We start from the raw sequence: 230,686 nt of genomic DNA on the forward strand, positions 1-230,686 counted from the left end.
GCGACGATCAGCTCGGCGACGCCGGGATACAGCCGAGCGCCGGTGGTGTACCCGTCGGCCTTGCCGAGGACGCGGTAGAACGACACCGCCTCGGTGGCCTTCTCGGGCGTCATCCCCAGGTTGTTCTGGAACGACTCGTGCATGGGCGGCCCGATCCAGTCGATGAGCTGCTCGTGCCGGGGCGCCGGGTAGCCGAAGTGTTCGAGGGTCACGGTGAGGCGGCGGAGGATGCCCTCGGAAGCATCGACGACGGTGCCGTCGATGTCCCACAGGACGCAGGAGAACGGCGATCGGGTCATGCCTCCAGCCTATGGGCCGCGTCGTCCCCGCCCGATCGCGCGCCGTCGGGGAATGTCTGACGGCCCGCGAGCGCTCACCTCTGGCATGACGACTTCGAGCACGTCCCCCGCCCAGTCCTCCGGAACCTTCCGCATCGGCGGCGACCTCGAGGTGAACCGCCTCGGCTACGGCACGATGCAGCTCACCGGCCCCGGTGTCTGGGGTCCGCCGAAGGACCACGACGAAGCGATCCGCGTCCTCAAGCGCGCGGTCGAGCTCGGCGTGAACTTCTTCGACACCGCCGACTCCTACGGCCCGTACGTGGCCGAAGAGCTCCTCAAAGAGGCGCTTCACCCGTATGGCGACGACGTCGTCATCGCCACGAAGGCCGGCCTGACCCGCACCGGTCCCAACGAATGGCCGCCGGTCGGTCGCCCAGAGTACCTGCGGCAGCAGGCCGAGATGAGCCTGCGCCGACTCGGGCTCGAGCGCATCGATCTGTTCCAGCTGCACCGCATCGACGCGAAGGTGCCGCTCGAAGACCAGGTCGGCGAGCTGAAGAAGCTGCAGGATGAGGGCAAGATCCGCCACATCGGGCTGTCCGAGGTCACGGTGGACGAGGTGAAGGCCGCGCAGCAGATCGCGACGATCGTGACGGTGCAGAACCTCTACAACCTGCAGAAGCGGGATGCCGAGGAGCTGCTGGACTGGTCCGAGGAGCAGGGCATCGGCTTCATCCCCTGGTTCCCGCTCGCCACGGGCGGCCTCACCGGTGAGGACTCGCCGCTGAGCGAGGTCGCCGAGCGCAAGCAGGCGACCCCGGCGCAGATCGCGCTCGCGTGGCTGCTCAAGCGCTCGCCGGTCATGCTGCCGATCCCCGGCACGTCGAGCGTCGCGCATCTGGAGGACAATCTGCAGGGCGCGACGATCGAGCTGACCGACGACGAGTTCGCCGAGCTGTCGAAGCTCGGTAGCTGAGGTGCGGCCGCGCCGCGTCAGAACAGGCGCGGCGCGCCCGACTCGATGCCCTTCATGGCGTCGTAGTCGAGCGTGACGCAGCGGATGCCGCGGTCGGCCGCGAGCACTTTCGCCTGCGGCTTGATCTCCTGCGCCGCGAAGACGCCGGTGACCGGAGCGAGGTGGGGGTCGCGGCCGAGCAGCTCGAGGTAGCGGGTCAGCTGCTCGACACCGTCGATGTCGCCGCGCCGCTTCACCTCGACGGCGATCGTGCCGCCGGCCGGGTCGCGCAGCAGCAGGTCGACGGGACCGATCGCCGTCGGGAACTCGCGGCGCACGAGGGTCAGATCGTCGCCGATGACCTCGACCTGCTCGGCGAGCAGACGCTGCAGGTCGGCCTCGACGCCGTCCTTGACGAGCCCGGGATCGACGCCCAGCTCGTGCGACGAGTCGTGCAGCACTTCGTAGAGACGGACGACGAGCGTGTCGCCGCTCTTGGCGTGGACGACGCGCCACTGCTCGACGACCTGCTCCTCGACATCCGGATCGTCTTCCGGCGTCTCGACGGTCAGCGTGCAGGGCGGGCTCATCCAGTTCAGCGGCTTGTACGACCCGCCGTCCGAGTGCACGAGCAGGCTGCCGTCGCCTTTGTGCACCAGCAGCCGGGTCGCCAGCGGAAGGTGAGCATTGAGGCGCCCCGTGTACTGGACGGAGCAGCGGGCGATGACCAGACGCACCCGACGAGCCTACGCGGTCACCGGCGAGCCCAAGTCGGCGAGTCGGATCAAGACGGCCAGCCGGGGATGTCACGGACGGCCGAGCCATCGCCCAGGCTCGCCTCGGGGATGACGCTCATCTTGCCGTCGCTCTCGAGAATGACTGCTGCGACGTCCTTCATCGCCCCCTGCCCGCTCTGCCGCACCGCCTGTTCGACGTCCTTGCGGGTGACGCGATTACGCCGCAGCTCGCGTTCGTCGAGCGAACCGTGAACCACGAGGAGCGCGGGCGCCGCGGTCACGACGCGGCGGAAACGAGGCGACCACTTCACGAGCACCGCGACGATCACTTGCAGTGCCAGCAGGAGCACGATCGCCGTGACCCCCTCGGCGTAGGCCACATCGGATGAGAGAAGGATCGTCGCGAGCGTCGAGCCGAGCGCGACGGTCACGACGAGATCGAACGCGTTCATCTGCGCAAGCGAGCGTTTGCCGGATGCCCGAATGAGGAGGACGAGCGACAGGTACGCCGCCAGACCCACCAGCACGACTCGGAGTACGTCTGACCAGCTGTCGAACCACATGCACGCACACTAAGAATGCGAGGCGCTGGCGGGCACGGGGTTGTGCGCCGCTCGTGCTCCGTCTACGCGCGCGCTACTCGCTGCATGCGTTGTCAGTGGCGGCCGGCGCCGACCTTCGAGCCGGGCAGCGGCTTGGCCGCGGACGACGCGAGACCGGATGCCGCAACGAGGGCGACCAGGATGAACAGCGTGTTCAGCAGCCCGATGTGGTCGCTGATGAAGCCCAGCACGGGCGGGCCGCAGAGGAAGGCGACGTAGCCGATCGTCGCGGCTGCGCTCACGCGGGCCGCCGCGCGGGCGGGGTCGTCGGCCGCGGCCGACATCCCGAGCGGGAAGCCCAGCGAGGCGCCGATACCCCACAGTGCTGCTCCCACGAACACGAGCGGCAGGTTGGGGGCGAGGATGAACAGCAGGATGCCGGCGGTCGCGGCCACCGCCAGGACGCGCAGCGTGGCGACGCGGCCGAAGCGGTCGACGAGCGGTCCACCGAAGACGCGCACGACGGTCATCGAGACGCTGAACACGGTCAAGGCCGCCGCGCCGAGTGCAGCCGTGCCGCCCTCGTGCTCGACGACGCCGAGCGCGAGCCAGTCGTTCGCGCCGCCCTCGGCGAAGGCCATGCCGAGCATGATGATGCCGAGCGTGTAGGTGCGCGGCTCGCGCCAGGCCGACAGCGACACCGCCAGGCGCTCCCGCCAGCCGGGCTGCGCGGCGTCCGCCGAGCTCGCGTCCGCCGACCCGTGGGCCGTGACGGCGTCGACGATCTCGCGGCGGGGCACGTTCGCGATCGCGACGATGGCCAGCACGACGATGAGGGCCGCGATCGTGACGGCGTGAATCGCGACGCCGATGCGCAGGCCTGCGGCGATGGCGCCGAGGCCGGCGCCGATCACGGTGCCGAAGCTGAAGAAGGCGTGGAACAGCGGCAGGATCGTCTTGCCCGACAGGGTCTCGATGTGCGCTCCGTCGACGTTCATCATGACGTCGAGGCAACCGTTGCCGAAACCGAACAGCGCGAGCCCGACGATGAGGACGGCGTAGGAGTGGAAGAACCCGCTGCCGAGTCCGAGAATCGCCAGGCCGATCGAGAGCGTGACGAGCATGGCGAACATGCCGGTGCGGGTGCCGAAGCGCGCGATCACCACCGAGCTCGTCGACAGGCCGATGATCGACGCGACGCCCATGACCAGCAGTGCCAGTCCGATCTCGCGGTTCTCGATGCCGAGGTCGGCTTTGATCGACGGAACGCGCGCGGCCCACGTCGCGATGCTGAGGCCGCTCGCGGCGAAGATCGCGAACACGGCGTTACGCCAGCGGACGGTGGCGGGACGGGAGATCACATCGGTCACCGGCATAGGCTACCGAATCGATTCGACCTCGCAGAAGAGAGAGGTACGATCGGCGCGTGAACGCACGTCGGCCCACCATCAGCGACGTCGCCCGTGCGGCCGGCGTCTCGCCGTCGACGGCGTCGGTCGTGTTCAGCGGCAAGACTCCGGTGAGCGATGCAACGCGGGCTAAGGTGCTCGCGGCAGCGGGGGAGCTCGGCTATCTCGGCCCCGACCCGCGCGCGGCCTCGTTGCGGCGCGGCCGCAGCGGCATCGTGGGCGTCGTGAGCGGCGGGCGGCTGGGCAGCGTGTTCGGCGACCCGGTCATGCGCATCACGATGGACGCGCTCGCTGACGCCGTGGCGCCGATCGGCGCGGGCCTGCTGTTGCTGCGCGAGGGCAGCGTGGTGGCCGGCGGCCCGACGCTGATGACGGCCCCGATCGACGCGGCGGTGCTGATCGGATGCAGCGGCCTGCTGCGCGAGCATCTGGCGAGTGTGCGCGGCCGCGGCATCCCGGTCGTCGTCATCGAGGGCGACGGCGGTGAGGACGTGCCGCGCATCGCCCTCGACAACCGCGAGGCGCAGCGCTTGGCCGCCGAGCACGTGCGCGACCTCGGCCACACCCGCGTCGTCGCGGTCACGATGCCGTTCCGGTGGGGGTCCGACCCCGGCTGGCTGTCGGCGGACGACGAGCGGGCGACGTCGGTCGACGTCGTCGCGGATCGCCTGGCCGGATTCCGCGACGTGTTCCCCGACGCCGCCGCGTACGCCGCGGTCGACAGCTCGATCGATGCCGGTGCGGCGGTCGGTCGGGCCCTGTTCGGCGGCGATGGCCCGCGCCCGACGGCGGTCGTCGCGCAGAGCGACCTGCTCGCCGTCGGCGTTCTCCGCGCGGCCGAGGAGGCCGGACTCCGGGTTCCCGAGGACGTCAGCATCACGGGATTCGACGGGATCGTCGTCGACGGCCTCGCGCCGTACGAGCTGACGACCCTCGTACAGCCCGCGTGGGAGAAGGGGCGAGCGGCGGGTGAGACCGTCGTGTCGCTCCTGGAGGGCGACACGCCCGACTCGCAGTGGTTCACGAGTACGTTCCGTCGGGGGAACACAACGGCACCCGTCGCCTCCGACTCCTGACTCCCGGGCCGGGGAGCCGGTCGTGTCGGTAAGATGGATGACACGACCCCCCACGCACAGAGGAGGCCTTTTTGCTGATCTTCCTCGGTGCGTTCGCGGTTCTTCCGCTGGTTCTGCCGTGGTTGGTCAAGCGGATCGGTGCTCGCGCCTTCTCCATCGCGGCCCTGCTGCCGATCGCGGCCTTCATCGACGCGGCGCTTCGCGGACCGGTCGTTCTCAGCGGCGGTATTCCGTTCGAGTCATACGCCTGGATCCCGCGGCTCGACATCGCGCTGTCGATGCGGATGGACACCCTCGCGTGGATCATGACGCTCATCGTCACCGGCGTCGGGGCGCTCGTCATGATCTACTGCCGCTGGTACTTCGACGGCAAGAAGGTCGGCGTCGGCCAGTTCGCCGCCGTGCTGCTGGCCTTCGCCGGCGCCATGTACGGCCTCGTGCTGACCGACGACATCGTCGTGCTCGTGATGTTCTGGGAGGTCACGAGCGTCCTGTCGTACCTGCTGATCGGCTTCTACAACGGCCGCGGCGCGAGCCGGCGCGCAGCTCTGCAGGCCCTGCTCGTGACGACCCTCGGCGGCCTGGTCATGCTGATCGGCGTGGTGATGCTCGTGGTGCTCTACGGCACGACGAGCCTCAGCACCATCGTCAGCGCGCCCGCCCCGCAGGGCGTGCTGCTCAATGTCGCGATCGTGCTCATGCTGGTCGGCGCCCTGAGCAAGTCCGCCATCTTCCCGTTCCACTTCTGGCTGCCCGGTGCCATGGCGGCGCCGACACCGGTCAGCGCCTACCTGCACGCCGCCGCGATGGTCAAGGCGGGCATCTACCTCATCGCCCGACTCGCTCCCGCGTTCGCCCACGAAGAGCCGTGGCGCCCCATCGTGATCGGACTCGGCGTCTTCACGATGCTGCTCGGCGGCCTGCAGGCGCTGCGCGAGAGCGACCTCAAGCGCATCCTCGCCTTCGGTACCGTCAGCCAGCTCGGCATGCTGACGGTCGTCCTCGGCTACGGAGAGCGCAACTCGGCGCTTGCCGGATCGGCCCTGCTCGTCGGTCACGCCCTGTTCAAGTCGTCGCTCTTCCTCGTCGTCGGCGTCATCGACCGGCAGCTGTCGACCCGCGACATCCGTGAGCTGTCGGGCGTCGGCCGCCAGGCCCCCACCCTCGCGGTGTTCTCGATCATCGCGATCGGCTCGATGGTCGGTCTCGCGCCCACGATCGGCTTCGTCGCGAAAGAGGCGGCGCTGTCGTCGCTGCTCGAGGCCGGCACCGACCCGGTCGCGCTGGCTCCGCTGATCGGAATCGTGCTCGGCTCGCTGCTCACGACGGCGTACGGCGCGCGGTTCATCTGGGGTGCGTTCTGGACGAAGAAGGATGCCGGCGGCGCCGCGGTCGAGCGCACGCCGTGGCCCGACCCGCCGATCGGCTTCCTCGCCGCGCCCGTGCTGCTGAGCGGTCTGTCGGTCGTCGGCGGCGTCGGGGCGCCCCTGCTCGACGCCGCGCTGAGCGGCTACGCCGACACCATGCCGGAGGTCGCCGGCTCGAGCGGGTACGAGTACCACCTCGCGTTGTGGCACGGCCTCGAGCCGGCGCTGTTCCTGTCGATCGGCAGCATCCTCGCCGGTCTCGGGCTCTTCTGGGTGGTCGGCCGCCGTGACGGAACCCAGCGCCGCTGGCTGCCGTTCACCGCCGTCGATGCCTACAACGGCACCATCCGCGCGATCGTGCGCACCGCCGTGTGGGTCACGTCGCTCACGCAGCGCGGTTCGCTGCCGGTGTACGTCGGCACGATCTTCGTCGTCTTCGTCGCCGCGGAGGGCACCGCCCTCATCGCGCACACCGGATGGCAGGCCGATCTGGCCGGATGGCACACCCCGATGCAGATCTTCGTCGCGCCGGTCATGATCATCGCGGGCATCATCGCCGTGCGTGCCCGCAAGCGCTACACCGGCGTCGTGCTCGTCTCGGTGACGGGGCTCGGCATGGTCGCGCTGTTCGCCTCGGCCGGCGCGCCCGACCTCGCGCTCACGCAGATCCTCGTCGAGACGGTCACCCTCATCGCCTTCGCCCTGGTGCTGCGCCGCATCCCCGCGCGCATGGGCGACCACAACGCCTCCGTCTGGCCCATCGGTCGCGCGCTGCTCGGCATCGGCGTCGGCGTCACCATGGCGCTGATCGCTGTCGTCGCGACTGGCGCGCGGGTCGCCGAGCCGATCTCGACCGCCTTCCCCGACCTCGCGTACGAGATCGGGCACGGCAAGAACGTCGTGAACGTCACGCTCGTCGATCTGCGCGGGTGGGACACGATGGGCGAGCTGTCGGTGCTGATCCTCGCCGCGACCGGCGTCGCATCGCTCGTGTTCGTCACCCACCGCTCCGACACCCTCTCGCGGGCGATCTCGTCGCTGCCGACGGGAGCCCTGCGCACGCGGCGTCCGCTCGTCGAGACCGCGGACGGCCCCCGGCCGCGTGCCGGTTCGGGATCGTCGCGTCAGGCGTGGCTCGTCGGTGGGCAGAAGCTGCGGCCCGAGACCCGCTCGATCATGCTTGAGGTCATCGTCCGCATCCTCTTCCACACGATCATCGTCGTGTCGATCTACCTGCTGTTCGCCGGCCACAACCTGCCGGGCGGCGGCTTCGCCGGTGGCCTGGTCGCCGGTATGGCGCTCGTCATGCGCTACGTCGCCGGTGGCCCGTACGAGCTCGGAGCTGCCGCTCCGACGGATGCGGGACGCCTGCTCGGCGTCGGGATGACGCTGGCCGTCGGCACCGCCATCGTGCCGCTGTTCTTCGGCGCACCGGCGCTGACGAGCACCTTCTGGGAGGCGGAGCTGCCCATCCTCGGCCATGTCGAGTTCGTGACCTCGACGATCTTCGACGTGGGCGTGTACCTCGTGGTCATCGGGCTCGTGCTCGATGTGCTGCGCTCGCTCGGTGCCGAGGTCGACCGGCAGCGCAAGGAGCGAGAGGAGCTCGCCCGATGAACGTCTCGCTCACCCTGATCATCATCATGGCCGTGCTCTTCGCCGCCGGCGTCTATGCGATGCTCGAGCGCAGCCTGACCCGCGTGCTCATCGGCTTCCTGCTGCTCGGCAACGCCGCGAACCTCTTCCTGCTCGTCGTGATGGGCGCGCCGGGCATCGCGCCGTTCTACGGTTCGGCCGAGGATGCCTCCGACTACAGCGATCCGCTGCCCCAGGCCCTCACGCTCACCGCCATCGTCATCACCTTCGCGGTGTCGGCGTTCCTGCTGGCGCTGATCTATCGCTCCTGGCAGCTCGGCCAGGCCGACACGGTCGAGGACGACGAGGCCGATCTGGCCGTCCGCGGCCGCGGTGCCGAGGACGAGGACGCGATGGAGCAGGAGATCACGGACGAGGACGACGACGCCACGACCGACTTCGTCGGCGACCTCACCTCGCCGATCACCGTGCTGCAGTCGCGCGACTTCGACGCGCTGCGTGACGACGCGCCCACCGATCGCCCCGGAGGAGACCGATGAGCGCTCTGGTTCCTCTCCTCGTCACGCTGCCCCTGCTCGGCGCGGCCGTCGCGCTCATCTTCGGTCGGCGTCGCCGCATCCAGGTCGGCGTCTCGATCGTCACCCTCACCGCGACCCTCGTCATCGCGGCGGTGCTGCTGAACGCGATCAACGCGACGGGCGTGCCCATCGCCGTCTCGGTGGGCGGGTGGCCGATCCCGTTCGGCATCGTGCTCTACGTCGACCGGCTCGCGGCCCTGCTGGTCGTCGTGTCGAGCATCGTGCTGCTCGCGGTCCTGTTGTTCTCGGTCGGCCAGGGCGCCGCCGACGGCGACGACGAGACGCCGGTGTCGATCTTCCACCCGTCGTACCTGATCCTCTCGGCGGGAATCTTCAACGCCTTCATCGCCGGAGACCTGTTCAACCTGTACGTCGGGTTCGAGATCCTCCTGGTCGCGTCCTACGTGCTGATCACCCTCGGGTCGACCGAGTCGCGCATCCGCACCGGCGTTGTCTACATCGTCGTGTCGCTGGTGTCGTCGATCCTGTTCCTCTCGGCGATCGCCGCGATCTACGGCGCTCTCGGCACCGTGAACATGGTGCAGCTGTCGCAGCGCATGACCGAGCTGCCGCAAGAGACGCAGCTCGTGCTGCACCTCATGCTGCTGCTGGCCTTCAGCATCAAGGCGGCCGTGTTCCCGCTGTCGTTCTGGCTGCCCGACTCGTACCCGACCGCGCCGGCCCCGGTCACGGCGGTCTTCGCGGGTCTGCTGACGAAGGTCGGCGTCTACGCGATCATCCGCACCGAGACCGAGATCTTCCAGGACAACGACGTCAACACGCTGCTGCTCATTGTGGCGCTCGCGACGATGATCGTCGGCGTGCTCGGCGCCGTCGCGCAGGCCGAGCTGAAGCGCATCCTGTCGTTCACGCTCGTGAGCCACATCGGCTACATGATCTTCGGGTTGGCGGTCGCGACACCGGCATCCGTCGGGGCGACGATCTACTACATCGTCCACCACATCGTCGTGCAGACGACGCTGTTCCTCGCGGTCGGTCTCGTCGAACGCCGGGCGGGCTCGACCTCGATCCTTAAGGTCCGCGGACTCATGCGGGCCGCGCCGCTGCTGGCCGTGCTGTACTTCATTCCCGCGATCAACCTCGGCGGCCTGCCGCCCTTCTCGGGCTTCATCGGAAAGTACGCGCTGTTCGACGCCGCTGCCGCCGAGGGCACACCGCTGATGTACGCGCTGATCGTGGCCGGCATCGTGACCTCGCTGCTCACCCTCTATGCGCTCATGCGGGCATGGAACCTCGCGTTCTGGCGTGAGAAGGAGGAAGCGGGCGAGGGCGAGAGCGAGACGGATGCCCGCATCGCCTACCTCGGCGACGCGGAGGGCGCCGACGTGCAGACCCAGAAGCGCGTCATCCCGCGCATCATGACCACCGCGACGGCGGGGATGGTTGCCGTCACGGTCGCCCTCACGGTTTTCGCGGGCCCGCTGTACGAGCTGTGCGCCGACATCGGTGAATCGCTGCTGCAGCCGGTGACCATTTCGCAGCTCGAGCAGGAGGTGCAGTGATGATGGTCCAGGGCAAGCGCGCCGCCAAGCGCAACGCCGCCACCGCGCTGTGGCGTCAGCTGCCGTTCTTCGTCTGGCTCGTGGCACTGTGGATGCTGCTGTGGGGCCAGTTCACCGTGCTGTCCGCCCTCACCGGCGTCGTCGTCGCCCTGTTCGTGACCCGCATCTTCCGGCTGCCGCCCGTCGAGCTCTCGGGGCGCGTCAACGTCTGGTGGGGCGTGGTGTTCTTCCTCGAGTTCCTGTTCTCGCTCGTGAAGGGCTCGCTGCTCGTCGCCTGGCAGGTCATCGACCCGCGCCGCCAGCCGGGCGCCGCGATCATCGCGGTGCCGCTGCGCACCGACGACGACCTGATCATGACGCACGTCGCGGTGACGGCATCCCTCATTCCGGGATCGCTCATCATCGACATCGACCGCGACCGCCGCATCCTGTACGTCCACGCGATCGGCGTGCGCAATCAGGAGCAGCTGGAGCATCAGCGGCGCGCCATCCAGCACTGGGAGGAGCGGATCGTGCGCGCCGTCGGCTCGAAGGAGCAGGCGCACCAGCTGTCGGATCTGCGGAGGGGGCGCTCGTGACCTGGCTCATCGTCGTCATCTCGGTCGTCTTCGCCGTATCAGCGCTGCTGACGCTGTGGCGCATCATCACCGGGCCGTCGATCCTCGACCGCGCCGTGGCCTCGGACGTTCTGCTCACGCTGGTGATCTGCGCGCTCGGTGCCGAAATGGCGATCAACCACCACACGCGGACGCTGCCGGTGCTGCTGATCGTGGCGGCGGTCGGCGTATTCGGCTCGATCTCGATCGCCCGCTTCGTTGCGCGGAAGGACAACATCGACCGATGAGCCTCACCGACGTCATCGCCCTCGTGCTCGTGCTGATCGGCGCCCTGCTGTGTCTGACCGCCGCGATCGGGCTGCTGCGCTTCCGCGACGTACCCACCCGCCTGCACGCCGCGACCAAGCCGCAGGTGCTCGGCTTCATCCTCATCTGCATCGCCGTGGGCGTCTCGCTGCAGTCGTGGCCGGTCGTGGCATTCCTCGTGCCGGTGGCGCTCATCCAGCTCGCGACCGCGCCGCTGTCGGCCCACATGGTCGGGCGTCAGGCCTACCGCAACAAGACGCTCGACCGCGACTCGCTCTTCGTCGACGAGTTCGCCGACGCGCCGGCGCCCAGCGACACTCGCGACTGACGCCGCCCGCGGCGAGCAGAGGGAGACCCGATGATGTGTCGCTCTTCGCGCCGGAGGGCGCTGAGGTAGCGCGTCCGCACGATCACCTGCACGATACGGACGGCCGGGTAGGCGAACCGCCAAAACGGTGTCGGCGCCGGCCGGGACAGTGAGCGCAGCGTGAAGCGAACGTCGTCGCCGCGTCGCGTGAGAAGGAACGCTTCCTCGCCCTCGAGCGGGTGGCCGGGGAGTGCCAGGTAGACGTAGCCCACCCGGTCGCGCTCATCCACGAACGCGACGACCTCGACCGGCTCGCGGAGCGTGAGCGGGCCCCACCCGACCTCGAGCCAGTGCCGTCCCCCCGCGGCCGCCGGCAGGTCCGGCACCACGCGGAACCCGCTGCGCGTCTTGACCCGCCAGGCCAGCAGATCGGCGCGCGCCCGCTGCCACACGGCGTCACCCGAACCCACGGGCACGGTCTTCTCGAACCGGCGGAAGCCGCCCGGCCGGGCGTTCCATGTGTCGCGATGCGGAAGGCTCATGCGGCCAGCATCCCACCCCGTATGTGTGTGCGCCTCGACGTCGACACTGCGGCGGCGCCGCGCCGTGTGAAGGCCCCCGGCTCAGTACACGCGGTTGCGCACGAGTTCGAGCGCGGCGGCTTCGTACCAGCTGCCTGCGGCGGGACCGCCGTTGCAGAGGCCGTCGCTCTCGCCGGGCCGCTTGATCCACAGCAGCGCGTCGAGGGCGGTGCCGTCGGTGATCGCGCGCGGCGTGGTGCCCAGGCCCACGTTGCTCGGGTTGCACCAGTCGCCCTGCCAGCCGCGGCCGTTGCGCGAGGTGTCGATGACGTAGCGCGGACCGCCGCCCAGCAGCATCCGCACGCGTTCGGCGTAGTCGCGCTCGACGGCGGTGGGCGAGAAGTTTGACACGTTCGTCGCGAAGCCGCGGGCTTCGAGCACACCGGCTTCGCGCAGTCGCTGCGCCATCGTCTCGGGCGGAATCCAGTTGCCGTTGCCGGCGTCGATGTAGGCGGGGATGCCGGCGGCGGTGAGTGCCCGCACGGCGTCGCGGATGTAGGTGGTGCGGGCTCCCTGGCCGTCGCACTCGCCGAGCATCGAGAGCGCATCGGGCTCGACGATGACGGCGGATGCCGTTCCGCGCAGCGTCTCGGCGATGAGCCGGGCCCACGGTCCGTAGCGCTCCGGCGTCAGGCCGCCCTGCGAATGCGCGGTGCAGTCGCGCGCCGGGATCGCGTAGAGGACGAAGGTCGCGACCCGGTTCTGCTGCGCCGCCGCCGCGGTCTCGGCTCGGAGCACGCGCACGAGCTCCGCATCGCTGTACCACTCGCCGAGCCAGGTCGCCGTGGGCGTCTGCGCGATGACGTCGAACGAGGCGGCGACGTCGAAGCGCCCCTGCGCGCGAGCGTCGGCCGCGGCCTGGGCGGCCGCCGAGTAGGTCGGCAGCGCGGCGCCGCGCGCGAGCGGGTTCGGGGCCGCAGCGGTGGCAGCCGCAGGTGCCGCGGCGGGCGACGCGCCCAGAGCGTCGGGGGCCGAGTCGTCGGCCCCCGCGGCCGCGCCGGTGGCGTGGACGAGCCCGAGGGCGACGGCCAGGGTGACGATGGCCGCGACGGCAGGCGGCATCCGGAGACTGCGTGGCATGGGGGGATCCTCGCTCGAGACGTGACCCGAGGATACAAGGCGCTTCCGCGAAACGGGCGGGAACTACCCGATCAGGCTCGGTTGCAGGTCGCGCAGCGTCCGGGTGTGCGTCATCCGGATCACGCCGATCGCCGCCAGCATCAGCGCGCCGAGCATCCAGGCGAACAGCACCGCGAGGTCGAGGCTCACCCGCCCGAGGTCGCCGCCGTACATCCACTGGCGCATGCCGTCGACGACGTACCCCATCGGCAGCACATGGTGCAGGGCCGCGAGGGGCGCGGGCAGCGTCTGCCAGGGGAACGTGCCGCCGGCCGTGACGAGTTGCACGACCATCAGCACGAGCCCGAGGAACTGTCCCACCGATCCGAGCCAGACATTGAGGGCGAGGATGATCGCGGCGTACGTGAACGACGCGGTCAGCAGCATCCCGAGCGTGCCGACCGGGCTGGAGAATCGGAACCCCAGCGCGAGCGAGAGCACGCCGAACAGCACCACCATGCCCACGCTGCCGAGCATCGCGGGCGTCAGCCACCCGGCGACGGTCACCCGGACGGGGGAGCGGAGCGCGGTGACCGCCCGCCGTGAGATCGGCTTGACGATGAGGAAAAGCGCGTAGATGCCGATCCACCCCGCGAGGGCGGCGAAGAAGGGGGCGAGCCCCGCGCCGTAGTCGCCGGCGCTGGCGAGGTTGCCCGAGTCGACCGAGACGGGGTCCGAAATGGTAGCGGCCTGCTGGTCGCGCAGGTCGGCCGACGCGTCGGGCAGCTGGGCGACGCCCGCCTCGAGCCCATCGCGCAGCGTGGCCAAACCCGCGTCGAGCGTGCCCAATCCCGAGGCGAGCTCGTGCGCGCCCTCGTCGAGCTGCGCCGCACCGGTGGCGGCATCCCCCGTGGCCGCAGCGAGTCGCCCGGCGCCCTGCGAGACGGATGCCGCGCCGTCAGCGGCCTGCGATGCTCCGGTCGACAGCTGGCTCGCGCCCGCGCTGACCTGTGCCGCGCCGGCTGCGAGCCGGTCGACCTGGGCGACGGCCTCGTCGACGCGAGCTGCTCCGTTCTGCAGGCGCTCGCCGATCGGGTCGAGCCGGCTGAGCACGTCGGCGATCTGCGTCTGGTCGAGGCCGCGTTCGCCGAGAACCCGCGCGATGTCGTCGCGCACCTGCGGGAGCTCACCGATCGCCTCGTCGACGGCACTGCCGGCGCGGTCGGCGTAGCCGGCGATCTGCGCCGTGCCGTCGGCGACCTGGGCGGCTCCGTTCGCCAGGTCGGCTGAGCCGTCGGCCACGGCGCGCGTGCCGGTCGCCAATTGCGCCGAGCCGTCGGCCAGGGTGGCGGCGCCGTCGCTTAGCTGTGTTGCGCCGGCCGCGAGCTGCGCGGTGCCATCGGCGAGCGTGTTGGCACCGGACGAAGCCTGGTCGGCGCCATCGACGAGCTGCGTCGCGCCGTCGGCGGCGGTGACGAGCTGCCCGCGGATGTCGGAGATCCCGGTGAGCAGACGCGACGCGGCCTCGCGGCCCACCAGCTGCGCGACCGAGGTGCGGATGCGCTCGACCGCTTGCGAGCCGATCGACGACGCGAGGTAGTTGTTGGCGTCGTTCGTCGCGAGCACGAGCGTGGCCTGATGCGGGCTCGAGCCGGCGGCGCTGGTGAGCGCGGCCGAGAAGTCAGCGGGCAGGGTGACCGAGAAGTCGACGGCGCCGGTGCGCAGCGCTTCGCGCGCCTCGGCGGCATCCATGCGCTGCCACGCGAACGAGCCGTCTTCGATGAGTTGATCGGCGACCTGCGAGCCGTAGTCGACGGCGTCGCCGCCATCCGGCTGCGCTCCCGCGTCGAGGTCGACGAGCGCGACCGGGATCTCGGCGAACTTGCCGTACGGGTCCTGATTGGCCCACAGGTACAGGCCGCCGTACAGCACGGGCACGAGCATCAGGGCGACGAGCGCGACCACCGACATGCGGGTCGCCGTCAGGCGGCGCAGTTCGGCGGAGATGAGAGCGGGGATCTTCAACGGACGGCTTTCGGACGGGCGCCGCGCAGCCGGATGCCGCTGGGGTGCGGCCGTCGACGCGGCGATGACGATTCTGCGGTGTCGGTGATGAGATTCGCGGCGGCCTGACCGGCGATGACGAGCACCGCGTGGCCGCGGTCGGCGAACTCGTTCGCCAGCTGCCACCACGCGTGCGGGTCGCCGCCGTGGCGGTCGGGCGAGACGAGCACGAGGCCCTCGATGCCGGGCCGGAGCGCCGCGAGCTCGAGCATGAGCCGCACGCGGTCGGTCGCGGTGACGTCGCCGATCGGGACGCGCGCGAGCGCGCGCAGGTCGTGCTCGTCGAGCCAGCGGCGGGCCGAGAGCGGGTCGGCGAGGCGGCCGGCGAACATCAGCTCTTCTCCGACCATGCCCGCCGTCGAGACGTTCGGCGGCGGGTCGCTGACGTCGGGGGCGTCGATCAGCGCGGTGCGGTGCCGCAGGGCGCGCGACGCCCGCGCCCCGTCGACGCGGACGGTTCCGGCGTCGGGCCGCATGCGGCCGCTCGCGATGAGCCCGAGCACGGTGGGCCGCTGCTCGGTCTCGGCGATCGCGAGGGTCGCGTGGCCGGTGCGGTAGACGAGGCTCGTCGGGGGCAGGGCGAGGTCGCGGCGGCCCTTCGCGACGTCGGTCAGCTCGACGCGCATCAGGCCTCGGCCACGACGTCGGGGTGCGCGGCGATGACACTCTCGGCCTCACGCCACGACAGGCCCGCGATGGACAGGACCGAGCGCACGACGAGCGAGCGGGCATCGGGCGACGAGGCGTCGAGGCGGACGAGGACGGTGCGTGCGGTCTCTTCGATCAGGCGCGCGAGCGTGGGCGGGGCGACATCCGTGCGCAGCGTCCCGTCGTCCTGACCGCGGCGGACGAGGCTCATGAGCGCGCGGCGCAGGGGCGCGAGCGCCGCCGCCGATTCTTCGACGTGGCGCTCGTCGAGCGCGATGGCCGCGGCGACCTGCACGTGGGATGCCTCACCCCAGAGGCGTCCGGTCAGGCGGGCGAGCACGACGGGGGCGGGGGCCGACGCGAGGTCGAGGTCGGCCGCGATCGCGTTGAACCGCTGCGCGCCCGAGGCGATGAGCTCGCGCAGCAGGGCGTCGCGGTCGTCGAAGTGTCCGTAGAGGGCGCGGCGGCTCAGGCCCGCGGCGCGGGCGATCGCGTCGATCGAGGCGCCGGGGTCGACGGCGAGCGTGCGAGCGGCGGCCACGAGCAGGCCGGCGCGGTTGGCAGCGGCATCCTTCCGGGGACGGCGCACGGGAACGGTGTCAGTCACCCGATGATGATACAAAGCTGCACACTGGTGTGCAAGTTATGGAGTCGGCGTCTGGACGACATCCGGATGAGTGATTGGAAAACCGGCAGGCAGCCCCTAGGCTGTCACTTTGTAAGTACAAAGTACGGAGTCCGACGAAGGTCGTCGTGCCGCTCCGTCCTGTCCGATCGAAGAGGATCGCCCCCGACATGAGCTCTCCTGCCGCCACCGCACCCGTCGACGTCCTCGCCATCGGCCGGGCGGGCGTGGATCTCTATCCGCTGCAGGACGGAATCGGGCTGGAGGACGTGTCGACCTTCGGCAAGTACCTCGGTGGTTCCGCAGCCAACGTCGCGGTGGCCGCGGCGCGCTACGGGCGGAGCGCCGCGCTCATCAGCCGCACGGGCGCGGATCCGTTCGGCCGCTACGTCCGCCGCGAGCTGCAGCGCCTCGGAGTGTCCGATCGCTTCATCGAGGTCGTCCCGCATCTGAACACGCCCGTGACGTTCTGCGAGATCTTCCCGCCCGACCACTTCCCGCTCTACTTCTACCGCGACCCGATCGCGCCCGACCTCGTTATCGCCCCCGAAGAGGTCGACGTCGACGCCGTGCGCGACGCGCGTCTCTACTGGTCGACCGTCACCGGTCTCAGCCGCGAGCCCAGCCGCTCCGCGCACTTCGCCGCGTGGCGGGCTCGCGGGCGCCGGCCGCTGACGGTGCTCGACCTCGACTACCGGCCCATGTTCTGGGGCGGAGCCGACGAGGCTCGCGCGCAGGTCGCACTCGCGCTCGACCATGTGACCGTCGCGGTCGGCAATCGCGAGGAGTGCGAGATCGCCGTCGGCGAGACCGACCCCGATCGCGCGGCCGACACTCTTCTGGAGCGCGGCATCGAACTGGCGATCGTGAAGCAGGGGCCCAAGGGCGTCCTCGCCAAGACCCGCGACACGCGAGTGGAGGTCGCTCCCTTCGCCGTCGACGTCGTCAACGGCCTGGGTGCGGGCGATGCATTCGGTGGTGCGCTCTGCCATGGTCTGCTCGCCGAGTGGGATCTCGAGCAGACGATGCGCTGGGCCAACGCGGCGGGCGCGATCGTCGCCGGCCGGCGGGAGTGCTCCACGGCGATGCCCGACGCGGCAGAGGTCGAGCGGCTCGTGGCGGAGGCGGCCGCACATGTTTGATCTCGATGAGCTGCGCCGCATTCGGGCCGAAGAACCGGGTCGCGTCGCGCAGGCTATGCGTAGCCGGTCGCGGCGGTCGCTGCTCGACGGCGACGGACGGCTCTTCATCGTCGCAGCGGATCACCCGGCGCGCGGCGCGCTCGGTGTCGGAGATCGGAAGACGGCCATGGCGAGCCGCGTCGAGCTGCTCGAACGCCTCGTCACGGCGCTGCAGCGTCCCGGCGTCGACGGCGTGCTCGGCACGCCCGATGTCGTCGAAGACCTCGCGCTCCTGGGTGCGCTCGACGGCAAGATCGTCGTGGGGTCGATGAACCGCGGGGGACTGCAGGGCGCGGCCTTCGAGATGGACGATCGCTTCACCGCCTACGACGTGCCCGGTCTGGCGCGCGACGGGCTCGATCTCGGAAAGCTCCTCGTACGCATCAACCTCGAGGATCCCGCGACGGCACCCACGCTCGAGGCGAGTGCGGCTGCGGTGACCGCAGCCGCCGAGGCGCGCATCCCGATCATGCTCGAGCCGTTCATGAGCTACCGCGAGGACGGCCGCGTCTGCAGCGACCTCACCGCGGACGCGGTGATCAAGTCGGTCGCCATCGCCACCGGACTCGGCAACACGTCGGCGTACAGCTGGCTGAAGCTGCCCGTCGTGCCCGAGATGGAACGCGTCGCCGAGGCATCCACGTTGCCGACCCTGCTGCTGGGGGGAGACCCCGTCACCGGCCAGGACGAGACGTTCGCCTCGTGGCAGGACGCTCTCGCGCTCCCGGGCATGCGCGGGCTCGTGGTCGGACGCACCCTGCTCTACCCGGACGACGACGACGTCGTCGCCGCCGTCGACATCGCCGCCGGGCTCGTCCACGCGGGCGCCGTCGTCGAGCACCCGTGAACGATCCGAAGGAGACACCATGACGACCACGACCGAGACGGCGGACACCAGCGCCACCGGTGCCCGCCCCGACAGCCTCGACGTCGTCCCCCACTGGATCGCCGGTGCCGCGTTCCCGGGGTCGTCGACCCGAACCGGCGACGTCTTCGACCCGGCGCTCGGCACCGTCACGAAGCGGGTCGCGCTGGCCGACGACGCCGACGTCGCCGCGGCGGTGGGTGCGGCGACCGCCGCCTTCCCCGCGTGGCGCGATCTGTCGCTCGCCCGCCGGCAGGCGGTCATGTTCCGCTTCCGCGAGCTGCTCGATGCGCGCAAGGGCGAACTGGCCGAGATCATCACCTCGGAGCACGGGAAGGTGCTCTCGGATGCTCTCGGCGAGATCAGCCGGGGCCAGGAGGTCGTCGAGTTCGCCACGGGGCTCGCGCACCACCTCAAGGGGGAGTTCTCCGAGAACGTCTCGACCGGGGTCGACGTCTATTCGCTGCGCCAGCCCCTCGGCGTCGTCGGCGTCATCTCGCCGTTCAACTTCCCCGCGATGGTTCCGATGTGGTTCTTCCCGATCGCCATCGCGGCCGGGAACACCGTCGTGCTGAAGCCGAGCGAGAAGGACCCGTCCGCTGCGGTCTGGATCGGCGAACTGTTCCGCGAGGCGGGACTGCCCGACGGCGTGTTCAACGTCCTGCAGGGCGACAAGGTCGCCGTCGACGGGCTGCTGGAGCACCCCGAGGTCCGGTCGATCTCGTTCGTCGGGTCGACCCCGATCGCCCAGTACATCTACGAGACCGCGGCCAAGCACGGCAAGCGGGTGCAGGCGCTCGGCGGGGCGAAGAACCACATGCTCGTGCTGCCCGACGCCGATCTCGACCTCGTCGCCGACTCGGCCGTGAACGCCGGCTTCGGGTCCGCCGGTGAGCGGTGCATGGCGATCTCTGTCGTCGTCGCGGTGGAGCCCGTGGCCGACGCCCTCATCGATCGGGTGAAGCAGCGCATCGCGGGACTCACCATCGGCGACGGTCGTCGCTCGTGCGACATGGGGCCGCTGGTGACGAGGCAGCACCGCGACAAGGTCGCCTCGTACATCGACATCGCCCTCGCCGACGGCGCGGATGTCGTGGTCGACGGCCGCGACGTGCACCCCGACGGCGACCCGGACGGATTCTGGCTCGGACCGACCCTCATCGACCGCGTGCCCACCTCGTCTCGCGTCTACACCGAGGAGATCTTCGGCCCGGTGCTCTCCGTCGTCCGCGTCGCGTCGTACGAGGAGGGCGTCGCGCTGATCAACGCGGGCGAGTTCGGCAACGGCACGGCGATCTTCACCAACGACGGCGGCGCCGCACGGCGGTTCCAGAACGAGGTGCAGGTCGGCATGATCGGTGTCAACGTGCCGATCCCGGTGCCGGTCGCGACCTTCTCCTTCGGCGGGTGGGGGCAGTCGCTGTTCGGCGACACTAAGGCGCACGGAGCCGAGGGCGTGAAGTTCTTCACGCAGCAGAAGGCGGTCACCGCGCGCTGGCTCGACCCCAGCCACGGCGGCGTCGACCTGGGCTTCCCGCAGAATTGACCGACGAGGACCGCTTCGAGATGACGACGAATGCGTGGCTGTTCCCCCGCGGCACCCTCGCCGAGGGTCCGTGGCAGAGCGTGGTCGGCGACGCCGTGCCCGGCTGGGCGCACACGGGCCTGCGGGTGGCCGAACTCGAAGGCGAGCTCCAGCTGCCGGCGGGGCCGGTCGAGCGCATGGTCGTGCCGCTCGCGGGATCGTTCTCGGTCAGCGCGGGTGCGGACCGATGGGAGCTGACCGGGCGCGCCTCGGTCTTCGCGGGGCCCACCGACGCGTGCTACATCGGTGTCGGCACGTCGGTCCGCATCGAGGGGTCGGGCCGTGTCGCGGTCGCCGAGGCGCCGGCGACCGCGTCCCTGCCGGGCTCGTACCTGAGCCAGGACGAGGTGCCCGTCGAGATCCGCGGCGCCGGCCGCTCGACGCGTCAGGTGCACAATCTCGGGGTGCCCGGGGCCCTCGCGGCTCAGAAGCTCATCGTGTGCGAGGTCATCACGCCGGCCGAGAACTGGTCGTCGTACCCGCCGCACAAGCACGACGAGCAGACCGCCCACGAGAGCGAACTCGAGGAGATCTACTACTTCGAGGCCGCCCCGGCGCGTGGCGCGCTCGCGCCCGCCGGTTCCCGCCCGTTCGGCATGTTCACGGCCTACGCGTCCGACGCGCGGCCGATCGACACGGCCGCCCGCGTCGAGACCGGCGACATCGCACTCGTGCCCTACGGCTACCACGGCCCCGCTGCGGCGGCCCCCGGCTACGACCTCTACTACCTCAACGTCATGGCGGGGCCGGGCTCCGAACGCGCCTGGCGCATCACCGACGACCCGGCCCACGGCTGGGTCCGCTCGTCGTGGGACGCACAGAGCCCCGACATCCGTCTGCCGTATCTGTCCGAGGAGACCGACGCATGATCCCCGACCCCGCCACCTCGCCCTCTGGCGCCGGCCGCACGCGAACGATGACGGTCGCCCAAGCGCTCATGACCTTCCTCGCCAATCAGTGGACCGTCGACGGCGACATCCGTGAGCGCACCATCGCGGGCACGTTCGGGATCTTCGGGCACGGCAACGTCGCCGGCATCGGCCAGGCGCTGCTGCAGCTGCACACCGAGCAGCCCGGTCTCATGCCCTATCACCAGGCGCGCAACGAGCAGGCGATGGTGCACCAGGCCGTCGGCTACGCCCGGATGCACCGTCGCCGCGCCACGTACGCCGCGGCCGCCTCGGTCGGTCCCGGCGCCGCCAACATGGTGACCGGCGCGGCGCTCGCGACCGCGAACCGGCTGCCCGTGCTGCTGCTGCCCTCCGACACCTTCGCGACGCGTGTCGCCGATCCGGTCCTGCAGCAGCTCGAGCATCCGCATGACACCGGCCTGCAGGTGACCGATGCGTTCCGGCCGGTCTCGCGCTTCTTCGACCGCGTGCAGCGCCCCGAGCAGCTCTTCTCGATCGCGCTCGCCGCGATGCGGGTGCTGACCGACCCGGCTGAGACCGGTGCGGTCACCATCGCGCTGCCCGAGGACGTGCAGGCCGAGGCGATCGAGGTGCCCCTCGAGTTCCTGCAGCCGCGCGAGTGGCACGTGCGTCGGCCTCTGCCCGAACCCGAGGAGCTGGCACGCGCTGTCGCCGCGATCCGAGGCGCGCAAGCGCCGTTCATCGTGGCCGGGGGAGGAGTGCTCTACGCCGGTGCGGAGGAATCGCTCCGCCGGCTCGTCGAGCAGACCGGCATCCCCGTCGGGGCGACCCAGGCCGGGGTCGGCTCGCTCGTCTGGGACCACCGGCAGTACCTCGGCGGTGTGGGCGCCACCGGCTCGACGGCGTCGAACCGCATCGCGGCCGAGGCCGACGTCGTCATCGGCATCGGCACGCGGTACAGCGACTTCACCACGGCCAGCCGCAGCGCGTTCCAGCGCGACGGCGTGCGTTTCGTCAACATCAACGTCGCCGCCTTCGACGCGTACAAGCACGGCAGTCAGCTGCCGGTCGTCGCCGACGCGCGCCGCACCCTCGACGCGCTCGCCGACGAGCTCGCGGGGTACTCCGTCGAGGCGGCGTACGCGGAGCGCATCGCGACCGAGAAGGCCGAGTGGGATGCCGTCGTCGACCACGCGCTCGCGCCGACCGGTGCACCGCTGCTCGGGCAGGCGGAGATCATCGGCGCCGTCAACGCCGCGAGCGAGCCCACCGACGTCCTCGTGCAGGCCGCGGGGTCGCTGCCGGGTGATCTGCACAAGCTCTGGCGGGTCCGTGATGCGCTGGGCTATCACGTCGAGTACGCCTTCTCGACGATGGGCTACGAGATCGCCGGCGGCATCGGCGTCCGGCGCGGCGCCCCGGACCGCGACGTGCTGGTCATGGTCGGGGACGGTTCATATCTGATGCTGCACACCGAGCTCGTGACCGCGGTGGCGGAGGGGCTCAAGATCATCGTCATCCTGGTGCAGAACCACGGGTACGCCTCGATCGGACACCTGTCCGAGACGGTGGGCTCGGATCGGTTCGGAACCGCCTACCGCATGGCCGATGCGTCGGTACCCGACCTCGCCGCGGCACCGTACGTGCCTGTCGATCTCGCCGCGAACGCGCGGTCGTACGGCGTCGACGTCATCGAGGTGGCACCCGGCCCCGATGCGGCCGCCGAGCTGGATGCCGCCGTGCGTGCGGCGAAGGCGTCGTCGACCACGACGCTCATCCACGTCGACGCCGATCCGCTGCGGTATGCGCCCGACGGCGAAGGGTGGTGGGACGTGCCGGTCGCCGCGCAGGCGAGCCTCGAGGCGACCGTCCGCGCCCGCGGCGAGTACGAGGTCGCACGTCGTCGGCAGCGGCCGCTTCTGGGCTGAGCATCGCAGCGCCGGCGGACGCGGGCCGGGGTCGTCGCGATCCCGGCCCGCGTCGGCTCAGGGCGGTCGAGCGCGACTCGCCCGTGATGATGGAGCGCAGCACCTCGAGGGGGAGCTTGGGCACCCGGTTCTCGAAGGCGAGACCGTTCGCCTCCTGCATCGTGTCGGTGATCTGGGTGTAGCAGAACCCCGAGAGCACGGTGCTCTCGAGCAGGGCGCCGAACAGTCCCCGCAGGTGCGCCTCGAGCTCCTCCGTGGTCGCGCTCGTCGAATAGCCCCACGCTGGCGCCGACGCCTGCGCCTCGTACTTGATGCCGCCGAACTCGCTCACCATGACGGGGAGGTTGACCGTGTCGGCTTCGCCTTCGGCCATCATCATCCGGTGCGAGGGCCCGTAACCCGCGAAGAGCGCTGCGAGAGCCGCCTGGTCGGCGTAGCGCCGGGCGAAGCTCTCGGGGTCGCCGTCGTAGTCGTGGACGGTGAGGATGTCGGACTGCGTGTGCTCCCATCCGTCGTTCGAGATCACGGGGCGGGTGGGGTCGAGTGCGCGGGTGAGGTCGGCGATCCCCCGCGAGAAAGCCCGCTGCGGGGCGTCCGTGAGGATGTCGCGCACACCCCAGCTCTCGTTCAGGGGAACCCACGTCACGATCGACGGGTGCGAGCGGTCGCGGCGCACGAGCTCCACCCATTCGCGGGTGAGATCGGTCATCGCGCTGGGGGTGAACTCGTAGGCGGCCGGCGCCTCACCCCACAGCAGCAGGCCCAGCCGGTCTGCCCAGTAGAGGAAGCGCGGGTCCTCGGCCTTCTGATGGATGCGGGCGGCGTTGAAGCCCATGTCCTTGATCAGCTGGACCTCGGCGCGCAGGGCGTCGGCACTGGGCGCCGCGAGGTGCGACTCGGGCCAGAAGCCCTGCTCGAGCACCGATCGGACGAAGTACGGCCGGTCGTTGAGCAGGAACCGGCCCGCGGCGGTGCCGACGGTGCGCAGCCCGAGATACGACGCGACGGCGTCGACGGAGTTCCCGTCGGTGACCGTGACGACGGCGTCGATCAGGCGGGGGTTCTCGGGGGTCCAGACGAGGTTCTCGTAGTGCTGGCCGTTGCGCTGGTCGCGCAGGGGGATGTCGATGATCGGCGCCCCGGATACGGGCCAGGCCGCGGACACGTGCCCGAGCGGTGTGCCCTCGTAGCTCAACTGGACGTCGATCCGGGCGTCATCGCCGAGCGGCCGGTTGCACAGCAGCTCGAGGACGACGCTGTCGGTGCCGCGCGTCGTGCGCCACGCGAGCTCGGTGACGTGGGTCGCGGGCACCTGCTCGAGCCAGACCGGCTGCCAGATGCCGGTCGTGCGGTGGTACCAGATCGAGTGCGGCTCGGGGAGCCATTCCTGCTTGCCGCGCGGCTGCCCGATGTCGAGGGGGCGATCGATCGCGCGAACCACGACGAGGTCGTCGCCGCCGTCCGAGAGGTAGTCGGTGATGTCTGCGCTGAAAGGCGAATGGCCGCCGGCGTGCGTGGCGACCGCGCTGCCGTTGACCCACACGGTCGCGGCGTAGTCGACGGCGCCGAAGTGGAGCAGGATGCGTGCGTCGGCGTCGTCGCGCGTGGTCTCGGCGGCGGAGAGCGTGCGGGCGTACCAGACGACGGGGTGGTACGACGGGTCGCCGATGCCCGACAGCGGCGACTCCGGCGGGTAGGGCACGACGATCCGCTGGGCGAAGTCTCCGGTGCGGAACCATCCCTCGCGGGCGCCGACTTCGGCGTCGTCGTAGGCGAAGCGCCATTCGCCGTCGAGACTGCGCCAGTCCGCACGGCGCAGCTGCGGACGCGGATACGTGCCCGCGAGGTCGGATGCGGGCGCTGTCAGTGGTTCCATGCGGAACACTGTGGCCTAGTTTTTCCAGCGCTGCAAATCAGCTCGCCGTACTGCCGCGAACGACGAGGTCGAATCCGACGAGCTCGTGTCGACCGGGTCCGTCGGCGCCGTCCATGCGTTCGCGCAGCATCCGGAACGCCGTGCGGGTCAGCGCCGACTTGTCGGGACGCACCGTCGTCAGACCCGGACTCGTGAACTGCGACATGAGGATGTCGTCCCAGCCGACCACTCCGACGTCGTCGGGGACCACGCGACCCGATCGAGCCAGGGCCTTCATCGCGCCGATCGCCGCGAGGTCGTCGAAGCACACGAGACCGTCGAAGCGCACGCCCGCCTCGAGTGCATCGACGACGGCCGCCTCGGCGGCGAAGGCGCCGAACCCGGTCATCGGGATGAGCAGGTCGTCGTCGCGGTGCGCCCCCGAGTCCGCCAACGCCGAGAGGTAGCCCCGCGCCCGCAGCCCCGCGGTGGCGTGGCCCCCGGTCGGGACGTGGCCGAGGAAGGCGATCCTGGTGCGCCCCGAATGCAGCAGGTGGAACGTCGCGGCACGAGCGGCGGCGATGTTGTCGACCATCACGTGGTCGACCGTGGGCGGTGCGGCGATCTCGCCGAGCAGGACGAGGGGGGTCGATCCGCGCAACTGCTCGATGGCCTCGGCGTCGAGCACCGTCGGCTGGAAGATGAGCCCGTCGATCAGCCCCTGCTCGCGTCCGCGCAGCACCGCACGTTCGTCGGCGAGGCCGCCCGCGGTCTGCTCGATGAGCAGGCGGTAGTCGAACCCGCCGATCTCCGTCGAGACGACGGCGGCGAGTTCCGCGAAGTAGGGGGTCTCGATCGCGGGCAGCGCGAAGGCGATCATGCCCGTCCTGCCGGTGGCCAGGCGGCGCGCGAGGCTGTGCGGCACGTAGCCGAGTTCGTCGATGGCGGCCTGCACTCGGGCCCGGGTCGACGGCCGCACGTGCTGGTACTCGCGCACGACGTTCGACACCGTCTTGATCGAGACGCCGGCGAGTGCCGCCACGTCCTGGAGAGTCGCCGACATGGGAGTCCTCACCGGTCGACGAGGGTCATCTCGAAGCCGTACAGATCGGGCCGATAGCAGTGGTGGCCGTACTCGACGGCGGCGCCGTCGGCGTCGTAGGCGGTGCGGTCCATGGTGAGCACGGGGGCGCCCCGCCCGATGTCGAGCAGCAGGCCCTCGTCGACGCTCGCCCGGCGCGCGCCGATCCGCTGGCGTGCGACCCGCAGCGTCACACCGCGGTCCCGCAGCTCGTGGTACAGGCCGACCTCTGCGAGTCGCTCGGCCGTGATGTCGGCGAACGTCTCGGGCAGGTAGTTCTCGAGCACCGCGATCGGCACGGCGTCGGCGTACCGCACGCGGCGGATCTTGAGGACGCGCGAGGTGGGGTCGACGCCCAGCTGGTCGGCGATCTCGGAGCCGACGCGGGCGAAGGTGACATCGAGCACGCGCGTCGACGGCACGCGGCCGGAGCGCTGCAGATCGTCATGGAGGCTCGTCAGGTCGATCTGCCGTGCGACGGAGCCGTGGACGACCTGCGTGCCGACGCCGCGACGCCGCACGAGCAGACCCTTGTCGACGAGTTCCTGGATCGCGCGACGCACGGTGGGACGCGAGAGCGACAGGCGCTCGCTCATCGACACCTCGTTCTCGAGCCGGGCTCCCGGGGGCAGCGCTCCCGACGCGATCGCGCCTTCGAGTCCCCGCGAAAGCCGGACCCACAACGGTGAGGTCTGGGTCGTAGGCTGAAGCAGCTCTTCGGCCGGCAGGACGACCGGCTGTTCGCCGTCAAGCACGCGTCACGCTCCTCCCGACCTGACAAATCTTCGCTATGTCATGTTAATACAAAATGGCGCGGAATGATTGACGAGCCCGTTTTGAATGTCCTAACATGCAGAACGGATGACCCGACAGATCGGCAAAGCGGCCGACGGGGTGAGTCCAGGAGAGGCATCGCAATGAAGCGCAAGTATGTCGTCGCTGCGTTCACGGCCACCGTGGTCACCGCGGCGGGACTCACCGGCTGCTCCGCCGGAGAAGGCAACGGCGGTGACGGTACCGACGGCCCCGTGACGATCACCATTCTGGAGAGCAAGCAGACCAACATCGATGCGATCTCGAAGGAGATCCCCGGCTTCGAAGCGGCGATGAAGGAGCAGGGCAAGGACATCACGGTCGAGCTCATCCCCGACCTCCTCACCGACGAGCAGCTGAAGACCAAGCTCACGCAGCAGCTGATCGCGGGACAGGCGCCCGACGTCCTCGACATCAACGAGAACATGGCCATCGCGTGGTCGTCCGCCGGCTACCTCGCGCCGCTCGACGACTACCTCGAGGACTGGGACGGCTGGAGCCACTACTACCCGGCCGTGAAAGAGGCCATGACCCGGCAGGACGGTCAGATCTACAGCCTGCCGTCGGGCGCCGGCGTGCTGAACCTCTTCTACCGCAAGGACATCCTCGAGCAGATCGGTGTCGACACCTCGCAGCCCGAGACCTGGGACGAGCTGATCGACCGACTCGTCGAGGTGAAGGAGGCCACGGGCGACACGCCGATCGTCGTCCCGGCCGGAACCGCCTGGGGCGGCGGGACGTGGGGCGAGGGCTTCCAGCCCCTCCTCGGCGGCACCGACACCGACTACTACGACAGCGAGACCGGGACCTGGGACCTCGAGAGCCCCGGCTGGCTCGCCGTCTTCGAGCTCTACGCCGACCTCGTCAGCAACGGTCTGATGCCGGTCGAGGATCTGCAGAACCCGAACCCGTGGGAGCCGACGAAGTACGTGAAGTTCCCCGAGGGCGACATCCAGGTCGCCGCGCAGGGCACGTGGGGCTGGAAGTTCGACTGGGGCCCCGACGGTGCGACCCCGATCGAGGGCCTGACCGAGAAGGTCTCGACCTGGCAGTGGCCGGGTCTGCGCGACGGTGACGAGCCGTACGGCTGGAGCAGCACCGGCGGTGGCTACGCGATCTCGCAGGACTCCGAGCACAAGGAGGCCGCGTTCGAGTTCATCAAGTACCTCTCGAGCGGCAAGCCCCTCGCCGAGCAGCTCGTGGCCTCGGGCGCCGCATCCGCTCGTGACGACCTCGACGACGTGGCGCCGTACTCCGAGGAGCCGCAGCTGCTCCAAGCCGGCGAGGATCTGGCCAACAGCGTGTTCGTCGTGACCGGCGACGGTGCGGACCAGATCGGTCAGGCGGTCGCCACCGCGACCGAGCTGATCCTCAGCGGTTCGGCGAACGGCCAGCAGGCCTACGAGGCGTTCGTGAAGGATGCCACCGAATTGCTCGGACCCTCCCTGGTGAAGGAATGACGTCGGTCGCCGACGTTCCCGCCGCGGTGCAGACGGCCGTCCGGCCGCCTGCGCCGCGGCGCCGGCGCGCCCGGACCGGGCCGCTCGTCCTGTTGCTGCTCGGTCCGTCGGCCGTGCTCATCGTGCTGTTCATCGTGCTGCCGGCCGTCTACGGGATCTGGCTGAGTCTCACGAACACGCAGCTGACGGGCTTCGCCGCGCGGGACCCGAAGTTCGTCGGTCTCGACAACTACACCTACCTTCTCGCGAGCACCGACTTCCTCAACTCGCTCGGGCAGACGGGCACGTTCCTGTTCTGGTCGGCGATCGTCGGCCAGACCGTGCTCGGCATGGTCGCGGCGGTGCTGCTCAGCCGTCCGTGGATCCGCGGGAAGGGCTTCTTCGGTGCCGCCCTGCTGATGCCGATGGTCGTGCCCGAGGTCGTCGCCTCGCTGACCTGGGCGAGCGTGCTGGCCACGAGCACCGAGGGCACCCTGAACCGCCTGACCGGACTGTTCGGCGCGGAGCCGACGGCCTGGCTGCAGAGCGCACCGATGCTCGCCATCATCCTCGTGAACATCTGGCGCGGTCTCGCGTTCGCCATGATCATGTTCCAGGCCGCGCTCGAGGACGTCCCGGCCGAACTGATCGAGGCGGCGCGCGTGGACGGTGCGAGCGCGATGCAGGTGTTCCGCCACGTCACGCTGCCGCTCATCCGCGGCCCCGTGTTCCTCTACCTGCTCCTGACGACCATCAGCACCGTCGGTGTGTTCGGGCTGGTCTACTTCCTGACCCGCGGTGGCCCCGGCGGGCAGACGCGCCTCGCCGCGATCTACATCTACGAGCGGGCTCTGCAGTTCTCGCAGATCGGCATCGGCAGCGCCGCGTCGATCATCCTGCTCATCATCGTGGTCGTGCTGGGCCTCACCTACGTCCGCCTGGCGAAGATCGAGGTATGACATGACCGTCATCCAGAGCCGCCCCGCGGCATCCGTCCCGCCCGTCCTGGTCGCGCGCCGGCGCCGGCTGCACCCCGTCGACCTCGCGCAGCGCGTCATCGGCTACGTGCTGATCGTCCTGCTCGCCCTCTTCTGCCTCGTCCCGTTCGCCTGGGTCGTGTTCAGCTCGGTCGACGCGAACGCCGGGGCGACCGTGCAGCTGCCGACCTTCTCGTTCGAGAACTTCGTGCGCTTCTTCACCGCACCCGGCACGCCGCTGCTGCTGATGAACAGCCTCATCATCGCCATCGCGTCCACCGCGCTCAACCTGGTGCTCGGAATCGCGGGCGGCTATGCGCTGTCGCGATTCTCGTTCCGAGGGCGACGCTTCTTCATGTTCAGCATCCTGCTGATCCGCGTCATCCCGGCACCGGCGACGATCGTCGCGCTGTACCTCATCATGGTCAACCTCGGGCTCGCGAACACCCTGCACGGCCTGATCATCGTCCAGGCGGTGAGCGGCCTCCCGGTCACGCTCTGGCTGATGAAGGGCACGATCGACGCCGTCCCCATCGAGCTCGAAGAGGCCGCGTGGACCGACGGCAACACGCGTCTGCAGGCGGCGCGCCGCATCGTGCTGCCTCTCATCGGCCCCGGCCTCGGCGCCGCGGCGATGCTGATGTTCATGGGGTCGTGGGGCGACTTCCTCACCCCGCTCGTGCTGCTGCAGAACCAGGACCTCTATCCGCTCGCCATCGGCCTGTTCCGGGCGTTCAGCGAACGCAACGTCGTCGACTGGGGCCTCCTCGCCGCCAGCGCGGTCGTCTACGTCCTGCCTCCGGCCGTGCTGTACATGCTCGTGCGCAAGAACCTGCTGAAGTCGAGCCTCGGTGGAGCGTTGAAGGGATGACCGGGATGTCAGATCGGGAACGGCTGCCGGTGGTGGTCGTCGGAGCCGGTGCGATGGGCGGCGAGTGGTTGCGGATGCTGGCGCGCTCGCCGCACGCCGAGACCGTCGGCGTCGTCGACCTCGACGTCGACCTGGCGCGGGCGACCGTCGCGAAGATCGGCCTCGATGTCGTCGTGGGATCGTCGCTCAGCGACGTCGCGAAAGCGTCGGGTGCGCGAGCGGTGGTCAACGTGACCGTGCCGCAGGCGCACCGCGTGGTCAACGAAGAGGCGCTGCGCGCCGGGTACCCGGTGCTCTGCGAGAAGCCTCTGGCGCCGACGGTCGCCGAGGCGCTGCGACAGGTGGCGCTGGCCGACCTGACCGGGCAGCTCCTCATGGTGAGCCAGTCGCGGCGCTACTTCGACCACCTGGCCGCGTTCCGCGGCGTGGCCGGCGGCCTCGGTCCGCTCGGCGTCGTGCACGCGCAGTTCTTCCACGAGGACCACGAGCCGGGCTTCCGCGAGCAGATGGCTCATCCGCTGCTGGTGGACATGTCGGTGCACCATTTCGACATGCTCCGCTATCTCACCGACGACGAACCGGTCAGCGTCCGCTGCGACTCGTGGAACCCGTCATGGAGCTGGTTCGCCGGTCATGCCGCCGCCACCGCGACGTTCGAACTGAGCTCCGGTGCCCGATTCGTCTACCAGGGCAGCCGGGCGACTCCGGGCCTGCAGACTTCGTGGAACGGCGACTGGCACATCTATGCCGAGCGCGGTGCGGCTCATTGGGACGGCGACGACGTCGTCGAGTCCGACGCCGCGGGCGCCTCCGTCGAGGTGACGTCGGCGAGCGAAGGCATCGAGGGCTCGCTCGAAGAATTCGTCGCGTCGCTCCGTGCCGGGGCCACGCCGCAGAACGAGGTGCGGACGAACGTGCTCACCCTCGCCATGGTCGAAGGAGCGATCCGCAGCAGCGACCGCGGCGGCGAGAAGGTCGTTCTCGCCGAGCTGCTGGAGGAGTCGCTGGTCCAGGCGATCGCCGACGAGCAGCGAGACGACGTCCGCGAGCTGCTGCGCTCGTGGTCCAGCGCCGCCGACGGCATCCGTACACCCGCCTGGGGATCGTCCCGGGCAGCGATCGCGTCAGGAGGCGCTCGATGACCATGTCCGTCACACCGAAGAAGGCCATCCGCGTCGTCGTGTGGGGTGAGAACCGTCACGAGCAGATCAATGAGGTCGTGCGCGGGATCTACCCCGACGGAATGCACGCCACCATCGCGGGCGGCATCACCGAGCTGCTCGGAGACGACGTGACGGTGACCACCCGCGTGCTCGACGATCCCGAGCACGGCATGACCGAGGAACTGCTCGCCGAGACCGACGTGTTGCTGTGGTGGGGTCACACCGCTCACGAGGAGGTGACCGACGAGGTCGTCGACCGCATCCAGAAGCACGTGCTCGAGGGCATGGGCATCATCGTGCTGCACTCGGGTCACCACTCGAAGATCTTCCGTCGCCTCATGGGCACGACGTGCAGCCTGCGCTGGCGCAACGACGGCAGCGACCGCGAGCTCGTCTGGACGGTCTCGCCGCGGCATCCGATCGCCGAGGGCGTGCCGCAGCCGCTCATCATCCCCGGGCAGGAGATGTACGGCGAGCTCTTCGACATCCCGGATCCCGACGAGCTCATCTTCATCAGCAGCTTCACGGGCGGCGAGGTGTTCCGCAGCGGCATCACCTACCGCCGCGGCTACGGCAAGGTCTTCTACTTCAGCCCCGGTGACGAGGTCTATCCCGTCTACCACCACCCCGGTGTCCAGCGCGTGATCGCCAACGGTGTGAAGTGGGCCTACTCCGAGCGTGAGCGCGAGTCGTACCTCGTCACGCCGATGTACCTTCCCGGCGGGTTCGATCGGCCTGTGCTGGGCTCGCCCGACGGCCTCGTCGACTACTACACGCGCGAGCTCATCGAGCCGCGCGAGAACGCGGGATGACGCGGGAGCGAGACCGCAGCGGTCGGGGCTGGCGCGACGACGGCAGTGCGCCGGCGGTCCCGGTGCCGACCGACGCCTATCTGCATCTCGCTTCGGGCGGCGTCAGCGTCGTCATCGATGCGACGCAGGGGCGGCTTCCCGCGATCGTCCACTGGGGGGTGGGCCTGGGGACCCTGAGCGAGGCGGAGGTCGAGGCGTTGGCCCTCGCGGCGGTCGAGCCGGCGTCCGGCAACGTCGTCGACGAGCCCGTGCGCGTCGCGATCCTCCCCGAGCATCACGCCGGCTGGGAGGGCAAGCCCGGCGTCGTCGGACATCGAGACGGCGCCGACTGGTCACCGAAGTTCGTCACGGATGCCGTCACCGTCGGCGGCGTCTCGGCGGACGCTGTTCGCACCGACGGGCGACTCGTCGAGACGGGCGCCGCCCTCGTCAGCATCGACGCGACCGACGAGATCGCCGGACTGCGTGTCCTCCTCGAGATCGAGCTTCTCGCCAGCGGACTCCTGCGCGCTCGTGCGACGCTCCGCAACCCCGGGGACGGCGTCTACAGCGTCGGGGACGTCACGCTCGCCCTGCCGATCCCGGTGCGGGCACGCGAGATCCTCGACTTCAGCGGGCGGTGGAGCCGCGAGCGCGTCCCGCAGCGCCGCGATCTCGTGGTGGGCATCCACGAGCGCGAGGGGCGCAAGGGCCGAACGGGTCCCGACGCGGCCACCGTGCTGAGCGTCGGCACGCCGGGGTTCGGCTTCCGGTCGGGCGAGGTATGGGGTGTCCACGTCGGCTTCAGCGGCAACCACCGCCACTACGCCGAGCAGTTGTCGGCCGGTGCCCAGGTCATCGGCGGCGGCGAGCTGCTGCTGCCCGGCGAGGTGCGGCTCGGCGAGAACGAGACCTACCGTTCGCCGTGGCTCTACGGGGCGTACGGCGACGGTCTCGACGGTCAGGCGCACCGCTTCCACCGGTTCCTGCGCAGCCGTGAGACGCATCCCGCCTCGCCCCGGCCTGTCACGCTCAACGTGTGGGAGGCGGTGTACTTCGACCACGACGCCGACCGCCTCATCGACCTCGCCGAGCGCGCTGCGGCGCTGGGCGTCGAACGCTACGTGCTCGACGACGGCTGGTTCTCGGGTCGCCGCGACGATCACCGGGGCCTCGGGGACTGGACCGTCGACCTGGGCATCTGGCCGGGCGGGTTGCACCGACTCGTCGACCGAGTGACGTCGCTCGGGATGCAGTTCGGTCTGTGGTTCGAACCCGAGATGGTCAATGAAGACAGCGAGCTCGCGCGCCGGCATCCGGAATGGATCATGCAGACGGGGGATCGGATGCCGGTCCGCGGGCGCGACCAGCAGGTGCTCAACCTCGGCATCCCCGAGGCCTATAAGTACGTGCTCGATGCGATGACCGCGATCCTCACCGAGTACGACATCGCCTACATCAAGTGGGATCACAATCGCGACCTCATCGACGCGGGCACCGCGCCGCGCGGTGAGGCGGGCGTTCACGCGCAGACCCTCGCCGCGTACCGGCTCATGGACGAGCTCAAGCGTCGCTTCCCCGGCCTTGAGATCGAGTCGTGCTCGTCGGGTGGCGCCCGGGTCGACCTCGGTGTCATCGAGCGCACGGACCGCGTGTGGGTCAGCGACTGCATCGACCCGCTGGAGCGTCAGCAGATGATGCGGTGGACGATGCAGCTCATGCCGGCCGAGCTGCTGGGCTCGCACATCGGGTCGGGCGTGAACCACACCACCGGACGTGCGCACGCCCTGTCGTTCCGCGCGGCAACCGCCCTGTTCGGGCACTTCGGCATCGAGTGGGACCTCGCGAGAGCCACCGCGGCGGAGAACGCCGACCTCGTCGAGTGGATCCGGTTCTACAAGGAGCACCGTGATCTGCTGCACCGGGGCGACCTGTTCCGCGCCGACGAAATTGATCCCGCCTTCCAGGTCTACGGCGCGATCGCCACGGATCGGTCGGCCGCGCTGATCTTCGTCGCCTTCCTCACCCGTTCGGCGGTGTCGCCGCGGGGCCGGTTCACGGTGCCGGGCCTCGACCCGGACAAGCGGTACCGGATCGCTCCCGTGACGGTCGGCACTCCCGACGCCGGGCGCGCCGACCCGCCCTGGTACGCCGACGGCGCGGGTGTGGTCATGAGCGGCCGAGCCCTCGCGACGTCGGGCCTGCACCTGCCCGGTTCGTTCCCCGAGCGGGTCGTGCTGCTGCGGGTCACCGAGCAGATGCTGCCCTGATCGGCGGGGGTGGAAGCCGCGGGGGCGGCAGCAGCCCTCGGGTCAGTCGGCGCCGAAGTCGAACGAGGCCGACTCGCCGGCGGCATCCACCGCTTCGGCCAGTGCCGGGTCGAGCTGCGCGTTCTCGGTGATCTCGGCCGCGCCGCCGCGCTCGAGGTCGCCGACGAGCTCGGCGGTGGGGCCGCCGATGAGGCCGAGGCCGGCGTAGTGCTCGAGGCGGGCGCGCGAGTCGGCGATGTCGAGGTTGCGCATCGTCAGCTGACCGATGCGGTCGGTCGGGCCGAACGCGGAGTCGCCGACGCGCTCCATCGAGAGCTTCTCGGGCGAGTACGACAGGTTGCGGCTCTCGGTGTTCAGGATCGTGTAGTCCTCGCCGCGGCGCAGGCGCAGCGTGACGGTGCCGCTGATCGCCGAGCCCACCCAGCGCTGGATCGACTCGCGCAGCATGAACGACTGCGGCTCGAGCCAGCGGCCCTCGTACATCAGGCGACCCAGGCGGCGGCCCTGCTCGTGGTACGTCGCGAGGGTGTCTTCGTTCAGGATGCCGTTGACGAGGCGCTCGTACGCGATGAACAGCAGCGCCATGCCCGGGGCTTCGTAGATGCCGCGGCTCTTCGCCTCGATGATCCGGTTCTCGATCTGGTCGCTCATGCCCAGGCCGTGGCGACCGCCGATGGCGTTCGCCTGCTGCACGAGCTCGACGGCGTCGGTGTACTCGACACCGTTGATGGCCACCGGGCGGCCGGCCTCGAACGTCACCGAGACGTCCTCGGGCTCGATCTCGACCGCGGGGTCCCAGAAGCGCACACCCATGATCGGCTCGACGATCTCGAGCGAGACGTCGAGGTGCTCGAGGGTCTTGGCCTCGTGCGTCGCGCCCCAGATGTTCGCGTCGGTGGAGTACGCCTTCTCGACGGAGTCGCGGTAGGGGAAGCCGTGCGCGACGAGCCACTCGCTCATCTCGGTGCGGCCGCCCAGCTCGGTGACGAAGTCGGCGTCGAGCCACGGCTTGTAGATGCGCAGCGAGGGGTTGGCGAGCAGGCCGTAGCGGTAGAACCGCTCGATGTCGTTGCCCTTGTAGGTGGAGCCGTCGCCCCAGATGTCGACGCCGTCCTCCTTCATCGCGCGGACGAGCATCGTGCCGGTGACGGCGCGACCGATCGGCGTGGTGTTGAAGTAGGTGCGGCCGCCGGAGCGGATGTGGAATGCACCGCAGGCGAGGGCGACGAGGCCCTCTTCGACCATCATCGGCTTGCAGTCGATCAGGCGCGAGCCCTCGGCGCCGTACTGCAGCGCGCGGCCGGGGATCGACTCGATGTCGTCCTCGTCGTACTGGCCGAGGTCGCCGGTGTAGGTGAAGGGCACGGCGCCCTTGTCGCGCATCCACGCGACCGCGACGGAGGTGTCGAGACCCCCCGAGAAGGCGATGCCGACGCGCTCGCCGACGGGCAGGGACTGGAGGACCTTCGACATGCGCTCAATCCTACTGAGCGGCCGGGGTCGTCGAAGCCGCGATCCCCGCGGGCGCGGGTCAGCCCAGCGAGACGCCGGTGATGGTGACGGGCGTCGCGGGAGCGCCGTCGCCCGCACCGCTGTCGGTGCCCGCCGCAGCGACCTCGCGCACGACGGCGAGGCCGGCCTCGTCGAGCTGACCGAACACGGTGTACGACGGGGGCAGCGGGGTGTCCTCGTAGACGAGGAAGAACTGCGACCCGTTGGTGTCGGGGCCGGCGTTGGCCATCGCGACGGTGCCCGCGGGGTAGGTCTCGCTGCCGTCGAGCTCGTCCGCGTAGCGGTAGCCGGGGCCGCCGCGGCCGGTTCCCGAGGGGTCTCCGCACTGCAGCACGAAGATGCCCTCGGTCGTGAGGCGGTGGCACGGGGCGTCGTCGTAGTAGCCCTGCTCGGCGAGCGAGACGAAGCTGCCCACGGTGCAGGGGGTGCGGTCGGCCGTCAGGGTCATCGGGATGTCGCCCGCCGACGTCTGCAGCACCGCGGCGACGTCGCCCGACACCTCGGCCTCAGCGGGAGGCGCCGTGACCTCGCGCACACCACCGGCGGCCTCGACGTACGCGCAGGAGCCGTCGGGAACGGCATCCGCCGTCGGCATCGTGTCGGGAGCCTCGGATGCCGGTGACGATGAGCAGCCGGCCAGGGCGAGAGCCGACAGGACGAGCAGGGTGGCTCCGAGACGCGCGCGCATGCCATGAGCCTAAACGGCTGCAGCGACGCTCCCTGTGAGCGACGCCGCCGAGGTGGCACGATCGGATCGTGACGCCTGGTCGCGGGCGCGGGAAGGGGGCGGGAATGGCCGAGAAGACGAGTCGCGGTGCGGGGTTCTCCGACGAGGAGAAGGCCGCGATGAAGCAGCGCGCCGACGAGCTGCGCGCGACGAAGGGGCTGAAGGGTGCGGCGAAGCTCGCGAAGGAGCTCGAAGCCTGCATCACGACGATCGACGAGCTCGACGGCATCGACGGCGAGGTCGCCCGGATGACGCACCGCATCGTCTCGGAAGAGGCGCCCGATCTCGCGCCGAAGACCTTCTACGGGTTTCCGGCCTATGCGCGAGACGGCAAGGTCGTCATCTTCGTGCAGCCGAAGTCGAAGTTCGACACCCGCTACCCGACGCTCAATTTCGACGAGACGGCGACCCTCGACGAGGGCGCGATGTGGCCGACGTCGTTCGCGATCGTCGAGGTCACCCCTGAGGTCGAGGCCCGGGTGCGCGAGCTCGTGCGCGGCGCCGTGGACTGAGTCGCCAGGTCAGGCGAGCAGGCTCTCGGCCCGCACCGTGAGGGCGATCGCGACGAGCGTCGAGAGCAGGCCGGCCGCGAGCAGCAGCCCGGGGTGGGCGAGGCCGATCACGATCTGCCGGGTGCGCGGCGCCTCCGCGAGGAAGGTCTCCGGGATGCGGTGACGCGTCGGCACCGCCGCCCAGCCGCGCAGCCGGGCGAGATAACCGGCGTACCGGACGATCAGCACGCAGTAGAGCAGCACCGTCACCGGCGGCACGATCATCGCGAAGATCCGGCCGGCGAGCACCCACGCGGTCTCGATGTCGGTCCCGCTCTCGTCGGTGAGCTGTACCGCGATGGCGCCGCCGATGACGACCGATCCGAGCCAGAAGATGAACGCGCTGAACAGGGCGAGGAAGCGCGCGAAGAAGTGCGTCAGGATCGACGGCTCGTACTCGAGGTGCGATCGCGGCGTCTGCGACAGCACCGCGAACGTCGCCACGAGCGGAGGCAGGGCCGCCGTGAGCGCGAGCAGCGACCGCAGCCAGCCGGGGCCGCCCGCGAGGTCGCAGACGACGAGTAGCGCGACGATCGTCCCCATCCACACCAACCCGAGCGCGGTCGGATGCGTCGTGAGGAGATGGGGATGGTGCGGCTCGAGTCGCGCGCCCGCGCCCTCGACGAAACGTCGGCCCCGATCGTTGGTCATCGAGGCCAGCGTAGGCATGTTCGGCCGAGCGCGATACTGAAGCATCCGGGGAATGGAACGGGGGAGCGGATGTCGAAAGCCCAGGCGGGGCTCGCCATATCGGTCGCGACCATGGCGGCGATCGTCGCGCTGATTCTGGTCGCCGCGATGCGCTATTCGGTGGCGCCCGTCGACCCGGCGCTCCCGACTCCGGACTACGCGCTGCAAGCAGCAATCGCATACGTGGGCGCCGGCGCTGTCGGCGTGGCGGGAGTCTTCGCGGGTCGTGCGGCATGGCGCGAGCCTCAGCGACGAGCCCGCGTGACGTTCGTCGGCATCGTGGGGGTCGTCGCGCTGTGTGCCGCGGCGGTGGTCGCGGCGCTTGTCGTTCCCGCCCCGTAGGTCGGCGCCGTCGACAGAGCGGGCGCGACGTCGGGGGAGTACCCTGGGCGGGTGAGTACCGTCCGTCTGCCGATGCCCTCCGGGCGTGAGGGGGTCTCCGGCGCGCACAGCGCCGGTGGCACAGGCGCGGCATCCTTCGTCCTTCTCGCCGGTTGATCCGGCGCGCGCCACGTCGACCCGTGTCCGTGGCGCGCCTCTCCCGGTCCCGGGCGGTGTCGACCGTCCCGGGATGATCCGCTCGCGCTGCTCGCCGTGCGGCTTCGACGCCGCGCGCCGATGCGGTGCGCGCACGCGTACTCAGACAGGACTCCCCATGTTCGCTCTCACCGAGAAGACCATCCGCTCGTCGTTCATCAACGTCTCGCTCCGCGAGCGCAATTCGCTCGTCGTTCCCGGCGACCTCGCCGAGGTCGACTGGCGTGCGCGCGACTACTACGGCTGGCGCGATCCCAAGACGCCCCTGCTCGGGTTCGTCGTCGCCGAACTCGACGGCGAGGCCGTCGGACTGCAGCTGCGCCAGGCGGAGCAGCCGACTCGCTCGCGACCGCAGTGCTCCTGGTGCTGTGACGTGACTCTGCCCAACGATGTCGTGCTCTTCTCCGCGCGGCGGGCGGGCAAAGCGGGCCGGGCGGGCAACACCGTGGGCACCCTGCTGTGCGCGGGCTTCGAGTGCTCGCGCAACGTGCGCCGGCTCGACCCGCCGCCCTACCTCGGCTTCGATGCGGCCGCGGCGCGCGACCGGCGCATCGACGCCCTGCGCACCCACGTCGACGGGTTCTTCCGCGACTTGCGCGACGGCGTCTGACAGCTGAACGGGCGGCACCGCTCCTCACGTTCGAGGGGGTGCCGCCCGATCGGTCGTCACGGCCGCGGTGTCGGCGATCAGTCGCGCGCGTGCTGGTCGCGGTGCTTCGACGCCTGGCGTGCACGCGACGGAAGGCGGATCGGACCCGTGACCGTCAGCTCGTCCTCCCAGCACTCGACCCCCGAGACGCCCGGCAGGCGATCCCGGGTGAAGACCGGGTCGAGTCCGTCGCGACGCTGCGCGGTGTAGTCCTTGAGCAGCCGGAACGCGACGCCCGACAGCAGCCCGATCGCGATGAGGTTGGTCAGAGCCATGAAGCCCATGACGCCGTCGGCGAAGTTCCAGACGAGGTCCGCGCCCACGACAGACCCGACGAGAACGGCGGCGACCACGAGCACGCGGTAGCCGACCAGGAGAGCGCGGCTGGACGAGATGAATTCGATGTTCGATTCGCCGTAGTAGTAGTTGCCGAGGATCGACGAGAACGCCAGCATGAAGATGATGACGCTGAGCGCAATGCTCGACCAGTCGCCGAGGGTGCCGGTGAGCGCGCCCTGAGTGAGATCGATCCCTCGGCTGGCCCCGGCGAGATCCGGTACCGACACCAGGATGATGAACGCGGTGATCGAGCACACGAGGAACGTGTCGAAGTACACACCGAGTGTCTGCACGAGGCCCTGCTTCACGGGGTGGGTGACCGCGGCGCTGGCGCCGGCGTTGGGCGCCGAGCCGAGGCCCGCCTCGTTCGAGAACATGCCGCGCTTCACGCCGGTGAGGATGATGTAGCCGAAGGCGGCGCCGACGACCTCGTTGAAGCCCCACGCCGAGGTGAAGATCTCGGCGAAGACGGGGCCGACCCGGTCGAGGTGCAGCGCGACGACGATGACGCCGAGCGCCAGGTAGGCCAGCGCCATGATCGGGACCAGCACCTGAGTGACGGATGCGATACGGCGCACACCGCCGAACACGACGAGGCCCGTCAGCACGGAGACCCCGGCGCCCACCACCCACGGCAGCCACGGCAGGTCGCCTCCAACGGTGGACGAGACGGTCGCGGCGATCGTGTTCGCCTGCAGCGAGCTGAAGGCGAACGGGAAGCACAGGATGAGGATGATCGCGAACCACACGCCCAGCCAGCGGGCTTTGAGTCCCCGCTGCATGTAATAGGCGGGGCCGCCGCGGAACCCGTTCGCGTCACGGGTCTTGTACAGCTGCGCGAGCGACGACTCGATGAAGCTCGAGGCCCCACCGACGAACGCCATGACCCACATCCAGAACACGGCACCCGGGCCGCCCACGGCGATGGCGGTGCCGACTCCCGCGATGTTGCCCACGCCCACACGGGAGGCGGCGGAGATCGTGAAGGCCTGGAAGGCCGACACCGACTGCGGCTTGCCGTCGGCCGTCTGCGGGGTCTTGTCGGTCAGGGTTCGGAACATCTCGGGGATCAGCCGGAACTGCACCGCTCGGGAACGAATGGTGAAGTACAGGCCCAACCCGACGACGACGGGCAGCACGACCCAGGTCCACAGGTGATCGCCCCAGGTCAAAAGCCACGCGTTGACGGCATCCATGCTCGTCAGTATGACTACTGCTGCACTGATGTCGCGACAACCGCATCCGCTTCGCGCGCGTCGCGGGCCCTGCGGCGAGTCGTCCAGACGCAGAATGCGCCGACGCCGATGAAGGCGACCGCGATGCCGACGATGTAGGCGATGACCATCGCCCAGCCACCCGGAAGGTTCGCGTTGAGGAACGGGTACGGGTACCAGAACGGCTCGCCGGTCACCGCGTTCGTCACCAGTGGCCCGCGGATCAGCGTGTACACGATCCACAGCAGCGGGAACGACAGGATGACGCCGACCGTGCGCCACGGCAGCGCTCGCCGTCTCGTCCCGAGCAGCAGGTCGAGCAGCAGGACGATCGGTGCGACCGTGTGCATCACCTCGTTCGACCACGGCACCGGCTCCGACCCCTGCGGCAGTGTGATGCTGCGCAGCAGGGTGTTGTAGACGATGCCGGTGATGGCCATGTACGTGGTCGCGCACGCGAGGGCGGCCGACAGGCGCAGCGAGCCCCGCGTGCCCTCTGGGTCGGTGAGGGTCGCCACGCCCGCCCACGCGAGCACGGCGGCGGCGATCAGGTTGGAGAGGATCGTGAAGAAGCTGAAGTAGTTCGCCACCACCGTGGCGACGTCACCGCCCGACTCGGCCGTGCGCGTCACCGAGACGGCCAGCTGCACGCCGACGGCCGCGACGATGGCGACGGCCGTGGCGAGGCGGAGGAGCGACCAGGTGATCACGGCGGGGCGAGGGTGCACGAGGGCACGATACGGCGGGTGCCCTCGGATGAACGAATGTGGCGCCGTCGTTTCGGGCATGGATTCCGCGTCGGCGATGTTGTGGGTGCGGGTATGTCTGCGCGAGGCGTCGGGGACTGCCGGAAAGGAACACCCATGACCATGACGATCGAGGACGTGCGCGACAACGCCGCCTGGCACTCGCTGACCGGCGCCCACGCGCACCTCGCCATCGGCGACGACCTCGTTCGGCGCTACCCCGACGACGTCGCCGGCTTCGTCGGAGTCCGCACCTGGGACGACCCGGCCGTCTGGGATTCTCTCGTGCAGGTGGTGGGGTCCGGCGGCGAGTTCAGCATCAGCATCAGCTCCGATGCACCCGATCCCGAGCTGCCGCCCGGATGGTCCGAGACCTTCCGTGGCGCGGGCGTGCAACTCGTCGAGACCGATCGCCTGCGACCGCGGCCGGACGACGAGGCCGTCGTCCTGGGCGCCGCGGACGTGCCCGACATGCTCGCGCTGGTCGAGCGCAACCGTCCCGGACCCTTCCGTCCGCGCACGCACCTGCTCGGCCGGTACATCGGCGTCCGCCGGGATGGCCGCCTCATCGCCATGGCGGGCGAGCGGCTGCAGCCCGGCGGATGGACCGAGATCAGCGCGGTCGCGACCGATCCCGAGTATCGCCGGCAGGGCATCGCCTCGCGCCTCGTGCTCGACGTGGCCTTCCACATCCAGCAGCGGGGCGGCCTCGCGCTCATGCATGCGGCAGCCTCGAACGCGAACGCCATCGCGGGATACGAGAAGCTCGGTTTCGAGTTGCGCCGCACGACGAACTTCATCGGCGTGCGGATCCCATAGGCGGAACAGGGATGCCGGTGGCGCCCGGGCAGCGCCACGGGTCCTGCACTTGAGCGGGTAGCGACGAGTTGTCCTCAGGCGTACATATCTTCGAATGTGATGTCGGTGGTCGGTGGCATCATCGACATATGGCAACGACTGGCGGCAGTGACGGGGTGGGACTGAGTGCTCACGCCGGTGCGCTCGGGGCGTTCGCCGAGGCGTTGGATGCTGCTCACGCCGGGGATGTCGCCCTGATTCGCGCCCTCGCTGAGGTCGGACGGTCGGCGTTGCGGGTCGCGCACGTCGGCGGTGTGCGGGGGATGGCGTCTGACATGGAGCTACGGTCGGTCGCGGCGGAAGCGGCAGGTTTGGCGGGGCGGTCGGATCGGCGGTTGCAGCACGACATCGACCATGCGATGACCATCGTCGACGACTACCCGGTCGTGTTCGCGGCGTGGGAGACCCGGCGGATCACGCGGGATCACGTGGAGGTGATCGTCAAAGCCGGGACGGTGGTGCCGGCTGAGGTTCGGGGCGCGTTCGAGGAAGCTGCGATCGAGATCTGTGAGCGTGACATCGCGGTGCGGGTGAAGGAGCCGCTGAGGGCTTTGGCGGAGCGGATGCATCCGCGGGAGTTCACTGAGCGCCATCGGGACGCCGCAGCGGGGCGGTGTGTGCGGGTGCTTCCCGGGGCGGACGGGATGTCGGATTTGATCGCGACCTTGCCCACGGTGATCGCCGCGGGGATGTTGGACCGGCTGACGCAGATGGGCCAGTCCGTGAAGGACAGCCGGGGTGCCGGTACGGCGTTCGCCGCCGACGGCCAGTGTGAGGAGCCGGATACGCGCACGATGGATCAGCTCCGCGCCGACGCGCTTGCTGACCTGGTGCTCAGCGGGGCGCCGGTGGTCGATCCGACCTACGGCAGCGACGCACCCGGACCGCTCGGCGCGATCCGGGCGCGCGTGCAGGTCGTCGTCACCGCAAACACCCTCACCGGCACCGACCACGGACCGGCCGAAGCCGTCGGCACCGGGCTCGTCGATGCCGACACGGCCCGCGAACTCGCCGGGCAGACCGCATCCTGGGACCGGCTCTTCATCGACCCGATCACCCGCACTCCGGTCGAGATCGACACCTACCGGCCCACCGCCTCGATGCGACGCCTCCTGCAAGCCCGCGATCAGCATTGCCGGTTCCCGGGATGCCGGCGGGCTGCGATCCGCTGCGAGATCGATCACACCATCGACCACGCCCTCGGCGGGCATACGCACATCTACAACCTCGCCCACCTCTGCCAACGACACCACTCGATGAAGCAATTCACCGACTGGAAAGTCCGGCAACTCGGCGGCGGGGTCCTCGAATGGACATCCCCCGGCGGGCGGATCTACCGCGAAGACGTGCCGATACCTGCCGTCTGCTTCACTCCCGAACCCGACCCACCGCCGGGGGCGCGAACCGGCGACCCCGTCGACGAGCCGCCACCCTTCTGATTTCCACCCGCGTGTTCTGCGGGAGCGCCGCGATGTTACGCCGTATCTCCGCTCATGTCGGCATGTGAGCGGACGCCGCGACGGCGGCATCCGGTGCCCCTTACTGTCGGGCGATCGCAGGGATCCACCACCCGCCGATCCCACCGCACCGACCGAGGAGATTCGCATGACCGACACCGTCCCGCGCGTCGACCGAGACCCGCGCGTCGACCGAGACCTCCGCGACGGCGCCGCGCCCGCCCCCGCCCCGGCCGCCACCGGACGCGTCGACCTCAGCGACATCCCGGTCGTCCGCACCAAGCACTGGTTCCGGTGGACGGTCGCCGCCATCGTCGTCTTCGTCCTCGCGCAGTTCCTGTGGTCGCTCGTCACGAACGAGAATTACGAGTGGGGCTACTTCGCCCACTACTTCCTCTCCGAGCCGGTGCTGCAGGGCCTGGGGCTCACGCTGGTCTACACGGCGGTCTCGGCGACCCTCGGGTTCCTGTTCGGCACGCTCCTCGCGCTCGCCCGGCTGGCGAAGTCGCCGCTGCTGAACGCCGCCGCCTGGAGCTTCATCTGGTTCTTCCGCTCGGTTCCCCTCGTCGTGCAGCTGGTCGTCTGGTACAACCTCGGCTACCTCTACCCGACGCTCGGACTCGGCACCCCGTTCACGACGGACTTCTGGCTCGTCGAGTTCCCGACGGTTCAGCTCATCAGCGCGTTCGCCGCGGGCGTGCTCGGCCTCAGCCTGCACCAGGCGGCGTATTCGGCCGAGATCATCCGGGGCGGCCTGCTGTCGGTCGACCAGGGGCAGCTCGAAGCCGCCGCGGCGCTCGGCATCCCACCTCGCCGCCGCCTCAGCCGCATCGTGCTGCCGCAGGCGATGCGGTCGATCATCCCCAACGCGACCAACGAGGTCATCGGACTCGTGAAGGGCACGTCGGTGCTGTTCGTGATCGCCGTCCCCGAACTCTTCTACGCGGTGCAGGTCATCTACAACCGCAACAGCCGCGTGATCCCGCTGCTCCTCGTCGCGGTGGTCTGGTACACGATCATCACCACGATCCTGAGCGTCCTGCAGTACTACATCGAGCGTCACTACGCCCGGGGATCGGTGCGCGTGCTGCCGCCCACGCCGCTGCAGCGGGCACGCCACTGGATCGCCCTGCAGTGGGCACGTCTCGGCGACGATCCCACCCCACCTCCCGCCCTCGTGGGTGCCGACGCGCCGCCGGTCGATCGCGCGACGCGCCACGCGGCGCCCGGGGACAGCCGATTCACCTCCGGAGGCGAGTCATGACCACGACCCCGACCACGGATGCCGCCACCCGCGGCCTCGTCGAGATCCACAACGTCCACAAGAGCTACGCCGGCATCGAGGTCCTCGGCGGCATCGACCTGACCGTGCAGCCGGGCGAGGTCGTCGCGATCCTCGGCGCCAGCGGGTCGGGCAAGTCCACGCTGCTGCGCACGATCAATCACCTCGAGACGGTCGACCGCGGATCGGTCACCGTCGACGGCGAGCTGATCGGATACGAGCAGCGCGGCGGCAAGCTCTACGAACTGCGCGAGAAAGACGTCCTCGAGCGACGCACGCAGATCGGGATCGTCTTCCAGAACTTCAACCTCTTCCCGCACCTGACCGCGCTCGAGAACGTCACCGAGGCGCCCATCGCCCTCGGACGCCTCTCGAAGGACGACGCCCGCGACCTCGGCCGCAGCCTCCTGCAGCGGGTCGGGTTGGCCGACAAGGCCGCCCACTACCCGCGGCAGCTGTCCGGCGGACAGCAGCAGCGCGTCGCGATCGCCCGCGCGCTGGCCCTGAAGCCGAAGGTCATCCTCTTCGACGAGCCCACGAGCGCCCTCGACCCCGAGCTGGTGGGCGAGGTACTCGACGTCATCCGCGACCTCGCGCAGCTGGGCACGACGCTCATCATCGTCACCCACGAGATCGGCTTCGCCCGCGAGGTCGCCGATCGCGTCGTCTTCCTCGACGGCGGCCGCATCATCGAGCAGGGTCCGCCCCGCGAGGTGCTCGTCGCACCCCGGCATCCGCGCGTCCAGGAATTCCTGGCCAAGGTGCTCGCCTGACCTTTCCTCCCACCCTTCACCCCGATCCTCACCCGAGACAAGGACCACAGCATGGCAATCAGCAAGAAGCAGGGCGTCGCCGCCGGTATCGGCGTCGTTGCCGTCGCGGCGATCGTCGGCGGCATCGTCGCGGCGGTCAGCTTGAACCGACCCGCCGAGGCCGAGGCCGCCGCGCCCGCCACGACCGAGGCGAACGTCGCCACCGACGACATCCGGTGGGTGCACCTCGACGAACCGGTCGCCGAGGCCGTCGCCGCCCTCGAGGCGAGCGGCTTCACGCCGGTCGAAGAGGGCAAGCTCACCGTCGCTCACTCGGCCTACCTGCCGCCGCTCGGCTACATCCCCGAGGGCGAGACCGAGGCCGCCGGCACCGAGCCGAACATCGGCTCGCTGATCGCCGAGGCGCTCGGCCTCGAGTACAACCCGGTGGTCGTCGCATGGGCCGACTGGCCGCTCGGCATCCAGTCGGGCAAGTACGACCTCATCACGTCGAACGTCACGGTCACCGAAGAGCGCAAGGAGCTCTACGACTTCGCGAGCTACCGCGAAGACCTGCTCGGCTTCTACGTGCAGGCCGACAGCGACATCGAGAAGATCGAGGAGGCCGCCGACATCTCGGGCCTGAAGATCGTCGTCGGGTCGGGCACCAACCAGGAGCAGGTGCTGCTCGCCTGGAACCAGGAGCTCGAAGCCGCGGGTGAGGCTCCCGCCGAGCTGCAGTACTACGACGACAACGCCGCCGCCGTGCTCGCGCTGCAGTCGGGTCGCGTCGACGCCACCTTCGGCCCCAACGCCACGTCGGCCTGGTCTGCCCGCGAGACCGGCGACACCAAGCTCGTCGGTCTGGTGCCCGGCGGTTGGCCGCAGACGGCGAACATCGCCGCCGCGACGGCGAAGGGCAACGGTCTCATCGAGCCGGTCCACATCGCGCTGAACGCACTGATCGAGGGCGGCCAGTACGACGAGGTGCTCGAGACCTGGGGTCTCGAGACCGAGCGCATCGACGCCAGCGAGATCAACCCGCCGGGACTGCCGAAGTCCTGACGGCGCGAACCGAGAGCACGGCTGAGGGGTAGCGTCGGACGGTGACCACGATCGCGACGACCGTCACCATCCGCCTCGTTCGCACCGAAGAGTACGAGCGAACCGGTGAGCTGACGGTGCGGGCATACGCCCACGACTACGGCGACCTGTCCGACGGCTACCTCTCCTCCCTCCGCGACGTCGCCGCTCGCGTGCGTCAGGGCGACGTGTGGGTGGCGGTCGACCCGGACGGAACCCTCCTCGGCACCGTGTGGGTGTCACGCCCGAACCGGGCGCTCGCCGACGTCGCCCGTCCCGGCGAGACGGACTTCCGTCAGCTCGCCGTCGCCCCCGAGGCTCGCGGACGCGGCATCGGCGAGGCGCTCACCCGGCACGTGCTCGACCTCGCCCGCGAGCGCGGCTCGCACCGGGTCGTCATGAACAGCGGCCCCGAGATGACCGGCGCCCACGCCCTGTACCGCAAGCTCGGCTTCCGTCGCCTGACCGAGCGCGAGGGGCGCATCGAGGTCGAGCCCGGGCGGGTCATCGACCTGCTCGCGTTCGGCTACGACGTCGCCCCCGCGGCCGCATTGGGCGCCGGCCAGCCGATCTGGACGTTCGAGCACGTGGCCTACGACGACCCCCGGGCCGACACGCTGCGCGCCGAGATGGACCGTGAGGTCGGTCCCCGCTACGCCGACCGCTTTGAGGATGTCGACCCCGCCGAGGCGGAGCGCTCGGCTCGGACGTTCGCGGTCGACCCTGCATCCATCGTCGCGACGGTGCTCGTGACGGATGCCGCCGGCGACCCGGTCGGCCACGCTGCGCTGCGGGACCTCGCGCACGACGGCATCCGCGACCTCGAGATCAAGCGCGTGTACGTGCACCCGCGCGCTCGCGGCGTCGGCGCCAGCCGGGCCCTGCTCGGCGAGCTCGAGCGCCTCGCCCGCGTGCGCGGCGCCGCGCGGCTGATCCTCCAGACCGGCGACCGGCAGCAGGATGCCGTCGCCCTCTACGAGAAGCTCGGCTACACCCGCATCCCCATCTACGAGCCCTACACCGCGTACGCCTTCTCGCACTGCTTCGAGAAGCACCTCTGACCGCGGATTTCCATCCGTTGCCGCCTCGGCGCCGAACACACTAAGCACGGTGGGAGTGATCTGCCGATCGAGAGGCGACAGCGATGGCCAAGACAACCGCACCCGAGAAGCGCGACCGCACGCGCAGGCGGGGCATCTGGTGGCTGTGGAGCGCCCTCGCCGGCGTCGTCAGCGCCGCCGCGTTCCTCGCCGTCGCCGAACTCATCGCGCTGCTCGTCGCGCGTGAGAGCAGCCCGATCCTCGCGGTCGGCGCATTCGTCATCGACATCGTCCCGCAGCCGCTGAAGGAGTTCGCGATCGCGACCTTCGGCGCCGCCGACAAGATCGTCCTACTCGGCAGCCTCGGCCTCGCCGTGCTCGTGGCCGCCGCGATCGCGGGCATCCTGCAGTTCTTCGCGCGACCGTTCGGCCTCGTCGTGATCGCGCTCGCGGGCGTGCTGTCGACCGCCGCGATCGTCACCCGCACCGGAGCCAGCCCGCTCGCGTTCCTGCCCCCCGTCGTCGGCACCCTCGTCGGCGCCGCCGTGCTGGTCCTGCTGATCACGCGCCTGCGCCGCTGGGCCGAGGGCACCGAGCCGGCCTCGGAGCGGGGACGACCGGATGCCGCGAGCGCCGACGCTCCGAACCCGCGCGGCCTCGGACGCCGATCCTTCCTGCTGACCACGGCCGGCGTCGGAGCCGCCGCCGTCATCGTCGGCATCGGCTCGCGCCTGCTCAACGCCACGACCGCGTCGATCGACGCCGCCCGCCGCGAGTTGCGCCTGCCCGAGCCGCGGTCGACCGTCACGATCCCCGAGGGCGCCGAGCTCGACGTCGAGGGGATCTCGCCGCTCATCACGCCGAACGCCGACTTCTATCGCGTCGACACCGCCCTCACTGTGCCGTCGGTCGATCCGAACACCTGGCGGCTCGTGATCGACGGCATGGTCGACCAGCGGGTCGAGCTGAGCTTCGACGACCTCGTCGGCATGGGCCTCGACGAGTACGCCGTCACCCTCACCTGCGTCTCGAACGAGGTCGGCGGCGGGCTCGTGGGCAACGCGATCTGGCAGGGCGTTCCGATCCGCGACATCCTCCGTATGGCGGGGCCGAAGGCCGGCGCCGACATGGTGCTCTCGCGCAGCGTCGACGGCTACACCGCCTCGACACCGCTCGACGCGCTGACCGACGAGTCGCGCGACGCGATCTTCGCGGTCGCCATGAACGGCGAGCCGCTGCCGCTCGAGCACGGTTTCCCGGTGCGGATGGTCGTGCCCGGGCTCTACGGCTACGTCTCGGCGACGAAGTGGGTCACCGAGCTGAAGGTCACGACCTTCGAAGCCGACGAGGCCTACTGGACCCCGCGCGGATACGCCGCCGAGGCGCCGATCAAGTTCTCGTCGCGCATCGACACGCCCCGCACCGGCACCCCCGTCCCGGCCGGCACCGTCGCGGTGGCCGGCATGGCATGGGCGCAGACGGTCGGCATCGAGCGGGTCGAGGTGCGCATCGACGACGGCGACTGGCAGGCGGCGACCCTGTCGACCCCCATCAACTCCGATACCTGGGTGCAGTGGGTGCTCGAGTGGCAGGCCGAGGCCGGGACGCACTACGTCGAGGTCCGCGCGGTCAACAAGAACGGCGACACGCAGATCGAGGAACGCGCGCCGATCGCGCCCGACGGCTCGAGCGGCTGGCAGCGCGTCCTGGTGACGGTCAGCGCCTGACGGTCAGCGCCCGACCCCGCCGGGCGAGGCGGGCTCGCGGGAGCGTCCGGGGATGGCGTCGACGAGGCGGCGCGTGTACTCCGCGCGCGGGTAGGTCAGCACCGTGGCGGTCGGCCCCTGCTCGACGACGCGTCCCTTCTGCATCACCGCCACGCGGTCGGAGATCTCGCGGACGACGGCGAGGTCGTGACTGATGAAGAGGTACGACACCCCCAGCTGCCGCTGCAGCTCGACGAGCAGGTCGAGGAGCTGCGCCTGCACCGAGACGTCGAGCGCCGACACCGCCTCGTCGAGCACGACGAGGTCCGGGCCGGTCGCCAGGGCGCGGGCGATCGCGACGCGCTGGCGCTGTCCGCCCGACAGCTCGGCGGGGCGGCGCCGAGCGGCGTCGGCCGGCAGCGCCACGCGATCGAGCAACTCGCGCACGCGCTTCGCTCGCGCCGCACGATCGCCCACCCCGAATGCGCGCAGCGGTTCGTCGACGACATCCGCGATCGTGAACCGCGGGTCGAGCGACGCGTACGGGCTCTGGTGGACGAGCTGGAACCGGCGGCGAAGAGATCGCAGCCGCTCCCGCCCGGCGGTCACGAGATCGACGCCGTCGAAGCGGATGCCGCCGGCCGTGGGCTGCTCGAGCCGCAGCGCCAGCCTTGCGGTCGTGCTCTTGCCCGACCCCGACTCCCCGACGACGGCGAGGGTCTCGCCGCGCCCGACCGTGAACGACACGTCGTCGACCGCGACGAGCCGCCCGCGCCCCGGGAGCGCGAACTCCTTGCGCAGGCCCGACACCTCGAGGAGCGGCGCACTCCGCGGCTCCGGGCGCTCGTCGTTTCGGGCCACCCGTTCCGCTGCCCGCGCGTTCGGCGCCCGCAGCCCCGACGCCGCGGCGATGAGTGCGCGCGTATAGGGATGCTGCGGAGCCGCGAGCACGGCGCTCGCCGCGCCCTGCTCCACGATCCGACCGCGCTGCATCACGATGATGCGGTCGGCGCGGTCGGCCGCGACGCCGAGATCGTGGGTGATGAGCAGCACCGCGGTGCCGAGGGTGTCGGCGAGCGTGTTGATGTGGTCGAGGATCTGCCTCTGCACCGTCACATCCAGTGCGCTCGTCGGCTCGTCGGCGATCACGAGCTGCGGCTCGGCCGCGAGCGCCGCGGCGATGAGCCCGCGCTGTCGCATCCCGCCCGAGAACTGGTGCGGGAACTGCTGCGCCCGCGCCTCGGGCTCGGGGATGCCGGCGAGCCCGAGCAGCTCGACGGCCTGGCGATCGGCCGCGCGGCGCGAGGCGAGCCCGTGGATCACGAGCGGCTCGCCGACCTGCCGGCCCACGCGCTTGACCGGGTTCAGGCTCGTCCCCGGGTCCTGCGGGATCAGACCGATCCTGCGGCCGCGCACCTGGCGCCAGGCCCGGGGCGAGAGCCCAGTGAGGTCTTCGCCCTCGAACCGGATGGCACCGCCGTCCACGCGTGCGTTGCGCGCCAGCAGGTGGATGACGGCGTGCGCCGTCGTGCTCTTGCCCGACCCCGACTCGCCGACGATGGCCACGACCTCGCCGCGGTCCACCGTGAACGAGACGTCCGTCACGGCGGGGCGCGTCTCGCCCTCGACCGTGTACGAGACGGTGAGCCCGTCGACGTCCAGCAGGGGGGTGTGCGCCGCGGTCATCGCGCACCTCCGTCGCGTTCGAGGGCGCGCGAGATCCGGGTGGCCGACAGCACGACGGCCACGATCACGAGCCCGGGCAGTGTCGTCAGCCACCACGCGACCGCGAGGTAGTCGCGCCCGTTCGAGACGAGCGCGCCCCATTCGGGAGTGGGCGGCGGCGCACCGAACCCGAGGAACGACAGCGACGAGATCGCCAGCACCATGACGCCGAACTCCAGCGCGCCCAGCGCGACGACGGGGCCGGCCGCGTTCGGCAGCACGTGCCGCCGCAGGATCGTGTACCACCGCACGCCCGAGACACGCGCGGCTTCGACGTACACCGCTGTGGCAACCTGCAGCACCTCGGCACGCATGACCCGTGCGAATGACGCGACGCTGGCGAGCCCCACCGCGACGGCGACGTTGAGAGTGCCGAAGCCGAGCGCGGTGATGAGTGCGAGCGACAGCAGCAGGCTCGGAACCGCCAGCAGGACGTCCATGAACCGCATGATCGCGTCGTCGACGATCCCGCGGAGGAACCCCGCGAGCAGGCCGAAGGCCGACCCGACGGCGAGGCCGACGATCACCGCGACCGTCGTCGCCGCCAGCGACGTCGCGGCACCGTGCACGACCCGGGCGAAGACGTCGCGTCCGAGGTTGTCGGTGCCGAAGAGGTGCTCGGCAGACGGCGGTTGCAGCCGATCCTGCGCCACGCCCTCGATGGGATTCCACGCCGTGAACCAGGTCGGCGCGATGGCCCACAGGACGACGAGCACCAGGACGCCGATCGAGAGCACGAGCGTCGGCTGGCGCAGCACGCGGCGGACGCCCGCGATGGCGCGGCGCGAACCGCCGCGGCGCGGCGCGGCATCCGACGCCGTCGTATCGGACGCGTCGAACGCGGCGGACGGGACGGGCACGAGGGAAGGGGTGTCGAGCGTGGTGGTCATGAGTCCTCCGGCGTCAGGCCGCGGCGAACGCGGTGCGGGCGAGGGTGATGCGGCGGTCGATGAGGGGCGAGACGAGATCGACGAGCAGGTTGGCGACGACGAAGACGACGGCGGCGAAGACCACGACGATCTGCACGACGGGGACGTCGCGGTTGTTGACGGCTGTCACGACCAGGCGCCCGATGCCCAGACGCGAGAACACCGTCTCGGTGACCACGGCGCCCGAGAGCAGGCCGCCCACCAGCACTCCCACCATGGCCAGGGTCGGGATGGTCGCGTTCCGCAGGGCGTGCGCGAGCTGCACCCGCGCCTCCGAGGCGCCCTTCGCGCGAACGACCTCGATGTACGGCTGCGCGAGCGTCGAGCGCAGGCTGCGCGAGAGCAGCTGCGCGACGAACGCGCCCGAGGGGATCGCGATGGTGACGGCGGGAAGCACGAGGCTGTCGAACCCGCCGTCGCCCATCGCGGGGAACAGGCGCAGCTGGAACGAGAACGCCTGCAACAGCAGCAGCCCGATCCAGAAGACGGGTACCGAGACGCCGATCGGCGGCAACGAGAGCAGCGAGTTCCGCAGCCAGCTGCGACGCGTCAGCGATGCGGCGATCGCGAGGCCCACCCCGCCGATGACCGACAGCACGAACGCGAAACCGGTGAGCACGAGCGTCGACGGCAGCGCCTCGGCCAGAAGCGCCACGGCAGGTCGCCCCGTCTGCGTCGAGGTGCCGAAGTCGCCGGTGAGCGCGCGCCCCAGCGCGGTGACGTACTGCTCCCACAGCGGCCGGTCGAGCCCGAGCTCGGCGCGCAGCCGGGCGACGAGCTCCGGGTCGACCGCTTCCTGATCGGCGCCCCCGGCGAACAGCGCCGCGGCGTCGCCGGGCAGCAGGTAGAGCACGAGGAACGAGATCGTGTACGCCGCCCACAGGACGATGAGCCCCTGGCCGATCCGGCGCCCGGCGTAGCGCAGCCCGGCGCTCATTCCGCGATCCAGGCGTCAGCGAAGTCGAGACGGCTCGACGCCTCGAAGGCCAGGCCGCGGACCCTCGCCGACGCGGTGATGGTGGTCGACAGCTCGTAGATCGGGATCGTGATGCCCTCGGTGACCAGCGCTCGCGCCGCCTCGTCGACGATGCGCTGGCGCGTGGCGGCATCCGTCGTCGCCGACTGCTCGTCGAGCAGGTCGTCGACCGCGGTGCGCGTCGTGCGGCGCGTGTTGCCGGTGGGGTTGTCGGCGGTGAAGACCGTCCGCAGCACGTCGGGATCGGAACGGGTGAGGTTGCCGTAGACGAAATCGTAGGTGCCGTCGGCGGATGCCGCCTGCGAGTCGGCGATGCTCGCGTGCGTCAGCTGCAGGTCGACCCCGATCTCGCGCAGCTGCTGCTGCACGAGCTCGAGCACCTCCTTGGGCGACTGCCAGTAGGTCACCGAGAAGCTGAGCCGTTCGCCGTCCTTCTCGCGGATGCCGTCGGATCCGACGGCCCACCCCGCTTCGTCGAGCAGCGCCGCAGCGGCATCCGGGTCGTACTCGAGCACGTCGCCGAGGTCGGTGAAGTACGGCGTCGAGGACGCCAGCGGAGACACGGCCGGCTTGTCGGCGGGGCCGAGCAGGGTCGCGGTGATCTCTTCGCGATCGATGCCCTTCTGGATGGCCAGCCGCACATCGGGATCGGCGAGCTTCGGCGTCGACTGGTTCGCGTACAGGTTGTAGACCACGCCGGGGTTGGCGCGGCTCTCGCTCCAGAACCCGTCGCCCTCGAACAGCACCGCGTCGGTCGCCGAGATGCCGGTCGTCGCGTCGATCTGACCCGACTGCAGGCTGCCGGTGCGGTTGCCGGCCTCGGGCACCACGACGAACTCGATCGAGTCGAGGTAGGCCTCGCCGGTGTGGGCATTGGTCGACGGACCCCAGTCGTACCCGTCGCGGCGCACGAGGGTGGCGCCCTCGTTGGGGGTGTAGCTCTCGACCGAGAACGGACCCGACCCGGCGAACTCGCCGCCGCAGCGCTGGGCCTGACCCACGGAGGCGGTCGCGGGCGAGAGCAGGCCGAGGCTGAAGGTCGATGTCGCCTGCAGGAACTGCGCGCTCGGGCGCGAGAAGGCGATCGTCACGGTGCGCTCGTCGACGACGTCGATGCTCGCGAGGTCGGCGAGGTACGACGACCCCAAGGGGGCCTTGGCGCCGAGGGCCGTGATCGCCTCGAAGTTCGTCCGGACGGATGCCGCGTCGATCGGCGCCCCGTCGGCATAGGTCGCCCCGTCGCGCAGCGTGAAGGTGAAGCGGGTCGCATCGTCGTTGACATCGAAGCTCTCGGCGAGCCACGGCAGGATCTCGCCGGTGTCGGGGTCTTGCGTGGTGAGTGATGCGACGGTCTGACGCGCGATCGCGATCGCATCGTTGTTGCTGACCTGCTGCGGATCGATGCACTGACTGTCGACGGAGATCGCGAAGGTCAACGAGCCGCCGGTGACGGGTTCGTCCGACGCCGACGGCCGCGATCCGGCGGTCGTCGAGCTGCACGAGACGAGGAGGAGGGCGGCGCCGGCGGAAGCGACCGTCGCGAGGACACGGGAACGGGAGGGGGGAAGGAGCATGCGTCCCAGGCTCGCGGGGCGACCTGCCGCCGCGGGAGCGGCCGCGTCACACGGGGGAAGAACCCGTCGTCCCCCTTCACGCGGCGTCACGCAGCGTCATCCCGTCAGCGGCACAGGGGAACCGGGGCTCAGGCGAGGGAGGGGAGAGGGGGCGTTCGGACCGCGGCGAGGATCGCGCCGGCCGTGCGATCGGTCTGCCGCAGCGACAGCGCGTTCGCGTGCGGCCGGGTGAACGCGCCGCCCTCCGTCAGCGAGGTGAACGGCCCGAGCGCGAACAGGGATGCCGCTGCCGCACCGTCGCGCGACAGGACGCGCCCGTCGTCGTCGGTGTGCACGCGCCCGAGCGATCCCGTGAAGTCGGCGTCTGCGACGCGCAGCTCGGCGCCGTGTCGCGTCGCGAGCTCGCGCAGCGCCGGGTTGTCGCTGACGGCCGCCCCCGAGCCGGGCAGCCACGCGTCGACGAGGGCGCGCGCCACCGTCTCTTCGGGCACGCGCGGGCTCGAGGCGACGAAGCCGCGCCCGGATTCGACCGCCACCGTCGTGTCGGGCCCGAGGAAGCGGACGACGCCGGCATCGGCCAGGGCCAGCAGCTCCTCGAGCCGGTGCGCCGGCGGGCCGCTCGCGACGTAGCTGAAGAAGGTGTGCCACCGCACCGGCAGCGACACCGCGCGGGAGCGCGCGTTCCACCGCTGCGTCGGAATCTCCGCAAGCGCGAGGAACGACAGCAGCGCCGCGAGGAACACGCCCTGCGCGGCACTGCGCTCGGGAGCGGTCCGCAGGTGCAGATCGGTCGCGATGTGGTCGCACACCGCGCGATGAGCGTCGTCGCCGCTCGTGAAGGTCCGGCTCGCGAGCGGGCGATCCAGCGACGCGATGTCGAACCGGTCGAGCGGATCGGGGACGGCCGCCGCGACCGCGTCGAGCAGCGCCGGGTCGTCCCAGGCATGCGCCTGCAGCACCGCCCGGAACGCCGGCCAATCGCCGACGACGCGGTCCGGGTGCCCGGTGAAGAGCTCGCGGTAGTGCCCGTGCAGCAGTTCGCCGGCAATCAGCGGCCAGACGTCGGTGTCGAAGTCGACCTGCTGCGGTCGCGCGAGCAGCGCCGCGGTGCGATCGGCCGTCAGCACCTCGCGCTGCGGCGGCGCGCCCTGAATCGCCGACGACACCTTCGAGCGGTAGGGGACGCCGCGGCGCGATCCCAGGTGGAGGCGGGGTTCGCGCCCGGACGCGACGTAGCGCAGGCGCTCGCCGTCGTGGGTGAAGCGTCCGCCCCGCCCCTGCGTGAGGAGCACGACGAGGTCGATCGCCGCGAGGCCGAGACCGCGGACGATGACGTCCTGGCCCGCGGTGAGCGCCGACAGATCGGCGTCCGCGGTGAACGCCGGTGGCACGTACACCAGCCGCTCCCGGCGCGCCGCCTCGATCAGACCGGCCGTCGCGGCATCCGGCTCTCGTCCGTTGTGGCCGACCGCGTAGACGATGACGTCGCCGCGCAGCTCGAGCCCGCTGGCGAGCGCGACGGTGCCGGGCCCGCGCATGCCCACCACGGTGTCGGCTCGCCAGCGCACCGTGACGCCCGGGGGCGCCTGAGCCACCGTTCGCGCGAAGAACCAGGCGAGGTAGTAGCTGTGCAGGCGACGGGTCGGAAAGCTGTCGCCCCGCAGCCCGCGGGCCTCGGCCGCCACGACCTCGTCGTCGATGTCGACGTCCGGTCCGACGGTGTCGAGCCGACCGTCTCGCCACAGCTCGGCCCAGTCGATGAGCGAGGGCCCCGGACGGATCGGCCCGTCGATCGTGCAGCTCGCGTCGGTGAAGACCGTTACGTCGCGCGCCATCGAGTTGAGCTTGAGCAGCGGTGACTGCGCTCGCCGCCAGATGCGGCCGCCGCCCGGCGGGTGCGGGTCGACCAGCTCGACGTGCAGGCGCGGCGCACCGACATCCCGGGCGTCCGTGTCTTCCGCCCCCGCATCGAACCGCGCGATGATGCGCTCGAGCAGCATGATCGCCCGCGGGCCGGCGCCGACGAGCACGACCCTGCGGGCGTTCACGCGCGGGCTCCCGTCATCGAGCCGCGGCGGCGTCGGGCGTCAGCGTGCGTGCCGGTGCCGGCAGTCCGAGCAGATCCCGCAGCGTCGCACCCTCGTCGTACGAGTCGCGGTACGAGCCACGCTCCTGCAGCAGCGGCACGACGCGGGTCGCGAACTCGTCGAGACCGTGCGGGGTCAGGTGCCCGACGACCGTGAAGCCGTCCGTCGCGCGCTCCTGCACGTACCGGTCGATCTCGCTCGCGATGTGCTCCGGCGTGCCGACGAAGGTGTGCTTCGCCGTCAGCCGGATCACGAGTTCCCGCACGCTCAGCCCCTCGGCCTCCGACAGCTCGCGCAGCGACGCGATGCGCGCCTGCACGGCCTTGTGGCGGTTCGCCCAGCCGCGGGCGGTCTCCGAGCCGGTGTCGGGCTCGACGTCGGGCAGCGGCCCGTCGGGGTCGTAGCCGCTGAGGTCGCGGCCCCACACCTGCTCGAGATAGGTGAGGGCCTGCTCGGGCCGCACCTGCTGCCGTGCGATCTCACGCGATCGCTCGCGCGCCTCGGCATCCGTGTCGCCGATGACGAAGGTCGCGGCGGGCAGGATCTTGAGGGAGTCCTCGTCGCGGCCCCACGCCGCCAGACGCCCCTTGACGTCGTCGTACAACACCCGCGCCGCGTCGAAGTCCTGGTGCAGCGAGAAGATGACCTCGGCGTGCTCCGCCCCGAAATCGCGCCCGTCGGCGGAATCACCGGCCTGCACGATCACGGGACGTCCCTGCGGCGAACGCGGCACGTCGAAGAGCGCATCGACGTCGAACTGGGCGCCGGAGTGACGGATGCGGCGCGGCAGCGCCTCGCCCTCGTCCCACGAGTCCCACAGCTTCTTCGACAGCGCCGCGAACTCCTTCGCGCGCTCGTAGCGGTCGGCGTGGGCGAGGAACCCGCCGCGGCGGAAGTTCGCACCGTGGAACGCGTCGGAGCTCGTGACGGCGTTCCATCCGGCGCGCCCTGCCGACAGGTGGTCGAGGGTCGCGAGCTGGCGGGCGAGCTCGTAGGGCTCGTTGAACGTCGTGCTGAGGGTGCCGACCAGGCCGACGTGGTCGGTCACCGCGCTGAGGGCGGCCAGCACGGCGAGGGTGTTCGGGCGCCCCAGCACGTCGAGCTCGTGCACCCGGCCCTTGTGCTCGCGCAGCCGCAGCCCCTCGGCGAGGAACACGTAGTCGAAGAACCCGCGCTCGGCGGTGCGGGCGAAGTACTCGAACGCGGCGAAGTCGATCTGACTGCCCGAGGCGGGGTCGGTCCACACCGTCGTGCTGTTGACGCCGGGGAAGTGGGCGGCCAGGTGGATCTGGCGAGGCGAACGGCTCACGGGGCGACCTTCTCTCGTGCCGGGGTGGTGCGGGGATCTTCTGCGGGGGTGACGGCGTAGCGGCTCTGCGGGCGGGGCAGCCCGAGCCGTCCGCGCAGCGTCGCGGCGTCGTCGTCGCGCAGCACCCGCGTCGCGCGCAGCAGGGGGGCGAGCCGGTCGGCGATCGCGAAGACGTCGTCGGGCTGGCGCGCCGGTCGCAGCCGCACGCCGTCGACGCCCGTCGCGGCCAGGGCTCGGATGTGATCGGCGACCTCGGTCGGCGTGCCCGCGACGACGGCGGCATCCGATCGGAACGCGCCCCCGTCCAGGTCGTCCAGTCGGGCGAGCGCGTCGTGAGCACGCCCGGGAGCGTCGTCGATGAGCACGACGACATCGGCGAACACGCGGAGACGCTCCGCCGACCGGCGCAGCTCCGCCGCCGCGCCGTCGAGCTCCGCGAGGATGCCGGTGGCCGCCGCCGGGCCGTGCGGCGTGACGAAGACGACGTCGGCGTGCTCGGCGGCGAGGCGGTACGGCGCGCTCTCGTGCGCGAGCACCGAGATGACCGGGCGGCCCTGCGGGGAGCGCGGGACGATCGAGGCCCCCGTGATCGAGAAGAACTCGCCGGCGAAGTCGGCGTTGTGGATGCGGTCGGCGTCGACGAAGCGCCCCGTCGCGGCATCCCGGATGATCGCGTCGTCCTGCCACGAGTCCCACAGCCGCCCGAGGACGTCGGCGACCTCGCCCGCCTCGCGGAACCCGGCCTCGGCGTCGAGCTCGTCGCGTCGCCCGAAGTTCGCGCGCTCGGCCGGCGACCCGCCGACGACGAGACGCACCCCCGCGCGGCCGCGGCTGGCGACGTCGAGCGTCTGGATGCCGGTGGCCACATGGAACGGTTCCGTGTGGGTCGTCGTCACGGTGGGGACGAGGCCGATGCGGTGCGTCAGCGGCGCGAGCGCCGAGGCGAGCAGCACCGCGTCGAGTCGGCCTCGGACCCGTCCGGGGCGCGGGTCGTCGGCATCCTCGAATCGGTCGGTGAGCGCGAGGGCGTCTTCGATCGTCGCGAAGACGACACCGGCGCGGTCGAGCGCCCGGGCCTGGTCGACCCAGGGCTTCGGGGTGACGAGATCGTGGGGGAGGACGCCCGCTGCGCGCCCGGCGGCGGGATGCCAGCCGGCGCGCTCGAGGGCGACGGCGAGGTGGATGCGGTGCGACATGCCCCCACTGTCGACCGCTGCCGACGAGCGGACCAAGGCCGCCCGTCACGCGGCGACACCTGTCGTAACCGGGGTTCGTTCAGGAAGAAGCGTCCCCCGACGGCGTGATGACCCGATACCGGGTGGCGACGGCGCCCGACCGGAACGGCGTGCGGTTCACCTCTTCGAGAGCGATCGGCCGCGTCAGCCCCGCGAGGAGCATCGGCCCATGCCCGGCGACGATCGGCTGCACGAGGAACTCGAACTCGTCGACCAGACCCATCTCGGCGAGGGTCGTGGGAAGCGACACCCCACCTACCCACAGGCGCTTGCCCGGCTCGCGTTTGAGTCGTTCGACGGTACCGCGCAGGTCGTCGCGCACGAGCTCGGCGTTCCAGTCGACCGTCTTGAGCGTGCGCGAGACGACGTACTTCTTCGCCCGGTCGATGCTCTCGGCGAAGGCGATCTCCCCCGCATCCATCCATTCCGGCCAGGCGCCTGTCGCGGGCCGGCGCCACGCGGACTCCATCATCGCGTAGGTCACCCGGCCGAGCAGCAGCGCGTCCGCGTCCGCCATCTGCGCGGCCCAGAACCGCATCGACTCCTCGTCGGGCGGCAGCCCCTCGGCGTGGTCGCAGCACCCGTCGAGCGTCACGTTGATCGCGTATCGCAGCGGTCTCATGGCGTCACCGCGACCCGTCCGCCGCCGGGGTGACCGGCACCACCTCGGGCAGCTCGCGCACCGGCACGATGACGATGTCCTGCACCTTCCAGTCCAGGTCGACGCAGCCGGCGCGCGCCGCCTCGAGGCGGTCGAGGGTCAGCTCGTCGTCGCTCGTCGGGACGACATAGGCCTCGATGTGGAAGACATGCCCCTCGTCGCGCGCCCGGCTGCCTGCGGCCGAGACCCACGGCAGTGAGGCCAGATACGCGTCGACCTCGGCCGCGAGCGGATGCGGCTCGGCGTCGTCGAACGTCGTGGCACGGGCGTCCATGAGGTCGACGATCGCGGCGCGCAGGTTCTTCAGCCCGTCGCGCAGGATGCTCGACGCGATGAACAGCGCGGCGGCGGCATCCAGCCACCAGATGCCCAGGCCGATGCCGGTCACGCCGACCATCGAGCCGACGGCGGTCATCCAGTCGGCCTTGTTCATGTCGGCGTCGGCGTACAGCACCTTGTTGTGCAGCTCGCGTGCGAGGCGGATCTTCGCCCGCCCCAGCAGCACGGGCGGAACGGCGGTCAGCGCCATGACGCCGATCATGAGCCAGCCGAGCCAGATCGACGCCCCGAACAGCTCGATGGTGCCGATCGTGGGGTGCTCGCCGCTGAACAGGCCGATCGCCGAGTCGACGATGAGGTACGTGCCCATCGTCGTCAGCGCGACGGCGGCGACGAGATGACCTACTCCGACCGAGCGGTGATAGCCGTACGGATGCTGCAGCGTCGGCGATTTCCGGTTGACGCGGATCGCGATGAGGAACGCGAGCGGCGGGATGAACGACAGCAGGTCCTCGATCCACGCGGCCTTCATCGCCTGCGAGTTGCCGAGGACGAGGAAGACGAGGAACACGGTGACCGCGAGGAAGCCGATCGTCAGCCACTCGAGCCGCACGGCTCGCCGCAGCACCTCGACCTGACGGTCGGGCAGGGTGGTGCGGCCGAAGGTCACCTGTTCGGGGCTCACAGCGCACCCGCCTTCGCCCGCTCCGACAGGAAGGTCTCGAGCCGCGAGAGGAAGGCGTTCTCGCCGAGCGGCACGAGCATGACGAGCTTGAGGGTCCGACCGTCCTGCGCCGTGATCTCCGCGTAGGGCCGGGTGACACCGGCCTTGTCGGTCCACGGTGTCTGGTCGGTGAGGCCGCCCGCGATCAGGTCGAGTCCGCCGTTCTCGAGTTCGCGCACGAGCGCCTCTTCCGACCCGACGGTCCACTCCACATCGGCGTCGAGCGAGTCGGCGAACGCACGGATCGCATCCGCCTCGCTGCCGCTCGGCTCGTCGTCGCTCACATCCATCACCCGGCCGTTCGGCGTGACGCCGGCACGCAGGGTGCCGCCCTCGACGGCGGCCAGGGTCCCCGACGGGTCGGCGGGGATCTGCGCGCCGCATCCCGCCAACGACAGCGACGACAGCGCGAGCAGCGTCACGACGGCGACGCGCATCCGTGCCGACAGGCGCATGCGACTCCTCCTCGGTCGAGTGGTCCGGACGGGCCAGAATGTACTCCGCCGCTCCATCCCGCAGCAGGGGGGTTGCGCCGGAGGCCTATCGATAGGATGGGGTGCAATCCCTCCTCGACAGAAAGGGAGATCCGCATGCCGGGAATCGTCATCGTCGGCGTCCAGTGGGGCGACGAGGGCAAGGGCAAGGCCACCGATCTGCTGGGCGACCGCACCGACTGGGTCGTCAAGTTCAACGGCGGCAACAACGCCGGACACACCGTCGTCATCGGCAACGAGAAGTACGCCCTGCACCTGCTGCCCAGCGGCATCCTCTCGCCGGGCGTCAACGCCGTCATCGGCAACGGTGTCGTGGTCGACCTCGAGGTCCTCTTCGCCGAGCTCGAAGCGCTCTCGGCGCGCGGCCTCGACATCTCGCGCCTGAAGGTGAGCGCGAACGCGCACCTCATCACGCAGTACCACCGCACCCTCGACAAGGTGAGCGAGCGGTTCCTCGGCAAGCGGCAGATCGGCACGACCGGTCGCGGCATCGGTCCGGCCTACGCCGACAAGATCAACCGCGTCGGCATCCGCGTGCAGGACCTGTTCGACGAGAACATCCTGCGCCAGAAGGTCGAGGGCGCCCTCGACCAGAAGAACCACCTGCTCGTGAAGGTCTTCAACCGGCGCGCGATCACCGCCGACGAGATCGTCGACGACCTGCTGTCGTACGCCGAGCGTCTGCGGCCGATGGTGTGCGACACCGGGCTGCTGCTGAACGACGCCCTCGACGCGGGCGACGTCGTCGTCTTCGAAGGCGGCCAGGCGACGATGCTCGACGTCGATCACGGCACCTACCCGTTCGTGACCTCGTCGTCGGCGACGGCGGGCGGCGCGGCCACCGGGTCGGGCGTCGGCCCGAACCGCCTCGACCGCATCGTCGGCATCGTCAAGGCCTACACGACGCGTGTGGGCTCGGGTCCGTTCCCCACCGAGCTGTTCGACGAGAACGGCGACTTCCTGCGCTCGCGCGGCTTCGAGTTCGGCACCACGACCGGCCGCCCGCGCCGCGTCGGCTGGTACGACGCTCCGATCACGCGCTACGCGACGCGTATCAACGGCATCACCGACCTCGTGCTCACCAAGCTCGACATCCTCACCGGACTCGACCAGATCCCCGTCTGCGTCGCTTACGACGTCGACGGCGAGCGGTTCGACGAGGTGCCGGTGAACCAGTCGGACTTCCACCACGCCAAGCCGATCCTGGAGTACTTCCCCGGCTGGAAGCAGGACATCTCGACGGCACGGACCTTCGACGACCTTCCGATCGAGGCGCAGGACTACGTCCTCGCCCTCGAGGAGATGAGCGGCACCCGCATCTCGGTGATCGGTGTCGGTCCCGCGCGCGACGCGGTGATCGTCCGCCACGACCTCGTCGACTGACGTGAGGCTGCTGCTGGGCGGCTACACCGCCGACATGGGCGGTGAGGCGCGCGGCATCGGCCTGATCCACGCGGGCGACCCGGATGCCGCCACGGCGGGCGGCCAGCTCGCGCTGCGGCCCGAGGTGACCGCCGCGTCGTCTCCCTCGTGGGTGACGCGGCATCCGACGCTCGACGTGATCTATGCGGCGCTCGAGTACCGCGGCGAGGTGCAGGCGTACCGCCGCACCGGTCCCGACACGTGGACGCCGCTCGGCGCCCCCGTACCGGCCGGTGAGTCGGTGTGCCACGTCGCGGTGGCCCCCGACGGCGGCTCGCTCGTGGCGAGCTGCTGGAGTGACGGCCGCGTCGTCCGGATGCGGCTGGATGCCGCGGGTGCGATCTCGTCGCCCGTCGTCGCTCCCGCCGCAGTGGACCCGTACGGACCGGATGCCGCCGACCCGGCCGCCGCCGCCGCGTCAGCATCCGCGGGTGACATCGATCTCGCGGCGGCGGCGCGCGCCTTGCGCGAGGCCGCCGGCCCCGAGTTCGCCCACCTCGTGCCCGGCCACGACGAACCGCTGCGGGCCGCGCCTTCCTCGGTGACAGACACCGACCCCGCGACGCGTCCGTCACGCGCGCACCAGGCGCGCTACCTGCCTCGCGGCCTCATCGTCACGACCGACATGGGCCTGGACCTCGTCCGGTTCTGGCGCGACTCCGCCGCGGGCCTGCGCCGCGTTCAGGAGGTCGCCCTGCCCCTCGGCAGCGGGCCGCGCCACACGCTGTGGCATCCGAGCGGTCACCTCTACGTGCTCACCGAGCTCTCGCGTGAGGTGTTCGTGCTCGGTGCCGACCGCGAGGGCACGTGGCGGATGCTGTCGGCGACCCCGCTCGCGGGCGTCCTCGCCGACGACACCGCCGCCGAGATCGCGATGACTCCCGACGGCGAGACCGTCTACGCCGGAGTCCGCGGCAGCGACACCCTCGGCGTGCTGCGGGTGCGCGACGCCGGCGACCGGCTGCAGCAGCTCGCGCTCGTCGACGCGGGCGTGCGGTGGCCGCGTCACCACGTCGTCGTCCGCGACACGCTGCTCGTGGCGGGTCAGCTGTCGGACGAGGTCGTCTCGATGACGCGCGACCCGCGCACCGGGGTGCCCGGCCGGCCGCGCCACCGGGTCACGGCGCCGAGCCCGACCTGCCTGCTTCCGCTGCCCTGACGCTGCCCTGACGCCGGATCCTCAGACGCCGCGCTTCTTGGCGTCCTGTCGCGGGATGATGATCTGGTTGACGATCAGCAGGATCGACGCGGTGACCGGGATCGCGACGAGCGCGCCGAGCAGGCCCAGCAGCGTTCCGCCGACGAGCGCGCCGATGACGACGAGCGAGCCCGGCACCGACACCGTGCGGTTCATCACGCGCGGGGTCAGCAGGTAGGCCTCGATCTGCATGTAGACGAGATAGGTCACCGCGAAGATGATCGCGGTGAGCGGAGCCGTTGGGTTGGTCAGGAACGTGACGACCGTGGCGCCGACCCAGAACAGCACCGATCCGACGAGCGGGATGAGCGTGATGGCGAACGCCAGCACCGCCAGCAGGGCGGCGAACGGCACCCCGAGGATCGTGAGCAGGATGAAGGCGAAGACCGCGTTCATCGCCGCCAGCACCACCATGCCGGCCAGGTAGCCACCGACGGACTCGGTGATCTGCCGCGTCATCTCGGCGACGGTCTCGCGCGAACGGGCCGGCGAGAGACGCACGAGCGCGTTCTTCATCTTCGGCAGCGAGGCCAGGAAGTACAGGCTGAGCACGAGCACGATGATCGCGCCCGAGATCGCGGTCACGACGTTGACCCCCACCTGCAGCAGTCCACCGCCGATGGCGGCGATGTTCGAGGGATTCGTGACGAAGCTCTGGATCTCGTCGAAGACGTCGCTCAGGCTGTCGCCGAAGGTGTTCTCGAGCCACAGCACCGCCTCGCTGTGCAGGATGTCGTCGACGATCGAGGGCACGTCGCGCACGAACTGCTCGACCTGCCGGACCACCGGCGGCAGCACGATCCACAGCATGCCGGCGATCACCGCCGCGAGGGCCGCGAACGTGATGACGATGCCCCACGCGCGCTTGATGCCGCGCCGCACGAGGAACCGGACGAGCGGGTCGAGCGCGAGCGCCACGAACAGCGCGATCGCGATGTAGATGAGAACCGTCGACAGGCTCGAGATCGCCAGGCCCAGGACGATCGCGGTGAGCGCCCCGAGGGTCAGGAAGAACCCGGCGGCGAAGGGGCGGGCCAGGCCGCCCCACACGGGGCGGTCGCGCGTCGCGAACTCGGTCTCGGTCGATGCCGACGACCCCGCCGCGCCGGTACTGCTGATGCGAGGCTTCGTCATGGTCACACTCTAGGACGGGTGACCGGATGCCGCCGGGGCCCGGCGCCCGAATGGGTCCCGCCCCGACGCGGGCGGTAGGGTCGGCGGGGGAGGAGCCGCCATGACCGACGCCACGACCGAACTCCAGCGCCTGCGCGCGAGCATCGACAACATCGACGCCGCGCTCGTCTTCATGCTGGCCGAGCGCTTCCGCTGCACGAAGCAGGTCGGTGAGTTGAAGGCGGAGCACGGGATGCCGGCATCCGATCCCGGCCGCGAGGAGCGCCAGATCGCCCGCCTGCGGCGCCTCGCCGAAGAGGCGGACCTCGACCCCGAGTTCGCGCAGAAGTGGTTCGGCTTCGTGGTCGCGGAGGTCATCCGGCACCACCGCATCGCCGCCGAGGACACCGCCGACTGAGGTTGCGCCACGCGGGCACGCAGCGCGCGCGTGATACCGGAATGGCCGGTCCCGAGGCAAATCGTCTATCGATTTGCGACCCTCCGCCAGACGTGAAACGTTGGATGAGGCCCATGACGGGCCGTACCCGACCAGTCCGCGGTCGCTGGTGGTGACCCCGAGGTCGCCAGACCGGTGAGCGTATGGTCGGCGGCCCGTGCCCGTGGATCCGACATCCACCCGCCGTGGCGCTGTCGCGAGACGTGCGCCGGGAGGTCGCCACCCGGGCGTGACCGATGCAGCCCTGCACCGGGCTGCCGAGGTGTCCAGTGACCATTCCGCCTGCTCTGGGGGAGAACACAGCAGCCCCCGCGCTCGAGGCCAAGAACCTGTACAAGGTCTTCGGCCGCAACCCCAAGTCCGTCGTCGAGAAGCTCCGCCGCGGCGCTCAGCGCAGTGAGATCTCCGACGCCGGCACCGCCGCCGTCATCGACGCGTCCTTCAGCGTCCAGCCCGGCGAGATCTTCGTGATCATGGGCCTTTCCGGCTCGGGCAAGTCGACGCTCATCCGCATGCTCAACGGGCTGCACGACGCGACCGCCGGCTCCATCACGGTGAAGGGCGACTCGATCACCGACGTCGCCCCCGCGCGACTGCGTACTATCCGCCGCGAGCGCATCGCGATGGTCTTCCAGCACTTCGCGCTGCTGCCGCACCGCACCGTGGCCGCGAATGTCGCCTACCCGCTCGAACTGCGCGACGTCGGCAAGGCCGAGCGCCTGGCCAAGGCGGAGGAGATCCTCGGGCTCGTCGGGCTCGACGGGTGGGGCGACAAGCTCCCCGCGGCGCTGTCGGGCGGGATGCAGCAGCGCGTCGGCATCGCCCGCGCGCTCGCCGCAGACAGCGACATCCTGCTCATGGACGAGGCGTTCAGCGCGCTCGACCCGCTCATCCGCCGCGAGATGCAGGAGCAGCTGCTCGAACTGCAGCAGAAGCTGCAGAAGACGATCATCTTCATCACCCACGACCTCAACGAGGCGATGTTCCTCGGCGATCGCATCGCCGTGATGCGCGACGGCCGCATCGTGCAGATCGGCACCCCCGAAGACATCCTCACCGACCCGGCGAACGACTACGTCGAGCAGTTCGTGCAGGACGTCGACCGTGCCCGCGTGCTCACCGCCGCCAACGTCATGGAGCGCCCGCGGCCTGTCGTGGCCGAGTCGGCCGGCCCCCGCGTCGCCCTCAAGCAGATGCGTGACGCGTTCATGTCGGCCGCCTACGTCGTGGGGCGCGACCGCAAGCTGCTCGGCGTCGTCACCGACCGCGACGCCGTCAAGCTCGTCCGCCGTGGCGAGTCGTCGCTGAGCGCCGTCATCAAGCCGGCGCCGCAGACGGTGCGCCAGGACGAGGTGCTGATGAACCTGTTCGTCCCCGCCGTCGAGTCGCCGCTGCCGCTGGCCGTGACCGACGACGAGGGTCGCCTCGTCGGCGTCATCCCGCGCATCACGCTGCTCGCGGCCCTCGGGCCCGGACCCGGCGCGACCGAGGAGATCACGATCCCGCTGCAGCCGATGCCGCAGGCCGCGATCGACGAGGTGCTCGCCGAGGCCTCCGCCGTCGATGCGGTCGCCGCCGAGAACGAGGGGGTGCGCTGATGGACGGGTTCCGCATCCCGCTCGGCGAATGGGCCGAGGTCGCTGTCGCCGCCATTCGCGACAACCTCTCGTGGCTGCTGCGCGGCATCTCCGACGCGGTGGGCTGGCTTGTCGGCTCGCTCGCCGACCTGCTGCTGAGCGCCCCGATCGTCGTGGTCATCGTCGTGGCGGCGCTGCTGGGCTGGGCCCTGCGGTCGTGGAAGTTCGCGATCGGCACCGCGATCTCGTTCGCGATCATCCTCGGCGTCGGCCAGTGGGTCACCGCGATGCAGACGCTCGCGCTCGTGCTCATCGCGACGGTCATCGCCGTCGTCATCGCCGTTCCGCTCGGCATCCTCGCCGCCCGCAGCGACCGGTTCAGCGCGGTCATCAAGCCGGTGCTCGACCTCATGCAGGCGATGCCGGGCTTCGTCTACCTGATCCCCGCGATCGTGTTCTTCAGCATCGGGTTCGTGCCCGGACTCGTCGCGACCGTCATCTTCGCGCTGCCCCCGGGCGTTCGGCTCACCGAGCTCGGCATTCGCGGCGTCGACGCAGAGACGGTCGAGGCCGGGCACGCGTTCGGCGCGACGCCCGGGCAGATCCTGCGCGGCGTGCAGCTGCCGCTGGCCATGCCGACGATCATGACCGGCGTCAACCAGGTCATCATGCTCGCGCTGTCGATGGCCGTCATCGCCGGTATCGCCGGTGCCCCCGGGCTCGGCAAGGAGATCGTGCAGGCCATGTCGACCGTCAACATCGGCACCGGTGTCGAGGCGGGCCTGAGCGTCGTCATCCTCGCGATCTACCTCGACCGTCTCACCTCGGCGCTCGGCGACCTGCGCGGGCAGCGGGGTTCCCTTGTCGGCGAGATCGGCCGCCGCCGCGCGGCGGCCGCCGCCGGCCAGCGCGGTCTGGCCCAGGTCACCTGAAACAACCCCCGCGGTCCGGCCTGCGCGCGGGCCGTGGGGACCACCAACGTATCCTCCCTGCACCTCATACGGAACGTACGACTCCATACGGAAGGCACACTATGAACAAGCGACACCTCACCGGCATCGTGGCCCTCGGCGCCGCGGCATCCCTCGCCCTCGCCGGCTGCGCGAGCGGCAACCAGGCCGACGGCGGCTCCGGCGACAACGGCGACAGCAAGGGCACCATCACGCTGGGCTACCTGCCCTCGTGGACCGACGGCCTCAGCACCGCGTACCTGCTCGAGAACCAGCTCGAGCAGATCGGCTACACCGTCGAGATGCAGGAGCTGACCGAGGCCGGACCGCTCTACGCCGGTCTCGCGCAGGGCGACGTCGACATCTACCCGTCGGCGTGGCCCGAACTGACGCACGCGACCTACATGGACACCTACGGCGACCAGATCGACGACCTCGGCGCGTACTACGACAACGCCAAGCTCACGATCGCCGTACCCGAGTACGTCGACATCACCTCGATCGAGGACCTCGCGGCCGACGCCGACCGGTTCGGCGGCAAGATCTACGGCATCGAGCCGGGCGCCGGTCTGACCTCGCAGACCCAGAACTCGATGATGCCCGAGTACGGCCTGGACGGGACGTACGAGCTCGTCACCTCCTCGACCGCGGCCATGCTGACCGAGCTCGACACGGCGATCGCCGCCGAGCGCGACATCGTCGTGACGTCGTGGCGTCCGTTCTGGGCCAACGAGCGCTACGGCCTCAAGGACCTCGAAGACCCGCGCGGCGCGATGGGCGACCCCGAGGCGCTGCACTTCCTGGCCACCGCCGGGTTCGCGGACGAGCACCCCGAAGCCGCCGAGCTGATCGGCCAGATCGTCCTCGATGACGAGCAGTACGCCGCTCTCGAGGACATGGTCGTCAACCAGTACGGCGAGGGCAAGGAGCCCGAGGCGATCGAGGCGTGGCTGGCCGAGTACGGCACCCAGGTCGACGGCCTCCAGGTCGGCTGAACGCGATCAGGATGCCGCGGGCGGCGCCGTCGGCGGAAGCTGCAGCGCCGCCCGCTCGGCGAGGCGGTCCATCGCGGCATCCGACACCGCGATGAGCCCGTCGAGCTCGGCGCGCACCCGCTCGTAGGCGGTGCGCCGCTCGGCGGGCGTCGCGGCGTCGTCGACCGCGACGTTGAGCAGCTGCTTCGCTGTGTCGAGGCGGCGGCGCTCGGCCTCGCTGAACGAGCGGTCGCGCTGGCGCCGGGCGTCGCGCTCGGCCAGGTCGAACGCTACCTCGGCATCGGTCAGGGCGTCGCGGTATGCGGCGAGATCAGTCGCGCTGACCCGGGTGTCGGCGGACGGCGGCCGCAGACCGTCGGCGACCTTCTTCGCGCGCAGGAACGCCGCGGTCAGCGGCTGGCGGCCATCGCTCATGGCCGGGAAGGCGATCAGCTTCGCGACGTCGAGCTCGTACTCCAGCCAGCGGTGCGTGAGGTCGTCGTGGGCCGAGAACAGACGCTCCAACCGCGTGCGCGTGCTCGCGCCCGCGTCATCGCCGTCGGCCGCCGAGGGGAATGACGCGCCGCCGTCGCGTGCCGCAAGGTCGCCCGACGCCGGGCGGACGACGATGCCCTTCGCCTCGGCCTTCGCGCGGATAATCTCGAGCCGGCGTTCATGACGGCGCTTGGCGGAACGCTCGATCGCCTTCGCGACACCACCGGCGGCCGGCCCGATGAAGAAGATCAGCCACCAGTAGCTCCCCGCGAAACCCCATAGCCCGCTCCAGAACTCACCCACGCGCTCATCGTATCGACGCGCGACGCGTCGGATCAGCCCCGGTCGCCGCGGCGCTCGTCCCGGCGCTCCTCGCGCCGGTCGCGGTCACGGCGAACCCGGTTCCACATCTCGCTCGACCGGGCGATCGCGCGCTGGGCGTTGTCGAGCAGATCCTGCGCGACCTCGGCCCAGTCGTTCGAGCGCTCGTCGGGCTCGGGGATCTCCCGCCCCGTCCCCCGACGCGCGGCGCGTTCGGCGGCGTCGAACGCATGGGTCGCGCGGCGGACGGCCTCGCGGTAGGCGCTGTAGTCGGCGGGGGCCATCCGCACGTCGCGGGCGGTCGGTCGCAGCCACGAGGCCTGTTGATACTCGCGCAGGAACAGCTCGAGCGGGGGCCAGCGCGCGTCGGACATCATCGGGAACCCGATCGCCTTCGCGGCATCCGTCTCGTACTCGATCCACCGCGCGGTCAGCTCGTCGTGCTCGGCCATCAGCCGCGCGAGAGGCATCTGCTCGACGGCGCCGCGCGAAGCGGGCATCGTCGCGCGCGCCGCCTGCACGGCCGCGCGTCGGGCCTTCACGTCGGCGACGGCGGCGCGTGCCTGACGCTCGGCGAGCTGCAGCCGGCGGCGCGCCTCGGGCACGGCTCCCGCCGTCGCACGGGGCGTGGACTTCTCGGCCTGTGCGCGCAGCAGCTCGGCGCGCGCGACCTTGAGCTGCGCACGGGATTGCGTGACCGCCTCTTGCGCGCGACGCAGGTCGAGCAGCGCGGCGTCGAGCTCGAGCCGCCGCTGACCGGGGCGCACGCGGCGCAGGCCGGCCCAGCCGAGGGCGCTCGCTCCGGCACCGGCCGGCGCGATCCACCACCACTCGGTCACGAGCACGAGGATCGGATCCACCCTCTCAGCCTACGCATCGCGCCGGCTCGCGTCTCGGGCAGGGCGCGCGATACATCCGTCGGACCGGCGCGGCGGGTGAGCCGTGCCACCGCGTGAGGCGCAACTTCAGCCCCGTCGATCCTGCGGGTGTATCAGCCGAACAGGAGGGCGAACACCGTCGAGCCGCCGCCGACGAGGATGAGCGACACGATCGCGACCCACGCCGTCACGCGCATGCGACGCGAGCGTCCGCGGGCGAACCCGGCGTACTCGTCGTCGTCGCCCTGCGGCGTCAGGTCGCGTCCGCTCACGAGGTCGGCACTTCGTCGACGATCTCACCGAACGCGGCGGGCAGCGTTGCGCGCGAGGTCGCGCGGATCTCGGCGACCGGCACCGAGAACAGGCCCTGCACGTCGAGGACGGGGGTGACGCCCTCGGCGGCATCCGTCACACCGATGCGCAGCACGGGGTAGTCGCGCCCCTCGCACAGGCCACGGAACTTCACGTCCTCTTCGCGGGGCACCGAGACGATGACGCGTCCGGTCGACTCGCTGAACAGCGCCGTCGCGGCGTCGACGCCGTCGCGCTCGACGATCTCGCTCAGCCAGACGCGGGCGCCGACGCCGAAACGCGTCGTCGCCTCGGCGAGGGCCTGGCCGAGGCCGCCGGTCGACAGGTCGTGCGCGCTCGAGATGAGACCCTGCTGCGACGCGGCCTGGATGAGGCCGGCGAGGCGCTTCTCGGCGGCGAGGTCGACCTTCGGCGGGCGGCCGCCCAGGTGACCGTGCACCGTGTCGGCCCACGCCGAGCCGTCGAGCTCCTCGGCGGTGACGCCGAGCAGGTAGATGTTCTCGCCGGCGTCCTGCCAGCCCGACGGGATGCGGCGGGCGACGTCATCGACGATGCCGAGCACGCCCACGACGGGGGTCGGGAAGATCGGCTGGTCGCCGGTCTGGTTGTAGAACGAGACGTTGCCGCCCGTGACGGGCACACCGAGCTCGAGGCACGCGTCCGACAGGCCGTCGACGGCCTGGCCGAACTGCCACATGACCTCGGGGTTCTCGGGGCTGCCGAAGTTCAGGCAGTCGGTCACCGCGGTGGGCACGGCACCCGTGACGGCGACGTTGCGGTACGCCTCGGCCAGGGCGAGCTGCGCGCCCGCGTACGGGTCGAGCTGGCAGTAGCGGCCGTTGCAGTCCGTCGCGATCGCGAAGCCGAGGCCCGACTCCTCGTCGACGCGGATCATGCCGGCGTCGTCGGGGAAGCTCAGCGCCGTGTTGCCGAGGACGTAGTAGTCGTACTGGTTGGTGATCCAGCTGGTGTCGGCGAGGTTCGGGCTCGCGACGAGCTGCAGGAACTGGTCGCGCAGGGTCTCTGCGTCGTTCGCGCGGGGCAGGGATGCCGCCGAGTCGGCCTGCAGGCCGTCGATCCACGTCGGGTAGGCGACGGGGCGGTCGTAGACCGGGCCGTCGACCGCGACAGTCGAGGGGTCGACGTCGACGATCTGCTCGCCGTGCCAGAAGATCTGCAGGCGGCCGTCACCGGTGACCTCGCCGAGGACGCTCGTCTCCACGTCCCACTTGCCGACGACGGCGAGGAACGCGTCGAGCTTCTCGGGAGCGACGATCGCCATCATGCGCTCCTGGCTCTCGCTCATGAGGATCTCCTCGGGCGTGAGCGAGGGGTCGCGCAGCAGCACGTTCTCGAGGTCGACGCGCATGCCCGACCCGCCGTTGGCGGCCAGCTCGCTCGTCGCGCACGAGATGCCGGCCGCGCCGAGGTCCTGGATCGCTTCGACGAGCTCGCCCGCGTACAGCTCGAGGCAGCACTCGATGAGCACCTTCTCGGCGAAGGGGTCGCCGACCTGCACCGCGGGGCGCTTGGTGGGTCCGCCGTCGGCGAAGGTGTCGGAGGCGAGGATCGACGCACCGCCGATGCCGTCGCCGCCCGTGCGCGCGCCGAACAGCACGACCTTGTTGCCGGCGCCGGTGGCGTTGGCGAGCTTGATGTCCTCGTGGCGCATGACGCCCACCGCGAGGGCGTTCACGAGCGGGTTGCCCTGATAGACCGAGTCGAAGACGGTCTCGCCGCCGATGTTCGGCAGGCCCAGGCAGTTGCCGTAGAACGAGATGCCGCTGACGACGCCGTGCACGACCCGCGCGGTGTCGGGGTGGTCGATGGCGCCGAAGCGCAGCTGGTCCATGACGGCGACGGGACGGGCGCCCATCGAGATGATGTCGCGGACGATGCCGCCGACGCCGGTCGCGGCGCCCTGGAACGGCTCGATGTAGCTCGGGTGGTTGTGCGACTCGACCTTGAAGGTCACCGCCCAGCCCTCGCCGACGTCGACGACACCGGCGTTCTGACCCATGCCCACCATGAGGCGGGTCTTCATCTCGTCCGAGACCTTCTGGCCGAAGCGGCGCAGGTAGTTCTTGCTCGACTTGTAGGAGCAGTGCTCGCTCCACATGACCGAGTACATCGCCAGCTCGCCCGAGGTGGGGCGGCGGCCGAGGATCTCGCGGATCTTCGCGTATTCGTCGGGCTTGAGGCCCAGGGCGCCGTAGGGCTGTTCACGCTCCGGAGTGGCGGTGGCGTTCTCGACGGTATCTGCGACAGGGGTGCTCACGCGGCTGGACTCCAGGACTCGGGATGCCGGACGCGATCAGTCTAGTTGGCGCCGCCGCGCCCCCCGCTCGTTCCCCGACGGGCGGGTCGGCTGACCGGACCGGCGTGAGGATCCGGGGCGAGGGTGCATGGGAAGCGTGAGGGACTCTCGCCGGCTGCCGGGGGCGGGCGTAGACCTGAGCGCATGACCCTGACCTCGATCCTTCCGACGCTGCGGCGCAGCATCCCGAGCCCCCTCTCGCGCGACGCCTGGCCCGCGCGCACCGCGCCGACGTGCGACGACATCGTCGTCGGTGGCGTCTCCGTCACGCGGTACGTCGAGCTCTGCGGGCTGCCGGCCGTCATGACGGCGCCGGCGGTCATCCCCCTGTCGGGCGGGATGCCGTCGCCCACCGCCGCGACGACGGTGCTGATCCTCGAGGTGAGCGCCGCACGTCCCGCCGACGAGGTCGCCGCACTCGTGCTCGCAGCGGCGTTCGACGATGGCCTGCACCCCGTGTGGACCGAGGCGCGACTGCTCGCCCGCGTCTCGGGTGCCCCCGACCACCGCTTCGCGGTCTGCGGCAGCGACGGCGCGCGTCTTCCCGGGGTGGCCGTCGTGCTGCCGGCCGACGTGCGGCCCGGCGACCTCGTCGCGGTGCCCTGCCCCGGCGCCGTCGGGGTCGGCGACATCCGTCCGCGCCCCGGCTTCGACGGGACTCGCTCCGACGTCGACGACGCTCGCGCCGACGCCGACGCTCGCCCCGACGCTGAATGGACCGCGTGATGGTGTTCGCGACGGTGCTCTGGGCGAGCCGCTGCGCCCGCTACGAGGCGATGATCGCGTCGGCTCAGGCGGCCGAGGACGAGGCGCGCGCGACAGCCGCGGGCTCCGGTGCGTCGGCCACGGTGCCGGTGTCCCGGTCATGAGCGAGGCGATCGCGAGCCGATTCGACGCCGGGCTGCTGGTGGCCGGGGATGCCGTCGCGCCCTGGCTCGACGCGCGCGTCGGCCTCGACGGCTGCGCCCCGCGCACGCTCGTGCACGGCATGGACCTGCGCGGCCGGCGCACCCCGGCGGCGCTGCGGTCGCTCGTCCGTCAGCGCATGACCGGGATGCGGGTCTCGCTGCTGGCGGGCTCGCGCATCCGACGAGCGCTCGCGCTCGCGATCGTCGACGACGACGCCGTGCAGGACCGGGTCTGCCCCGGGTTCGCCGGCGCCGCCGAGTCGATGCACCGGCGCCTGGAGATGATGCGCGGGAGGCCGCTCGCGCTCGCGGTGATGGTCGTGCCCGCGTCGGCGCCCGGAGCGGCCGTGCGGCGATGCATCGAGACGGGTGCGCCCCAGCTGCCCGACGGTGCCGCGGTCGTGACGTGGGACGAGGCCGACGGATGGGGCCTGCGCGCGGCGGTCGCGCTGCAGCTCGTCTGACCCCCCTCACTTGCGGACTCGCCGCGGTTCAGGGCGACTCGACGGCCGGTGCCGGGGCGCCCGGCGGCGGGGTCGCGCTGGGGGTCGCGCGCGGGGTGTCGAACGCGCCGAAGACGCCCGTGCCGTGCTCGACGAGCGCGTCGTACGCCTCGCCGTAGGTGGCCGGCAGCCGGCTGCCCGGGTCGAACCGCGCGGCGAGCAGACCGAGCAGCCCGCGCGCGGGCGGCGTGAGCGGGCGCTTGTGGTGCTTCTCGTCGGCCGCCTTGTGGGTACCCTTCTCGGGGTTCGGTGGCGTGTACAGCGATTGCGGCTGCGGCCAGGTGTACGGCTGGCGCGGGGTCGTCAGGTTGACGGCGTTGAAGATCGGGTTCGCGCTCTCGTCGCGCACGTTCAGCGGGCTCAGCCCGTGCAGTCGGCACAGGGTGTTGGTGATGGACCCGTGGTGCATCTCGTCGTGCACGACGGTGCCCGCCGCGGTGTACGCGCTGACGACGATCGCCGGCACGCGCAGGCCGAGCCGGTCGAAGGCGAAGCCCATCTCGCCCGGCCCACTCGCATCGGGCGGCGCCGCTGCCGGCGGTGCCACATGGTCGAAGGTGCCACCGTGCTCGTCGAAGGTGATCACGAGAGCCGTGTTCATCGCGTTCGACCCGGATGCGGTCGCACTCGTGCGGATCGCGTCGTAGACGTCCTGGGCCAGCCGGTCGCCGGCACGGACATCCGAGTCCGCGCTGTTGGTGATGCGGATGCGGCTGCCGTCGGGCAGCTCGAGTTCACCGTCGCGTGTCGCCCCCCACGGCGGGTGCATGTCGTTGTGGTTGAACACCATGCGCGGCTCGATGAAGGCGTAGTCGGGAAGGTTGCCGTCGGCGGCATCCTGGTAGAACTGCTCCATCACGCGGAAGTTCGTCTTCCAGTACCGCTCGAGGACCGGCGCGTGCAGCATCCCGGTGAGCGAGACGAGCTGTGTCGCGTCGTAGTACACGCGCCAGGTCCGGCCCGCCTCTTCGAGCCGGTTGAAGATCGTCGGCGCGGGCGGGGCATCGATCCACTTGTCGTAGCCGCCCCCGGCCTGGTTGACGACGAACCCGTGCGAGGTCGACGCGTGGAAGAAGCTGCGGTTGCAGAAAGTCTGCGACGGCACACCCGCGAACCAGCGGTCGTAGACGGCGAACTCGCGCGCGAGGATCGAGACGACCGGCAGCATCTCGGGCGAGAACCCGCCCATGACGGTCGCGTACTCCTCCGCCGTCGGCTCGCGCTTCTTCGCGGCGCGGTAATTGACGATGTAGTCGTGCACGAAGCCGTCGTTGCGCGCTCGCGTGCCCGCGGCGGGGGCGTTGTAGGGCGGCTGCAAACCGTTGCGGTCGATGTCGGCGTTGCCCGAAGGGTCGATCGTGCCGAACAGCTGCGTGTTGACGTGCGGGTACGTCTCGCCCGGGTCGGGCTGCGGCTGCTGCATGATGTGGTCGGTCGCGCCGCTGTAGACGTGCGCGGGCACGACGGTGCCGTCCGGGGCGCTGTTGGCGTGATCGCCCTGCAGCACTCCGTCGAACTCGGCGGCGGACTTCTCGTCGGCGGTGTAGAGGTGGCCGAGCAGGTTGTCGAAACTGCGGTTCTCGAACATGAGCACCACGACGTGATCGAAGCCCGGCACGTGACGAGCCGCGAGCGGGGCGAATTCCGGCGGGTGCGGCGTCATCGCGGCGGTCGCCGCCGCGCCGGCCGAGCCTCCGATCGCGATGCCGGCCGCGCCGAGGCCCGCGCGCCGCAGGAAGTCGCGCCTCGACGGCTTGCGCCGGGCCCACGCGGCATCCGAATCCTCGCGCGGCGCATCCGGGGGGAGCGACTCGGCCATACGGGCCGCCTTTCGCATCGGTCGATGTTGCTGGCGATCATAGGCCCGCGCGGACGCGTCGGGTCAGTCCCCGGTCAGTCCTCGGGATGCAGCGCCGCGTCCGCCTCGGTGCGACGCCACGACAGGAACCGCACGGTCAGGCCCGCGCGGGTCGGCGCGCAGCAGAACGGACCGGCCGAGACGGATGCTGCGGGGTCAAGGGGCGCGACCCGCACCAGGCGCCAGTCCTCGTCGTCCACGCGCGCGCGGACTGTCACCGCGTCGCCCGAGCGGCTCGCCCGTACCGTCACGACGCGGCCCGCCCAACCGGGAACGGGAGACAGCGACCAGTCCGACACCCCGCGGGTGACGACCGCGCCGAGGCTCTCGGCTCCGTCGCTGCGTTCGACCCCGGCCTTGATCCAGGTCTCGTCGTCGACGCGCAGGAAGACGCCGGCCTGATCGAACTGGGCCGTGAAGTCGAGTCGGAACGCGACCTCGACGGCGCTGTCCCGGGGCATCGGCGCCAGCAGTGCGTGCTCGTCATCGTGCACGAACCCGTACGAGGTCACCCGCCACGCGTCGCTGCCCTCACGCGCGGTGACGAGCAGGTCGGTTCCGTCGGTCTCGACGCGCTCGGGGTCGTTCGTCCACGACCCGCTCGACCAGGCGATCTCCGTCGCGTGCTCCGTCATGTGCTCATGCTCTCAGCTGAGCGAGCAGTTCCGCGCGATCGGTCGTCCCCGCGAACTCGACGATGCGCCCGTTCACGACCCGGTAGATCCCGAACTCCGCGACGTTGACGTGTCGCCGCGTGGGTCGCACGCCGCGGAACGGCCCGGTGTGCGTGCCGCTCGTGCGCAGGTGGGCGGCGATGCGATCGTCCTCGACGACGAGCTGGATGCGGCGCACCTGCCAGTCGGCGAAACCGTCGAGCAGCTCGACGACGTCGGCCATCCAGGCATCCGCCCCACCGGGCAGGTGCGCTCGCCGAACGTCGGGGTCGATGAACGAGCGGATGGCGCCGAGGTCGTGGCGGTTGCAGGCGTCGAGGTACTCGCCGAACCACTCCCGCAACTCCCACGGCTCCATCCGCCCATTATCGGCGGCCGGGGCCGGCGTCAGCGCGCGGCCGTGGCGTTCTCGTACGCGCGCATCGCCGCGTCCTGCGCGTCGGCGAGGGCCTCTTCGGCCGTCTTGTCGCCGAGCAGGGCAGCGGTCACGGCGTTGTTCAGCTCGTTCTGGATGTCCTGACCGGCCGGCGACGAGCCGAACGACGTGCCGTAGTCGACGACGTCGTAGTACGTCGCGACGACCTGGTCGAAGCCGGCGTCACCCGACGGGACGACCCACTTCTCGCGGATCTCCTGGTCGGGCTGCGGCGAACCGGTGAACAGGCCGGTGTTGACGCCGCCCTCGGCGGTGCGGGTCTCGGCGCGCGCCTCGCCCGCGGCGTTCCACGCCTCGCCGCTCGTGAGCTCCGACACCCAGGCGCACGCCGCCGCCGGGTTCTTCGCGTTCATCGGGATGACGAAGGCCTGACCTCCCGACACCGAGAAGGGCTCGCCCTCGCTGTCGCGGAAGGGCACCGCCTCGATGTCGATCTGGTCGACGTAGGGGGAGAGCACGTTGGGGTACCACTGGGCGTTGACCTGCGCGCCGACCTGGTTCGTGACGAACTGGTTCGCGTCGCCGAACGTGTCGAACGCGTCGGTGAAGCTCTTGACCTGAGCGAAGCCGCCCTGCGCGTCGTTGATGCGCTGCAGCAGTTCCATGCCGGCGAGGTTGCTCGGGTCGTCGAGCGTCGGGACGCCGTCCTCGTCGGTCAGCTGGCCGCCCGAGCCGAGGATCCACAGCGCGGACTGCCCCGTCGACACGGGGTCGAAACCGAGACGGGTGGGGACGCCGCCGGACTCCTGGTACATCTTCTCGATCGCCGCGATCAGCACGTCGGGCTGCGACGTGTCGATCTCGTCGGCCCTCACGCCCGCCTCGTTCATGACGGTCTTGTTGAGGATGATCGCCGGCGGCTGATAGAACTGCGGCGCGCCCCAGACCTCGTCGTCGAAGGTGACGTCCTCGACGACCGACTCGTACCAGCGCTCTTCGGGATCGACGCCCTGCGCTTCGAAGCACGCGTCGAGCGGCATGATGAGGTCCTGCGCGGCGTACTGGGTGACGTACCGGCGGTCCATCTGGACGACGTCGGGAACGTCGCCGCTCGCGATGCGGGTCGTGAACTTCTGCGAGTCGAAGGCCGTCGCATCCAGCTCGACCTCGACGTCGGACAGCTGCTCGGCGGCATAGTCCAGCCGCGCCGTGCCCACGTCGTCGGCGTTCTCGAAGCCCCACGCGGCCAGCGTGCCGGTGGGGGCGGCCTCGAAGTCGATGCCGTCCGTCGAACCGGCGTCGCCGCCGCTGCATCCGGAAAGGACGACGGCCGATGCCGCGGCCACCGCGGCGGCCCCGATCAGTCGATTGCGCATGTGTTCCTCCTGTCGTCGTCCGCGCGGTGCGCGCGGATCATCCCTTGCGTCCCTGCGTGGCCACGCCCTCGATGAAGTAGCGCTGGCCGAAGGCGAAGAGGATGAGCATGGGCAGCGTGACGAGCAGCGAGGCCACCATCACGTACTGGTAGTCGCCCTGGCCGCCGGCCGTGGGGCTGTATTTCGTCATCGCGTAGGCGATCCCGAGCGGGGCGGTGAACTCGTCGACCGTGCCGGCGTTGAGGTAGATCAGCGCCGCCTGCAGGTTGTTCCAGCTGGCCTGGAACTCGAACAGGAACACGATGACGAACGAGGGCACCGACAGCGGCATCGCGATGCGCCAGAACAGTCCCCACGCGCTCGCCCCGTCGATGCGCGCCGCTTCGAACAGCTCGCGGGGCAGGCCCATGAAGAACTGCCGCTGCAGGAAGATGTAGAACGCCGAGCCGAAGAGGTTGGCCCCCCACAGCGGAACCCAGGTGCCGAGCAGGCCCGTCTCCTTCCAGATCAGGTAGACGGGGATCATCGTCACGGCGCCGGGCAGCATCATCGTCGCCAGGACCAGCCCGAACAGCAGCTTGCGGCCGGGGAACGAGAAGTAGGCGAAGCCGAAGGCGACGATCGAACTCGAGATCGACACCGCCGTCGCGGCCAGGAGCGCGATCGCGACGCTGTTGAACATCCAGCTCAGCAGCGGCAGCTGGTTCCAGACCTCGACGTAGTTCTCGGGCACGAACGTCTGCGGGATGAGGCGGTTGTCGAACACCTCGCCGCGGGGCTTGAAGCTCGCCGCCAGCAGCCACACGAACGGGTACAGGAACAGCAGCGCGAAGCCGGTCGAGACTGCGGCGAGCGTGACGCGTCCGGCGACGGTCTTGGGCGTGCCGATGCGCCGCCGGCGCTTCGGGGCCGAGCCGGTCGCCGGCACGGCCGCCGCGGCGAGCTCCGGAGTCGGCTGGCTGACCCCGGGGGTCTGTTGCGAGATGGCCATCAGCGGTCCCCCTCGTAGTAGACGAAGCGGTTGCCGAACTTCACCTGGATGACCGTGACGGCCATGATGATGACGAACAGCAGCCACGCCATCGCGGCGGCGAACCCGAAGTTGAACTGGCGGAACGCCTGCTGGAAGAGGTAGATCGCGTAGAACAGCGACGCTTCGGGCGATGAGTTGCTCTGGTCGCGCCAGAACAGCAGGTACGCCTGGTCGAAGACCTGGAACGCGGCGATCGAGAGCACGATGACGTTGAAGAACATCGCGCCCGAGATCATCGGCAGCGTGATCGAGAAGAACTTCCGGATCGGACCGGCGCCGTCCAGCGAGGCGACCTCGTACAGCTCCACGGGCACGTTCTTCAAAGCGGCGAGGAAGATCACCATCGTGCCGCTGACGGTCCACAGCGCCATGATCACGATGCTGGGCTTGACCCAGTCGGGGTCGACGAGCCACTGCGGACCCTGGATGCCGATGGCCGCGAGGCCCTGGTTGATCGCGCCCGAGTTGCCGTTGAGCAGCAGGAAGAACACCGCGGCCGTCGCGACGGCGGGGGTCATCTTCGGCAGGTAGTACAGCGTGCGGAAGACACCGGCGCCGCGGCCCATCCGGTTCAGCAGCAGCGCGAGGACGAGCGCGAAGGCGATCTCGAGCGGCACCGCCATGACGGCGTAGAACAGCGTGTTGGCGAGCGAGACGCCCACGCGCGGGTCCTCGAAGAGGCGAGCGTAGTTGTCGAACCCGATCGGCCGCGCGGAGTTCGTCGCGAGGTTGTAGCTGCTGAACGAGATGTAGAGGCTGTAGACCATCGCTCCGACGGTGAACACCAGGAAGCCGATGATCCACGGCGTCAGGAAGAGGTAGCCCGCGAGGGCCTCGCGCTTGTTGTACTTCTGTCGCACGCGGCGCTGAGGTGCGGCGCGGACTGACGTCGGCCGCGCGGGGGTCGTGCTGGCTATGTCGTCCTCCGGATGCCTCTGAGCGAACGGATCGCTCGCGCGACCCTTCCCGCAAGCTAGGGCGGACCAGAAGTGCTTCCTAGAGCCTTGACACCACGTCGCCTCTCGGGCATGCGCGGTCGGCCCCGGGCCGCTAGGCGACGGGCGCCGCCGCGCGACTCGCGATGAAGGCGGCGGACTTCGTCTGCAGGAAGGCGCACAGCGCCGACAGCATCGCCAACTCGGTCGACAGTTCGAGCGCGCGGCCCGCGTCGAGCTTCACGTCCTGCTCCCGCGCCTCGAACGTCACCGCCCAGTGCGTCGAGCCGATGGGCTCGGGCTGCAGGTACGTCACGGTGCCGGCGTTGACCAGGTCGAGGCCGATGAGGCCGGTGTCGTGGCCCTCGGTGCCGTCCTGCGGCATGACCCGCAGGCGGTCGCTGACGGGATATCCGAGCTCGGCGAACTCGGCCAGCCAGGCCTCCAGCGTTTCCTTCGTCCGAAACGGCATGCGCTCCTCCAGATCACCGCGGCGAGGCGCCCTCGCGTGATTGCCAGCGATCATTATGACCGCATCGTCACGACGCGACGAGCCGGTATCCCATTCCCGCTTCCGTGAGCAGGTGCGCGGGGTGCGCGGGATCGGCCTCGAGCTTCTTGCGCAGCTGCGAGACGTACAGGCGCAGGTACCCCGTGTCGCTCACCTGCTCGGTGCCCCACAGCTCCTTCAGCAGATCGTGGCGCGTCACGAGGGCTCCCGGACTACGCGCGAGGAAGTCCAGCATGCGCCACTCGGTCGGGGTCAGGTGCACCCGCTCGCCGGCGCGCGTGACGGTCTTCGCGGCGCGGTCGATCTCGACGTCGGCGAAGCGCACGAGGGGCACGGATGCCGCCCCGCCGGTGCGCCGGGCCAGGGCGCGCAGTCGCGCGAGCAGCTCGTCGATCTGGAACGGCTTGGTGACGTAGTCGTCCGCGCCGGCGTCGAGTGCCGTCACCTTGTCGGCCGATCCGGTGCGGCCCGACACGACGATGATCGGGATGTCGCTCCACCCGCGGACCGCTTCGATGACCGCGACCCCGTCCAGGCGCGGCATCCCGAGGTCGAGCACGATCACGTCGGGGTGCTCGGATGCCGCTGCGGCGATCGCGGCGGCGCCGTCCGCGGCTGTGACGACGTCGTAGCCGTGCGCCCCGAGCGTGATGCGCAGGGCGCGGACCAGCTGGGGGTCGTCGTCGGCGAGGAGGATTCTCACCCGTCGATCCTCTCGCTTCGGCGGGCGGGCGGTGCCGCCAGCGGCAGCTCGACGACCATCGTGAGCCCGCCCCCGGGGGTCTGCTCGGGCGTCAGCGTGCCCTGCATGCCCTCGGTGAAGCCCTTCGACAGCGCGAGGCCGAGGCCGAGACCGGTCGTGTTGTCGGCGTCGCCCAGACGCTGGAAGGGCGCGAAGACGTCGCCGTGGCGCTCCGGCGGGATGCCGGGGCCGTGGTCGATCACGCGGATCTGCGCCCGTGCGCCGAGCGAGCTCGTCGCGATGCGCACGACGCTGCCGTCGGGGGCGTGCCGGTGGGCGTTGGCGAGCACGTTGACGACGACGCGCTGCAGGAGCACCGGGTCGGCCATCACCCGGCCGAGGTCCTCGTCGAGCGCGAGCTCGACGTCCCCGGGCCCGAGCGCCAGCTCGTCGACCGCGGCCAGGACGACGTCGGCGGCGTCGACCGGCCGCAGCGCGACGGCGAGAGCGCCGGCCTCGATGCGACTGACGTCGAGCAGGTCGGTCACGAGCGAGGTCAGCGCGTCGAGGCTCTCGCCGGCCGTGTCGAGCAGCTCGGCGCGGTCGGCCGAGCTCAGGGCCGGCCCGGCCGCACGCAGTCCGCCGACGGCGGCGACGGCGGCGGCGAGCGGGCGGCGCAGGTCGTGGCTCGCGGCCGAGAGCAGGGCGCTGCGCACCCGGTCGGTCTCGGCCAGCACCGTCGCCGTGCGCGCCGACTGCTGCAGGTCGGCCTGCTCGAGCGCCGCGGCCAGTTGCGCGACGACGACGTCGAGCAGCCGCCGCTCCGATCCGCCCAGCTCGCCGCCGTGCAGCTCGAGCACGGCCCGGTCCGTCACGGAGACGCGCAGGTGTCGGTCGTCGCGCACCGGTTCACCGTCGGCGGCGAGCACCGCGCCGTCGGTGGCGACCAGCCGGGCCCCCGACATCCCGAACGCCTCGCGGGCACGCGAGACGAGTGCGGGGATCGATCCGTCGCCGCGCAGTACGCTGCCGGCCACCGCGGCCAGCAGCTCGGCTTCGGCGGTCGCGCGCCGGGCCGCCCGCGTACCGCGCGCGGCCTGGTCGACGATGACGCTGACGAGCAGGGCGATGACGACGTAGAGGATGAGCGCCCACGCGTGCAGGGGGTCGGAGATCGTGACGGTGTACAGCGGCGCGACGAAGAAGAAGTCGAGGGTCACGCCCGACATGACGGCGGCGAAGACGGCGGGCCAGAGCCCGCCGACGAGCGCGACCACGACGACCAGCAGCTGATACGCGAGCACGTCGCTCGTGATCGATTCGGGGCTGCGCAGCGCGACCAGCAGCCAGGTCAGCAGCGGACCGCCGGACAGGGCGACGACGAAGCCGAGCAGCCGACGCCGCACGCTCAGCGCGCCACCGGCGACGCGCGGCAGTGCGAAACGCCCGCCTGCGGCGGCATGGGTGACGACGTGCACGTCGATGTCGCCCGACTCGCGGATCACCGTGGCCCCGATTCCGGGACCGGTCAGCGCGGCGGCGAGGCGACCGCGGCGGCTGACCCCGACGACGAGCTGCGAGGCGTTGACCGAACGGGCGAACTCGACGAGCGCGGCCGGGATGTCATCGCCCACCACCTGGTGGTAGGTGCCGCCGAGCGACTCGACGAGCGCCCGCTGATCCGCCAGGGCCGCCGGATCCGCCGTGCGCAGGCCGTCCTGGCCAGACACGTGCACCGCCAGCAGCTCGCCGCCCGCCGACCGGTCGACGATGCGCGCGCCGCGCCGGATGAGCGTCTCGCCCTCGGGGCCTCCCGTCAACGCGACCACGACGCGCTCGCGGGCCTGCCACGTTCCGCGGATGCCGTGCTCGGCGCGGTAGTCCTTCAGGGCGCTGTCGACCTCGTCGGCCAGCCAGAGCAGCGCGAGCTCGCGCAGCGCCGTGAGGTTGCCGAGGCGGAAGTAGTTCGACAGCGCGGCGTCGATGCGCTCGGCGGGGTACACCAGACCCGCGGCGAGGCGGTCGCGCAACGACGGCGGGGCGAGGTCGACCAGCTCGATCGGATCGGCCGAGCGCACTACGGCATCGGGCACCGTCTCGCGCTGTGCGATGCCGGTGATCTGCTGCACGACATCGCCGAGCGACTCGATGTGCTGCACGTTGACGGTCGTGATGACGTCGATGCCCGCGTCGCGCAGCTCTTCGACGTCCTGCCAGCGCTTGTCGTTGCGCGAGCCGCCGACGTTGGTGTGGGCGAGCTCGTCGACGAGGGCGACCCGCGGAGCGCGGCTCAGCACCGCCTCGAGGTCCATCTCGTCGAGCGTGACCCCGCGGTGCTCGATCCGGCGCCGCGGGATCGTGGGCAGGCCGGCGGTCAGCGCCGCCGTCGCCGCGCGCCCGTGGGTCTCGACCACGGCGATGACGACGTCGACGCCGGCATCCTGCAGGCGGCGGCCCTCCTCGAGCATCTCGTAGGTCTTGCCCACGCCCGGGGCCGCGCCCAGCAGCACCCGCAGCTTCCCGCGCTTCACGGGATCACCCTAGTTCCCGCCCGCGTCCCGGGTGGCGCCGTCGAGAGCGAGGTTCAGCTCCACGACGTTCACGCGCGGATCGCCGAGGAAGCCGAGGTCGCGCCCGGCCGTGTGCGCCGCGACGAGGTCGCGCACGGCATCCTCCGACAGGCCGCGCTCTGCGGCCACCCGCGCCACCTGCAGCTCGGCGTAGGCGGGCGAGATGTGCGGGTCGAGCCCCGAGCCCGACGCGGTGACGGCATCGGCCGGAACGTCGGCCACGCCCACGCCCTCGAGGGCGGCGACGGTCTCGCGCCGCTGCGCGACGGCGGCGACGAGGTCGTCGTTGTTCGGCCCGAGGTTCGAGCCGCTCGAGGCCGCGGCGTCGTAGCCGTCGCCGGCGGCCGAGGGGCGGGACTGGAAGTACTGCGGCAGGGCCGCGCCGTCGGCATCCGTGAAGGACTGCCCGATGAGCGCCGACCCGACGACCTCGCCGTCGGCGTCGCGAAGCAGCGAGCCGTTCGCCTGCGCGGGCAGCGCGATCCCGGCGGCGGTGATGACGAGCGTGTAGCCGAGACCGAGGACGAGGGTGAAGACGAGCATCGCGCGGACGGCGACGCCGGTCGTGCGGACGGCGGTGCGAGCGGTGGACATGACGTGACTCCAGACGCGGGCTCAGAAGCCCGGGATGACGCTGACGACGAGGTCGATCAGCTTGATGCCGAGGAACGGGGCGACGACGCCGCCCAGCCCGTAGACGACGAGGTTGCGGCTGAGGATCGACGACGCGCTGGCCGCGCGGTACTTCACGCCGCGCAGTGCGAGGGGGATGAGCACGATGATGACGATCGCGTTGAAGACGATCGCGCTCGTGACGGCCGACGCGGGCGACGACAGCTGCATGATGTTGAGCGCGGCGAGTCCGGGGAACACGCCCATGAACATCGCGGGGATGATCGCGAAGTACTTGGCGATGTCGTTCGCGAGCGAGAACGTCGTCAGGGCGCCGCGCGTGATGAGCAGCTGCTTGCCGATGCGGACGATGTCGATGAGCTTGGTCGGGTCCGAATCGAGGTCGACCATATTGCCGGCCTCTTTCGCCGCCGACGTCCCGGTGTTCATCGCGACGCCGACATCGGCCTGCGCCAGGGCGGGCGCGTCGTTCGTGCCGTCGCCGGTCATCGCGACGAGGTGGCCGCCCTCCTGCTCCTTGCGGATGAGCGCGAGCTTGTCTTCGGGGGTCGCCTCGGCGAGGAAGTCGTCGACCCCCGCCTCCTTCGCGATCGCCGCGGCCGTCAGCGGGTTGTCGCCCGTGATCATCACGGTGCGGATGCCCATCGAGCGCAGTTCCTCGAAGCGCTCGCGCAGACCGTCCTTGACGACGTCCTTCAGGTGGATGACGCCGAGCAGTCGGCCCGTGCCGTCCGCGTCGAGCGTGGCCACCGCCAGCGGCGTGCCGCCGGACTGCGCGATCTCGTCGGCGATGCGCACGAGCTCGGCGCGCTGCGGTGCGGCGGCCGGCTGCCCCGAGGTCTCAAGCCACGCGAGCACCGACCCCGCGGCGCCCTTGCGCACCTGCGTGCCGTCCGGCAGGTCGACGCCGCTCATGCGGGTCTGCGCCGTGAACGCCACCGCGACGGCATCGCGGGGCAGCTCGGCGATGATGTGCTGCGTCGCGGCGAGTTCGACCACCGAGGTGCCCTCGGGCGTCGGGTCGGACAGAGACGACAGGGATGCCGCCCGCGCGAGCTCGGAGCCCTCGACACCGGGCATCGCGACGAACTCCGAGGCGCGGCGGTTGCCGTAGGTGATGGTGCCGGTCTTGTCGAGCAGCAGCGTCGTGACGTCTCCGGCCGCCTCGACGGCGCGACCCGACATCGCCAGAACGTTGCGCTGCACGAGGCGGTCCATGCCGGCGATCCCGATCGCCGAGAGGAGGGCTCCGATCGTCGTGGGGATGAGGCAGACCAGCAGCGCGACCAGCACCGGGATGCTCACCGGCGATGCGGAGTACGAGGCGATCGGGTTCATCGCGAGCACGACGACGACGAACACGATCGACAGGCTGGCCAGCAGGATGTTCAGGGCGATCTCGTTGGGCGTGCGCTGCCGGGCGGCGCCCTCGACGAGCGCGATCATCCGGTCGACGAACGTCTCGCCGGGCTTCGAAGTGATCTTCACGACGATGCGGTCCGACAGCACGCGCGTGCCGCCCGTGACGGCGCTGCGGTCGCCTCCGGACTCGCGCACGACGGGAGCGGACTCGCCCGTGATGGCCGACTCGTCGACCGTCGCGATGCCGTGCACGATGTCGCCGTCGCCGGGGATCAGCTCGCCGGTCTCGACGACAACCACATCGCCCAGGCGCAGCTCGGCCGAGGCGACGTCCTGCGTCGCGGCCGTGCGCGCTGCGGCATCCTCTCGCTCGTCGTAGGAGGTCACGCGGCGGGCGGTCGTCGTCGTGCGGGTCTGACGCAGCGTCGCCGCCTGCGCCTTGCCGCGCCCCTCGGCGACGGACTCGGCCACGTTCGCGAAGAACACCGTCAGCCAGAGCCAGACGGCGATGCCCCACGTGAAGCCGGACGGCACCGGCGTGCCGCCGGAGGACTCGGGGCCGCCGAGGAACGGCTCCGCGATCGCGATCGCGGTCGTCAGCGCGGCCCCGACCCAGACGAGGAACATGACGGGGTTGCGCCATTGCGCGGCGGGGTTCAGCTTGCGCGCGGCACCGGGAAGCGCCGCGACCAGCTGCTCGGCGCTGAAGGCCCGCCGGTTGCGGGGCGCGCCGGGTGCGGCCGCGGGTTCAGCCGATGCGGGTCGGGAATCGGTCAGGGAGGCAGACATCAGGAGAGTCCTTCGGCGAGAGGTCCGAGGGTGAGGACCGGGAAGTAGGTGAGCGCGGTGATGATGACGACCACGCCGGCGAGCAGGCCCGCGAATTGCGGACGGTGCGTCGGCAGCGTGCCGACGCTCGAGGGCACCTTGTCCTGCGCGGCGAGGGATCCGGCCAGCGCGAGCACGAGCACGATCGGGATGAAGCGGCCGAGCAGCATCGCGACACCCAGGGCCGTGTTGAACCACGGGGTGTTGGCGGTGATGCCCGCGAAGGCCGAACCGTTGTTGTTGGCCGCGGAGGTGAACGCGTAGAGCACCTCACTCAGGCCATGGACGCCCGGGTTCCAGATCGAGGTGCCCTCGACGTCCGCGCGGACCGCGGGGATCGCGAAGCTCAGCGCCGTTCCCGCGAGCACGAGCGTCGGGGTCACGAGGATGTACAGGCTCGCGAGCTTGATCTCGCGCGGACCGATCTTCTTGCCGAGGTACTCGGGCGTCCGGCCGATGAGCAGGCCGCCGACGAACACCGCGATGACCGCGAGCACCAGCATCCCGTACAGGCCCGAGCCGACACCGCCGGGCGCGATCTCGCCGAGCATCATGTTGAGCATCGGCAGCATGCCGCCCAGCGGAGTGAAGCTGTCGTGCATCGAGTTGACCGCTCCGGTGGAGGTGAGGGTCGTCGCGCCCGCGAAGAGCGCCGACGAAGCGACGCCGAACCGCGTCTCCTTGCCCTCCATCGCCGCTCCGGCGAGCTGCGTCGCCGCGCCGCCACCCGCGGTCTCCGCCCACGAGCCGAGCGCGATCGACGCGAGGAAGATGCCGCCCATGACGGCGACGATCGCGTAGCCCTGCCGGTCGTCCCCGACGATACGTCCGAACGCGCGGGGCATCGCGAAGGGGATGACCAGAAGCAGGAAGATCTCGAAGAGGTTCGTCCAGGGCGTGGGGTTCTCGAAGGGGTGGGCGGAGTTGGCGTTGAAGAACCCGCCACCGTTCGTGCCCAGGAGCTTGATGGCCTCCTGGCTCGCGACCGGTCCGCCCGGCACCGACTGCGTCGCACCGGCAATGGTCTGCACGTCCGCGAAGCCCGCGAAATTCTGGATGACGCCGCCCGCGAGCAGCACGACCGCCGCGACGGTCGCCATCGGCATCAGGATGCGGCCGAGGCCGCGAACGAGGTCGACCCAGAAGTTCCCGATGGTGCCCGAGCGGCGGTACGCGAAGCCCCGGACGAGAGCGATCGCGACCGCCATGCCGACGGCGGCCGAGACGAAGTTCTGCACGGCGAGGCCCGCGAACTGCACCGTATAGCCGAGGGTGACGTCGGGCGAGTAGGACTGCCAGTTCGTGTTCGTGACGAACGAGACGGCGGTGTTGAACGAGAGGTGCTCGCTCGGCGCGGGCAGTCCGAGAGCGAACGGCAGCAGCGGCTGCAGGCGTTGCAGCGCGTAGACGAGCACGACGCCCACGAGCGAGAACAGCAGCACCCCGCGGGTGTAGGCCTGCCAGGTCTGTTCGGCGCGCGGGTCGACGCCGATCAGGCGGTAGGCGCCGCGCTCGACGGCGAGGTCGCGCGGCGACGTGTACACGCGGGCGATGTAGTCGCCCAGCGGGCGGTAGAGCAGGACGAGGACGAGGGCGAGGGTCGCGATCTGCAGCGAGGCGAACCCGATCTGCGCGGCATCCACGTCAGAACCGCTCGGGGCGCACGAGGGCGATGACGAGGTAGACGATGGCGCCGATCGCGAGCCCGGCCGCCATGAGGGAGAAGAACATCACAGCTTCTCGACCCCCCGGGCGACGAGGCCGACGACGGCGAAGAGCGCGAGGATCGCGGCGAGATAGATGACATCGAGCACGAGATCCGATGCAACACCCGGCCGGATGCCGCGGCCGCGATCCTCACGCTATCCATACGCCTCCGCCCCCGCTCCTCACGCGCCCCTCACGGTCGCGAGGCCGGGCGTCGGGTCGGGCGCCGGCGATACATCCGTCGGACGGCCGGTGCTGGTGCCGCCTCGTACATGCGCCGAGAAGACACCAGCACCACCGGTCCTGCAGATGTATCGCGAAGCTGTGCGCCGGAGCGAGGGTCAGGGCGCGAGGGGCGAGGACTCGTCGTCGATGACGCCGATGCCGACGGCGTGGTGGCTCGGCTCCTCGTCCTTCTGCTCGGGGGCCTTGGGCTCTTCGCCCGGCTCCTTCGCGACGCTGGGCTCTTCGAGCTCCTCCGTCGAGGGGTTCTCGTCGGGCGCGTGCTGGGCTCCCTCGTCGGCGTGCTCGGCCTCGTTGTCGTGGTGATCGGTCATGTCGTTCTCCCTTCCGCGTCCAGCCTGCGCCTGCGCGGGCCGCCGTGTCACCGGCTTGACGTAGGGTCGCGGAATGGATCCGAAAGCGCGGCTCGACGAGCGGGCGCGCGAGCTCACCGCGTTGCTCGCGCGGCTCGACGCCGACGACGACAGCCTGCGCCACGACCGCGCGGATGCCACCGCCGACGACGAGCACGACCCCGAGGGCTCGACGCTGTCGGGCGAGTGGCAGCGCGTCGAGGCGCTGCAGCGCGGTGCGCGCGCCGAGCTCGCCGAGGTCGGGGCATCGCTCGCCCGCGTCGCCGACGGCACATACGGCCTGTGCGAGAGCTGCGGCCGCGGCATCCCGGTCGAGCGCCTCGAGGTGCGGCCCCACGCGACGATGTGCGTCGCCTGCGCCTCGCGCTGAGCCGGGATCCCGTCGCGCGAAACCATTGACACCGCCGCGCGGTGGTCCTAACGTACAACCAAATGGTTGCACGAGGAGATTCCCGACCGAGTGAGCGGAGCGAGCTGAGCGATGACGACATCGACCGTCTGTTCCACGCCCTCGCGACCGCGACGCGGCGCGACATCCTGCGGCGCACGATCGAGCGCGAGCAGTCGGTGTCGGCGCTGGCCGTCGACTACGACATGTCGTTCGCGGCGGTGCAGAAGCACGTCGGCGTGCTCGAGACCGCCGGCCTCATCGTCAAGCGGGCCGAGGGGCGCGAGCGCCTCGTGCGCGCGGATCCGGCCATGATCGCCCGTGCCCGCGCGCTGCTGAGCCGCTATGAAGAGCTGTGGCGCGCGCGCATCGACCGCCTCGACGCGCTGCTCGCCGAGCCCGAAGACTGACCCGACCCCACCACCTCGCCGTATTCGTTCGAAGGAGAATCCGATGCCCGTCACCGACATCACCACCGATGCCGAGAACCTCACCATGACCTTGGTCGCGGATGTCGCCGCGCCCGTCGACCGCCTGTGGCGCGCGTTCACGCAGCCCGCGCAGCTGGAGCGCTTCTGGGGCCCTCCCGGCTGGCCGGCGACGTTCACCCGGTTCGACTTCGTTCCCGGCGGCCGAGCCCAGTACGCGATGACGAGCCCGCAGGGCGAGAAATCGCGGGGCACGTGGGAGTTCATCGCAATCGACGAAGGCCGCAGCTTCGAGGTTCTCGACGCCTTCGCCGACGAGAACGGCGACCCGATGGAGCAGTTCCCCGCGATGCGCATGCTCTTCTCGTTCGACGCCACCGACGCCGGTTCGCGGCTGACGAACGTGACCTACTTCACGTCGGCCGAGGGCCTCGAGCAGGTCATCGCGATGGGCGCGATCGAGGGCTCCCGCCTCGCGATGGGCCAGCTCGACGCGGTCGTCCAGGACCTCCGCGCCTACGCGCAGGGCCAGGGCACGCGGGTCGAACTGCTCGACGACACGCACGTGCGCATCACCCGCCTGATCGACGGTCCGCGCGACCTCGTGTGGCGCGCCCACCACGAGCCCGAGCTGCTGCGGACGTGGCTGACCGGTCCCGACGGCTGGTCGATGACCGTCGCCGAGCCCGGCACCGAGGTGGGGGCGACGTTCCGGCAGGCGTGGGAGCAGGACGGTGCCCCCGAGACGGCGTTCGGGTTCGAGGGAGAGGTGCTGCAGCTGGAGGCTCCGCGTCGCGCCGTCACGACCGAACGGATGTCGGGCACCGAGGGTCCCGCGACGATCAACGACCTGCAGCTGTACGAAGAGGACGGCGCGACCCTCCTGACCCTTCTCATCGAGTACCCCGATAAGGACACCCGCGACACGATCCTCGCGACCGGGATGACCGACGGCATGGAGGCCTCGTACGCACGCCTCGAATCCGAGGTGGTGAACGCCTGAGGCATCCGACTCGGGTTCGGTGAGAACCGCGCGGCTCGTCGCACTGCCAGGATGATCGGGTGACCGAACCCGTGCCCGCACTGCAGAACCATCCCGGCGACGTGGAGTTCCCGGTGCGGTCCCGATGGAAGTACGCCCGGATGCTCGAGGCCCGACGGAAAGCCGACCCGAAGGCCCGGGGGCGCCGCGCTCTGCCGGTCACGGCGATCGCGGCGCCCTTCGGCATCCTCGGGTTCATCCTCTCGCTCGTCTGGGCCGGCCCGGCGGACTTCGGCGTGAACATGTTCGGGTTCTTCCTCGGCACGTGCCTCGGACTGCTGGTCGCATCCATCGTCCTGGCCGTGCGCGACGCCGGCGCGCCGCGGCGCGCCCAGCAGCAGTACCTCGCGCTCGCCGGACGCCCGGCCCTCACGCTCCGCCAGCAGCAGATGCTCGCCCTCGACGCGGTCAGCGACTTCGGCATGCGCGGGTGGAACTCGTCGCTCGCCTTCACCCCGACCTTCGCCGAGCTGCCGCAGGATTCGCGCGCCCGGCACCGCGAGGGCGCAGACGGCTCGCCGTGGTTCGCGCTGCCGCTGCCGGCGATGCCCCAGCTGCGCGCCGCGCTCGACGAGCAGTTCAAGATCGTCTCGCGCTCCGACGCCGAACTGCTCGTCGCCGACACGCTCGCCCGAGGGCTCCTGTCGACGCGTTTCGCGGAGGTCGCCCACAGCGACGCGGCAGAGCACATGATGTCGCGCATCGCGGCGCTGACCGATCTGCCAGTCTTCGACATCCACGACCTCGCCCGCGGCGACGACGAGCGGGCACCGCGGCTGCTGCTCGCCGCCGACATCGAGCGGGCGATCGGCGGGGTGCGCTACGCCTTCGTCGCCGGGTACCTCAGTGCCGACGAGGCGTGGGCACTGCTCGAGCCGCTCGCGGCGCGCGCGTTCGGCGCGTACCGCGACCGCGACGCCTACTGGCGCGACGTCGTCATCGCGACGGCGTTCCGCACCGACTCGCTCGAAGCCGTGCAGCGCCAGCGCGAGACGCTCATCGAGCTGCAGCGGTCGGACTGGCCTGCGGCATCCGTCCCGTGGCCGTCCGCCTGGTGAGCCGCGCGCGGTGAGCCGGGTGGGCCAGCTGCGGCCGGTCAGGCGCGGGCGAGCCCGTCCTCGAGGGCGACCCACGCGAGCATCGCGCACTTGACCCGCGCCGAGAACTTCGACACCCCCGACAGCGCGGCGGCGTCGCCGAAGGTCTCTTCATCGAGAGGGATCGTGCCCCGCGAGCGCAGCGCCTCGCGGAAGCCCTCGATGAGAGCGATCGCGTCGGCTCGCGTCATCCCGTCGCTCTCGACCTCCTCCTCGACCAGCGAGGCGAGCATCGAGGCGGATGCCTGCGAGATCGAGCAGCCGGTTCCCTCCCACGACACGTCGGTGATGCGATCGCCGTCGACGGCGACGCGCAGCGTGATCTCGTCGCCGCACACGGGGTTCTTCTGGTGCGAGTCCGCGTGCGCGACGTCGCCGACCTCGTGCAGCGGGTTGCCGACCGGGTGCTTGGAGTGGTCGAGGATGAGCTCCTGGTACAGCGAGTCCAGCCCGGTCATGCGTTCGCCCCTTCGAGCTCGTCGGTGACGCCGAAGAAGCCGCGGATGCCGCGCACCGCGTCGAGGAACAGATCGACGTCGTCCTCGGTGTTGTACAGCGCGGTAGACGCACGGACGGATGCCGTGATCCCGAACTGCCGGTGCAGGGGAGCGGCGCAGTGGTGGCCGACGCGCACCGCGATGCCCTGAGCGTCGAGGAACTGGCCCGCGTCGTGGGCGTGCACGCCGGCGACGTCGAACGACCACAGACCGACGCGCTCGGCCCCGGGCGCATCGCCCAGCAGACGGACCCCGGGGATGCCGCGGAGCCCCGCGCCCATGCGCTCGGCCAGCGCCGACTCGTGGGCGTGGATGTTCTCGAGCCCGACGCCCTCGAGGTAGCGCACGGCGGCCGCGAGCCCGATGGCGGGCCCGACCGGCTGCGTGCCCGCTTCGAAGCGCTGCGGCGGCGGCAGGTACTCGGCACCGTCGAGCGCGACGGTCGTGATCATCGAGCCGCCGGTCAGGAACGGCGGCAGCGCCTCGAGCACGTCGGCCCGGCCGTACAGCCCGCCGATCGCGTAGGGCCCGAGCATCTTGTGCCCGCTGAAGACCGCCAGGTCGACGCCCAGTGCGGGCAGGTCGAGCGGCAGGTGCGGCGCGGACTGGCACGCGTCGAGCACGGTCACGGCCCCGACCGCCTGAGCGAGGGCGACGATCTCGGCCACCGGATTGACGATGCCCAGCACGTTCGAGACGTGCGAGAAGGCGACGAGGCGCGTGCGCTCGCCGATGACGGATGCCGCGGCATCCAGGTCGAGCGTGCCGTCGGCCCGCGCCGGGATGTGGCGCAGCACCGCGCCGGTCCGCGCGGCGAGCTCCTGCCACGGGATGAGGTTGGCGTGGTGCTCGATGGCGGTGGTGACGATCTCGTCGCCGGGGGCGAGCGCGAACCGCGCCGAGGCCGGCGCGCCCCGGCCGAGGGTGGCGTTGCCGATCGCATAGGCGACGAGGTTCAGGCCGGCGGTGGCGCCGCTGGTCCAGACGAGCTGCTCGGGCTGCGCGCCGACGAACCCCGCGACGGTGGCGCGAGCGTCCTCGAAGAGGTCGGTCGCCTCGGCGGCGAGGGTGTGGGCGCCGCGGTGCACGGCGGAGTTCGCGTGGGTGAGGAAGTCGCGTTCGGCGTCGAGCACGGCGGTGGGCTTCTGGCTCGTCGCCGCCGAGTCGAGGTACACCAGCCGGTGCCCGTTGACCTGCTCCGCGAGGATGGGGAAGTCGGCGCGCAGGCTCACCGCATCGAGCGGGCTGATGCGCGCGGCACCGCCGGCGTTCGGGGCGCCGGTGAGGTCAGGGGAAGTCACCCCTCTAGGCTACGCCCGTGCCGCCGACCCGGCTCGGGCCCGTGCCCGAGCCAGCGGCGCTGCCGGCGGCGGCTGCGGCGGGCCGCGGCGCTAACTCCTCAGAACCGGGCCGTCGGGCGCCGGTCCAGGCGCCAGGCCCGGGCCGGACAGAGCCGCGGAGGTCCGGTTCTGAGGAGTTAGGGCAGGCGCAGATCAGCGCTCGTCGGGTGACTCGGTGTGCGCGACGAGGCCGTAGGTCGTCGATGCGCGACCGGCGCGGTCGTCGCCGGGCAGCGGACGGGAACGCCGGCCGTAGACGATCTCGGACGAGTCGAGCAGCCAGGGCACGAGGGTGATCTGCACACCGTGCACCAGCATCAGCTGCTGCGCGATGCGGCGGGCGCGGCGGTTGTGCAGGAACGTCTCCCACCAGTGGCCGACGATGTACTGCGGCAGGTACACCGTCACGACCGACGAGCCGTGCTTCTCGCGGTACTTGCGGATGAACGCCGCGAGCGGCGCCGCGTACTGCCGGTACGGAGACTCGATGATCACGAGCGGCACCGGCATCCGGTGCACCTCCCAGTCGGTCTGCACCTCCTGCGCCGACTCCTTCGATACGGCGACATGCACCGCGATCGTCTTGTCGTGCTTGGCCGACAGGGCGTAGTCGACGGCTTTCGCGACGGGCTTCTGCAGCCGGTTCACCAGGACGAGGGCGACGTCGCCGCTCGAGCCGTAATGCACGTCGTCGTCCATCTCGATCTCGTGCTCGACGTCGCGGTAGTAGCGGCTGACCCCCACCATGAGGAAGGCGAGGATCGGGATCGCGATGAACACCAGCCAGGCGCCGTGGGTGAACTTCGTCACGGTGACGATGATGAGCACCGCGACGGTGAACGTCGCTCCGATGCCGTTGATGAGCAGGCCCCGGCGTGCCTCGGCGCGCTCGTCCGCGGCTTTCGGATGCAGCAGCCGCAGCTCTCGGCGCCAGTGCTTGACCATGCCGACCTGGCCCAGCGAGAACGAGACGAACACGCCGATGATGTAGAGCTGGATCAGCGTCGTCAGGTCGGCTTGGAAGACCACGAGCACGAGGATCGCGGCGAGGCCGAGGATGATCATGCCGTTGGAGAAGACGAGCCGGTCGCCGCGGGTGTTGAGCGACTTGGGCGCGTAGCCGTCGCGGGCGAGAACCGCCCCGAGCAGCGGGAAGCCGTTGAACGCGGTGTTGGCCGCCAGCAGCAGGACGCACGCGGTCGCGGCCTGGATGATGAAGAACGGGATCGAACCCATGCCGAAGGTCGCGGCGGCGATCTGCGCCATGAGGCTCGGCTGCGGCTGATTGACGCAGTCGAAGCCGATGAGCGCGCACGGGTTCTCCGCGTAGTGGACGCCGGCGATCAGGCCGAGCGCCGTCAGGCCCGAGAAGAGCAGGATCGCGATCGTGCCCATCATGACGAGGGTCTTCTGAGCGTTCGCGACCTTCGGGGCCCGGAACGCGGGCACGCCGTTCGACACCGCCTCGACACCGGTCAGGGCGGAGCAGCCGCTCGAGAACGCGCGCAGGATGAGCAGAATCAGGGCGACCTGGCTGAGACTCTCGGCTTCGATCGCGTACTGCGCGCTCGAAGCGACGGGCGCGTCGCCGAGCACGACCCGCACGAGACCGGTGACGATCATGACGGCGACCGAGCCGATGAACACGTAGGTCGGGATCGCGAAGGCCGACGACGCCTCGCGCACGCCGCGCAGGTTCACCACGATGATCAGCACGACGAAGCCGACCGCCAGCTCGACGCGCCACGGGTCGAGCTGCGGCAGCGCCGAGATGATGTTGTCGACGCCCGACGCGACCGAGACGGCGACCGTGAGGATGTAGTCGACCAGCAGCGCCGCTGCGACGACCACGCCCGCCTTCTCGCCGAGGTTCGTGCGGGCGACCTCGTAGTCGCCGCCGCCCGAGGGGTAGGCCTTGATGAGCTGCCGGTAGCTGAGCACCACGACCACGAGGAGCGCGACCACGGCGATCGCGACCCCCGGGCTGAAGGCGAGCATCGCGGTTCCGCCGATCGCGAGGATCATCAGCAGTTCCTGGGGCGCGTACGCGACCGAGGAGAGCGCGTCGGAGGCGAAGATCGGCAGGGCGCGGCGCTTGGGGAGGAGCTGCTCATCGAGCTTCTCGGAATCCAGCGGGTCGCCGATGAGGATGCGCTTCGCGATGGGCGTCGTCTCGCCGCCGGGCTCGCGACTGTCAGTGGTCACGGCGGGCGACATTACGCCTGCCGCGGCATCCTGCGCAATCTCGCCGCGCCGGTCGTCACCGGAGCGTTGCCGACCCGTCGTCCGCGCGCCGCTCGAGGGGCCTCAGAACCTGCCGCTCATGCGGGATCCGAAAGGGTCACGCCCAGGAATACGGCTCCCATGAGAGCAGCGTCACCACGCCGCCTTGCGGGGCGATCTCTGCGCGGACGAAGTAGGGCTGGTCGCCCGGCCCGCCCTGCGGATTCTGCTCGGGATCGCCGTGACTTTTCGACGGACCACTGTCGAATGACAACGAGGTGGTGCCCCGCTCGTCGACCCATTCGTCATCCGCTCCCAGGCTTCGCGCCTCGTCGAGCGACATGCCGATCCGCGGTCCGGACTGACCGATCTCCTCGAGCGCGCCCACGGTGTTGCTGGTGATCTCGACGAAGGACGGCTTGAACGACTCGGTTCGAGGCCCGAAGTCGATCTCCCCGCCGAAGAGGCGGAAGCCGTCCCAGTCGTAGACGGTGTACGCGGGCAGGTGCGGGCTGCCCGGCACTTCGCTCGTCGCAGGCTCATACCCGATGGCTCGTGTCAGGGCCTCGACCGCGGGAGCGACCTCGTCGGTCCACGCGAAGGTGAAAAGGGGCCCACCGTCGTCGGCCAGCACCGAGAAGCCGTCCCGTGACACGCTCACCTCGGACGCCTGAGGCGCGACCGCCTCCGCGGGGGGCGTCGGCAAGGGGGTCGGTGTTGCCGTGGCGGTCGTTGATGCCGACGGGGTCGGGCTCGGGGACGACGGCGCGGCCGTGGGCTGTGCATTCCGCGGCAGCAGCACAAACACCACGAGCGCGGCGATCAGCAGCACCCCCGCCACGATCCCGAGGATGATGAGGGGTCGGCGAGAAGTCGCTGCGGTCACCTGGTTCTCCTTACAGCTCGCTGTGGGGGCGATACCGGATGTCGGTCGCCACGGGGTCCGAACCGGCGTCGGACGCCGCGTCGACGTACACGCTGTACGAGAGCTGCTCGACCGGCCCGTCCGGGGAGAGCTCGGAGGTGCGGTCGATGTCGAAGACGAAGCGTGCCGCGCCCTCGCCCGGCATCGCCCACTCGTCGTCTGGGCCGCTCGCCCGGATCGCGTCGACGGGAGACCCGACGGCGAGGCCGAACTCCGGCTGAATCGCAACACCGTTCACCTCGTTGGCGCGGATGCTCGCCCACGTCGGGACGTTGTACTCGTCACGCGGCTTGTCGCCCTCGACGACGATCATGTCGTAGAGGGTGAAGCCCGCCCAGTCGTACACGGTGTAATCCGGGAAGTGCGTCCCATCGCCGGGCTGCACATCCAGCTCGGGCTCCGCGCCGAAGGCCGCGGTGAGTGCGGCGACAACCGGCCCGACCTCGTCGCGCCAGCGGAACTCGAGCAGCGTCGATCCGTCGTCGTCGATGATCGTGAACCCCGTGGCCGCCATGACGACCTCCGCCGCTCGCGGCACGGCGTCCGTGGGCGTCGATGTCGAGGTCGGAGTGGGTGCCGGTGTCGGTGTCGCCGTGGCGGTCGCCGATGCCGACGCGGTCGGGCTGGGGGACGACGGTGCTGCCGCGGGCTGCGCACCCCGTTGCAGCAGCACAAACACCACGAGCGCGGCGATCAGCAGCACCCCCGCCACGATCCCGAGGATGATGAGGGGTCGGCGAGAAGTCGCTGCGGTCACGTGCTCATCCTGGCAGTCGCGCCGCGTCGCCGGGGGCGGATGCCGGGCAGCGATGCAACGAATTCGTCACGAATCGCAGGCGCCGGATGCCGCACCCCGGCAGCGTCGATCAGCGCCCGGCGCGGAAGGTGTAGGTGACCGAGACGCGCGTGCCCTCGACCGTCACGGATGCGCCGAAGCGGCGCTGGCCGTCCTGGTAGAAGGTGTTGCGGTCGGAGCCGAACACGAACGCCCCGCCCTGACCCGAATCGGGTCCGAGCGCGGCGACCTCGTCGGCGCTCATGTCGAGCTCGACGCCGAAATCGTCGGTCACCGGCACGTCGATGTCGGAGTCGAACGACACGTAGGTGGGGGCGGGCACCTCGGAGCGCGGCCGGTTGCTCTCGTTGAGGAACACGTCGTAGAGCCGGAAGCCCTCCCACACGTAGATGCTGTACGCGTAGTTCTCGGCGTCGCCGTTCTGGAAGTCCTCGGTGGGCGCCTGTCCGAACAGCTCGGTGAGCGCCGCGATCGCCGGGCCCGCGTCATCCGCCCACGCGTGGGTGAAGACGGTGGCGCCGGCGGCATCCGTGATCGTGAAGCCGTCGGCGGTCACCGACAGGCCGGATGTCGCGGCCTCGGCCGTCTCGGACGGCGACGGGGCCTGCGGGGCTCCGGTCTGCTGCGGGATCGCCTGCGTCGCGGGCGCGGTGGGAACCGGGTCGGCCGCGGGCTCCTGCTGCTGCGACTGCGTCAGGTAGATCACGAGCACCACGATGACGGCGACGACGAGCGCCGCGGCGATCGTGGAGAGGATGACGAGGGTGCGGCGATCGCCGCCCTCACCGTCGCGAGGGGCACGCGGCTCGCGGGGCTCGTCGGGCCAGTCGGCCATGACCGGCGCGGCCTTCGTGCGGGGCTCGCGCGGCGGCCGCGGCTGGCGTTCCGGCTTCTCGCGCTTCTCGCGCTTGGCCCGTTCCGGCTTCTGCGGCGGCTCGTACGGCTCGAAATCGGCGAAGGGGTCGTTGGGGTCGCTCATGCGAGGAACTCCTGGGCTGCCACGACGAGGTTCTCCACGCCGCGTTCGATCGTGGGGTGCATGACCGGGGCGAAGAAGGGCGAGTGGTTCGTGGGGATGTCGCGTTCGACGGTGCCGCCGGCGACGGCATCCGCGAACTTCTGAGGGTCGACACCGCCCCAGAACCAGAACACCAGCGGCACGCCGGCTTCACGGGCGAACCATGAGACGTCCTCGCTGCCGGTGAACATGCCGGGGTCGACGACGCTGCCCTCGCCGAACGTGCGCTCGAACGCGCGGGTCAGGCGCGCCGTGGCGGTGCGGTCGTTGATGGTCGGGGGGAGCGTGTGGTCGATGCTGATCGTCGGCTCGGTCTCGGCGCCGGATGCGGCGGCCTCGGCGCGGACGATGCGCTCGACCTTCGACATGACGCGTTCGCGCGCCTCGTCGTCGGGGTAGCGCAGGCTCAGTTCGAGCTTCGCCTCGGCCGGGATGATGTTGTTCTTCAGGCCGGCGTGGATCGAGCCGACGGTGACGACGGCGACGTCGCGGGGGTCGACTTCGCGCGAGACGACGGTCTGCAGGCGCATGACGGTCGCCGCCGCCATCACGACGGGGTCGATGGTGGAGTGCGGACGCGAACCGTGACCGCCGCGCCCGTGCATCACCACGGTGAGGCCGTCCGAGGCGGCCATCTGCGTTCCCGGCCGAACGCCGATCACGCCCGCCGGCAGCGGGGTGACGTGCTGGCCGAGCACGATGTCGGGCTTCGGGAAACGGTCGAGCACGCCGTCGGCGATCATCGCCTGCGAGCCCGCACCGTACTCCTCGGCGGGCTGGAACACCGCCACGACGGTGCCCGCCCACTGGTCGCGGATCGCGATGAGGCGCTCGATCGCGCCCAGCAGGGCGGTGACGTGCATGTCGTGACCGCAGGCGTGCATGACGGGGACGTCGTTGCCGGCGGGGTCGACGCCGCGCGCCGTCGAGGCGTAGTCGAGGCCGGTCTGCTCGGGAACGGGCAGTCCGTCCATGTCGGCGCGCAGCCAGACGACCGGTCCGTCGCCGTTCTCGATCGCCGTGACGACACCGGTGCGGCCGACGCCCTCCTCGTAGCTGAGGCCCAGCTCGCTGAGCTTGGCGGCGATGACCGCGGCCGTCCGCGTCTCCTGGAACGACAGCTCGGGATGCCGGTGCAGGTCGGTGTAGAGGGCGTCGAGGTCCAAAGCCATGTCGTCGAGCCTACGGGAGGGTCCCGGTGCGGCGCCTGGGTGGCGTCACGTCCGGGCGGCGGGGGGCGCGGTGCTCGAGCGCTCCACGAGCGCGAACTCGAGTCCCTCGGGGGGACGCGGGGCCTCCTCCAGGATGCCGAGCATGGTCGAGGCCACCCGTTCGCCCTGGCGCCCCGGGAACTGGTCGATCGTCGTGAGGCCGAAGAAGCCGCCCAGGTCGTGACCGTCGACGCCCACGACCGACAGGTCGTCGGGCACGCGCAGGCCGAGCTCGCGCGCGGCGAGGATCGCACCGATGGCCATCTCGTCGGATGCCGCGAAGATGGCGGTCGGCCGGGTCGCGGCATCCGTCAGCAGTCTCGTGGCCGCGTCGTGGCCCCCGGCCATCGTGAAGTCGGCGGCGGCGAATCGATCGGCAGGCAGCGCGAGCCCGGCGTCCGCGAGGGCGGCCTCGAAGCCACGGCGGCGCTGCGAGGGGATGTGGAAGTCGCCCTCGAATTGCGGGCGCAGGCCGATGTGCGCGATGTCGCGGTGACCGAGGCCGAGCAGATGCTCGGTCGCTCGCCGCGCGACGGCGATCTCGTCGAGGGTGAGCGAGGGCAGGCCCTCGAGCTGTCCGCCCATCGCGATCACCGGCAGGTCGAGCCCGCGCAGCTGCGCGATCTCGTCGCGGGCGAGGGCCATCGACACCGCGATGACCCCGTCGACGCGCTGGCGGCGCAGCGAGGTCTCGAACACCCGGCGGCGCTCGTCGGCGTCCGAGGTCAGCGCATACAGCGCGACGTCGTAGTCGAAGCGCTGCAGGGTCGCCGCGAGCCCGGTGAGCACCCGCGAGAAGAACCAGCGGTCGAGCATCGGCACGAGCACCCCGATGTTGCGGGTGCGCCCTGACGCGAGGCTCGACGCCGCTGACGACACCACGTAGCCGAGGTCCGACGCCGCCCGCAGCACGCGCTCGCGCGTCGTGGGCGACACCGGACCCCGGCCGCTCAGGGTGCGGGACACGGTCGCCGTCGAGACCTCCGCGCGTCGCGCGACGTCGTCGATGCCGACCATGTTCCCGCTCCTTTCGCTTCGTCCCGGACGCGGCCGGGTCGAGCGGTCAGTCCGCGAGGATCCAGACCGCCGTGTCGATCGGGAGCTCGGCCCCGTCGAGGGGACCGCTCGAGATCAGGATCTCACCCTCGGGCAGGGCGACCGCTTCGGACCCGGTGTTCGCCACGACGAGGACGTCGCCGTTGCGGAACGCGACGATGTCGTCGCCGAGCTGCAGGTCGACCCACGTGAGCGACCCGGCGCCGAGCTCGTGACGGCGGCGCGCGGCGAGCAGCTCGCGGTACAGCGAGAGCGTCGAGGTCGGGTCGTCGATCTGCGCCGAGCGGGCCAGGCCGGCCCATTCCTCGGGCTGGGGAAGCCACGAGGCGCCGGTCGTGCTGAAGCCGTAGGCGGGAGCGCCGGACTCCCACGGGATCGGCACGCGGCAGCCGTCGCGTCCGTAGCGCTCGCCCTCGGTGCGGAACCACGTCGGGTCCTGCCGTGCGGCGTCGGGCAGGTGCACGACCTCGGGAAGCCCGAGCTCCTCGCCCTGGTACAGGTAGGCCGAGCCGGGCAGTGCCAGCATGAGGGTCGTCGCGGCGCGGGCGCGGGCCAGGCCCACGACGGCATCCGGCTGCCCGGGCGAGTTCGGGCCGAGGCCGTGACCCTGCGGGTTCTCGGCGGTCAGCGCCAGGCGCGAGGCGTGGCGCACGACGTCGTGGTTCGACAGCACCCAGGTCGCGGGGGCGCCGACGGCCGGGAAGGCGCGCAGCGACTCCGAGATGACCTCGGTCAGGTGATCGGCATCCCACTCGGTCTGCAGGTAGGGGAAGTTGAAGGCCTGGTGCATCTCGTCCTGGCGCACCCACAGGGCCGTCTCGTCGACGGTGGGCAGCCACGCCTCGGCGCAGAGTGCCCGGTCGCCCTCGTACTCGGCGAGGATGCGGTTCCACCGGCGGTAGATGTCGTGCACGCCCTCCTGGCCCCAGTAGGGGACGTCGGCGCTGTCGCCGCCCATCGAGCCGGCGTCCTCGGCGGGCACGAAGTCGGGCAGACCGTCCGACTTGACGAGGCCGTGGGCCACGTCGACGCGGAAGCCGTCGACGCCGCGGTCGAGCCAGAAGCGCAGGATGCGATCGAACTCCGCGTCGACCTCGGGATTGGACCAGTCGAAGTCGGGCTGGGTCGAGTCGAACAGGTGCAGGTACCACTGGCCGGGCGTGCCATCGGGGTTGGTCGTGCGGGTCCACGCCGGGCCGCCGAAGACCGACTCCCAGTTGTTGGGGGCCTCGTCGCCGTTCTCGCCCCGGCCGTCGCGGAAGATGTAGCGCGCGCGCTCGGGGCTGCCCGGCTCGGCCGCGAGGGCCTGCTGGAACCACACGTGCTGGTCGGACGAGTGGTTGGGGACGAGGTCGACGATGACCCGGATGCCGCGGTCGTGCGCCTCGGCGAGCATGGTGTCGAAGTCGGCGAGGGTGCCGAACAGCGGGTCGACGTCGCAGTAGTCCGCCACGTCGTAGCCGGCGTCCTTCTGCGGCGACCGGAAGAACGGGCTGAGCCACACGGCGTCGACGCCGAGAGTGGCCAGCGCACCCAGGCGCGAGGTGATGCCCGCGAGGTCGCCGATGCCGTCGCCCGACGCGTCGGCGAACGAGCGGGGGTAGATCTGATAGATCACCGCGGTGCGCCACCATTCGGCGCCGGGGCGGGAGATCCCGATCGGAGAGAGGGTGGATGCCACGGTGTCCACGGGTGAGGAGGTCATGCGCGTCAGCATAGTGCAAGCGCTTGCATTCGGTCGAACGGCCCGAACCGGGGTGCGCCGTCTAGGGTGGTTCGGTGACTTCCGACCCCCTCGAGCACGCCGAGTCGCTCATCGCGCTCATCCCGGACTTCCCCGAACCGGGCATCCTCTTCCGCGACATCTCGCCGCTGCTCGCCGACGCCGCCGCCCTGCACACCGTCATCGAGGCGATCGTGGCGCCCTTCGCCCGCGAGTTCGACGTCGTCGCCGGCGTCGAGGCGCGCGGGTTCCTCATCGCCGGGGCCGTGGCCGCGGCAAGCGGTGTCGGCATGGTGCCGATCCGCAAGGCGGGCAAGCTGCCGCGCCCCGCGGCATCCGTCTCGTACGACCTCGAGTACGGGCAGGCCACGATCGAGATGGCCGACGACCTGCCCCGCGGCACGCGGGTGCTGCTCGTCGATGACGTCCTCGCCACCGGCGGCACGCTGCGCGCGGCGCAGCGCCTGCTCGAGGGTCTCGGCCACCGCACGGTCGGCACCGCCGTGCTCATGGAGCTGACCGAGCTCGGCGGGCAGGACGTCTGCGGACCGGTGCACACGATCTTCCGCGTCTGACCCCGCGCGCGGATCGGATCCGCGCGGCCGCGACGCCGGCGCCGTCTATCATCGGTGCCGTGGGAGCCGATCGCACCGAGGCCGACCTGCCCGCGTCGATCGGGCGGAGGCTGCGAGCGCTGCGGGCGCGGACGGGACGATCGCTCGCCTCGGTCGCCCGCGAGCTCGGCATCTCGGCCAGCGCCCTCTCGCAGATCGAGACCGGTGCCATGCAGCCGTCGGTGCACCGGCTCGTCGAGCTGGTGGGCGTGCTGGGTGCGCCGGTGTCGGCGATCTTCGACGATCACGCCGTCGCGGCCTCGCCCGACCCGGGTGCGGCCGGCGACCTCGCCGAGCCGGTGCCCGGGGTGTTCGTCGCCCGCAGCGGAACCGAGACGACCGCCCACCTCGGGCAGGGCGTGACCTACCGCCGGCTGACGCCGGTGCCCATCCCGGGGGTCGAGCACTTCGAGTCGACCTATCCGCCCGGCGCGAGTTCGAGCGCCGACGGCGGGCTGCTCGTGCACGCCGGCTACGAGAGCGGCCGGGTGATCAGCGGCACCCTGACGTTCGAGTTCGCCGACGGCGAGGTCGAGCTCGGTCCCGGCGAGTCGCTCTCGTTCGCGGCATCCCGTCCGCACCGGGTCGCCAACCGCACCGACCGCGTCGCCGTCGCGACGTGGCTCACGGTCGTGGGCGCCACCGCGCCCGCCGAGTGACCCAGCGGAGCATCTTCACACCGTCGTTACACGGCAGAAACCAGCCCGCGTGCGTTAAGTCATAGCTTCATGTGTCAGTTCCACCTCACCCAGGCTCCACCTCGCCGGGGCATCGCGCCCCTCCCTGGAAGGCACGCACATGACAGCTCCCGACAACACCCTCGCTCCCGCGACGGCGCCGCACGACCTCGTCGCCGCCGCCGGTCATCCGGGGGGAGGAGGCAACGTCAGGCCCGGCTACGACCCGCGCCTGGCCAACGAGGATCTCGCGCCGCTGCGCAAGCAGAAGTGGACCTGGTACAACATCTTCGCCTTCTGGATGTCGGACGTGCACTCGGTCGGCGGCTACGTCACCGCCGGCTCGCTCTTCGCCCTCGGCATCGCCGCCTGGCAGGTGCTCGTCGCGCTCGTCGTCGGCATCGTGATCGTGCAGGTGTTCGCGAACCTCGTGGCCAAGCCGAGTCAGAAGACCGGCGTGCCCTACCCGGTCGTCAACCGGGCGATCTTTGGCGTGCGCGGTGCGAACATCCCCGCCGTGATCCGCGGCATCATCGCGATCGCCTGGTACGGCGTGCAGACCTTCCTGGCGGCCCAGTCGCTCAACATCGTCTTCCTCAAGTTCATCCCGGGCTCGGCAGCGCTGCTCGACGTGAGCTTCCTCGGGCTGTCGGCCCTCGGGTGGATCTCGTTCGCGATCCTCTGGGTGGCGCAGGTCGCGCTGTTCTGGAACGGCATGGAGGTCATCCGCCGCTTCATCGACTTCGCCGGGCCCGCCGTCTACGTCGTCATGATCGTGCTCGCGATCTACCTCGTCAGCCAGGCCGGTTGGGAGAACATCGACCTCAACCTCTCCGACCCCGCGGCGGCGCCGCACGACTTCTGGGGAACGATCGGGCTCATGGCGATGGCCGTCGGCATCGTCGTGGCCTACTTCGCCGGGCCCATGCTGAACTTCGGCGACTTCGCCCGCTACGGCCGCTCGTTCGGCCAGGTCAAGAAGGGCAACTTCTGGGGTCTGCCCGTCAACTTCCTGTTCTTCTCGATCCTGACCGTCCTCACCGCCGCGGCGACGCTTCCCGTCTTCGGCGAGCTGATCCTCGACCCCATCCACACCGTCGAGGCCATCGACACGCCCTTCGCCATCCTGCTGGGCGGTCTCACCTTCGTCACCGCGACGGTCGGCATCAACATCGTCGCGAACTTCATCGCCCCGGCCTTCGACTTCTCGAACGTCGCACCGCAGAAGATCTCGTGGCGCATGGGCGGCATGATCGCGGCGGTCGGCTCGGTGTTCCTCATGCCCTGGAACTGGTACTCGGATGCCACGGCCATCCACTACTCGCTCGGCATCCTCGCCGCGCTGATCGGGCCCCTGTTCGGGCTGCTCGTCGCCGGCTACTACATCGCCGCGAAGCAGCGCATCAAGACCGATGACATGTTCACCATGTCGGAGACCGGCGCGTACTGGTACCGCAACGGCTACAACCCCAACGCGATGAAGACGCTGCTGGTCGCCGGCATCCCGACCATCCTCATCGCGATCCTGCCCAAGACCTTCGCCGACGCGGGCCTGTTCGACGTGTCGTGGATCGGCAACTTCACGTGGTTCATCGGCTGCGCGCTCGGCTTCGTCGCCTTCGTGGTCTTCGAGCGGCGTGACCCGCAGGTGCCGACCTTCGCGGGCGAGACCGAGGGCATCTCGGACGGCACCGCGCCCGAGCCCACCGCGGTCACGGGGGAGCCCACCGCGTGAGGATCACCCTGATCAACCCGAACACCTCCCGGGCGATGACGGCCAAGATCGCCGCCGCCGCCCGGGAGGTCGCCGGGCCCGGCGTCGAGATCGCCGCGGTGTGTCCCGAGACCGGGCCGGCGGCCATCGAGAGTCACGTCGACGAAGCCTTCGCGGCGGTCGCGATCGTGCGCCTCATCGAAGACGACATCGCGGCCGGCGGCAGCGACGCCTACGTCATCGCCTGTTTCGGCGATCCCGGCCTGGACGCCGCGCGCGAGCTCGTCGATGTGCCGGTCATCGGCATCGCCGAGGCGGCCATGCACGTCGCGACGCTGTCGGGGCGGCACTTCGCGGTCGTGACGACGCTCAGCCGGACACTGGGCCGGGCCCGTGACCTGCTGGCGCGCTACGGGATGGGCGAGGCCTGCGTCTCGCTCGTAGGCTCGGGCATCCCCGTCCTCGACCTCGAGGACACCGCGTCGACCTCGTTCGAGCGGATCGCCGCGCTCGCCGCGGACGAGGTGGCCGCGGGCGCCGACGTCATCGTCCTCGGGTGCGCCGGGATGACCGACCTGTGCCACGCGCTGACGGCGCGCGTGGGCGTGCCGGTCGTCGACGGCGTCGGCGCCGCGGTCGGCTTGGCCGCCACGATGGTGCGGATGCGGGTGGGCACGAGCAAGCGCGACGAGTACGCGCCGCCGCCGCGGGCCGCCGTCACGGTGTGATGCGCGGCGGGGGTCGTGTCACGCGAGTGTTACACCCGGGAAACCCTCGCGACAGCGTTAAGCCATAGCTTGATACTGTCCTTGTGCATCGCTCGCCGATGCCGATCGCCCCGAGCCGGGAGTTCTCGTGACCGCATCCTCTCCGTCGCGTTTCGTCGTGCGCGCCCAGCGTGCTTTCGACGGGACCGGATTCGTCCCGGTCGCCGTCGTCGTCGATGAGGGGCGCATCGTCGACCTCCTGCCCGTCGCCGCGCCGGTCGCCGGTGCCCCCGAGGTGGCCGTCACGGACGAGGCCGTGCTGCTGCCGGGCCTGGTCGACTCGCACGTGCACGTCAACGAGCCCGGACGCACGGAGTGGGAGGGATTCCGCTCCGCCACGCTCGCGGCCGCGGCGGGCGGCATCACCACGCTCGTCGACATGCCCCTGAACTCGGTGCCGCCGACCACGACCGTGTCGGGACTGGAGGTCAAGCGGGCGGCGGCTACGGCATCCGCCTTCGTCGACGTCGGCTTCTGGGGCGGCGCTGTCCCCGAGAACCTCGGACGTCTGGCACCGTTGCACGAGGCGGGCGTGTACGGGTTCAAGTGCTTCCTGGCCCCCTCGGGCGTCGAGGAGTTCGGCCACCTCGACCGCGCGCAGCTGCGGGCGGCGATGGACGAGGTCGCGGCCCTCGGCTCGCGACTGATCGTGCACGCCGAAGACCCCGCTCTGCTGGGCGCCGGCGGGGCACTCGGACGCGGCTACGACGCCTTCCTCGCGTCGCGGCCGGCGACGAGCGAGGCCTCCGCGATCGAGGCGGTCATCGCCGCCGCGCGGGCCAGCGGCGCCCGCGCGCACATCCTGCACCTGAGCGACGCACGCTCGCTGCCCGCGATCCGCGCCGCGCGTGCGGAGGGCGTCGCCCTGACCGTCGAGACCTGCCCCCACTACCTCACGCTGGTCGCCGAGGACATCCCCGACGGTGCGGCCGAGTTCAAGTGCTGTCCGCCGATCCGGGAAGCCTCGAACCGCGACCTGCTCTGGGAGGGCGTGGTCGACGGGACGATCGACGCCATCGTGAGCGACCACTCGCCCTCCACGGTCGACCTCAAGCGCGCCGGCGACGGTGACTTCGGCCTCGCGTGGGGTGGGATCTCGGGGCTGCAGGTGGGGCTGTCGGCGGTGTGGACCGAGGCGCACGGTCGCGGCATCCCGCTCGAGACGGTCCTGCCGCTGTTCACGACCGGGCCGGCCGCGGTCGCGGGCCTGTCGGAGGTGGGACGCATCGAGGTCGGCGCCCCGGCGCACCTCACCGTGTTCGCGCCCGACGACGAGCTGCGGATCGACGCCGCCGCGCTGCACCACCGCAACCCCATCTCGGCCTACGACGGGCGGATGCTGCGCGGTCGCATCCTCCGCACGTGGCTGCGTGGTCGCAGCGTCTTCGACGCCGCCCGGGGCGGCGCGGGCGAGGCTCCCGACACCCGCGGAGCGCCGGGCGGACGGTTGCGCTCGCGCACCGACGAGCTCATCGGCGCCGCCGGAGAGACGCGATGACCGGCGCCGCGACCGGCATCCCGAGCGACCTGCGAGCGGCCTTCGACGCGTATGAGCGCGCCCTCGCCGACAACGACCTCCAGGCGCTCGACGCGGCCTTCGCGCCGGGGTCCGAGACGCTTCGCGGTGACGGCGCCGGGCTGCTGGTCGGGCACGACGCGATCAGCGCCTTCCGCGGCGTCCGCGGCGGGGTGCCGGCCCGATCGATCGAGCGGATCGAGTACCGACCGCTCGCCGCCGACACGGCGCTGCTGATGTCGGTGTCGCGCTTCCACAGCGGCGGTCGCGGCCTGCAGACCCAGGTGTGGCAGCGGATCGACGGGCGGTGGCTCATCACCGCGGCGCACGTCACCCCGCGCCCGGCGGCGTTCGACCGCGCCATCTGGCGCACCGTCGGCGACCCGCTGTACCAGGGCGCGTGGGAGGGGCCGCTCGCCGGCCTGACGATCGCGGTGAAGGATCTCTTCGCGATCAAGGGCTACCGGATCGGCGCGGGCAACCCCGCCTTCCTCGCCGATGCCCGCCCCGAGACGACCACGGCACCGGCGGTCGGCGACCTGCTGCGCGGCGGGGCGTCGCTGCGCGGCATCGCGCGCACCGACGAGTTCGCCTACTCCGTCGCCGGCGACAACGCGCACTACGGCACGCCGCCCAACGTCACGGTTCCCGGCGCGCTGCCCGGCGGGTCGTCGAGCGGGCCGGCATCCGCCGTCGCCGCAGGCCAGGCCGATGTCGGCCTCGCGACCGACACCGCGGGATCGGTGCGCGTCCCCGCGTCGTACCAGGGGCTCTGGGGGCTGCGCACAAGCCACGACCTCGTCCCACGACAGGGGATGCTGCCGCTCGCGCAGACCTTCGACACCGTCGGCTGGCTGACCCGGGACGGCGCCACGTTGCAGCGCGTCGCGCAGTGGTGCCTGAGCTACGACGGTTCGGGCAGCACCGAGCAGACCCTCGGGGCGTCCGAGGCCGACCTGCCGTGGCGCTTCGTGATCCCCGACGAGGTCGTGGCCGCGGCCGACGCCGGCACCCGCGCTGCGTTCGACGAGCTGACGTCGCGGCTCGAGGGGGCGGCCGAGGCCCCCGGGCTCGAGCACGCGAGCATCGGCGACCTCGACGACTACCTCGCGGCGTTCCGGACGGTGCAGGGCGCCGAGGCCTGGCGCAACAACGGCGCCTGGCTCTCGGCTCACCCGGAAGCCACGGGAGCCGCCGTCGCGGCGCGGTTCCGCGGCGCCGCTGCGGTGACGCCCGCCGACGAGGCCACCGCACGCGCAGCGCTCGGACCGCTGCGCGACCGCCTGCACGAGCTCGTCGCCGATGCGGCGCTGCTGCTGCCGACCGTGCCCGGACCCGCGCCCGCCGTCACGACCGACCCCGACCGGATGGATGCCGTCCGCCGCGACACTCTGCGCATGACCACGCCCGCCGCCGTCGCGGGCCTGCCGGCGATCTCGGTGCCCCTGCTGACCGTCCCGTCCCCGCTCGGCGCCGCGCCCGTCGGGGTGAGTCTCGTCTCTCGCGCCGGCACCGACCTCGCCCTCGTGCGCCTCGCGCGCCGCCTCGCCACGCTCCTCGACCCCCGGATGGACCCCCGATGACCGCTTCGACCGTGCAGATCCCCGGCCCGATCGACCCGCCCGCGCGACTGCTCATGGGCCCCGGCCCCATCTCGGCCTACCCGAGCGTGCTCCGCGCGATGTCGGCGCCCCTCGTCGGCCAGTACGACCCGTTCATGACGCAGACCATGACCGAGACGCAGCAGCTGTACCGGGCGGTGTGGAACACCGCGAACGAGGCGACCCTGCTCGTCGACGGCACGAGCCGCGCCGGCATCGAGGCGGCGATCGTGTCGCTGGTGCGGCCGGGTGACCGCGTGCTCGTTCCCGTGTTCGGCCGGTTCGGCCTGCTGCTGGCCGAGATCGCCGAGCGCGCGCAGGCCGAGGTGCACACGATCGAGACGGCGTGGGGCCAGGTGTTCACCCCGGCGGCGATCGAGGAGGCGATCGTCCGCGTGCGGCCGACGCTGCTCGCGCTCGTGCAGGGCGACACCTCGACCACCATGAACCAGCCGCTCGACGAGATCGGCGCGATCTGCGTCAAGCATGGCGTGCTGTTCTACACCGACGCCACGGCATCCCTCGGCGGCAACGCCTTCGAGGCCGATGCGTGGGGACTGGATGCCGCGACCGCCGGCCTGCAGAAGTGCCTCGGCGGCCCGAGCGGCTCGGCGCCGATCACGCTCAGCGACCGCGCCGTCGAGATCATCCGTTCCCGTCGGCGCATCGAGGCGGGCATCCGCGAAGAGGGCGACCCCGACGCGCCCGACTTCGTGCGCTCGAACTACTTCGACCTGGGGATGATCCTCGATTACTGGGGCCCGCGACGCCTCAACCACCACACCGAGGCCACCACGATGCTCTACGGGGCTCGCGAGTGCGCCCGCGTGCTGCTGCTCGAAGGGCGCGACGAGGTCATCGCGCGGCACGAGCTGGCCGGCCGGGCGATGCTCGCCGGTGTGCAGGCGCTCGGGCTCACCGTCTTCGGCGATGTCGCGCACAAGATGAACAACGTCGTCGCGGTCGAGATCCCCGAGGGCGTTCCCGGGGACGAGGCGCGCGGCGCGCTGCTGACCGACTTCGGCATCGAGATCGGCACCTCGTTCGGTCCCCTCCACGGCCGTGTCTGGCGCATCGGCACGATGGGGTACAACGCCCGCCAGGACGCGGTGCTCACGACGCTCGCGGCGCTCGAAGCGGTGCTGCGCCGCTACCGGGTCGCCATGCCGGTCGCGGGCGGGGTCGACGCGGCGGCCGACGTGTACCGGGGGCGGTGAGCCGTGGCATCCGCTCTGCTGACCGCCTCGCCCGATCGCATCGCCACGGCCGCCCGTCGCGTCATGGCGCGCTGCGACGAACTCGCCGGCATCAGCGCCGCAGCCGATCGCATCGAGCGGGTGTACCTCTCACCCGAGCACGCGCGAGTGAACCGGCTCGTGGCGGAGTGGATGCGCGAGGCGGGAATGTCGACCCACCAGGATGCCGCCGGCAACCAGATCGGCCGGCTCGACACCCGCGGCGACGACGCGGCGCTCATGATCGGGTCGCACCTCGACACCGTGTCGGACGCCGGGCGGTTCGACGGCATCGTCGGCGTGCTCATGGGGCTCGAGGTCGTGCGGCTGCTGCGCGAGCCCGACGAGGCCGGTTGGCGCTCGCCGCTGCCGTTCGCCGTCGAGGTCGCGGCCTTCTGGGACGAGGAGGGCACGCGCTTCGGCAAGGCGCTGCTGGGCTCCTCCGCGGTCGGCGGCGTGTGGGATGACGCGTGGTGGCAGCTCGTGGACGCCGAGGGCACGACGTTGCGGCAGGCCTTCGTCGAGTTCGGCCTCGACCCCGCCCGCATCACCGAGGCGGCGCGCCGGCCAGACGAGCTGATCGGCTACCTCGAGGCGCACATCGAGCAGGGCCCCGAGCTGCACCGGCGCGGCGAGTCGCTCGCCGTGGTGTCATCGATCGCCTCGGCGCGGCGGTTCCTGCTGACGGTCGAGGGCGAGGCCCGTCACGCGGGCGGCACCCCCTACGACATGCGCCGCGATGCTCTGCTGGGCGCCTCGGAAGCGGCGCTCGCGGTCGAGCGCCTCTGCCGGGCCGAGCACCACATCATCGGAACCGTCGGCCAGTTCGAGGCGTTTCCCGGCGGCGTGAACATCGTTCCCGGCGAGGTGCAGTTCTCGCTCGACCTACGCGGCGAGTTCGACGGAGAGCGCGACCGGGTGTGGGGGCGGCTCACCGCCGAGCTCGACATGATCATGCGACGCCGCGGCCTGCGCTGGCAGCACCGCGAGATCCACAACGCCCCCGCCATCGCGTGCGCGCCGCTGCTGCAGGACGTCGTGCGCGCCGGCATCGGCGCGACGACGACGCACACGCGCGACGAGGCCCCCGTCATCTTCAGCCCGGCGGGTCACGACGGGATGGCGCTCGGCGGACTCACCGACATCGGGATGCTGTTCCTGCGCAATCCCGACGGCATCAGCCACCACCCCGACGAGGCGGTGTCGACCGAGGACGTGGCGCGCGGCATCCGTGCCCTCGCCGAATCGGTGCTGCACCTGGCGGCCGAGCGGCGCGCCTGAGCGGTCAGGGCTCGACGATGTTGAGGGGCTCCTCGCCCGCGGCGAGGCGCTCGATCTGGCTGCGCACGAGCTTCGCGATGCGCGGGCGCATGGCGTCGGCCGCGCCACCCACGTGCGGCACGATCAGCGCGCCCGGGGCCGACCAGAGCGGGTGCTCGGCGGGCAGCGGCTCGGGGTCGACGACATCGAGCGCCGCGCGCAGTCGCTCCGACTGCAGCTCGGCCACGAGCGCATCGGTGTCGAGCACCGTCCCGCGACCGACGTTCACGACGAGTGCGCCGTCGGGCAGCAGCGCCAGCTGCTCGGCGCCGATGAGCCCGCGGGTGGGCTCGCCGCCGGGCAGCGTGATCATGAGGATGTCGGTGCGCGGCAGCAGTTCCGGCAGCTCGTCGATGCCGTGGATGTGCACGCCGTCTTCGTCGCGGGCCCGCGAGGCGACGGGGACGATCGTCGTCTCGAACGGCGCCAGGCGCGCGGCGATGGCCTTGCCGACCCCGCCGTAGCCGAGGACGAGCACCGTGCTGTCGGCGACGCTCCGGCTGAACTGGGGCGCCCAGCGCGCGTGCTCCTGGTTGCGCACGTAGTCGGCGAGGTCGCGCTGCGCGACGATCGTCAGCCCGACGGCGATCTCGGCCGTCGCGGCCTCGTGCACGCCCGACGCGTTCGCGAGGCGCGCACCGTCGGGAAGGTAGGCGCCCATGCCCTCGTAGCCGATCGACTGGCTCTGCAGCACGTCGACGCGCACCCCCTCGAGCGCGGCGAGCAGACGCTTGCCCGACATGTACGGCGGCACGACGAGGTCGAAGGCGTCGCGCGGTGCGGGGGAGCGCAGATCCCAGACCACGAGGTCGACGCCGGTCGGCAGGTCGCCGAGATCGGACGCGAGTTCGTCGGTGGGCACGCTGACGACGACGGCACGGGGGGATTCGCTCATGCCCCCACGCTACCGACCGGAGCTCAGACCCGGGTGAGGACCGCCGCCACCGCCGACGTGAAGAACGTCAGTCCGTCCGTGCCCGAGCGCATCGCCGAGGGGGTCTGCGGGCCGAAGCCCGGCTCGACCGCATGCTCGGGGTGCGGCATGAGGCCGACGACGTTACCGCGCTCGTTGGTCAGGCCGGCGATGTCGTCGAGCGAGCCGTTGGGGTTCACGCCGCGGTAGCGGAACGCGACGAGGCCGTCGCCTTCGATCTGCTTGAGCGTCTCGGCCGAGCACGTGAAGCCGCCGTCGGCGTTCTTCAGCGGGATGACGATCTCCTGGCCGACCTCGAACCCGTTCGTCCATGCGGTGTCGGCGTTCTCGACGACCAGGCGCTGGTCGCGGCGGATGAACTGCTGGTGCGCGTTGCGGATGAGGCCGCCCGGCAGCAGGTGCGCCTCGACGAGCATCTGGAAGCCGTTGCAGATGCCGAGGATGGGCATGCCCTTGGCTGCGGCATCCTTCACCTCGGCCATGATCGGCGCGAGGGCTGCGATCGCGCCGGCGCGCAGGTAGTCGCCGTAGCTGAAGCCGCCGGGCAGCACGAGCGCGTCGACGCCGTCCAGATCGTGCGAGCCGTGCCACAGCGCGACCGGCTCGGCGCCCGCGAGGCGCACGGCCCGCTGCGCGTCCCGGTCGTCGAGCGAGCCCGGGAAGGTGATGACGCCGATGCGCGCGGTCACTCGACGACCTCGATGTTCACGACATCCTCGATCACCGAGTTCGAGAGGATCTCGTCGGCGATGCGACGGGCGGCGTCGAGCGTCGCATCGTCGGCCTGGTCGACCGTGAGCTCGAACCGCTTGCCGATGCGGACGTCCGAGAAGCCCGCCACGCCGAGGCGGGTGAGTGCGCCCGAGACGGCCTTGCCCTGCGGATCCAGCAGCTCGGCCTTGGGCATGACGTCGACGACGATGGTGGGCATTGCGGGCTCCGGAGGTCGCGGGATGGGTGCGCGACCAGTCTACGGGTGGGATGCCGCCGCGCGGTGCCTGCGCTGCGGCGTCGTGCCGGTCGCTCACCGCACGCGGGGCTGCCATTGGTGGCGCTTTCCGTGATCCGATCGTGATGGAAAACGTGGGAGCGCTCTCTTGTGCCGTTGAGAGCGCTCCCGTATGGTCTTGGTCAATCGGTGAGAGCGCTCCCAGAGTCGGGTCGCACCACCGCGCACCGCATACCGCAATCACGAAGGAGTGACACGTGAATTCACGCGCCCTGCGGCGGATCGGCCTCGTGGCCGGCGTCGCAACCACCTCCGCCATCGTCCTCGCCGGCTGCTCCGGCGGCGGCGGCGCAGCCTCCGGTGGTGACGAGAACACCCTGACCCTCGCCACGTTCAACGACTTCGGGTACACCGACGAGCTGCTGGCGGAGTTCACCGAGGAGACCGGCATCAAGGTCGTCCACAACAAGGCCGCGACCTCGAACGACGCGCGCGCCAACTTCTTCCAGAAGCTCGGCAAGACCGGCCTCGCCGACGTCGAAGGCGTCGAGGTCGACTGGTTCCCCGAGATGATGCAGTACTCCGACCTCGTCGCTCCCGTGCCCGAGGACCTGCAGGGCCGCTGGCTCGACTGGAAGGAGAAGGCGGCGACCGACGCCGAGGGCAACCTCGTCGCGTACGGCACCGACGTCGGCCCCCAGGCCATCTGCTACCGCGCCGACCTGTTCGAGGCGGCCGGCCTGCCCACCGCCCGTGAAGATGTCGCAGCGCTCTTCCCGACGTGGGACGCGTTCTTCCAGATCGGCAGCGACTACGTCGAGAAGACCGGCAAGCCGTTCATCGACTCGGCCAACTCGGTGCTCCAGGGCGTCGTGAACCAGCTCGAGATCGCCTACGAGGAGCCGGACGGCACGGTCGTGGCGACCGAGAACCCCGACATCCGCGCGGCGTACGACACCGTCGTCGACAAGGCGATCCCGATCGCGGCCTTCCCCGGGCAGTGGACGGACGACTGGTACGCGTCGATGGCCAGCGGCGAGTTCGCCGCCATGCTGTGCCCGCCGTGGATGCACGGCATCATCGAGGGCGAAGCGCCTGACATCGACGGCTGGGACGTCGCCAACGCCTTCCCCGAGGGCGGCGGCAACTGGGGCGGCTCGTACCTCGTCGTGCCGGCCAACGGCAAGAACGTCGAGAACGCGCAGAAGCTCGCCGACTGGCTGACCTCGCCCGAGACGCAGATCAAGGCGTTCAACAACGCGGGCACCTTCCCGAGCCAGCCCGAGGCGCAGTCCAGCGCCGACCTGACCGGCTTCGTGAGCCCCTACTTCAATGACGCTCCGACCGGCGAGATCGGCATCGACCGCGCCAACGCGATCACCGTCACCACCTTCAAGGGACCGAAGTACTTCCAGTACCACGACGCTCTCGGCAACGCGATCACCCGCGTCTTCGACGGCATCGAGGACAAGGAGACCAGCTGGAACACCTGGGTCAACGAGGTCGGAAGCTTCTGATCCGACTCGTCGGGGCGCGTCGCGTGCGGCGCGCCCCGGCACACCCTTCCCCTCGACGCCCTCGAAGGACTCCTGTGACCACGACACAACCGCGCCCCACCACGCGCGCCCCCCGACCCGACGACGGCATCCGTCAGCCTCGCGTGATCTCGTTCTCGCAGAAGCTGAGCAAGTGGGACCTCCGCTTCTCGCCGTACCTCTACATCTCGCCGTTCTTCATCATGTTCGCGATCGTCGGGCTCTTCCCGATCGCCTACACCGCGGTGATCTCGTTCATGGACTGGGACCTCATCCGCAATGAGGGCGAGTTCATCGGATTCGACCAGTACATCTGGATCCTGTCGCAGCCCCACTTCTGGACGGCCCTGCGCAACACCTTCAGCATCTTCCTGCTCTCGAGCGTGCCCCAGCTGGTGCTCGCGATCTTCATCGCCGCCGTCCTCGACCGCAACATCCGCGCCAAGACGTTCTGGCGCATGGCCGTGCTCGTGCCCTACGTCGTCGCCCCGATCGCGGTCGGCCTCATCTTCAACGCGATGTTCGCCGATCAGTCCGGCTTCATCAACGGCATCCTGCAGTCGATCGGCATCGGCGCCATCCCCTGGCACGTCGAGCCGTTCTGGAGCCACGTGGCCATCGCCACGATGGTCAACTACCGCTGGATGGGCTACAACACGCTGATCCTGCTCGCGGCCATGCAGGCCGTGAACCGTGACTTCTACGAGGCGGCCACCGTCGACGGCGCCGGCCCGATCCGGCAGTTCTTCTCGATCACGCTGCCCTCGCTCAAGCCGACCCTCATCTTCGTCATCATCACGGCGACCATCGGCGGTCTGCAGATCTTCGACGAGCCGCGGGTGTTCGATCAGGCGGGTCGCGGCGGTTCGGCGCAGCAGTGGCTCACCATCACGCTCTACCTGTACGACGTCGGCTGGGGCCAGTGGAACTTCGGCCGCGCGGCGGCGATGGCGTGGATCCTCTTCATCATCATTCTTCTCATCGGCCTGCTGAACCTCATCATCACCCGCACGTTGGTGCGGGATGAAGGACTCCGCCGCGAGCTCAGCAAGCGGCAGCAACGCGAGCAGGCGAAGCAGGCGCGACGCGCGCTGAAGGAGACGCAGGCATGAGCACCATCGGCACCACCCCCACGCCCCTCGCGACAGTCGAAGAGGGCATCCCCAACAGCGCGGCCCGGCGGCGCGGGGCGCGTACCCGCCGCATCCGCGGCAGCCGTCCCGGGTTCTGGACCTATGCCATCCTCGGGGCGGTCTTCCTCTCGGCCGCCTTCCCGCTGTACTGGTCGTTCGTCATCGGCTCCGGCGACTCCACGACGCTGCGCAAGCCGTTCCCGTGGATTCCCGGAGGGAACTTCTTCGAGAACGCCGCATCGGTCATCACCAACCCGGCGGTGAACTTCTGGCCCGCGCTGTGGAACTCCATCTACAGCTCGTTCCTCATCGCCGCCGCGGTCGTGATCACCTCGACGCTCGCCGGCTGGGCCTTCGCGAAGCTGCGCTTCCACGGCGGACCCGCGCTGCTCGTCTTCGTCGTCGCGACCATGGCGGTGCCGCAGCAGCTCGGCGTCGTGCCCCTCTACATCCTGTTCTCCGACCTCGGCTGGACGGGGCAGATCGGCGCGATCATCATCCCTGCGCTGACGAGTGCATTCGGTGTCTTCTGGATGACGCAGTACCTGCGTCAGGCCGTCCCGGACGAGCTCATCGAGGCCGCTCGCGTCGACGGCGCGTCGATGATCCGCACGTTCTGGACGGTGGGCATGACGGCGGCGCGACCGGCCGCCGCGATGCTCTTCCTGTTCACGTTCGTCGGGGCCTGGAACAACTTCTTCTGGCCGTTCATCGTGCTGGACCGGCAGAACCCGACCCTCCCGGTGGCGCTGTCGCTGCTGCAGTCGAACTACTTCGTCGACTACTCGGTCGTGCTCGCCGGCGTGATCCTCGCGACCATCCCGCTGCTGCTGCTGTTCATCTTCGCGGGCAAGCAGCTGGTCAGTGGCATCATGGCCGGGGCGGTGAAGGGATGACCCTCCACCTGGACCGTTCCGAGCAGGAGACCATGAACCCTTCCCGCGCCTTCCCGACCGGCTTCCTCTTCGGAGCCGCGACGGCCGCCTACCAGATCGAGGGCGCCGCCTTCGAAGACGGCCGCACCGCATCGATCTGGGACGCGTTCGCACGCGTGCCCGGAGCGGTCATCAATGCCGACAACGGCGATGTCGCCTGCGACCACTACCACCGCTACCGTGACGACGTCGCGCTCATGAAGGACCTCGGGCTCGACACCTACCGGTTCTCCACCTCGTGGTCGCGCGTGCGCCCCGACGGCGGCCCGCTCAACCCGAAGGGCGTCGACTTCTACAAGCGGCTCGTCGATGAGCTGCTCGGCGCCGGCATCATCCCGTGGCTGACGCTGTACCACTGGGACCTGCCGCAGGCGATCGAGGAGCGCGGTGGCTGGACGCTCCGCGAGACGGCGGAGCGATTCGCCGAGTACGCGCTCGACATGCACGACGCGCTCGGCGACCGCGTGCAGCATTGGACCACCCTCAACGAGCCCTGGTGCTCGTCGTTCCTCAGCTACACCGCCGGCATCCACGCGCCCGGTCGCTTCGACATCGGTGACGGCATGCTCGCCGCCCACCACCTGCTGCTCGGACACGGGCAGGCCGTGCGCGAGCTGCGCCAGCGCGACGCCTCGCTGTCGCTGGGCATCACGCTCAACCTCACGGTGGCTGAGCCGGCCGATCCGACCGACGCCGCCGACCGCGACGCCGCGCGCCGCATCGACGGACAGTTCAACCGCTGGTTCCTCGATCCCATCTTCCGGGCGGCCTACCCGGCGGACGTCGTCGCCGACATCGAGAAGGTGGATGCCGCCGCGGTCGCGCGCTGGCGCGATGCCGTGCATTCCGGTGACGAGGCGACCATCGCCCAGCCGCTCGATGCGCTCGGGGTGAATTACTACCACGGCGAGTTCGTGGGCGGTCGGCCGGACCCGAACCCGCCGACCCCGGGCGACGCGCCCACCGACCGCACGACCGGCAGCCCGTGGCCCGCCGGACACGACATCTACTGGCACGAGCGCGGGCTTCCCCGCACCTCGATGCACTGGGAGGTGCAGCCGGCGGGACTCACCGAGCTGCTCGAGCGGGTCTGGACCGAGTACGCGCAGCCCGTGGGAACCGTCCTGTACGTGACCGAGAACGGCGCCGCGTACGACGATGAGGTCGTGGTCGTCGACGGCGAGGAGACGGTGCCCGACGTCGAGCGCACCGAGTTCCTGCGCGCGCACCTGGGGGCGATCCTCGACGCCCGGGATGCCGGTGTCGACGTCCGCGGCTACTTCTACTGGTCTCTCCTCGACAACTTCGAATGGGCCTGGGGATACGAGAAGCGGTTCGGCATCGTCCGCGTCGATTACCACACCCAGGAGCGCACGCTGAAAGACAGCGCGAAGGAGTATCGTCGGGTCATCGCAGAACGTGCGATCGACGTCCCCGCCGCCGCGGGGGACGCCGCCCGGACCGCCGTCCCGAGGTAGCCCACGCTGTGATCTCCGACCAGAACCGGGCGGCCGCGACCATCGAAGAGGTCGCGGCCGTCGCCGGTGTATCCCGCTCCACCGTCTCGCGGGTCGTGAACGGCTCGACGGCGGTGAGCTCCGGCGCCCTCGAAGCGGTGCGGCGCGCGATCGAGGAACTCAATTACGTGCCCAATCGTGCGGCGCGATCGCTTGCGAGCCGCTCGACGATGGCGATCGCCCTGGTCGTCCCGGAAGACACCACGCGCCTGTTCGGCGACCCGTTCTTCGCCTCGGTCGTGTCGGGCATCAACGCCCGCATCAGCCGGTCGAACTACGTCCTGAACCTGATCATGGCCAGCGCCGATCCCGGCGACAAGACCGCGCAGTACGTGCGCAGCGGCGCGGTCGACGGCGCCATCGTCGTCTCCCACCACACGAGCGACACCTTCATCGATCGCATCGCCGCCGCCGTCCCGGTCGTCTACGGCGGGCGCCCGGTGCGCACGCGGGGCGGCGACTACTACGTCGACGTCGACAACGTCGCCGGCGCTCGCGACGCGACGGCCCACCTCGTGCAGCGAGGATGCCGCCACATCGGCGCGATCCTCGGACCGCCGTCGATGCCCGCCGGTGTCGACCGTGCCGAGGGCTACCGGCTCGCGATCGCCGACGCCGGCCTGAGCCCCGCCCCGGTCGCGTGGGGCGATTTCACAACGGAGTCGGGCGCCGTCGCCATGCGCGAGATCCTCGCGACAGACGAGCCGCTCGACGCACTGTTCGTCGCGAGCGACCTCATGGCGCGCGGTGCCATGCAGGTGCTCGGCGCCGAAGGCATCCGCGTTCCCGACGACGTGGCGGTCGTGGGCTTCGACGACTCGCCGATCGCCCTGACCACCGACCCGCAGCTGACGACGATGCGACAGCCGTCGTTCGCGCAGGGCGAGTGCATGGCGGACGTCCTGATCGCACGTCTCGCCGGCCAGTCTCCCCCCGAGGTGACCATCCTCGACACCGAGCTCATCATCCGCGGCTCGGCCTGACGCGCCTGCGGGCACCACTCCGGAGAAGACTCCGGCGGAGAGGAAACACCACTTCGATGCCTCATCGGCTTCTCTGGACGCCGCTCAGCGCCGGACAGACGTTCCTGCGGCTGCAGCTGCCCTTCCTGTGCGGGGTGCTGTTCTTCTCGGTGGCGCTCGCACTCGAGGTGCCGACGCTGCGCGACTCGTTCGTGCTGTGGTTCGGTGTCGCTGTCACCGGGGCGGCCTCGATGCTCTTCCTGCTTCCCGGGCGGCGCTGGCTGAGCACGGGTTGGGTCGTGGTGATCCCGTTGCTCGACATCGTCGGCATCGCGGCGGTCCGTGCGGCGCTCGTGCCGTACCTGCCCACCATCGGGATGCTGTGCCTCTTCCCCTTCGCCTGGATCGCCTACCGCTTCCGCTGGCCCGCGCTGCTGCTGGTGTTCGTGAGCGGGGTCGCGATCGCAGCGCTGCCCTTCGCCCTGGGCGGCCGGCCGATCACGACACTTCTCGCCTTCATCAACGTCTCGGCGCTGCCGCTGATCGCGACCGGCATCTCCGTCGGCATCCACCTGGGCGCGGTGAGCTTCCGGCGAGGACGGGAGCGTGTCGAGGACGCCGGGCGCAGGCTGCAGGCGCTGCTCGAGAAGTCGCAGGACGACGAGCTGCTGCTGCGCTCCACCCTCGACACCGTCACCGGAGCGGTCGCGTTCTACGACGCGAACAATCAGCTCGTGCTGGCCAACAGCGCAGCGGAGCAGATGGTCGACGTCGTGGGCTTCCGGCTCGACACACCGCCGTACGCGGGCTCCAACGTGCTCATGGCCGACCGCAAGACGACGATCCCCTTCGACGAGCAGATCATCCCGCGCGCGCTGCGGGGGGAGGTCATCGCGAGCCACCTGGAGTGGCTCGGCAAGCCGGGCAACCAGATCGCCATCCTCGCGTCGTCGCGCCGCGTCCACCGCGCCGACGGGATGCTGCTGGGTACCGTCATCGCCGCGTACGACGTCACCGAGCTCGCCAACGCCATCGAGATCCGAGAGGAATTCCTCACGACCGTCTCGCACGAGTTGCGGACTCCGCTCACCTCGATCATCGGATTCACCGACGAGATCATCGACACCCTCGGTGACCGCGCGCACGATCTCGGCGTCGCCGCCTACCTCGAGACCGTGTCGCGCAATGCCGATCTGCTGCTCGATCGCGTCGGCGAACTGCTCACCGCGGCCGACAAGCGCATCGAGCTGACCATTGAGGAAACCGACATCGCCACCCTTCTCGACCAGGTGACCGGGCCCCTGCGCCTGTCGGCCGAGCGCGCGGGTATCGCGCTCGAGGTCGAGGTGCCGCCCGGACTGACCGCCGTCGTCGACCCGGCTCGCATCACGCAGGCCGTCGAGAACCTGCTGACGAATGCGATCAAGTTCACCGCCCGCGGCGGAACGGTGACGGTCCGGGCCCGTCGGGATGACGCCGGCGACCTCCACATCTCGGTGTCGGACACCGGGATCGGGATGACCCCCGATGAGCAGCGGCGGGTGTTCGACCGCTTCTACCGCGCTCAGGCCGTGCGCCGGAACGCCATTCAGGGCATCGGCGTCGGACTGTCGATCGTGAAGGCGATCGTCGATGCACACCGCGGCCGTGTGACGGTCGACAGCGAACAGGGGGTCGGCACGACCATCGCCCTGTGCCTGCCCGTCGGCGCGGGGCGAGACGCCTGAGCGCTCGCCCCGCCGCGCGAGGTTGGGATTACTGCGGGTCGCCGCCGAGCTGGCCGACCGCGGGGATCGGGCCGCCGTCGTCTGCGCCGGTGCGGCGCAGTCGGGCGATCGCGTTGCCTGCGTGGTAGATCACGAGTGCCGCGATGGTGCCGAGCACGATGGCGCCGAACTGCAGCGAGCCGAGGTTCAGTGCGAATCCGGCGATCGCGATGACGAACGACACCGCGACGGTGTACTGGTTGACCGGACGCGAGAAGTCGACGCGGTTGTCGACCCAGATCTTGATGCCGATGACGCCGATGAGGCCGTACAGCGCCGTCGTGACGCCGCCGAGGACGCCCGCCGGGATCGTGTTGAACACCGCGCCGACCTTCGGTGAGAAGGCGAGGAGGATCGCGACGATGCCCGCGACCCAGTACGCCGCCGTCGAGTACACGCGAGTGGCGGCCATGACGCCGATGTTCTCGCCGTAGGTGGTCGTACCCGATCCGCCGAAGCCGCCCGCGAGCGTCGTGGCGACACCGTCGGCGATGAGCGCGCGACCGGTGTGCTTGTTGAGCGACGGGTCTTCGGTCATCGTGGCGACGCCGCGGACGTGTCCGACGTTCTCGGCGATGAGGACGAGCACGACGGGCAGGAACATCGGCACGATCGACCAGGCCGCGGCATCCCCGATCGCGACGAGGTGGAAGTCGGGGAGCCCGAACCAGGGCGCGGCCTCGACGGCGGCGAACTCGACCTGGCCCGTCACCGCGGCGACGACGTACCCGACGATGACGCCGAGGAAGATCGAGATGCGTCCGAGGAACCCGCGGAACAGGACGCTGAAGAGGATGACGGCGCACAGGGTCACGGTGGCGACCTCGGGCTGCAGCTGGAAGTTGCCCCAGGCGGCGGGCGCGAGGTTGAAGCCGATGAGGGCGACGATGGCGCCGGCGACCACCGGCGGCATGAGCTTCTCGATCCAGCCGGTGCCGAACGCCTGCACGACGAAGCCCACCGCGGCCAGCAGAACACCGGCGACGGCGACACCCAGCAGGGCCTGGGTGATCTGCTCGGGGGTCTCGAGCCGGTTGCCGCCGTTGAGCGCGGTGATCGGTGCGATGAACGCGAACGACGAGCCGAGGTAGCTGGGCAGCTTGTTCCGGGTGATGAGCAGGAACACGAGCGTGCCGAGGCCCGAGAACAGCAGCGTCGTCGAGACCGGGAAGCCTGTGATGATCGGGACGAGGAACGTGGCGCCGAACATCGCAACGACGTGCTGCGCGCCGATCGCGATGGTGCCGGGCCAGTTCAGTCGTTCATCGGGCTTGACGACGGCGCCGCGCGCGACGGTGCGACCGTCGCCGTGGAGGGACCAGATGGGCATGGGACTCCTCGGGAACAGGGATTCGGGATGGAGCGCGAGAGCGGCCCCACCTTACCTGTGAGGTCCCTGGACGCCGGGGTCGGCGCTCCGGCGGAAATCGAACCGTAACGCCGCGTCAGCCCGCGAGCGTGTCGAGCAGCTCGCGGTACTTCCCTGCGGTGCGCTCGACGATGTCGGCCGGCAGCTGCGGGGGAGTGCCGGTCCTGTCCCACGCGGCGGCGAGCCAGTCTCGCACGATCTGCTTGTCGTAGCTCGCCATCCGCTGGTCCGGGGTCGAGCCGGTGCGCCAGGCAGCGGCATCCCAGTACCGGGATGAATCGCTCGTGAGCACCTCGTCCGCGAGGGTCAGCACGCCGTCGGCGTCGAGTCCGAACTCGAACTTGGTGTCGGCGAGGATGAGGCCCTTGCTCTCCGCGAGCGCTGCGGCGCGCGTGTAGATCTCGAGCGACGTGTCGCGCAGCGCGGCGGCCGTGTCGGCGCCGACGATCTCGACCGTCCGCTCGAACGAGATGTTCTCGTCGTGCTCCCCGAGGGGCGCCTTGTACGCGGGCGTGAAGATCGGCTCGGGCAGGCGGTCGCCGTTCTCGAGCCCCGCAGGCAGCGGGATGCCGCACACGGTGCCGTCGGCGCGGTACTCCGCCCAGCCCGTTCCGGTGAGGTAGCCCCGGACGACGCACTCGATCGGCTGCATGTCGAGTTCGCGCACGACCATCGCGCGCGCGGCCACCGCGGCGGGAGGGGCCTCGCCGCCGGCGAGGTGATTGGGGATGACGCGGCCGCCGTCCGCGCCCGCGAGCTGCGCGAACCACCAGAGGCTGAGCCGGGTCAGCAGCTCGCCCTTGCCGGGGATGCCGGGCTCGAGTACGTGGTCGAACGCGCTGACGCGGTCGCTCGCGACCACCAGCATCCGTCCGTCCGCCGCGGCGGCCTCGTCCGCGGGCCGGTACAGGTCGCGGACCTTGCCGGAGTAGACGTGCTTCCAGCCGGGCAGATCGAGGGCGCTCACCCGGCCATTATCCCGGAGTGGTGAGCGCCCTGATGCGGGCCAGCGGGCGTGCCGCGCCGGGAAAAACACGTATAGTCCACGTGGACTAATCGAGAGGGGGTGCGCCATGGCGGATGCCGTCGACCGGCTCACCCCGCTCGGGCTGATGCTCCTCGCGCTGCTGCGCGAGGACGACATGCACGCGTACGAGATGATCCGCCTGCTGCGCGACCGCAAGGCCGACCGTCTCGTGGCCCTCACGCACGGCACGATTTATCACACGGTCGCGCGCTTGGGCAGGCAAGGTCTGCTCGTCGAGACCGGCACGGACCGCGCGGGCAACCGCCCCGAGCGGACGACGTACGCGCTGACGGATGCCGGTGCCGCCGCCCTCATCGACTGGATTCGGCGCGAGCTGCCCGCGATCGACCGGCCGGAGCGTTTCCGGGTCGCGCTCGCCGAGGCCCACAACCTCGACCGCGCCGATGTGCTCGCGCTGCTCGCCGAGCGACGCGCCGCCCTCGCGGCATCCCTCGAGGCGCATCGCTCGGCTCGGGCACGCGCGATCGAGCACGGCTCGTATCCCCAGTTCCTCATCGAGGTCCATCGCGAGACAGCGCTGCTCGCCGCGGATGTGGCCTGGCTCGACGAAGCGGTCGAGGACATCCGTCACCCCGACACCGTGTGGGGGGTCACCGACCTGCCCGCCACCGACCGCTACCTGGCACAGAGAGAAGCCGCACGCTCATGAGCGAGAACACCCGCACCGTCCGCGCCCCTGAAGGCGCGACGCCGAACGCCAACCCGTGGCCCGCCCTGTGGGCGCTGGTCATCGGGTTCTTCATGATCCTCGTCGACACGACGATCGTCTCGGTGGCGAACCCGGCCATCAAGGCGGCGCTCGACCCGGCGACCGGCAACCTCGACAACGTCGTGTGGGTCACCTCGTCGTACCTGCTCGCCTACGCGGTGCCGCTGCTGGTCACCGGTCGCCTCGGTGACCGCTTCGGTCCGAAGAACATCTACCTGATCGGCCTCGCGATCTTCACGATCGCGTCGCTCGCGTGCGGCCTGTCGGGCTCGCTCACCGCGCTGATCGTGGCTCGCGCCGTGCAGGGTCTGGGTGCGGCGATGATGACGCCGCAGACGATGGCCGTCATCACGCGGACCTTCCCGGCCGAGCGCCGCGGCGCCGCCATGGGCCTGTGGGGCGCGACCGCCGGTGTCGCCACGCTCGTCGGACCGCTCGCGGGCGGCCTGCTCGTCGACGGCTTCGGGTGGGAGTGGATCTTCTTCGTCAACATCCCGGTCGGGGTCATCGCTTTCGTCCTCGCCTGGCGCCTCGTGCCCCAGCTCGAGACGCACCCGCACCGCTTCGACATCGTCGGCGTCATCCTCAGCGCGGTGGCGCTGTTCCTCATCGTGTTCGGCCTGCAGGAGGGCGAGCACTACGACTGGGCGCCCGGGATCTGGCTGATGATCGCGGCGGGGCTCGTGGTACTCGGCGTCTTCATCTGGACGCAGTCCCGCACCAAGAGCGAGCCCCTCGTGCCGCTCGAGCTCTTCCGCGACCGCAACTTCGCGATCTCGAACCTCGCGATCGCCGCCGTCGGCTTCACCGTGACGAGCATGGCGCTGCCCACGGCGTTCTTCACGCAGCTGGCTCGCGGCCTCACTCCGACCGAATCGGCGCTGCTGCTCGTGCCGATGGCGATCCTTTCGGGTGCGCTCGCGCCGGTGGCCGGCCGCATCCTCGACCGCGTCGACCCGCGTCTGCTGCTCGTGCCGGGTCTGGGCCTCATGGTCGTCGGGCTGGTCGGGTATGCGCTGTTGATGAACACCGAGGCGCCCGTGCTGCTGCTGCTCATCCCCGCCGCCATCGTCGGCGTCGCCAACGCCGGCATGTGGGGGCCGCTCGCCACGACGGCGACGCGCAACCTGCCGCCGCGTCAGGCCGGCGCCGGATCGGGCATCTACAACACGACCCGCACCGTCGGCTCGGTCGTCGGCTCCTCAGCGATCGCAGCGTTCATGCAGTCCCGCCTTGAAGCCAACCTTCCGGGAGCCGGGGATGCCGCCGGCGGCGGGTTCGGCGGCGAGGCGATGCCGCCCGCGGTCGCCGAGGGCTTCTCAGCCGCCATGGCGCAGGCGATGCTGCTGCCGGCCATCGTCATCGCCGCCGCCGCGATCGTCGTGGTCTTCCTGAAGCGTCCCGCCCACCTCGTCCGGCGCTGACACCGCCGCACCTTCGGCGGGTGCTCGCGCTAACTCCTCAGATCCGAGCGCTGGCCCGGGCGGCCCGGCGGTGATTCCGCCGGTGACCGGGTCCCGGCGCCCCGAAACTGAGGAGTTAGCGCGGGGCCGCGGCGGTGCCGGGCGGACCGCGCCATCGAGGGCCGGATCGGCGACGGCAGCTCCCGGCGCCGGCCGGCGGCGCGAACCGCTGCCATAAGTCCTCAAGGACGCGGCTGGTTCGGCCGATTTACGGCGCTGCGGCGCCGGACGGCCCGAAAATTGAGGAGTTGGCGCGTATGCGGGCGACCGCTTGGGTCGACCACCCGGCCGGGGCCGCCGGGCTCAGCCGGCGACGCGGGCGGCGATGTCGGTGCGGTGGTGCGAGCCCGGGAGCGTGATGTCCGCCAGCGCGCGATAAGCGCGGTCGCGGGCCTCGGCGAAGTCGGTGCCGCGCGCGACGACGTTCAGCACGCGGCCACCCGTGGCGACGAGCCCGTCGACCGTCTCGGCGGTCGCGGCGTGCGCGAGATGCACGCCCTCGACGGATGCCGCGGCGTCGAGCCCCGTGAGCGGCCGTCCGGTCACCGGTTTCTCGGGGTAGCCCTCGCTCGCGAGCACGACGGTGACGGCGGCGTCGCTCGAGAACGTCGGGTCGGGCTCGGACTCGAGGCGTCCGCTGGCGGCGGCCATCAGCAGCTCCGACAGCGGCGAGGTGAGCCGCGCCAGCACGACCTGCGTCTCGGGGTCGCCGAAGCGGGCGTTGAACTCGATGACCTTGACGCCCGAGTCGGTGAGGATGAGGCCGGCGTAGAGCAGGCCGATGAAGGGTGTGCCCTCCCCATCGAGGTGGCGGATGACGGGCTCCGCGACGGTGCGCGTGACCTCCGCGACGAACTCCGCCTCGCTCCCGAAGCGGTCGGCGAGCCACGGCAGCGGCGAGTAGGCGCCCATGCCCCCCGTGTTCGGGCCGGCGTCGCCGTCGTAGGCGCGCTTGTAGTCCTGCGCCGGGCTGAGGGCGCGAACGGTGTCGCCATCCGAGACGAAGAAGAGCGATACCTCGGGGCCGGCGAGGAACTCCTCGATGAGCACCGGACCGCTCGGCAGATAGGTGTCGGCGTGGGCGAGCGCCGCCTCGCGGTCGTCGGTGACGATGACGCCCTTGCCCGCGGCGAGGCCGTCGGCCTTGACGACGTGCGGTGCACCGAGCTCGTCGAGCGCCGTCTCGACCTCGGCGCGGTTCCGGGCGCGTACCGCACGGCCGGTGGGCACGCCCGCCTCGTCCATGACGCGCTTGGCGAAAGCCTTCGAGCCCTCGAGCTGGGCGGCGGTCTTCCCGGGACCGAAGACGGGGATGCCGCGCTCGCGCAGCGCATCGGCGACGCCCGCGATGAGCGGCGCCTCGGGCCCGACGATGACGAGATCGATGTTCGCGGTGCCAGCGAACTCGGTGACCGCGACGGGGTCGTTCGGGTCGAGGTCCGCGACCAGCTCGGCGTCGCGGGCGATGCCGGCGTTGCCGGGCGCCGCCAGCAGCTCGTGGCCCGCTCCTTCCGCGGCGAGAGCGAGCAGGATGGCGTGCTCGCGCGCGCCCGAGCCGAGGACCAGGATCTTCACCCGGCCAGCCTACCGACCGCGTTAGCGTAGGACCCATGGCCCGCAGCATCCTCACCGCCGACGGCCGCGCCGCCCTGGCCGCGGTCGCGACCGCCCGAGACGCGGGCGAGAAGCCGGCGCGCACCGACCTCGCGACGGCCGTGCGCTATCTGCTGCAGCTGCTGGTCGAGAAGGCGCCGGGCAACGCGGTCGAGATGCGTGTGCCGCCCTTCGGTGCCGTGCAAGTCGTCGAGGGTCCGCGCCACACGCGGGGCACCCCGCCGAACGTCGTCGAGACCGACCCCCTGACCTGGATCGACCTCGCCACCGGCGTGCTGGCATGGACGGATGCCGCGTCGGCGGGCCGCCTGTCCGCGTCGGGTACCCGCGCCGATCTCACCGCCCTGCTGCCACTGCGCCCCTGACCGCCCGGGGTGGCTCAGGCGGTGCGACAATAGAGGCATGGCTGAGGAGATCACCGAACGGGTCGAGTCGGCGCGCGTGCGCCGCGTGCCCAAGTACAGCGTCTTCCTCCTGCTCGGGGCGGCCGTCGGCATCATCGCCGCCCTCGCGCTCACCTTCGGCATCTCGGACGGCGGGGTCAGCACCAGCACGGGCCTCGAGTACTCGGTCGGTCAGGTGTTCGGCTTCATCGCGCTCGGCGCGATCCCCGTCGGCATGGCGCTGGGCGGGGTCGTCGCGCTCATCCTCGACCGGTCGGCGCGGCGTCGCTCGCGCGAGGTGCGCATCGTCCACGAGCGCGTGCGCTCCACCGACGCCGCCTGAGCTGCGGCATCCGTCCGCGGTCTCGCCTCAGGCGATCTCGGCGATGATCGGCGCGATCGCGGCGTCGAAGGCCGCGATGTCGCTGCGGAGCCCGTCGGTCACGGCGATGGTGAGCGATCCGATCCACCACACGCCCCGCTGGCTGAGGGGCAGCACCTGCACGTTGAGCTCGAACGAGTGCGCGCGTCGCCCGATGCGGCGCTCGTGCTGGGCCAGCGCTCCCGCATAGGCGCGGTACGCGACGGCGCCCGCCGAGTCGCTGCGCGCGGCGTAGCGAGCTTGCACGTCTCGCGCGAAGGCGACGGCTCGCGCGGCGTGCGGGCGCATCTCGCGCTCGAGCAGGTCGAAGCCCTCGGTCGGCAGGGCGACCAGCGTGTCGAAGCCCGCGACGAGGTCGAGGGGAACCGGCGAGGGATGCGCGAGCGGCTCGACCGTCATCGCGAAGTAGGCGCGCCACTGCCGCTCGAGCTCGTGCTGCTCGTCCGCCGACCGGTCGGGCGGTGTCGCGTCGATGCCACGCAGGTGGGGCAGCTCGTCGGGAGATCGGACCCCGAGCGCTTGCCGAAGGTAGAGGGCGACGACGGTCGGTGCCGAGGCATCCTCTCGCACCACCCACTCCGGAGCACCCGCCGCATTCATGGCGCCCAGTTTAGATCCGCCGGTGACGCGGACGGCCGGTGCCGGCAGCGTTCGCGACGCGCCCGGCACCGGCCGTCGAAGGTCACACGAACTCGATCGTGGCCTGTGCGTTGTTCAGCACGATGACCGGCGTGATCGGGTTGTATCCGGCCGAACGGATCGCCGCGGCGTCGAACCGCAGCAGCGGCCGGCCGGCGTGGACCCGCTCGCCCTGCTGCACGAGCGGCTGGAACCCCGAGCCCTTCATGTCGACGGTGTCGATGCCGACGTGGATGAGCAGCTCGGTGCCGTCGTCCAGGGTCACGCCGATCGCGTGGCCGGTGGGGAACACGGTCGTGACCGTGCCCTCGGCGGGAGCGACGACGGTGTCGCCGCTCGGTTCGATCGCCACGCCGGGGCCCATCGTCCCCTGCGCGAAGACCGGGTCGGGCACGGCCGACAGCGGCAGCACCGCGCCGGCGACCGGCTGCGTCAGGCGGATCACCGTGGCGGTGGCGGTTCCGCCGGCCGCGTGCGGCGTCTCGGTGCGGGCGTCGCTGCCGGCGGGCGCACTGCGCGTGACACTGCGGCCGGCGAGGACGTCATCCATCGCGTCCTTGACGAACTGCACGTTGAGTCCGTAGACGACCTGGACAGACTTCGCGCCCGAGACGATCGTGCCGGCGGCACCCGCGCGCTTGAGGGCGGCGTCGTCGACGCGCGAGGTGTCGGCGACCTCGAGTCGCAGCCGGGTGGCGCAGTTGTCGAGCTGGACGATGTTGTCCTTCCCGCCGAGGCCCGCGACGAAACGTTCCGCTGTGTCGGCGTAGTCGCCACGGGGGGCGGTGGCCGCTGAGGCGTCGAGCGACTCGTCGTCGTCCTCGCGTCCGGGAGTCTTCAGGCGGAACTTCAGGATGAGGAAGCGGAACACCACGAAGTACACCGCGAACCAGAAGACGCCCATCACCGGGATCATCCAGGGGTTCTGCGCGAGCGGGTTCATCCAGCCGAGGACGAGGTCGATGAAGCCGGCCGAGAAGCCGAAGCCCATGCGTGTCGGCAGGAGCGCGGCGATGAAGACCGAGATGCCGGTGAAGACGGCGTGCACGAGGTAGAGCCACGGCGCGAGGAACATGAACGCGAACTCGAGCGGCTCGGTGACGCCGACGAAGAACGACGCGAAGGCGGCCGAGAGCAGGATGCCCGACGCCATCTTCTTGCGCTTGGTCTTGGCGGTGACGTACATCGCGAGGGCGGCGCCGGGGAGGCCGAACATCATGATCGGGAAGAAGCCGGTCATGTACTGTCCCGTGACCCCGAAGACGCCCTCGCCGCCGGAGCCGGCGAGGAAGTTGTTGAGATCGTTGATGCCGGCGACGTCGAACCAGAACACCGAGTTCAGGGCGTGGTGCAGGCCGAGGGGGATGAGCAGGCGGTTGAGGAAGCCGTAGATGCCGGCGCCCACGGGGCCGAGCGTCGAGATCCACTCGCCGAAGATCACGAGGCCGGTGTAGACGACGGGCCAGACGAAGAACAGCACGGCGGCGACGACGAGCGAGACGCCGGCGGTCACGATCGCCACCGACCGCTTGCCCGAGAAGAACGACAGGGCGTCGGGCAGCTTGACGTCCTTGAAACGGTTGTAGGCCCAGGCGCCGATGAGGCCGCAGATGATGCCGATGAAGACGTTCTGCACCTTGCCGAATGCGGGGTCGACCTCGGCGACATCCTCGACGCCGATGAGGCCGGCAACGGTGGCCGGGTTCAGCAGGGTCGTCACCGTGAGCCACGAGACGAGGCCGGCCAGAGCAGAGGTGCCGTCGGACTTGTTCGCCATGCCGATCGAGATACCGATCGCGAACAGCAGCGCCATGTTGTCGATCAGTGCCCCGCCGGCCGCGGCGAGGAACGTCGAGACGAGATTGCTGCCGGCGACCGAGGTGATCCAGTAGCTGATGCCGACGAGGATGGCGGCGACGGGCAGGACGGCGACGGGCAGCATGATCGATCTGCCGAGTCGTTGGAAGAATTTCACGGGTCACTCCGATGTGCGCGGGGTCGGGACGTTCCACAGTATTGTTTAAGAACGTTTCCGAATTATTTCTCGGAGACTGTACTCGATGGGAGAGCGGATGACCATGACGACGTCGGCAGCGGGCGCATCGACGCGCTCACGCGGTCGCCGCATCCGCCCCGAAGACGCACGCAGCAACAACCGCCGTCTCGTGCTGCAGGCCCTGTACCGGCAGGACGGCCTCTCGCGCGCGGACATCGCCCGCGCCACGGGCCTGTCGCAGGTCACGATCTCGGACCTCGTCGGCGAACTCGTGGACGAAGGCCTCGTCGTCGAGCGCGGGGCCGGTCGCCGCAGGGGACCGGGCGCCCCCTCCCGCGCTCTCGCGCTCGCCCGCAGTGCGCGCAACGTCGTCGCCGTGTCGATCTCGAGCGGCGATACGTTCGAGGGCGTCGTCGTCGACCTCGCCGGCACGGTCCTCGTGCGCGAGGTGGTCGACCGGCGCGGCGCGACCGGTGATGAGGCCGCGACCCTGCTCGGCGACCTCGTCGAGCGCCTGACCGCCCGCGCCGAGGCGCCCGTGCTGGGCATCGGGGTGTCGACTCCCGGCATCGTCGACGGCGCCGGCGTCGTGCGTGAGTCGTCGCACCTGGCCTGGACGGATGTCGCCCTGCGCGAGATCCTGCACGAGCGCACGTCTTTGCCGGTCGCGGTCGCGAACGGCCTGAACGCCGCGGGTATCGGCGAGCTCAGCCATGGGCAGGTCGATCACGATCTGCTCCTCGTCCGTATCGGCGCCGGGGTCGGCGCGGCGGCGATCATCGACGGCGCGGTCGTGCACGGCCGCAACTGGACCGCGGGCGAACTGGGCCACGTCGTCGTGACCGAGGGCACCGGTCCCGTCTGCGCGTGCGGACGAACCGGATGCCTCGAGGCATGGATCTCGGTGCCGAAGCTCGAGGCTCGCGTCGCCGCAGCTCCCGACGCCGATGCGGCGGCCGATCGCCGGCGCGAGGCCGGGCGGTGCCTGGGCATCGCCCTCGCGCCGCTCATCGCCACGCTCGGACTGACCGACGTCGTGCTGAGCGGCCCCGCGGCCCTGCTCGACGGGGTGCTCATCGACGCGGCGCGCGAGGCGATCGGCGCCCGCGTGCTGCCGATCGTCTTCGATGACCTGATCCTCCGCCGCGCCGAGGGCGACGGCGACCTGCGGCTGCGGGGCGCGGCGGCCCTCGTGCTGAGCGAGACCCTCGGCCTCACCTGAACGAACAGACCAGACCGACCCGAAAGGCAACGCCATGGCAGAAGTGATCATCGTCCGCGACGAGCAGGAGGCCGGCCGCCTGGTGGGCGATGCGATCGTCGACCTCGTCCGCACGCGCCCCGACGCGGTGCTGGGCCTGGCCACCGGATCGACCCCGCTCGCGGTGTACCGGCACCTCGCCGAGCGGGTGCGCGGCGACGACATCGACGTCTCGCGCGTGCGCGGTTTCGCGCTCGACGAGTACGTGGGTCTGCCCGCCGGCCACCCCGAGAGCTACCGCCGGGTCATCGAGCGCGAGGTCGTCGAGCCGCTGGGGCTGACCCCCGAGAACATCCGCGTCCCGAGCGGCGAGCTCGAGGGCATCGAGACCGCCGGCGAGGAGTACGAGGCGGCGATCCGCGCCGCCGGCGGCGTCGACCTGCAGATCCTCGGCATCGGACGCACCGGGCACATCGGCTTCAACGAGCCGGGCAGCTCGCTCGCGTCGTCGACCCGGGTCAAGACCCTCACCGAAGAGACCCGCGCCGACAATGCGCGTTTCTTCGCCTCGCCCGACGAGGTGCCGATGCACTGCATCACGCAGGGCATCGGCACGATCCTGCGCGCCCGTCACCTCGTGCTGCTGGCATTCGGCGAGGCCAAGGCCGCCGCGGTGGCCGCCGCGGTGGAAGGCCCCGTGAGCACCTCCGCTCCCGGTTCTGCGGTGCAGCTGCATCCGCACGTCACCGTCGTCGTCGACGAGGCCGCCGCGGCATCTCTCGCCCAGGCTCCCTACTACCGGCACGCGTGGGCGAACAAGCCGGCCTGGCAGGGGATCTGATCGCGTCGCAGCGGCCGGCGCCGGACGGGCGGCGCTCGGGCGTCGCCCGTGCCGGTACTCTGGATGCCGTGGCCTCGAGTCCCACTGATCCCTATACCCAAGCCGGTGTCGACACGGCGGCGGGAGACCTCGCCGTCGAACTGATGAAGTCGGCCGTCCGTCGCACCCACGGTGCCGAAGTGCTCGGCGGGGTCGGCGGCTTCGCCGGACTCTTCGATGCAACGGCGCTGCTCGGCTACACGAAGCCGCTGCTGGCGACCTCGACCGACGGCGTCGGCACGAAGGTCGCGATCGCGCAGGCCATCGACAAGCACGACACGATCGGGCAGGACCTGGTCGGGATGGTCGTCGACGACATCGTGGTGGTGGGCGCCAAGCCCCTGTTCATGACCGACTACATCGCGTGCGGCAAGGTCGTGCCCGAGCGGATCGCCGACATCGTGCGCGGCATCGCCGACGGCTGCTCGGCGACGGGGACGGCCCTCGTCGGCGGCGAGACCGCCGAGCACCCCGGTCTTCTCGGGGTGAACGACTACGACGTCGCGGGAGCCGCGACCGGCGTCGTCGAGTCCGAGCAGGTGCTGGGCGCCGAGCGCGTCCGCGACGGCGACGTCGTGCTCGCACTCGCCTCGAGCGGCCCGCACTCCAACGGCTACTCGCTGATCCGTCACATCATCTCGGGCGCGGGCATCGGCTACGGCGACCACGCCGCCGACTTCGGACGGACGTGGGGCGAGCAGCTGCTCGAGCCGACTCGTCTGTACACCTCGCCGCTGCTGCGCCTCATCGGCCAGCTCGGCGACGGCCTGCACTCGCTCAGCCACGTGACCGGTGGCGGCATCGCGGCGAACCTGGCGCGGGTTCTTCCCCGCGGCACCTGGGTCGACGTCGACCGTTCGACCTGGTCGCCCTCGCCGGTGTTCCGTGTCCTGGCCGACCTGGGTGGCCTGGACGTGCAGCGCACCGAGGGCACGTGGAACCTGGGCGTCGGCTTCTTCGCCGTCGTCGCGCCCGAGGCGGCGGATGCCGCGATCGCCGCGCTCGCCGCCGATGGCATCGACACGTGGCAGGCGGGCGTCGTCTCGACCGGTCCCCGCCCTGACGGCGACTACGAGCAGGGCGCGAAGGGCGTGGACGGCGGCGCCGTGCGCCTCGTCGGCGGATACCGCGAAGCAGGAGCGAAGTAACACCACATGTGCGGAATCGTCGGCATCGTCGGGCAGTCCCCGGCGAACCAGGAGATCTACGACGCCCTTCTGCTGCTGCAGCACCGCGGCCAGGACTCGACGGGAATCGCGACGGCCGAGGGCAACGGCGTCTTCCACATCTTCAAGGCGAACGGGCAGGTCCGCGAGGCCGTCCGCACGCGTGACATGCGTTCGCTGCTCGGAAACATCGGGCTGGGTCACGTCCGCTACGCGACGAAGGGGACGGCGTCGAGCGAGGAAGAGGCGCAGCCCTTCTACGTCAACGCGCCGTACGGCATCGTCCTGGTCCACAACGGCAACCTCACCAACACCCGTGAGCTGACCGACGAGCTGTTCCGCAACGATCGCCGGCACCTGAACACCAGCTCCGACACCGAGCTGCTGGTGAACGTCCTCGCGAACGAGCTGCAGACCACGATCTCGGGACTCGCGCTCGACCCCGACCAGGTGTTCCAGGCCGTCGAGCGCGTCCACGAGCGCGTCGAGGGCTCGTATGCGGCGATCGCCCTCATCGCGGGGCACGGCCTGTTGGCGTTCCGCGACCCGTTCGGCATCCGTCCTCTCATCCTGGGTACGCGCCGGGCCGAGAACGGCCGTGACGAGTGGACCGTGGCGTCCGAGTCGCTCGTGCTCGAGAACGGCGGCTTCGAGGTCGTCCGCGACGTCGAGCCCGGCGAGGCGGTCTTCATCGACGCCGAGGGCACTCTTCACTCGCGTCAGTGCGCCGCGCAGACCCAGCTCGCGCCGTGCTCGTTCGAGTACGTCTACCTGGCGCGTCCCGACTCGATCATGAACGGCATCTCGGTCTACGAGGCGCGCCTGCGCATGGGCGAGCGCCTGGCCGACACGATCGCCAAGTACACGCCGCAGGGCGCGATCGACGTCGTCATGCCGATCCCCGACTCGTCGCGACCCGCTGCGATGCAGGTCGCGCGCAAGCTCGGCATCGAGTACCGCGAGGGCTTCTACAAGAACCGCTACGTCGGCCGGACGTTCATCATGCCGGGCCAGGCGGTGCGCAAGAAGAGCGTGCGGCAGAAGCTGAACGCGATGTCGAGCGAGTTCAAGGGCAAGAACGTCCTGCTCATCGACGACTCGATCGTGCGCGGCACGACCTCGAAAGAGATCATCCAGATGGCGCGGGATGCCGGTGCCAAGAGCGTCACGTTCGCCTCGGCGGCGCCGCCGGTGCGCTACCCGCACGTGTACGGCATCAACATGCCGTCGCGCCACGAGCTCATCGCGCATGATCGCACGATCCCCGAGATCGCTCGTGAGCTCGGTTGCGACTACCTCGTGTACCAGGAGATCGACGATCTCAAGGCGGCGATCGTCGAGGGCACCGGCATCACCGATCTCGACATGAGCTGCTTCGACGGCCGCTACGTCACCGGCACCGTGACCGACGAGTACCTGAGCTGGGTCGAGGGCACCCAGCAGTCGTGAGCGCTCTATGGCGCGGGCGTGCGCTCGCGTTCCTCGGTGTCGTGCTCGTGGCGTTCTCGCTGCGCTCGGCGGTCGCATCGCTGTCGCCCATCCTCGCCGAGATCGATTCCGACATCGGGGTCCCGTCGTGGGTCGCCGGTCTGATCGGTGCCGCGCCGCCGGTGTGCTTCGCCGTGTTCGGGGTCGTCACCCCCGTGCTCGAGCGGCGGTTCGGCCTGCAGCGACTCGCTGTCGCGGCGATGGTCATCGCCGCGCTCGCTCTGCTCGGGCGCGCACTCGCACCCGAGGCCGGCACGCTGCTGGCGGCGACGACGGTGCTGTTCGCGGCCATCAGCATCGGCAACGTCGTGCTGCCGCCGCTGATCAAGACGTACTTCCCCGATCGCGTCGGCACGATGACGTCGATCTACTCGACCATGCTCGCGATCGCCGCCTTCGTGCCGCCGCTGGTCGCGGTGCCCATCGCCGACACGGCGGGCTGGCGGCTGTCGCTCGGCCTGTGGTCGGTGTTCGCGGTGATGGCGGTCGTGCCGTGGGTCGCGACGCTGCGGCGATCGCGGCGCACGGCGGCCGCGGCGGATCCCGCGGATGCCGTCGAGCCGCCGCCTCCGCCCCGCGTGCTCGGTCGCCTCTTCCGGCTGCCGCTGGCGTGGGCGATCGCGGTGACGTTCGCCGTGTCGGCCTCGAGCGTCTACGCATCGTTCGCGTGGCTGCCCATCATCCTCGTCGACCTCGCGGGAGTGTCGCACTCCGAGGCGGGCGCGCTGCTCGCTCTGTTCGGCGCGATGGGACTGCCCTGGTCGATCCTCGTGCCCTTGGTCATCACACGCTGGCGGCGTCTCGGCGTCATCTACGCGGTCGCGACCACGGCGGGACTCGTCGCCGTCGCGGGTCTGCTGTTCGCACCGAGCGCGGCGGTCGTCCTCTGGGTCGTGCTGCTGGGCACGCCGCAGATGCTGTTCCCCGCGGCTCTGGTGTTCATGCAGCTGAAGACGCGGACGCACGAAGGCGCGGTTGCGCTCAGCGGATTCGCGCAGAGCGTCGGCTACGCCGTCGCCGCGGTCTTCCCCATCTCGTTCGCGTTGCTGTCGGAAGCGACGGGCGACTGGACGGGGCCGCTGATGATGATCGGCGTGCTGATGCTCGCGGCGATCCCTGCCGGAATCGTCGTCACGCGCTCGAGGACGATCGAGGACGAGTGGGAGCAGCGCCGCGGCGCATGGTGATGGACCCGGTCAGGCCTTCTCGTCCTCGTACTCGTCCGAGTACTGGTCAGCCCACTTGTCGACGTACTGATCGTCGTCCGAGTGGCCGAGCTCCTTCTCGAGCGAGGAGAAGTTGACATTGTAGGTGTCGTACTTCAGCTCACGCGCGATCTTGGTGTGCTTCGCCTTTTGACGGCCACGCCCCATGCGAGACCCCCTCATTTCTGAGTCACGGGCTGTTTAGCGACGCCCGGAGCATTTCACGATCCGGCGCAGCGCCGGGGAAGAGTAGCATCAAGAATAACACGGTGGCCACCTGCCCTCGCGGCCTGGCCGCCGAGACAGGGGGCGATCATGGTCGAGCAGCACTCCGTCCGAGACGAGAGTCGGCTTCCTTCCACACCGGTCATCGTCGGCGTCATCCCCGGGCAGTCGCCGCGCGTCGTCATCGAGGCGGCCCGCTACGCCGGGATGCTCGGCGTCGGGCTCGTCATCGTGCACGTCGATGTGACGCGATTCGTGACGTACGAGGATCCCGACGGCTACGTCCACACGGCGCCGATCGACCTCGGCGCGGTCTCGAGTGCGGCGCAGCTCGAGCAGATCCGCGCCGCGGCGGCCGAGGCGCTGGCGGCGTCGACGGTCGAATGGGTCGTCCATCAGCTGGTGGGTGACCCGGCGCTCGCGATCAAGCACCTCGCTGAGCGCGTGGACGCGAAGCTGCTCGTCGTGGGCACGCGTCGCCGCGGCATCGGCGAGTCGATCCGGGAGTTCTTCACCGGCTCGGTCGCCGCTCGGCTCGCGCACCGGCAGCAGCGGCCGATCCTGGTGGTGCCGCAGGGGCAGCAGGTCGCCGACGACGAAGACCTCTGGCCCGAGCCCTGAGGCGTCGGACCAGAGGTCTGAGCGGGGTCAGCCGCGCAGCGCGCGCAGCAGATCCTGTCGCGCGCCCTCGAGGGTCGCGACGAGGTCGTCGATGACGGATGCGGCGATGTCGCCGTCCCGCGCGACGTGCGAGCGCAGGTCGGCCTTGACGTTCACGCGGAACTCCGCGATCGCGGCATCCGCTCGCTGGGCCTGCGCCCGCGCCTGAGCGCGGGGGCTCTCGGGCTGCGGAGAGCGCTTCGCCGACTCGCGGTCGGCGTTGGCGGCGGCGGCGAGGTCGGCCTGCAGGCTCTTCATCGCTGCGCGGACGCTGCCGCGCACCTCGTCGGCGATGAGGCGGACGCTGTCGGCGAGGCCGGCCTCGATCCCGTCGAGGTCGTGACGGCGGGCCTCGAGCTGCTCGCGCCCTGCGTCGGTGATCTCGTAGACGGTCTTGCGACCGTCGACGGTCTTGGTCACGAGCCCCTCATCCTCGAGCTTGGCCAGGCGCGGGTAGATGGTGCCTGCGCTGGGTGAATAGGTGCCGCCGGTGCGGTCGGACAGTGCCTGCATGAGGTCGTAGCCGTGGCGCGGCGACTCGTCGAGCAGAGACAGCAGGTACAGGCGAAGGTCGCCGTGGGAGAAGACGGGACTCATGGCGATCACTCCTGGTTTCGGTGCTGGTCGTCGTCGTCGAGGGTCGGCGCGACGCCATCGGGTGCGGATTCGGTCTGCGGTGTGGCGGCGAGCGTGTCGGTCACGCCCTTGTCGTCCGCGGTCACCTCGGTGCCGGCTGCAGCGGGGCGGCGCAGCACCGTGAGATCGCCCGAGACGGAGTTGGTGCGGACGTCGACGAACGTGCCGCTGAGCTCGCCGCTCGATCCGACGAAGCTCGTGAGCGGACCGGCGCCCTGCCCCGAGCGGACGATGCCGTCGATCAGGACGCGCCCGCTGACGCTGCGCACCTGGTAGTTGGCCGGCACGCCCTCGTCGAGGCGGACGGTGGCGTCGCCGCCGACCGTGTGCAGCGAGATCGACTGGATCGGACCGGTCGAGTCGACGAGCATCGCGCCCGAGACGGTGTCGATGCTGGCGGCTCGCAGGCTGCCGGTGGCCGCGACATCGCCCGACACGGAGTTGGCGCTCAGCGCGCCGCGCAGTTCGCGGACCTGCACGTCGCCCGAGACCGCATTGGCACTGACGTCGCCGGTGATGCCGTCGACGATGATGTCGCCCGACACGGTGTTGACCCGCGCGTCGGCTTCGAGACCCGAGACGAGGGCGCTGGCGCTGACGACGCCCAGCGTCAGATCGGTGCCGCGCGGCACGGCCACGCTGACCTCGGCCTTCGGGCCGACGGAGCCGAAATTGCGGAAGACCTGCAGGAAGTTGTCCCAGCGCAGCTGGGGGTGATCGATCTCGATCGTGTCTCCCGTCGCTTCGATGCGCAGGTCCTTGCCGGTCACGGAGTGCACCTCGATCCGCACGCCCGGTTCGTCGTGGGCCACGATGTCGATCTGGCCACCGACCATGCTGACTTTGAGCTTGCGGATGTCGTCGACGTCGATGACCCGGGTTTCGGCCGGGTGGACGATCCACTTCTGGAGTGTCATGGCGTTCCCTCTGTTCGGCGACCTGGGTCGCAGTCGATACGCGATATATCGCGTTGAGGCGAACATAACACGATATATCGCGTCTGTCATCCGGCAGGCAGGAAAAGCAGAACGCCCCCACCTGGAGGGTGGAGGCGTTCTGTCGACGCGACGGTCAGACGCGCTTGTTTCCGCTGATTACTCGGAAGAGGAACGCGATGAGTGCGATCACACCCACGATCAGGGCGACCCAGAGCAGCCAGCTGAGGGCGCTGTTGAGGCCGCTGACGATCGCGAGCACGATCGCCACCACGATGATGATCACCAGGAAGATGTTCACGGGGGCTCCTTGTCTGTCTCCCAGTACCCGTCCCGTTGCGAGACGTTCGCGCCGGTGAGCGCTGAATGAGACATTAGAGAAAGCCGTGTGTGCGCCGCGAGGGCTTGACTCCGGTTTTCCGGCGGTGGTACTCGCGGGCACGGCGCACGGCGCACGGCGCACGGCGCACGGCGCACGGCGCACGGCGCACGGCGCACGGCGCACGGCGCACGACGGATGTGGTTCTGGATCAGAACGGTGGCGAGCCGTCTCCGGGCGGTCTTCCCATCGGTGGATCGGATGCGGGAGCGAAAGCGACGAGCGGCGGCGGTGCGTCTTCGCGGTAGACCCGCCTGGTGGGCGAGGTCCACACGAGCCGCCCGCCGGGGAGTTGTTTGACTCGCCATCGGGTGTGGTGTTTGACGTCGTGGTGGCGTTTGCAGAGGTGGGCGAGGTTGCCGACGTGGGTGGCACCGCCGTCGGATGCGGCGTGGGTGTGGTCGATCTCGCACCGGACGGCGGGTTGCCGGCATCCGGGGAATCGGCAGTGCCGGTCCCTCGCCCGTAAGAGCCGTCTCATCGCGGCCGTGGGCTGATACGCGTCGCATTCGAGCACGGTTCCGGTGACGGGGTGGGTGAGGAGCCGGTCCCAGGCGGTGTTGTCGCCGGCGAGTTCCCGTGCGGTCGCTGCGTCGATGGGGGAGCGGCCGACGAGGTCGGCTGGCCCGTCGTCTTCGCCGGTCAGGGTCAGCGCCGACACGACGACCTGCACCTTCGCGCGGATCGCCCCGAGCGCACCGTTGCCGTCATCGTCGGCCGTGGGGTCGAGCGAGGGCGCCCCGGCGAGGAGGAGGTCGGCGAACACGTCCGCGCGGACCTGGTCGACCGTGCGGGTGTCGCCCGCGAACGACGAGCTCTCCGGTTCCGCCGCATCGACTGCCGCCGACTCCGACTCCGCCTCGACTGCGGGGTCGGCATCCGCCTGTGGGCGGGTGTTGATGATCTCCCGGGCCTGCCGTGTCAACCGGTCGACGACGCCCTCGGCGATCACGGTCGGCAGGGTCGCGATCAGGTCGGACATCCCGTCGGGTCCGGGGTGCACGCGTACGCACCGGCCGGCCGCAGTCTGCTCGTGCCGCTCGCTGAACGACCGCGGGTGCAGTCTCTCGGCAATATGCACCAGCGCGTCCCGCACTCGGTTGGGCGTCTCGCCCTCGCACCGCTCGATCGCCGCCCGCTCGAACTGGCCCCTCGCTTCGGCGGGCACGACGCACCCGGCGTCCTGGATCACTCGGACATGCCCGCGGCTGATGCGTCCCGCCTCCCACGCGTCCATCGTCGCCGGATAGTTCTCGACCAGGTCCAGCGCCTCGTCGATCCGGCGCTGCAGCGTGCGATCGGTCGCCGCGAACACCCCGGCGAGCTCCGCAGCGATCCCGCGTAACGCCATCTCATGGCTCTTCACCCGCTCCGACGCCCCCGCGGCTTGCTGCTGCGCGAGTCGGCCCGCCGCAGCCAGCACCCGCACCTCGCGGATCTGACCTGCGCGGACCACATCGACCGCGCCCTCGGCATCGGTGACGAGCGCGGCCAGCGCGGCGGCATCCGCGTCGCTGCCGAACCCTGCACTCGAAGACATGTTCGAATGTTCCCACGGACCTCCGACATCGACCGGCGAGCCGCATCACCCGCGGACGACGCGGCTACGCCCGCCGATGAACCGTGTCAAGCACCTGCGCCGCCTGTCGCGCCGCTCGTAACGTCTGCTCCACGACGAAGGGAGATCGCCATGCCGCAGGGACGTGGATCCAACAGTCTGAAAGACCCGGCCCTCTACGAGGAGCTGCGCGAAGACGGTGCCTCGAAAGAGAAGGCCGCCCGCATCTCGAATGCCGCCGCTCGCGACGGGCGCAAGGCCGTCGGGCACCGCGGCGGCAAGTCCGGCGACTACGAGGACTGGACCGTCGACGAGCTCAAGAAGCGCGCGAAGGAGCTGGGCATCTCCGGCTACTCCGGCAAGAAGAAGGCGCAGATCATCTCGATGCTGCGCGACCACTGAGGTGCCCCGACTCGTCCGAGTCCGCCCCGGCGTCGATCCCGGCATCCGCCGCATCCGATCGGGGAAGGGCTTCCGTTACACCGACGCCGACGGGGGCGCGATCAGCCGCCGCGACCTGGCGCGCATCCGCACGATCGTGATCCCGCCGGCGTGGCAGGACGTCTGGATCAGCGAGAACCCGCAGGGCCATGTCCAGGTGGTCGGAACCGACGACGCCGGCCGGCGGCAGTACATCTACCACCCCGACTGGACGCGCAGCCGCGACAAAGGCAAGTACGCGCGGGCCATGGAGCTCGCCGAAGCACTGCCCCGCGCCCGCTCGCGTGCGACGACCTCGCTGCGCCGCGCGGAGCTCGATCGCGAGCGCGTGTTGGCCGCCGCATTCCGCATGCTCGACCGGTCGGCGCTGCGCATCGGTTCGCAGCGCTATCTGCTGCAGCACGGCAGTCGAGGGCTGACCACCCTGCGTCGGCGCGACGCATCGGTCGCCGACACGATCGTCAACCTCGCGTTCTCGGGCAAGAGCGGGCAGCGCCAAGCGCTCGAGATCTCCGACCCCGACCTCGCGGCGGCAATCCTGCTGCTCATCGAAGGCCGCCCCGCGTCGCCGCTGCTGGCATGGCAGCGCGAGCGCCGTCGGGTGCCGTTGACTCCCAACGAGGTCAACGCGTACGTCCGCGCCCTCACCGGCGGTCCCTTCACGGCGAAAGACTTCCGGACGCTGCGCGGCACGGTCGTCGCGGCGGACGCCCTCGCCCGCATCGGCATCGCCGAGACGGCGCGCGCGATCCATCAGGCCGAGGTCGAAGCGGTCCGCGCCGCGTCGACCGCGCTCGGCAACACCCCCTCCGTCGCCCGCAGTTCGTACATCGACCCGCGCGTCTTCGAGCGCTACCGGTCCGGGATGCTGCTCGACACCAACGTGTCGCCGGAATCGGCGATCCGGTCGCTCATCCTCGGCTGAGCGCCACCGTCGCGCCCGCGGTGTGGCGGCGCCGTGCCGACGACCCGCGGCACTACCGTGGCGTCGTGGTCGGCCGCTCTCGGATCTCGCCGCTGACGCTCCTGCTCGTGATGCTCGGGGGCGCGGCGGGCGTCGCGGTGCGCGCTTCGCTGACCGTCCCCTTCGTCGGGTGGATGCATCCTCTCGCCGTGCCGGCTCTCACGCTCGGGTGCAACCTCGTCGGCTCCTTCCTTCTCGGCATCGTCGTCGGTCGCTGGGGTGATGCCCACCCGCGGCGACGCGCGTTCCTCGGCACCGGGGTGCTCGGCGGCTTCACGACCTACAGCGCCTTCGCGGTCCAATCGATCCAGGTCGCCACCAATGCCCCCGTGGTCGGTCTCGCGCTCGTCGCCGTGTCGCTGATCGGGGGCCTTCTCGCCGCGGCGCTCGGCCTGTCGGCGGGTTCCCGCACGAAAGCGGACACGTGAACGGAGTGAGCACGGGGATGCTGATCGCCCTCGTCGTCGCGGGCGGCGTCGGTGCCGGCATCCGTTATGTCGTCGACGTGGTCGTCACTCGGGGACGCCGCGAAGCCTTCCCGATCGGGATCCTCGTCGTGAACGTCACCGGCTCGGCGATGCTGGGGCTTCTCACCGGACTCGGCACCGTGATCGGCGCCGAGGTGATGGCGGTGCTCGGCATCGGCCTGCTCGGTGGATACACGACCTTCAGCACCGTCTCCGTCGAGACGGTGCAGCTCGCCCGCCGCGGCCGCCGCGACTGGGCGGTCGTGAACCTGGTGGGCACGCTCGCGGCGGCCGTCGTGGCGGCCGCGATCGGGATGACCATCGGCGGACTCTTCCCCCGCTGACCCATAGCCGAGGCGTGGGATACTGGGCGTCGATACAGTCCTGTATCGACGAGCGCTCCGCGCCCGACCTGCACCGCACCGACATCCGCGCCGTCCTCGGCGCTCCGAGGGATCCTGTGTCGAAACTCGCCGTCCTGAGCCTGAAGAACCGCGCGCTCATCGCGCTGATCACGATCGTCGCCGCCGTGTTCGGCGGGCTCGCGCTGACGAACCTGAAGCAGGAGCTCATCCCGTCGATCGAGCTGCCTCAGCTGTCGGTCGTCACGACCTACCCGGGCGCCTCGCCCGAGGTCGTGAACACCGACGTCTCGACGCCGATCGAGACCGCCATCCAGGGCATCCCCGGCCTCGAGTCGACGACCGCGACCAGCTCGACCAACGCGTCGATCATCCAGGCCTCCTTCACCTACGGCACCGACCTCGCCACCGCCGAGCAGAAGATCCTGCAGGCCGTCAACCGCATCCAGAGCCAGCTGCCCGACGGGGTCACCCCCAGCGTGCTGAGCTTCTCGCTCGATGACCTGCCTGTCATCCAGCTCGCGGTCACCGGCTACGACGACGAGGAGTCGGTGCAGGCGCGGCTCGAGAGCACGGTCATCCCCGACCTCGAGGACGTCGACGGCGTCAACGCCGCGCAGGTCGTCGGCGGTCGCGCGGAGCGCGTCACGATCACCCCCGACCAGGCGGCGCTCGCCGGCGCCGGCTTCAGCCAGCAGGCGATCCGCGATGCGCTCGAGCAGAACGGCGTGCTCTTCCCGGGCGGCGAAATCACCGAGGGAGACCAGTCGCTCACGGTGCAGACGGGCGCGAAGATCGCGTCGGTCGAAGAGCTGTCGGCGCTGCCGCTCGTGCCGACGGATGCCGCGCAGCTGACGGGCGACCTGACGACGATCGGCGATGTCGCCACGGTCGTGCAGGAGCCGGCGCCCATCACCTCGATCTCGCGCGTCGACGGGGAGCCGGCGCTGACCATCGCGGTCACCAAGCTCCCGGCGGCGAACACGGTCGACGTCTCGCGGGGCGTGCTCGCCGCGCTCCCGGGCCTCGAGGGCGACCTCGGCGGCGACGCGCAGTTCACGGTCGTGTTCGACCAGGCTCCGTTCATCGAGGAGTCGATCGCCGCCCTCGCGCAGGAGGGTCTGCTCGGCCTCGTCTTCGCCGTGCTGGTGATCCTCGTCTTCCTGCTGTCGGTGCGCTCGACGATCGTCACGGCGATCTCGATCCCGACGAGCGTGCTCATCACCTTCGTCGGCATCCAGGCGTTCGGTTACTCGTTGAACATCCTCACCCTCGGTGCGCTGACCATCGCGATCGGGCGCGTCGTGGACGACTCGATCGTCGTGATCGAGAACATCAAGCGCCACTACGTCGAGGGCGCCGACAAGCTCGCCGCCATCACCCTCGCCGTGCGCGAGGTGGCAGCCGCGATCACGGCCTCGACCATCACGACCGTCGCGGTCTTCCTCCCCATCGCCTTCGTCGGCGACCTCACCGGCGAGCTGTTCCGGCCCTTCGCGCTGACCGTGGCCATCGCCATGTCGGCGTCGCTGTTCGTCTCGCTGACGATCGTGCCCGTGCTCGCGTACTGGTTCCTGCGCCCCGGCAAGCCCGTCGTCGGCGCCGACGGTCAGCAGATCGACCCCGAGCACCCCGACGCCCCGCCGTCCCGCCTGCAGAAGGCGTACCTGCCGGTGCTGCGCTGGACGCTGCGCCACTCGGTCGTGACCCTGCTCGTCGCCGTGCTCGTGCTCGCCGGCACGATCCTCGCGGTCCCGCTCATGAAGACGAACTTCCTCGGCGACTCGGGGCAGAACACGTTCACCATGACCCAGACACTCGGACCGGCAGCATCCCTCGAGGCCGAGGATGCCGCTGCCCAGCGTGTCGAAGAGGCCATCACCGACCTCGACGGAATCGACGCGGTGCAGGTGTCGATCGGATCGTCGGGTTCGCAGCTGCGCGACGCCTTCTCGGGCGGCGGTGGCGGCATCACCTACTCGATCACCACCGACAGCTCGGCCGACCAGCTCGACGTGCGCGACCGTGTGCAGCGGGCCGTCGCCGACCTCGACGACGTCGGCGACATCCAGATCTCCGCTGCCGGCGGCGGCTTCGGCTCGAGCGACATCGAGGTGGACGTCACGGCCGCCGACCAGGAGCTGCTGCGCGAGGCCACCGACGCGGTCGTCGCCTCGCTGCAGGACGCCGACGGCATCAGCCAGGTGACCTCGAACCTCTCGGCCTCGCTGCCGTACATCGCCGTGACCGTTGACCGCGAGGCGGCGGCATCCCGCGGCCTCTCGGAGGTCGCCGTCGGCGGCATCGTCTCGGGCACGATGCAGCCGCAGTCGATCGGCACGGTCGAGATCGATGACACCTCGCTCACGGTCTACCTCGCCGCATCGCAGGAGCCGGCCACGATCGACGAGTTGCGCCAGCTGACGATCCCCACCGCCGGCGGCGCCATCCCGCTGCAGGACATCGCGACGGTCGAGCAGAGCGAAGGCCCGACCTCGATCACGACGCAGCGCGGTCAGCGCACCGCGACCGTGACCGTCACCCCGGCGGGCGACGACCTCAACGCCGCCTCGGCCGCCGTCGCCGCCGCCCTCGACACGGTCGACCTGCCGCAGGGAGCGGATGCCGAGATCGGCGGCGTCCTGACGCAGCAGCAGGATGCCTTCGCGCAGCTCGGGCTCGCGGCACTCGCGGCCATCCTGATCGTCTACATCGTCATGGTCGCGACCTTCAAGTCGCTGCGGCAGCCGCTGCTGCTGCTCATCTCGGTGCCGTTCGCGGCGACCGGCGCCATCCTGCTGCAGGTCGCCACCGGCATCCCGCTCGGCGTCGCGTCGCTCATCGGCGTGCTGATGCTCATCGGCATCGTCGTGACCAACGCGATCGTGCTCATCGATCTCGTGAACCAGTACCGCGAGAAGGGGCTGTCGGCCCACGACGCGACGATCGCCGGAGGTTCGCGACGCCTGCGTCCGATCCTCATGACGGCGCTCGCGACGATCTTCGCGCTCACACCCATGGCGCTGGGCATCACGGGGCACGGCGGGTTCATCTCGCAGCCCCTGGCCATCGTCGTCATCGGCGGACTGATCTCGTCGACCGTCCTCACCCTGCTCGTGCTGCCGACGCTGTACAACCTCGTCGAGGGCGCTCGCGAGCGCCGGGCGGCTCGACGCGGGAACGCGACCGATACTGCCGAGCGCGAGCACACCGACGGCGGCCGCGCGGTCGCCCCGGTCCCGATGACCCGGCGTGAGCGACGCCTCGCCGAGGCGGCCTCGGCCGAGCCGACGCACCTCGTCGTGCCGGCCGGCGGGTCGTCGGATGCGCCGAGCCACGTCGTGATCCCGGTCGAGCATGAGGAGCCGGCGGGCGATCCGGCCGGTTCCGCCGCGCCGCGCTCCGCTCGCCCGAGCCGATCGGTGCCCGGCGCATCGCGTGGACCGCGCCGCCGCCGCTTCGTCTGAGCCGCTCGGACGGGGCGGCTCCGCCAGGGCGTTTCTCAGGCGGATGCCGTATCGTTGGTGAGTCGGCTCGGGACACCGCGTGATCGCGACAGGTTTTGTGAGTCCTGGGGGCCGATGGTGAGCGCCGATCGGCGCGCATGAACACCATGTGAATGGCCCCGGCCGACGGATGTCCGGGTATGCCCGCGTGCGCGGGCGCTGTTCTCGTGCAGAGAACCCGAAGGACACACCCATGCCCAAGAACAAGAAGCCGGCCGGCGGCCGCGCTCAGAACTTCGAGCCCCGCTACGGCAAGAAGACCTCGTACCAGGACGCCAAGCGCCGCCCCGGCCAGTCCTCCGCCGGCACGCCCGGCAGCAAGAGCCCCTCGCACCGCGGCTACCGTCCCGAGTCGGACGAGGCGCCCCGCAAGAACCGCTGGTCGGCGCAGGAGCGCGCCGGTCGCGATGAAGCCCGTGGCATCCGTTCGCAGGCCCGCGACGTTCGCGGCCCCCGCGACGACCGTGCCCCGCGCGATGACCGTCGATCGGATGCCGCCGGCGGCCGCCGCCCGTACGAGGCGCAGCCCCGCGGCGACCGCCGCACCTTCGGCGACGCCCGCCCGTCGTACCGCGACGACCGTCCCCGTCGTGACTTCAGCGACCGCCCGAACCGCGACGACCGTCCGCGCCGCGACGACCGTCCCGCGCGCTCCTTCGACGACCGTCCCCGTCGCGATGACCGTCCGGCTCGTTCCTTCGACGACCGTCCGCGTCGTGACTTCGGCGATCGTCCGAACCGTGACGACCGTCCGCGTCGTGACTTCGGCGATCGTCCGGCCCGCGATGACCGGCCTCGTCGCGACTTCGGCGACCGTCCGGCCCGCGACGACCGTCCGGCGCGTTCGTTCGACGACCGTCCGCGTCGCGATTTCGGTCATCGTCCGAACCGTGACGACCGCCCCCGTCGCGACGACCGTCCGCGCCGCAACGACGGCCCGAGCCGCTCGAACTGGGCGGCGGAGACCGCGGCGAAGGCCCACCAGGACCACGTCGACACCGTGCACGAGCGGCTGCAAGCCGAGGCCGTCGATGCCGCGTCGGTAGCTCAGGCCTCGTTCGGAGATCTCGGGCTCGGCGAGAACATCGTGCGTCAGCTCGAAGCGCTCGGCGCGGCATCCCCGTTCCCGATCCAGGCTGCGACGATCCCGCCGATCCTCGAGGGCAAGGACGTGCTCGCGCGCGGCCGTACCGGTTCGGGCAAGACGATCGCTTTCGGCGCTCCGCTGGTCGAGTCGATCCTGCGCTCACAGGCCGGCAAGCGCCGCGAGTTCGGTCGTTCGCCCAAGGCGCTGATCCTGGCGCCGACGCGCGAGCTCGCGCTCCAGATCGACCGTACGGTGCAGGCGATCGCGCGCAGCGTGGGCCTGTTCACCACCCAGATCTACGGCGGTGTGCCGCAGGCCCGTCAGGTCGGTGCCCTCAAGAAGGGCGTCGACATCATCATCGGCACCCCGGGGCGCATCGAAGACCTGCAGAACCAGGGCAAGCTCGACCTGTCCGAGGTGCAGATCGTCGTCCTCGACGAAGCCGACCACATGAGCGAGCTCGGGTTCCTCGAGCCGATGCAGCGCATCCTGCGTCTCGTGCAGGACGGCGCGCAGAAGCTGCTCTTCTCGGCCACGCTCGACCGTGAGGTCGCCGCGCTCGTCGACGAGTTCCTCGTCGAGCCCGCGGTCTACGAGGTCGCCGGCGAGAGCCAGGACACCTCGACGATCGACCACCGCGTGCTCGTGCTCGACCACCGCGACAAGGCCGAGATCCTGAACTCCCTCGTCGACCGCGACGGCAAGACGCTCGTCTTCTCGCGCACCCGTGCGTACGCCGAGATGCTCGCCGAGCAGTTCGAAGACGTCGGCATCCCCGCCGTCGCCCTCCACGGCGACCTCAACCAGGCCAAGCGCACGCGCAACCTGCAGCGCCTGACCGACGGCAAGGTGCGCGTGCTCGTGGCGACCGATGTCGCAGCACGCGGCATCCACGTCGACGACATCGACCTCGTGGTTCAGGCCGACGCACCGGACGAGTACAAGACGTACCTCCACCGCTCCGGCCGCACCGGTCGCGCCGGTCGCACCGGCACGGTGGTCACGCTCGTGACCCGCCAGCGCCGCCGCCGCATGACCGAGATGCTCGAGCGCGCCGAGATCGATGCCCCGTTCGAGGACGTGCGCCCCGGCGACGACCTGCTCGAGGAGATCTCGGGCCGTCAGCTGTCGAACGTCGACGCCTGACCCGACCCACCACGGCAGCCCGCGAGCCCGCCCGGCTCGCGGGCTGCCGTCGTTGTGCACGAGACTGGGGCGGTGGCCGGTTTCCATCACGTCGAGATCTGGGTCGCGGATCTCGAGTGCGCCCTGACGGAGTGGGGGTGGCTGCTTCGCGAACTCGGGTTCGAACGCGACAGCGAATGGTCCGGTGGCGAGACGTGGAGCGCCGGCGGTGCGTACCTGGCGCTGACGACCTCCCCAAACCTCAGCGCGGCGGTGCATGATCGCCGGACGCCCGGGGTCAACCACCTCGCCTTTACGGCGGGCACGCCCGACCGGGTCGACCGCATCATGGCAGAAGCCCCGGACCACGGATGGGCGCCGCTGTACCACGAGCGCTATCCCCACGCGGGTGGCCCCGATCATTACGCGGGCTGGCTCGAGAACAGCGCGGGGTTCAAGGCCGAGGTCGTCGCGGACGGAACGTGATCCGCCCGCATCGACGCGTCAGAACAGCGTCGGGACGGATGCCGCTGCGGCGCGGCCCCGCGACGTCGTGACGACCGGCCCCGGGCGGAAACGCCGGGTGCTCGGCTGCGCTTCCTCTTCTTCGAGTCCGCCGCGCAAGCGGTGTCGCGCGAGCAGCGGCCGGACACGAGCGGCGAGCATGCGGCGGTAGCCCTGCGGTGCCTGCACGGCGGCGCCGGGGTAGAGGCCGCGATACGCGGGAACCAGGTCGGGCCGCGCGCGCGCGAGCCACTGCTGGAACCACGGCTTCACGCCGGGGCGAAGGTGCATCGCGCCGTAGACGACGCGCGCCGCACCGGCATCCGCGATCTGGGTCAGAGCTGCGTCGAGCACGTCGATCGAGTCGGTGAGGTGCGGCACGATGGGCATCAGGAAAACGGTCACGCGGAAGCCGGCCGCGCTGGCCGCGCGCACCGTCTCGAGCCGCGCGGCGAAGGTCGGCGCCCCGGGTTCGAGCAGCTGCCGCAGCGGCTCGTCGAGCACCGCGATCGACATCGCCAGGTCGACGGGGACGGATGCCGCCGCCTCGCGCAGCAGCGGCAGATCACGGCGCAGCAGCGTGCCCTTCGTGAGGATCGAGAACGGTGTGCCGCTGTCGGCCAAGGCTGTGATGATGTCGGGCATCAGGCGGTATCGGCCCTCGGCGCGTTGATACGGATCGGTGTTCGTGCCGAGCGCCACCTGCTCGCGCGCCCAACCAGGCTTCGCCAGTTCGCGGCGCAGCACCTCGGCGACGTTGAGCTTCACGACGATCTGGGAGTCGAAGTCGGACCCGGCGTCGAGGTCGAGGTACTCGTGCGTGCCGCGGGCGAAGCAGTAGACGCAGGCGTGCGTGCACCCGCGATAGGGGTTCACGGTCCAGTCGAACGGCATCGCCGAGGGACCGGGCACGCGATTGAGCGCGGAACGCGACATCACCTCGTGGAACGTGACTCCGGCGAACTCGGGAGTCGTGACCGATCGCACCAGGCCCGTCAGGGTTTCGAGGCCGGGGAGGGCAGCGGCATCCGTCGTTCCCACCTGCTGCCCCTGCCAACGCATGAAGAGATTCGAACAGAGATTCGAACCGATGTCAACCGGCGTGCACGGGTTCCCGGGGCTGGGGCCTGCCGCACGGCAGAATGGGCATGTGGCGCACCCGACTCAACCCGAGACGCGGCGCTCGCGACGTGAGCGGGCGCTGGCATCGGCGCCCCTTCCGACTCGGCGCGAGCTGCGCGCGCGGACGCAGGCGCGCGCTGCGCGGAGCGGTCGTCGACACCCGCCGTCGGTGTACCTGCGCCGACGCCTGATCGTGGGCGGCGCGGCCGTGCTCGTCGTCGCGGGCATGGTGTCGGGAGCGACGGGTATCGCGTCGCTCGTGTCGGGATCGGACTCGGCGGCCGACGGCTCGGCCGCCGTCGCGAGCGGCGAAGCCGCCACCGGGATGCCGCGCGCGACCGTGCTGCCGGCGCCGGCGCAGACCGCCGTTCCCCTCGGCGCCGATGGTACCGAGGCCGAAGCGGCGCCCGGCGGGGGAGCGTTGTGCGATCTCCCCGCCTTCCGAGAGGCCCTCGATTCCGGCTCCGACGCCGATGCCATCGCCGCCGCGGGTGGGGCGGAGGCGTTCCGTTCGGCGGTCGCGTCAGGCGGCGCGCCCTGTATCGACCTGCACGCCGCCGACCGCACGTGGGTCGTGGTCAACAAGCAGAACGCTCTCGACCCGATCGACTACTGGCCCGAGCCGCAGGCGCGTGCCGAGGGGGTCGAGCGCACGAGCGGTGGCCACATGCGCGCCGACGTCGCGGCGGCGCTGTCGCAGCTGGTCTCGGCCGCACGCGACGAGGGCGCGGGCGAGATCGGCGTCAACAGCGGGTTCCGCTCGTACGACCTGCAGGTCGCGACGTACCGCGACTACGTCGGCCAGCTCGGGCAGGCCAACGCCGACCTCACGAGCGCGCGTCCCGGGCACAGCGAGCACCAGACCGGCCTCGCGGTCGACGTCGTCGCCTGCGACGACGGCTGCGGCACGATCGAGGGCTTCGGCGGCACGCCGCAGTCGGACTGGGTCGCGGCCAACGCGCACCGGTTCGGCTTCATCGTCCGCTACGGCGACGGCGACACCGCCACGACGGGCTACGAGTACGAGCCGTGGCACCTGCGCTACATCGGGCCGGAACTGGCCGGGGCTTACGCATCGGGCGGCTACCGCACCCTCGAAGACTTCTTCGGGATGCCGCCCGCGCCGGACTACGCGGACTGATTGAGTCGACCGTGCCCCAGTCCGCTCAGCGGCGGGTGAGGTTGCCGTCGGCCCATTCGCCGAGCTGATTCAGAATCGGCACGAGGCGTGAGCCCGCATCCGTCAGCGCGTACGTGACTGCGACCGGAGGGCCGGCCTCGACCCGCCGCACCACCAGGCCGACCTCGGAGAGCTCGGTGAGCCGGTCGGAGAGGACGGCGTCGCTGATTCCGGCGACGGCACGGCGCAGGCCGACGAACGAGAGCTCGCCCTGCCCGAGCACGTCGACGATCATCCCGTTCCAGCGCTTGCCGAGAACCGAGAACGCGTGAGACACCGCGGCGTCGCAGTGTCGCGCTTCGTGGGTGTCGACCATGCCTCCATCGTACGTGTGCTAGCGTTCCCGAAGCCGCTTTGTTTTTCATAGCCACTCTGATCGGAGAAGCGAATGACCCTGTTCCGCCTGGATGCCAGCATCCTCCCCGCCACCTCTGCCAGCCGCGAGCTGGGTGACCTCGTCGAAGCGGAGTGGCTCGCCGCCCACCCCACCAGCACGGTCGTGCGCCGCGACATCGCTGCCGATCCGGTCCCCGCGACGGCCTGGCGAGACGCCGTGACGGCGGGCTTCACCCCCGTCGAGCAGCACAGCGACGGCCAGCGCAGCGCGCTCGCCCTGCGGCAGCAGCTGGCCGACGAGCTCATCGACGGCGACGCTCTGCTCTTCACCGTCCCCCTCTACAACTACGGCGTCTCGCAGCACGTGAAGACCTGGTTCGACCTCGCCTACACCGACCCGCGCATCGATCCGCAGGGCACGGCTCTGCGCGGCAAGCGGGCGACGCTGGTCACGGTCCTCGGCGGCAACTACGAGCCCGGCAGCCCCAAGGAAGGGTGGGATCACTCGACCGGGTGGCTTCGCCGCGTCTTCGAGGACGTGTGGGGTCTCGACCTCACGGTGGTCCACCGCCCCTTCACGCTCGTCGGGGTGAACCCTGCGCTCGACGCTTTCACCGAGACGGCGGCCGAGCTGCGCGCGAACGCCGAGCAGGCCGCGGTCAGCGCTGGACGCACGCTCGCGGCATCCCGCACGGCCTGATCGCCGCCGGGCGGGCTCAGGCCGTCCAGGGGAACAGCGCGATGAGGATCGCGGCCGACACCAGCCAGAACGCCACGACGAACACGACGTCGCGGCGGCGGAACGGCACGAGGTGCCGCTCCGTGCGGTCGGCGTACGCGCCGAAGGCGCGCGAGTCCATCGCGAGGGCGACGCGCTCGGCGTGACGGATCGCACCGGCGAGCAGCGGCACGACGTATCCGCTCCAGCGGGCCATCGCTGCGAACGGTCCGCGGCCGCCGTGCGCGCCGCGGACCCGGTGCGCCTGCCGGATCAGCTCGAGCTCGTACCGGAAGCGCGGCACGAAACGGAACGCCGCGAGCGCCGTGTACCCCACGCGGTACGGCACACGCAGCTGCTGCACGCTGGCCCGCACGAGGTCGGGGCCGGTCGTGGTGAGCCCCGCGATGAACGCCAATGCCGCGATCGCCCCGAGCCGCAGCCCGGTGGCCGCGCCGATCTGCAGCGCGCCCGCGTAGAGCGTCCAGTCGCCGATCCGCAGCACGGCGGGGGTGCCCGAGACGCGGGCGGTATCGACCCACAGCGACATCCCGACCCCGATGAGCGCTACGCCGGCGGGCACCGCGACCAGGAGCAGGAGCGCCGACCGCGCGGTCCAGCGCGCACCGACGAGCAGCACGGCGTAAGCGAGCGCGAGCATCACGAGGGGGGTCACGAGGTCGCGCGCGAACACGAGTGCGAGCATCGCCGGAACGGGAGCGGCGAGCTTGGCGAGAGGGTTCAGCCGGTACAAGAAGCGTCGCGACGGCGGAGCCGGGGCGTAGGGGTCGACGGCCGCCGAGGTCACGGTGCGCCGCCCGGGAGGTCGGACAGTCGGGCGATCCCCGATAGTTGGGGCAGGGCATCGAGGTCGTGCAGGGCGCGCTTGAGCGGAGGCATCCGCAGGGCCGCCGAGCGCAGCAGCGGCTCGTCGCCGAGGACCTCGGCGGCCGTGCCGTCGGCCACGACGCGTCCCCCGCCCACGACGACGCAGCGATCGGCGTACTCGCTCACGAGCTGCATGTCGTGGGTGACGACGAGGATCGTGGTTCCGTCCGCGTTGAGATCGCGCAGCAGGTGCAGCAGCTCGTCGGCGCGGGCCCGGTCCTGCCCGAAGGTCGGTTCGTCGAGGGCGAGGATCGGCGCTCCCGCGATGAGCGCGGTGCCGACCGACAGCCGACGCTTCTGCCCGCCCGAGAGCAGGAACGGATGCCGCTGCGCGTGAGCGGCGAGGCCGAAGCGTCGCAGCATCCCGTCGACTCGATCGTGCACTTCGTCGTCGGACAGACGCTGCCGGCGCAGGCCGTGCGCGAGCTCGTCGAAGACGGTGTGCGCGACGAACTGGTGCTCGGGGTTCTGGAAGACGAAGCCGATGCGGCGGACCAGGGCGCGTGCGTCGGCGCGGCTCGGGTCGAGCCCGCCCACGTCGATGCGTCCGCGGGGAGCCGGAACGACGCCCGCGATCGCCTGGACGAGGCTCGTCTTGCCGGCGCCGTTCGCCCCGACGATCGCGACGAACTCTCCCGCGTTCACCTCGAGGTCGACGTCGTGCAGCACGGTCGCGCGACCTCGCCGCAGCGTGAGGCCCCGCGCCGAGACGGCGGTCGTGGTCGACCGAGCGGCCGCGGAGCTCGGGCCCGGTCGCGAAGCGCGGTCATCACCGGCGGGTGGATTCCACGTCCCCGAGTCCGCCGGATGCGCATCAACGGATGCCGCTGCCTCGAGGCCAGCGCGCAGCTCTTCAGGGGTGAGCGGGAGCGGGTCGAGCGCGTACCCGGCCTCACGCAGGCGCAAGGCCGCGAGCGCGGCGACCGGCAGCCAGACCCCGGTCTCGTGCAGTTCGGCCGCGCGCTCGCGGAGCACGGCGTCGACCGGTCCGTCGGCGATCGTGCGCCCGTCGTGGTCGAGGGCGACGACCCTGTCGGTGAACCGGATCGCGGCGTCGAGGTTGTGCTCGACGAGCAGGATCGCCCGGTCGCCGGCCGCCGCGATCTCACCGAGGGCGGCATAGACGTCCTCGATACCCTCGGGGTCGAGGTTGGCGGTCGGCTCATCGAGCACGAGCAGCGGCGCGTCGATCGCGAGGGCGCACGCGATCGCCAGGCGCTGCCGGCCACCGCCCGACAGGCGATCGGGGTTCTCGTGCCGCCGCTCCCACAGACCCATGCGCCGCAGCGCCCGTTCGGCCCGCGCGAGCACCTCGTCTACCGGCAGCCGCAGATTCTCGGGACCGAAGGCGACCTCATCGAGCAGCGTGCCGGTGACGAGCTGTGCGTCGGGATCCTGGAAGACCATGCCGACGCGCGTGCTGAGGCGCGGGACGGGGCTCACCGTGGCGTCATCGCCCGAGACCCGCACCGATCCCTCGACCGTCGCAGGGATGGCCTGCGGGATCAGTCCGTTCGTCGTCAGTGCCACGGTCGACTTGCCCGAACCGCTCGGGCCGAGCAGCAGCACCACCTCGCCCGGCGAGACCGTGAAGGTCGCTCCGCGCGTCGCGGGGGCATCCGATCCTTCATACGTCACCGCGAGCTCGCGCACGGCGAGCAGGGGCGGGGGCGTGTGTGCGACGACGGGCGTTCCCGCCGTTGCCGCCCCGGATGCGGCGGATGTCACGGGCGTCCTCGGATCGGATCGGGCCGTTCCAGCTTAGCCGACCCTAACTTCGCCGATCCCGGCGCGCTGCGGGCGGTCAGCGGCGGGCGACGCCGGCGCGGCGCAGACCGACGCCGATACCCAGCCCGATGGCGGTCCACACGACGGGGCCGAGCACGGCCAGCGCGAGATAGGTGATCTGCGCCCACAGCGGCAGCGCCCCGAGATCCGCGATGAAGAACACGGCCAGGGCGACGACCACGCCGATCACGACGGCTGAGACGAAGAAGCGCCACGGCGCCCACGACCGGTAGCGCACGAGCGCGGCCACGCCCTCTTGCAGCGCCCCGAACAGCAGCGCGGTGCCGAGGAAGCGGAAGGTGTACGGCGGTGCGACAGCCGACGACGCAAGCGCCGCGATCAGGTGCGAGACGAGGGCGACCCAGGGCAGACGCAGCGTCTCTTGCGCGATGATCCCCGGCAGCACGTGCACGCCCAGCACGAACCCGTACAGGATCGGTGCGGCCGCGACCACGGGAGCGGCGAGCCACCCCTCCAGGCCGCCGAGCAGACCGGTGGCGACGCCGATCGCCGCACAGACGAGCAGGACGCGCGTCGAGAGACGGGATGCCGGGGCCACCGGTCCAGCCTATGGGACCGTGCGGTCGCCGCCTCGGCCGGTCGTCCCGGGAAAAATCGCGGGGCTTGCGCGCCTGAATGGCGGCTCAGGGTTCCCTGTGGGCCACCTGTGAGCTACGGTGTCTTCACCGCGCGCCGACGACGCCGCACGGGCTGCTCATCCATCCCCCCACTGGAGCGCACATGGTTCGCACCACCCTGCTAACAGTCGCGGCCATTTCGCTGGCCGCCCTGTTCACGAGCTCTGCCGCAACGGCATCCTTCGCTGCCACGGGAGAGGGGGTGAACATCCCGGTTCCGGTCACGAGCGAGAACGGGCGCTACATCGTCCTGCTCGACGAGGCCCCCGTCGCCACCTACGAGGGCGGCGAGGCCGGCCTCGCGCCGACCAAGCCCGACGAGGGCGAGCGTCTCGACGCGCAGTCGCGCGCGGTCACCGACTACTCCGGCTTCCTCGAGCAGCGTCAAGAGGAGGTCGCGCAGGAGGTCGGCGCGCAGCCCGACGCCACGTACCAGACAACCCTCAACGGGTTCTCGGCACAGCTGACCCAGGAGCAGGCCGGCAAGCTGGCCTCGACGAAGGGCGTGCTCGGCGTCTTCCCCGACGAGGTGCGCCACGTCGACGCCGTCCCGTCGACGGAATTCCTCGGACTCGAGGGAGCCGGCGGTGTCTGGGATGAGGTCGGCGGCATCGACGCGGCCGGCGAGGGCATCGTGGTGGGTGTCGTCGACACCGGCATCGCGCCCGAGAACCCGTCGTTCGCGGGAGACGACCTCGGCACCGCGGCCGGCGACCAGCCGTACCGCGACGGCGACGACGTCGTCTTCACGAAGGCCGACGGCGGCGAGTTCCGCAGCACCGTGGTCGACCAGGGCGCCGGAACCAAGGACGCCTGGGACCCGTCGCTGCTGAACTCGAAGCTCATCGCCGCGCATTACTTCGGCGACGGCGCGGCCGCGAACGGTTTCTCGTTCGACGCCGACTACCTCTCGCCGCGTGACGGCGACGGCCACGGCTCGCACACCGCGAGCACCGCCGCCGGCAACAACGGCGTCGAGGCCACGGTCGAGGGTGTCGACTTCGGCTCGATCTCGGGTGTGGCACCCGCCGCGAAGGTCGCCTCGTACAAGGCGTGCTTCGTCGGACCCGACCCGCTCGTCACGACCGACGACATCTGCGCGCTGAGCGACCTGCTGAGCGCTATCGACCAGGCGGTCGCCGACGGCGTCGATGTCATCAACTACTCCATCGGCGGCGGCTCGGCCACGACCGTGCTCGCCCCCGAGGACATCTCGTTCTTCAACGCGGCAGCCGCGGGCGTCTTCGTGGCCACGAGCGCCGGCAACTCCGGACCCGACCCCGTCACGGCCGACCACGCGTCGCCCTGGTACGCCACGGTCGCGGCATCCACCATCCCCACGTGGGAAGGCACGGTCCGGCTGGGCGAGGAGAGCGACACCGCCGCGGCGCAGTTCGCGGGCACCTCGGTGTCGGTCGGCTTCGGCGAGTCCCTCTCGGGTCCGTCCGTCTTCGCCGGCGACGCCGGCCTCGCCGGTGCCGAGACGCCGAACCTCTGCTTGCTCGGCTCGCTCGACCCGGCCAAGGTCACCGGCAAGATCGTGGTGTGCGACCGCGGCTCGAACGCGCGCACCGAGAAGTCGCAGGCGGTCGCCGAGGCCGGCGGCATCGGCATGATCCTCACGAACGTCACGCCGGCGTCGCTCGACAACGACTTCCACAGCGTCCCCACCGTGCACGTCCCCGACACGGCCCGCGCCGCCGTGCTGTCTTACGTGCAGGGCGGCACCGACCGCGTCGTCACCCTGATCGGCGAGAACGTCACCGGCATCGAGACCCCGGTGCCGCAGGTGGCGGGCTTCTCGAGCCGCGGCCCGATGCTCGCCGACGGCAGCGACGTCATCAAGCCCGACATCACCGCTCCCGGCGTCGCGATCCTCGCGGCCACCGAGAACGGGGCCGACGAGGACCCGACCTTCGGCATCCTCTCGGGCACCTCGATGTCGTCGCCGCACGTCGCCGGCCTCGCCGCCCTCTACCTCGGCGAGCGCCCGCAGGCGACTCCGGCCGAGGTGAAGTCGGCGATGATGACCACCGCCTACGACACCGTCGACGCGTCCGGCGAGCCGGTCACCGATCCCTTCACCCAGGGCGCCGGTCACACCGATCCGACGAAGTACTTCGAGCCGGGGCTGCTCTACCTCAACGGTCCGGCCGACTGGGCCGCGTACCTGCAGGGCCTCGGCCTGCGCGACTTCGGCGTCGACCCGATCGACCCCAGCGACCTGAACCTGCCGTCCATCGGCATCGGTGCGCTGGGTGCTCCGCAGACGGTCACCCGCACCATCACGGCCACCGAGGCCGGCACCTACCAGGCGCAGGCGTCCGTCCCGGGTGTCGACGTGCAGGTGTCGCCGTCGTCGGTGACGCTGGCGGCGGGCGAGTCGGCCACGGTCGAGATCACCCTCGCCCGCACCGACGCGCCGATGAGCGCGTGGGCCACCGGATTCCTCACCTGGACCGGGGGCGTCAACGAGGTCCGGTCGCCGATCGCGGTGTTCCCCGTGCCCGTCGACGCACCCGCCTCGGTGCAGGGAACCGGCACCACGGGCAGTGTCGACGTCACGGTCGCGCCGTCGCTGACGGGCGAGCTCGACCTGGGCCTGTCGGGTCTGGTCGCGCAGGAGCTGCGCGTGAACCCGGACTTCCCCGAGGTGCCCGGTCACTCCGGTGACCAGGACTCGTTCTACGACGAGGCGGAAGCCGGCTTCAACACCTACGAGGTCGTCGAGGTGCCCGAGGGTACCGAGTACGCCCGCTTCGCCGTCGAGACCGCCGCCACCGAGACCACCGATCTCGACATGACGGTGTACCGCGTGGTCAGCGCCGACGATTGGCGCTACTACGAGCAGTGGTCGTCGGCCACGGCATCCGCCAACGAATCGGTGTCGCTCACGACCCCGACCGCGGGCACGTACCTGGTCAAGGTCAACCGGTACTCGTTCAGTGAGCCGTTCACCTACGACCTGACCACGGCGGTCGTCGCCGCGGGCGCCTCGGCGGGCGAGTTCACGGCCACGCCGAACCCGCTGCCGACGGTGCAGGGTGAGGACGCGACGTACACGCTGTCGTGGGCCGGACTCGAGCCGGAGAAGACCTACCTCGGCGTCGTCCGCTACGGCGACTCGTCGATCCGGACGATCGTCGAGGTTGAGTCGGGTCAGGGCGCTCCGGTCGCGGTCGTCGCCCCCGAGGTCACCGGATCGGCGAAGGTCGGCAGCACGCTGAAGGCCACCGCCGGCGAATGGGACCCCGCCGAAGTCTCGGTCGCCTACCAGTGGCTGCGCGGCGGCCAGCCCATCGAGGGCGCCACGTCGGCGAGCTACAAGGTGACGCGCGCCGACGTCGGCACCGCCCTGTCGGTGCGGGTGACCGCCACCGCCGAGGGCAACGCGCAGACGGGCGTCGCGGTGTCGAACGAGGTGTTCGTCAAGTTCGCCTCGGCCACGACCGTGTCGCTCAACCGGTACGTCGGCACGGCGTCGCAGCCGTACGTCGTGTCGGTCCGGGTCACCCCGAACGGCGGCGCTCCGGCGACGGGCACGGTCGACGTGTGGGTGAACTCCACCCGTTACAGCGCCGAGGTCGTCGACGGCACGGCGCGGATCGAGCTGCCGCGCCAGACGCGCGGGCTCAAGGTCGTCGTCGCGACCTACAGCGGCAGCGACACCGTCGAGGGCTCGCTCGGCCTGAGCGGCTTCCTGGTGCTCTGGTGATGCTCGACTGATCGCGGATCGCGATGCGGGGCGCTCGGACTTCGGTCCGGGCGTCCCGTCGCTTCGTCCGTCGATTGTGGCGACAGCCGGGATGGGTCAATATAGACATATGTCAATACAGCCGCCCGCGGCCATGCCCCCGCGCCGTCTATCGGCGCTCGACCGGTTGCTGCCGCTGTGGATCGCGTCGGCCATGGTCGGCGGCATCCTCCTCGGCCGGTTCGTCCCGGGCCTGTCCGAGCTGCTGTCGCGGCTCGAGGTCGGCGGGATCTCGGTTCCGATCGCGCTCGGGCTGCTGATCATGATGTACCCGGTGCTCGCGAAGGTCCGCTACGACAGGGTCGCCGCCGTGACCGGCGACAAGAAGCTCCTCATCTCGTCGCTGGCCCTGAACTGGATCGCCGGCCCCGCGCTGATGTTCGCCCTGGCGTGGGTGTTCCTGCCCGACCTGCCCGAATACCGGACGGGACTGATCATCGTCGGCCTCGCCCGCTGCATCGCCATGGTCGTGATCTGGAACGACCTGGCCTGCGGCGACCGGGAAGCGGCCGCCGTGCTCGTCGCGATCAACTCGGTGTTCCAGGTCATCGCGTTCTCGATCCTCGGCTGGTTCTACCTCACCGTCCTTCCCGGCTGGCTCGGCCTCGACAGCCAAGGCCTCGACGTGTCCGTGTGGCAGATCGCCCTCAACGTGCTGATCTTCCTCGGCGTCCCCTTGGTCGCCGGGTTCGCGTCCCGTCTCATCGGAGAGCGCCGCAAGGGCCGCGCCTGGTACGAGGGCTCGTTCCTGCCCAAGATCGCACCCTGGGCGCTGTATGGGCTGCTGTTCACAATCGTGCTGCTGTTCGCCCTCCAGGGGCAGCAGGTCACCTCCCGGCCGTGGGATGTCGTCCGGATCGCACTGCCGCTGCTGGTCTACTTCGTCGTCATGTGGTTCGCCGGTCTCATCGCCGGAAAGAGGCTCGGTCTGGGCTACGCCCGATCGTCGACGCTCGCGTTCACCGCGGCGGGCAACAACTTCGAACTCGCCATCGCCGTCGCGATCGGCGCATTCGGTGCCACGTCCGGGCAAGCCCTCGCCGGTGTCGTCGGTCCGCTGATCGAAGTTCCCGTGCTCGTCGGCCTGGTCTACGTCTCGCTCCGGGTCGCGCGAGCGTGGTTCCACACCGACCCGCACGCCATCCCCGAGCCCGCCCTGGAGAAGACTCGATGATGAGCGCCGGGATCATCCCCGCAGGAGAAACCTGCGCCCCGTCCGCAACGCACGCGATCGGCGATGACGCGGCCGCGGCGATCGCCTCGACGCTGAAGGCGCTGTCCGATCCGCTGCGGTTGCGGATGCTGTCCGCGATCGCGACGGACGCGCGCGGTGAATCGTGCGTGTGCGACCTTGCGGAACTGGCCGATGTGTCGCAGCCCACCGTGTCGCACCACCTGAAAGTGCTCCGCGACACCGGCGTTGTCACCTCAGAACGGCGCGGCACATGGGTGTGGTACCGGATCGCACCGGCTCTCCGTCCGGCCGTGACGACTCTGCTCGACTCCTTCGCCCCCGCCGCCGTCGCCCCCATCCGAGCCGAGCATGCGGCGCTCGAGAACGTCGACGACGCTCTCACCCGCCTGGCCGAAACGCTCATTCAGGACTATCCACAGCTCGACGGCAGCCTGGTCGCAACAATCGTCCGCGAGTCCTACACGTCCCTCACCAGGAGCGCGCGGGTGAGGAATCACCTGCTGGCTCTCACCGAGGGGTTCGCCCGCCAGCGGCTCGCTGACATCACCCGCGACCGCACGCGCGGGCAGCCGCAGGTCCTCTTCGTCTGTGTCGCGAACGCGGGAAGGTCTCAGCTCGCCGCGGCGCTGGTGGATCAGCGCTCGGGCGGCGCCGTCGTGGCGCGTTCTGCCGGGTCCACCCCGGCCGCGGAGATTCACCCTCATGTGCAGCCGTTCATCGACGAACTGATCCCGAACGATGACGAGCCGCGGTTCCCCAAGCCGCTGACCGATCACGCGGTCCGTGCGGCCGATGTCGTCATCACGATGGGCTGCGGCGACGTCTGCCCGATCATCCCCGGCGTCCGCTACGAGGACTGGACCGTCGGTGACCCCGCCCTCGCCTCCACAGAAGGTGTCGCAGCGATCCGCGACGACATCGCCCGACGCGTCGATGCTCTCCTTGCCACACTGACCCCCACCCGCTGACCGGAGCCACCATGACCGACACCACGCCCTCCGTCCTGTTCGTCTGCGTCCACAACGCCGGTCGCTCGCAAATGGCCGCGGGATTCCTCCGCGACATCGCCGGCGATCGCATCGAGGTCCGCTCCGCCGGGTCGATGCCCGCCGACCAGATCAACCCCGTCGCCGTCGCGGCGATGGCCGAAGTCGGCATCGACATCACGGCCGAGCAGCCCAAGGTGCTCACGACCGAGGCCGTGCAGGCCTCCGACGTGGTCATCACGATGGGATGCGGCGACGCGTGCCCCTTCTTCCCGGGCAAGCGCTACGAGGACTGGAAGCTCGACGATCCCGCCGGTCAGAGCATTGACGCCGTTCGCCCCATCCGCGACGACATCCGTGCGCGTATCGAGCAGCTCGTCAGCGCGCTCGTCTGACCGGGGCCGGTCCGGCCACGAGCGACGGCCCCGCTAGAGCCGACGCCGCCGCGGGGTGAGCCGCACGTGCGGCAGCGGCGGGGCGGGGATGCGCTCGTGGCCGTGTCCCGGCACGTGTCCGAACCGGTCGGATGCCGCTTCCCACTCCTCGCGGGCGGCTTCGATCTCGGCGTGGTCGCGGCCGACGAAGTTCCACCACATCACGATGTCGTCCTCGAACGGTTCACCGCCGAGCAGGAACAGCGTCGTCTCCTCCGAGGCCGACAGCCGGATGCCGCTGCGTCCGTCACCCAGATAGAGCAGAGAGCCCGGGGCGACGGCATCCGTGTCCACCCCGACCGACCCGAACACCGGGACGACCGCGTACTCCCACGCGGCCTCGAGCGGCAGGTCGACGACCGCTCCCGCGGGCAGGCGGATCTCGGCTCCCACGATCGGCGTGTGCATCGTCGCCGGCGAGACGGCGCCGGCGAGCTCGCCGACCACGACCGTGGCCTGCGCTCCGCCCCCGAGATCGAGCACGGGCAGGTCGTCGTGACGCTCGAAGTCGGCGGATCCGTGGCGGCGCCCCTCGGGGAGGGCCACCCACAGCTGCAGCGCGTCGAGGGTGATGGGCTCGTCGCCCACCGAGTACTCCGAGTGCGCGATGCCCGCGCCGCTGGTCATGATGTTGAGCGCGCCGCGCTCGATCACGACATCGCTGCCGAGCGTGTCGCGGTGGTGCACCTCACCCGCGAGCGGCCAGGTCACCGTCTGCAGACCGATGTGCGGATGCGGCTCGACCCGCATCCGGGTGCGCTGCGGCCCGAACCGGTCGAGGAAGCACCACGCGCCCACGAGCGGCAGATCGCGCTGGGGCAGGAAGCGGTGCACCGACATCGCGCGCACGCCGCCCAGCGGTACCTCCCGCGCCTCGAGCAGCACCCGACGAGGCCCCGGCGATACCGGGCCGCGGTCTTCGTCGACGGGTGCCGTCTCGGCGTCGAAGCGGGTCACGCCGACGGCTGCGCCGAGGCCGCGTCGGCGGCATCCTCGTCGCGCCACTCGACGCGGAGTCCCGCGACCTCGTTCTCGCGCAGGAACTTCACGATGAACGGGCACTCCGGCACGACGGTCTCACCGCGGCGTGCGACGTCGGCGAGCGCCTCGGCGGCGAGGGTCTTGCCGAGGCCGCGTCCGCCGAAGGCCTTGTCGACTTCGGTGTGGTCGAACACCAGGCGGCCCTGGTCGTCGCGCTCGAAGGCGGCGAAGCCGGCCGCCACGTCGCCGACATGCAGGTCGTAGCGGTTCTTCTCGTCGTTGCGGATCACGGTGGGGGCGTTGTCAGTCATGGTGATCTCCTCTCGGTCCTCCCAACGTAGGCGCGGTCCGAAACGTTCCGCCAGCATTGCGGCGCGGCGGGGGAGCGTGCCTAAGCTGAGAGAACGCAATGAAGCGCCTTCCCCCCAGGAGATCCGATGCCTCGATCCGCGTCCGACGTCGTCACCGATCCGAAACTGCCCCCGGTCGCCGTCTCTGACGACCAGCACCGCGCCGCATCCCGCTGGACCCCGCTGAAGGTGATCATCTGGATCGCCGTCGCCCTGCTGGGCGGGCTCGCCTGGGTCATGCTCGCGGTCGTCCGCGGCGAGACGGTCAACGCCATCTGGTTCGTCTTCGCCGCCGTCTGCACCTACCTCATCGGGTACCGGTTCTACTCGAAGGTCATCGAGCGGTATCTGCTGCGACCCGACGACCGCCGCGCGACCCCGGCCGAGGTCAAGCAGGACGGAAAGGACTACGTCCCCACCGACCGGCGCGTGCTCTACGGGCATCACTTCGCGGCGATCGCAGGAGCGGGACCCCTGGTGGGCCCCGTGCTCGCGGCGCAGATGGGCTACCTCCCCGGCACGATCTGGATCATCGTCGGCGTCGTCCTGGCCGGTGCGGTGCAGGACTACACGGTGCTGTTCTTCTCCATGCGGCGCGGCGGACGCACCATCGGGCAGATGGCACGGCAGGAGCTCGGCCGCATCGGCGGAACCGCCGCGATCGTGGCATCCCTGCTGATCATGCTCATCATCGTGGCGATCCTCGCGCTCGTCGTCGTCAACGCGCTCGGCGAGAGCCCGTGGGGTGTGTTCTCGGTCGCCATGACGATCCCCATCGCCCTGTTCATGGGCGTCTATCTGCGCTACCTGCGACCGGGCAAGGTGACCGAGGTGTCGATCATCGGGTTCGTGCTGCTCATGGGCGCGATCATCGCGGGCGGCTGGGTCGCCGACACGTCGTGGGGTCAGGAGATCTTCCACCTCGACCGCACCGTGATCGCGTGGGGCATCATCATCTACGGCTTCATCGCCGCGGTTCTGCCGGTGTGGCTGCTGCTGGCCCCGCGCGACTATCTGTCGACGTTCATGAAGATCGGCGTCATCGTCATGCTCGCCGGTGCGATCGTGCTCGTCCGACCCGAGATCTCGGTTCCGGCGGTGACGATCTTCGGCGAGAACGGACTCGGCCCGGTGTTCGCCGGACCGCTGTTCCCCTTCCTCTTCGTCACGATCGCGTGCGGTGCGCTGTCGGGCTTCCACGCCCTCATCGCGTCCGGGACGACGCCGAAGCTCGTCGAGAAGGAGCGGCAGACCCGCTTCATCGGGTACGGCGGCATGCTCATGGAGTCCTTCGTCGCGATCATGGCGCTCGTCGCCGCGATCTCGATCGACCAGGGCATCTACTTCGCGATGAACGCCCCCACGGCCGCCACCGGCGGCACCGTCGAGGGAGCGGTCGCCTTCGTCAACTCCCTCGGGCTGACGGGGGTGAATCTGACGCCCGACATCCTCATCGCCACGGCAGCAGACGTCGGCGAGGAGTCGATCGTGTCGCGCACCGGCGGTGCACCCACCCTCGCGCTGGGCCTGGCGCACATCATGCAGCAGGCGCTCGGCGGCCAGGCGCTCATGTCGTTCTGGTACCACTTCGCGATCATGTTCGAGGCGCTGTTCATCCTCACGGCCGTCGATGCCGGAACCCGTGTCGCCCGCTTCATGCTGCAAGACTCCATCGGCGCCTGGATCCCGAAGTTCCGCGACGTGTCGTGGCGACCGGGCGTGTGGATCACGACGGCGATCATGGTCGCCGGGTGGGGTGCGATCCTGATCCTCGGCGTCACCGACCCGCTCGGCGGCATCAACACCTTCTTCCCGCTGTTCGGCATCGCCAACCAGCTGCTCGCCGCCATCGCGCTCGCCGTCGTCCTCGCGATCGTCGCCAAGCGGGGTCGGTCGTACGTGAAGTGGCTGTGGATCGTCGCGGTGCCGCTCGCGTTCACCGCGGTGGTCACGATCACGGCGTCGGCGTACAAGATCTCCTCGCCGGTGCCGGCGATCGGCTACTGGGCCAACCACTTCCGCTACCGCGACGCGCTCGCCTCGGGCGACGACAGCCTCGGCCCGGTCGAGACGGTCGAGGCGGTCATCCGCAATACCGGCGTGCAGGGCACGCTGTCGATCGTCTTCGTCGTGCTCGCGATCGTCGTCATCGTCGCGGCGGTCGTCGTCACCGTCCGCGCCGTGGCGAACGGCGGCGGCGCCGACTCCGAGGACCCGGCCGTGCCCTCCCGCCGCTTCGCCCCGGCGGGCCTCATTCCCACCGCGCCCGAGCGCGAGCTCGAGAAGGAGTGGGAGCCGCTGCTGGCCGAGGAGCGGGCCGCGACCGCCCGGCGCGGGCACTGAGCCATGGCGCGCGCGCACAACTCCTCAGAATCGGGGACCCCGGTGGCCGAAACCGGCGGACCGGCGGCCGATCGCTCCAGATTTGAGGAGTTGGGCGTGCGCGCCGGCCGCGCCGTGCTCCGGGTCGCGGCCGGCATCCGCTGGTACGTCACCTCGCTCATGGGCGACAACGCCTACGCGACCTACCTCGCGCACCACCGCCGCACCCACCCCGACGCGCAGCCGCTGTCGGAGCGGCAGTTCTGGCGCCAGCGCATGGACGACCAGGACCGCAACCCGGGTGCGCGCTGCTGCTGACCCGGCGACGATGGGAAGGTGAACAGCACCTCCGCCCGTCCGCACCCGGTCCGTCGCCGCGCCGGCGTCGCCGCGCTCGCCGCGGCGCTCGTGCTCGCCGCGGGGTGTGCTCCCGAACCGCGGCCCGCGCCATCCCCGTCGCCCACGGCGACGCCGACGCCCACGCCGACCGCCGCAGCCACTCCCTCCGCCGGCGACCTGCCGCTCGATACCTGCATCGGCCAGGTGCTGATGGTCGGCACCCCCGTCGACACGATCTCTCCCGACGCGGCGGCGGCCGTCCGCGATCGCGGCGTCGGCGGACTGTTCCTGCACGGGCGCTCGACCGCGGGCGTCGGGGCCACCGCCGAGCTCGTCGCGCAGTTCCGCGACCTCGCGCCGGAGGGCTCGCCGCGGCTGTGGGTCGCGACCGACCAGGAAGGCGGCGAGGTGCAGGTGCTGCGCGGGCCCGGCTTCGACGACATGCCCTTCGCGATCCGGCAGGCCGACCTCGGCCCCGACGCGCTGCGCGCGGCCGCCACGACCTGGGGCGGTCAGCTCGCGGCGGCGGGCATCGACGTCAACCTCGCCCCCGTCGCCGACATCGTCTCGAGCGCCGAATCGCGGCTCGATAACCCGCCGATCGGCGCGCTCGGTCGCCAGTACGGGTACGACGAGCAAGCGGTCGCGGCCGGCGCCGGTGCGTTCGCCGAGGGGATGCGGGCATCCGGCGTCCTGCCGACGTTCAAGCACTTCCCGGGACTCGGGCGCGTCGACGCAAACACGGACTACACCGCCGAGGTGCTCGACACCGTCGTCTCGGCCGACTCGTCCGATGTCGCCGTGTACCGCGCGCTGACGGCATCCGGTCCGTCCCTCGTGATGGTGGGCACGGCGCGGTACCGGAACATCGACCCCGACAACCCCGCGGCGTTCTCGCCCGCGGTGCTCGATCTGCTGCGCGAGCGCGTCGGGTTCGACGGCGTCGTCATTACCGACGACCTGTCGGCCGCGGCCGCCGCCGAGATCGTCGCGCCCGGTGACCGCGCCGTCGAGGCGATCGCGGCGGGGGTCGACATCGTGCTCGCCTCAGCGGATCCGACGGTGCTGCCGGCGATGTTCGACGCGGTCGCCGCGCGGGCGGCGTCCGACCCGGCCTTCGCCGAGCGGGTACGCGAGTCGTGCGGCCGGGTGCTCGAGGCGAAGGATGCCGGGGCGACCGCCACCGCGTCCGGGTAAGGCAGACTCGAGGGATGACCGCCGCGCCGCTGCTCGACCTCATCGGGCCGGAGCCCTCGGACGACGCGATCTACGACGCGTTCACGCAATGGGCGGGCGGGCGCGGGCTGACGCTGTACCCGGCGCAGGACGAAGCGGTCATCGAGCTGGTGTCTGGCGCCAACGTCGTGCTGGCCACCCCGACCGGCACGGGCAAGTCGCTCGTCGCGGTCGCCGCGCACGCGGCATCCGTGGCACGCGGCGGACGCACCTACTACACGGCGCCGATCAAGGCCCTCGTGAGCGAGAAGTTCTTCGCGCTCGTCGAGATCTTCGGGGCCGAGCGCGTCGGCATGGTCACGGGGGACTCGGCGGTCAATCCCGAGGCTCCGATCATCTGCTGCACCGCCGAGATCCTTGCGAACCTCGCGCTGCGTCAAGGCGCCGACGCGGATGTCGACCAGGTCGTCATGGACGAGTTCCACTTCTACGGCGACCCCGACCGCGGCTGGGCCTGGCAGGTGCCGCTGCTGCTGCTGCCGCGGGCGCAGTTCCTGCTGATGTCGGCGACGCTCGGCGACGTGACCGACCTCGCCGACGACCTCTCGCGCCGCACGGGGCGCCGCACCGCGCTCGTGACGGGCGTCGAGCGTCCGGTGCCGCTGCACTTCTCGTACGAGCGGCGTCCCGTGCACGACGTGCTCGAGCGGCTGCTCGAAGAGCGCGAGACGCCCGTCTACATCGTGCACTTCTCACAGGCCGCCGCGCTCGAGCGGGCGCAGGCGCTGTCGAGCGTGAAGATCACCACGCGCGAGCAGCGCGACGCCATCGCCGACGCCATCGGCGGCTTCCGGTTCACGACGGGCTTCGGCAAGACCCTGTCGCGCCTCGTGCGCGCGGGCATCGGCGTGCACCACGCCGGGATGCTGCCCCGCTACCGGCGCCTCGTCGAAACGCTCGCCCAGCGGGGGCTGCTCAAGGTCATCTGCGGCACCGACACGCTCGGCGTGGGCATCAACGTGCCCATCCGCACGGTCGTGATCACGGCGCTGTCGAAGTACGACGGAACCCGGATGCGGCAGCTCACCGCCCGCGAGTTCCACCAGGTCGCCGGCCGTGCGGGCCGAGCCGGGTTCGACCCCCACGGCAACGTCGTCGTCATGGCGCCGGAGTGGGAGATCGAGAACGCCGTCGCCCTCGCCAAGGCCGGCGACGACCCCGCCAAGCGCAAGAAGATCGTGCGCAAGAAGGCGCCGACGGGCGTCGTGAACTGGGGCGAGGGCTCGTTCGAGCGCCTCGTCGATGCGCAGCCCGAGCCGCTCGCGCCGCAGCTGCAGCTGAGCGCCGCGATGCTGCTGAACGTCATCGGCCGAGGCGGTGACGTCTTCCGCAACGTCCGCTCGCTCGTCTTCGACAACCACGAGCCCCGCGCCCGCAGGTACGCCCTGGCGCGGCGGGCCCTCGCGATCTTCCGGACGCTCGTCGCCGCCGGCATCGTCGAGGTGGTGCGCCCCGACGGGACGATCAGGCTCACGGTCGACCTGCAGCCCAACTTCGCGCTCAACCAGCCGCTGTCGCCGTTCGCGCTCGCGGCGATCGAGCTGCTGTCACCGGATGACGCCGAGACCGGCACGGGGCATTACGCGCTCGACGTCGTCAGCGTGATCGAGGCGACGCTCGACGACCCGCGCGCGATCCTGTCGCAGCAGGAGTACAAGGCCCGCGGCGAGGCGGTCGGCGCGATGAAGCGCGACGGCATCGAGTACGACGAGCGGATGGCGCTGCTCGAGGAGATCACCTGGCCCAAGCCCCTCGCCGACCTGCTCGCGCAGGCCTTCGAGACCTTCGCGTCGAGCCAGCCGTGGGTGCGCGACTTCGAGCTGTCGCCGAAGTCGGTCGTGCGCGACATGTTCGAGCGGGCCATGTCGTTCGGCGAGTTCGTGTCGTTCTACCAGCTCGGCCGCAGCGAGGGCCTCGTGCTGCGCTACCTCAGCGACGCGTACCGGGCGATCCGCCAGACGGTGCCGGCGGAGGCGCGCACCGACGACCTCATGGACCTCATCGAGTGGCTCGGCGAGCTCGTGCGCCAGGTCGACTCGAGCCTCGTCGACGAGTGGGAGTCGCTCGCCCACCCCACCGACGACCCCGACGCCCCCGTGGTGCCGCCCGCCCCGCCGTCGGTGCTGACGAACCGTCGCGCCTTCACGGTGCTCGTGCGCAACGAGCTGTTCCGGCGCGTGCAGCTCGCCGCGCTGCAGGACGATGAGGCGCTCGAAGCCCTCGACCCCGAGGTCGACTGGCCCGGCGTGCTCGACCGCTACTACGACGACCACGACGAGGTCCTCACCGGCGGCGCGGCCCGCTCGCCGTCGCTGTGCGTCATCGACGAGTCCGCCGCGCGCGACGGCGTGTGGCGCGTCGAGCAGATCATCGACGACCCCGCCGGCGACCACGACTGGCGCATCCGCGCGGAGGTCGACCTCGAGGCATCCGTCGAAGAGGGAACGGCCGTCGTGCGCGTGACCGAGGTCGTCCGCCTCTAGCTCCTCGGCCCCGCGGATGTCGGCGGGCCCCGCCAGACTGAGGACGTGACGACACACCTGGGCTTCCTGCGGGCGATCAACCTCGGGGCGACCCGCGTGTTCCCGAAGGACGACATCCGTCGGGTGACCGAGGCCGCCGGGTTCGGGGATGTGCGGACGCACATCAACACCGGCAACATCCGCTTCGACACCCGCATGCGCTCCCGCGCGAAGATCGAGCAGACGCTCGAGCGGGCATACGCGGCCGACCGAGGCTTCGATGTGCCGGCGATCACCTTCCGCGCCGACGAGTTCGCGGCGCTCGCCGCCGACGCGGTCGCCCTCGACGACGACAACCCCGGGCTCGCGCGGCATTACATCTACCTGCTCAAGACCGAGCTCGACGCCGACACCGTCGCGCGCGTCGAGGCCCGGGTCTCGGACGCCGGTCGCATGGTGGTCCGCGGGCGCGCCGCGCACGCCCTGCTGCAGCCCGGGTACCAGGACGGCGCCGTCGACCCGCTCGATGCCGCGAAGCTCCTGGGCGTAGCCACCAACCGCAACCTCACGGTCGTGCGCGCCCTCGCCGAGAAGTGGTGCTGACCGCGCAGCCTGTGAATCGCGCGCCCCGGCTGTCGGATGCCGCGGCTATCGTGAATCGAGTGAGTCGAGAGCAGCAGTCCTGGGATGCCGATCCCTACGCCGACCTCGACTGGAACCCCGACGAGTTCGCACCGCCCGAAGACTTCGACGCCCCGCCGCCGCCCGAGTTCGACGGCTACGGCGCCGCCGTCGCTCGCGCCACCCGCGATCGCGCATCCGCCGGCGCCGCGCCGCCGCGTGCCGTGCCGGCCGCGGCGCCGGCATCCGTCCTCTCGCTCGAGCGTCGCGACTTCACCGGGGCCGACCCGCGTGCGGTGCTCAAAGAGGTCTTCGGCTACGACGACTTCCGCGGCGACCAGGGTGACATCGTGTCGCACGTCATCGGCGGCGGGGATGCCGTCGTGCTCATGCCCACCGGCGGCGGCAAGTCCATCACCTACCAGGTGCCCGCGCTCGTGCGCCCCGGCACGGGCCTCGTCGTCAGCCCGCTCATCGCGCTGATGCACGATCAGGTCGACGCCCTCATCGCCAACGGCGTGCGCGCGGCCTACCTCAACTCGACCCAGTCGCCCGGCGAGCGTGCCGGTGTGGAGCAGGCATACCTCGCGGGCGAGCTCGACCTGCTCTACGTCGCGCCCGAGCGGCTGAGCGTGCCGCAGACGACGCAGCTGCTGCAGCGCGGCTCGCTCAGCGTCATCGCGATCGACGAAGCCCACTGCGTCTCGCAGTGGGGCCACGACTTCCGCCCCGACTACCTCGCCCTCGGCGACCTCGACGAGCGTTTCCCCGGGGTGCCGCGCATGGCGCTGACCGCGACCGCCACCCGCGCGACGCACCAGGAGCTCACCGAGCGCCTGCGGCTGCCGCAGGCGCGGCACTTCGTCGCGAGCTTCGATCGACCCAACATCCAGTACCGCATCGAGCCGAAGGTCGACCCGCGCCGGCAGCTCGTCACCTTCATCCGCTCGATGCCCGAGGGGTCGGCCGGCATCGTCTACGCCTTGAGCCGCAAGTCGGTCGAGCAGACCGCCGACTACCTCGCCGCGCAGGGTCTCGACGCCCTGCCGTACCACGCCGGCCTGCCCGCCGAGATGCGAGCGAAGCACCAGTCGCGCTTCCTGCGCGAAGACGGCGTCGTCATGGTCGCCACGATCGCGTTCGGCATGGGCATCGACAAGCCCGACGTGCGCTTCGTGGCGCACATCGACCTGCCGAAGTCCGTCGAGGGCTACTACCAGGAGACCGGTCGTGCCGGTCGCGACGGCGAGGCCTCGATCGCCTGGATGGCGTACGGGCTCGGCGACGTGGTGCAGCAGCGACGCCTCATCGACCAGAGCCCGGGCGACCGCACCTTCAAGATGCGGATGGGTCAGCACCTCGACGCGATGCTCGCCCTCTGCGAGACCGTCGCGTGCCGTCGCCAGAACCTGCTCGGCTACTTCGGCCAGGAGTCCGAGCCGTGCGGCAACTGCGACACCTGCCTCACCCCACCCGACACGTGGGATGGGCTGATCCCCGCGCAGAAGCTGCTGTCGACGATCGTGCGGCTGCAGCGCGAGCGCAACCAGTCGTTCGGCGCCGGCCACCTGGTCGACATCCTGCGCGGCGCCTCGACCGAGCGCATCCGGCAGCAGCGCCACGACGAGCTGTCGACCTACGGCCTCGGGGCCGACCTGTCCGATCAGGACTGGCGCAGCGTCGTCCGGCAGCTGCTCGCCCGCGGCATCCTCGTCGCTCGCGGCGAGTACGGCGTGCTCGCGGTCGGCGAGGCCGGCGCGGCCGTGCTGCGGGGCGAGTCCGGAGTGCCCCTGCGCCGCGACGTGCTCGGGCGCGGGTCGAACAGCGGCGGCTCGCGCGTGCGCAAGTCTGCCGCGGTCGAGCAGGTCGCCGAGGGCGATCGCGACCTGTTCGAGGCGCTGCGTGCCTGGCGTGCCGAGCAAGCACGCGAGCAGGGCGTGCCCGCCTACATCGTCTTCGGCGACGCAACGCTGCGAGCGCTGGCCGATCGTCGCCCGCGAAGCGCAGCCGACCTCGAGGGCATCACCGGCATCGGGGCGAAGAAGCGCGAGGCCTACGGCGACGCGGTGCTCGCCGTCGTGGCATCCCACTGACGACGAACACCGCGCTGCACCGGCATCCCGCCGCGGCTACTTGATCGAGCCGCGCATCACGCCGGAGATCACCCAGCGCTGCGAGAAGATGTAGATGATCAGCAGCGGCGCCATCGCCATGAGGTACGAGGCGAAGGCGACGGTGTAGTCGGTGTTGTACTGGCCCTGGAACACGTACTGCGCGAGCGACAGCGTGCGGTCCGACGGCGAGGTCAGCACCACGAGCGGCATGATGAAGTCGTTCCACGCCCAGACGCACGTCAGGATGCCGACCGTCGCGTTCATCGGCATGAGAAGCGGGAACACGATCTGCCGGAACACGCGCCAGGTCGAGGCCCCGTCCATCCGCGCCGCCTCTTCGAGCTCGATGGGGATCGAGCGGATGAACGCGGTGTAGATGAAGATGTTCAGGCTCAGCCCGTAGATCGTGTACAGGATGATCATGCCGCCGGGGTTGTCGAGCCCGAGCAGCGAGGTCTGCTTCACCAGCGGCAGCATGATGATCGGGAACGGCACGAACAGCGCGGCCAGCAGGTAGTAGAAGACGCCCTTGAAGAACGGGCGGTGCAGGTTGCGGGCGAGCGCGTAGGCGACCAGCGAGCTCGTGAACAGTGTGAACACGACCGAGCCCACGGTGATGATCGCGGTGTTCAACAGCGCCTGCGGGAAGTCGGTGCGTTCCCACGCGACGGCGAAGTTGCCCCAGTTGATCGGCCACGGCAGCTCGAACCCGGTGCCGTCGGCGAGCTGCGCCGGCGTCTTGAGGGCGACGGCGACGGCGAGGTACAGCGGGATGATGACCGTGAGCGAGCACACCGCGATGAGCGCGGTCGCCCACCAGTTCGTGGGGCGGGTGTCTCCGGGGTCGCCACCGCCGCGACGACGGCGGGGGACGACGACGGCGGTGGTGGCGGGGCCGGCCTCGACCGGGGTGGAGGTGGAGCTGGACATCAGAAGTCGGCCTCTCTGCGCTGAAGGACCCGGAATTGGAGCAGCGAAACGATCGTGATGACGATGAAGAAGATCACGGCGTTGGCGGTCTGGTAGGCGAACTCGCCGCCCGTGAAGCCGCCGCGGAAGATCAGCATCGTCACCGACTCGGTCGAGGTTCCCGGGCCGCCGTTGGTCAGAGCGATGATCGGGTCGAACACCTGCAGGAAGCCCTTCAGGCTGAGCACGACGTTGATGGTGAAGAAGGCGCTGATCAGGGGGAAGGTGATCGAGCGGAACTGGCGGGCCGGCGTGGCGCCGTCGATGGATGCCGCCTCGTAGATGTCGGCGGGGATGGTCTGCAGACCCGCGAGGTAGATGATGATCGAGAATGCGCAGGCCTGCCACACCGCGAGCACGACGATCGCCGTCCACGCCCAGTCGGGGTTGGTGAGGATGTTGTCGCGGAACAGCGGGATGCCCGAGAGGATCTTGGGCAGCGAGTTCGAGAAGAGGAACTGGAACACGTAGCCCACGACCAGCACCGCGAGGATGTAGGGCACGAAGTACACGCCGCGCCAGAAGTTGCGGGCCCGGATCTTCGCGTTGAGCCCCAGGGCGATCGCGAGCGAGATCGCGTTGGTGAGCACCGTGGCCACGATCGCGAACAGGAACGAGAAGGTGTACGCCTGCAGGACGCGGTCGTCTCGGAAGATGTTGAGGTAGTTCGCGAAACCGACGAAGTCCCACGTGCCGTAGCCGGCGTAGTTCGTGAAGCTGAAGAACACGCCGATGACGACCGGCAGGGTGTGGAACGCGGCGAACGCGATGACGGCGGGCCACACGAACCAGTAGTAGGCGCGTGGCGCGAGCTTCGAGCGCGAGCGCGGCGCGGGGGCGGCGGTGATGGCCATCTCAGTCCTCCTCGGCCGGGGTGATGGTGCGGGCGGCGACCTTGCGCCACTCGTTGTCGAGGGTGCGCAGGGCTCCGTCGGCGTCGCCGTCGTAGAGGAACTGCTGCACGATGCCCGTCAGCGGGATGGCCGTCGGCACCTGGTGGTCGATGAAGCCGGTGATGCGACCGCTGTCGAAGTAGGGGGCGATCGACTCGAGGGCCGGGTCGTCGCCCAGTTCGGCGCCGATGACGGACGGCACCATGGTCTGGGATGCCGCGAACTGCTCGATCACATCCGGGCGGAAGAGGAACTCGATGAAGCGCAGCGCCTCTTCTTTGCGCGGGGTGTCGCGGGCCATCGTCACCGTCACGTCCACACCCGACACGAGCATGCGGTCGTCGGGGTTCTCGGGCACCGGGTAGGGGAAGATCGCCGCATCGATGTCGGGATTGACGGCCTTGACCGGGCTGAGGGCCCAGATGCCCTGCAGCATCATCGCGGCACCGCCCCGCGCGAACAGCGCCGTGCTGTCGTCGTACGAGGCCCCGCGGTAGCCCTCCTGCGAATACGAGAACAGCTGCGCCTGACGCTCCATGATCTCGGGGAAGTCCTGCTCGAACGACACCGGAGCATTCGGGCCGACGTTCTCGCCCGCCGAGCGCATCGCGTCGAAGAAGCCGTCCTGCGCGGCGTACGCGCCGATGCCGTTCCACGACGGCATGGCGGTCCAGTTCTCGGCGAGCGAGGTGGCGAACGGCGGGATGCCGCGCTCGACGAGCGTGTCGCACAGCGCGATCAGTTCGTCCCATGTGTCGGGCACCTCGAGGCCCTGCTCGGCGAAGATGGCGCGGTTGTAGATGATCCCGTTGGCGTTATTGACGTAGCCGAGGCTGTTGACCTCACCGGGGGCGTTGCCGAGCTGCTCGAGGATCTCCTGCACCCCGGGGTTGATCGTGTCGAGCACGGGCTCGTCCGAGAAGTCGTAGAAGACACCGGCCTCGGCGAGCTTGCCGAAGTTCCCGTTGCCGTTGAGCGTGATGACGTCGGGCGTGCGGTTCTTCACGAGCAGTGTCCGGATCAGTGTCTCGGCATCGGCGACCTGATTCTGGACGACCCGGATGTCGGGGTTCTCGGCCTCGAACTGCGCGATGATCTCGGTGAAGTCCTCGAGGGCTTCTCCCTTGAACTGGAAGAAGTCGATCGTCGTCACCCCGTCGCCGGGGTTCGCCGCGCATCCTCCGGCTCCGATCACCAGGGCGGTGAGCCCGACGACGGCGGCGGCGGTGCGGATGGTTCGTCTTCTCATGGGGCGCGCCTCCTTGCGCTGGGGGGGATGGGTCGGTCAGGCCGGGGTGATCTCGACGACGACGGCCTGCTGCGGGTTCTGCACGGGGGGACGCACCCCCGTCACGGCGAGCTGGCGTCCGGTGAGCACCGTGTCGTGGTGCGCCCAGTCCAGCGGCGACTGCGCCGGGGTCTGCACGAGGCCGCCCGGGGTGATGAGTCGCACGCGGTACTCCGTCGCATCGTCGAGTCCCGGCAGCCGGACGCGGCCGGCGGGCGAGGAGATGAGCGTCTGCGTCTGGGTGATCGTGAAGAACGCCGCGTCCCGGTCGGCGCCGACGACACCGCGCACGTCGAGCCCCGGGTCGGTGACGTCGACGTTGACGAGCCGCCCGGTCGCGACGAGCGGGCGTACGCGTTTGGCGAGAGCCACCCACTCCGCGACCGCGACCGCGTCGGCATCCGAGATCGTCGTGACGTCCCACTCGATCCCGAAGTGTCCGAACAGGGCGACGGCGCCGCTCAGGGCGAGCGATACGGTGCGCCCCGTCGAGTGCACGTGCGGTGTCGTCAGGTGCATACCCATCATCTCGGGCGGCACCACGAGCGCGGTGTAGCGCTGGATCTCGAGGCGCTCGACGGGGTCGAGGCAGTCGCTGGTCCAGATCCGGTCGGTGTGGTCGAGGATGCCCAGGTCGGTGCGGGCGCCGCCCGACGCGCAGCTCTCGATCTCGAGCCCCGGGTGGGCCGCCTTGAGCTCGTCGATCAGCCGGTACACGGCGAGGGTGTGCGCGTGCACCTGGCGTGCACCTCCCGGACCGGATGCCGCGTCGACGAGGTCTCGGTTGTGGTCCCACTTGATGTAGGCGATGGGGTACTCGGCGAGGATCGCGTGGATGCGCTCGGAGATGTAGTCGTAGGCGCCCGGATGCGCGAGATTGAGCACCTGCTGCTGGCGGGCCGAGGGCGGCAGTTCGGCGCGCCCGCGGAACAGCCATTCCGGATGCTGTCGCGCGAGGTCGCTGTCGGGGTTGACCATCTCGGGCTCGAACCACAGGCCGAACTCCATGCCGCGGGCGACGACGTGGTCGGCCAGGGGGTGCAGACCTTCGGGCCAGACGGTGTCGTCGACGTACCAGTCACCGAGCCCGACCGTGTCGTCGCGGCGCAGCCGGAACCAGCCGTCGTCGAGCACGTACCGCTCGACGCCGAGCGCGGCGGCCCGGTCGGCGAGCGCCAGGAGCTTCTCGAGCGAGTGGTCGAAGTAGACCGCCTGCCATGTGTTCAGAGTCACGGGGCGCGGACGGCGCGGGTGCTGCGGGCGGGCACGCATGCCGGCGTGGAACCGCGCCGCGAGCTGATCGAGGCCGTCGCCCCACGACCCGAGGAGCTCGGGCGAGGCGATCTCCTCGCCCGGGGCCAGGATGATCTCGCCGGGTCCGTAGAGCTCGCCGCCGGCGAGGAAGACGTCGCCCGTCGGGGTGCGCTCGGCGAGCAGCCGCTGGTTGCCGCTCCACGCGACGTGTGCGCCGTGCACGCGCCCGTGCTCGAAGCCGAAGCCGGGGCGTCCGGCGGCCAGGAGCAGCGTGGCGTCGGCGCCGGGACGGCCGCGCCGGCTCTCGCGCACGTGCGATCCGAAGGTGAGATCGTGGCGCTGGGCGGAGCGCTCGCGCAGGTGCCGCCCCGTCGTGTCGAGGATCTCGGCGGCGTCCCACGGCAACGGCAGCATCGCCTGCAGCGTCTGGACCGTGTACGGGGTCGAGCCGGTGTTGCGCAGGGTGAGGCGGCTGCGCAGCAGCCCGCCGGCCGCGACCGAGAGATCGACCCGCAGGGCCAACCCGGCCTCGTCGTCGGCCAGGTCGACGCGCACGGCGTCCGCGTTCACGACGGTGTCGCGCAGGGTGAACAGGGCGCTCGCGCCGCGGCCGTCGCGGTGTCCCTCCACGGCGGGGGTCGCGAGCCATCCGGATGCCTCGGTCGGGGCGAGGGTCAGTCGGGCCGTCGTGTCGAGACCGCCCGAGACGCGTTGCTGCCGCGCCGCGATCGCGAGCGACTGCAGCGTGCGTTCCGAGGCGTCGCCGAGGTCCTCGCCCCAGTGCACGATCGCGGGATGCGGCTGTGCTGCGAGGTCGACCACGACGCTCGTGCCGCCGCTGCGCAGATGGGCGACGTCGCCGACCGGTGCCGTGGGTGTGCTCTGAGCCTGGGAGACGTCGTCGTCGAAAGCGAACATGGGGTTAGTTCTACCATGAAAATAAAGGTCCGCCCAGCGCGCCGATTCGAGCCCGTTTTCGCAGCAATTGCCGCTCGGTTTGTGCCACACTGGAACGAACTCGACAGGGAGTGACGATGAGCGACAATGAAGCGGCCCTTGCGCGCGCCGTCCTCATCCACGGTCCGCTGTCGCGACGGGAACTCACGACCCGACTCGGTCTGTCGCCGGCGAGCCTGACTCGACTGGCCAAACCATTGCTCGACAGCGGTCTGCTCGTCGAGCTCGACGACGTCGCCGACGGCTCGATCGGCCGGCCGTCGCGCCCGCTGGACATCGCGCCGAACTCCGGCAGCTTCATCGGCATGAAGCTCACCGGCGACGGCCTGTACGCCGTGCGCACCGACATCCGCGCCGACTCCCTCGCCGAGCACGAGCGCCCCATCCCCGATCGCGACCCGGATGCCGTCGTCGGCGAGGTCGCCGCGGCCGTCGCGGCGCTCGGCGCCGAGGGGCTCGTCGGAGTCGGGCTCGGGCTCGGCGGGAACGTCCGGGACGGCGTCGTGCGCTACGCCCCGTTCCTCGGGTGGGGCGAAGTCGATCTCGGCGCGCGTCTGGAGCGGGCGATCGGTGTGCCGGTGACGGTCGAGAACGACCTCGTCGCCCTCACCGAGGCCGAGCGGTGGTTCGGTGCCGGTCGCGGTCTGCCCGGGTTCATCACGATCACGATCGGCGCGGGCGTCGGCTACGGTCTCGTCGTCGGCGGTGAGGTCGTGCGCACGCTCGACGCCATCGTCGGTACCGGCGGGCATATACCGCTCGACCCCTACGGGCCGCTGTGCTCCGAGGGGCACCGCGGCTGCGCGCAGGCGATGCTTTCGTCGGGGTCGATCGCGGCGCAGGTGTCGGCGGCCCTCGGCCGCCCCGTCGACTACGCCGAGACGCTCCGCCTCGCCGCAGCGGGAGAGCCCGCGGCGCGAGCCGTGGTCGCCGGTGCCGGTACCGCTCTCGGGCGGATGATCGCGCTCGCCGCGAACCTGTCGCTGCAAGCGGATGTCGTCCTCGCGGGCGAGGGCATCGGGCTGTTCGCGCTCGCCGAGGCCGAGGTCCGTGATGCGATCCGCGCGGGACGCGCCGCGGATGCCGCCGACGTCGTGATCCACGTCGATGAGACGGGATTCCGAGCGTGGGCCCGGGGTGCTGCCGCGGTGGCGATCCAGGCCGCCATGGCGCGCATGCAAGGCACGCGCTGACAGCGCGTGATGGGCAGGGATGTCGCCGTCGCACAATGCGGGTCGCCGACGTACCGGCATCCGGTTGTGCTGATCGGCCAACATGCTTGGCGACGCGTTGTGGAAGTCCTACCGTGAATAGTGACTCCGATCCTTCCGACGTCGAAAGGCACGTGATGACCGACGCCGCTGTTCGCCCCCAGAAGCCCGCAACCGCCGACCGCACCCCGGCCGGCGGTGCGCCGACCGCGCCCCGCACCGCGGGCGAGGCGCGTGAGGCGCGCATCGACATCGATGCCGTCACCGACATGCTGCTCGGCACGTGGGCCCACACGCGCCGCGAGGCGCGCGAGATGATCAAGGACCCGGTGTTCTGGCAGATCCCGGGCGAGCCGATGGCCGAGCACCGCGAGCGCGTGTTGAAGCAGCTGCACCTTCTCGCCGAGCGCGGCGCGGCGGGGCGGGGCTACCCGAAGGAGTACGGCGGCGGCGACGACAACGGCGCGAACCTCGCTGGCTTCCAGGAGCTCGTGCTCGCCGACCCGAGCCTGCAGATCAAGTCGGGCGTGCAGTGGGGACTGTTCGGCTCGGCGATCCATCAGCTCGGCACCAAGCCGCACCACGACGCGTGGTTGCGCGATGCGATGGAGATGCGGCTGCCCGGCGCCTTCGCGATGACCGAGACCGGGCACGGATCGGATGTCGCCGCCATCGGCACGACCGCGACCTACGACCCCGAGACCGAGGAGTTCGTCATCCACACGCCGTTCCGCGGCGCCTGGAAGGACTACCTGGGCAACGCCGCGGTGCACGGCAAGGCGGCGACGCTGTTCGCCCAGCTGATCACGGGCGGCGTCAACTACGGCGTGCACTGCTTCTTCGTGCCCCTCCGCGACGACGACGGGAACTTCCTGCCGGGCGTCGGCGGCGAGGACGACGGGGTCAAGGGCGGCCTGAACGGCATCGACAACGGCCGGCTGCACTTCGACCACGTGCGCATCCCGCGCACCAACCTGCTCAACCGCTACGGCGACGTCGCCCCCGACGGCACGTACTCGTCCGACATCCCGAGCCCCGGCCGCCGGTTCTTCACGATGCTCGGCGCGCTCGTGCAGGGTCGCGTATCGCTCGACGGCTCGGCGACGACCGCTTCCGCGCTGTCGGAGTACATCGCCGTGACCTACGCCAACCAGCGGCGGCAGTTCGATTCGGGCGCGGGCACCGACGAGGTGACGCTGCTCGACTACGGCCGCCACCAGCGCCGGCTGCTGCCCCGGATCGCGCAGACCTACGCGCAGTACTTCGCCCACGACGAGCTGCTGCGGGCCTTCGACGGAGTGTTCTCGGGACGCACCGACACCCCCGAAGGCCGGGAGAACCTCGAGACGCTCGCGGCGGCGCTCAAGCCGCTGTCGACCTGGAACGCGCTCGACACCATTCAGGAATGCCGCGAGGCCTGCGGCGGGCAGGGCTTCCTCGCCGAGAACCGGATGGTCGGGCTGCACCACGATCTCGATGTCTACGCGACGTTCGAGGGCGACAACAACGTGCTGCTGCAGCTGGTCGGCAAGCGGCTGCTGAGCGATTACGCCAAGCGGTTCAAGGGCGCCGACACCGCGGCGCTCGCGAAGTTCGCCGCCGTCTCGACCGCCGGACGGGTGTTCCACGGCGCCGGTCTGCGCCAGCTGGGCCAGTCGGTCGCCGACTTCGGCCTGACCGCCCGTTCGGTCGAGCTGGGCCTGCGAGCCGAGCAGCAGCACGAGCTGCTCACCGGACGCGTCGAGCAGATGGTCGCCGACGTCGCCGCCGCTTTGCGTCCGGCCTCGAAGATGTCGCAGGCCGAGGCGGCCGCGGTGTTCAACACGCACCAGTCCGAGCTGATCGAGGCCGCGCGCGCCCACGGCGAGCTGCTGCAGTGGGAGGCCTTCGCCGAGGGGATCAAGCGCGTCGAGGACGACGGCACCCGTCAGGTGCTCGTGTGGCTGCGCGACCTGTTCGGCCTGACCCTCATCGAGCGCCACCTCGCGTGGTACCTCATCAACGGACGCCTGTCGGCGCAGCGCGCCTCGGCCGTCACCCGCTACATCGACCGGCTCTGCGCGCGGCTGCGCCCGCACGCGCAGGATCTCGTCGACGCGTTCGGTTTCGCCCCGGAGCACGTGCGCGCCCCGATCGCCTCGGGCGTCGAGACGCAGCGACAGGAGGAGGCCCGCGCGTACTACGCCGACCTCGCGGCATCCGGTTCGGCCCCCGTGCCCGAGAAGTCGGCGACCAAGCGCGCGAAGTGACGCGGCCGGCCCCGGTGGATGTCCGCCGGGGCCGCGCTGTGCGTTGTCGGCGGGCCTCGCTAGCCTGACCTCATGGCGCGCGACCTGATCATCGGACCCGATGGCCTCGCGCGCTGCGGCTGGGTCGGCGACGACGCCGAATACCGGCGCTATCACGACGAGGAGTGGGGTCGTCCGCTGCACGGCGACCGCGCCCTGTTCGAGAAGATGAGCCTCGAGGGGTTCCAGGCGGGGCTCAGCTGGATCACCATCCTGCGCAAACGCCCCCGCTTCCGCCAGGTCTTCGCCGACTTCGTTCCCGCGAGGGTCGCGGCCTTCGGTGCGACCGAGGTCGAGGCGCTGATGCAGGATGCCGGCATCATTCGCAATCGCAGCAAGATCGAGGCGACCATCGGCAACGCCCGCCTGTTGCTCGAAGCTCCGGAAGGCGAGTTCGATCGGCTGATGTGGTCGTTCGCGCCGACGGGTCCGCGCGCTCGGCCCGCCACGCTGGCCGATGTGCCGGCGGTCACAGCGGACTCCGTCGCGATGAGCGCGGCTCTGCGGGGGCGCGGCTTCCGATTCGTCGGACCCACGACGATGTACGCGCTCATGCAGTCCACCGGCATGGTCGACGACCACGTCGTCGGCTGCCACCGCGCCGCGGCGCCCGCCGCCGCGACACGGGACGATCGAAGCGACACCTGAAGGGGGAGAGCATGTCCGCAACGACCGACGGGCACGTGGCCGATTCGCACGAGGTGATCCGCGTGCGGGGTGCGCGCGAGAACAACCTCGACGGGGTCGACGTCGACATCCCCAAACGCCGGCTCACGGTGTTCACGGGCGTCAGCGGGTCGGGCAAGTCGTCGCTGGTGTTCGGCACCATCGCGGCCGAGTCGCGCCGCCTCATCAACGAGACCTATCCCACGTTCGTGCAGCAGTTCATGCCGCAGCTCGGACGCCCCGAGGTCGACGCGCTCGAGAACATCAGCCCGGCCATCATCGTCGACCAGGAGCGGATGGGGGCGAACGCCCGGTCGACCGTCGGAACGGCGACCGACGTGCATGCGATGCTGCGCATCCTCTCCAGCCGGCTCGGGCAGCCGTTCGTGGGTTCGCCGCAGGCCTTCTCCTTCAACGTCCCGTCGGTGTCGGGCTCGGGCGCGGTCACCGTCGCCGTCGGGAGCGACGCCGGACGCGAGGAACGCCGCTCGTTCCAGATCACCGGCGGGATGTGCCCGAGGTGCGAGGGCCTGGGCGAGGTGAGCGACATCGACCTCGACGAGCTCTTCGACCGCAGCAAGTCGCTCGCCGCGGGGGCGATCACGATCCCCGGCTACAGCGTCGACGGCTGGATGGTGCGCGGATTCACCGAGTCGGGCTTCCTGGACCCCGACAAGCCGATCGCCGGATACACCGAGCAGGAGCTGCACGACTTCCTCTACCGCGAGCCGACGAAGGTCCGCATCCAGAACATGAACTTGACGTACGAGGGGCTCGTGCCGAAGGTCACGAAGTCGATGCTGCAGAAGGACCGTGACAGCCTGCAGCCGCACGTGCGCGCTTTCGTCGACCGGGCTGTGAGATTCATGCCGTGCCCGGAATGCGGGGGTACCCGGCTGAACGCGGGCGCCCGTTCCTCGCTTATCGGCGGGGTGAGCATCGCCGATGCGGCGGCGATGCAGATCAGCGACCTGGCGGTGTGGCTCGATGAGATCGACGACCCCTCCGTCGCACCGCTGCTGGCCGGCCTGCGGCAGACCGTACGGTCGTTCATCGACATCGGACTCGGCTACCTCTCGCTCGATCGCGCGTCCGGCACGCTCTCGGGCGGCGAGGCGCAGCGAACGAAGATGATCCGTCACCTCGGATCGAGCCTGACCGACGTGACGTACGTCTTCGACGAGCCGACCGCGGGGCTGCATCCGCACGACATCGAGCGGATGAACGCGCTGCTGCGCGGTCTGCGCGACAAGGGCAACACGGTGCTCGTCGTCGAGCACAAGCCCGAGGTCATCGCGATCGCCGACCATGTGATCGACCTCGGTCCGGGTGCGGGCCGGCACGGTGGACGACTCGAGTTCAGCGGCGACGTCGCCGGCCTGCGGGCCTCCGGCACCCTGACGGGCCGCCACCTCGACCATCGCGCGGCGGTGAAGCCGTCCGTGCGCAGCAGCACAGGGGTCGTCGAGATCCGCGGTGCCTCGCAGCACAACCTGCGCGACGTCGACGTCGACATCCCGCTCGGAGTACTGACGGTCGTGACGGGGGTGGCCGGGTCGGGCAAGTCGTCACTCATCCACGGCAACCTCAGCGGCCGTGAAGGGGTCGTCGTCGTCGACCAGTCGCCCATCAAGGGCAACCGCCGCAGCAGCCCGGCGACGTACACGGGGCTGCTCGACACCATCCGCTCGGCCTTCGCGAAGGCGAACGGCGTGAAGCCCGCGCTGTTCAGCGCCAACTCGCAGGGGGCATGCCCGGCATGCTCGGGCCTGGGCGTCATCGTGACGAAGCTCGGCATCTCCGCCTCGGTCGAGACCGTCTGCGACCTGTGCGAGGGCACCGGGTTCAACGACGAGGTGCTCGCCTACACCCTCGACGGCCGCAACATCGCGGAGGTGCTCGCCTTCAGCGCCGTGGAGGCCGCCGACTTCTTCACGCGCGGTCCGGCCCACGCCACCCTCGCACGCCTCATCGACGTCGGGCTCGGCTACATCACCCTCGGTCAGGCGCTCAACACCCTCTCGGGTGGCGAGCGCCAGCGGTTGAAGCTCGCGATCTCGATGGCGGGCACCGGCGCGATCTACGTGCTCGACGAGCCGACCACCGGCCTGCATCTGGCGGATGTCGACAATCTGCTCGCCCTGCTCGACCGGCTCGTCGACGCCGGGAACTCGGTCGTGGTCATCGAGCACCATCAGGCGGTCATGGCCCACGCCGACTGGATCGTCGACGTCGGCCCGGGAGCAGGCCGCGAGGGCGGGACCGTCGTGTTCGCGGGGCCGCCGAGCGACCTCGTGGCGCGCGGCGACACCCTCACCGCGCAGCACTTGCGTCGCTACCTCGGGCGCTGAATCGCGCGCGTCGACATGCACAGTGCGGCGCCGGGTGCACATGGGGAGAACTCCCCATGTCGACCGACAGAAATGGCACCCCGCCTGACATAAGGTGGTCGCAGTTCAACCAGCGCCCGGTTCCTCGCCCGGTGCGATGACCGACGCCCCGGGGGGGAGCCGAGACCGATGAAGTCGACCGCCTGGCTTCGAGCGCGTCCGCGCACCCTGGTCTCGGCCGGGATCGTCACGATCGCCGCGCTGACGATCGGCACGCTGGCCGTCGCCTACGAGGGCGAGCCGACGACCGAGGTCGACCTGCACGACGGCGGCGTCTGGGTCACGAAGCAGTCGAGCCTGCTGGTGGGCCACTACAACAACGAGTCGCGCGTGCTCGACGGCAGCCTGCGCACCACGGCCGCCGAGTACGACGTCCTGCAGTCGGGCGCGCGGGTGATCGTCGTGGACGCCGACGGCTCGGCCATGTCGGCGGTCGACCCCGCCAAGGTCGTGCTCTCGGGCACCGCCGAGGTGCAGCCGGGTGCGCAGATCGCGCTCGGCTCCGACACCGTCTCGGTGCTCGATTCCGCGGGCGACCTGCGCACCGTGCAGTTCGCGGGCGTGAACGGCTTCAGTTTCGAGGGCAACGAGCCCATCGCCGAGCTCGGCGAGAACGCCACGGCCACCGTCGGCACCGACGGCACGATCTATGCCGCGTCGGCCGAGGGCGCCTCGCTGTACGCATACGCGCCCATCGGTGACGGCACGGTCGCGCAGACCGCCGAGCGCCGTCTCGACGGCATCCAGGCGGAGCACTCCCTGTCTCTCACGTCGTTGGGGCGCACGCCGTACGTGCTCGACGAGGAGACCTCGGTCCTGTACGGCGGCGACGGTTCGCAGACGACGCTGCCGGCCGATGCCGTGCTGCAGCAGCCTTCGAACGGCGCCGACGCCCTGACCGTCAGCACGCCGAACGCGCTGCTGCGCGTCGGCCCGGGCGGAGACATCGTCACCGTCGAGGCCGGTGCCGAGGGGACGGCGGCCGAGCCGGTCTCGGTCGGCGGCTGCTCCTACGGTGCGTGGTCGGGCTCGGGCATGTTCGTTCGCGACTGCGCCGACGACGCCGACGACGTCGTGCAGCCGATCGAGGGCATCGACCCGGCGGCGCGGCTCGAGTTCCGGGTCAACCGCGACGTGGTCGTGCTCAACGACGTGTTCGGCGGCGCCGCGTGGCTCGCGAGCGAGAACATGCAGCGCGTCGACAACTGGACCGACATCACCCCGCCCGAGGGCACGGGCGACGAGGAGCAGGAGACGACGGAGGAGACCGTCGAGACCGCCCTGCCCGAGCGCACCGACGAGAACACCCCGCCGATCGCCGTCGACGACTCGTTCGGCGTCCGTCCGGGTCGCACGACCGTGCTGCCGGTGCTCTTCAACGACACGGATGCCGACGGCGACGTGCTCGTCGCCGAGGCGAACAACGATCCGGCCTTCGGCGAGATCTCGCAGATCCAGAACGGCGGGGCGCTGCAGATCGCCGTCCCCGAGGACGCCTCCGGGACGACCTCGTTCTCCTACACCGCGAGCGACGGCCGCGGCGGCGAGGCCTCGGCGACGGTGAGCCTGACCGTCCGCGACGACGACGAGAACTCGCCACCGGTCCAGCAGCGCGTCACTCCCGTCACCGTCGAAGCCGGCGGCACGACCTCGTACAACGTGCTGACCGAGTGGATCGACCCGGACGGCGACGACATCTTCCTGAAGTCGGTCCAGGCCGATGGCGGGGACGAGGCGGACTTCACCTCGGACGGTCAGGTGACCTACCGCGCCATCGGTGCGGTCCAGGGGCGCAAGGACGTGCCGATCGTCGTGTCGGACGGCACCGATGACGGCGCCGGTGTGCTGCGCATCGACGTCCGCCCGCCCGGAACGACGCTGCCCGTCACCAACGCCGACCACGTCGTGACCCGCGTCGGTCAGGCCGTGACGGTCTCGCCCCTCGCCAACGACACCAGTGCCGGCCGCGAGCCGCTGCGCCTGACCCGCGTCGACGAGGTCGAGGGCGCGACGATCCAGCCCGACTTCACGGAGCAGACGTTCTCGTTCACGTCGGACGCCGTCAACACCTACTACGTCGACTACCTCGTCTCGGCCGGTCCGAACAGCGTGCCCGGGCTCGTCCGCGTCGACGTCCTGCCCGCCGCCGACACGAGCCTGCCGCCCGTCGCCGTCCGCGACGTGGCGCTGCTGCCGACCGGCGGCGATGTGCTCGTGAACGTCCTCGGCAACGACACCGACCCCGCCGGCGGCATCCTCGTCGTCCAGTCGGTGACCTCCGAACCGGGCAGCGGCGTGAACGCGGCCGTCCTCGGACACGAGACCGTCCGCATCACCGACCAGGGATCGCTCACGCAGCAGACCCGCGTGTCGTACACGATCTCGAACGGCGAGCAGTCGGCGACCGGTGAGATCGTCGTCATCCCGATCCCGGCCCCCGATCGGCTACGGCCTCCCGTGGTGGCGAACGACACGGCCGTGGTTCGGGTGGGGGATGTCGTGACGATCGACGTCCTCGCGAACGACTCGCACCCCAACGGCGACACCCTGCACGTCGCCCCCGACCTCGTGCCGCCGCTGATCGACGAGGCCGACGGCCAGGTCTTCGTGTCGGAGGACAAGCTGCGATTCCGGGCGGGCGCCGAGGCGAAGACGGTCAACGCCACGTACGAGGCCGTCGACAGCTCGGGTCAGCGCGCCGGCGCGTACGTCACGATCCAGATCCTGCCGCGTCAGGACGACGCGAACGCGGCGCCGCGTCCGCGCGACCTGACCGCTCGCACCCTGAGCGGATCGAAGGTCACCATCCCGGTGCCGCTTGACGGCATCGACGAGGACGGCGACTCGGTCGAGCTCATCGGCATCGCCAGCTCACCGGGCAAGGGGCGGATCGTCGAGACCGGCTCGAACACGTTCGTCTACGAGGCGTTCGACACCAGTGTCGGGTCGGACTCGTTCACCTACCGCGTCCGCGATCGCCTGGGCAAGGAGGGCACCGCCCGGATCCAGGTGGGCATCGCGCCGCCCGAGGCGACCAACCAGGCGCCCTACGCCGTGAAGGACTCGGTCGTCATGCGTCCGGGGCGCCAGGTGGCGCTCTCGGTGCTCGAGAACGACTCCGACCCCGACGGCGACCAGTTCGGGTTCGCGGCGGACGCCCTCGAGGTGCCCGACGTCGAGGCGCTCGACGCCGAGGTCTCGGGCGAGCAGATCATCATCACGGCTCCCGACCAGCCGATGAACACCAGCATCCAGTACACGATCGAGGATGCCCGGGGCCTGACCGCCACCGCGCCGGTGCAGATCACGATCGAGGAAGACGTGCCGCTGCAGCGGCCCATCGCCCGCGACGACCGCGTGCGGGCCGAGGACGTGGACGAGAACGGCGTGGCCGAGGTCGCCGTGCTCGACAACGACGACGACCCCGACGGCACTCGCGCTGCGCTCGACGTCACGCTCGGCGAGGGCGGCGAGAACGCGACCCTGCGCGCGAACGGCACGGTGTCGGTGCAGCTGACCGAAGAGCGCCAGCTCATCACCTACTTCATCACCGACGAGGACGGCCTGACCGCCGCGGCGTTCATCCACGTCCCCTCGCTGAGCGAGCTGCCCCCGAGCCTCATCTCGACCGAGGCGCTCGTCGTGCAGAGCGGCGAGACCGTCGAGCTTCCGCTCACCGAATACGTCAAGGCGTCCGGTGGACGCGACGTCGTGGTGACGGAGGCCGAGAAGGTCACGGCGGCCCACTCGGACGGCGCATCGCTCGTGAAGGACGAGCGCACGCTCGTCTACACGTCGGCGGCCGACTACTTCGGGCAGGACGCGCTCACCTTCGAAGTCACCGACGGCTCCGGCCCCGACGACCCCGAGGGCCGCAAGGCGACGCTGATGATCCCCATCACGGTGACCCCGCCCGACAACCGTCCGCCGACGATGATCGGCGCCGAGATGCAGGTCGCTCAGGGTGAGGATGCCCAGACCCTCGACCTCGCGGCGCTCGCCACCGACCCCGATCCCGACGACGCCGACGCGCTGCGCTTCGCCCTCGTGGGCTCCGCGCCCGACGGCCTGACCGCGGGGGTGGACGGCTCGGTGCTGTCGGTCTCGGCCGACTCCGACCTCGCCAAGGGAACGACCCTGCCCGTCCGGGTCAGCGTCACGGACGGTGAGACCGAGCCCGTCGAGGCCACGATCGCGGTGACCGTCACCGCCTCGTCGCGGCCGCTCGCGACGGCGAACGACGACGTCATCGACCAGGCCGACCAGGGCGCGACCGTCTCGGTGCCGGTGCTCGACAACGACGTCAATCCCTTCCCCGGCGAGCCCCTGACCGTCGTCGGCGCGTTCACCGAGACCGCGGGAGCAAACGCCGTCGTCGCGGGCGACCGTGTCCAGGTCACCAGTCGCGACGACTTCGTCGGAACGCTCGTGGTGCGGTACCGGATCGCGGATGCCACCGGCGACCCCGACCGCGAGGTGGAAGGCCACATCCGCATCACGGTGCAGGGCCGCCCCGACGCTCCGGGCAAGCCGACGGTGACGAGCGTCGAGAGCCGGACGGTCGTCATGTCGTGGTCGCCGCCGATCGACAACGGCGCGTCCATCACCGGTTACAGCGTGCGTTCCACCTCGGGCGGTTACACCAAGGAGTGCCGCTCGACCACCTGCACGCTCGACGGCCTCACCAACAACGTCGAGTACAACTTCGTCGTCACCGCGACCAACCGCGTCGGCGAGTCCGACCCGTCGCTGCCGTCCGAGACCGCGCGGCCCGACCAGCGGCCCGAGACGCCGAACCCGCCGAACCTGGCGTTCGGCGACCGCAGCCTCGACGTCTCGTGGACGGTGCCCCGCACCGAGGGCTCGCCCGTCGAGAGCTACAGCCTGCAGATCTCGCCTGCGCCGCCCTCGGGCGTCGCCGAGAAGACCGGCGTGACCGGTACCTCGATCACGTGGGACGGGTTGCAGAACGGCATCTCGTACCAGGTGCGCGTCCGCGCTCACAACCGGGCGCCCGAGCCGTCGAGCTGGAGCGTGTGGTCGCAGTCGATGGTGCCCGCCGGCCGTCCCGATGCTCCGGCCGCACCGACGACGCAGCGCATCGACTCGGTCGGAGCGCGCTCGCAGATGCAGGTCAACTGGGCCAAGCCCGCCGACAACGGCGACGCGATCGCCGGCTACCAGCTGCAGGTGCGCCGCGGCGGCGCCGTCGTCAACACCATCGACGTGCCGGCCGGGCAGACCAGCCAGGCCGTGACGGTCGACACCTCGACCACCGACTACACGTTCATCGTGCGCGCGCAGAACAAGGCGGGTTGGGGCGACTGGAGCGGGGCCTCGGCGCCACGCCGCGCCTTCACCCCGCCGGGTGCTCCGACCGGCGTGTCGGCCGCGGAAGGCGACAACCGCGTCACCGTGTCGTGGACAGCAGGCTCCCTCAACGGCGCCAACCCCGGCGAGGTGGCGTACCAGTACTCCGTCAACAACGGCGGCTGGCGCTCGGACTGGGTCTCGGGCGGTAACGGCGGGTCGGGCACGATCGGCAACGGTCAGGTCAACAACAACGGCACCTACTCGGTGCGGGTGCGTGCCGTCGCGACGGCCGACGGCTCACGCTACGAGGGTGAACCCTCGGGGGCGTCGAACCAGGTCGCGCCGTACGGCCAGATCGGCAACCCCAGCGCCAACGCGACGCGCGACGGCAACCGGGTGACGCTGTCGTGGAGTTCGCCGGCGCGTAACGGCCGCGACATCACGACCGAGATCCGCATCAACGGCGGTGGCTGGCAGAGCGTCGAGGCGCGCGGTTCGAACACGCGCGACGTCGGCTACAGCAGCACGCAGACGATCGAGGTCCGCACGAGCGCAGCGGGCAGCAACACGACCTCGGCATCGGCGTCCATCCGCACGCCCGACGAGCCGCCCCCGCCGAAGCCGCGCGCGTATCTGACCAAGGGGTCGCCGGTCGGCGGCTGCGTCAACGGGTGCTACTACTTCGTCATCAACACCGAGAACTTCCCGGCGGGCAGCTACCAGATCGACTGCATGAGGAACGGCAGCGCCTTCAACGACTACAAGGGTCCCTTCCGCCTCGAGGCGAACGGCTCCACGCAGATCACCTGCCACCTGGGTGCCGACGGCTACGACGCCTGGGCGCAGATCCGGGGCTGGGGCGACACCGAGCACACGCGCTGGTAGCGCCGCGACGGCGGGCACCGAGGCATCCCAACCATCACGAGGAACGAGATCGAATGAGCATGACACCCGAGCAGGCAGCGTGGTTCCGCGACACCTTCGCGCGCCTGATCGACAACGTCGACGCGGCCCTGCTCGGCAAGCGCGAGGTCGTGGCGCTCGTGCTGTCGGCGATGCTCGCCGAGGGGCATGTGCTGCTCGAGGACGCTCCGGGAACGGGCAAGACCAGCCTCGCGAAGGCGATCGCGGCGAGCGTCCAGGGCACCTCGAGCCGCATCCAGTTCACCCCCGACCTGCTGCCCTCCGACGTCACGGGTGTGACGATCTACGACCAGCAGAACAAGCGCTTCGAGTTCCACCGCGGGCCCGTGTTCGCGTCGATCGTGCTCGCCGACGAGATCAACCGCGCCTCGCCGAAGACCCAGTCCGCGCTGCTGGAGGTCATGGAGGAGTCGCGCGTGACCGTCGACGGTGTGCCCCACGAGGTGGGTCGGCCGTTCCTCGTCATCGCGACACAGAACCCCATCGAGCAGGCGGGCACCTACAAGCTGCCCGAGGCGCAGCTCGACCGGTTCATGATCAAGACCTCGATCGGATACCCCACGCTGGCGGTGTCCGAGCGCATCCTCGTCGGCGCTGTCGACCGCAACCCGTCGGCGAGCCTCAAGCCCGTGATCACGACGCGCGCCGTCGGCGAGATGGCCGACCTCGCCGCTACCGTGCACATCGATCCCGTCGTCGCCCGCTACGCCGCGCAGCTGGTCGAAGCAACGCGCGAGGCGTCGGCGACGCGACTGGGTGTCTCGGTGCGCGGCGCGATCGCGATGATCCGCATCGCCAAGGTGTACGCGGCCGCCCAAGGGCGCCACTACGTCGTCCCCGACGACATCAAGCTCCTCGCGGTGCCGGTCTGGGCCCACCGCCTGGTGCTCGACCCCGAGGCGGAGTTCACCGGCACGACGGCCGAGACGATCATGAACAACGCCCTCGCGGATGTCGAGGCGCCGCTCGCGCGGGCGGACGCTTGATGGCCACACCCCCGGCTGCTCCGACCCCGGCGCGCCGCGCCCACCGGGGCCGGCGTGACGGCGTCGACGGGAGCGGCGGTGAGGTCGAGACGGGAACGGTCGGCTCGACCACGCGCGACGCCGACGCGACGGTCCGCGTCGGGGTGACGACGCCGGCAGCGGACGCCGCGCCGGTCAACGCCGAGACGCCCTCGCGGCTCGTGCTGCTGCGCGAGCGCCTCGAGGCGTGGTGGGCGATCGCGCGGCGTCGCATCGACGCCGTCACGCGGACGATCCGGCCGCTCGGCTGGGTGATGCTGACGGCGACGGTGCTGCTGTGGGTCGTCGCGGTGAGCTTCGGGTGGCAGGAGATGATCATCGCCGCTGTCATCCTGACCGCGATCATCGTGATCAGCGTGCCCTTCCTCTTCGGCGGGACCGCGTATGACGTCGACCTCGATCTCACCCGCACGCACGTCGTGGTCGGCGAGCGCGCGATCGGCGGGCTGACCCTCGTCAACGGCACCGCGCGGTCGATCCTGCCCTCGCGGGTCGTGCTGCCGGTCGGATCCGGCCGGGGCGAGTTCGATGTGCCGCGGCTCGCGCCGCAGGCCATGCACGAGGAGCTCTTCGCTATCCCCACGACCGCCCGCGGCGTCCTCGCCGTCGGACCGGTCAGCGTGCTGCGCGGCGACCCGCTCGGCCTGTTCGAGCGCAGCAGCGACCGGCGTCAGGCGGTCGATCTCTACGTGCACCCGCGGACCACGCCACTGGAGGGCTTGTCGCTCGGTCGGCTGCGCGACCTCGAAGGCCTGCCATCGTCTCAGCTGGCACGCGACGACGTGTCGTTCCACGCCCTGCGCGAGTATCAGCCCGGCGACGACCTGCGCCACGTGCACTGGAAGTCGACGGCGCGTGTCGGCGACCTCATGATGCGTCAGTACGAGGAGACCCGCCGGTCGCACTTCGTGCTCGGGCTGTCGACGTACGCCGGCGATTACAGCGACCCCGACGAGTTCGAGCTCGCCATCTCGGCGGCGGGCTCGATCGGCCTGCGTGCACTCCGCGACTCGCGCATGCTCGAGGCGCGGACGCAGCGGGGTCCGCTGCGAACGCAGGGCCCGCGTCGCCTGCTCGACAACCTCTCGGCCCTCGAGCACTCTCGCCAGCGCGACGGCGGCATCGTCGCCCTCGCCGGCACGATCGCCGCCAACTCCCACGACGTCGCGATCGTCGTCCTCTTCTGCGGCTCGGGGGTCGACTCCGCCGAGCTCAAGCTCGCGTGCTCGCGCCTGCCGCAGGGCGTGCGCGCCCTGGCCGTCGTCGCCGACTCCGCCGTCGAGTCGCCGCTCCTGCGCCGCGTCGGCGACGCCGACGTCGTCTCGATCAGCGCGCTCGACCAGCTGCCGCCCGCCATCCGGAAGGTGCTCTCGTGATGTCGCCCACCGCGCGGCGTCTCGTGCTCGACCTCGTCGCCGTCGTCCTCCTGCTCGCGGTACCGGTGCTCGGGTTCGGGCCCAGCTTCGACGGCGCCGCCTACCTGCTCGCCGGCTTCGGCGCGATCGCGCTCGGTGTCGGGATCGCGTGGGTCTGCGCGTGGCGCCGCTGGGGCGTGCTGCCCGCGGCGGGACTGACCGTCGCGGCGTACTTCCTCTTCGGCGGCGCGCTGGCGCTGCCGCACACCGCGCTCTTCGGCGTCATCCCGACACTCGACACGTGGACGCAGCTCGCACTCGGCGCCGTGCAGTCGTGGAAGAACCTGCTGACGACCGTCGCGCCCGTCTCTCCCGGCGACGGCCATCTCATCGTGCCGTTCCTGCTCACGCTCATCGCCGCCGTGCTGACCGCCTCGCTCGCGCTGCGGCTGCGCCAGGCGGCGTGGGCGCTGATCCCGGTCACCGCCTTCCTCATCGGGCAGATCCTGCTGGGGATGACCGAACCGGCGGTGCCGCTGCTGCAGGGCATCGTGTTCGCCGTCGTCGCCGCGGTCTGGCTCGCGCTGCGCCAGGCATGGGACCCCCACCGTGCGGCGGTCCGCATCGAGGCGACGGCCGTCTCGGATGCCGCGACCGTGCGCCACTCCCGCATCCGCCGCCTCGTGTCGGGAGCCGCCGTCGTGGCGGTCGCCGTCGGCGTCGGCGTCGCGACGGCCGCGGTGGCGAGCCCGCCCACGACGCGTTACGTGCTGCGCGACGTCGTCATCCCGCCGTTCGACGTCAAGCAGTACGCCAGCCCTCTCCAGGCCTTCCGCGGACTCGTCCGCGATGACGCCGAGACTCCGCTGTTCACCGTCGAGGGCCTGCCCGAGGACGGCCGCATCCGTCTCGCCACGATGGACGCCTACAACGGCATGGTCGTCAACGTCTCGGACGAGGGGGCCGGCTCATCGAGCTCGTTCACGCCGCTGCGCTCGAACATGTCGCCCGACGCCGAGGGCACGCGGGCGCAGCTGCGGTTCGAGATCGACGAGCTGGGCGGCGTCTGGCTGCCGGATGCCGGTGCGGTGCGCGCCATCGAGTTCGCGGGCGACCGCGCCGACGAGCTGCGCCGCACCGCCCACTACAACGACGCCACCGGGACGGCGGCCGTGACGGCGGGCCTCAGCCCGGGCGTCAGCTACACCGTCGACACCGTGTTCCCCTTCGTGCCGAGCGACGAGGCGCTCGCCGACGCGGAGTTCGCCCCCGTGAAGATGCCCAAGCAGGACGGCATCCCCGAGGGCCTGTCGCAGATCGCCACCGACGCCGTCGGCGACGCGGACACCCCGATCAAGCAGGCGCGGGCGCTGCAGACCTGGCTGTCGACCGACGGCTATTTCAGCCACGGACTCGAGGACGACCCCTATTCGCCGTCCGGTCACGGTGCGGCCCGCATCACGAGCTTCTTCGGCGGCGACGAGATCATCGGCGACGACGAGCAGTACGCCGTCGCGATGGCGCTGCTGTCATCGCAGCTGGGCATCCCCGCCCGGGTGGTCATGGGGTGGCACCCGGACGAGGGCGAGGCCGGCGGCGAGTTCGTCGCCACGGGCGACAACGTCCACGCGTGGGTCGAGGTCGCGTTCGACGGCTTCGGCTGGGTGCCGTTCGACCCGACGCCCGACGAGGACAACGAGCCGAACGAGCAGACGACGACGCCGCGCGCCAACCCCAAGCCGCAGGTGCTGCAGCCGCCGCCGCCCGCGCAGGAGCCGGCCGAGCTGCCGCCGGCGATCGCGAACGACCGCGACCAGGAAGAAGAGGACGATCCCGGGTTCGACTGGATCGGCGCCATCCTGGTCCCGGCGGGCATCGGCATCGGCATCCTGGCCGTGCTGTTCGCGCCCTTCGTCATCATGGGGGCGATCAAGACCGCCCGCCGAGCGAAGCGCCGCAATGCCGAGCGCCGGGCCGACCGCATCTCGGGCGGGTGGGACGAACTGGTCGACCGCGCGGTCGACCTCAACGCCCCCGTCGCCGCCGGGGCGACTCGGACCGAGAGTGCCGCTGTCGTCGCGACGTCGATGGCCCGACCCGAGGTGACCGATCTCGCCGACTCGGCGGACGCACGGGTCTTCGGTCCCGGCGAGCCGACCGACGCCGACGTCGAGGCGTTCTGGAACGAGGTCGACGCTATCGTCGTGGGAATGAGCGGTCAGGTGTCGGTGTGGCGGCGCCTGCGCGCCCGGCTGAGCCTGCGCTCGCTCCGCCGGCGCCGGCCCCCACGAGGCGGTGCCGCATGACCGCGATGATCTTCGACACCGAGCCGCTCGCCGGCGTGCCAGAGATCCGCTCGGGCGTGCGGGCGCTGCTGACGTGGGACGACGGCCGGCGGACGGCCGTGTACGCGCGGACCGTCTTCGGGCGCGACCCCTCGCGGGCCGCGGGCGCCGACGCCGTCGTGCTGCGCGACGAGACGCTGACGCTGTCGCGGACGCATTTCGAACTGGTTCCGTTGTCACCCGCGGGCCTCGCGGTGATCGACCGCGCGTCGACGAACGGCATCCGGGTCGTGCGCGCCGACGGCGCCGTGCCGGTGGTGCCGGGCCAGCAGACGGTGCTGCGCACCGGCGACCGACTGGAGCTCGGCGACCGGTGGCTCACCGTCGAGGTCGTGCGGTGACGGGGGCGGCGGTGCAGATCGGTCACGGAGCGGCGACACACGCGGGACTGCGCGGTCGGGCCAACGAGGACGCATACCTGGCCGCAGCGCCGGTGTTCGTGGTCGCGGACGGCATGGGCGGCCACGAGGCGGGGGCGCGGGCGAGCGCGGCGGTCATCGCCGAATTCCGCGGGTTCGTCGGCGCCGCGAGCGTGTCGAACGCCGACGTCCGTGGCGCCATCGCCCGAGCCCGCGGCGTCGTCGACGCACTCGCGTCGGGGCAGCGCGCCGCCGGCACGACCCTCACCGGCGTCGTGCTGACACGCGTCGGCGACGCCGGTTACTGGCTCGCGCTCAACATCGGCGACTCGCGCACGTATCGGTGGGCGCGCGGCCGGCTCGAGCAGATCAGCATCGACCACTCCGTCGTGCAGGAGCTGGTGGATTCGGGACGGATGGATGCCGTCACCGCGGCCCGTCACGCGCGGCGCAACGAGATCACGCGGGCCATCGGCGCCGGCAGCACCGGCGAGGCGGACTTCTGGATGCTGCCCGCTGAGAACGGCGACCGCATCCTCGTGTGCTCGGACGGATTGTCGACCGAGCTCGATGACGAGCGCATCGCGCGCATCCTCGCCGAGGAGCACGACCCGCAGAAGGCCGCCACCCGCCTCGTCCACGAAGCGCTGCTGGCCGGCGGGCGCGACAACGTCACCGTCATCGTGGTGGATGCCGCCGGCGAGGACGACGGAGACGCCTACGACACGGTGCCGGCGGGCGGTCGCTCGAGCGACGCCGACATCGATACCCGACCGCGTGCGGTCGCAGGGGGGAGAGCCTGATGGCCGAGGTCCGGTACGTTCCTGCGACGGGGGCGGAGCCCTGGCGCGTGGCGTCGGCGCCCGGTGCCGTCGTCGCCCTGCCCGCGAACGTGTCGATCCCGACGATCGACGCCGTCTGGCGTCGGCTGGGCGAGCGCGGTATCGGCGCGGTGATCGAGGCCCTCACCGGCGCGTTCGGCACCTCGCTCGCGGCGATCCCGGACTTCGTGCTCGCGATCGTCGAGGGCGAGGGGCTTCGCGTCGCCGTGCGCGGTCCGGTCGAGCTGGTCGTCGAGACCGAGACCGGCCCGGTGTCGGTGTCGGGCGCGGGCGTCTCGACCTGGGCTGAACGCCACCTTCCCGCCGTGCAGCGCGCCTCGGCGATGTTCGTCGGCGCGGCGGACGAGACCGCGTCGCTGCCGCTCGTGGACGGGGTCGTCCCTGCCGACGCGGTGAGCATCGACGTGACCGGTGCCCGCGCCGGCGTCCGCGCGCCCGTCGCGGCGGTGGCACCCGAGCCCGCGGTCGAGCCGGAGCCGGAGTCAGAGCCCGAGCCCGAGTCGGAGCCTGGGCTGGCGCCGGATCCCGAGCCCGCGCCCGAGCCCGAGCCGGCCGTCGAGGCGGCGGCATCCGAGGATCAGGTCATGATCTGGGGCGAGACCATCGTGCGGCCGACGTCCGCTCCCGTGATCGAGCCGCCCGACGAGGCGACGCTGGTCTCGGGCAACACGGCCGTCGTCGGCGACCACGACGGCGAGACCATCGCCGTCGCCGACATCCGCGGCGCGCGACGCGGCGACGCCGCCGTCTACGAGTCGACCGAGATCGTGCCGGCGCGGCGCATCGCCCGCGGGCGGATCCGGATCTCGGACGGCCAGGTGGTCGAGCTCGACAACACCGTGATCGTGGGTCGGCGACCGCGCTCGTCGCGCTCGACCGGGGACACCCTGCCCACCCTCGTGGCGGTGGAAAGCCCCGAGCAGGACATCTCACGCAACCACGTCGAGATCCGCGCCGAAGGCGAGCACGTGCTGGTCGTCGACCTCGACACGACGAACGGCTCCGTGCTCATGCGCGGCGGGAACGACCCGGTGCGCCTGCACCCGAACGAGCCCACCATGGTGGTCACGGGCGACGTGCTCGACATCGGCGACGGCGTGACGATCGCCTTCGAGGATCTGCCGTGAGCTCGAAGCGGCCTCCCGCGCCGCCGCCGCAGCTGCCCGGCTTCACCTACCTCGAGCTGCTGGGATCGGGCGGATTCGCCGACGTCTACCTGTACGAGCAGCACCTGCCCCGTCGCAAGGTCGCCGTCAAGGTGCTGCTGCCCGAGCGGATGGCGGGCGGATCGGTCGAGCAGTTCACCGCCGAGGCGAACGTCATGGCGATGCTCTCGACGCATCCCGCGATCGTCACGATCTACCAGGCGGGTCTCGCCGACGACCAGCGACCCTACCTGGTCATGGAGAACTGCCCGCGTCCGAACCTGCAGGTGCGCTACCGCGCCGCGGCGTTCTCGGTCGCCGAGGCGCTGCGCGTGGGCATCCAGGTGGCCGCCGCCGTCGAGACGGCCCACCGCGCCGGCATCCTGCATCGCGACATCAAGCCGGCCAACATCCTCGTCACCGAGTACAACCGTCCGGCGCTGACCGACTTCGGCATCGCGACGACCACCGACGGCGGGGACGAGACGGCGGCCATGTCGATCCCGTGGTCACCGCCCGAAGCCTTCGGCGACCAGCCCGACTCGGGGGTGCGGTCGGACGTGTACGCGCTCGGCGCCACGATCTACACGCTGCTCGCCGGCCGCTCGCCGTTCGAAGAGCCGGGCGGGCGCAACACCGCCGCCGACCTGATCCACCGCATCGAGACGATGCCGGCCGCCCCGCTCGAGCGCGCCGACGTGCCGGCGTCGCTGCAGCAGGCGCTCGCGCGCGCACTGGCGAAGAGCCCGTCGGCTCGCTTCGACAGTGCCGTCTCGTTCGCGCGGGCGCTGCAGCGCGTGCAGATCGAGCTCGCGCACTCCGTGACGCCGATCGACATCCTCGACGACTCGCCCGAAGCCGAGGACGAGGAGGACACCGACGGCGAGCTCACCCGCGTCCGAGGGATCGTCAGCATCGAACCGACGACGGCCCCTCCCGCCGGGTCCACCCGCCGCAAGGATCGCACGGATGCCGTTTCGCCGTTCGCCCCGTCCGCGGCCGCGGCTGCGCCGGCCGCGCCGACCGAGGCGGACCACACCGTGCTACGGCCGTCGGCGGGGGAGCGCGACGCCACCGTGCGCCGACCGCGGACGCTCGACGCGGCACCCGAGCAGACGGTGCAGCGACGACAGCCCGCCGCGCCGTCGTCGGCCCCCGCGGGCGCCGATTCCGACGTGGCGGCCGTGCCGCCCGGCGGAGCATCCACGGGCGGCACCGAGCCCGAGCAGCGGCCCCGGTCGCGGTCGTGGCTGTGGATCAGTCTCGGCGCGGTCGCGGCGGCGCTCGTCGTCGCGGTGGTCGTGGTCGCGAGTATGCTGCAGCCGCCCGCGACGGCAGAGCCCGAGGACTCCCCGGCACCCACGAGCGCACCGCAAGACCCGCTCGCCGGTTTCGTGCCGCGCGTCGGAGACCTCGCGGGCGCGGCATCCGGTGATCAGGTCACGTTCACGTGGACGAACCCCGATCCCGTCGAGGGCGACACCTACCTCTGGTACCCCGTGACGCTCGACGGTGCGGGAGCGCCGCAGCGCGTCGACACCGCGACCGTGGCCGTTCCCGCCGACCCGTCGGGGCGCACGTGCATCGAGGTGCAGCTGGTGCGCTCGAACGGCGGGGCGGGCGACGCCGTCCGCGGCTGCACGCCCTGACTCCGCGGGCGCTCAGTCGTCGCCGCGCCTCTCCTTATCGCGCTTGCGGGCCTCCTCCTCGGCCTTCCGCTGCTCCTCGTCGCGCTTCTTGGCCTCTTCCTCGGCCTTCTTCTCGGCTTCTTCGGCGGCTTTCGCCGCGTCCTTCGCGGCTTCCTCCGCCGCCTTCGCCGCTTCTTCGGCGGCCTTTCGCTCCGCCTCCGACACGCCCGGGCCCCCGCCCCTGTCGGTCGCGTCCTCGACCGGCGGGGCGGGGGCCTCGTCGACGGGCTCCTCGACGACGGTCGCCGGCTGAGGGGTCTCGACGGGCGCGGGCTCGGGTGCTGGGGACTGCTCCGTGTCGGCGGGGGTCGTGGGAGGCGCCTCGGGGCCGGCCGTGCCGGCCAGCCACGCTCCCGTGACCGCCGTCGCCGCGAGGGCGGCCGCGGCCAACCCGCCGATCAGCCCGACGCGGCGACGGGAGCGCCGCCGCTCGTCGTCCTCGTCCATCCGCACCGTCGTCGCCGCGCCTGCCCCGCCTGCGGCCAGGCCGCCGGCCGCTCCGGCGGCAGCCACGGCACCCGCAGCCGGCAGCACCCGGGTCTGCGTCGCGGTGGGGGCGGATGCTGCCGCGACCGCCGCGGGGATCGGTGGCAGTGCGGGCGTCGCCGGTCGGCGGGCGAGATCGGATGCCGCGGTGAACACCTCGGCGGCGCTCGGCCGGTCCTCCGGCTGCATCGCGGTCATCCGGGTCAGCAGCGCCACCCAGTCCGCGCCGAGCGCGTCGGGGATCTCGGGGGCGACCGACAGGCGGGCGAGCGCCTCGCCGAAGCCCTCGGCGTGGGGGAAGGCCCGCCCACCGGTGAGCGACTCGAGCAGCACCAGGCCGAGCGCGTAGATATCGGCGGGCGGCGCGGGCGGGGCGTTGGTCAGCTGCTCGGGGGCGAGGTACGCCGCCGTGCCGATCACCGTCCCGGGTTGCGTCAGGCGCGCCGCATCCACGAGGACCGAGATGCCGAAGTCGGCGAGCTTCGCCCCCGACCGGCTGCCGGGGAGCGATGTCTGCGACAGCAGCACGTTCGAGGGCTTGATGTCGCGGTGCACGATGCCCGCCCCGTGCACGACGTGCAGCGCCTCGGCCAGGTCGGCGGCGAGGACGGCGACGTCGGCGGGCGGAAGCGGCCCGGCCGCGATCCGGGTGGCGAGGGTCGGGCCGTCGACGAACTCCATGACGAGATACTCGGCCCGGCCGGGCGAGAGCTGCGCGTCGTAGAGCGTGACGAGCGCGGGATGGTTCAGCGAGGCGAGCACGGTCATCTCGCTGCGTGCGCGGCTGGAGGTCGCCCCCTCCATCTCGGGACGGAGGAGCTTGATCGCGACGGTGCGGCCCAGCAGGACGTCCTCGGCGCGGTACACCCGCGCCATCCCGCCCTGGCCGACGCATTCGCCCAGCCGGTAGCGCCCATCGAGCATCGCCTCCGTGGCGGGAGGGTCGTTCGTGACCATGGCGTCCTCCTGAGAACGCGTCCTCGGGACGGACGCGAACACATCCCACGGTAGGGATCGGCTCGTGCGCGGACAGGGTCTTGACACCCGAGCCGCGAGTCGACGGGGGAGCGGGTCAGCCCCGGCGCGAGCCGAGCACCTTCACGATGACCGACCGTCGCCGCAGCTCGGCGATCGTGCGGGTCTCCTCGTCGGCGTCGCGGCCGAGGGCGTGGACGTCCGACACGACGACGACATCGCCGGCGGTGAGGTGGCCGAACAGCCGCGACAGCCGCTCCTGCCAGCTCTCGCCGGTCTCGGGGGCGGGGTGGCGGAAGCCCTCGATCGGAACACCGAACTGCGCGAGCGCATCGCGCTGCGCCACGATGCTCGGCATGTCGTCGCGCGAGACGACGAGGCCGACGAGGCGGGCGCCCGCGGGGCGGGCGGCCCACCATTCCGGGCTCGGCTGCAGCGCGGCGAAGCTGTCGGGCAGCTCGTCGGTGGCCGCGTCGGGCAGGGCGATCGTGCGCGTCTCGGCGTAGTCGGCCGCGGGGCGCGTCGTGCGGTCGTCGTCGGTCGGGATGCTCACCCTCCCATTGTCGCCGACACGAGAACGGTTTTCACCATGTCGTCGCGTCAGAGATCGTTCCGGCGCATCTCGAGGCTCACCTGCTGAGCATCGAGCCGCCGCTGCGACTCCCGCAGCACCTCGGACGAGAACGCGCCCTCACTCGCGAGCTCGAGCAGTCGCGCGCGCATCGTCGCGATGACGAGCAGCTGCAGCTCGCGGGCCTGGGTGCCGGCATCCTCGTCCGCCGCCTGCTCGAGCCGCCGCCGCGCGATGGCGAGCGTCCGGTCGTCCCACGTGCCGCCGTGCTCGAGTGCGAGCGTGGGATCGGCGAGCCGCTCGACGGCAGCCGAGCGCAGGGCGTCGTCGAGTGCCTCGCGCTCTTCGTGCAGCAGCGTCGTGTCGTCCGCCGTGCTCGGGATGCGCAGCAGCCGGACGAGGCCCGGAAGCGTCAGGCCCTGCAGCAGCAGACTGATCACCGCGACGAGGAAGGCGGTGAGGATGAGCAGCTCGCGGTCGGGGGTGTCGCGGGGAAGCGTCTGGGCGGCGGCGAGGGTGACGACCCCGCGCATGCCGGCCCACACGATGATCGTGCCGTGCTTCCATCCGAGCGGGGAGGCCTCGTAGTAGTCCAGATCGTGGAAGGCGCGGGTGAGCCGGTTGCGCATGCTCTGCAGCCGACGACGCGCGGCGCCGGGCTGTCCGCCGCGCCCGCCGAAGTCCGCCGGAACGGCGTCGAGACGGTCGGCGATGAGCTCGAGGCGCTCGCGCTGGCGGGTGCGCGCGCGTCGCCCCTGCACGAAGATGAGCGCCGCGACGTAGGCGGCGCGGATGACCAGCAGGATCGCGAGCGAGGCCAGCGCGAGCAGCACGGCTGTGCCGGGACCGTTCTGCTGCTCGGTGTTGTCGTCGAGGATGCCGCGCAGCTCGAGCCCCATGATGAGGAAGACACCGCCCTCGAGCATGAGCTCGACGGTGCGCCAGTTGATCTCATCCGACACCCGCAGCTCCGCCGTGAAGCGGCGCGCCGCTCCTTGGCCCGTCGTGATTCCCGCGGCAACGGCGGCCACCAGTCCCGACCCCCCGAGGTGCTCGGTGGGCAGGTAGGCGACGAAGGGCACTACGAAGCCGAGCGCGGTCGCGGCGACGGTGTTCATGCGCGCGCGGATGCTCAGATTGAGCAACCCCACGACGACACCGACGGCGACGGCCGCGACGATGCCCCACACGAACGTCCCGACGGTGTCGGCGAACGCGAAGCCTCCGGCGACCGCAGCGATCGCGCTGCGCAGCAGCACGAGCGCCGTCGCGTCGTTGATGAGGCTCTCGCCCTCAAGGATCGTGACGACGCGCGGCGAGATGCCCAGGCGTTTGACGATGGACGTGGCGACCGCGTCGCTCGGGCTGAGCACCGCTCCGAGCGCGACGGCGAGGGGGAACCCGACCTGCGGCAGCACGAGGGTGATGAACCCGCCGATCGCGAGGGCGCTGATGACGACCAGCGCGACGGCGAGCCCCGAGATCGAGGGGAGGTCGCGGCGGAACTCGACCGCCGGAAGACGGACCGCGGCGGCATAGAGCAAGGGCGGCAGCACGCCGACGAGGATGAGCTCCGGATCGACCTCGAACGGCCCGAGGACCGGCAGCCACGATGCCGCGAGTCCGACCGCGACGAGGATGAGCGGCCCCGCGACGCCGAGCTTCTGCGACAGCGACGTCGAGAACGCGATCACGACGACGCCGAGGATCAGTCCGGTGAGCAGCTCCATCGCGGCCCCGCCTCAGAGGATGCCGAGGGCCCGCACGGCATCGCGCTCGTCGACGAGCTCGGCGACCGAGGCGTCCAGTCGCGATCGTCCGCGGTCGTCGAGCTCGAGGCCGGGGACGACCCGGTATCCCGAGCCGTCGCTCGTGACCGGGAACGAGCACACCAGTCCCTCGGGCACGCCGTACTCGCCGCGCGAGACCACGGCGGCGGAGGTGCGGCGTCCGCCCGTGCCACGGACGTCGTCGCGCACGTGGCGCAGTGCGGCGTTGGCGGCCGAGGCGGCCGACGACGCTCCACGCACCGCGATGATCTCGGCGCCGCGCTTGGCGACGCGAGGCACGAACTCCTCGTCGAGCCAGGTGCGCGCGGCATCCGCTCCGCCGAGGCGCTCGGCCAGCACCTCGCCGGCGGGGCGGCCGCCGACGGTCGCGGCGGCGATGTCGGGGAACTGGGTCGCGGAGTGGTTGCCCCAGATCGTCACGCCCTCGATCTCGGTCACCGGCACGTCCAGGCGCGCGGCCAGCTGGGCGACAGCCCGCTCGTGGTCGAGCCGGGTCAGTGCGCTGAAGCGCTCGGCCGGCACGCCCTCCGCGGCCGAGGCGGCGATGAGCGCGTTCGTGTTGGCGGGGTTTCCCACCACGAGCACCCGGACATCGGATGCCGCAGCCGCGGCGATCGCGGTGCCCTGCGGGCCGAAGATGCCCGCGTTGGCGGCGAGCAGGTCACCGCGCTCCATGCCGGCCGTCCGCGGCCGGGCGCCCACGAGCATCGCGATGTTGGCTCCCGCGAAGCCCGTGCGGGCATCGTCGGTGACCTCGACCGACCGCAGCAGCGGGAAGGCGCCGTCCTGCAGTTCGAGCGCCGTGCCCTCGGCGGCGCGCACGCCGGCGGGGATCTCGAGCAGCCGGAGGTGGACGGGGCGGTCGGGGCCGAGCATCTCGCCGGCGGCGATGCGGAACAGCAGCGCATAACCGATCTGACCGGCGGCGCCCGTGACGGTGACGGTGGTGGCGTCCATGTGCCGAGCCTATTCCCGTCGTTCATCCGGCCGTTCGCACGAAGGCGTTACATTCGGTCGGAACTCGTCTCCCTCGACGCGCAAGGACGGCCATGACGATCTCCCGCCCCGAACTCAGCGTGCTGGCGCGCATCCGCTCGTCCGCGTCGCTGCTCGGTCCGAGCGAGGCGAAGGTCGCCGCGCTCATCGTCGAACGCGCCGATGAGGTCGTCGAATGGTCGACGGCGGAACTGGCGCAGGCCGCGGGCACGTCGACGGCGACGGTCATCCGCGCGTGCCAGAGTCTGGGCTTCCGCGGTTTCCAGCACCTGCGCCTCGAGCTGGCACGCTCCGCGCCGATGAAGGCACGCGACGGCGACGACGTCGCCTCGGGCGCCTTCGACGACGCCGTCGAAGCCGTGCGGCTCGCGCAGGAGAGCGTCAGCCCCGCGAGCGTCGCCGCTGCGGTCGAGCTGCTGCGGGGCGCGCGGCGGGTCGTGCTCGTGAGCAACGGCTTCTCGGGACCGCCATTGCAGGACTTCGCGATGCGCCTGAGCACTCTCGGGCGGGCGGTCGAGGCTCCGATCGACCCGCTGGCGCAGCAGTTCGCCGTCGCCTCACTCGGCGAGGACGACCTGTGCTTCGCCCTCAGCTACTCGGGGGCCAACGTGCAGACCCTCCGCGCCGCGGCGGCCGCCCGCGATCGCGGCACTCCGGTCGCCGCCGTGACGAGCTTCGCCCGGTCGCCGCTCGGCCGGATCGCCGGGGTGGTCGTCGCGACGGGGCCGGCCGCGGCCGCCCATGACGTCGATCCCTTCCTCGCGCGCATCGGGCACACGGTCGTGCTCCACGCGCTGCACTCGGGTCTCGCCGACGGCACCACGCCGACGGATGCCGCGGGCATGCGTCACGTCGTCGCGGACGCCATCGCCGAGGAGGAGTAGCCCCCAGCGTTCACTTTCCGGTCAGCCGCGCGTCACCGCCGTGCCAGCATCCGGTGACGTCGGGCGACTGTAATCGCGTTCCGTGAGAGATGTAACGCACGTAACGCAGGCTGGTCGCGATGCTCGCGATTGACATCGAGGGACTGTTCAACGTCCGTGCGACACGCGCCCGGGCTCCGTGGCTCGTCCGCTCCGGCGCGCCCGAGGCCCTGACCGACGCCGGCGCCGCCGCCCTGGCCGAGCTGGGCGTCTCGGTCATCCTCGACCTGCGCGAACCGTCGGAGCACGGGCCCGTGCGCCACGGCATCCCGGTCCGCTCGGTACCCCTCTACGGCGCCGAGCCGCCGGCGACGGGCGGGCTCGAGGCCATCTACGAGCAGCTGCTGCGCGAGCGCGGCGACGCCCTCGCGCGCGCCGTCGGCGTGGTGGCCGAAGCCGACGGTGCAGCCCTGGTGCACTGCACCGCGGGCAAGGACCGCACCGGCCTCGTCGTGGCGCTCGCGCGCCGCGCCGCCGGCGCGACGGCGGACGAGGTCGTCGCCGACTACGTCCTGTCGGCGCCGCACGTGCGCCCCGTGCGGGCTGAGCACGCCGAGCACATCGCCCGAGCCCTGCCGGGCGAGGAGCGCGCCGGGATCCTGCGCCTGCATCTCGAGAGCCCGCCCGAGGCGATCGCGCACGCCCTGTCGGTCATCGACGAGCTCGGCGGCGCCGAGCGGTACCTCCGCGCGCACGGCCTGCGCGCCGACCAGGTGGCGGCGCTGCGCCGCAAGAACAGCGGTGCGGCATGAGCCGCGCGACCGGCCGGCTGACGGTGCTGCACCTGAGCGACGTCCACGCGACGGTCGACGGCCGTCTCTACGACGCGGTCGACGGCATCGAGCGCCTGCGCATGGTGGGCGCGTACGTGCGCGACGCCGGGATCACCCCCGAGGCCATCGTCGTGACCGGCGACCTCGTGCAGCGCGGCCACGCCGCGGCCTACCCCGCCCTGCGCGACGCGCTCGCGCGGCTGGCCGATATCACCGGCGTTCCCGTCCTGACGGCGCTCGGCAACCACGACGAGCCCGACGCCGCGCGCATCCTGAGCGGCCACGCGGAGTCGCACCACCGCGTCGAGCTCGTCGACGAGCTGCGCTTCGTGCTGCTCGACAGCTCGAGCGGCGAGCTGGGCGACCCGCAGCGCGCGTGGCTCGGGGACGTCCTGCGCTCGCCGCACGGTGCCGGAACCGTCATCGGGCTGCACCATGCCCCGCTCGGCTCGCCGCTTCCCACGCTGGCGCGCGCGGGCCTCCGCGACGCCGACGCCTTCCTCGACACGATCGCCGGCAGCGACGTGCGCGCCGTGCTGGCCGGGCACTTCCACCATCCGCTGTCGGCGACGCTGCGCGGCATCCCGATCTCGGTGGGTCCGTCGCTGGCGTACCACCAGGTCATGGACGCCGGACCCGACCGCGTCAGCGGACACGACCTCGCGATGTTCTCGCTCGTGCATCTGCTGCCCGAGGGCATCACCGTCACCAACGTCGGCCTCGACTCTCCCGCCCCGATCTTCTCCTCCCTCCTCACCCGATGACACCCGATAGGAACCCCATGTCCCGCATGCGCTCCACCGTCCCCCTCGCCCTCCTCGGCGTCGCCGCGATCGCCCTGGCCGGCTGCTCGTCGAGCACGAGCCCGGCCGCCACCGCCGAGCCCGCCGCCGGCGCCCTCGAGCCCGCGACGATCACGCTGTACACGTCCGAGCCGCAGGAGAAGGCCGACGAGCTCGTCGCCGCCTTCAACGAGATCCACCCCGAGATCACCGTCGAGGTGTTCCGCGCCGGCACCGGCGACCTGACCACGCGCGTCGCGACCGAGCGCGAATCGGGCGGCATCCAGGCGGACGTGTTCCTGGCCGCCGACGCCGGCACCTTCGAGGGCTACGCGGCCGAGGGGCTGCTGCTGGAGTACACCCCGGCCGACGTCGAGGCGCTGAACGCCGACGTCGTCGACGCCGAGGGCTTCTACACCGGCACCCGCATCATCCCGACCGTCATCGCCTACAACACCGGCATCATCACCGAGGCGCCCGAGTCGTGGCAGGAACTGACCGACGCCGCCTACGCCGACCAGATCGTCATGCCCAACCCCGACGTCTCGGGCGCGGCCGCGTACAACGCCGCGGTCTGGCTCGACGACGAGCAGCTGGGCGAGGAGTGGATGACGGCGCTCGCCGAGAACCGCCCCGTGATCGCCGACAGCAACGGGCCCGTGTCGCAGGCGGTCGCGACCGGGGCGCAGCCGGTGGGCATCGTGGTCGACTACCTCGTGCGCGAGCTCGCCGAGCAGGGCTCGCCCATCGCGGTGTCGTACCCGAGCGAGGGCGTGCCCTACGTGTCGCAGCCCGTCGGCATCTTCGCCGACACCGAGCAGGCCGAGGCCGCCCAGGCGTTCGTCGACTTCCTCGTCAGCGAGGAGGGTCAGAAGCTGGCCGTCGAGCAGTCCTACCTGCCGGTGCGCTCGGACGTCGGAACGCCCGAGGGCGCGCCGTCGATGGACGAGATCACGATCCTCTCGCCCGACCTCGAAACCATCCGCAGCACGCAGGATGCCGCGGTCGAGACCTTCCGGTCGCTCTTCCTTCGATGACCTCGACCCCACTCCTCCCCGCGGGCTCGGCGATCCGAGCCCGCGGGGCGGTCCGTCGGCGGACCGACGGCGTCGACGCGCTGGTCGTCGCGCTCTGGCTCGCCTGCGGCGGGCTCATCCTGCTGCCGATCGGCGCTCTGCTCGTGCTGGCGGGCCGCGGCGATCAGCTGGGGGTGCTGCTGCACGGCGACGTGCTGCAGGCCGGCGCGAACAGCCTGTTCTCGGCGACGGTCTCGGCGCTCGCGGCCGTCGTCATCGGCACGACCTTCGCGGTGCTGCTGGACCGCACCGACCTGCCCGGGCGAACGGTGCTGCGACTGCTCGCGCTGAGCCCGCTGCTCATGCCGCCGTTCGTCGGCGCCATCGCCTGGCTCGGGATCGCCGGCCCGACCAGTCCGCTGAACCTCTGGTGGCGCGGCACGTTCGGGGCCCCGCTGTGGTCGATCTACGGCGCCGACGGCGTCATCCTGCTGCTGACGATCCACAGCTATCCCATCGCGATGCTCATCGTCTCGGCCGCCCTGCGCCGCATCCCCACCGATCTCGAGCAGGCCGCCCGGATCAGCGGCGCGGGACCGGCCCGGGCGCTGACCTCGGTCACGGTGCCGCTGCTGCGGCCAGCGCTGGTGTCGTCGTTCGTGCTCATCGCCGTCGGGAACCTCGCCGACTTCGGCATCCCGTCGATCATCGGTCTGCCCGAGCGGTTCGTCACCCTTGCCACCCTCGTTTACCGCTACCTGCAGTCGGGCACCGTCGACGACCCGCTCGCGGTGGTCGCCACGATCGGCGTCGTCCTGCTGGTGCTCGCCCTGCTGGCGCTCGTCGCCGACGGGCTCTTGGCGCGCCGCGGGTGGGAGCTCGACTCGTCCAACGCGGTGCCCGAGCGCACACCGCTCGGGCACGCCCGCGTGGGGGTGGGCGCGATGATGTGGGCCGTCGTGCTGCTCATCACGGTGCTGCCGCTGCTCGCCCTCCTCACGCAGACGCTGCTGCGTGCGCCCGGGGTGCCGCTGACCTGGGAGAACCTCACCCTCGACCACCTCGTCCGGGCCGTCACCACGCCCAGCGCGCTCGCCGGCGCGGCGAACTCGACCATGCTCGCCTCGCTCGCCGCGGTGATCTGCGGGATCCTGGGCCTGGCCATCGGCGTCGTCGTCGCCCGAACGAGCGGCCGCGCACCGCGGGCGCTCGGCGCCGTGGCGATGGTGCCGCAGGCGATCCCCGGGATCGTCATCGCCGTCGCCTGGCTCATCCTGGCTCCCTCGCTCGGCCTGTTCAACACCCCGTGGCTGATCCTCGTCGCCTACGTCACCTCGTTCACCGCCCTCGTGGTGCAGGCCGTGGCGGCGCCGCTGTCGGCGACCCCGACGAGCGCGGAAGAGGCCGCGCGCGTGGCGGGCGCCGGACGCCTGCGAGCCCTCGTCGACATCTCCGCGCGCATGGCGACGCCCGCCGCGGTCGCCGGTGCGGTCATCGTCGCCGTGACCGCAGTGCGCGAGCTGACGCTGTCGGTGCTCCTGCTGTCGCCGGGGTCGCAGACGCTCGGCGTCGCGATCTTCAACTTCCAGCAGGCCGGGGCGTTCAGCACGGCATCCGCGTGGTCGCTCATCGTCGCCCTGGTCGGACTGGCCGTCATCGGCCTCGCGACCCGGCGCACCTCCTAAGCAGAAAGGCCGTCATGGCATCCGTCACCCTCGAGAACGTCTCGCTGCGCTACCGCAACGGCACGCTCGGCCTCGCCGACATCGACCTCGATATCGCAGACGGCGAGTTCATCGCCCTGGTCGGGCCCTCGGGCTCGGGCAAGACCACCCTGCTGCGCAGCGTCGCGGGATTCCTCACGCCCACCGCGGGGCGCATCCTCATCGGCGACCGTCAGCTCGCGGGCGGCTCGGTCTCGGTGCCGCCCGAGCAGCGCGAGCTCGGCATGGTCTTCCAGCAGCACGCGGTCTGGCCGCACTGGAACGTCGCGCGCAACGTCGAGTACCCGCTCCGACGTGCGCGCGTGTCGCGCCTCGAACGGCAGCGGCGCGTCGCCGAGGCACTCGAGCTGGTGGGGCTCGCGGGGTACGAGCGGCGCGACCCCGCGACCCTGTCGGGCGGACAGCGGCAGCGCGTCGCCCTCGCCCGGGCGCTCGTGGCCCGTCCCCGGGTGCTGCTGCTCGACGAAGCATTGTCGGCCCTCGACGAGCCGCTGCGCGATCGCCTGCGCCTCGAGCTGCACACCCTCACCCGTGAGCTCGGGCTCACCGTCATCCACGTGACGCACGACCGGTCCGAGGCGCTCGCGCTCGCCGACCGCGTCGCCGTCCTCGATGCCGGCCGCATCCGTCAGATCGCCGCACCGCAGACGTTGCTCGAGCGCCCCGCCAGCCCCTTCGTCGCGCGATTCCTCTCCGACGCGACGCTCGTCGACGGGCACGTCGCTGCGGGACGCTTCCGTGCGGCCGACCACCCGCTCGCCCTGCCGTGCGACCTGTCGCTGCCCGACGGCAGCGCCGCGACGGCGGCGATCCTGCCCGCCGCGGTGCGGATCGTCCCGGGAGATGACGCGGTCGTCCGCTCGACGCTGTTCACCCCCGAGGGCAGCGACGTCGTCGTCACCTGGCACGGCATGACGCTGCGCGTGCGCACCCACGGGATGCGCCCGCAGGTCGGCGATCGCGTCGCGGTCGAGGTCGGGCACGCCGTCGTCTATCCGCACGAGCCGGCGGTCGCCGCCGAGCTGCCCGTCGCGACGCCGGCATGACCCTCGCCCTCGTGCGGCACGGCCGCACCCCCTGGAACCTCGAGCGCCGGATGCAGGGGCGCTCCGACATCGCCCTCGACGACGTCGGCCGCAGCCAGGCGGATGCCGCCGGGCGCGTGCTCTCCGCGGCCGTCTGGACCCGCGTCGTCACGTCGCCGTTGCGCCGAGCGGCGGAGTCGGCCGACATCATCCGCATGCACCTGCCCGGCGCCGGCTGCGACGTCGAGCCCGACCTCGTCGAGCGGGACTACGGCGCCGCAGAGGGCCTCGCCGTGTCCGACGTGCGACAGCGATGGCCCGACGAGGACTATCCGGCGGCCGAGTCGCTCGCGCGAACGCAGGAGCGCGGCATCCGGGTCGTGCGTGCGCTCCACGATGCCGGCGGCAGCACCATCGTGGTCGCCCACGGCACGCTGCTGCGGTTGACGATCGAGGGGCTGACAGGGCACCGCTGCCCGCGGATCCTCAACGGCGAGGTCGTGCTGCTCGAGCAGGTGGGCGACCGTTTCCGTGCCCGGCGGCTGGTCGAGTGACCCCGCGGATACCACAGCGCGCCGATCGCGCACCGCGCGTGCGGCGTGCCGGCCGTGGCAGTACCGTGAAGCGCATGACCGCCCCCGATCCCGGAGCCGCACGATGAGCGTGCCGGCCGCGCTGGCCGACATCCTGTATCCCGAGATCGAGCCGTACGAGACGGGCTTCCTGCTCGCCGGTGACGGGCAGCGCGTGTTCTGGGAGCAGTCCGGCAACCCCGACGGCAAGCCGGTCGTGTTCCTCCACGGCGGCCCCGGGGGCGGCACGGCGCCGTGGCACCGCCGGTTCTTCGACCCCGAGGCGTACCGCATCATCCTGTTCGATCAGCGCGGGTGCGGACGCTCGACGCCGCACGCGAGCGACCCCGCCGCCGCGCTGCGCTTCAACACGACGTGGCACCTCGTCGCCGACCTCGAGCTGCTGCGCCGCAACTTCGGCATCGCTCGTTGGCAGGTCTTCGGCGGATCGTGGGGCTCGACCCTCGCGCTGGCCTATGCCCAGTCGCATCCCGAGGTCGTGTCGGAGCTCGTGCTGCGCGGCATCTTCACGCTGCGCCGCCACGAACTCGAATGGTTCTACGAGGGCGGGGCGGCGGCGCTGTTCCCCGACCTGTGGGAGCACTACCTCGCGCCGGTGCCCGTCATCGAGCGCGGTCGGATGATCGAGGCGTATCACCGGCTGCTCGCCGACCCCGATCCCGCCGTGCACGTCCCGGCCGCGCAGGCGTGGACCCGCTGGGAGGCCTCGACCGTGACGCTGCGGCCCGACGCCGAGCTCGTCGAGGCCATGACCGAGTCGGAGTCGGCGACCGCCTTCGCCCGCATCGAGAACCACTACTTCCTCAACGGCGGCTGGCTGCGCGAGGGACAGCTGATCGAGGATGCCGCCGCCGGCGCGCTGCGCGGCATCCCCGGTGTCATCGTGCAGGGGCGCTACGACGTGTGCACTCCGCCCATGACGGCGTGGGATCTGCACCGGGCCTGGCCCGAGGCGGAGTTCGTCATGGTCGACGACGCGGGCCACTCGGCGGCGGAGCCCGGCATCGCCGCCGCCCTCGTCGCCGCGACCGACCGCTTCGCCGCGTCCTGAGCCGACCGGCGACCGCGCCGACAGCAGACGGTCGCCGCGAGCACGTGCGCTCGGCGGTGCGTTATCGCCGAGCGGGTGCGTTCTCGGCGTGGGTCGCGCCCGCGGCGGGCCAGTGCACCGAGACCGCGAGGCGTCGCTGAGGAGCGGTGTCGAGCGGTGCGTCGAGCAGGGGGATGAGCGCGGCCATGGCCTCGCGGCCGAGCGCGTCGCCGTCGACGTCGATCGCCGGCACGTCGTCGGCACCGATCGCCTGGGCGACGAGGCGCTCCGCGCTGACGAGGATGTCGCCGGGCGAGGCGACGCCGCGGGCGCGCAGCGCGAACACGAGGCCGAGGCCGATCGAGGTCGCATAGGGCACGACGGCCGTCGCGCCGCTGTCGATGACGGCGTCGGCGGTCGCGACTCCCGCGGCGAAGGTCGAGGGCAGGGGGCCGAGGGTCGTCAGCGTCACCCGGTCGCCGACCGCCGCCGCGATGGCCGCGGTGCGCTGCCGGTCCTGCCACGACCCCTCGGGTCCGCCCAGGTAGGCGATGCCGCGGTGGCCGGCGTCGGCGAGCCGGCCGGCCAGGTCGGCGAAGGCGGTCGCGGTGTCGGCGACGATCGAGGGGATGCCGTCGATCTCGCGGTCGACGAGCACGGTCGGGCCGAGGGCGCCGACGGCCCGCACGATGTCGTCGGGTCCGCGCGGTGCGACGAGCACGCAGCCGTCGACCTGGCGCACGAGACGCTCGAGCTCGACCAGTCCGTCGGCGTCGTCGAGACGGTGGACGGCGACCGTGAGCTGCAGGTCGGACTCCCGCGCCCGGGCCTGCGCGCCCGCGATGATCGGTGTGAAGAAGGCGTTGTCGAGCGTCGGCACGACGAGGGCGACGATTCCGCTGCGGCCGCGGGCGAGGTGGCTGGCGGCCCGGTTGGGGATGAACCCGAGCTGCTCGGCGGCGGCGCGCACCCGCGCGACGGTGTCGGGCGCGACGAGGTCGGGCCGGCTGAGCGCGCGCGAGGCGGTCGACTTCGCCACCCCTGCGTGGGCGGCGACATCAGCCAGCGTCGTCACCGCACTCCTTCCGTGACCCGCGCGATCGCGCTCGGTCGGCTCATCCTACTGAGCCGAAGCAACCGGTTGCGTTCGGCCCGCGCCGTCGTTTTACACGTTGTTTACACGATTGGTCGACGCGACCGTCCCGCGGGCCATACGGTGGAAGCAACCGGTTGTGCAACCGGTTGCGCCCGCACCCTCCTCGCTCGAACGGAGTTCGCTCGTGGTCTCACGCCGCACCGGACTGCTCGCCCTGCCCGGGTTGGCGCTGCTGCTGGCGGGGTTCCTGATCCCCTCGATCGCGATGCTCTTCGCGCCTCCGGGGGTCAGTCCGCTCGACATCCTCGACCGGCTCGGGCGCATGCTCACCGACCCGTTCGATCTCGCGATCATCGGCCGCACGGTCGGCCTCGGCCTGATCGTGACCGTCGTCTGCATCGTCCTCGGCTTCCCGATCGCCTACCTGCTGGCGCGCTCGACCTCGCGGTGGGCGGGCGTGCTGCTCGCGCTCGCGATCTTCCCGCTGCTGCTGAGCAACGTCGTCCGCACGTTCGGGTGGCTCGTGCTGCTGGGCTCCAACGGCGCGATCGGCCAGCTGCTCACCGGACTCGGCCTCGTCGACCGTGCACCGCAGCTGCTCTACACCGAGCTGGCCATCGTCCTGGGTCTCACGCAGCTCTTCCTGCCGCTCGCGATCATCTCCTGCTATTCCGCCGTCGCGCAGGTCGATCCCGGACTGGATGACGCCGCGCGCGGCCTCGGCGCGAGCCGCACCCGCACCTTCTGGGGCATCGTCGTGCCGCTGTCGGCGCCCGGCATGGTCGTCGCCGCGACGCTCGTCTTCGCCGGCAGCGTCACCGCCTACACGACGCCGTACCTCCTCGGCGGATCCAGCCAGCGGATGCTGTCGACCCAGCTGTACTCGTACTCGAGCGTCACGATCGATTGGGCCGCCGCGAGCGCGACCGCGATCATCATGACGGTGCTCGTGTTCGCCGTGTCGGGCCTGTCGGCCGTCGTCGGACGACGGGGGGCCACCTCGTGAAGACCAGTCGCCCGGTCGCGGCATCCCTCGCCGTCGCCGGCTACATCATCATGATCGTGCCGATCCTGTTCGTCGTCGCCACGGCGTTCACAGGCGGACGGACGCTGCGCTTCCCGCCCGAGGGGTTCTCGCTGCGGTGGTTCGAGGCGGCGCTGAACTACGACCCGTTCGTCAGTGCTCTGCTGTCGAGCCTGCAGCTCGCGCTGATCGCGACCGTCCTCGCGCTGCTGATCGGTGTGCCGGTGACGCTCGCGATCCACCGCGGCAAGAGCCTGGTCGAAGGGCTCTTCCTCTCGCCGCTCATCGTGCCCGAGCTCGTCGTCGGCCTCGCGCTGTACCAGCAGCTCATGATCGGCCTGCGCCTCGACAACTTCCCCGTGCTGCTCATCGGCCACACGGTGCTGATGCTGCCGTACGCCGTGCGCGTCACGGGCGCCTCGCTCGCCCTGGCCGACCCGGGCATCGAAGAGGCGGCTCGCGGCCTCGGCGCCTCGCCGCTGCGGGCCTTCTTCACCGTGACGCTCCCGCTGCTGCGACCCGGCATCTTCTCGGCGGGTCTGCTGAGCTTCGTCACCTCGTTCAACAACGTGCCGCTGTCGCTGCTACTGCAGAGCCGCGACTTCCGGACGCTTCCCGTCACCATGCTCGACTACGTCCAGCAGAGCTACGACCCCATGGTCGCCGCGACCAGCACCATCATCCTGGCGGGCACCGTCGTCATCGCCGTCATCGCCGAGCGCACCGTCGGCTTCGCCCGCATCTTCGGAGGGATCAACCGATGACCACCGCAGCAGAGTTCGTCGGGGTGACCCAGCGCTTCGGCGACTTCACCGCCGTCGACGACATCGACCTCGCCATCCCGGCGGGGCAGCTGACGACCCTCCTCGGGCCCAGCGGATGCGGCAAGACCACGTCGCTGCGCATGCTCGCCGGCTACGCGCAGCCGACGTCGGGGCGCATCATGATCGCCGGGACCGACGCCACGCGCACGCCGCCCGAGCGCCGGGGGCTGGGCATGGTGTTCCAGTCCTACGCCCTGTTCCCGCACATGACGGTCGCCGAGAACGTCGGGTACGGCCTCAAGCTGCGCAAGGTCGCCGCGCCCGAGCGCCGCCGTCGCGTCGACGAGGCCCTGGGCCTGGTCGGCCTCGGTCACCTCGCGGCGAGCCGGCCCAAGAAGCTCTCGGGCGGCCAGCAGCAGCGCGTCGCGCTCGCGCGTGCGATCGCCATCCGCCCGACCCTCCTGCTGCTCGACGAGCCGCTGTCGAACCTCGACGCCCGGCTGCGCGTGCAGATGCGCGCCGAGATCCGCCGCATCCAGTCCGAGACCGGCCTCACGGTCGTGCTCGTCACGCACGACCAGGACGAGGCCCTCGAGATGTCCGACCGCATGGTCCTCATGCGCGACGGCCGCATCATGCAGGAGGGCGCTCCGTCCGCGGTGTTCACGGCTCCCGCGAACCGCTTCGTCGCGGAGTTCCTGGGCTACGAGAACTTCATCGCCACGCCCGACGGCGGCCTGACCACGGTCCGGCCCGAGCACCTCGTCGTCGGCGCCGCGTCCGGCGCGGCCGGCCTGGCGCTCGACGGCGTCGTGACGGATGTCGCCTACCGCGGCGTCGACCGGCTCGTGACCGTCGAGACCGCGGATGCCGCCGGCACGACGGTGCGCCTGATCGCGGACGTCCGCGACGAGGCCGTGCTCGCCCGGCCCGGCGATCGCGTCACGGTATCCGCGCCGCAGGCGCGACTCATCCGCCTCGCGGCCTAAACCGCACCCCGACCCCCCGCAGCACCAGCACCCCGCACCACCCGCACCCGCGCGGCCCGGCCGCAGCCCGAGAGGACCCCGCATGATCCGCACCCGCACCAGCCGCCTGCTCGCGGCATCGTCCGCCCTCGCCGCCACGGCGCTCGTCGTCACCGGCTGCTCCGGCGCCGGCGACGACGAGTCCGGTTCGGCCGACTCCATCGTCGTGAGCGCGTTCCCCTTCGGCGTCGAGGAGTTCCAGGAGGCGATCGTCGATCCCTTCACCGAGAAGACCGGCATCCGCGTCGAGATCGAGACCGGCTCCAACGCCGACCGTCTGTCGCAGCTGCAGCTGGCCGGCGGCGACGCGGGCATCGACGTCATGCTGATCTCCGACACCTTCGCCGCGTCGGGACAGGAGCAGGACCTCTTCCAGGACTTCGACGAGTCCGACGTGCCCAACCTCGCGTCCATCGCCGAGTTCGCGGTCGAGGAGGGCTACGACGGTCCGGCCTACAGCTACCAGCTCAACGGCACGCTCTACAGCACCGACGACCTCACCGCCGAGCAGGCAGCCGACTGGTCGCTCTACGCCGATCCCGCCTACAGCGGACGCCTGGCGTTCCCCGACATCTCGGTCACCGCGGGCCAGCTCGCCGTCTCGGGCGTCGCCGCGACCTTCGGCGACGGACCCTACGACATCGACACCGCCTACGAGACGATCGGCGGCTGGGCCCCCGGCATCCTCCAGTTCTACACCTCGTCGACCGAGGTCACGAACCTGCTCACCCAGGGCGAGATCGTCGCCGCCGACGCTCTCAGCGGCTTCGCGACCAACCTCGTCGCCTCCGGTGAGCCGGTCGCCTGGACCGCCCCGACCGAGGGACGCTTCATGGCCACCAACCGCGCGATGATCCCCAGCGGCGCCGAGAACGTCGAGGGCGCCTACGCGTTCATCGACTACCTGCTCTCGGTCGAGGCGCAGGCGGCGTCGGCCGAGATCGTCGGCGACCTGCCCGTCGCGCTCGACGCCGCGATCCCCGCCGAGATCACCGCGGTGGTCGGAGACATCGCCGCCGACCCCATCGCCGCGGGCTACGCGACGCTCGACCCCGCCGAGATCGTCCCGAACCGCGCCCAGTGGGTGGAGCGCTTCGCGCGCGAGGTCTCTTCGCGCTGACCCAGACCGCCCGGCCGTCGAACCCCCCTTCGGCGGCCGGGCCTTTCCTTTCCGCACCGACGCACGAACGGCACCATGACCTCCGCACCACCGCTCCCCGCCGACTACCTCCAGCGCCTGCCGAAGGCCGACCTGCACTGCCATCTCATCGGCACCGTGCGGCCGTCGACCTTCGCCGAGCTGGCCCGGCGCGAAGCGCTCGAGCTGCCCGCCGACCCCGAGCGCATCTTCGCCGACATCAACTCGCTGCCGCCCGACCCCGCGCTGTACCGGAACACCCGCATCCCGGTGCCGCAGGAGCGCTCGGCCGACGAGCCCGAGGTGTCGTACTCGCTGTTCCAGGTGTCGAATTGGGTCGTCGAGGTGCTGCGCGATGCCGACGACCTGACGCGCATCGTCTACGAGGCGTTCGAGGACGCCCACCGCACCAGCGGCACGCGTCACCTCGAGCTGTTCTTCGACGCGCTGCCGCCGCACCTGGCGTCGCTCGGATACCGGGGCGCGGTCGAGGCGTATGCCGAGGGCATCCGGATGGCCGAGCGCGACTTCGGCATGACCGGTCTCATGATCCAGGGCATCGACCGCAGCCGCAGCGGCGAGGAGGCCCTCGAGGTCGTGCGCCGCGTCGTCGACAACCCGCACGAGTACGTCGCCGGCATCGGCCTCGACAACCTCGAGACCGCCGGTCCGCCCGAGCGCTTCGCCGACGCGTACCGCCTCGCCGGCGAGGCCGGGCTCGGTCGCACGGCGCACTCGTCGGAGCATGCCCCGACCGCCGTCAACACGATCACGTGCCTCGATGTGCTCGGGTGCGACCGCATCGATCACGGCTATTACGTGCTCGAGGATGACGCCGTCGTGGCCCGCATGCGCGACGAGCAGGTGTCGTTCACCGTGGCCTCCACGACGTCGCGGCGCTCGTGGCGCCCGTGGCGCCGCGCGTCGATCGCCGCGATGCTGGACGCCGGGCTCAACGTCATCCCGTGCTCGGACGACCCGGGCATGTTCCCGACGACGCTCGCCGCCGAGTACGGCATCGTGTCGGAGCAGATCGGGGCCACGCACGCGCAGATCCGGCGCATGGCGATCGCGTCGTTCGAGGCATCCTGGCTTCCCGCCGACCTCCGTGCCCGGCGCGTCGCCGAGGTCACCCGCGAGATCGAGGCCCTCGACGCCGAGTTCTCCCTCTCCTGAGGCTCACCGCACAGCGAAAAGGTGCCGACGCGCCACCTTCGTGGTGTCGGAGGGGCTCAGCGGCCCGAGCGGCGGCCCGCGGTGTTGGGGCGCACGACCGAGCCGACCGTCAGCTTGCCGCCGGCCGAGGTCGCGCGGCGGCCGGTGCGGCGCGCGTTGCCCGCGGGTGCGGCATCCCGGCTCTCGCGCGCCGGGCGCTCGGCGGGCTGACCGCTGCGTGCGGACTGCTGGCCACGGCTCTGCTGACCGCCCTGACCGCCCGTGCGGGCGGCCTGACCGTCGCGACCGCCGGCCGTGCCCTGACCCTGACCGCGTCCGCCGCGACCGCGACCGCCGGAACGACCGCCGCCGTTCGACGCGCCACCCTCACGGGCATCGCGGGCCGCGCGCTTGCGCTGGGCGTTCGCGCCCTGGCTCGTGCCGCGCGGCGCGGCCTCGACCGGCGCCGGTGCGACGTAGGGGGCGACCTTGCCGACGAGCGCCGTGACGGCGGGCGAGGTGGCCGTCACCGTCTCGGGGGTGACCGCGATGGCGGCCTTGCGCAGCAGGTCCTTGACGTCGCGCTCCTGCCCCGGCAGCACGAGGGTCACCACGGCGCCCTCGGCGCCGGCGCGGGCGGTGCGGCCTGAGCGGTGCAGGTACGCCTTGTGCTCCATGGGCGGGTCGACGTGGACGACGAGCTCGACGTCGTCGACGTGCACGCCGCGGGCGGCGACGTCGGTCGCGACGAGCACCTTCGCGGCGCCGCTCGAGAACGCGGCGAGGTTGCGGTCGCGCTGCGGCTGCGAGAGGTTGCCGTGCAGGTCGACCGAGGGGATGCCCTGCGCGGTCAGCTGCTTCGCGAGCTTCTTCGCGGCGTGCTTGGTGCGAGTGAAGAGGATGCGCCGGCCCATGCCCGAGGCGAGCGCGGTGACGACATCCTTCTTCTCCTCGGCGCCGGCCACGTGGAACACGTGGTGGGTCATCGCCGCGACGGGGGAGTGCGCCTCGTCGACCGAGTGCAGCACCTCGTTCTGCAGGAAGCGCTTGACGAGCTTGTCCACGCCGTTGTCGAGCGTCGCGCTGAAGAGCATGCGCTGGCCGTCGCGCGGCGTCTTGTCGAGGATGCGGGTGACCGCCGGCAGGAAGCCGAGGTCGGCCATGTGGTCGGCCTCGTCGATGACGGTGATCTCGACCGAGTCGAGCGTCAGGTGACGCTGCTGCAGCAGGTCTTCGAGGCGGCCGGGGCACGCCACGACGATGTCGACGCCGGCGTTCAGCGCCTGCACCTGGCGGTTCTGGTTGACGCCGCCGAAGATGGTGGTCGTCTTCATGCCGTACGCGGCGGCGAGGGGCTCGAGCGTCGCGTTGATCTGGGTCGCCAGCTCGCGGGTCGGGGCGAGGACGAGGCCGAGGATGCGGGTGGCGCGGCGCGCCCCGCCGGCGAGCTCGCCCCCGAGGCGCGCGGCCATCGGGATCGAGAAGGCCAGCGTCTTGCCCGAGCCGGTCTTGCCGCGGCCGAGCACGTCGCGCCCGGCGAGCGTGTCGGGCAGGGTGTCGACCTGGATCGGGAAGGCGGTCGTCTTGCCGTCCTTCGCGAGGGCCTCGACGAGAGGAGCGGGCACGCCGAGCGTGCGGAAAGCGGTGTCAGTCATGGGGAGCGTTCTCCGGGCACACGTCGGCGCCCTGATCGGTGGCCCGGATGCGGGTGCGCATGCGGGGTCGCCGTACGAAAGTGTCCGCGGGGTCGTGACCCGATGAGCGGAAGGCGTTCTACGACGCGTGCGGCGCGAGTGCGCCGCAGGAACCACCAGTCTATCAGGGCCGGTCGATCAGCCCGCCCGGACGGCCCGGAGAACGGTCAGATGAGCGAGAGCTCGCGCAGCTTGGCCGCCACGTCGTCGTTGCTCGGCTCGACGTGGTGGGTCGCGTCGGGGTAGACCACGACGGGGATCTGCGTGCGACCGGAGATGTCGCGCGCGACGTCGGCGGCGGCCGGGTCGGCCTCGAGGTCGACGTAGGTGTACGCGACGCCCAGCCCGTCGAGCTGCGCCTTGGTGCGGCGGCAGTCGCGGCACCAGTCCGCGCCGAACATCGTGATGGTGTCGGAGGAAACGCTCATCCCTCCAGCGTACGACCGCTCAGGACTCGAGGGCGCGGGCCCGCTCGCGTGCCGGTTCGAGCGCCGGGGCCACGCGCTGCTTCTTGGGGGCGTAGACGACGAGGGCGTGGAAGACGAACCGCACGACGAAGGCTGCGACGAGCGTCAGCCCGGCGGCGATGACGCTGGGGATGTGGGCGTTCTCGACGAGCACCCACAGCACGGGGATCCGGATGATCGCTTCGGCGTTGTTGAACGTGAACGATTTGACGAACCGTTGCGTCATTGAGCCCGACTCGGAGCGCATGTCCGAGAAGACGAGGTACTCCAGCAGCAGGAAGTTGCCGATGATGGTGATCTCGCTGGCGATGATCGAGGCCGGCAGGTAGTCCATGCCCAGACGGATCAGACCCCACATGATCACGAGGTTCGCGATTGCGCCGACCCCGCCGACGAGGGCGAACGCCGACATGCGGCCGAAGCGGAGCATGAGCAGCTGCGTGAGGAAGCGGATGCCCTGCGTGAACGTCGCCTTCGAGGCGCCGGCGTACCGCGGCGCGAATGCGAACGGCACCTCCGAGACGCGCAGGTGGCGGCGCGCGAGGATCTCGAGCAGGATCTTGAACCCGCGCGGACGCAGCGCGTCGATGTCGATCGCGTCGCGGTCGACGAGGAAGAACCCGGTCATGGGATCGCTGCATTCGCCGAGCTTGCGCGGGAACATCGCCTTCGTCAGCAGCGTCGACGCCCGCGACACCGTGGTGCGGGTGGCGTCGGCCAGCCCCTTCGAGTCGCCGCCCGCGATGTACCGCGAGGCCACCACGACGTCGACGTCACCGCGGTCGGCGCGGGCGAGCAGGCGCGGGATGTCCTCGGGCGGGTGCTGCAGGTCGCCGTCCATGACGAGGCACCACGAGGATGCCGCGGCCTTCATGCCTTCGACGACGGCGCCGCCGAGCCCGGCGACGGGGGCGTCGCGGTGGATGAGGCGCACCGGGAAATCGGTGTGCGCTGCGGCCCGCTCGATGATCTGCGGGGTGTCATCGGTCGAGTCGTCGACGAAGAGGACCTCGATCATCCGGTCGTCGACCGCGTCGCCGATGCGTCGGAGCAGTTCGGCGACGTTCGGACCTTCGTTGAAGGTCGGGACGACGATCGTCAGATCCATGTGCGCTCGCGATTCCGGAAGAACGGGGGAGTTCACACAGTACTGAGGATTGATATGGGGACAACCGGTTGAACTTTCAGAAATGCTCTGAGATTCACCCGATGGCCTTCTGCAGGTCATCTACGGTCATCCCGTAGTTGATCCGCACGGTCGGCAGCGCGAGCTTGTCGGTGCCGATGGTGACGTAGCCGGGCTCGATCGTGCGAGCCATCTCGAAGCCGGCATCCGCCACCGCCTGCTTCGCGGCGTCGTCGTGGTGCCCGAAGGGATACGCGATGACCTCCTTCGTGCCGCCGAGCACGCCCGCCGACGTCTCGAGGTCGGCGACGATCTCGTCGTGCGACCAGTTGACGATGCGGCCCTGTCCGTCGGCCCCGGCGGTGTGCATGTCGTGGGTGTGCGAGCGCTTGAGGACGTACGGCGTCAGCTCGGGACCGGCTCCGTTGATCGTGATGACGAAGGATGTCGTCATCACGCCGTACTTCTCGACCAGCGGCACCGCCAGCTCGAGCCACGTGGGGTCGGCGTCGTCGTCGGTGAGGATCACCGAGTGGTCGGGCAGGAAGAGCCGCCCGTCGATGAAAGCGCTGACCTCGGGCCACGTCGGCAGGTAGAACTGCTGGTCTGCGATGTACGCGAGGTGCGCCTCCCAGTCACCGACGTACGCGTAGTTGCCGCGCAGCCAGCCGGACTCGCCCTCGGGCTTCGTCGTGAACTGGTGGTACATCAGGATCGGCACCCGCGTCGCGGCGGCCGCATTCGCGTCGGAAGTCATCCACGCGGCGTACACGGTGCGTTCGCGGGCCTCGCAGGCGACGGCATCCGCGCCGTTGAGGCGTCCGGGGATCGACAGGGCCGCGGCATCCTCGGCGGTGACGTACCACCCGGCGAACACCTGGCCGTCGCGCGCGGGGATCGGCAGTGCGGCGTACAGCTGGCCCTGCGTCTCGAGGACGGGCGCGATGTCGACGCCGTCACCGGCGAACGACACGGCGCACGCGTTCGGGTCGGTCGAGCCGGCGAGCAGCTGTTGCGCCGGGCTGAGCGGCGTGGCCGAGGGGGTCGGGGTGCCCGTCGGAATCGGGGTGGGATCGGATGCCGCCGACCGCTCGGACGCGTCGGCTCGCAGCATCGCGTCGACCGCGAACCACCCCGCCACGGCTCCGACCGCGGTCACGGCGGCGATCGCGACACCGATGCCCACCGCCCGTCGCGTGCGGCGCCGTTGCGCGTTCGTGCGACGTGTAGCGGCCATGGTTCCCCCTGTTGCGCGTGCCGATGCCCCGGTCGAATCCTAGGGCTCGAGCGGTGCTAGCCCCGCGCGAGTGTGGACGACAAGCCCCTTCGCCCCGGCCGCGCGATCGGATAATCCTGGAGCATGAGCTCGGTCACGCCTGCCCCACCCGCGGGGCGTGTGCGCGTCGGCATCTCGGGGTGGCGCTACGCCGGCTGGCGCGGCGACTTCTACCCGCGCGGACTCGCGCAGCGGCGCGAGCTGGAGTACGTCGGCCAGCGGATGACGACGGCCGAGCTGAACGGATCGTTCTACTCGCTGCAGCGCCCGTCGAGCTATCAGCGGTGGCGCAGCGAGGTGCCCGACTCGTTCGTCTTCGCCGTGAAGGGCTCGCGCTATGTGACGCACATGCTGCGGCTGCGCGGCGTCGAGACGGCGCTGGCGAACTTCTTCGCCTCGGGGGTGCTCGCGCTCGGTCCGCAGCTCGGGCCGGTGCTGTGGCAACTGCCCGAGCGCGAGGAGTTCGACCCCGGCGTGCTCGCGGAGTTCCTCGCGGTGCTGCCGCGCACGATGGGCGAGGCGCTCGCCCTGGCCGAGCGTCACGACGCACGGCTCGACGGTCGCGCGTGGCTGCGAATCGACGACGACCGCCCGATCCGGCACGCGCTGGAGCCGCGATCGGCGGGCTTCGGATCGGATGCCGCGGTCGCGCTGCTCCGCGCCCACGACACCGCGCTCGTCGTCGCCGACACCGCGGGGCGCTTCCCGCGCTTCAACGAGGTCACGACCGGCGACCACGTGTACGTGCGGTTGCACGGGGCGACCGACCTCTACGCCAGCGGGTACACCGACGCCGAGCTCGACGAATGGGCCGACCGCATCCGCGGCTGGGCCGACGGCACGGCGGCATCCGACGGTCGCCCGCGCGACGTGTGGGTCTATTTCGACAACGACGCCCGCGGGCGGGCACCGCACGACGCGGTCGCGCTCGCCGCGCGCTTCGGCGACGCGGCGGGGGCGGGATCGTGAGCGGTCAGCCGGCACCGGGGGTCTGCCCCACGTGCGGCGATCCGCTGCGCTTCGAGATCCTCGACGACGAGGCGTTCATCGTCGCGTGGTCGTGCCTGAACTGCGGCCTCGTCCGCGTCACCGAGCCGACGTAGCGGCCGGCTGCCGCCGGCTCAGGAGGCGGGGACGGCCGCGACCTGCTCCATCGCGGCGACGAGGGGTTCGAGCTCGGGGATGGCGCGGGCGCGGGCGAGGGCGGCAGTCAGGGCGGCGGCGTGGATCGGCCGCGCCGTCTCGAGGGCTGCAACGCCCGCCTCGGTCAGCTCCGTGTAGAGGCCGCGGCGGTCGTCGGCGCACAGGATGCGCGTCAGCAGGTGGCGATCTTCGAGCCGTGTGACCAGGCGGGTGGTCGCGGAGGGGCTGAGCGCGGCGGCCCGCGCGAGCTGCTGCATCCGCATGTGCCAGCCGTCCTGCCGGGCGAGGGCGTCGAGCACGGAGTACTCCACGACGGAGAGATCGACCTGTCGCAGCGCCGCCGTCAGTTCGTCCTCGACGAGCGAGTGCAGGGCGGTCAGCGTCCGCCACCCTTGCGCGCGCACCTCGAGCGCACCGTCATCCACGCTCATCGCGCACCTCCCTGTGATTGATTGCGCCGTGATTGCTTGCGCCGATAGTCCGCGTGTGCAACTATCTCTTTGCGCTTGCAACTAACAGCGTACGCAACGTCCGGGCTTCGCGCCAGGAAGAAGGAGAACACCATGCCCGCAGGACTGATCGCGCTCGCGATCGGAGGATTCGGCATCGGACTGACCGAGTTCGTCATCACGGGCCTGCTGCCCGAGGTGGCGCGCGACTTCGCCGTCTCGGAGACGACGGCGGGCTGGCTCGTCACCGGATACGCGCTCGCCGTCATGGCGGGGGCGCTCGGGCTGACCGCTGCGACGACGAAGCTGCCGCGCAAGCGCGTGCTGCTCGGGCTGGTCGTGCTCTTCATCCTCGGCAACCTGATCTCGGCGCTGGCGCCGACCTACGGCCTCATGCTGCTCGGACGCATCGTCGCCGCCCTCTGCCACGGCGCGTTCTTCGGCATCGGCGCCGTCGTCGCCGCCGAGATGGTCGCTCCCGAGCGCAAGAGCGCCGCTGTGGCCATCATGTTCACCGGGCTGACCGCGTCGAACGTGCTCGGTGTGCCCTTCGGCACGTTCCTCGGCCAGGCGTTCGGCTGGCGCTCGACCTTCTGGGCGATCACGATCATCGGCGTCATCGCCTTCGTCGGCATCGCGCTGCTCGTGCCCAACCTGCGCCGGGAGACTCCGCCCAGCCTGAGCCAGGAGCTCAGCGCGTTCCGTTCGGGGCAGGTCTGGCTCTCGCTCGCGGTGACCGTGCTCGGCTTCGGCGGCATGTTCGGCGCCTTCACCTACATCGCCTTCACCCTGACCGAGGTGTCGGGCTTCGACGCGCCCGCGGTGCCGTGGCTGCTCGTCGTCTTCGGCGTCGGCCTGTTCATCGGCAACCACGTCGGCGGGCGTCTCGCGGCCCGCTCGATCGACGGCACGCTCATCGCCGTGTTGGTCGGCCTGACGCTCGTGCTGGCGGTGTTCGCGCTCGTCGCGGCGAACCCGGTGCTCACGGTCGTGTCGCTCGTGCTGATGGGCGGTTTCGGGTTCGCGACGGTCCCGCCCCTGCAGACGCGCATCATGCAGTACGCCTCGACCGCGCCCACGCTCGCCAGCGGTGCCAACATCGCCGCCTTCAACCTGGGCAACGCCCTGGGTGCCTGGATCGGCGGGCTCACGATCGCCGCGGGTCTCGGCTTCACCTCGCCGCTGTGGTCGGGCGCCCTCGTGACGGTCGGCGCCGTCGTAGTGATGCTCATCGCCGCCGGAACTGCGCGACGGCAGGCCGCGAGGGTGGCGGAGCCGGATGCCGCCGTGGCCGTGGGCCGCTGAACGAGCCGCCCCGGTGACGGGGGAGAGTGGCGGGCGAGCTGCCCGACTGGTGCGGGCGCTCGCCTCAATCGAGGATTGCCGTGGCTTCCACCTCGACCAGCACGTCCGGCTCGAAGAGGTAATCCACGCCGATGAGTGAGGCGGGCGGCAGGGGGAGGGGAAGGCCGATCTCGCCGGCCACCTCGTGTACCCCGGCCATGAAGGCGTCGATCTGGTCGGGGCTCCAGCCGGTGACGTAGAACGTCAACCGGACGACATCCGTGAATGAGGCATCCGCGCTGACGAGGCCGGCATGGGTGTTGCGCAGGGCCTGCGCCACCTGGCCAGCGAGGTCGCCGGGAGATGTCGGCGCACCGTCGGCGTCCCGAGCGATCTGACCGGCGACGTGCACGTGACGGGAACCTGTGCCCACGGCGACGTGGTGGTAGGGGACGGGCTGCATCAGGGTTTCGGGAGAGAACGAGCGAACGGTCATGGGGCTCCTTTGGTGGGATTTGCGGTATCCCATGACTACCTGGTGTTCGGCAGTACCTTCAACGAGACTGGGTAGCGTGACCGATACCGCTCCTCACCGCGGCGACCGATTCGACATCGCCGCCCCGCATCGCGAACTGCTCGACCAGGTGCTCGACAAGTGGTCGCTCGCGGTGCTGAACGAGCTGTGCGAACGGCCCGCGCGCTTCAGCGAACTGCGGCGCGCGATCCCCGCCGTCACGCAGAAGTCGCTCACCGCGACGCTTCGCCGACTCGAGCGCAACGGCATCGTGGAACGCGTCGTCCTGGGGACGCGGCCGGTGGCCGTCGAATACCGCATCACCGCGCTCGGCAAGACGCTCCGCCCGCCCGTCGACATCATCCTCAACTGGATTGAGGCGTATCTTCCGAGCATCGAGGACGCCCGGCGGCGCTTCGACGAGGCGATGGACGACGAGGACGGCTTCGGGCGTTGACGGCGACTTGTCTCGAACCATCTACTGAAGGGAGCACGCGACCATGAAACTCATCGACCCCGACGTTCCGCCCAGCGGCGACGGCTGCGTCGAATGCGACGAGCTCGGCTCCTGGTGGGTGCATCTTCGCCGCTGCGCGGCCTGCGGGCACATCGGATGCTGCGACGACTCGCTGAACCGTCACTCCACAGCCCACGCCGAAGCGACGGGCCACCCGATCATCCAGAGCTTCGAGCCGGGTGAGGACTGGTTCTGGGACTTCCGCACCCGCACCTTGGGGGTGGGCCCGGCGCTCGCTCCGCCCCACAGTCACCCTGAGGATCAGTCCACTCCCGGGCCCGCCGATCGCCTCCCGGAGGACTGGCTGCGGATCCTCCAATCGCGCTCCGACACCGCCGACTGACCGGCTAGCCGCATCTCCGACCTCGCGGCCGCGAAAACGACGCCGCTGATATCCGACCGGCTGCCATGAAGCCCCACGGGCGCGGCGATGAGGAATATCAGAAGCCCCGCAGACCGGCGAGGCGGCTAGAGTCGCGCCATGACAAGAGGCCAGCGCGCTGCCGGTATCGCATTCGCCTCGCTGATCGCGGTCGCCGGCCTGATCCTGCTCGTCTTCGTTCCTTCCGGGGAAGGCCCCGATCGGGGGCTTTTCGGCGCGCTCGACGCAGAGGGGAAGATGCTCGGTCTGCTCGCCTTCCTGTCCTCCCTGGTCATGATCGGCGTCTTCGCGTTCTCGCGCCGCGGTGACCGGTCGTAGCGTGTCGAGCCGCACCGCCACGGCCGGCATCCGCCTCATCGTGCTCGGCGCGATGCTAGGCCCGATCCGCCGGGGCAAAGCAAAACCCCCGCCATGTAGAAGCTAGGCGAGGGTTTCTGGGACCGTTGTAATGACGGTCCGTGTGGCTCCGACGGGCGTCGATCCCGTGACCTCACGATTTTCAGTCGTGCGCTCTACCAACTGAGCTACAGAGCCGCATGGCGTCAGAGATGCCATGTCCTAGACGAAAGGCCCTCTGGAAACCAAAGGGCCCGTCGCTTTAGAGCGACCCTGACGGGACTTGAACCCGCGACCTCCGCCGTGACAGGGCGGCACGCTAACCAACTGCGCTACAGGGCCATGCTTATTAAGTTGTGGGAGTGACCCCAACGGGATTCGAACCCGTGCTACCGCCGTGAAAGGGCGGCGTCCTAGGCCGCTAAACGATGGGGCCGAGCGAACCCAGACCCGGAAGTCAAACGTTCACGCTTACCGAGGGACAAGCATATGCGATTCCCCACGGATGTGCGAATCGAGCGCGTGGCGTCCGGCGCCCGGGCGTGTCGGCGGGGCAGGATGAGGCTGTCATCGCCCCGGTCGCAGTCCCATCTGCCACCGGTGTCTCGTCTGCACTTCTCGCCTTGGGACGTGTGTTGCTACTGTGACCAGAGTTGCCCACGCGATATGGAGGATCACCCGCGTGCGATACGAGAGCCTCGAATCCCCGGAAGACTGCGGCTGCGCCCCGACGCCCGCAGAGAGCAAGAAGCTGTCACAGCTGATCTCGCGCCGTAGCGCGCTCGGCCTCGGAGCCGTTGGGTTCGTCGCCGCGACGGCGTTCCTGTCGCCCGGCATCCCCGCCGCTCTCGCCATCGAGGGCTACCCCTCGTGGGAGGACGTCCAGCGGGCCAAGGCGAACGAGCAGGCCAAGGGTGCGGAGATCGCCCGCATCGAGAAGCTCATCGCCGACCTCACCGCCGACGTCGCGTACAAGCAGGCCGAAGCCGAGCGTCTCGGCGAGGAGTACGCGAAGGCGCAGGCGGACTACGAGGATGCCGCCTACCGCGCTGACGCACTGCAGGCCGAGGCCGACGCGCAAGCCGCGGTCGCCCTCGAGTCGGCCCGCCGCGCGGGCAAGCTTGCGGCGCAGCTGTACCGCAACGGCGGCGACGACACGAGCCTGCGGCTCTTCTTCTCCGACTCGGCAGCCAGCGCCGACGACCTGCTCGCGCGCCTGGGCACGATGGACAAGCTCCTGCAGGCCAACCGCGGCGTCTACACCGACGCCGTCGCCGCCCGCGAGACGGCGCAGAGCCTCAGCGACCAGGCCGGCGTC

The 230,686-nt window shown here is 71.0% G+C and carries 206 protein-coding genes, 3 tRNA genes and 1 pseudogene (2 of these 210 cut by a window edge); 117 read left to right on the forward strand and 93 right to left on the reverse strand.

Features of this window, described 5'->3' with window-relative positions; translation table 11 throughout:
- Positions 1-299, reverse strand: the 5' end (the start) of a protein-coding gene (locus JOF37_RS09500; protein ID WP_210006592.1) for an HAD hydrolase-like protein. It extends 373 nt beyond the left edge of the window; 299 of the gene's 672 nt are visible here — the first part of the coding sequence; its start codon is at positions 297-299; its stop codon lies off the left edge, out of view.
- Positions 300-384: 85 nt separating this feature from the next.
- On the opposite strand from JOF37_RS09500, the gene JOF37_RS09505 reads away from it, so the two are divergent.
- On the forward strand, positions 385-1,257 hold the full coding sequence (locus tag JOF37_RS09505) for an aldo/keto reductase (protein ID WP_210006593.1): 873 nt from the start codon (positions 385-387) through the stop codon (positions 1,255-1,257).
- A gap of 17 nt (positions 1,258-1,274) precedes the next feature.
- Here the strand turns inward: JOF37_RS09505 and nucS are convergent, their stop codons facing one another.
- The 3 genes from nucS to JOF37_RS09520 all read right to left on the reverse strand — a co-directional run bounded on the left by nucS (position 1,275) and on the right by JOF37_RS09520 (position 3,891).
- Complete coding sequence (nucS, locus tag JOF37_RS09510) at positions 1,275-1,973, reverse strand: endonuclease NucS (RefSeq protein WP_210006594.1); 699 nt, start codon at positions 1,971-1,973, stop codon at positions 1,275-1,277.
- A gap of 47 nt (positions 1,974-2,020) precedes the next feature.
- Entirely contained in the window at positions 2,021-2,536 is a 516-nt protein-coding gene (locus tag JOF37_RS09515; RefSeq protein ID WP_210006595.1) for a DUF421 domain-containing protein, read from the reverse strand.
- Between the two features lie 92 nt (positions 2,537-2,628).
- Positions 2,629-3,891, reverse strand: coding sequence for an MFS transporter (locus JOF37_RS09520; RefSeq protein WP_210006596.1), 1,263 nt, complete (start codon positions 3,889-3,891; stop codon positions 2,629-2,631).
- Between the two features lie 50 nt (positions 3,892-3,941).
- Between JOF37_RS09520 and JOF37_RS09525 the strand changes: the two genes are divergently transcribed.
- From JOF37_RS09525 to mnhG, 7 genes are all read left to right on the forward strand, one after another.
- Positions 3,942-5,000 (forward strand): LacI family DNA-binding transcriptional regulator, encoded by a 1,059-nt coding sequence (locus tag JOF37_RS09525; RefSeq protein WP_210006597.1) that lies wholly within the window; start codon positions 3,942-3,944, stop codon positions 4,998-5,000.
- Between the two features lie 71 nt (positions 5,001-5,071).
- Positions 5,072-7,984, forward strand: a complete 2,913-nt coding sequence (locus JOF37_RS09530) for a Na+/H+ antiporter subunit A (protein ID WP_210006598.1) — start codon at positions 5,072-5,074, stop codon at positions 7,982-7,984.
- Positions 7,981-8,502, forward strand: a complete 522-nt coding sequence (locus JOF37_RS09535; protein WP_210006599.1) for a Na(+)/H(+) antiporter subunit C — start codon at positions 7,981-7,983, stop codon at positions 8,500-8,502. Before JOF37_RS09530 ends, JOF37_RS09535 begins: the two co-directional genes overlap by 4 nt.
- The gene (locus JOF37_RS09540; protein WP_210006600.1) at positions 8,499-10,064 is read left to right on the forward strand and encodes a Na+/H+ antiporter subunit D; all 1,566 of its coding nucleotides are present in this window, start codon (positions 8,499-8,501) and stop codon (positions 10,062-10,064) included. Before JOF37_RS09535 ends, JOF37_RS09540 begins: the two co-directional genes overlap by 4 nt.
- Positions 10,064-10,642 carry a Na+/H+ antiporter subunit E gene (locus tag JOF37_RS09545; protein ID WP_245338615.1) on the forward strand — a complete coding sequence of 193 codons (579 nt, stop codon included), beginning with the start codon at positions 10,064-10,066 and terminating at the stop codon, positions 10,640-10,642. Before JOF37_RS09540 ends, JOF37_RS09545 begins: the two co-directional genes overlap by 1 nt.
- The gene (locus JOF37_RS09550) at positions 10,639-10,908 is read left to right on the forward strand and encodes an MrpF/PhaF family protein (RefSeq protein ID WP_210006601.1); all 270 of its coding nucleotides are present in this window, start codon (positions 10,639-10,641) and stop codon (positions 10,906-10,908) included. Before JOF37_RS09545 ends, JOF37_RS09550 begins: the two co-directional genes overlap by 4 nt.
- Positions 10,905-11,255 (forward strand): monovalent cation/H(+) antiporter subunit G, encoded by a 351-nt coding sequence (mnhG, locus tag JOF37_RS09555; protein ID WP_210006602.1) that lies wholly within the window; start codon positions 10,905-10,907, stop codon positions 11,253-11,255. Before JOF37_RS09550 ends, mnhG begins: the two co-directional genes overlap by 4 nt.
- Here mnhG and JOF37_RS09560 read toward each other — a convergent pair.
- From JOF37_RS09560 to JOF37_RS09580, 5 genes are all read right to left on the reverse strand, one after another.
- Positions 11,171-11,776 (reverse strand): DUF1990 domain-containing protein, encoded by a 606-nt coding sequence (locus tag JOF37_RS09560; protein ID WP_210006603.1) that lies wholly within the window; start codon positions 11,774-11,776, stop codon positions 11,171-11,173. The two genes, mnhG and JOF37_RS09560, sit on opposite strands and share 85 nt — an antisense overlap.
- A gap of 81 nt (positions 11,777-11,857) precedes the next feature.
- Positions 11,858-12,895, reverse strand: a complete 1,038-nt coding sequence (locus tag JOF37_RS09565) for a glycoside hydrolase family 6 protein (protein ID WP_210006604.1) — start codon at positions 12,893-12,895, stop codon at positions 11,858-11,860.
- Between the two features lie 63 nt (positions 12,896-12,958).
- The gene (locus JOF37_RS09570; protein ID WP_210006605.1) at positions 12,959-14,899 is read right to left on the reverse strand and encodes a YhgE/Pip domain-containing protein; all 1,941 of its coding nucleotides are present in this window, start codon (positions 14,897-14,899) and stop codon (positions 12,959-12,961) included.
- Positions 14,896-15,564, reverse strand: a complete 669-nt coding sequence (locus JOF37_RS09575) for a hypothetical protein (RefSeq protein ID WP_210006606.1) — start codon at positions 15,562-15,564, stop codon at positions 14,896-14,898. The genes JOF37_RS09570 and JOF37_RS09575 overlap by 4 nt, the downstream gene beginning before the upstream one ends.
- Positions 15,564-16,193, reverse strand: coding sequence for a TetR/AcrR family transcriptional regulator (locus tag JOF37_RS09580; protein WP_210006607.1), 630 nt, complete (start codon positions 16,191-16,193; stop codon positions 15,564-15,566). The genes JOF37_RS09575 and JOF37_RS09580 overlap by 1 nt, the downstream gene beginning before the upstream one ends.
- Before the next feature lie 188 nt (positions 16,194-16,381).
- Between JOF37_RS09580 and iolC the strand changes: the two genes are divergently transcribed.
- From iolC to iolD, 5 genes are read left to right on the forward strand one after another with little or no spacing between them, the layout of a single operon-like run.
- A complete protein-coding gene (gene iolC, locus JOF37_RS09585; RefSeq protein WP_210006608.1) occupies positions 16,382-17,353 on the forward strand; it encodes a 5-dehydro-2-deoxygluconokinase in 972 nt (323 codons plus the stop codon).
- Complete coding sequence (locus JOF37_RS09590; RefSeq protein ID WP_210006609.1) at positions 17,346-18,239, forward strand: Cgl0159 family (beta/alpha)8-fold protein; 894 nt, start codon at positions 17,346-17,348, stop codon at positions 18,237-18,239. The genes iolC and JOF37_RS09590 overlap by 8 nt, the downstream gene beginning before the upstream one ends.
- 19 nt (positions 18,240-18,258) lie before the next feature.
- Complete coding sequence (locus tag JOF37_RS09595; protein ID WP_210006610.1) at positions 18,259-19,803, forward strand: CoA-acylating methylmalonate-semialdehyde dehydrogenase; 1,545 nt, start codon at positions 18,259-18,261, stop codon at positions 19,801-19,803.
- A 20-nt stretch (positions 19,804-19,823) separates the two neighbouring features.
- Positions 19,824-20,711 carry a 5-deoxy-glucuronate isomerase gene (iolB, locus tag JOF37_RS09600; protein WP_210006611.1) on the forward strand — a complete coding sequence of 296 codons (888 nt, stop codon included), beginning with the start codon at positions 19,824-19,826 and terminating at the stop codon, positions 20,709-20,711.
- On the forward strand, positions 20,708-22,642 hold the full coding sequence (gene iolD, locus JOF37_RS09605) for a 3D-(3,5/4)-trihydroxycyclohexane-1,2-dione acylhydrolase (decyclizing) (protein WP_245338141.1): 1,935 nt from the start codon (positions 20,708-20,710) through the stop codon (positions 22,640-22,642). The genes iolB and iolD overlap by 4 nt, the downstream gene beginning before the upstream one ends.
- A gap of 487 nt (positions 22,643-23,129) precedes the next feature.
- Here the strand turns inward: iolD and JOF37_RS09610 are convergent.
- The 3 genes and pseudogenes from JOF37_RS09610 to JOF37_RS09620 all read right to left on the reverse strand — a co-directional run.
- Positions 23,130-24,518: pseudogene (locus JOF37_RS09610) on the reverse strand (glycoside hydrolase family 2 protein); the annotation flags it as partial.
- Positions 24,519-24,555: 37 nt separating this feature from the next.
- The gene (locus tag JOF37_RS09615) at positions 24,556-25,560 is read right to left on the reverse strand and encodes a LacI family DNA-binding transcriptional regulator (RefSeq protein WP_210006612.1); all 1,005 of its coding nucleotides are present in this window, start codon (positions 25,558-25,560) and stop codon (positions 24,556-24,558) included.
- A gap of 8 nt (positions 25,561-25,568) precedes the next feature.
- Positions 25,569-26,333 (reverse strand): GntR family transcriptional regulator, encoded by a 765-nt coding sequence (locus JOF37_RS09620; protein WP_271175022.1) that lies wholly within the window; start codon positions 26,331-26,333, stop codon positions 25,569-25,571.
- A gap of 162 nt (positions 26,334-26,495) precedes the next feature.
- Between JOF37_RS09620 and JOF37_RS09625 the strand changes: the two genes are divergently transcribed.
- Genes JOF37_RS09625 through JOF37_RS09650 form a run of 6 tightly spaced genes read left to right on the forward strand, consistent with a single transcriptional unit; the run spans position 26,496 to position 33,902 of the window.
- Positions 26,496-27,851, forward strand: a complete 1,356-nt coding sequence (locus JOF37_RS09625) for an ABC transporter substrate-binding protein (protein WP_210006613.1) — start codon at positions 26,496-26,498, stop codon at positions 27,849-27,851.
- On the forward strand, positions 27,848-28,789 hold the full coding sequence (locus JOF37_RS09630; RefSeq protein WP_210006614.1) for a carbohydrate ABC transporter permease: 942 nt from the start codon (positions 27,848-27,850) through the stop codon (positions 28,787-28,789). The genes JOF37_RS09625 and JOF37_RS09630 overlap by 4 nt, the downstream gene beginning before the upstream one ends.
- A 1-nt stretch (position 28,790) precedes the next feature.
- On the forward strand, positions 28,791-29,678 hold the full coding sequence (locus JOF37_RS09635; protein WP_210006615.1) for a carbohydrate ABC transporter permease: 888 nt from the start codon (positions 28,791-28,793) through the stop codon (positions 29,676-29,678).
- Positions 29,675-30,820, forward strand: a complete 1,146-nt coding sequence (locus JOF37_RS09640; protein ID WP_210006616.1) for a Gfo/Idh/MocA family protein — start codon at positions 29,675-29,677, stop codon at positions 30,818-30,820. Before JOF37_RS09635 ends, JOF37_RS09640 begins: the two co-directional genes overlap by 4 nt.
- The gene (locus JOF37_RS09645) at positions 30,817-31,653 is read left to right on the forward strand and encodes a ThuA domain-containing protein (protein ID WP_210006617.1); all 837 of its coding nucleotides are present in this window, start codon (positions 30,817-30,819) and stop codon (positions 31,651-31,653) included. Before JOF37_RS09640 ends, JOF37_RS09645 begins: the two co-directional genes overlap by 4 nt.
- The gene (locus JOF37_RS09650; protein WP_210006618.1) at positions 31,650-33,902 is read left to right on the forward strand and encodes an alpha-galactosidase; all 2,253 of its coding nucleotides are present in this window, start codon (positions 31,650-31,652) and stop codon (positions 33,900-33,902) included. The genes JOF37_RS09645 and JOF37_RS09650 overlap by 4 nt, the downstream gene beginning before the upstream one ends.
- A 42-nt stretch (positions 33,903-33,944) precedes the next feature.
- Here JOF37_RS09650 and argG read toward each other — a convergent pair whose 3' ends face one another.
- Complete coding sequence (gene argG, locus JOF37_RS09655) at positions 33,945-35,375, reverse strand: argininosuccinate synthase (protein ID WP_210006619.1); 1,431 nt, start codon at positions 35,373-35,375, stop codon at positions 33,945-33,947.
- Positions 35,376-35,433: 58 nt separating this feature from the next.
- Positions 35,434-36,102 (reverse strand): peptidylprolyl isomerase, encoded by a 669-nt coding sequence (locus tag JOF37_RS09660; RefSeq protein WP_210006620.1) that lies wholly within the window; start codon positions 36,100-36,102, stop codon positions 35,434-35,436.
- 104 nt (positions 36,103-36,206) lie between these two features.
- On the opposite strand from JOF37_RS09660, the gene JOF37_RS09665 reads away from it, so the two are divergent.
- Positions 36,207-36,653, forward strand: a complete 447-nt coding sequence (locus JOF37_RS09665) for a hypothetical protein (protein ID WP_210006621.1) — start codon at positions 36,207-36,209, stop codon at positions 36,651-36,653.
- Between the two features lie 9 nt (positions 36,654-36,662).
- Here JOF37_RS09665 and JOF37_RS09670 read toward each other — a convergent pair whose 3' ends face one another.
- Positions 36,663-37,343 carry a hypothetical protein gene (locus tag JOF37_RS09670; RefSeq protein ID WP_210006622.1) on the reverse strand — a complete coding sequence of 227 codons (681 nt, stop codon included), beginning with the start codon at positions 37,341-37,343 and terminating at the stop codon, positions 36,663-36,665.
- Between the two features lie 69 nt (positions 37,344-37,412).
- Here JOF37_RS09670 and JOF37_RS09675 point away from each other — a divergent pair, with 69 nt between their 5' ends.
- Both JOF37_RS09675 and JOF37_RS09680 read left to right on the forward strand, forming a co-directional pair.
- Positions 37,413-37,724, forward strand: a complete 312-nt coding sequence (locus JOF37_RS09675; RefSeq protein ID WP_210006623.1) for a hypothetical protein — start codon at positions 37,413-37,415, stop codon at positions 37,722-37,724.
- Positions 37,725-38,037: 313 nt separating this feature from the next.
- The gene (locus JOF37_RS09680) at positions 38,038-38,529 is read left to right on the forward strand and encodes an FBP domain-containing protein (protein ID WP_210006624.1); all 492 of its coding nucleotides are present in this window, start codon (positions 38,038-38,040) and stop codon (positions 38,527-38,529) included.
- Between the two features lie 77 nt (positions 38,530-38,606).
- On the opposite strand, the gene JOF37_RS09685 is transcribed toward JOF37_RS09680, so the two are convergent.
- Together JOF37_RS09685 and JOF37_RS09690 are read right to left on the reverse strand one after the other, a co-directional pair.
- Positions 38,607-40,103 carry an alanine/glycine:cation symporter family protein gene (locus JOF37_RS09685; protein WP_210006625.1) on the reverse strand — a complete coding sequence of 499 codons (1,497 nt, stop codon included), beginning with the start codon at positions 40,101-40,103 and terminating at the stop codon, positions 38,607-38,609.
- Positions 40,104-40,117: 14 nt separating this feature from the next.
- A complete protein-coding gene (locus tag JOF37_RS09690; RefSeq protein WP_271175023.1) occupies positions 40,118-40,849 on the reverse strand; it encodes a Pr6Pr family membrane protein in 732 nt (243 codons plus the stop codon).
- Between the two features lie 135 nt (positions 40,850-40,984).
- Between JOF37_RS09690 and JOF37_RS09695 the strand changes: the two genes are divergently transcribed.
- From JOF37_RS09695 to JOF37_RS09730, 7 genes are all read left to right on the forward strand, one after another.
- Positions 40,985-41,686 carry a GNAT family N-acetyltransferase gene (locus tag JOF37_RS09695; RefSeq protein WP_245338142.1) on the forward strand — a complete coding sequence of 234 codons (702 nt, stop codon included), beginning with the start codon at positions 40,985-40,987 and terminating at the stop codon, positions 41,684-41,686.
- A 314-nt stretch (positions 41,687-42,000) separates the two neighbouring features.
- Positions 42,001-43,164 carry an HNH endonuclease signature motif containing protein gene (locus JOF37_RS09700; protein ID WP_245338620.1) on the forward strand — a complete coding sequence of 388 codons (1,164 nt, stop codon included), beginning with the start codon at positions 42,001-42,003 and terminating at the stop codon, positions 43,162-43,164.
- A 166-nt stretch (positions 43,165-43,330) separates the two neighbouring features.
- The gene (locus JOF37_RS09705; protein ID WP_210006628.1) at positions 43,331-44,446 is read left to right on the forward strand and encodes an amino acid ABC transporter permease; all 1,116 of its coding nucleotides are present in this window, start codon (positions 43,331-43,333) and stop codon (positions 44,444-44,446) included.
- The gene (locus JOF37_RS09710) at positions 44,443-45,237 is read left to right on the forward strand and encodes an amino acid ABC transporter ATP-binding protein (protein WP_210006629.1); all 795 of its coding nucleotides are present in this window, start codon (positions 44,443-44,445) and stop codon (positions 45,235-45,237) included. Before JOF37_RS09705 ends, JOF37_RS09710 begins: the two co-directional genes overlap by 4 nt.
- A gap of 51 nt (positions 45,238-45,288) precedes the next feature.
- Complete coding sequence (locus JOF37_RS09715) at positions 45,289-46,281, forward strand: ABC transporter substrate-binding protein (protein ID WP_210006630.1); 993 nt, start codon at positions 45,289-45,291, stop codon at positions 46,279-46,281.
- Positions 46,282-46,322: 41 nt separating this feature from the next.
- A complete protein-coding gene (locus JOF37_RS15790; RefSeq protein WP_271175024.1) occupies positions 46,323-47,360 on the forward strand; it encodes a GNAT family N-acetyltransferase in 1,038 nt (345 codons plus the stop codon).
- Positions 47,361-47,443: 83 nt separating this feature from the next.
- Positions 47,444-49,066: a molybdopterin-dependent oxidoreductase gene (locus tag JOF37_RS09730; protein ID WP_210006631.1), complete on the forward strand. Its 1,623-nt coding sequence runs from the start codon at positions 47,444-47,446 to the stop codon at positions 49,064-49,066.
- 3 nt (positions 49,067-49,069) lie between these two features.
- Here JOF37_RS09730 and JOF37_RS09735 read toward each other — a convergent pair whose 3' ends face one another.
- From JOF37_RS09735 to JOF37_RS09780, 10 genes are all read right to left on the reverse strand, one after another.
- Complete coding sequence (locus JOF37_RS09735; protein WP_210006632.1) at positions 49,070-50,731, reverse strand: dipeptide ABC transporter ATP-binding protein; 1,662 nt, start codon at positions 50,729-50,731, stop codon at positions 49,070-49,072.
- The gene (locus tag JOF37_RS09740; protein WP_210006633.1) at positions 50,728-51,660 is read right to left on the reverse strand and encodes an ABC transporter permease; all 933 of its coding nucleotides are present in this window, start codon (positions 51,658-51,660) and stop codon (positions 50,728-50,730) included. Before JOF37_RS09740 ends, JOF37_RS09735 begins: the two co-directional genes overlap by 4 nt.
- Positions 51,661-51,673: 13 nt before the next feature.
- Positions 51,674-52,636: an ABC transporter permease gene (locus JOF37_RS09745; protein WP_210006634.1), complete on the reverse strand. Its 963-nt coding sequence runs from the start codon at positions 52,634-52,636 to the stop codon at positions 51,674-51,676.
- A complete protein-coding gene (locus JOF37_RS09750) occupies positions 52,633-54,249 on the reverse strand; it encodes an ABC transporter substrate-binding protein (RefSeq protein ID WP_210006635.1) in 1,617 nt (538 codons plus the stop codon). The genes JOF37_RS09745 and JOF37_RS09750 overlap by 4 nt, the downstream gene beginning before the upstream one ends.
- Before the next feature lie 128 nt (positions 54,250-54,377).
- Positions 54,378-56,297 carry an FAD/NAD(P)-binding protein gene (locus JOF37_RS09755; RefSeq protein ID WP_210006636.1) on the reverse strand — a complete coding sequence of 640 codons (1,920 nt, stop codon included), beginning with the start codon at positions 56,295-56,297 and terminating at the stop codon, positions 54,378-54,380.
- 13 nt (positions 56,298-56,310) lie between these two features.
- Positions 56,311-57,645, reverse strand: coding sequence for an NtaA/DmoA family FMN-dependent monooxygenase (locus JOF37_RS09760; RefSeq protein WP_210006637.1), 1,335 nt, complete (start codon positions 57,643-57,645; stop codon positions 56,311-56,313).
- Entirely contained in the window at positions 57,642-58,841 is a 1,200-nt protein-coding gene (locus JOF37_RS09765) for an LLM class flavin-dependent oxidoreductase (protein WP_210006638.1), read from the reverse strand. Before JOF37_RS09765 ends, JOF37_RS09760 begins: the two co-directional genes overlap by 4 nt.
- 79 nt (positions 58,842-58,920) lie before the next feature.
- Positions 58,921-59,502 (reverse strand): dihydrofolate reductase family protein, encoded by a 582-nt coding sequence (locus JOF37_RS09770; RefSeq protein ID WP_210006639.1) that lies wholly within the window; start codon positions 59,500-59,502, stop codon positions 58,921-58,923.
- A gap of 4 nt (positions 59,503-59,506) precedes the next feature.
- On the reverse strand, positions 59,507-60,505 hold the full coding sequence (locus tag JOF37_RS09775) for a cation diffusion facilitator family transporter (RefSeq protein WP_210006640.1): 999 nt from the start codon (positions 60,503-60,505) through the stop codon (positions 59,507-59,509).
- Positions 60,502-60,999, reverse strand: coding sequence for a transporter substrate-binding domain-containing protein (locus JOF37_RS09780; RefSeq protein WP_245338143.1), 498 nt, complete (start codon positions 60,997-60,999; stop codon positions 60,502-60,504). Before JOF37_RS09780 ends, JOF37_RS09775 begins: the two co-directional genes overlap by 4 nt.
- Before the next feature lie 135 nt (positions 61,000-61,134).
- On the opposite strand from JOF37_RS09780, the gene JOF37_RS09785 reads away from it, so the two are divergent.
- On the forward strand, positions 61,135-62,421 hold the full coding sequence (locus tag JOF37_RS09785) for an adenylosuccinate synthase (RefSeq protein WP_210006641.1): 1,287 nt from the start codon (positions 61,135-61,137) through the stop codon (positions 62,419-62,421).
- Position 62,422: 1 nt separating this feature from the next.
- The gene (locus JOF37_RS09790) at positions 62,423-63,619 is read left to right on the forward strand and encodes a lactonase family protein (RefSeq protein ID WP_210006642.1); all 1,197 of its coding nucleotides are present in this window, start codon (positions 62,423-62,425) and stop codon (positions 63,617-63,619) included.
- 21 nt (positions 63,620-63,640) lie between these two features.
- Here JOF37_RS09790 and JOF37_RS09795 read toward each other — a convergent pair whose 3' ends face one another.
- Entirely contained in the window at positions 63,641-64,792 is a 1,152-nt protein-coding gene (locus tag JOF37_RS09795; protein WP_210006643.1) for an AI-2E family transporter, read from the reverse strand.
- Positions 64,793-64,892: 100 nt separating this feature from the next.
- On the opposite strand from JOF37_RS09795, the gene JOF37_RS09800 reads away from it, so the two are divergent.
- The 4 genes from JOF37_RS09800 to JOF37_RS09815 all read left to right on the forward strand — a co-directional run bounded on the left by JOF37_RS09800 (position 64,893) and on the right by JOF37_RS09815 (position 68,750).
- Entirely contained in the window at positions 64,893-65,189 is a 297-nt protein-coding gene (locus JOF37_RS09800; protein WP_210006644.1) for a chorismate mutase, read from the forward strand.
- Positions 65,190-65,497: 308 nt separating this feature from the next.
- A complete protein-coding gene (locus tag JOF37_RS09805) occupies positions 65,498-66,826 on the forward strand; it encodes a quaternary amine ABC transporter ATP-binding protein (RefSeq protein ID WP_271175025.1) in 1,329 nt (442 codons plus the stop codon).
- Entirely contained in the window at positions 66,826-67,737 is a 912-nt protein-coding gene (locus tag JOF37_RS09810) for an ABC transporter permease (protein ID WP_210006646.1), read from the forward strand. The genes JOF37_RS09805 and JOF37_RS09810 overlap by 1 nt, the downstream gene beginning before the upstream one ends.
- Positions 67,738-67,838: 101 nt before the next feature.
- Positions 67,839-68,750: a glycine betaine ABC transporter substrate-binding protein gene (locus JOF37_RS09815; protein WP_210006647.1), complete on the forward strand. Its 912-nt coding sequence runs from the start codon at positions 67,839-67,841 to the stop codon at positions 68,748-68,750.
- A 6-nt stretch (positions 68,751-68,756) separates the two neighbouring features.
- Here JOF37_RS09815 and JOF37_RS09820 read toward each other — a convergent pair whose 3' ends face one another.
- The 4 genes from JOF37_RS09820 to purL form a co-directional block, all read right to left on the reverse strand.
- Entirely contained in the window at positions 68,757-69,527 is a 771-nt protein-coding gene (locus tag JOF37_RS09820; RefSeq protein WP_210006648.1) for a hypothetical protein, read from the reverse strand.
- 32 nt (positions 69,528-69,559) lie between these two features.
- A complete protein-coding gene (locus tag JOF37_RS09825) occupies positions 69,560-70,405 on the reverse strand; it encodes a hypothetical protein (RefSeq protein WP_210006649.1) in 846 nt (281 codons plus the stop codon).
- A 131-nt stretch (positions 70,406-70,536) separates the two neighbouring features.
- Positions 70,537-70,695, reverse strand: coding sequence for a hypothetical protein (locus JOF37_RS09830; RefSeq protein WP_210007849.1), 159 nt, complete (start codon positions 70,693-70,695; stop codon positions 70,537-70,539).
- Positions 70,692-73,013 (reverse strand): phosphoribosylformylglycinamidine synthase subunit PurL, encoded by a 2,322-nt coding sequence (purL, locus tag JOF37_RS09835; protein ID WP_271175026.1) that lies wholly within the window; start codon positions 73,011-73,013, stop codon positions 70,692-70,694. The genes JOF37_RS09830 and purL overlap by 4 nt, the downstream gene beginning before the upstream one ends.
- Before the next feature lie 183 nt (positions 73,014-73,196).
- Here purL and JOF37_RS09840 point away from each other — a divergent pair, with 183 nt between their 5' ends.
- From JOF37_RS09840 to JOF37_RS09850, 3 genes are read left to right on the forward strand one after another with little or no spacing between them, the layout of a single operon-like run.
- The gene (locus JOF37_RS09840; protein WP_210006650.1) at positions 73,197-73,778 is read left to right on the forward strand and encodes a hypothetical protein; all 582 of its coding nucleotides are present in this window, start codon (positions 73,197-73,199) and stop codon (positions 73,776-73,778) included.
- Positions 73,775-73,921, forward strand: coding sequence for a hypothetical protein (locus JOF37_RS09845; protein ID WP_210006651.1), 147 nt, complete (start codon positions 73,775-73,777; stop codon positions 73,919-73,921). Before JOF37_RS09840 ends, JOF37_RS09845 begins: the two co-directional genes overlap by 4 nt.
- Positions 73,918-74,424, forward strand: a complete 507-nt coding sequence (locus JOF37_RS09850; protein WP_210006652.1) for a hypothetical protein — start codon at positions 73,918-73,920, stop codon at positions 74,422-74,424. Before JOF37_RS09845 ends, JOF37_RS09850 begins: the two co-directional genes overlap by 4 nt.
- A 28-nt stretch (positions 74,425-74,452) precedes the next feature.
- On the opposite strand, the gene JOF37_RS09855 is transcribed toward JOF37_RS09850, so the two are convergent.
- The 14 genes from JOF37_RS09855 to JOF37_RS09920 all read right to left on the reverse strand — a co-directional run bounded on the left by JOF37_RS09855 (position 74,453) and on the right by JOF37_RS09920 (position 89,565).
- The gene (locus JOF37_RS09855; protein ID WP_210006653.1) at positions 74,453-76,282 is read right to left on the reverse strand and encodes an alkaline phosphatase family protein; all 1,830 of its coding nucleotides are present in this window, start codon (positions 76,280-76,282) and stop codon (positions 74,453-74,455) included.
- Positions 76,283-76,356: 74 nt separating this feature from the next.
- Positions 76,357-76,956 (reverse strand): DUF1349 domain-containing protein, encoded by a 600-nt coding sequence (locus tag JOF37_RS09860; protein WP_210006654.1) that lies wholly within the window; start codon positions 76,954-76,956, stop codon positions 76,357-76,359.
- A gap of 4 nt (positions 76,957-76,960) precedes the next feature.
- Entirely contained in the window at positions 76,961-77,353 is a 393-nt protein-coding gene (locus tag JOF37_RS09865; RefSeq protein ID WP_210006655.1) for an ester cyclase, read from the reverse strand.
- A gap of 29 nt (positions 77,354-77,382) precedes the next feature.
- A complete protein-coding gene (locus JOF37_RS09870; protein WP_210006656.1) occupies positions 77,383-78,747 on the reverse strand; it encodes an ABC transporter substrate-binding protein in 1,365 nt (454 codons plus the stop codon).
- A 37-nt stretch (positions 78,748-78,784) separates the two neighbouring features.
- Complete coding sequence (locus tag JOF37_RS09875) at positions 78,785-79,738, reverse strand: carbohydrate ABC transporter permease (protein ID WP_210006657.1); 954 nt, start codon at positions 79,736-79,738, stop codon at positions 78,785-78,787.
- Complete coding sequence (locus JOF37_RS09880) at positions 79,738-80,640, reverse strand: carbohydrate ABC transporter permease (RefSeq protein WP_271175027.1); 903 nt, start codon at positions 80,638-80,640, stop codon at positions 79,738-79,740. Before JOF37_RS09880 ends, JOF37_RS09875 begins: the two co-directional genes overlap by 1 nt.
- Before the next feature lie 190 nt (positions 80,641-80,830).
- Positions 80,831-81,187 carry a hypothetical protein gene (locus JOF37_RS09885; protein ID WP_210006658.1) on the reverse strand — a complete coding sequence of 119 codons (357 nt, stop codon included), beginning with the start codon at positions 81,185-81,187 and terminating at the stop codon, positions 80,831-80,833.
- Between the two features lie 67 nt (positions 81,188-81,254).
- Positions 81,255-81,929, reverse strand: coding sequence for a response regulator (locus JOF37_RS09890; RefSeq protein ID WP_210006659.1), 675 nt, complete (start codon positions 81,927-81,929; stop codon positions 81,255-81,257).
- The gene (locus JOF37_RS09895; RefSeq protein WP_210006660.1) at positions 81,926-84,439 is read right to left on the reverse strand and encodes a DUF4118 domain-containing protein; all 2,514 of its coding nucleotides are present in this window, start codon (positions 84,437-84,439) and stop codon (positions 81,926-81,928) included. Before JOF37_RS09895 ends, JOF37_RS09890 begins: the two co-directional genes overlap by 4 nt.
- Positions 84,440-84,448: 9 nt before the next feature.
- Complete coding sequence (gene kdpC, locus JOF37_RS09900) at positions 84,449-85,072, reverse strand: potassium-transporting ATPase subunit KdpC (RefSeq protein ID WP_210006661.1); 624 nt, start codon at positions 85,070-85,072, stop codon at positions 84,449-84,451.
- A gap of 21 nt (positions 85,073-85,093) precedes the next feature.
- Positions 85,094-87,262, reverse strand: coding sequence for a potassium-transporting ATPase subunit KdpB (kdpB, locus tag JOF37_RS09905; RefSeq protein WP_210006662.1), 2,169 nt, complete (start codon positions 87,260-87,262; stop codon positions 85,094-85,096).
- The gene (gene kdpA, locus JOF37_RS09910) at positions 87,262-88,944 is read right to left on the reverse strand and encodes a potassium-transporting ATPase subunit KdpA (RefSeq protein ID WP_210006663.1); all 1,683 of its coding nucleotides are present in this window, start codon (positions 88,942-88,944) and stop codon (positions 87,262-87,264) included. The genes kdpB and kdpA overlap by 1 nt, the downstream gene beginning before the upstream one ends.
- Position 88,945: 1 nt before the next feature.
- Complete coding sequence (locus JOF37_RS09915; protein WP_310892303.1) at positions 88,946-89,032, reverse strand: potassium-transporting ATPase subunit F; 87 nt, start codon at positions 89,030-89,032, stop codon at positions 88,946-88,948.
- 317 nt (positions 89,033-89,349) lie between these two features.
- Positions 89,350-89,565: a hypothetical protein gene (locus JOF37_RS09920; RefSeq protein WP_023953215.1), complete on the reverse strand. Its 216-nt coding sequence runs from the start codon at positions 89,563-89,565 to the stop codon at positions 89,350-89,352.
- Positions 89,566-89,638: 73 nt separating this feature from the next.
- On the opposite strand from JOF37_RS09920, the gene JOF37_RS09925 reads away from it, so the two are divergent.
- From JOF37_RS09925 to JOF37_RS09940, 4 genes are all read left to right on the forward strand, one after another.
- Positions 89,639-89,974, forward strand: a complete 336-nt coding sequence (locus tag JOF37_RS09925) for a TraR/DksA family transcriptional regulator (RefSeq protein WP_210006665.1) — start codon at positions 89,639-89,641, stop codon at positions 89,972-89,974.
- A gap of 62 nt (positions 89,975-90,036) precedes the next feature.
- The gene (locus JOF37_RS09930; protein WP_210006666.1) at positions 90,037-90,402 is read left to right on the forward strand and encodes an ArsR/SmtB family transcription factor; all 366 of its coding nucleotides are present in this window, start codon (positions 90,037-90,039) and stop codon (positions 90,400-90,402) included.
- Between the two features lie 43 nt (positions 90,403-90,445).
- Positions 90,446-91,423 (forward strand): SRPBCC family protein, encoded by a 978-nt coding sequence (locus tag JOF37_RS09935; protein ID WP_210006667.1) that lies wholly within the window; start codon positions 90,446-90,448, stop codon positions 91,421-91,423.
- A gap of 59 nt (positions 91,424-91,482) precedes the next feature.
- Positions 91,483-92,520: a DUF1266 domain-containing protein gene (locus tag JOF37_RS09940; RefSeq protein WP_271175028.1), complete on the forward strand. Its 1,038-nt coding sequence runs from the start codon at positions 91,483-91,485 to the stop codon at positions 92,518-92,520.
- Between the two features lie 38 nt (positions 92,521-92,558).
- On the opposite strand, the gene sufU is transcribed toward JOF37_RS09940, so the two are convergent.
- From sufU to JOF37_RS09985, 9 genes are all read right to left on the reverse strand, one after another.
- Entirely contained in the window at positions 92,559-93,017 is a 459-nt protein-coding gene (gene sufU, locus JOF37_RS09945; RefSeq protein ID WP_210006668.1) for a Fe-S cluster assembly sulfur transfer protein SufU, read from the reverse strand.
- The gene (locus JOF37_RS09950) at positions 93,014-94,357 is read right to left on the reverse strand and encodes a SufS family cysteine desulfurase (RefSeq protein WP_210006669.1); all 1,344 of its coding nucleotides are present in this window, start codon (positions 94,355-94,357) and stop codon (positions 93,014-93,016) included. Before JOF37_RS09950 ends, sufU begins: the two co-directional genes overlap by 4 nt.
- A 192-nt stretch (positions 94,358-94,549) precedes the next feature.
- Entirely contained in the window at positions 94,550-96,613 is a 2,064-nt protein-coding gene (locus tag JOF37_RS09955) for an APC family permease (RefSeq protein ID WP_210006670.1), read from the reverse strand.
- A 124-nt stretch (positions 96,614-96,737) separates the two neighbouring features.
- Entirely contained in the window at positions 96,738-97,505 is a 768-nt protein-coding gene (locus tag JOF37_RS09960) for a hypothetical protein (protein WP_210006671.1), read from the reverse strand.
- 10 nt (positions 97,506-97,515) lie between these two features.
- Positions 97,516-98,301: a hypothetical protein gene (locus JOF37_RS09965; protein WP_210006672.1), complete on the reverse strand. Its 786-nt coding sequence runs from the start codon at positions 98,299-98,301 to the stop codon at positions 97,516-97,518.
- A 109-nt stretch (positions 98,302-98,410) separates the two neighbouring features.
- Positions 98,411-99,319 (reverse strand): hypothetical protein, encoded by a 909-nt coding sequence (locus JOF37_RS09970; protein ID WP_210006673.1) that lies wholly within the window; start codon positions 99,317-99,319, stop codon positions 98,411-98,413.
- Positions 99,316-100,530 carry an amidohydrolase gene (locus tag JOF37_RS09975; protein ID WP_210006674.1) on the reverse strand — a complete coding sequence of 405 codons (1,215 nt, stop codon included), beginning with the start codon at positions 100,528-100,530 and terminating at the stop codon, positions 99,316-99,318. Before JOF37_RS09975 ends, JOF37_RS09970 begins: the two co-directional genes overlap by 4 nt.
- Before the next feature lie 45 nt (positions 100,531-100,575).
- Positions 100,576-101,586 carry a LacI family DNA-binding transcriptional regulator gene (locus JOF37_RS09980; RefSeq protein ID WP_210006675.1) on the reverse strand — a complete coding sequence of 337 codons (1,011 nt, stop codon included), beginning with the start codon at positions 101,584-101,586 and terminating at the stop codon, positions 100,576-100,578.
- A gap of 46 nt (positions 101,587-101,632) precedes the next feature.
- Complete coding sequence (locus tag JOF37_RS09985) at positions 101,633-103,330, reverse strand: glycoside hydrolase family 13 protein (protein WP_210006676.1); 1,698 nt, start codon at positions 103,328-103,330, stop codon at positions 101,633-101,635.
- A gap of 74 nt (positions 103,331-103,404) precedes the next feature.
- Here JOF37_RS09985 and JOF37_RS09990 point away from each other — a divergent pair, with 74 nt between their 5' ends.
- From JOF37_RS09990 to JOF37_RS10025, 8 genes are all read left to right on the forward strand, one after another.
- Positions 103,405-103,923: an adenine phosphoribosyltransferase gene (locus JOF37_RS09990; protein ID WP_210006677.1), complete on the forward strand. Its 519-nt coding sequence runs from the start codon at positions 103,405-103,407 to the stop codon at positions 103,921-103,923.
- A 59-nt stretch (positions 103,924-103,982) separates the two neighbouring features.
- Positions 103,983-104,621: a helix-turn-helix domain-containing protein gene (locus JOF37_RS09995; protein WP_210006678.1), complete on the forward strand. Its 639-nt coding sequence runs from the start codon at positions 103,983-103,985 to the stop codon at positions 104,619-104,621.
- Positions 104,622-104,760: 139 nt separating this feature from the next.
- A complete protein-coding gene (locus JOF37_RS10000) occupies positions 104,761-106,374 on the forward strand; it encodes an NCS1 family nucleobase:cation symporter-1 (RefSeq protein WP_210006679.1) in 1,614 nt (537 codons plus the stop codon).
- Entirely contained in the window at positions 106,371-107,081 is a 711-nt protein-coding gene (locus JOF37_RS10005; RefSeq protein WP_271175029.1) for an aspartate/glutamate racemase family protein, read from the forward strand. Before JOF37_RS10000 ends, JOF37_RS10005 begins: the two co-directional genes overlap by 4 nt.
- A gap of 127 nt (positions 107,082-107,208) precedes the next feature.
- A complete protein-coding gene (gene allB, locus JOF37_RS10010; protein WP_210006680.1) occupies positions 107,209-108,618 on the forward strand; it encodes an allantoinase AllB in 1,410 nt (469 codons plus the stop codon).
- The gene (locus JOF37_RS10015; RefSeq protein ID WP_210006681.1) at positions 108,615-110,219 is read left to right on the forward strand and encodes an AtzH-like domain-containing protein; all 1,605 of its coding nucleotides are present in this window, start codon (positions 108,615-108,617) and stop codon (positions 110,217-110,219) included. Before allB ends, JOF37_RS10015 begins: the two co-directional genes overlap by 4 nt.
- On the forward strand, positions 110,216-111,454 hold the full coding sequence (locus JOF37_RS10020; RefSeq protein WP_210006682.1) for a pyridoxal-phosphate-dependent aminotransferase family protein: 1,239 nt from the start codon (positions 110,216-110,218) through the stop codon (positions 111,452-111,454). Before JOF37_RS10015 ends, JOF37_RS10020 begins: the two co-directional genes overlap by 4 nt.
- Before the next feature lie 3 nt (positions 111,455-111,457).
- Positions 111,458-112,753: a Zn-dependent hydrolase gene (locus JOF37_RS10025; protein WP_271175030.1), complete on the forward strand. Its 1,296-nt coding sequence runs from the start codon at positions 111,458-111,460 to the stop codon at positions 112,751-112,753.
- A 4-nt stretch (positions 112,754-112,757) separates the two neighbouring features.
- On the opposite strand, the gene JOF37_RS10030 is transcribed toward JOF37_RS10025, so the two are convergent.
- Genes JOF37_RS10030 through purS form a run of 3 tightly spaced genes read right to left on the reverse strand, consistent with a single transcriptional unit; the run spans position 112,758 to position 114,657 of the window.
- Positions 112,758-113,687 carry a 2-hydroxyacid dehydrogenase gene (locus JOF37_RS10030; protein WP_210006683.1) on the reverse strand — a complete coding sequence of 310 codons (930 nt, stop codon included), beginning with the start codon at positions 113,685-113,687 and terminating at the stop codon, positions 112,758-112,760.
- Positions 113,688-113,710: 23 nt separating this feature from the next.
- Entirely contained in the window at positions 113,711-114,415 is a 705-nt protein-coding gene (gene purQ, locus JOF37_RS10035) for a phosphoribosylformylglycinamidine synthase subunit PurQ (RefSeq protein WP_210006684.1), read from the reverse strand.
- Entirely contained in the window at positions 114,412-114,657 is a 246-nt protein-coding gene (gene purS, locus JOF37_RS10040; protein ID WP_210006685.1) for a phosphoribosylformylglycinamidine synthase subunit PurS, read from the reverse strand. The genes purQ and purS overlap by 4 nt, the downstream gene beginning before the upstream one ends.
- Positions 114,658-114,932: 275 nt before the next feature.
- On the opposite strand from purS, the gene JOF37_RS10045 reads away from it, so the two are divergent.
- From JOF37_RS10045 to JOF37_RS10070, 6 genes are all read left to right on the forward strand, one after another.
- Complete coding sequence (locus tag JOF37_RS10045) at positions 114,933-116,192, forward strand: ABC transporter substrate-binding protein (protein ID WP_210006686.1); 1,260 nt, start codon at positions 114,933-114,935, stop codon at positions 116,190-116,192.
- Positions 116,193-116,266: 74 nt separating this feature from the next.
- Positions 116,267-117,322, forward strand: a complete 1,056-nt coding sequence (locus JOF37_RS10050; RefSeq protein WP_271175031.1) for a carbohydrate ABC transporter permease — start codon at positions 116,267-116,269, stop codon at positions 117,320-117,322.
- On the forward strand, positions 117,319-118,239 hold the full coding sequence (locus JOF37_RS10055) for a carbohydrate ABC transporter permease (RefSeq protein WP_210006687.1): 921 nt from the start codon (positions 117,319-117,321) through the stop codon (positions 118,237-118,239). Before JOF37_RS10050 ends, JOF37_RS10055 begins: the two co-directional genes overlap by 4 nt.
- A gap of 32 nt (positions 118,240-118,271) precedes the next feature.
- On the forward strand, positions 118,272-119,756 hold the full coding sequence (locus JOF37_RS10060; protein ID WP_210006688.1) for a GH1 family beta-glucosidase: 1,485 nt from the start codon (positions 118,272-118,274) through the stop codon (positions 119,754-119,756).
- 8 nt (positions 119,757-119,764) lie between these two features.
- A complete protein-coding gene (locus tag JOF37_RS10065) occupies positions 119,765-120,778 on the forward strand; it encodes a LacI family DNA-binding transcriptional regulator (RefSeq protein WP_210006689.1) in 1,014 nt (337 codons plus the stop codon).
- A gap of 56 nt (positions 120,779-120,834) precedes the next feature.
- Positions 120,835-122,484 carry a sensor histidine kinase gene (locus JOF37_RS10070; RefSeq protein WP_210006690.1) on the forward strand — a complete coding sequence of 550 codons (1,650 nt, stop codon included), beginning with the start codon at positions 120,835-120,837 and terminating at the stop codon, positions 122,482-122,484.
- Positions 122,485-122,512: 28 nt separating this feature from the next.
- Here JOF37_RS10070 and JOF37_RS10075 read toward each other — a convergent pair whose 3' ends face one another.
- Positions 122,513-123,853, reverse strand: coding sequence for a uracil-xanthine permease family protein (locus JOF37_RS10075; protein WP_210006691.1), 1,341 nt, complete (start codon positions 123,851-123,853; stop codon positions 122,513-122,515).
- 115 nt (positions 123,854-123,968) lie between these two features.
- Positions 123,969-124,859: a phosphoribosylaminoimidazolesuccinocarboxamide synthase gene (locus JOF37_RS10080; RefSeq protein ID WP_271175033.1), complete on the reverse strand. Its 891-nt coding sequence runs from the start codon at positions 124,857-124,859 to the stop codon at positions 123,969-123,971.
- Between the two features lie 106 nt (positions 124,860-124,965).
- Between JOF37_RS10080 and JOF37_RS10085 the strand changes: the two genes are divergently transcribed.
- Both JOF37_RS10085 and JOF37_RS10090 read left to right on the forward strand, forming a co-directional pair.
- A complete protein-coding gene (locus tag JOF37_RS10085) occupies positions 124,966-125,589 on the forward strand; it encodes a PadR family transcriptional regulator (RefSeq protein WP_210006693.1) in 624 nt (207 codons plus the stop codon).
- Positions 125,586-127,073: a DHA2 family efflux MFS transporter permease subunit gene (locus JOF37_RS10090; RefSeq protein WP_210006694.1), complete on the forward strand. Its 1,488-nt coding sequence runs from the start codon at positions 125,586-125,588 to the stop codon at positions 127,071-127,073. The genes JOF37_RS10085 and JOF37_RS10090 overlap by 4 nt, the downstream gene beginning before the upstream one ends.
- A gap of 342 nt (positions 127,074-127,415) precedes the next feature.
- On the opposite strand, the gene purD is transcribed toward JOF37_RS10090, so the two are convergent.
- Positions 127,416-128,687 carry a phosphoribosylamine--glycine ligase gene (gene purD, locus JOF37_RS10095; protein ID WP_210006695.1) on the reverse strand — a complete coding sequence of 424 codons (1,272 nt, stop codon included), beginning with the start codon at positions 128,685-128,687 and terminating at the stop codon, positions 127,416-127,418.
- Between the two features lie 35 nt (positions 128,688-128,722).
- Here purD and JOF37_RS10100 point away from each other — a divergent pair, with 35 nt between their 5' ends.
- The gene (locus JOF37_RS10100; RefSeq protein ID WP_210006696.1) at positions 128,723-129,091 is read left to right on the forward strand and encodes a sterol carrier family protein; all 369 of its coding nucleotides are present in this window, start codon (positions 128,723-128,725) and stop codon (positions 129,089-129,091) included.
- A 37-nt stretch (positions 129,092-129,128) separates the two neighbouring features.
- Positions 129,129-129,452 (forward strand): potassium transporter Trk, encoded by a 324-nt coding sequence (locus JOF37_RS10105; RefSeq protein ID WP_210006697.1) that lies wholly within the window; start codon positions 129,129-129,131, stop codon positions 129,450-129,452.
- A 27-nt stretch (positions 129,453-129,479) separates the two neighbouring features.
- Here the strand turns inward: JOF37_RS10105 and JOF37_RS10110 are convergent, their stop codons facing one another.
- Positions 129,480-130,091 carry a zinc-binding alcohol dehydrogenase gene (locus tag JOF37_RS10110; protein WP_210006698.1) on the reverse strand — a complete coding sequence of 204 codons (612 nt, stop codon included), beginning with the start codon at positions 130,089-130,091 and terminating at the stop codon, positions 129,480-129,482.
- Between the two features lie 82 nt (positions 130,092-130,173).
- The gene (gene nagE, locus JOF37_RS10115; protein ID WP_210006699.1) at positions 130,174-132,105 is read right to left on the reverse strand and encodes an N-acetylglucosamine-specific PTS transporter subunit IIBC; all 1,932 of its coding nucleotides are present in this window, start codon (positions 132,103-132,105) and stop codon (positions 130,174-130,176) included.
- Positions 132,106-132,202: 97 nt separating this feature from the next.
- Here nagE and JOF37_RS10120 point away from each other — a divergent pair, with 97 nt between their 5' ends.
- The 5 genes from JOF37_RS10120 to JOF37_RS10140 all read left to right on the forward strand — a co-directional run bounded on the left by JOF37_RS10120 (position 132,203) and on the right by JOF37_RS10140 (position 138,048).
- A complete protein-coding gene (locus tag JOF37_RS10120) occupies positions 132,203-133,348 on the forward strand; it encodes an ROK family transcriptional regulator (RefSeq protein ID WP_210006700.1) in 1,146 nt (381 codons plus the stop codon).
- Between the two features lie 34 nt (positions 133,349-133,382).
- Positions 133,383-134,168 carry a glucosamine-6-phosphate deaminase gene (gene nagB / locus JOF37_RS10125; protein WP_210006701.1) on the forward strand — a complete coding sequence of 262 codons (786 nt, stop codon included), beginning with the start codon at positions 133,383-133,385 and terminating at the stop codon, positions 134,166-134,168.
- Between the two features lie 68 nt (positions 134,169-134,236).
- Positions 134,237-135,355 carry a phosphoribosylformylglycinamidine cyclo-ligase gene (gene purM / locus JOF37_RS10130; RefSeq protein ID WP_210006702.1) on the forward strand — a complete coding sequence of 373 codons (1,119 nt, stop codon included), beginning with the start codon at positions 134,237-134,239 and terminating at the stop codon, positions 135,353-135,355.
- Between the two features lie 6 nt (positions 135,356-135,361).
- On the forward strand, positions 135,362-136,822 hold the full coding sequence (purF, locus tag JOF37_RS10135) for an amidophosphoribosyltransferase (RefSeq protein WP_210006703.1): 1,461 nt from the start codon (positions 135,362-135,364) through the stop codon (positions 136,820-136,822).
- Entirely contained in the window at positions 136,819-138,048 is a 1,230-nt protein-coding gene (locus JOF37_RS10140) for an MFS transporter (RefSeq protein ID WP_271175034.1), read from the forward strand. Before purF ends, JOF37_RS10140 begins: the two co-directional genes overlap by 4 nt.
- 9 nt (positions 138,049-138,057) lie before the next feature.
- Here the strand turns inward: JOF37_RS10140 and JOF37_RS10145 are convergent, their stop codons facing one another.
- The gene (locus JOF37_RS10145; protein ID WP_091501735.1) at positions 138,058-138,234 is read right to left on the reverse strand and encodes a DUF3073 family protein; all 177 of its coding nucleotides are present in this window, start codon (positions 138,232-138,234) and stop codon (positions 138,058-138,060) included.
- A 147-nt stretch (positions 138,235-138,381) separates the two neighbouring features.
- Between JOF37_RS10145 and JOF37_RS10150 the strand changes: the two genes are divergently transcribed.
- Positions 138,382-138,912, forward strand: a complete 531-nt coding sequence (locus JOF37_RS10150; RefSeq protein WP_210006704.1) for a universal stress protein — start codon at positions 138,382-138,384, stop codon at positions 138,910-138,912.
- Positions 138,913-138,939: 27 nt separating this feature from the next.
- Here JOF37_RS10150 and JOF37_RS10155 read toward each other — a convergent pair whose 3' ends face one another.
- The 4 genes from JOF37_RS10155 to JOF37_RS10170 all read right to left on the reverse strand — a co-directional run bounded on the left by JOF37_RS10155 (position 138,940) and on the right by JOF37_RS10170 (position 142,441).
- Entirely contained in the window at positions 138,940-139,548 is a 609-nt protein-coding gene (locus tag JOF37_RS10155; RefSeq protein WP_210006705.1) for a PadR family transcriptional regulator, read from the reverse strand.
- A 5-nt stretch (positions 139,549-139,553) separates the two neighbouring features.
- Entirely contained in the window at positions 139,554-140,504 is a 951-nt protein-coding gene (locus JOF37_RS10160; RefSeq protein WP_210006706.1) for a DUF4097 family beta strand repeat-containing protein, read from the reverse strand.
- Positions 140,505-140,658: 154 nt separating this feature from the next.
- Positions 140,659-140,823, reverse strand: coding sequence for a hypothetical protein (locus tag JOF37_RS10165; RefSeq protein ID WP_210006707.1), 165 nt, complete (start codon positions 140,821-140,823; stop codon positions 140,659-140,661).
- A gap of 229 nt (positions 140,824-141,052) precedes the next feature.
- Positions 141,053-142,441: an HNH endonuclease signature motif containing protein gene (locus JOF37_RS10170; protein WP_210006708.1), complete on the reverse strand. Its 1,389-nt coding sequence runs from the start codon at positions 142,439-142,441 to the stop codon at positions 141,053-141,055.
- 150 nt (positions 142,442-142,591) lie between these two features.
- Between JOF37_RS10170 and JOF37_RS10175 the strand changes: the two genes are divergently transcribed.
- From JOF37_RS10175 to JOF37_RS10205, 7 genes are all read left to right on the forward strand, one after another.
- Positions 142,592-142,861, forward strand: a complete 270-nt coding sequence (locus JOF37_RS10175) for a DUF7218 family protein (protein WP_210006709.1) — start codon at positions 142,592-142,594, stop codon at positions 142,859-142,861.
- 1 nt (position 142,862) lies between these two features.
- The gene (locus JOF37_RS10180; protein ID WP_210006710.1) at positions 142,863-143,825 is read left to right on the forward strand and encodes a DNA topoisomerase IB; all 963 of its coding nucleotides are present in this window, start codon (positions 142,863-142,865) and stop codon (positions 143,823-143,825) included.
- Positions 143,826-143,890: 65 nt separating this feature from the next.
- Positions 143,891-144,292, forward strand: coding sequence for a fluoride efflux transporter FluC (locus JOF37_RS10185; protein ID WP_271175035.1), 402 nt, complete (start codon positions 143,891-143,893; stop codon positions 144,290-144,292).
- Positions 144,289-144,675, forward strand: coding sequence for a fluoride efflux transporter FluC (locus JOF37_RS10190; RefSeq protein WP_307803461.1), 387 nt, complete (start codon positions 144,289-144,291; stop codon positions 144,673-144,675). Before JOF37_RS10185 ends, JOF37_RS10190 begins: the two co-directional genes overlap by 4 nt.
- A gap of 116 nt (positions 144,676-144,791) precedes the next feature.
- Positions 144,792-148,160 carry an efflux RND transporter permease subunit gene (locus JOF37_RS10195; protein ID WP_271175036.1) on the forward strand — a complete coding sequence of 1,123 codons (3,369 nt, stop codon included), beginning with the start codon at positions 144,792-144,794 and terminating at the stop codon, positions 148,158-148,160.
- Between the two features lie 232 nt (positions 148,161-148,392).
- Complete coding sequence (locus JOF37_RS10200; protein ID WP_210006711.1) at positions 148,393-150,432, forward strand: DEAD/DEAH box helicase; 2,040 nt, start codon at positions 148,393-148,395, stop codon at positions 150,430-150,432.
- Positions 150,433-150,504: 72 nt separating this feature from the next.
- Positions 150,505-150,897 (forward strand): VOC family protein, encoded by a 393-nt coding sequence (locus JOF37_RS10205; protein ID WP_210006712.1) that lies wholly within the window; start codon positions 150,505-150,507, stop codon positions 150,895-150,897.
- A gap of 18 nt (positions 150,898-150,915) precedes the next feature.
- Here the strand turns inward: JOF37_RS10205 and JOF37_RS10210 are convergent, their stop codons facing one another.
- Entirely contained in the window at positions 150,916-151,977 is a 1,062-nt protein-coding gene (locus JOF37_RS10210) for an Rv2578c family radical SAM protein (protein WP_210006713.1), read from the reverse strand.
- An 88-nt stretch (positions 151,978-152,065) separates the two neighbouring features.
- On the opposite strand from JOF37_RS10210, the gene JOF37_RS10215 reads away from it, so the two are divergent.
- Entirely contained in the window at positions 152,066-153,178 is a 1,113-nt protein-coding gene (locus tag JOF37_RS10215) for a M15 family metallopeptidase (protein WP_271175037.1), read from the forward strand.
- Between the two features lie 25 nt (positions 153,179-153,203).
- Here the strand turns inward: JOF37_RS10215 and JOF37_RS10220 are convergent, their stop codons facing one another.
- Complete coding sequence (locus tag JOF37_RS10220) at positions 153,204-153,533, reverse strand: winged helix-turn-helix transcriptional regulator (RefSeq protein ID WP_210006715.1); 330 nt, start codon at positions 153,531-153,533, stop codon at positions 153,204-153,206.
- Positions 153,534-153,605: 72 nt separating this feature from the next.
- On the opposite strand from JOF37_RS10220, the gene JOF37_RS10225 reads away from it, so the two are divergent.
- Positions 153,606-154,253, forward strand: coding sequence for an FMN-dependent NADH-azoreductase (locus JOF37_RS10225; RefSeq protein ID WP_210006716.1), 648 nt, complete (start codon positions 153,606-153,608; stop codon positions 154,251-154,253).
- Between the two features lie 16 nt (positions 154,254-154,269).
- Here the strand turns inward: JOF37_RS10225 and JOF37_RS10230 are convergent, their stop codons facing one another.
- From JOF37_RS10230 to JOF37_RS10240, 3 genes are all read right to left on the reverse strand, one after another.
- Positions 154,270-155,079, reverse strand: coding sequence for an energy-coupling factor transporter transmembrane component T (locus JOF37_RS10230; protein ID WP_210006717.1), 810 nt, complete (start codon positions 155,077-155,079; stop codon positions 154,270-154,272).
- A complete protein-coding gene (locus JOF37_RS10235) occupies positions 155,076-156,887 on the reverse strand; it encodes an ABC transporter ATP-binding protein (protein WP_210006718.1) in 1,812 nt (603 codons plus the stop codon). The genes JOF37_RS10230 and JOF37_RS10235 overlap by 4 nt, the downstream gene beginning before the upstream one ends.
- 76 nt (positions 156,888-156,963) lie before the next feature.
- A complete protein-coding gene (locus JOF37_RS10240) occupies positions 156,964-157,506 on the reverse strand; it encodes an ECF transporter S component (protein WP_210006719.1) in 543 nt (180 codons plus the stop codon).
- A gap of 182 nt (positions 157,507-157,688) precedes the next feature.
- On the opposite strand from JOF37_RS10240, the gene JOF37_RS10245 reads away from it, so the two are divergent.
- The 4 genes from JOF37_RS10245 to JOF37_RS10260 all read left to right on the forward strand — a co-directional run bounded on the left by JOF37_RS10245 (position 157,689) and on the right by JOF37_RS10260 (position 163,915).
- Positions 157,689-161,300, forward strand: coding sequence for a S8 family serine peptidase (locus tag JOF37_RS10245; protein WP_210006720.1), 3,612 nt, complete (start codon positions 157,689-157,691; stop codon positions 161,298-161,300).
- A gap of 133 nt (positions 161,301-161,433) precedes the next feature.
- Positions 161,434-162,513 (forward strand): ACR3 family arsenite efflux transporter, encoded by a 1,080-nt coding sequence (gene arsB / locus JOF37_RS10250; RefSeq protein WP_210006721.1) that lies wholly within the window; start codon positions 161,434-161,436, stop codon positions 162,511-162,513.
- Positions 162,510-163,502 (forward strand): metalloregulator ArsR/SmtB family transcription factor, encoded by a 993-nt coding sequence (locus JOF37_RS10255; RefSeq protein WP_372445453.1) that lies wholly within the window; start codon positions 162,510-162,512, stop codon positions 163,500-163,502. The genes arsB and JOF37_RS10255 overlap by 4 nt, the downstream gene beginning before the upstream one ends.
- Before the next feature lie 11 nt (positions 163,503-163,513).
- Positions 163,514-163,915 (forward strand): arsenate reductase ArsC, encoded by a 402-nt coding sequence (locus tag JOF37_RS10260; protein WP_210006722.1) that lies wholly within the window; start codon positions 163,514-163,516, stop codon positions 163,913-163,915.
- Between the two features lie 33 nt (positions 163,916-163,948).
- Here JOF37_RS10260 and JOF37_RS10265 read toward each other — a convergent pair whose 3' ends face one another.
- Positions 163,949-164,911 carry a pirin family protein gene (locus JOF37_RS10265; RefSeq protein ID WP_271175038.1) on the reverse strand — a complete coding sequence of 321 codons (963 nt, stop codon included), beginning with the start codon at positions 164,909-164,911 and terminating at the stop codon, positions 163,949-163,951.
- Entirely contained in the window at positions 164,908-165,246 is a 339-nt protein-coding gene (locus JOF37_RS10270) for a GNAT family N-acetyltransferase (protein WP_210006723.1), read from the reverse strand. Before JOF37_RS10270 ends, JOF37_RS10265 begins: the two co-directional genes overlap by 4 nt.
- Before the next feature lie 126 nt (positions 165,247-165,372).
- Between JOF37_RS10270 and JOF37_RS10275 the strand changes: the two genes are divergently transcribed.
- The 6 genes from JOF37_RS10275 (at position 165,373) to recQ (ending at position 174,358) form a co-directional block, all read left to right on the forward strand.
- Positions 165,373-167,628 carry a carbon starvation CstA family protein gene (locus JOF37_RS10275; protein ID WP_210006724.1) on the forward strand — a complete coding sequence of 752 codons (2,256 nt, stop codon included), beginning with the start codon at positions 165,373-165,375 and terminating at the stop codon, positions 167,626-167,628.
- A gap of 96 nt (positions 167,629-167,724) precedes the next feature.
- Positions 167,725-167,925: a YbdD/YjiX family protein gene (locus JOF37_RS15560; protein ID WP_271175041.1), complete on the forward strand. Its 201-nt coding sequence runs from the start codon at positions 167,725-167,727 to the stop codon at positions 167,923-167,925.
- Between the two features lie 18 nt (positions 167,926-167,943).
- A complete protein-coding gene (locus JOF37_RS10285) occupies positions 167,944-169,143 on the forward strand; it encodes a glycoside hydrolase family 3 N-terminal domain-containing protein (RefSeq protein WP_210006726.1) in 1,200 nt (399 codons plus the stop codon).
- 14 nt (positions 169,144-169,157) lie between these two features.
- On the forward strand, positions 169,158-171,665 hold the full coding sequence (locus JOF37_RS10290) for a DEAD/DEAH box helicase (protein WP_210006727.1): 2,508 nt from the start codon (positions 169,158-169,160) through the stop codon (positions 171,663-171,665).
- 45 nt (positions 171,666-171,710) lie between these two features.
- Complete coding sequence (locus tag JOF37_RS10295; RefSeq protein ID WP_210006728.1) at positions 171,711-172,247, forward strand: DUF1697 domain-containing protein; 537 nt, start codon at positions 171,711-171,713, stop codon at positions 172,245-172,247.
- Between the two features lie 59 nt (positions 172,248-172,306).
- The gene (gene recQ / locus JOF37_RS10300; protein WP_210006729.1) at positions 172,307-174,358 is read left to right on the forward strand and encodes a DNA helicase RecQ; all 2,052 of its coding nucleotides are present in this window, start codon (positions 172,307-172,309) and stop codon (positions 174,356-174,358) included.
- A 36-nt stretch (positions 174,359-174,394) separates the two neighbouring features.
- Here recQ and JOF37_RS10305 read toward each other — a convergent pair whose 3' ends face one another.
- Genes JOF37_RS10305 through JOF37_RS10320 form a run of 4 tightly spaced genes read right to left on the reverse strand, consistent with a single transcriptional unit; the run spans position 174,395 to position 179,701 of the window.
- Positions 174,395-175,309, reverse strand: coding sequence for a carbohydrate ABC transporter permease (locus tag JOF37_RS10305; protein ID WP_210006730.1), 915 nt, complete (start codon positions 175,307-175,309; stop codon positions 174,395-174,397).
- Positions 175,309-176,202 carry a carbohydrate ABC transporter permease gene (locus JOF37_RS10310; RefSeq protein ID WP_210006731.1) on the reverse strand — a complete coding sequence of 298 codons (894 nt, stop codon included), beginning with the start codon at positions 176,200-176,202 and terminating at the stop codon, positions 175,309-175,311. Before JOF37_RS10310 ends, JOF37_RS10305 begins: the two co-directional genes overlap by 1 nt.
- Position 176,203: 1 nt before the next feature.
- Complete coding sequence (locus JOF37_RS10315) at positions 176,204-177,490, reverse strand: ABC transporter substrate-binding protein (protein WP_210006732.1); 1,287 nt, start codon at positions 177,488-177,490, stop codon at positions 176,204-176,206.
- 36 nt (positions 177,491-177,526) lie between these two features.
- Positions 177,527-179,701 carry an alpha-galactosidase gene (locus JOF37_RS10320; RefSeq protein ID WP_210006733.1) on the reverse strand — a complete coding sequence of 725 codons (2,175 nt, stop codon included), beginning with the start codon at positions 179,699-179,701 and terminating at the stop codon, positions 177,527-177,529.
- Between the two features lie 116 nt (positions 179,702-179,817).
- On the opposite strand from JOF37_RS10320, the gene JOF37_RS10325 reads away from it, so the two are divergent.
- From JOF37_RS10325 to JOF37_RS10380, 12 genes are all read left to right on the forward strand, one after another.
- Positions 179,818-180,933 carry an ROK family transcriptional regulator gene (locus tag JOF37_RS10325; protein WP_210006734.1) on the forward strand — a complete coding sequence of 372 codons (1,116 nt, stop codon included), beginning with the start codon at positions 179,818-179,820 and terminating at the stop codon, positions 180,931-180,933.
- Between the two features lie 155 nt (positions 180,934-181,088).
- Entirely contained in the window at positions 181,089-183,200 is a 2,112-nt protein-coding gene (locus JOF37_RS10330; RefSeq protein WP_210006735.1) for an acyl-CoA dehydrogenase family protein, read from the forward strand.
- A 72-nt stretch (positions 183,201-183,272) separates the two neighbouring features.
- On the forward strand, positions 183,273-183,887 hold the full coding sequence (locus JOF37_RS10335; RefSeq protein WP_210006736.1) for a DNA-3-methyladenine glycosylase I: 615 nt from the start codon (positions 183,273-183,275) through the stop codon (positions 183,885-183,887).
- 11 nt (positions 183,888-183,898) lie between these two features.
- Positions 183,899-186,256, forward strand: a complete 2,358-nt coding sequence (locus tag JOF37_RS10340) for an ATP-binding cassette domain-containing protein (protein WP_210006737.1) — start codon at positions 183,899-183,901, stop codon at positions 186,254-186,256.
- Positions 186,257-186,424: 168 nt separating this feature from the next.
- Entirely contained in the window at positions 186,425-192,493 is a 6,069-nt protein-coding gene (locus tag JOF37_RS10345; RefSeq protein ID WP_210006738.1) for an Ig-like domain-containing protein, read from the forward strand.
- Positions 192,494-192,546: 53 nt separating this feature from the next.
- Entirely contained in the window at positions 192,547-193,518 is a 972-nt protein-coding gene (locus tag JOF37_RS10350) for an AAA family ATPase (protein WP_210006739.1), read from the forward strand.
- Positions 193,518-194,933, forward strand: a complete 1,416-nt coding sequence (locus JOF37_RS10355; protein ID WP_210006740.1) for a DUF58 domain-containing protein — start codon at positions 193,518-193,520, stop codon at positions 194,931-194,933. Before JOF37_RS10350 ends, JOF37_RS10355 begins: the two co-directional genes overlap by 1 nt.
- Positions 194,933-197,218: a transglutaminase-like domain-containing protein gene (locus JOF37_RS10360; protein WP_210007768.1), complete on the forward strand. Its 2,286-nt coding sequence runs from the start codon at positions 194,933-194,935 to the stop codon at positions 197,216-197,218. The genes JOF37_RS10355 and JOF37_RS10360 overlap by 1 nt, the downstream gene beginning before the upstream one ends.
- The gene (locus JOF37_RS10365) at positions 197,215-197,598 is read left to right on the forward strand and encodes an FHA domain-containing protein (RefSeq protein ID WP_210006741.1); all 384 of its coding nucleotides are present in this window, start codon (positions 197,215-197,217) and stop codon (positions 197,596-197,598) included. The genes JOF37_RS10360 and JOF37_RS10365 overlap by 4 nt, the downstream gene beginning before the upstream one ends.
- Positions 197,599-197,609: 11 nt before the next feature.
- Positions 197,610-198,419 carry a PP2C family protein-serine/threonine phosphatase gene (locus tag JOF37_RS10370; protein WP_271175045.1) on the forward strand — a complete coding sequence of 270 codons (810 nt, stop codon included), beginning with the start codon at positions 197,610-197,612 and terminating at the stop codon, positions 198,417-198,419.
- A complete protein-coding gene (locus tag JOF37_RS10375; RefSeq protein WP_210006742.1) occupies positions 198,419-199,585 on the forward strand; it encodes an FHA domain-containing protein in 1,167 nt (388 codons plus the stop codon). The genes JOF37_RS10370 and JOF37_RS10375 overlap by 1 nt, the downstream gene beginning before the upstream one ends.
- Positions 199,582-201,252: a serine/threonine-protein kinase gene (locus JOF37_RS10380; RefSeq protein WP_210006743.1), complete on the forward strand. Its 1,671-nt coding sequence runs from the start codon at positions 199,582-199,584 to the stop codon at positions 201,250-201,252. Before JOF37_RS10375 ends, JOF37_RS10380 begins: the two co-directional genes overlap by 4 nt.
- A gap of 12 nt (positions 201,253-201,264) precedes the next feature.
- Here the strand turns inward: JOF37_RS10380 and JOF37_RS10385 are convergent, their stop codons facing one another.
- From JOF37_RS10385 to JOF37_RS10400, 4 genes are all read right to left on the reverse strand, one after another.
- Positions 201,265-202,734, reverse strand: a complete 1,470-nt coding sequence (locus JOF37_RS10385; RefSeq protein ID WP_210006744.1) for a serine/threonine-protein kinase — start codon at positions 202,732-202,734, stop codon at positions 201,265-201,267.
- Between the two features lie 115 nt (positions 202,735-202,849).
- A complete protein-coding gene (locus JOF37_RS10390; protein WP_271175046.1) occupies positions 202,850-203,305 on the reverse strand; it encodes a recombinase family protein in 456 nt (151 codons plus the stop codon).
- 47 nt (positions 203,306-203,352) lie between these two features.
- Complete coding sequence (locus tag JOF37_RS10395; RefSeq protein WP_210006745.1) at positions 203,353-205,053, reverse strand: cation:proton antiporter; 1,701 nt, start codon at positions 205,051-205,053, stop codon at positions 203,353-203,355.
- Between the two features lie 12 nt (positions 205,054-205,065).
- A complete protein-coding gene (locus JOF37_RS10400; protein WP_210006746.1) occupies positions 205,066-206,070 on the reverse strand; it encodes a malate dehydrogenase in 1,005 nt (334 codons plus the stop codon).
- A 92-nt stretch (positions 206,071-206,162) separates the two neighbouring features.
- Between JOF37_RS10400 and JOF37_RS10405 the strand changes: the two genes are divergently transcribed.
- The 8 genes from JOF37_RS10405 to pip all read left to right on the forward strand — a co-directional run bounded on the left by JOF37_RS10405 (position 206,163) and on the right by pip (position 213,996).
- Positions 206,163-206,993, forward strand: coding sequence for a MurR/RpiR family transcriptional regulator (locus JOF37_RS10405; protein WP_210006747.1), 831 nt, complete (start codon positions 206,163-206,165; stop codon positions 206,991-206,993).
- 119 nt (positions 206,994-207,112) lie between these two features.
- Positions 207,113-207,784: a tyrosine-protein phosphatase gene (locus JOF37_RS10410; protein ID WP_210006748.1), complete on the forward strand. Its 672-nt coding sequence runs from the start codon at positions 207,113-207,115 to the stop codon at positions 207,782-207,784.
- A complete protein-coding gene (locus JOF37_RS10415) occupies positions 207,781-208,569 on the forward strand; it encodes a metallophosphoesterase family protein (RefSeq protein ID WP_210006749.1) in 789 nt (262 codons plus the stop codon). Before JOF37_RS10410 ends, JOF37_RS10415 begins: the two co-directional genes overlap by 4 nt.
- Before the next feature lie 17 nt (positions 208,570-208,586).
- The gene (locus JOF37_RS10420) at positions 208,587-209,624 is read left to right on the forward strand and encodes an ABC transporter substrate-binding protein (RefSeq protein WP_210006750.1); all 1,038 of its coding nucleotides are present in this window, start codon (positions 208,587-208,589) and stop codon (positions 209,622-209,624) included.
- A complete protein-coding gene (locus JOF37_RS10425; RefSeq protein ID WP_210006751.1) occupies positions 209,621-211,288 on the forward strand; it encodes an ABC transporter permease in 1,668 nt (555 codons plus the stop codon). Before JOF37_RS10420 ends, JOF37_RS10425 begins: the two co-directional genes overlap by 4 nt.
- A 14-nt stretch (positions 211,289-211,302) precedes the next feature.
- On the forward strand, positions 211,303-212,373 hold the full coding sequence (locus JOF37_RS10430) for an ABC transporter ATP-binding protein (RefSeq protein WP_210006752.1): 1,071 nt from the start codon (positions 211,303-211,305) through the stop codon (positions 212,371-212,373).
- Positions 212,370-212,906 (forward strand): histidine phosphatase family protein, encoded by a 537-nt coding sequence (locus JOF37_RS10435; RefSeq protein ID WP_210006753.1) that lies wholly within the window; start codon positions 212,370-212,372, stop codon positions 212,904-212,906. Before JOF37_RS10430 ends, JOF37_RS10435 begins: the two co-directional genes overlap by 4 nt.
- A 103-nt stretch (positions 212,907-213,009) precedes the next feature.
- A complete protein-coding gene (gene pip, locus JOF37_RS10440; protein WP_210006754.1) occupies positions 213,010-213,996 on the forward strand; it encodes a prolyl aminopeptidase in 987 nt (328 codons plus the stop codon).
- A 61-nt stretch (positions 213,997-214,057) separates the two neighbouring features.
- Here the strand turns inward: pip and JOF37_RS10445 are convergent, their stop codons facing one another.
- Positions 214,058-215,050: a LacI family DNA-binding transcriptional regulator gene (locus JOF37_RS10445; RefSeq protein ID WP_210006755.1), complete on the reverse strand. Its 993-nt coding sequence runs from the start codon at positions 215,048-215,050 to the stop codon at positions 214,058-214,060.
- A 205-nt stretch (positions 215,051-215,255) separates the two neighbouring features.
- Here JOF37_RS10445 and JOF37_RS10450 point away from each other — a divergent pair, with 205 nt between their 5' ends.
- From JOF37_RS10450 to JOF37_RS10470, 5 genes are all read left to right on the forward strand, one after another.
- A complete protein-coding gene (locus JOF37_RS10450; RefSeq protein WP_210006756.1) occupies positions 215,256-216,077 on the forward strand; it encodes an ABC transporter permease in 822 nt (273 codons plus the stop codon).
- Complete coding sequence (locus JOF37_RS10455) at positions 216,074-216,859, forward strand: ABC transporter permease (protein WP_271175047.1); 786 nt, start codon at positions 216,074-216,076, stop codon at positions 216,857-216,859. The genes JOF37_RS10450 and JOF37_RS10455 overlap by 4 nt, the downstream gene beginning before the upstream one ends.
- Positions 216,856-217,848, forward strand: a complete 993-nt coding sequence (locus tag JOF37_RS10460; RefSeq protein WP_210006757.1) for an ABC transporter ATP-binding protein — start codon at positions 216,856-216,858, stop codon at positions 217,846-217,848. Before JOF37_RS10455 ends, JOF37_RS10460 begins: the two co-directional genes overlap by 4 nt.
- An 82-nt stretch (positions 217,849-217,930) precedes the next feature.
- Complete coding sequence (locus JOF37_RS10465; protein WP_210006758.1) at positions 217,931-219,007, forward strand: extracellular solute-binding protein; 1,077 nt, start codon at positions 217,931-217,933, stop codon at positions 219,005-219,007.
- A gap of 75 nt (positions 219,008-219,082) precedes the next feature.
- Positions 219,083-220,201: an adenosine deaminase family protein gene (locus JOF37_RS10470; RefSeq protein WP_245338144.1), complete on the forward strand. Its 1,119-nt coding sequence runs from the start codon at positions 219,083-219,085 to the stop codon at positions 220,199-220,201.
- 56 nt (positions 220,202-220,257) lie between these two features.
- Here the strand turns inward: JOF37_RS10470 and JOF37_RS10475 are convergent, their stop codons facing one another.
- The 4 genes from JOF37_RS10475 to JOF37_RS10490 all read right to left on the reverse strand — a co-directional run bounded on the left by JOF37_RS10475 (position 220,258) and on the right by JOF37_RS10490 (position 224,704).
- Complete coding sequence (locus tag JOF37_RS10475) at positions 220,258-221,835, reverse strand: DEAD/DEAH box helicase (protein WP_210006759.1); 1,578 nt, start codon at positions 221,833-221,835, stop codon at positions 220,258-220,260.
- Positions 221,836-222,041: 206 nt separating this feature from the next.
- Complete coding sequence (locus JOF37_RS10480; RefSeq protein ID WP_210006760.1) at positions 222,042-222,302, reverse strand: glutaredoxin family protein; 261 nt, start codon at positions 222,300-222,302, stop codon at positions 222,042-222,044.
- 19 nt (positions 222,303-222,321) lie between these two features.
- Positions 222,322-223,449 (reverse strand): glycosyltransferase, encoded by a 1,128-nt coding sequence (locus JOF37_RS10485; RefSeq protein WP_210006761.1) that lies wholly within the window; start codon positions 223,447-223,449, stop codon positions 222,322-222,324.
- Positions 223,450-223,543: 94 nt separating this feature from the next.
- Positions 223,544-224,704, reverse strand: coding sequence for a polysaccharide deacetylase family protein (locus JOF37_RS10490; RefSeq protein WP_210006762.1), 1,161 nt, complete (start codon positions 224,702-224,704; stop codon positions 223,544-223,546).
- 123 nt (positions 224,705-224,827) lie between these two features.
- Between JOF37_RS10490 and JOF37_RS10495 the strand changes: the two genes are divergently transcribed.
- Positions 224,828-225,712 carry a DUF72 domain-containing protein gene (locus JOF37_RS10495; protein ID WP_210006763.1) on the forward strand — a complete coding sequence of 295 codons (885 nt, stop codon included), beginning with the start codon at positions 224,828-224,830 and terminating at the stop codon, positions 225,710-225,712.
- Positions 225,709-225,846 carry a hypothetical protein gene (locus tag JOF37_RS10500; protein WP_210007850.1) on the forward strand — a complete coding sequence of 46 codons (138 nt, stop codon included), beginning with the start codon at positions 225,709-225,711 and terminating at the stop codon, positions 225,844-225,846. Before JOF37_RS10495 ends, JOF37_RS10500 begins: the two co-directional genes overlap by 4 nt.
- Positions 225,847-225,864: 18 nt before the next feature.
- Here the strand turns inward: JOF37_RS10500 and JOF37_RS10505 are convergent, their stop codons facing one another.
- Positions 225,865-226,317, reverse strand: coding sequence for a MarR family winged helix-turn-helix transcriptional regulator (locus JOF37_RS10505; protein ID WP_210006764.1), 453 nt, complete (start codon positions 226,315-226,317; stop codon positions 225,865-225,867).
- A gap of 132 nt (positions 226,318-226,449) precedes the next feature.
- Between JOF37_RS10505 and JOF37_RS10510 the strand changes: the two genes are divergently transcribed.
- Positions 226,450-227,640 carry an MFS transporter gene (locus JOF37_RS10510; RefSeq protein WP_210006765.1) on the forward strand — a complete coding sequence of 397 codons (1,191 nt, stop codon included), beginning with the start codon at positions 226,450-226,452 and terminating at the stop codon, positions 227,638-227,640.
- A gap of 64 nt (positions 227,641-227,704) precedes the next feature.
- On the opposite strand, the gene JOF37_RS10515 is transcribed toward JOF37_RS10510, so the two are convergent.
- Positions 227,705-228,115: a RidA family protein gene (locus tag JOF37_RS10515; protein ID WP_210006766.1), complete on the reverse strand. Its 411-nt coding sequence runs from the start codon at positions 228,113-228,115 to the stop codon at positions 227,705-227,707.
- A 76-nt stretch (positions 228,116-228,191) separates the two neighbouring features.
- Between JOF37_RS10515 and JOF37_RS10520 the strand changes: the two genes are divergently transcribed.
- The 3 genes from JOF37_RS10520 to JOF37_RS10530 all read left to right on the forward strand — a co-directional run bounded on the left by JOF37_RS10520 (position 228,192) and on the right by JOF37_RS10530 (position 229,350).
- Positions 228,192-228,590, forward strand: coding sequence for a winged helix-turn-helix transcriptional regulator (locus JOF37_RS10520; RefSeq protein WP_271175048.1), 399 nt, complete (start codon positions 228,192-228,194; stop codon positions 228,588-228,590).
- Between the two features lie 43 nt (positions 228,591-228,633).
- A complete protein-coding gene (locus JOF37_RS10525) occupies positions 228,634-228,993 on the forward strand; it encodes a UBP-type zinc finger domain-containing protein (RefSeq protein WP_210006768.1) in 360 nt (119 codons plus the stop codon).
- 138 nt (positions 228,994-229,131) lie between these two features.
- Complete coding sequence (locus tag JOF37_RS10530) at positions 229,132-229,350, forward strand: hypothetical protein (RefSeq protein WP_210006769.1); 219 nt, start codon at positions 229,132-229,134, stop codon at positions 229,348-229,350.
- A gap of 143 nt (positions 229,351-229,493) precedes the next feature.
- Here JOF37_RS10530 and JOF37_RS10535 read toward each other — a convergent pair.
- The 3 genes from JOF37_RS10535 to JOF37_RS10545 all read right to left on the reverse strand — a co-directional run bounded on the left by JOF37_RS10535 (position 229,494) and on the right by JOF37_RS10545 (position 229,804).
- A tRNA-Phe gene (locus JOF37_RS10535) sits at positions 229,494-229,566 on the reverse strand.
- Between the two features lie 70 nt (positions 229,567-229,636).
- Positions 229,637-229,710: transfer RNA gene (locus tag JOF37_RS10540), tRNA-Asp, on the reverse strand.
- 21 nt (positions 229,711-229,731) lie between these two features.
- A tRNA-Glu gene (locus JOF37_RS10545) sits at positions 229,732-229,804 on the reverse strand.
- Between the two features lie 246 nt (positions 229,805-230,050).
- Here JOF37_RS10545 and JOF37_RS10550 point away from each other — a divergent pair.
- A protein-coding gene (locus JOF37_RS10550; RefSeq protein WP_210006770.1) for a M23 family metallopeptidase crosses the window boundary here: on the forward strand, positions 230,051-230,686 show its 5' end (the start). 813 nt of this gene lie beyond the right edge of the window; 636 of the gene's 1,449 nt are visible here — the first part of the coding sequence; its start codon is at positions 230,051-230,053; its stop codon lies beyond the right edge, outside the window.

The sequence above is a fragment of the Microbacterium imperiale genome (assembly GCF_017876655.1).
Classification (GTDB): domain Bacteria; phylum Actinomycetota; class Actinomycetes; order Actinomycetales; family Microbacteriaceae; genus Microbacterium; species Microbacterium imperiale.

Coding starts and splice junctions, on each gene's coding strand:
- JOF37_RS10475 (WP_210006759.1), bottom strand. CDS start 221,835: ATGACTGACACCGCTTTCCGCACGCTCGGCGTGCCCGCTCCTCTCGTC.
- JOF37_RS09955 (WP_210006670.1), bottom strand. CDS start 96,613: ATGTCGCCCGCCGTGACCACTGACAGTCGCGAGCCCGGCGGCGAGACG.
- JOF37_RS09780 (WP_245338143.1), bottom strand. CDS start 60,999: ATGCGCCTGTCGGCACGGATGCGCGTCGCCGTCGTGACGCTGCTCGCG.
- JOF37_RS10105 (WP_210006697.1), top strand. CDS start 129,129: ATGGCTGAGGAGATCACCGAACGGGTCGAGTCGGCGCGCGTGCGCCGC.
- JOF37_RS10495 (WP_210006763.1), top strand. CDS start 224,828: ATGAGCTCGGTCACGCCTGCCCCACCCGCGGGGCGTGTGCGCGTCGGC.
- JOF37_RS10070 (WP_210006690.1), top strand. CDS start 120,835: ATGCCTCATCGGCTTCTCTGGACGCCGCTCAGCGCCGGACAGACGTTC.
- JOF37_RS09630 (WP_210006614.1), top strand. CDS start 27,848: ATGACGTCGGTCGCCGACGTTCCCGCCGCGGTGCAGACGGCCGTCCGG.
- JOF37_RS09730 (WP_210006631.1), top strand. CDS start 47,444: ATGGCCAAGACAACCGCACCCGAGAAGCGCGACCGCACGCGCAGGCGG.
- JOF37_RS10355 (WP_210006740.1), top strand. CDS start 193,518: ATGGCCACACCCCCGGCTGCTCCGACCCCGGCGCGCCGCGCCCACCGG.
- JOF37_RS09715 (WP_210006630.1), top strand. CDS start 45,289: ATGGCAATCAGCAAGAAGCAGGGCGTCGCCGCCGGTATCGGCGTCGTT.
- JOF37_RS10460 (WP_210006757.1), top strand. CDS start 216,856: ATGACCACCGCAGCAGAGTTCGTCGGGGTGACCCAGCGCTTCGGCGAC.
- JOF37_RS09695 (WP_245338142.1), top strand. CDS start 40,985: ATGACCATGACGATCGAGGACGTGCGCGACAACGCCGCCTGGCACTCG.
- JOF37_RS10255 (WP_372445453.1), top strand. CDS start 162,510: ATGATGAGCGCCGGGATCATCCCCGCAGGAGAAACCTGCGCCCCGTCC.
- nagB (WP_210006701.1), top strand. CDS start 133,383: ATGGCAGAAGTGATCATCGTCCGCGACGAGCAGGAGGCCGGCCGCCTG.
- JOF37_RS10470 (WP_245338144.1), top strand. CDS start 219,083: ATGACCTCCGCACCACCGCTCCCCGCCGACTACCTCCAGCGCCTGCCG.
- JOF37_RS09935 (WP_210006667.1), top strand. CDS start 90,446: ATGCCCGTCACCGACATCACCACCGATGCCGAGAACCTCACCATGACC.
- pip (WP_210006754.1), top strand. CDS start 213,010: ATGAGCGTGCCGGCCGCGCTGGCCGACATCCTGTATCCCGAGATCGAG.
- JOF37_RS10430 (WP_210006752.1), top strand. CDS start 211,303: ATGGCATCCGTCACCCTCGAGAACGTCTCGCTGCGCTACCGCAACGGC.
- JOF37_RS10120 (WP_210006700.1), top strand. CDS start 132,203: ATGACCATGACGACGTCGGCAGCGGGCGCATCGACGCGCTCACGCGGT.
- JOF37_RS10435 (WP_210006753.1), top strand. CDS start 212,370: ATGACCCTCGCCCTCGTGCGGCACGGCCGCACCCCCTGGAACCTCGAG.
- JOF37_RS10015 (WP_210006681.1), top strand. CDS start 108,615: ATGACCGGCGCCGCGACCGGCATCCCGAGCGACCTGCGAGCGGCCTTC.
- JOF37_RS09855 (WP_210006653.1), bottom strand. CDS start 76,282: ATGGCCGAGTCGCTCCCCCCGGATGCGCCGCGCGAGGATTCGGATGCC.
- JOF37_RS10415 (WP_210006749.1), top strand. CDS start 207,781: ATGAGCCGCGCGACCGGCCGGCTGACGGTGCTGCACCTGAGCGACGTC.
- iolD (WP_245338141.1), top strand. CDS start 20,708: ATGATCCCCGACCCCGCCACCTCGCCCTCTGGCGCCGGCCGCACGCGA.
- JOF37_RS10220 (WP_210006715.1), bottom strand. CDS start 153,533: ATGGTCGACACCCACGAAGCGCGACACTGCGACGCCGCGGTGTCTCAC.
- JOF37_RS09700 (WP_245338620.1), top strand. CDS start 42,001: ATGGAGCTACGGTCGGTCGCGGCGGAAGCGGCAGGTTTGGCGGGGCGG.
- JOF37_RS09770 (WP_210006639.1), bottom strand. CDS start 59,502: ATGAGACCGCTGCGATACGCGATCAACGTGACGCTCGACGGGTGCTGC.
- JOF37_RS09815 (WP_210006647.1), top strand. CDS start 67,839: ATGAACAAGCGACACCTCACCGGCATCGTGGCCCTCGGCGCCGCGGCA.
- JOF37_RS09625 (WP_210006613.1), top strand. CDS start 26,496: ATGAAGCGCAAGTATGTCGTCGCTGCGTTCACGGCCACCGTGGTCACC.
- JOF37_RS09635 (WP_210006615.1), top strand. CDS start 28,791: ATGACCGTCATCCAGAGCCGCCCCGCGGCATCCGTCCCGCCCGTCCTG.
- JOF37_RS10020 (WP_210006682.1), top strand. CDS start 110,216: ATGACCGCTTCGACCGTGCAGATCCCCGGCCCGATCGACCCGCCCGCG.
- JOF37_RS09765 (WP_210006638.1), bottom strand. CDS start 58,841: ATGTCGCACCGCATCCACCTCGCCGTCGCCCTCGAGCGCGCCGGCTGG.
- JOF37_RS09870 (WP_210006656.1), bottom strand. CDS start 78,747: ATGCGCAATCGACTGATCGGGGCCGCCGCGGTGGCCGCGGCATCGGCC.
- JOF37_RS10315 (WP_210006732.1), bottom strand. CDS start 177,490: ATGAGAAGACGAACCATCCGCACCGCCGCCGCCGTCGTCGGGCTCACC.
- JOF37_RS09930 (WP_210006666.1), top strand. CDS start 90,037: ATGGTTGCACGAGGAGATTCCCGACCGAGTGAGCGGAGCGAGCTGAGC.
- JOF37_RS10350 (WP_210006739.1), top strand. CDS start 192,547: ATGAGCATGACACCCGAGCAGGCAGCGTGGTTCCGCGACACCTTCGCG.
- JOF37_RS10335 (WP_210006736.1), top strand. CDS start 183,273: ATGGCGCGCGACCTGATCATCGGACCCGATGGCCTCGCGCGCTGCGGC.
- JOF37_RS10110 (WP_210006698.1), bottom strand. CDS start 130,091: ATGAATGCGGCGGGTGCTCCGGAGTGGGTGGTGCGAGAGGATGCCTCG.
- JOF37_RS09670 (WP_210006622.1), bottom strand. CDS start 37,343: ATGACCAACGATCGGGGCCGACGTTTCGTCGAGGGCGCGGGCGCGCGA.
- purF (WP_210006703.1), top strand. CDS start 135,362: ATGTGCGGAATCGTCGGCATCGTCGGGCAGTCCCCGGCGAACCAGGAG.
- JOF37_RS09850 (WP_210006652.1), top strand. CDS start 73,918: ATGAGCGAGGCGATCGCGAGCCGATTCGACGCCGGGCTGCTGGTGGCC.
- JOF37_RS09750 (WP_210006635.1), bottom strand. CDS start 54,249: ATGCTCCTTCCCCCCTCCCGTTCCCGTGTCCTCGCGACGGTCGCTTCC.
- JOF37_RS10260 (WP_210006722.1), top strand. CDS start 163,514: ATGACCGACACCACGCCCTCCGTCCTGTTCGTCTGCGTCCACAACGCC.
- JOF37_RS09675 (WP_210006623.1), top strand. CDS start 37,413: ATGTCGAAAGCCCAGGCGGGGCTCGCCATATCGGTCGCGACCATGGCG.
- iolC (WP_210006608.1), top strand. CDS start 16,382: ATGAGCTCTCCTGCCGCCACCGCACCCGTCGACGTCCTCGCCATCGGC.
- JOF37_RS09920 (WP_023953215.1), bottom strand. CDS start 89,565: ATGACCGATCACCACGACAACGAGGCCGAGCACGCCGACGAGGGAGCC.
- JOF37_RS10275 (WP_210006724.1), top strand. CDS start 165,373: ATGCCTCGATCCGCGTCCGACGTCGTCACCGATCCGAAACTGCCCCCG.
- JOF37_RS10385 (WP_210006744.1), bottom strand. CDS start 202,734: ATGGTCACGAACGACCCTCCCGCCACGGAGGCGATGCTCGATGGGCGC.
- JOF37_RS10320 (WP_210006733.1), bottom strand. CDS start 179,701: ATGTTCGCTTTCGACGACGACGTCTCCCAGGCTCAGAGCACACCCACG.
- JOF37_RS10290 (WP_210006727.1), top strand. CDS start 169,158: ATGACCGCCGCGCCGCTGCTCGACCTCATCGGGCCGGAGCCCTCGGAC.
- JOF37_RS10310 (WP_210006731.1), bottom strand. CDS start 176,202: ATGGCCATCACCGCCGCCCCCGCGCCGCGCTCGCGCTCGAAGCTCGCG.
- JOF37_RS09560 (WP_210006603.1), bottom strand. CDS start 11,776: ATGAGCCTTCCGCATCGCGACACATGGAACGCCCGGCCGGGCGGCTTC.
- JOF37_RS10405 (WP_210006747.1), top strand. CDS start 206,163: ATGACGATCTCCCGCCCCGAACTCAGCGTGCTGGCGCGCATCCGCTCG.
- JOF37_RS09740 (WP_210006633.1), bottom strand. CDS start 51,660: ATGACCACCACGCTCGACACCCCTTCCCTCGTGCCCGTCCCGTCCGCC.
- JOF37_RS10490 (WP_210006762.1), bottom strand. CDS start 224,704: ATGGCCGCTACACGTCGCACGAACGCGCAACGGCGCCGCACGCGACGG.
- JOF37_RS09535 (WP_210006599.1), top strand. CDS start 7,981: ATGAACGTCTCGCTCACCCTGATCATCATCATGGCCGTGCTCTTCGCC.
- JOF37_RS09705 (WP_210006628.1), top strand. CDS start 43,331: ATGACCGACACCGTCCCGCGCGTCGACCGAGACCCGCGCGTCGACCGA.
- JOF37_RS09915 (WP_310892303.1), bottom strand. CDS start 89,032: ATGTTCTTCTCCCTCATGGCGGCCGGGCTCGCGATCGGCGCCATCGTC.
- JOF37_RS10330 (WP_210006735.1), top strand. CDS start 181,089: ATGACCGACGCCGCTGTTCGCCCCCAGAAGCCCGCAACCGCCGACCGC.
- JOF37_RS10425 (WP_210006751.1), top strand. CDS start 209,621: ATGACCTCGACCCCACTCCTCCCCGCGGGCTCGGCGATCCGAGCCCGC.
- JOF37_RS09515 (WP_210006595.1), bottom strand. CDS start 2,536: ATGTGGTTCGACAGCTGGTCAGACGTACTCCGAGTCGTGCTGGTGGGT.
- JOF37_RS10530 (WP_210006769.1), top strand. CDS start 229,132: ATGACAAGAGGCCAGCGCGCTGCCGGTATCGCATTCGCCTCGCTGATC.
- JOF37_RS10325 (WP_210006734.1), top strand. CDS start 179,818: ATGAGCGACAATGAAGCGGCCCTTGCGCGCGCCGTCCTCATCCACGGT.
- iolB (WP_210006611.1), top strand. CDS start 19,824: ATGACGACGAATGCGTGGCTGTTCCCCCGCGGCACCCTCGCCGAGGGT.
- JOF37_RS09840 (WP_210006650.1), top strand. CDS start 73,197: ATGACCCTGACCTCGATCCTTCCGACGCTGCGGCGCAGCATCCCGAGC.
- JOF37_RS09565 (WP_210006604.1), bottom strand. CDS start 12,895: ATGCCACGCAGTCTCCGGATGCCGCCTGCCGTCGCGGCCATCGTCACC.
- JOF37_RS09520 (WP_210006596.1), bottom strand. CDS start 3,891: ATGCCGGTGACCGATGTGATCTCCCGTCCCGCCACCGTCCGCTGGCGT.
- JOF37_RS09975 (WP_210006674.1), bottom strand. CDS start 100,530: ATGGCTTTGGACCTCGACGCCCTCTACACCGACCTGCACCGGCATCCC.
- JOF37_RS10075 (WP_210006691.1), bottom strand. CDS start 123,853: ATGCCCATCTGGTCCCTCCACGGCGACGGTCGCACCGTCGCGCGCGGC.
- JOF37_RS09810 (WP_210006646.1), top strand. CDS start 66,826: ATGGACGGGTTCCGCATCCCGCTCGGCGAATGGGCCGAGGTCGCTGTC.
- JOF37_RS10485 (WP_210006761.1), bottom strand. CDS start 223,449: ATGGATCTGACGATCGTCGTCCCGACCTTCAACGAAGGTCCGAACGTC.
- JOF37_RS09985 (WP_210006676.1), bottom strand. CDS start 103,330: ATGACCTCCTCACCCGTGGACACCGTGGCATCCACCCTCTCTCCGATC.
- JOF37_RS09685 (WP_210006625.1), bottom strand. CDS start 40,103: ATGGATGCCGTCAACGCGTGGCTTTTGACCTGGGGCGATCACCTGTGG.
- JOF37_RS10170 (WP_210006708.1), bottom strand. CDS start 142,441: ATGTCTTCGAGTGCAGGGTTCGGCAGCGACGCGGATGCCGCCGCGCTG.
- sufU (WP_210006668.1), bottom strand. CDS start 93,017: ATGACCGGGCTGGACTCGCTGTACCAGGAGCTCATCCTCGACCACTCC.
- JOF37_RS09875 (WP_210006657.1), bottom strand. CDS start 79,738: ATGGCCATCTCGCAACAGACCCCCGGGGTCAGCCAGCCGACTCCGGAG.
- JOF37_RS09745 (WP_210006634.1), bottom strand. CDS start 52,636: ATGAGCGCCGGGCTGCGCTACGCCGGGCGCCGGATCGGCCAGGGGCTC.
- JOF37_RS09590 (WP_210006609.1), top strand. CDS start 17,346: ATGTTTGATCTCGATGAGCTGCGCCGCATTCGGGCCGAAGAACCGGGT.
- JOF37_RS09680 (WP_210006624.1), top strand. CDS start 38,038: ATGTTCGCTCTCACCGAGAAGACCATCCGCTCGTCGTTCATCAACGTC.
- JOF37_RS09865 (WP_210006655.1), bottom strand. CDS start 77,353: ATGGAGCCGTGGGAGTTGCGGGAGTGGTTCGGCGAGTACCTCGACGCC.
- JOF37_RS09615 (WP_210006612.1), bottom strand. CDS start 25,560: ATGTCGGCGACTCTCCAGGACGTGGCGGCACTCGCCGGCGTCTCGATC.
- JOF37_RS10515 (WP_210006766.1), bottom strand. CDS start 228,115: ATGACCGTTCGCTCGTTCTCTCCCGAAACCCTGATGCAGCCCGTCCCC.
- JOF37_RS09595 (WP_210006610.1), top strand. CDS start 18,259: ATGACGACCACGACCGAGACGGCGGACACCAGCGCCACCGGTGCCCGC.
- JOF37_RS09640 (WP_210006616.1), top strand. CDS start 29,675: ATGACCGGGATGTCAGATCGGGAACGGCTGCCGGTGGTGGTCGTCGGA.
- JOF37_RS10375 (WP_210006742.1), top strand. CDS start 198,419: ATGGCCGAGGTCCGGTACGTTCCTGCGACGGGGGCGGAGCCCTGGCGC.
- JOF37_RS09505 (WP_210006593.1), top strand. CDS start 385: ATGACGACTTCGAGCACGTCCCCCGCCCAGTCCTCCGGAACCTTCCGC.
- JOF37_RS10200 (WP_210006711.1), top strand. CDS start 148,393: ATGCCCAAGAACAAGAAGCCGGCCGGCGGCCGCGCTCAGAACTTCGAG.
- JOF37_RS10175 (WP_210006709.1), top strand. CDS start 142,592: ATGCCGCAGGGACGTGGATCCAACAGTCTGAAAGACCCGGCCCTCTAC.
- JOF37_RS09925 (WP_210006665.1), top strand. CDS start 89,639: ATGGATCCGAAAGCGCGGCTCGACGAGCGGGCGCGCGAGCTCACCGCG.
- JOF37_RS09860 (WP_210006654.1), bottom strand. CDS start 76,956: ATGACGGAGCACGCGACGGAGATCGCCTGGTCGAGCGGGTCGTGGACG.
- purS (WP_210006685.1), bottom strand. CDS start 114,657: ATGCCCACCATCGTCGTCGACGTCATGCCCAAGGCCGAGCTGCTGGAT.
- argG (WP_210006619.1), bottom strand. CDS start 35,375: ATGTCGAAGGTCCTCCAGTCCCTGCCCGTCGGCGAGCGCGTCGGCATC.
- JOF37_RS10055 (WP_210006687.1), top strand. CDS start 117,319: ATGAGCACCATCGGCACCACCCCCACGCCCCTCGCGACAGTCGAAGAG.
- JOF37_RS10305 (WP_210006730.1), bottom strand. CDS start 175,309: ATGTCCAGCTCCACCTCCACCCCGGTCGAGGCCGGCCCCGCCACCACC.
- JOF37_RS09710 (WP_210006629.1), top strand. CDS start 44,443: ATGACCACGACCCCGACCACGGATGCCGCCACCCGCGGCCTCGTCGAG.
- arsB (WP_210006721.1), top strand. CDS start 161,434: ATGCCCCCGCGCCGTCTATCGGCGCTCGACCGGTTGCTGCCGCTGTGG.
- JOF37_RS09650 (WP_210006618.1), top strand. CDS start 31,650: ATGACGCGGGAGCGAGACCGCAGCGGTCGGGGCTGGCGCGACGACGGC.
- JOF37_RS10360 (WP_210007768.1), top strand. CDS start 194,933: ATGTCGCCCACCGCGCGGCGTCTCGTGCTCGACCTCGTCGCCGTCGTC.
- JOF37_RS10270 (WP_210006723.1), bottom strand. CDS start 165,246: ATGACTGACAACGCCCCCACCGTGATCCGCAACGACGAGAAGAACCGC.
- JOF37_RS10505 (WP_210006764.1), bottom strand. CDS start 226,317: ATGAGCGTGGATGACGGTGCGCTCGAGGTGCGCGCGCAAGGGTGGCGG.
- JOF37_RS10225 (WP_210006716.1), top strand. CDS start 153,606: ATGACCCTGTTCCGCCTGGATGCCAGCATCCTCCCCGCCACCTCTGCC.
- JOF37_RS10465 (WP_210006758.1), top strand. CDS start 217,931: ATGATCCGCACCCGCACCAGCCGCCTGCTCGCGGCATCGTCCGCCCTC.
- JOF37_RS10420 (WP_210006750.1), top strand. CDS start 208,587: ATGTCCCGCATGCGCTCCACCGTCCCCCTCGCCCTCCTCGGCGTCGCC.
- JOF37_RS10410 (WP_210006748.1), top strand. CDS start 207,113: ATGCTCGCGATTGACATCGAGGGACTGTTCAACGTCCGTGCGACACGC.
- JOF37_RS10100 (WP_210006696.1), top strand. CDS start 128,723: ATGGCCCGCAGCATCCTCACCGCCGACGGCCGCGCCGCCCTGGCCGCG.
- JOF37_RS09660 (WP_210006620.1), bottom strand. CDS start 36,102: ATGCGCGCGCGTCTCGGAGCCACCCTGCTCGTCCTGTCGGCTCTCGCC.
- JOF37_RS10340 (WP_210006737.1), top strand. CDS start 183,899: ATGTCCGCAACGACCGACGGGCACGTGGCCGATTCGCACGAGGTGATC.
- JOF37_RS10145 (WP_091501735.1), bottom strand. CDS start 138,234: ATGGGGCGTGGCCGTCAAAAGGCGAAGCACACCAAGATCGCGCGTGAG.
- JOF37_RS10155 (WP_210006705.1), bottom strand. CDS start 139,548: ATGAGTCCCGTCTTCTCCCACGGCGACCTTCGCCTGTACCTGCTGTCT.
- JOF37_RS10210 (WP_210006713.1), bottom strand. CDS start 151,977: ATGCGTTGGCAGGGGCAGCAGGTGGGAACGACGGATGCCGCTGCCCTC.
- JOF37_RS09785 (WP_210006641.1), top strand. CDS start 61,135: ATGCCGGGAATCGTCATCGTCGGCGTCCAGTGGGGCGACGAGGGCAAG.
- JOF37_RS09980 (WP_210006675.1), bottom strand. CDS start 101,586: ATGGTCGGCATCGACGACGTCGCGCGACGCGCGGAGGTCTCGACGGCG.
- JOF37_RS10400 (WP_210006746.1), bottom strand. CDS start 206,070: ATGGACGCCACCACCGTCACCGTCACGGGCGCCGCCGGTCAGATCGGT.
- JOF37_RS09545 (WP_245338615.1), top strand. CDS start 10,064: ATGATGGTCCAGGGCAAGCGCGCCGCCAAGCGCAACGCCGCCACCGCG.
- JOF37_RS09970 (WP_210006673.1), bottom strand. CDS start 99,319: ATGAGCGACCCCAACGACCCCTTCGCCGATTTCGAGCCGTACGAGCCG.
- JOF37_RS10345 (WP_210006738.1), top strand. CDS start 186,425: ATGAAGTCGACCGCCTGGCTTCGAGCGCGTCCGCGCACCCTGGTCTCG.
- JOF37_RS10510 (WP_210006765.1), top strand. CDS start 226,450: ATGCCCGCAGGACTGATCGCGCTCGCGATCGGAGGATTCGGCATCGGA.
- JOF37_RS09665 (WP_210006621.1), top strand. CDS start 36,207: ATGGCCGAGAAGACGAGTCGCGGTGCGGGGTTCTCCGACGAGGAGAAG.
- JOF37_RS10000 (WP_210006679.1), top strand. CDS start 104,761: ATGACAGCTCCCGACAACACCCTCGCTCCCGCGACGGCGCCGCACGAC.
- JOF37_RS10480 (WP_210006760.1), bottom strand. CDS start 222,302: ATGAGCGTTTCCTCCGACACCATCACGATGTTCGGCGCGGACTGGTGC.
- JOF37_RS10160 (WP_210006706.1), bottom strand. CDS start 140,504: ATGACACTCCAGAAGTGGATCGTCCACCCGGCCGAAACCCGGGTCATC.
- kdpC (WP_210006661.1), bottom strand. CDS start 85,072: ATGTCCACCGCTCGCACCGCCGTCCGCACGACCGGCGTCGCCGTCCGC.
- JOF37_RS10090 (WP_210006694.1), top strand. CDS start 125,586: ATGAGCGAGAACACCCGCACCGTCCGCGCCCCTGAAGGCGCGACGCCG.
- JOF37_RS09735 (WP_210006632.1), bottom strand. CDS start 50,731: ATGACCGCGGCGCACACCCCCCTGCTGGACGTCGACGGGCTCACCGTC.
- JOF37_RS10245 (WP_210006720.1), top strand. CDS start 157,689: ATGGTTCGCACCACCCTGCTAACAGTCGCGGCCATTTCGCTGGCCGCC.
- JOF37_RS09885 (WP_210006658.1), bottom strand. CDS start 81,187: ATGCCGTTTCGGACGAAGGAAACGCTGGAGGCCTGGCTGGCCGAGTTC.
- mnhG (WP_210006602.1), top strand. CDS start 10,905: ATGAGCCTCACCGACGTCATCGCCCTCGTGCTCGTGCTGATCGGCGCC.
- JOF37_RS09575 (WP_210006606.1), bottom strand. CDS start 15,564: ATGCGCGTCGAGCTGACCGACGTCGCGAAGGGCCGCCGCGACCTCGCC.
- JOF37_RS09795 (WP_210006643.1), bottom strand. CDS start 64,792: ATGACGAAGCCTCGCATCAGCAGTACCGGCGCGGCGGGGTCGTCGGCA.
- JOF37_RS10060 (WP_210006688.1), top strand. CDS start 118,272: ATGAACCCTTCCCGCGCCTTCCCGACCGGCTTCCTCTTCGGAGCCGCG.
- JOF37_RS10030 (WP_210006683.1), bottom strand. CDS start 113,687: ATGAGCGAATCCCCCCGTGCCGTCGTCGTCAGCGTGCCCACCGACGAA.
- kdpB (WP_210006662.1), bottom strand. CDS start 87,262: ATGTCTGCCTCCCTGACCGATTCCCGACCCGCATCGGCTGAACCCGCG.
- JOF37_RS10150 (WP_210006704.1), top strand. CDS start 138,382: ATGGTCGAGCAGCACTCCGTCCGAGACGAGAGTCGGCTTCCTTCCACA.
- JOF37_RS10365 (WP_210006741.1), top strand. CDS start 197,215: ATGACCGCGATGATCTTCGACACCGAGCCGCTCGCCGGCGTGCCAGAG.
- JOF37_RS09540 (WP_210006600.1), top strand. CDS start 8,499: ATGAGCGCTCTGGTTCCTCTCCTCGTCACGCTGCCCCTGCTCGGCGCG.
- JOF37_RS09645 (WP_210006617.1), top strand. CDS start 30,817: ATGACCATGTCCGTCACACCGAAGAAGGCCATCCGCGTCGTCGTGTGG.
- JOF37_RS09800 (WP_210006644.1), top strand. CDS start 64,893: ATGACCGACGCCACGACCGAACTCCAGCGCCTGCGCGCGAGCATCGAC.
- JOF37_RS10395 (WP_210006745.1), bottom strand. CDS start 205,053: ATGGAGCTGCTCACCGGACTGATCCTCGGCGTCGTCGTGATCGCGTTC.
- JOF37_RS10525 (WP_210006768.1), top strand. CDS start 228,634: ATGAAACTCATCGACCCCGACGTTCCGCCCAGCGGCGACGGCTGCGTC.
- JOF37_RS10085 (WP_210006693.1), top strand. CDS start 124,966: ATGGCGGATGCCGTCGACCGGCTCACCCCGCTCGGGCTGATGCTCCTC.